216 protein-coding genes, 9 pseudogenes and 2 other annotated features (3 of these 227 cut by a window edge) are annotated in these 228,893 nt (G+C 57.3%); of the genes and pseudogenes, 109 read left to right on the top strand and 116 right to left on the bottom strand.

The window, feature by feature from the left end:
* Positions 1-3, bottom strand: partial view of an ATP-grasp domain-containing protein gene (locus JW799_RS21255; RefSeq protein WP_205431609.1) — the start only. It extends 675 nt beyond the left edge of the window; only the first 3 of its 678 coding nucleotides appear in the window; it begins with the start codon at positions 1-3; the stop codon falls past the left edge of the window.
* Positions 1-991: the 5' portion of a beta-ketoacyl-ACP synthase III gene (locus JW799_RS21260; RefSeq protein WP_080839254.1), read on the bottom strand. The gene continues 8 nt to the left of window position 1, outside the view; 991 of the gene's 999 nt are visible here — the first part of the coding sequence; it begins with the start codon at positions 989-991; the stop codon falls past the left edge of the window. Before JW799_RS21260 ends, JW799_RS21255 begins: the two co-directional genes overlap by 11 nt.
* A gap of 182 nt (positions 992-1,173) precedes the next feature.
* On the opposite strand from JW799_RS21260, the gene JW799_RS21265 reads away from it, so the two are divergent.
* From JW799_RS21265 to JW799_RS21285, 6 genes are all read left to right on the top strand, one after another.
* Positions 1,174-2,622: a transposase gene (locus tag JW799_RS21265; protein WP_205428726.1), complete on the top strand. Its 1,449-nt coding sequence runs from the start codon at positions 1,174-1,176 to the stop codon at positions 2,620-2,622.
* A gap of 127 nt (positions 2,623-2,749) precedes the next feature.
* Positions 2,750-2,935: a DUF4177 domain-containing protein gene (locus tag JW799_RS21270; RefSeq protein ID WP_205431610.1), complete on the top strand. Its 186-nt coding sequence runs from the start codon at positions 2,750-2,752 to the stop codon at positions 2,933-2,935.
* Between the two features lie 76 nt (positions 2,936-3,011).
* Positions 3,012-4,295, top strand: a complete 1,284-nt coding sequence (locus tag JW799_RS21275; RefSeq protein ID WP_240353366.1) for a molybdopterin molybdotransferase MoeA — start codon at positions 3,012-3,014, stop codon at positions 4,293-4,295.
* Between the two features lie 176 nt (positions 4,296-4,471).
* A complete protein-coding gene (locus tag JW799_RS21280) occupies positions 4,472-5,464 on the top strand; it encodes an MFS transporter (protein ID WP_240353367.1) in 993 nt (330 codons plus the stop codon).
* The gene (locus tag JW799_RS28905; RefSeq protein ID WP_240353368.1) at positions 5,455-5,703 is read left to right on the top strand and encodes an MFS transporter; all 249 of its coding nucleotides are present in this window, start codon (positions 5,455-5,457) and stop codon (positions 5,701-5,703) included. Before JW799_RS21280 ends, JW799_RS28905 begins: the two co-directional genes overlap by 10 nt.
* 294 nt (positions 5,704-5,997) lie before the next feature.
* Positions 5,998-6,663, top strand: a complete 666-nt coding sequence (locus JW799_RS21285; protein WP_205431614.1) for a FusB/FusC family EF-G-binding protein — start codon at positions 5,998-6,000, stop codon at positions 6,661-6,663.
* A gap of 54 nt (positions 6,664-6,717) precedes the next feature.
* On the opposite strand, the gene arsC is transcribed toward JW799_RS21285, so the two are convergent.
* Genes arsC through JW799_RS21300 form a run of 3 tightly spaced genes read right to left on the bottom strand, consistent with a single transcriptional unit; the run spans position 6,718 to position 8,776 of the window.
* A complete protein-coding gene (gene arsC / locus JW799_RS21290) occupies positions 6,718-7,143 on the bottom strand; it encodes an arsenate reductase (thioredoxin) (RefSeq protein WP_080839263.1) in 426 nt (141 codons plus the stop codon).
* Between the two features lie 37 nt (positions 7,144-7,180).
* A complete protein-coding gene (locus JW799_RS21295; protein WP_080839265.1) occupies positions 7,181-8,473 on the bottom strand; it encodes an arsenic transporter in 1,293 nt (430 codons plus the stop codon).
* Between the two features lie 12 nt (positions 8,474-8,485).
* The gene (locus JW799_RS21300; protein WP_080840952.1) at positions 8,486-8,776 is read right to left on the bottom strand and encodes an ArsR/SmtB family transcription factor; all 291 of its coding nucleotides are present in this window, start codon (positions 8,774-8,776) and stop codon (positions 8,486-8,488) included.
* Positions 8,777-8,965: 189 nt separating this feature from the next.
* On the opposite strand from JW799_RS21300, the gene JW799_RS21305 reads away from it, so the two are divergent.
* The 3 genes from JW799_RS21305 (at position 8,966) to JW799_RS21315 (ending at position 11,592) form a co-directional block, all read left to right on the top strand.
* Entirely contained in the window at positions 8,966-10,009 is a 1,044-nt protein-coding gene (locus JW799_RS21305) for a DHHW family protein (protein ID WP_080839267.1), read from the top strand.
* A 120-nt stretch (positions 10,010-10,129) separates the two neighbouring features.
* Complete coding sequence (locus JW799_RS21310) at positions 10,130-10,627, top strand: RrF2 family transcriptional regulator (RefSeq protein ID WP_080839270.1); 498 nt, start codon at positions 10,130-10,132, stop codon at positions 10,625-10,627.
* A 50-nt stretch (positions 10,628-10,677) separates the two neighbouring features.
* Positions 10,678-11,592, top strand: coding sequence for an NAD(P)/FAD-dependent oxidoreductase (locus tag JW799_RS21315; protein WP_205431616.1), 915 nt, complete (start codon positions 10,678-10,680; stop codon positions 11,590-11,592).
* Positions 11,593-11,613: 21 nt separating this feature from the next.
* Here JW799_RS21315 and corA read toward each other — a convergent pair whose 3' ends face one another.
* Positions 11,614-12,564 carry a magnesium/cobalt transporter CorA gene (gene corA / locus JW799_RS21320; RefSeq protein WP_080839273.1) on the bottom strand — a complete coding sequence of 317 codons (951 nt, stop codon included), beginning with the start codon at positions 12,562-12,564 and terminating at the stop codon, positions 11,614-11,616.
* Between the two features lie 165 nt (positions 12,565-12,729).
* Between corA and JW799_RS21325 the strand changes: the two genes are divergently transcribed.
* The gene (locus JW799_RS21325) at positions 12,730-13,719 is read left to right on the top strand and encodes an aldo/keto reductase (RefSeq protein WP_080839275.1); all 990 of its coding nucleotides are present in this window, start codon (positions 12,730-12,732) and stop codon (positions 13,717-13,719) included.
* Between the two features lie 82 nt (positions 13,720-13,801).
* Here JW799_RS21325 and JW799_RS21330 read toward each other — a convergent pair whose 3' ends face one another.
* Both JW799_RS21330 and JW799_RS21335 read right to left on the bottom strand, forming a co-directional pair.
* Positions 13,802-14,290: a hypothetical protein gene (locus JW799_RS21330; RefSeq protein WP_080839277.1), complete on the bottom strand. Its 489-nt coding sequence runs from the start codon at positions 14,288-14,290 to the stop codon at positions 13,802-13,804.
* A 100-nt stretch (positions 14,291-14,390) separates the two neighbouring features.
* Complete coding sequence (locus JW799_RS21335) at positions 14,391-15,098, bottom strand: DUF421 domain-containing protein (protein ID WP_080840955.1); 708 nt, start codon at positions 15,096-15,098, stop codon at positions 14,391-14,393.
* Positions 15,099-15,249: 151 nt separating this feature from the next.
* Between JW799_RS21335 and JW799_RS21340 the strand changes: the two genes are divergently transcribed.
* Positions 15,250-16,740 (top strand): protein adenylyltransferase SelO, encoded by a 1,491-nt coding sequence (locus JW799_RS21340; protein WP_080839279.1) that lies wholly within the window; start codon positions 15,250-15,252, stop codon positions 16,738-16,740.
* 33 nt (positions 16,741-16,773) lie between these two features.
* Here the strand turns inward: JW799_RS21340 and JW799_RS21345 are convergent.
* Positions 16,774-17,300, bottom strand: a pseudogene (locus JW799_RS21345) (DUF3231 family protein).
* A gap of 195 nt (positions 17,301-17,495) precedes the next feature.
* Between JW799_RS21345 and JW799_RS21350 the strand changes: the two are divergent.
* The 3 genes from JW799_RS21350 (at position 17,496) to asd (ending at position 20,672) form a co-directional block, all read left to right on the top strand.
* The gene (locus tag JW799_RS21350; RefSeq protein WP_080839282.1) at positions 17,496-18,350 is read left to right on the top strand and encodes a manganese catalase family protein; all 855 of its coding nucleotides are present in this window, start codon (positions 17,496-17,498) and stop codon (positions 18,348-18,350) included.
* 119 nt (positions 18,351-18,469) lie between these two features.
* A complete protein-coding gene (locus tag JW799_RS21355; protein ID WP_205431619.1) occupies positions 18,470-19,147 on the top strand; it encodes a serine/threonine protein kinase in 678 nt (225 codons plus the stop codon).
* 63 nt (positions 19,148-19,210) lie between these two features.
* Positions 19,211-19,472, top strand: a binding site (T-box leader).
* 114 nt (positions 19,473-19,586) lie between these two features.
* Complete coding sequence (gene asd / locus JW799_RS21360; RefSeq protein WP_205431621.1) at positions 19,587-20,672, top strand: aspartate-semialdehyde dehydrogenase; 1,086 nt, start codon at positions 19,587-19,589, stop codon at positions 20,670-20,672.
* Between the two features lie 167 nt (positions 20,673-20,839).
* Here asd and JW799_RS21365 read toward each other — a convergent pair whose 3' ends face one another.
* Positions 20,840-21,244, bottom strand: a complete 405-nt coding sequence (locus JW799_RS21365) for a VOC family protein (RefSeq protein ID WP_080839288.1) — start codon at positions 21,242-21,244, stop codon at positions 20,840-20,842.
* Between the two features lie 149 nt (positions 21,245-21,393).
* On the opposite strand from JW799_RS21365, the gene JW799_RS21370 reads away from it, so the two are divergent.
* Positions 21,394-21,858 carry a hypothetical protein gene (locus JW799_RS21370; protein WP_080839290.1) on the top strand — a complete coding sequence of 155 codons (465 nt, stop codon included), beginning with the start codon at positions 21,394-21,396 and terminating at the stop codon, positions 21,856-21,858.
* 165 nt (positions 21,859-22,023) lie between these two features.
* Here the strand turns inward: JW799_RS21370 and JW799_RS21375 are convergent, their stop codons facing one another.
* The 3 genes from JW799_RS21375 to JW799_RS21385 form a co-directional block, all read right to left on the bottom strand.
* Positions 22,024-23,184: a hypothetical protein gene (locus JW799_RS21375; protein ID WP_205431624.1), complete on the bottom strand. Its 1,161-nt coding sequence runs from the start codon at positions 23,182-23,184 to the stop codon at positions 22,024-22,026.
* Positions 23,181-23,705: an RNA polymerase sigma factor gene (locus JW799_RS21380; RefSeq protein ID WP_205431626.1), complete on the bottom strand. Its 525-nt coding sequence runs from the start codon at positions 23,703-23,705 to the stop codon at positions 23,181-23,183. The genes JW799_RS21375 and JW799_RS21380 overlap by 4 nt, the downstream gene beginning before the upstream one ends.
* Before the next feature lie 136 nt (positions 23,706-23,841).
* Positions 23,842-24,720, bottom strand: coding sequence for a LysR family transcriptional regulator (locus JW799_RS21385; RefSeq protein WP_205431628.1), 879 nt, complete (start codon positions 24,718-24,720; stop codon positions 23,842-23,844).
* Between the two features lie 113 nt (positions 24,721-24,833).
* Between JW799_RS21385 and zwf the strand changes: the two genes are divergently transcribed.
* The 4 genes from zwf to gndA are packed head-to-tail and all read left to right on the top strand — an operon-like array spanning position 24,834 to position 30,493.
* Positions 24,834-26,360 carry a glucose-6-phosphate dehydrogenase gene (gene zwf, locus JW799_RS21390; RefSeq protein WP_080839298.1) on the top strand — a complete coding sequence of 509 codons (1,527 nt, stop codon included), beginning with the start codon at positions 24,834-24,836 and terminating at the stop codon, positions 26,358-26,360.
* Positions 26,338-28,329 (top strand): transketolase, encoded by a 1,992-nt coding sequence (tkt, locus tag JW799_RS21395; protein WP_205431630.1) that lies wholly within the window; start codon positions 26,338-26,340, stop codon positions 28,327-28,329. Before zwf ends, tkt begins: the two co-directional genes overlap by 23 nt.
* 33 nt (positions 28,330-28,362) lie before the next feature.
* The gene (fsa, locus tag JW799_RS21400; RefSeq protein ID WP_080839301.1) at positions 28,363-29,028 is read left to right on the top strand and encodes a fructose-6-phosphate aldolase; all 666 of its coding nucleotides are present in this window, start codon (positions 28,363-28,365) and stop codon (positions 29,026-29,028) included.
* A 49-nt stretch (positions 29,029-29,077) separates the two neighbouring features.
* On the top strand, positions 29,078-30,493 hold the full coding sequence (gene gndA, locus JW799_RS21405; RefSeq protein WP_080839303.1) for an NADP-dependent phosphogluconate dehydrogenase: 1,416 nt from the start codon (positions 29,078-29,080) through the stop codon (positions 30,491-30,493).
* A 168-nt stretch (positions 30,494-30,661) separates the two neighbouring features.
* Here gndA and JW799_RS21410 read toward each other — a convergent pair whose 3' ends face one another.
* On the bottom strand, positions 30,662-30,898 hold the full coding sequence (locus JW799_RS21410) for a hypothetical protein (RefSeq protein WP_139787290.1): 237 nt from the start codon (positions 30,896-30,898) through the stop codon (positions 30,662-30,664).
* A 162-nt stretch (positions 30,899-31,060) separates the two neighbouring features.
* On the opposite strand from JW799_RS21410, the gene JW799_RS21415 reads away from it, so the two are divergent.
* From JW799_RS21415 to JW799_RS21445, 7 genes are all read left to right on the top strand, one after another.
* Positions 31,061-31,792: an AzlC family ABC transporter permease gene (locus JW799_RS21415; protein ID WP_205431633.1), complete on the top strand. Its 732-nt coding sequence runs from the start codon at positions 31,061-31,063 to the stop codon at positions 31,790-31,792.
* On the top strand, positions 31,783-32,112 hold the full coding sequence (locus JW799_RS21420) for an AzlD domain-containing protein (RefSeq protein ID WP_080839309.1): 330 nt from the start codon (positions 31,783-31,785) through the stop codon (positions 32,110-32,112). Before JW799_RS21415 ends, JW799_RS21420 begins: the two co-directional genes overlap by 10 nt.
* A 257-nt stretch (positions 32,113-32,369) precedes the next feature.
* On the top strand, positions 32,370-34,142 hold the full coding sequence (locus JW799_RS21425) for an ABC transporter ATP-binding protein (RefSeq protein ID WP_205431635.1): 1,773 nt from the start codon (positions 32,370-32,372) through the stop codon (positions 34,140-34,142).
* Positions 34,126-35,955, top strand: coding sequence for an ABC transporter ATP-binding protein (locus JW799_RS21430; RefSeq protein ID WP_205431637.1), 1,830 nt, complete (start codon positions 34,126-34,128; stop codon positions 35,953-35,955). The genes JW799_RS21425 and JW799_RS21430 overlap by 17 nt, the downstream gene beginning before the upstream one ends.
* Before the next feature lie 364 nt (positions 35,956-36,319).
* Complete coding sequence (locus JW799_RS21435) at positions 36,320-37,798, top strand: Lsa family ABC-F type ribosomal protection protein (RefSeq protein WP_205431638.1); 1,479 nt, start codon at positions 36,320-36,322, stop codon at positions 37,796-37,798.
* Positions 37,799-37,952: 154 nt separating this feature from the next.
* Positions 37,953-38,714: an SDR family oxidoreductase gene (locus JW799_RS21440; RefSeq protein ID WP_080839315.1), complete on the top strand. Its 762-nt coding sequence runs from the start codon at positions 37,953-37,955 to the stop codon at positions 38,712-38,714.
* Between the two features lie 143 nt (positions 38,715-38,857).
* The gene (locus JW799_RS21445; protein ID WP_205431639.1) at positions 38,858-39,448 is read left to right on the top strand and encodes a TetR/AcrR family transcriptional regulator; all 591 of its coding nucleotides are present in this window, start codon (positions 38,858-38,860) and stop codon (positions 39,446-39,448) included.
* A 15-nt stretch (positions 39,449-39,463) separates the two neighbouring features.
* Here the strand turns inward: JW799_RS21445 and JW799_RS29760 are convergent, their stop codons facing one another.
* A complete protein-coding gene (locus JW799_RS29760) occupies positions 39,464-39,730 on the bottom strand; it encodes a TetR/AcrR family transcriptional regulator C-terminal domain-containing protein (RefSeq protein WP_240353369.1) in 267 nt (88 codons plus the stop codon).
* Here JW799_RS29760 and JW799_RS21455 point away from each other — a divergent pair.
* The 4 genes and pseudogenes from JW799_RS21455 (at position 39,685) to JW799_RS21470 (ending at position 43,591) form a co-directional block, all read left to right on the top strand.
* On the top strand, positions 39,685-40,251 hold the full coding sequence (locus JW799_RS21455) for an anti-sigma factor C-terminal domain-containing protein (protein WP_420830652.1): 567 nt from the start codon (positions 39,685-39,687) through the stop codon (positions 40,249-40,251). The two genes, JW799_RS29760 and JW799_RS21455, sit on opposite strands and share 46 nt — an antisense overlap.
* A gap of 262 nt (positions 40,252-40,513) precedes the next feature.
* Positions 40,514-40,929: pseudogene (locus tag JW799_RS21460) on the top strand (DUF6323 family protein).
* Positions 40,911-42,347, top strand: coding sequence for a DUF6179 domain-containing protein (locus JW799_RS21465; RefSeq protein WP_205431641.1), 1,437 nt, complete (start codon positions 40,911-40,913; stop codon positions 42,345-42,347). Before JW799_RS21460 ends, JW799_RS21465 begins: the two are co-directional and overlap by 19 nt.
* A gap of 110 nt (positions 42,348-42,457) precedes the next feature.
* A complete protein-coding gene (locus JW799_RS21470) occupies positions 42,458-43,591 on the top strand; it encodes a serine hydrolase domain-containing protein (RefSeq protein WP_205431642.1) in 1,134 nt (377 codons plus the stop codon).
* Between the two features lie 118 nt (positions 43,592-43,709).
* On the opposite strand, the gene JW799_RS21475 is transcribed toward JW799_RS21470, so the two are convergent.
* From JW799_RS21475 to JW799_RS21505, 7 genes are all read right to left on the bottom strand, one after another.
* The gene (locus JW799_RS21475) at positions 43,710-43,886 is read right to left on the bottom strand and encodes a hypothetical protein (RefSeq protein ID WP_176220867.1); all 177 of its coding nucleotides are present in this window, start codon (positions 43,884-43,886) and stop codon (positions 43,710-43,712) included.
* Between the two features lie 104 nt (positions 43,887-43,990).
* Entirely contained in the window at positions 43,991-44,284 is a 294-nt protein-coding gene (locus tag JW799_RS21480; protein ID WP_205431643.1) for a spore coat protein, read from the bottom strand.
* A complete protein-coding gene (locus JW799_RS21485) occupies positions 44,281-44,490 on the bottom strand; it encodes a hypothetical protein (RefSeq protein WP_080839331.1) in 210 nt (69 codons plus the stop codon). The genes JW799_RS21480 and JW799_RS21485 overlap by 4 nt, the downstream gene beginning before the upstream one ends.
* A 34-nt stretch (positions 44,491-44,524) precedes the next feature.
* Positions 44,525-45,661 (bottom strand): zinc-dependent alcohol dehydrogenase, encoded by a 1,137-nt coding sequence (locus tag JW799_RS21490; RefSeq protein ID WP_205431644.1) that lies wholly within the window; start codon positions 45,659-45,661, stop codon positions 44,525-44,527.
* Positions 45,658-46,041 (bottom strand): spore coat protein, encoded by a 384-nt coding sequence (locus JW799_RS21495; RefSeq protein ID WP_205431645.1) that lies wholly within the window; start codon positions 46,039-46,041, stop codon positions 45,658-45,660. Before JW799_RS21495 ends, JW799_RS21490 begins: the two co-directional genes overlap by 4 nt.
* A 16-nt stretch (positions 46,042-46,057) precedes the next feature.
* Entirely contained in the window at positions 46,058-46,300 is a 243-nt protein-coding gene (locus tag JW799_RS21500; RefSeq protein WP_205431646.1) for a spore gernimation protein GerQ, read from the bottom strand.
* Positions 46,301-46,536: 236 nt separating this feature from the next.
* Positions 46,537-47,244, bottom strand: a complete 708-nt coding sequence (locus JW799_RS21505; RefSeq protein ID WP_080839337.1) for a DsbA family oxidoreductase — start codon at positions 47,242-47,244, stop codon at positions 46,537-46,539.
* Positions 47,245-47,351: 107 nt separating this feature from the next.
* On the opposite strand from JW799_RS21505, the gene JW799_RS21510 reads away from it, so the two are divergent.
* Both JW799_RS21510 and JW799_RS21515 read left to right on the top strand, forming a co-directional pair.
* On the top strand, positions 47,352-48,137 hold the full coding sequence (locus JW799_RS21510) for an alpha/beta fold hydrolase (protein WP_080839338.1): 786 nt from the start codon (positions 47,352-47,354) through the stop codon (positions 48,135-48,137).
* Positions 48,138-48,176: 39 nt separating this feature from the next.
* Positions 48,177-48,758, top strand: coding sequence for a TetR/AcrR family transcriptional regulator (locus JW799_RS21515; protein ID WP_080839340.1), 582 nt, complete (start codon positions 48,177-48,179; stop codon positions 48,756-48,758).
* Here JW799_RS21515 and JW799_RS21520 read toward each other — a convergent pair.
* The 3 genes from JW799_RS21520 to JW799_RS21530 all read right to left on the bottom strand — a co-directional run bounded on the left by JW799_RS21520 (position 48,736) and on the right by JW799_RS21530 (position 51,965).
* Entirely contained in the window at positions 48,736-49,989 is a 1,254-nt protein-coding gene (locus JW799_RS21520) for an MFS transporter (RefSeq protein ID WP_080839342.1), read from the bottom strand. The genes JW799_RS21515 and JW799_RS21520 overlap by 23 nt on opposite strands.
* A 13-nt stretch (positions 49,990-50,002) precedes the next feature.
* A complete protein-coding gene (locus tag JW799_RS21525; protein ID WP_080839344.1) occupies positions 50,003-50,638 on the bottom strand; it encodes a TetR/AcrR family transcriptional regulator in 636 nt (211 codons plus the stop codon).
* Positions 50,639-50,840: 202 nt separating this feature from the next.
* Positions 50,841-51,965, bottom strand: a complete 1,125-nt coding sequence (locus tag JW799_RS21530; protein WP_240353370.1) for a glycoside hydrolase family 88/105 protein — start codon at positions 51,963-51,965, stop codon at positions 50,841-50,843.
* 115 nt (positions 51,966-52,080) lie between these two features.
* Here JW799_RS21530 and JW799_RS21535 point away from each other — a divergent pair, with 115 nt between their 5' ends.
* The 8 genes from JW799_RS21535 (at position 52,081) to JW799_RS21565 (ending at position 60,796) form a co-directional block, all read left to right on the top strand.
* Positions 52,081-52,974 (top strand): AraC family transcriptional regulator, encoded by an 894-nt coding sequence (locus tag JW799_RS21535; protein ID WP_338026310.1) that lies wholly within the window; start codon positions 52,081-52,083, stop codon positions 52,972-52,974.
* Between the two features lie 72 nt (positions 52,975-53,046).
* Entirely contained in the window at positions 53,047-53,181 is a 135-nt protein-coding gene (locus tag JW799_RS29385) for a hypothetical protein (RefSeq protein ID WP_275901479.1), read from the top strand.
* 168 nt (positions 53,182-53,349) lie between these two features.
* Positions 53,350-54,384 carry an NADH:flavin oxidoreductase/NADH oxidase gene (locus JW799_RS21540; RefSeq protein ID WP_080839346.1) on the top strand — a complete coding sequence of 345 codons (1,035 nt, stop codon included), beginning with the start codon at positions 53,350-53,352 and terminating at the stop codon, positions 54,382-54,384.
* Positions 54,385-54,592: 208 nt separating this feature from the next.
* Positions 54,593-55,408: a hypothetical protein gene (locus JW799_RS21545; protein WP_080839348.1), complete on the top strand. Its 816-nt coding sequence runs from the start codon at positions 54,593-54,595 to the stop codon at positions 55,406-55,408.
* Between the two features lie 12 nt (positions 55,409-55,420).
* Positions 55,421-57,625 (top strand): GAF domain-containing sensor histidine kinase, encoded by a 2,205-nt coding sequence (locus JW799_RS21550; protein ID WP_205431647.1) that lies wholly within the window; start codon positions 55,421-55,423, stop codon positions 57,623-57,625.
* Positions 57,612-58,250 (top strand): response regulator, encoded by a 639-nt coding sequence (locus tag JW799_RS21555; protein ID WP_205431648.1) that lies wholly within the window; start codon positions 57,612-57,614, stop codon positions 58,248-58,250. Before JW799_RS21550 ends, JW799_RS21555 begins: the two co-directional genes overlap by 14 nt.
* A gap of 225 nt (positions 58,251-58,475) precedes the next feature.
* A complete protein-coding gene (locus tag JW799_RS21560; RefSeq protein WP_080839352.1) occupies positions 58,476-59,516 on the top strand; it encodes an HD-GYP domain-containing protein in 1,041 nt (346 codons plus the stop codon).
* A gap of 371 nt (positions 59,517-59,887) precedes the next feature.
* Complete coding sequence (locus JW799_RS21565) at positions 59,888-60,796, top strand: NAD(P)/FAD-dependent oxidoreductase (RefSeq protein WP_080839354.1); 909 nt, start codon at positions 59,888-59,890, stop codon at positions 60,794-60,796.
* Positions 60,797-60,830: 34 nt separating this feature from the next.
* On the opposite strand, the gene JW799_RS21570 is transcribed toward JW799_RS21565, so the two are convergent.
* From JW799_RS21570 to JW799_RS21585, 4 genes are all read right to left on the bottom strand, one after another.
* Positions 60,831-61,916 carry a GerAB/ArcD/ProY family transporter gene (locus JW799_RS21570; RefSeq protein WP_245809804.1) on the bottom strand — a complete coding sequence of 362 codons (1,086 nt, stop codon included), beginning with the start codon at positions 61,914-61,916 and terminating at the stop codon, positions 60,831-60,833.
* Between the two features lie 29 nt (positions 61,917-61,945).
* Complete coding sequence (locus tag JW799_RS21575; protein WP_080839358.1) at positions 61,946-63,190, bottom strand: Ger(x)C family spore germination protein; 1,245 nt, start codon at positions 63,188-63,190, stop codon at positions 61,946-61,948.
* Positions 63,190-64,782 (bottom strand): spore germination protein, encoded by a 1,593-nt coding sequence (locus tag JW799_RS21580; protein ID WP_080839359.1) that lies wholly within the window; start codon positions 64,780-64,782, stop codon positions 63,190-63,192. The genes JW799_RS21575 and JW799_RS21580 overlap by 1 nt, the downstream gene beginning before the upstream one ends.
* A 179-nt stretch (positions 64,783-64,961) precedes the next feature.
* On the bottom strand, positions 64,962-65,435 hold the full coding sequence (locus tag JW799_RS21585) for a GlcG/HbpS family heme-binding protein (RefSeq protein WP_080839361.1): 474 nt from the start codon (positions 65,433-65,435) through the stop codon (positions 64,962-64,964).
* Positions 65,436-65,776: 341 nt separating this feature from the next.
* Between JW799_RS21585 and JW799_RS21590 the strand changes: the two genes are divergently transcribed.
* Positions 65,777-66,202 carry a GreA/GreB family elongation factor gene (locus JW799_RS21590; protein ID WP_080839362.1) on the top strand — a complete coding sequence of 142 codons (426 nt, stop codon included), beginning with the start codon at positions 65,777-65,779 and terminating at the stop codon, positions 66,200-66,202.
* Positions 66,203-66,385: 183 nt separating this feature from the next.
* Here JW799_RS21590 and JW799_RS21595 read toward each other — a convergent pair whose 3' ends face one another.
* Positions 66,386-67,831 (bottom strand): DHA2 family efflux MFS transporter permease subunit, encoded by a 1,446-nt coding sequence (locus JW799_RS21595; protein WP_240353791.1) that lies wholly within the window; start codon positions 67,829-67,831, stop codon positions 66,386-66,388.
* Between the two features lie 280 nt (positions 67,832-68,111).
* On the opposite strand from JW799_RS21595, the gene JW799_RS21600 reads away from it, so the two are divergent.
* The 6 genes from JW799_RS21600 (at position 68,112) to JW799_RS21625 (ending at position 74,452) form a co-directional block, all read left to right on the top strand.
* Positions 68,112-68,702 (top strand): TetR/AcrR family transcriptional regulator, encoded by a 591-nt coding sequence (locus JW799_RS21600; RefSeq protein ID WP_080839365.1) that lies wholly within the window; start codon positions 68,112-68,114, stop codon positions 68,700-68,702.
* Between the two features lie 90 nt (positions 68,703-68,792).
* Positions 68,793-69,158: an IDEAL domain-containing protein gene (locus JW799_RS21605; RefSeq protein ID WP_080839367.1), complete on the top strand. Its 366-nt coding sequence runs from the start codon at positions 68,793-68,795 to the stop codon at positions 69,156-69,158.
* A gap of 886 nt (positions 69,159-70,044) precedes the next feature.
* The gene (locus tag JW799_RS21610; protein ID WP_205431649.1) at positions 70,045-70,581 is read left to right on the top strand and encodes an RNA polymerase sigma factor; all 537 of its coding nucleotides are present in this window, start codon (positions 70,045-70,047) and stop codon (positions 70,579-70,581) included.
* Entirely contained in the window at positions 70,557-71,813 is a 1,257-nt protein-coding gene (locus tag JW799_RS21615; RefSeq protein ID WP_205431650.1) for a DUF4179 domain-containing protein, read from the top strand. The genes JW799_RS21610 and JW799_RS21615 overlap by 25 nt, the downstream gene beginning before the upstream one ends.
* Before the next feature lie 169 nt (positions 71,814-71,982).
* On the top strand, positions 71,983-72,351 hold the full coding sequence (locus JW799_RS21620; protein ID WP_205431651.1) for a metalloregulator ArsR/SmtB family transcription factor: 369 nt from the start codon (positions 71,983-71,985) through the stop codon (positions 72,349-72,351).
* Positions 72,338-74,452 carry a heavy metal translocating P-type ATPase gene (locus tag JW799_RS21625; protein WP_205431652.1) on the top strand — a complete coding sequence of 705 codons (2,115 nt, stop codon included), beginning with the start codon at positions 72,338-72,340 and terminating at the stop codon, positions 74,450-74,452. The genes JW799_RS21620 and JW799_RS21625 overlap by 14 nt, the downstream gene beginning before the upstream one ends.
* Positions 74,453-74,973: 521 nt before the next feature.
* On the opposite strand, the gene JW799_RS21630 is transcribed toward JW799_RS21625, so the two are convergent.
* The gene (locus JW799_RS21630) at positions 74,974-75,645 is read right to left on the bottom strand and encodes a hypothetical protein (RefSeq protein WP_080839375.1); all 672 of its coding nucleotides are present in this window, start codon (positions 75,643-75,645) and stop codon (positions 74,974-74,976) included.
* Positions 75,646-75,901: 256 nt separating this feature from the next.
* Positions 75,902-76,102, top strand: a binding site (T-box leader).
* Between the two features lie 39 nt (positions 76,103-76,141).
* Here JW799_RS21630 and tyrS point away from each other — a divergent pair.
* A complete protein-coding gene (tyrS, locus tag JW799_RS21635; protein ID WP_205431653.1) occupies positions 76,142-77,401 on the top strand; it encodes a tyrosine--tRNA ligase in 1,260 nt (419 codons plus the stop codon).
* Positions 77,402-77,454: 53 nt separating this feature from the next.
* On the opposite strand, the gene JW799_RS21640 is transcribed toward tyrS, so the two are convergent.
* Complete coding sequence (locus JW799_RS21640; RefSeq protein WP_205431654.1) at positions 77,455-78,024, bottom strand: TetR/AcrR family transcriptional regulator; 570 nt, start codon at positions 78,022-78,024, stop codon at positions 77,455-77,457.
* 242 nt (positions 78,025-78,266) lie between these two features.
* Here JW799_RS21640 and JW799_RS21645 point away from each other — a divergent pair, with 242 nt between their 5' ends.
* The 8 genes from JW799_RS21645 (at position 78,267) to JW799_RS21680 (ending at position 87,610) form a co-directional block, all read left to right on the top strand.
* The gene (locus JW799_RS21645; protein ID WP_080839380.1) at positions 78,267-79,154 is read left to right on the top strand and encodes a carbohydrate ABC transporter permease; all 888 of its coding nucleotides are present in this window, start codon (positions 78,267-78,269) and stop codon (positions 79,152-79,154) included.
* Positions 79,155-79,169: 15 nt separating this feature from the next.
* Entirely contained in the window at positions 79,170-80,060 is an 891-nt protein-coding gene (locus tag JW799_RS29765) for an ABC transporter permease subunit (protein ID WP_205431656.1), read from the top strand.
* A gap of 171 nt (positions 80,061-80,231) precedes the next feature.
* The gene (locus tag JW799_RS21655) at positions 80,232-81,500 is read left to right on the top strand and encodes an ABC transporter substrate-binding protein (RefSeq protein ID WP_080839384.1); all 1,269 of its coding nucleotides are present in this window, start codon (positions 80,232-80,234) and stop codon (positions 81,498-81,500) included.
* A 24-nt stretch (positions 81,501-81,524) separates the two neighbouring features.
* On the top strand, positions 81,525-83,138 hold the full coding sequence (locus JW799_RS21660; protein WP_080839386.1) for a glycoside hydrolase family 43 protein: 1,614 nt from the start codon (positions 81,525-81,527) through the stop codon (positions 83,136-83,138).
* Between the two features lie 21 nt (positions 83,139-83,159).
* Positions 83,160-84,224 carry an NAD(P)-dependent alcohol dehydrogenase gene (locus JW799_RS21665; RefSeq protein ID WP_080839387.1) on the top strand — a complete coding sequence of 355 codons (1,065 nt, stop codon included), beginning with the start codon at positions 83,160-83,162 and terminating at the stop codon, positions 84,222-84,224.
* Between the two features lie 66 nt (positions 84,225-84,290).
* Positions 84,291-85,979, top strand: coding sequence for a histidine kinase (locus JW799_RS29770; RefSeq protein WP_205431658.1), 1,689 nt, complete (start codon positions 84,291-84,293; stop codon positions 85,977-85,979).
* The gene (locus tag JW799_RS21675) at positions 85,976-86,755 is read left to right on the top strand and encodes a response regulator transcription factor (RefSeq protein WP_080839390.1); all 780 of its coding nucleotides are present in this window, start codon (positions 85,976-85,978) and stop codon (positions 86,753-86,755) included. Before JW799_RS29770 ends, JW799_RS21675 begins: the two co-directional genes overlap by 4 nt.
* 429 nt (positions 86,756-87,184) lie before the next feature.
* A complete protein-coding gene (locus tag JW799_RS21680) occupies positions 87,185-87,610 on the top strand; it encodes a hypothetical protein (protein WP_080839393.1) in 426 nt (141 codons plus the stop codon).
* A gap of 212 nt (positions 87,611-87,822) precedes the next feature.
* Here JW799_RS21680 and JW799_RS21685 read toward each other — a convergent pair whose 3' ends face one another.
* Both JW799_RS21685 and JW799_RS21690 read right to left on the bottom strand, forming a co-directional pair.
* A complete protein-coding gene (locus JW799_RS21685; RefSeq protein WP_205431660.1) occupies positions 87,823-88,614 on the bottom strand; it encodes a DJ-1/PfpI family protein in 792 nt (263 codons plus the stop codon).
* A gap of 21 nt (positions 88,615-88,635) precedes the next feature.
* A complete protein-coding gene (locus JW799_RS21690; protein WP_338026311.1) occupies positions 88,636-89,697 on the bottom strand; it encodes a DJ-1/PfpI family protein in 1,062 nt (353 codons plus the stop codon).
* A gap of 253 nt (positions 89,698-89,950) precedes the next feature.
* Here JW799_RS21690 and JW799_RS21695 point away from each other — a divergent pair, with 253 nt between their 5' ends.
* The 3 genes from JW799_RS21695 (at position 89,951) to JW799_RS21705 (ending at position 93,966) form a co-directional block, all read left to right on the top strand.
* A complete protein-coding gene (locus JW799_RS21695; protein WP_205431662.1) occupies positions 89,951-90,640 on the top strand; it encodes a response regulator transcription factor in 690 nt (229 codons plus the stop codon).
* Positions 90,637-92,421, top strand: coding sequence for a sensor histidine kinase (locus tag JW799_RS21700; protein WP_205431664.1), 1,785 nt, complete (start codon positions 90,637-90,639; stop codon positions 92,419-92,421). The genes JW799_RS21695 and JW799_RS21700 overlap by 4 nt, the downstream gene beginning before the upstream one ends.
* Before the next feature lie 144 nt (positions 92,422-92,565).
* On the top strand, positions 92,566-93,966 hold the full coding sequence (locus JW799_RS21705) for an ABC transporter substrate-binding protein (protein ID WP_205431669.1): 1,401 nt from the start codon (positions 92,566-92,568) through the stop codon (positions 93,964-93,966).
* Positions 93,967-94,134: 168 nt separating this feature from the next.
* Here the strand turns inward: JW799_RS21705 and JW799_RS29775 are convergent, their stop codons facing one another.
* Entirely contained in the window at positions 94,135-94,455 is a 321-nt protein-coding gene (locus JW799_RS29775) for a hypothetical protein (RefSeq protein ID WP_205431670.1), read from the bottom strand.
* A gap of 23 nt (positions 94,456-94,478) precedes the next feature.
* On the opposite strand from JW799_RS29775, the gene JW799_RS21715 reads away from it, so the two are divergent.
* The 9 genes and pseudogenes from JW799_RS21715 (at position 94,479) to JW799_RS21755 (ending at position 104,524) form a co-directional block, all read left to right on the top strand.
* Positions 94,479-94,742: an efflux RND transporter periplasmic adaptor subunit gene (locus JW799_RS21715; protein ID WP_205431671.1), complete on the top strand. Its 264-nt coding sequence runs from the start codon at positions 94,479-94,481 to the stop codon at positions 94,740-94,742.
* A gap of 556 nt (positions 94,743-95,298) precedes the next feature.
* A complete protein-coding gene (locus JW799_RS21720) occupies positions 95,299-96,339 on the top strand; it encodes a LacI family DNA-binding transcriptional regulator (RefSeq protein ID WP_080839409.1) in 1,041 nt (346 codons plus the stop codon).
* Positions 96,340-96,400: 61 nt separating this feature from the next.
* Positions 96,401-98,395, top strand: coding sequence for an ABC transporter substrate-binding protein (locus tag JW799_RS21725; protein WP_240353371.1), 1,995 nt, complete (start codon positions 96,401-96,403; stop codon positions 98,393-98,395).
* A 123-nt stretch (positions 98,396-98,518) separates the two neighbouring features.
* Positions 98,519-99,484: pseudogene (locus JW799_RS21730) on the top strand (ABC transporter permease); the annotation flags it as partial.
* 127 nt (positions 99,485-99,611) lie between these two features.
* Positions 99,612-100,574: pseudogene (locus JW799_RS21735) on the top strand (ABC transporter permease); the annotation flags it as partial.
* Positions 100,575-100,698: 124 nt separating this feature from the next.
* Positions 100,699-101,838 (top strand): ABC transporter ATP-binding protein, encoded by a 1,140-nt coding sequence (locus tag JW799_RS21740; RefSeq protein WP_205431673.1) that lies wholly within the window; start codon positions 100,699-100,701, stop codon positions 101,836-101,838.
* On the top strand, positions 101,831-102,847 hold the full coding sequence (locus JW799_RS21745; RefSeq protein ID WP_205431674.1) for an ABC transporter ATP-binding protein: 1,017 nt from the start codon (positions 101,831-101,833) through the stop codon (positions 102,845-102,847). Before JW799_RS21740 ends, JW799_RS21745 begins: the two co-directional genes overlap by 8 nt.
* Positions 102,844-103,410 (top strand): HAD family hydrolase, encoded by a 567-nt coding sequence (locus tag JW799_RS21750; RefSeq protein ID WP_205431675.1) that lies wholly within the window; start codon positions 102,844-102,846, stop codon positions 103,408-103,410. Before JW799_RS21745 ends, JW799_RS21750 begins: the two co-directional genes overlap by 4 nt.
* A gap of 148 nt (positions 103,411-103,558) precedes the next feature.
* On the top strand, positions 103,559-104,524 hold the full coding sequence (locus JW799_RS21755; protein ID WP_205431676.1) for an NPP1 family protein: 966 nt from the start codon (positions 103,559-103,561) through the stop codon (positions 104,522-104,524).
* A gap of 153 nt (positions 104,525-104,677) precedes the next feature.
* Here the strand turns inward: JW799_RS21755 and JW799_RS21760 are convergent, their stop codons facing one another.
* The gene (locus tag JW799_RS21760) at positions 104,678-105,358 is read right to left on the bottom strand and encodes a hypothetical protein (RefSeq protein WP_205431677.1); all 681 of its coding nucleotides are present in this window, start codon (positions 105,356-105,358) and stop codon (positions 104,678-104,680) included.
* Between the two features lie 424 nt (positions 105,359-105,782).
* On the opposite strand from JW799_RS21760, the gene JW799_RS21765 reads away from it, so the two are divergent.
* Together JW799_RS21765 and JW799_RS21770 are read left to right on the top strand one after the other, a co-directional pair.
* Positions 105,783-106,394, top strand: a complete 612-nt coding sequence (locus tag JW799_RS21765; RefSeq protein WP_205431678.1) for a TetR/AcrR family transcriptional regulator — start codon at positions 105,783-105,785, stop codon at positions 106,392-106,394.
* Positions 106,395-106,477: 83 nt separating this feature from the next.
* The gene (locus JW799_RS21770; RefSeq protein WP_205431679.1) at positions 106,478-108,619 is read left to right on the top strand and encodes an MMPL family transporter; all 2,142 of its coding nucleotides are present in this window, start codon (positions 106,478-106,480) and stop codon (positions 108,617-108,619) included.
* Positions 108,620-108,854: 235 nt separating this feature from the next.
* On the opposite strand, the gene JW799_RS21775 is transcribed toward JW799_RS21770, so the two are convergent.
* From JW799_RS21775 to JW799_RS21800, 6 genes and pseudogenes are all read right to left on the bottom strand, one after another.
* Positions 108,855-110,321 carry a serine hydrolase domain-containing protein gene (locus tag JW799_RS21775; protein WP_205431681.1) on the bottom strand — a complete coding sequence of 489 codons (1,467 nt, stop codon included), beginning with the start codon at positions 110,319-110,321 and terminating at the stop codon, positions 108,855-108,857.
* Positions 110,305-111,651 carry an ABC transporter permease gene (locus JW799_RS21780; RefSeq protein WP_205431683.1) on the bottom strand — a complete coding sequence of 449 codons (1,347 nt, stop codon included), beginning with the start codon at positions 111,649-111,651 and terminating at the stop codon, positions 110,305-110,307. Before JW799_RS21780 ends, JW799_RS21775 begins: the two co-directional genes overlap by 17 nt.
* Entirely contained in the window at positions 111,626-112,402 is a 777-nt protein-coding gene (locus JW799_RS21785; RefSeq protein WP_205431684.1) for an ABC transporter ATP-binding protein, read from the bottom strand. The genes JW799_RS21780 and JW799_RS21785 overlap by 26 nt, the downstream gene beginning before the upstream one ends.
* A gap of 89 nt (positions 112,403-112,491) precedes the next feature.
* Positions 112,492-113,571 carry a sensor histidine kinase gene (locus JW799_RS21790; protein WP_205431685.1) on the bottom strand — a complete coding sequence of 360 codons (1,080 nt, stop codon included), beginning with the start codon at positions 113,569-113,571 and terminating at the stop codon, positions 112,492-112,494.
* Positions 113,568-114,283, bottom strand: a pseudogene (locus JW799_RS21795) (winged helix-turn-helix domain-containing protein). The gene JW799_RS21790 and the pseudogene JW799_RS21795 overlap by 4 nt, the downstream one beginning before the upstream one ends.
* A gap of 14 nt (positions 114,284-114,297) precedes the next feature.
* On the bottom strand, positions 114,298-115,230 hold the full coding sequence (locus JW799_RS21800; RefSeq protein WP_205431686.1) for an AraC family transcriptional regulator: 933 nt from the start codon (positions 115,228-115,230) through the stop codon (positions 114,298-114,300).
* Positions 115,231-115,413: 183 nt separating this feature from the next.
* Between JW799_RS21800 and JW799_RS21805 the strand changes: the two genes are divergently transcribed.
* Both JW799_RS21805 and JW799_RS21810 read left to right on the top strand, forming a co-directional pair.
* Positions 115,414-116,151, top strand: coding sequence for an SDR family oxidoreductase (locus JW799_RS21805; protein WP_205431687.1), 738 nt, complete (start codon positions 115,414-115,416; stop codon positions 116,149-116,151).
* 93 nt (positions 116,152-116,244) lie between these two features.
* On the top strand, positions 116,245-118,305 hold the full coding sequence (locus JW799_RS21810; RefSeq protein ID WP_205431688.1) for an AAA family ATPase: 2,061 nt from the start codon (positions 116,245-116,247) through the stop codon (positions 118,303-118,305).
* A 55-nt stretch (positions 118,306-118,360) separates the two neighbouring features.
* Here the strand turns inward: JW799_RS21810 and JW799_RS21815 are convergent, their stop codons facing one another.
* Positions 118,361-118,537, bottom strand: coding sequence for a hypothetical protein (locus tag JW799_RS21815; protein WP_176220871.1), 177 nt, complete (start codon positions 118,535-118,537; stop codon positions 118,361-118,363).
* 145 nt (positions 118,538-118,682) lie between these two features.
* On the opposite strand from JW799_RS21815, the gene JW799_RS21820 reads away from it, so the two are divergent.
* The 4 genes from JW799_RS21820 to JW799_RS21835 all read left to right on the top strand — a co-directional run bounded on the left by JW799_RS21820 (position 118,683) and on the right by JW799_RS21835 (position 122,070).
* The gene (locus JW799_RS21820) at positions 118,683-119,378 is read left to right on the top strand and encodes a response regulator transcription factor (RefSeq protein WP_080839423.1); all 696 of its coding nucleotides are present in this window, start codon (positions 118,683-118,685) and stop codon (positions 119,376-119,378) included.
* Between the two features lie 3 nt (positions 119,379-119,381).
* The gene (locus tag JW799_RS21825) at positions 119,382-120,317 is read left to right on the top strand and encodes a sensor histidine kinase (RefSeq protein WP_205431689.1); all 936 of its coding nucleotides are present in this window, start codon (positions 119,382-119,384) and stop codon (positions 120,315-120,317) included.
* Positions 120,318-120,455: 138 nt separating this feature from the next.
* Positions 120,456-121,379: an ABC transporter ATP-binding protein gene (locus tag JW799_RS21830; protein ID WP_080839428.1), complete on the top strand. Its 924-nt coding sequence runs from the start codon at positions 120,456-120,458 to the stop codon at positions 121,377-121,379.
* Entirely contained in the window at positions 121,372-122,070 is a 699-nt protein-coding gene (locus tag JW799_RS21835) for an ABC transporter permease (RefSeq protein ID WP_205431690.1), read from the top strand. Before JW799_RS21830 ends, JW799_RS21835 begins: the two co-directional genes overlap by 8 nt.
* A 249-nt stretch (positions 122,071-122,319) precedes the next feature.
* Here JW799_RS21835 and JW799_RS21840 read toward each other — a convergent pair.
* A pseudogene (locus tag JW799_RS21840) lies at positions 122,320-122,732 on the bottom strand (DUF817 family protein); the annotation flags it as partial.
* A gap of 352 nt (positions 122,733-123,084) precedes the next feature.
* Here JW799_RS21840 and JW799_RS21845 point away from each other — a divergent pair.
* Together JW799_RS21845 and JW799_RS21850 are read left to right on the top strand one after the other, a co-directional pair.
* Positions 123,085-123,410 (top strand): annotated as a pseudogene (locus tag JW799_RS21845) (DUF2975 domain-containing protein).
* A 10-nt stretch (positions 123,411-123,420) separates the two neighbouring features.
* Positions 123,421-123,639 (top strand): helix-turn-helix domain-containing protein, encoded by a 219-nt coding sequence (locus tag JW799_RS21850; RefSeq protein WP_080839434.1) that lies wholly within the window; start codon positions 123,421-123,423, stop codon positions 123,637-123,639.
* Here the strand turns inward: JW799_RS21850 and JW799_RS21855 are convergent.
* Entirely contained in the window at positions 123,628-125,457 is a 1,830-nt protein-coding gene (locus JW799_RS21855; RefSeq protein ID WP_205431691.1) for an ABC transporter substrate-binding protein, read from the bottom strand. The genes JW799_RS21850 and JW799_RS21855 overlap by 12 nt on opposite strands.
* Before the next feature lie 130 nt (positions 125,458-125,587).
* On the opposite strand from JW799_RS21855, the gene JW799_RS30305 reads away from it, so the two are divergent.
* Genes JW799_RS30305 through JW799_RS28930 form a run of 4 tightly spaced genes read left to right on the top strand, consistent with a single transcriptional unit; the run spans position 125,588 to position 127,210 of the window.
* The gene (locus tag JW799_RS30305; protein ID WP_205431694.1) at positions 125,588-125,896 is read left to right on the top strand and encodes a non-canonical purine NTP pyrophosphatase; all 309 of its coding nucleotides are present in this window, start codon (positions 125,588-125,590) and stop codon (positions 125,894-125,896) included.
* Positions 125,800-126,192, top strand: coding sequence for a non-canonical purine NTP pyrophosphatase (locus JW799_RS29780; RefSeq protein ID WP_205431696.1), 393 nt, complete (start codon positions 125,800-125,802; stop codon positions 126,190-126,192). Before JW799_RS30305 ends, JW799_RS29780 begins: the two co-directional genes overlap by 97 nt.
* Positions 126,189-126,758: a DMT family transporter gene (locus JW799_RS28925; RefSeq protein WP_240353372.1), complete on the top strand. Its 570-nt coding sequence runs from the start codon at positions 126,189-126,191 to the stop codon at positions 126,756-126,758. The genes JW799_RS29780 and JW799_RS28925 overlap by 4 nt, the downstream gene beginning before the upstream one ends.
* The gene (locus tag JW799_RS28930) at positions 126,755-127,210 is read left to right on the top strand and encodes a DMT family transporter (RefSeq protein WP_240353373.1); all 456 of its coding nucleotides are present in this window, start codon (positions 126,755-126,757) and stop codon (positions 127,208-127,210) included. The genes JW799_RS28925 and JW799_RS28930 overlap by 4 nt, the downstream gene beginning before the upstream one ends.
* Here JW799_RS28930 and JW799_RS21875 read toward each other — a convergent pair.
* The gene (locus JW799_RS21875; protein WP_240353374.1) at positions 127,207-127,725 is read right to left on the bottom strand and encodes a DUF1129 family protein; all 519 of its coding nucleotides are present in this window, start codon (positions 127,723-127,725) and stop codon (positions 127,207-127,209) included. The two genes, JW799_RS28930 and JW799_RS21875, sit on opposite strands and share 4 nt — an antisense overlap.
* 265 nt (positions 127,726-127,990) lie before the next feature.
* On the opposite strand from JW799_RS21875, the gene JW799_RS21880 reads away from it, so the two are divergent.
* The 5 genes from JW799_RS21880 (at position 127,991) to JW799_RS30315 (ending at position 132,050) form a co-directional block, all read left to right on the top strand.
* Positions 127,991-128,464 carry a ferritin-like domain-containing protein gene (locus JW799_RS21880; protein WP_245809865.1) on the top strand — a complete coding sequence of 158 codons (474 nt, stop codon included), beginning with the start codon at positions 127,991-127,993 and terminating at the stop codon, positions 128,462-128,464.
* A gap of 395 nt (positions 128,465-128,859) precedes the next feature.
* Positions 128,860-129,462, top strand: coding sequence for a DUF6431 domain-containing protein (locus tag JW799_RS30310; RefSeq protein WP_420830679.1), 603 nt, complete (start codon positions 128,860-128,862; stop codon positions 129,460-129,462).
* A 172-nt stretch (positions 129,463-129,634) separates the two neighbouring features.
* Positions 129,635-131,017: a DDE-type integrase/transposase/recombinase gene (locus JW799_RS21885; protein WP_080832306.1), complete on the top strand. Its 1,383-nt coding sequence runs from the start codon at positions 129,635-129,637 to the stop codon at positions 131,015-131,017.
* Positions 131,014-131,712, top strand: a complete 699-nt coding sequence (locus JW799_RS21890) for an ExeA family protein (protein ID WP_205428197.1) — start codon at positions 131,014-131,016, stop codon at positions 131,710-131,712. Before JW799_RS21885 ends, JW799_RS21890 begins: the two co-directional genes overlap by 4 nt.
* A 116-nt stretch (positions 131,713-131,828) precedes the next feature.
* Positions 131,829-132,050, top strand: coding sequence for a DUF5348 domain-containing protein (locus tag JW799_RS30315; RefSeq protein WP_176220599.1), 222 nt, complete (start codon positions 131,829-131,831; stop codon positions 132,048-132,050).
* 136 nt (positions 132,051-132,186) lie between these two features.
* Here JW799_RS30315 and JW799_RS21900 read toward each other — a convergent pair.
* Positions 132,187-132,765: pseudogene (locus JW799_RS21900) on the bottom strand (IS110 family transposase); the annotation flags it as partial.
* Between the two features lie 267 nt (positions 132,766-133,032).
* Here JW799_RS21900 and JW799_RS21905 point away from each other — a divergent pair.
* Complete coding sequence (locus JW799_RS21905; RefSeq protein WP_338026313.1) at positions 133,033-133,896, top strand: copper amine oxidase N-terminal domain-containing protein; 864 nt, start codon at positions 133,033-133,035, stop codon at positions 133,894-133,896.
* 636 nt (positions 133,897-134,532) lie between these two features.
* Here the strand turns inward: JW799_RS21905 and JW799_RS21910 are convergent.
* The 5 genes from JW799_RS21910 to JW799_RS21930 all read right to left on the bottom strand — a co-directional run bounded on the left by JW799_RS21910 (position 134,533) and on the right by JW799_RS21930 (position 139,164).
* Entirely contained in the window at positions 134,533-135,882 is a 1,350-nt protein-coding gene (locus tag JW799_RS21910) for a hemolysin family protein (protein ID WP_080839450.1), read from the bottom strand.
* A gap of 373 nt (positions 135,883-136,255) precedes the next feature.
* Complete coding sequence (locus JW799_RS21915) at positions 136,256-136,612, bottom strand: DUF3502 domain-containing protein (RefSeq protein WP_139787293.1); 357 nt, start codon at positions 136,610-136,612, stop codon at positions 136,256-136,258.
* A 238-nt stretch (positions 136,613-136,850) separates the two neighbouring features.
* Entirely contained in the window at positions 136,851-137,252 is a 402-nt protein-coding gene (locus tag JW799_RS21920; RefSeq protein ID WP_205431698.1) for an ATP-binding protein, read from the bottom strand.
* Positions 137,249-138,466, bottom strand: coding sequence for a histidine kinase dimerization/phospho-acceptor domain-containing protein (locus tag JW799_RS21925; RefSeq protein ID WP_205431700.1), 1,218 nt, complete (start codon positions 138,464-138,466; stop codon positions 137,249-137,251). Before JW799_RS21925 ends, JW799_RS21920 begins: the two co-directional genes overlap by 4 nt.
* Positions 138,463-139,164: a response regulator transcription factor gene (locus JW799_RS21930; RefSeq protein ID WP_080839455.1), complete on the bottom strand. Its 702-nt coding sequence runs from the start codon at positions 139,162-139,164 to the stop codon at positions 138,463-138,465. The genes JW799_RS21925 and JW799_RS21930 overlap by 4 nt, the downstream gene beginning before the upstream one ends.
* Before the next feature lie 162 nt (positions 139,165-139,326).
* Between JW799_RS21930 and JW799_RS21935 the strand changes: the two genes are divergently transcribed.
* Genes JW799_RS21935 through JW799_RS21950 form a run of 4 tightly spaced genes read left to right on the top strand, consistent with a single transcriptional unit; the run spans position 139,327 to position 143,659 of the window.
* Entirely contained in the window at positions 139,327-140,208 is an 882-nt protein-coding gene (locus JW799_RS21935; RefSeq protein WP_080839457.1) for a carbohydrate ABC transporter permease, read from the top strand.
* Positions 140,205-141,080: a carbohydrate ABC transporter permease gene (locus JW799_RS21940; RefSeq protein ID WP_240353376.1), complete on the top strand. Its 876-nt coding sequence runs from the start codon at positions 140,205-140,207 to the stop codon at positions 141,078-141,080. The genes JW799_RS21935 and JW799_RS21940 overlap by 4 nt, the downstream gene beginning before the upstream one ends.
* A gap of 20 nt (positions 141,081-141,100) precedes the next feature.
* The gene (locus tag JW799_RS21945; RefSeq protein ID WP_080839459.1) at positions 141,101-142,195 is read left to right on the top strand and encodes an efflux RND transporter periplasmic adaptor subunit; all 1,095 of its coding nucleotides are present in this window, start codon (positions 141,101-141,103) and stop codon (positions 142,193-142,195) included.
* A gap of 36 nt (positions 142,196-142,231) precedes the next feature.
* Positions 142,232-143,659 (top strand): ABC transporter substrate-binding protein, encoded by a 1,428-nt coding sequence (locus JW799_RS21950; protein ID WP_205431702.1) that lies wholly within the window; start codon positions 142,232-142,234, stop codon positions 143,657-143,659.
* A gap of 121 nt (positions 143,660-143,780) precedes the next feature.
* Here the strand turns inward: JW799_RS21950 and JW799_RS21955 are convergent, their stop codons facing one another.
* The 10 genes from JW799_RS21955 to JW799_RS22000 all read right to left on the bottom strand — a co-directional run bounded on the left by JW799_RS21955 (position 143,781) and on the right by JW799_RS22000 (position 158,525).
* Positions 143,781-144,545: a GNAT family N-acetyltransferase gene (locus JW799_RS21955; RefSeq protein ID WP_205431704.1), complete on the bottom strand. Its 765-nt coding sequence runs from the start codon at positions 144,543-144,545 to the stop codon at positions 143,781-143,783.
* 67 nt (positions 144,546-144,612) lie between these two features.
* Complete coding sequence (locus tag JW799_RS29790; RefSeq protein ID WP_205431706.1) at positions 144,613-147,540, bottom strand: VWA domain-containing protein; 2,928 nt, start codon at positions 147,538-147,540, stop codon at positions 144,613-144,615.
* Positions 147,541-147,547: 7 nt separating this feature from the next.
* Positions 147,548-149,524 carry a vWA domain-containing protein gene (locus JW799_RS21965; protein WP_205431709.1) on the bottom strand — a complete coding sequence of 659 codons (1,977 nt, stop codon included), beginning with the start codon at positions 149,522-149,524 and terminating at the stop codon, positions 147,548-147,550.
* Positions 149,525-150,250: 726 nt separating this feature from the next.
* Positions 150,251-151,207: a DUF58 domain-containing protein gene (locus tag JW799_RS21970; protein ID WP_080839468.1), complete on the bottom strand. Its 957-nt coding sequence runs from the start codon at positions 151,205-151,207 to the stop codon at positions 150,251-150,253.
* Positions 151,204-152,193 (bottom strand): AAA family ATPase, encoded by a 990-nt coding sequence (locus JW799_RS21975; protein ID WP_080839470.1) that lies wholly within the window; start codon positions 152,191-152,193, stop codon positions 151,204-151,206. Before JW799_RS21975 ends, JW799_RS21970 begins: the two co-directional genes overlap by 4 nt.
* Positions 152,194-152,230: 37 nt before the next feature.
* Entirely contained in the window at positions 152,231-154,078 is a 1,848-nt protein-coding gene (locus JW799_RS21980) for a hypothetical protein (RefSeq protein ID WP_080839472.1), read from the bottom strand.
* A gap of 169 nt (positions 154,079-154,247) precedes the next feature.
* On the bottom strand, positions 154,248-155,162 hold the full coding sequence (locus tag JW799_RS21985) for an ABC transporter permease (RefSeq protein WP_080839474.1): 915 nt from the start codon (positions 155,160-155,162) through the stop codon (positions 154,248-154,250).
* Entirely contained in the window at positions 155,159-156,091 is a 933-nt protein-coding gene (locus tag JW799_RS21990; protein ID WP_080840969.1) for an ABC transporter ATP-binding protein, read from the bottom strand. The genes JW799_RS21985 and JW799_RS21990 overlap by 4 nt, the downstream gene beginning before the upstream one ends.
* Before the next feature lie 50 nt (positions 156,092-156,141).
* Entirely contained in the window at positions 156,142-156,792 is a 651-nt protein-coding gene (locus JW799_RS21995) for a hypothetical protein (protein ID WP_205431711.1), read from the bottom strand.
* Entirely contained in the window at positions 156,687-158,525 is a 1,839-nt protein-coding gene (locus JW799_RS22000) for a DUF4350 domain-containing protein (RefSeq protein ID WP_205431713.1), read from the bottom strand. The genes JW799_RS21995 and JW799_RS22000 overlap by 106 nt, the downstream gene beginning before the upstream one ends.
* 195 nt (positions 158,526-158,720) lie before the next feature.
* Between JW799_RS22000 and JW799_RS22005 the strand changes: the two are divergent.
* Positions 158,721-158,966 (top strand): annotated as a pseudogene (locus JW799_RS22005) (DUF1801 domain-containing protein); the annotation flags it as partial.
* 194 nt (positions 158,967-159,160) lie between these two features.
* Here the strand turns inward: JW799_RS22005 and JW799_RS22010 are convergent.
* The 8 genes from JW799_RS22010 to JW799_RS22045 all read right to left on the bottom strand — a co-directional run bounded on the left by JW799_RS22010 (position 159,161) and on the right by JW799_RS22045 (position 171,326).
* A complete protein-coding gene (locus JW799_RS22010) occupies positions 159,161-162,130 on the bottom strand; it encodes a Tn3 family transposase (RefSeq protein WP_028598545.1) in 2,970 nt (989 codons plus the stop codon).
* A gap of 14 nt (positions 162,131-162,144) precedes the next feature.
* Positions 162,145-163,062 (bottom strand): tyrosine-type recombinase/integrase, encoded by a 918-nt coding sequence (locus tag JW799_RS22015; RefSeq protein ID WP_006211804.1) that lies wholly within the window; start codon positions 163,060-163,062, stop codon positions 162,145-162,147.
* A gap of 267 nt (positions 163,063-163,329) precedes the next feature.
* Positions 163,330-163,674, bottom strand: a complete 345-nt coding sequence (locus tag JW799_RS22020) for a hypothetical protein (protein WP_006211803.1) — start codon at positions 163,672-163,674, stop codon at positions 163,330-163,332.
* A gap of 14 nt (positions 163,675-163,688) precedes the next feature.
* The gene (locus JW799_RS22025; RefSeq protein ID WP_139787294.1) at positions 163,689-165,359 is read right to left on the bottom strand and encodes a serine-rich family protein; all 1,671 of its coding nucleotides are present in this window, start codon (positions 165,357-165,359) and stop codon (positions 163,689-163,691) included.
* 352 nt (positions 165,360-165,711) lie between these two features.
* Entirely contained in the window at positions 165,712-166,983 is a 1,272-nt protein-coding gene (locus tag JW799_RS22030; protein ID WP_338026314.1) for an IS110 family RNA-guided transposase, read from the bottom strand.
* A 1,107-nt stretch (positions 166,984-168,090) separates the two neighbouring features.
* Positions 168,091-169,200 (bottom strand): DUF3626 domain-containing protein, encoded by a 1,110-nt coding sequence (locus JW799_RS22035; protein ID WP_139787295.1) that lies wholly within the window; start codon positions 169,198-169,200, stop codon positions 168,091-168,093.
* Between the two features lie 72 nt (positions 169,201-169,272).
* Positions 169,273-170,841 (bottom strand): family 10 glycosylhydrolase, encoded by a 1,569-nt coding sequence (locus JW799_RS22040; RefSeq protein ID WP_080839482.1) that lies wholly within the window; start codon positions 170,839-170,841, stop codon positions 169,273-169,275.
* 167 nt (positions 170,842-171,008) lie between these two features.
* Complete coding sequence (locus tag JW799_RS22045) at positions 171,009-171,326, bottom strand: MTH1187 family thiamine-binding protein (RefSeq protein ID WP_080839484.1); 318 nt, start codon at positions 171,324-171,326, stop codon at positions 171,009-171,011.
* Positions 171,327-171,642: 316 nt separating this feature from the next.
* Here JW799_RS22045 and xerS point away from each other — a divergent pair, with 316 nt between their 5' ends.
* The gene (gene xerS / locus JW799_RS22050; protein ID WP_080839486.1) at positions 171,643-172,728 is read left to right on the top strand and encodes a tyrosine recombinase XerS; all 1,086 of its coding nucleotides are present in this window, start codon (positions 171,643-171,645) and stop codon (positions 172,726-172,728) included.
* Between the two features lie 97 nt (positions 172,729-172,825).
* Here xerS and JW799_RS22055 read toward each other — a convergent pair whose 3' ends face one another.
* The 7 genes from JW799_RS22055 to JW799_RS22085 all read right to left on the bottom strand — a co-directional run bounded on the left by JW799_RS22055 (position 172,826) and on the right by JW799_RS22085 (position 178,684).
* The gene (locus JW799_RS22055; RefSeq protein ID WP_205431715.1) at positions 172,826-173,839 is read right to left on the bottom strand and encodes a phosphotransferase; all 1,014 of its coding nucleotides are present in this window, start codon (positions 173,837-173,839) and stop codon (positions 172,826-172,828) included.
* Between the two features lie 4 nt (positions 173,840-173,843).
* Positions 173,844-175,124 (bottom strand): stalk domain-containing protein, encoded by a 1,281-nt coding sequence (locus JW799_RS22060; RefSeq protein WP_205431717.1) that lies wholly within the window; start codon positions 175,122-175,124, stop codon positions 173,844-173,846.
* Between the two features lie 142 nt (positions 175,125-175,266).
* Entirely contained in the window at positions 175,267-175,848 is a 582-nt protein-coding gene (locus JW799_RS22065) for a thioredoxin family protein (protein WP_205431718.1), read from the bottom strand.
* 85 nt (positions 175,849-175,933) lie between these two features.
* Positions 175,934-176,485, bottom strand: a complete 552-nt coding sequence (locus tag JW799_RS22070) for a GNAT family N-acetyltransferase (RefSeq protein ID WP_080839494.1) — start codon at positions 176,483-176,485, stop codon at positions 175,934-175,936.
* A 1-nt stretch (position 176,486) separates the two neighbouring features.
* Positions 176,487-177,110: an HD domain-containing protein gene (locus JW799_RS22075; protein WP_080840971.1), complete on the bottom strand. Its 624-nt coding sequence runs from the start codon at positions 177,108-177,110 to the stop codon at positions 176,487-176,489.
* A 30-nt stretch (positions 177,111-177,140) separates the two neighbouring features.
* Positions 177,141-178,121, bottom strand: coding sequence for a tRNA glutamyl-Q(34) synthetase GluQRS (gene gluQRS / locus JW799_RS22080; RefSeq protein WP_240353378.1), 981 nt, complete (start codon positions 178,119-178,121; stop codon positions 177,141-177,143).
* A 230-nt stretch (positions 178,122-178,351) separates the two neighbouring features.
* Complete coding sequence (locus JW799_RS22085) at positions 178,352-178,684, bottom strand: response regulator transcription factor (protein ID WP_205431720.1); 333 nt, start codon at positions 178,682-178,684, stop codon at positions 178,352-178,354.
* A gap of 246 nt (positions 178,685-178,930) precedes the next feature.
* Here JW799_RS22085 and JW799_RS28940 point away from each other — a divergent pair, with 246 nt between their 5' ends.
* The 3 genes from JW799_RS28940 to JW799_RS22095 are packed head-to-tail and all read left to right on the top strand — an operon-like array spanning position 178,931 to position 182,183.
* Positions 178,931-179,839, top strand: a complete 909-nt coding sequence (locus tag JW799_RS28940) for a histidine kinase dimerization/phospho-acceptor domain-containing protein (protein ID WP_240353379.1) — start codon at positions 178,931-178,933, stop codon at positions 179,837-179,839.
* A gap of 52 nt (positions 179,840-179,891) precedes the next feature.
* Positions 179,892-181,469, top strand: a complete 1,578-nt coding sequence (locus JW799_RS22090) for a response regulator (protein ID WP_338026365.1) — start codon at positions 179,892-179,894, stop codon at positions 181,467-181,469.
* Between the two features lie 30 nt (positions 181,470-181,499).
* The gene (locus tag JW799_RS22095; protein ID WP_080839499.1) at positions 181,500-182,183 is read left to right on the top strand and encodes a response regulator transcription factor; all 684 of its coding nucleotides are present in this window, start codon (positions 181,500-181,502) and stop codon (positions 182,181-182,183) included.
* A gap of 212 nt (positions 182,184-182,395) precedes the next feature.
* Here JW799_RS22095 and glpX read toward each other — a convergent pair whose 3' ends face one another.
* The 3 genes from glpX to JW799_RS22110 are packed head-to-tail and all read right to left on the bottom strand — an operon-like array spanning position 182,396 to position 184,857.
* Complete coding sequence (gene glpX / locus JW799_RS22100) at positions 182,396-183,367, bottom strand: class II fructose-bisphosphatase (protein ID WP_080839501.1); 972 nt, start codon at positions 183,365-183,367, stop codon at positions 182,396-182,398.
* 3 nt (positions 183,368-183,370) lie between these two features.
* Entirely contained in the window at positions 183,371-184,195 is an 825-nt protein-coding gene (locus JW799_RS22105; protein ID WP_240353380.1) for a pyruvate, water dikinase regulatory protein, read from the bottom strand.
* A gap of 20 nt (positions 184,196-184,215) precedes the next feature.
* Complete coding sequence (locus tag JW799_RS22110; protein ID WP_245809866.1) at positions 184,216-184,857, bottom strand: helix-turn-helix transcriptional regulator; 642 nt, start codon at positions 184,855-184,857, stop codon at positions 184,216-184,218.
* Between the two features lie 651 nt (positions 184,858-185,508).
* Between JW799_RS22110 and JW799_RS22115 the strand changes: the two genes are divergently transcribed.
* The gene (locus JW799_RS22115; RefSeq protein WP_080840977.1) at positions 185,509-186,633 is read left to right on the top strand and encodes an N-acetylmuramoyl-L-alanine amidase family protein; all 1,125 of its coding nucleotides are present in this window, start codon (positions 185,509-185,511) and stop codon (positions 186,631-186,633) included.
* Positions 186,634-186,767: 134 nt separating this feature from the next.
* On the opposite strand, the gene JW799_RS22120 is transcribed toward JW799_RS22115, so the two are convergent.
* From JW799_RS22120 to JW799_RS22130, 3 genes are read right to left on the bottom strand one after another with little or no spacing between them, the layout of a single operon-like run.
* Positions 186,768-188,324, bottom strand: a complete 1,557-nt coding sequence (locus JW799_RS22120) for a rhamnulokinase (protein ID WP_205431722.1) — start codon at positions 188,322-188,324, stop codon at positions 186,768-186,770.
* Between the two features lie 37 nt (positions 188,325-188,361).
* Positions 188,362-189,021 carry a class II aldolase/adducin family protein gene (locus JW799_RS22125; RefSeq protein WP_080839507.1) on the bottom strand — a complete coding sequence of 220 codons (660 nt, stop codon included), beginning with the start codon at positions 189,019-189,021 and terminating at the stop codon, positions 188,362-188,364.
* A 17-nt stretch (positions 189,022-189,038) separates the two neighbouring features.
* Positions 189,039-190,829: an L-fucose isomerase gene (locus JW799_RS22130; protein ID WP_205431723.1), complete on the bottom strand. Its 1,791-nt coding sequence runs from the start codon at positions 190,827-190,829 to the stop codon at positions 189,039-189,041.
* A 223-nt stretch (positions 190,830-191,052) separates the two neighbouring features.
* On the opposite strand from JW799_RS22130, the gene JW799_RS22135 reads away from it, so the two are divergent.
* Positions 191,053-192,081 (top strand): LacI family DNA-binding transcriptional regulator, encoded by a 1,029-nt coding sequence (locus tag JW799_RS22135; protein WP_080839512.1) that lies wholly within the window; start codon positions 191,053-191,055, stop codon positions 192,079-192,081.
* Between the two features lie 154 nt (positions 192,082-192,235).
* On the top strand, positions 192,236-193,252 hold the full coding sequence (locus tag JW799_RS22140; protein ID WP_080839514.1) for an HD-GYP domain-containing protein: 1,017 nt from the start codon (positions 192,236-192,238) through the stop codon (positions 193,250-193,252).
* Here JW799_RS22140 and JW799_RS22145 read toward each other — a convergent pair.
* Both JW799_RS22145 and JW799_RS22150 read right to left on the bottom strand, forming a co-directional pair.
* A complete protein-coding gene (locus JW799_RS22145) occupies positions 193,245-194,402 on the bottom strand; it encodes a metallophosphoesterase (protein ID WP_205431725.1) in 1,158 nt (385 codons plus the stop codon). The genes JW799_RS22140 and JW799_RS22145 overlap by 8 nt on opposite strands.
* A 64-nt stretch (positions 194,403-194,466) precedes the next feature.
* Complete coding sequence (locus JW799_RS22150; RefSeq protein WP_205431727.1) at positions 194,467-195,108, bottom strand: helicase domain-containing protein; 642 nt, start codon at positions 195,106-195,108, stop codon at positions 194,467-194,469.
* Between the two features lie 202 nt (positions 195,109-195,310).
* Between JW799_RS22150 and JW799_RS22155 the strand changes: the two genes are divergently transcribed.
* The gene (locus tag JW799_RS22155; RefSeq protein ID WP_080839523.1) at positions 195,311-195,739 is read left to right on the top strand and encodes a universal stress protein; all 429 of its coding nucleotides are present in this window, start codon (positions 195,311-195,313) and stop codon (positions 195,737-195,739) included.
* A 75-nt stretch (positions 195,740-195,814) separates the two neighbouring features.
* Here the strand turns inward: JW799_RS22155 and JW799_RS22160 are convergent, their stop codons facing one another.
* Complete coding sequence (locus JW799_RS22160; RefSeq protein ID WP_080839525.1) at positions 195,815-196,078, bottom strand: hypothetical protein; 264 nt, start codon at positions 196,076-196,078, stop codon at positions 195,815-195,817.
* A 181-nt stretch (positions 196,079-196,259) separates the two neighbouring features.
* Between JW799_RS22160 and JW799_RS22165 the strand changes: the two genes are divergently transcribed.
* A complete protein-coding gene (locus tag JW799_RS22165; protein WP_420830653.1) occupies positions 196,260-196,745 on the top strand; it encodes a C40 family peptidase in 486 nt (161 codons plus the stop codon).
* 29 nt (positions 196,746-196,774) lie between these two features.
* Here the strand turns inward: JW799_RS22165 and JW799_RS22170 are convergent, their stop codons facing one another.
* The 4 genes from JW799_RS22170 to JW799_RS22185 form a co-directional block, all read right to left on the bottom strand.
* Positions 196,775-197,836 carry a CobW family GTP-binding protein gene (locus JW799_RS22170; RefSeq protein ID WP_205431729.1) on the bottom strand — a complete coding sequence of 354 codons (1,062 nt, stop codon included), beginning with the start codon at positions 197,834-197,836 and terminating at the stop codon, positions 196,775-196,777.
* Between the two features lie 61 nt (positions 197,837-197,897).
* The gene (locus tag JW799_RS22175; protein ID WP_205431732.1) at positions 197,898-198,572 is read right to left on the bottom strand and encodes an SOS response-associated peptidase; all 675 of its coding nucleotides are present in this window, start codon (positions 198,570-198,572) and stop codon (positions 197,898-197,900) included.
* A gap of 120 nt (positions 198,573-198,692) precedes the next feature.
* A complete protein-coding gene (locus tag JW799_RS22180; RefSeq protein ID WP_080839530.1) occupies positions 198,693-199,007 on the bottom strand; it encodes a YbjQ family protein in 315 nt (104 codons plus the stop codon).
* Between the two features lie 125 nt (positions 199,008-199,132).
* Positions 199,133-199,657 (bottom strand): ADP-heptose synthase, encoded by a 525-nt coding sequence (locus JW799_RS22185; protein ID WP_080839532.1) that lies wholly within the window; start codon positions 199,655-199,657, stop codon positions 199,133-199,135.
* Positions 199,658-199,838: 181 nt separating this feature from the next.
* On the opposite strand from JW799_RS22185, the gene JW799_RS22190 reads away from it, so the two are divergent.
* Positions 199,839-200,669, top strand: coding sequence for a serine hydrolase domain-containing protein (locus JW799_RS22190; protein ID WP_205431734.1), 831 nt, complete (start codon positions 199,839-199,841; stop codon positions 200,667-200,669).
* A gap of 169 nt (positions 200,670-200,838) precedes the next feature.
* Here the strand turns inward: JW799_RS22190 and JW799_RS22195 are convergent, their stop codons facing one another.
* Positions 200,839-201,171, bottom strand: a complete 333-nt coding sequence (locus JW799_RS22195; protein ID WP_080839536.1) for a hypothetical protein — start codon at positions 201,169-201,171, stop codon at positions 200,839-200,841.
* A gap of 206 nt (positions 201,172-201,377) precedes the next feature.
* Here JW799_RS22195 and JW799_RS22200 point away from each other — a divergent pair, with 206 nt between their 5' ends.
* Entirely contained in the window at positions 201,378-202,730 is a 1,353-nt protein-coding gene (locus JW799_RS22200; RefSeq protein ID WP_205431736.1) for an MFS transporter, read from the top strand.
* Positions 202,731-202,863: 133 nt separating this feature from the next.
* Here JW799_RS22200 and nfsA read toward each other — a convergent pair whose 3' ends face one another.
* From nfsA to JW799_RS22215, 3 genes are all read right to left on the bottom strand, one after another.
* On the bottom strand, positions 202,864-203,607 hold the full coding sequence (gene nfsA / locus JW799_RS22205; protein ID WP_205431738.1) for an oxygen-insensitive NADPH nitroreductase: 744 nt from the start codon (positions 203,605-203,607) through the stop codon (positions 202,864-202,866).
* Positions 203,608-203,673: 66 nt separating this feature from the next.
* A complete protein-coding gene (locus JW799_RS22210) occupies positions 203,674-204,420 on the bottom strand; it encodes an SDR family NAD(P)-dependent oxidoreductase (protein WP_080839543.1) in 747 nt (248 codons plus the stop codon).
* A 1-nt stretch (position 204,421) separates the two neighbouring features.
* Positions 204,422-205,090, bottom strand: coding sequence for an MOSC domain-containing protein (locus tag JW799_RS22215; protein WP_176220875.1), 669 nt, complete (start codon positions 205,088-205,090; stop codon positions 204,422-204,424).
* Positions 205,091-205,192: 102 nt separating this feature from the next.
* On the opposite strand from JW799_RS22215, the gene JW799_RS22220 reads away from it, so the two are divergent.
* Positions 205,193-205,345, top strand: coding sequence for a DUF6254 family protein (locus JW799_RS22220; protein ID WP_176220876.1), 153 nt, complete (start codon positions 205,193-205,195; stop codon positions 205,343-205,345).
* A 280-nt stretch (positions 205,346-205,625) separates the two neighbouring features.
* Here JW799_RS22220 and JW799_RS22225 read toward each other — a convergent pair whose 3' ends face one another.
* Complete coding sequence (locus JW799_RS22225) at positions 205,626-206,354, bottom strand: phosphonate ABC transporter ATP-binding protein (protein WP_080839549.1); 729 nt, start codon at positions 206,352-206,354, stop codon at positions 205,626-205,628.
* A gap of 157 nt (positions 206,355-206,511) precedes the next feature.
* On the opposite strand from JW799_RS22225, the gene JW799_RS22230 reads away from it, so the two are divergent.
* Positions 206,512-206,742, top strand: a complete 231-nt coding sequence (locus JW799_RS22230) for a hypothetical protein (RefSeq protein WP_080839551.1) — start codon at positions 206,512-206,514, stop codon at positions 206,740-206,742.
* A 7-nt stretch (positions 206,743-206,749) separates the two neighbouring features.
* Here JW799_RS22230 and JW799_RS22235 read toward each other — a convergent pair whose 3' ends face one another.
* Positions 206,750-206,890, bottom strand: a complete 141-nt coding sequence (locus JW799_RS22235; protein ID WP_205431741.1) for a hypothetical protein — start codon at positions 206,888-206,890, stop codon at positions 206,750-206,752.
* Positions 206,891-207,090: 200 nt separating this feature from the next.
* Here JW799_RS22235 and JW799_RS22240 point away from each other — a divergent pair, with 200 nt between their 5' ends.
* A complete protein-coding gene (locus tag JW799_RS22240; RefSeq protein ID WP_080839552.1) occupies positions 207,091-207,837 on the top strand; it encodes an HAD family hydrolase in 747 nt (248 codons plus the stop codon).
* A gap of 18 nt (positions 207,838-207,855) precedes the next feature.
* Here the strand turns inward: JW799_RS22240 and JW799_RS22245 are convergent, their stop codons facing one another.
* The 10 genes from JW799_RS22245 to pdhA form a co-directional block, all read right to left on the bottom strand.
* On the bottom strand, positions 207,856-208,953 hold the full coding sequence (locus tag JW799_RS22245; RefSeq protein ID WP_205431743.1) for a glucosaminidase domain-containing protein: 1,098 nt from the start codon (positions 208,951-208,953) through the stop codon (positions 207,856-207,858).
* An 88-nt stretch (positions 208,954-209,041) separates the two neighbouring features.
* Complete coding sequence (locus JW799_RS22250) at positions 209,042-209,359, bottom strand: hypothetical protein (RefSeq protein ID WP_080839556.1); 318 nt, start codon at positions 209,357-209,359, stop codon at positions 209,042-209,044.
* 140 nt (positions 209,360-209,499) lie between these two features.
* A complete protein-coding gene (locus tag JW799_RS22255; protein ID WP_080839558.1) occupies positions 209,500-210,990 on the bottom strand; it encodes a glutamate synthase subunit beta in 1,491 nt (496 codons plus the stop codon).
* A 120-nt stretch (positions 210,991-211,110) separates the two neighbouring features.
* Positions 211,111-211,608, bottom strand: a complete 498-nt coding sequence (locus JW799_RS22260) for a dihydrofolate reductase (protein WP_205431745.1) — start codon at positions 211,606-211,608, stop codon at positions 211,111-211,113.
* A gap of 50 nt (positions 211,609-211,658) precedes the next feature.
* Positions 211,659-212,453, bottom strand: coding sequence for a thymidylate synthase (gene thyA / locus JW799_RS22265; protein WP_080839561.1), 795 nt, complete (start codon positions 212,451-212,453; stop codon positions 211,659-211,661).
* Between the two features lie 38 nt (positions 212,454-212,491).
* On the bottom strand, positions 212,492-212,995 hold the full coding sequence (locus JW799_RS22270) for an acyl-CoA thioesterase (RefSeq protein WP_176220878.1): 504 nt from the start codon (positions 212,993-212,995) through the stop codon (positions 212,492-212,494).
* Positions 212,996-213,071: 76 nt separating this feature from the next.
* Positions 213,072-214,493, bottom strand: coding sequence for a dihydrolipoyl dehydrogenase (gene lpdA / locus JW799_RS22275; protein WP_205431747.1), 1,422 nt, complete (start codon positions 214,491-214,493; stop codon positions 213,072-213,074).
* Between the two features lie 2 nt (positions 214,494-214,495).
* Entirely contained in the window at positions 214,496-215,806 is a 1,311-nt protein-coding gene (locus JW799_RS22280) for a dihydrolipoamide acetyltransferase family protein (protein ID WP_080839565.1), read from the bottom strand.
* Positions 215,807-215,827: 21 nt separating this feature from the next.
* On the bottom strand, positions 215,828-216,805 hold the full coding sequence (locus tag JW799_RS22285; RefSeq protein WP_080839567.1) for an alpha-ketoacid dehydrogenase subunit beta: 978 nt from the start codon (positions 216,803-216,805) through the stop codon (positions 215,828-215,830).
* 29 nt (positions 216,806-216,834) lie between these two features.
* Positions 216,835-217,938 carry a pyruvate dehydrogenase (acetyl-transferring) E1 component subunit alpha gene (gene pdhA, locus JW799_RS22290; protein ID WP_080839569.1) on the bottom strand — a complete coding sequence of 368 codons (1,104 nt, stop codon included), beginning with the start codon at positions 217,936-217,938 and terminating at the stop codon, positions 216,835-216,837.
* Between the two features lie 511 nt (positions 217,939-218,449).
* On the opposite strand from pdhA, the gene JW799_RS22295 reads away from it, so the two are divergent.
* Positions 218,450-219,196 (top strand): alpha/beta hydrolase, encoded by a 747-nt coding sequence (locus JW799_RS22295; protein WP_080839571.1) that lies wholly within the window; start codon positions 218,450-218,452, stop codon positions 219,194-219,196.
* Between the two features lie 278 nt (positions 219,197-219,474).
* Here the strand turns inward: JW799_RS22295 and JW799_RS22300 are convergent, their stop codons facing one another.
* Together JW799_RS22300 and JW799_RS22305 are read right to left on the bottom strand one after the other, a co-directional pair.
* Positions 219,475-219,954 (bottom strand): low molecular weight protein-tyrosine-phosphatase, encoded by a 480-nt coding sequence (locus tag JW799_RS22300; protein ID WP_205431749.1) that lies wholly within the window; start codon positions 219,952-219,954, stop codon positions 219,475-219,477.
* Complete coding sequence (locus JW799_RS22305) at positions 219,951-220,580, bottom strand: trimeric intracellular cation channel family protein (RefSeq protein WP_080840986.1); 630 nt, start codon at positions 220,578-220,580, stop codon at positions 219,951-219,953. Before JW799_RS22305 ends, JW799_RS22300 begins: the two co-directional genes overlap by 4 nt.
* Before the next feature lie 298 nt (positions 220,581-220,878).
* On the opposite strand from JW799_RS22305, the gene JW799_RS22310 reads away from it, so the two are divergent.
* Positions 220,879-221,544, top strand: a complete 666-nt coding sequence (locus JW799_RS22310; RefSeq protein WP_080839574.1) for a thiamine diphosphokinase — start codon at positions 220,879-220,881, stop codon at positions 221,542-221,544.
* On the opposite strand, the gene JW799_RS22315 is transcribed toward JW799_RS22310, so the two are convergent.
* From JW799_RS22315 to JW799_RS22350, 8 genes are all read right to left on the bottom strand, one after another.
* Positions 221,541-222,317, bottom strand: a complete 777-nt coding sequence (locus JW799_RS22315; protein WP_205431750.1) for an MBL fold metallo-hydrolase — start codon at positions 222,315-222,317, stop codon at positions 221,541-221,543. The genes JW799_RS22310 and JW799_RS22315 overlap by 4 nt on opposite strands.
* A 12-nt stretch (positions 222,318-222,329) precedes the next feature.
* Positions 222,330-223,010, bottom strand: coding sequence for a GNAT family N-acetyltransferase (locus tag JW799_RS22320; RefSeq protein ID WP_080839578.1), 681 nt, complete (start codon positions 223,008-223,010; stop codon positions 222,330-222,332).
* Positions 223,011-223,028: 18 nt separating this feature from the next.
* Positions 223,029-223,691 carry a GNAT family N-acetyltransferase gene (locus tag JW799_RS22325; RefSeq protein WP_080839580.1) on the bottom strand — a complete coding sequence of 221 codons (663 nt, stop codon included), beginning with the start codon at positions 223,689-223,691 and terminating at the stop codon, positions 223,029-223,031.
* 43 nt (positions 223,692-223,734) lie between these two features.
* Positions 223,735-224,592, bottom strand: coding sequence for a carbon-nitrogen hydrolase family protein (locus JW799_RS22330; RefSeq protein ID WP_080839582.1), 858 nt, complete (start codon positions 224,590-224,592; stop codon positions 223,735-223,737).
* 117 nt (positions 224,593-224,709) lie between these two features.
* Positions 224,710-226,059, bottom strand: a complete 1,350-nt coding sequence (locus JW799_RS22335; RefSeq protein WP_080839583.1) for a sensor histidine kinase — start codon at positions 226,057-226,059, stop codon at positions 224,710-224,712.
* Positions 226,056-226,751: a response regulator transcription factor gene (locus JW799_RS22340; protein WP_080839584.1), complete on the bottom strand. Its 696-nt coding sequence runs from the start codon at positions 226,749-226,751 to the stop codon at positions 226,056-226,058. Before JW799_RS22340 ends, JW799_RS22335 begins: the two co-directional genes overlap by 4 nt.
* A 148-nt stretch (positions 226,752-226,899) precedes the next feature.
* Positions 226,900-228,480 carry a serine/threonine-protein kinase gene (locus JW799_RS22345; RefSeq protein ID WP_205431751.1) on the bottom strand — a complete coding sequence of 527 codons (1,581 nt, stop codon included), beginning with the start codon at positions 228,478-228,480 and terminating at the stop codon, positions 226,900-226,902.
* A gap of 179 nt (positions 228,481-228,659) precedes the next feature.
* Positions 228,660-228,893, bottom strand: partial view of a 23S rRNA (cytidine(2498)-2'-O)-methyltransferase RlmM gene (locus JW799_RS22350; RefSeq protein ID WP_205431752.1) — the end only. 792 nt of this gene lie beyond the right edge of the window; only the last 234 of its 1,026 coding nucleotides appear in the window; its start codon lies beyond the right edge, outside the window — the gene reads right to left on this strand; it ends in the stop codon at positions 228,660-228,662.

The following is a 228,893-nucleotide window of genomic DNA, read 5'->3' on the forward strand; positions in this document are numbered from 1 at the left end:
CAAGAATCATTCCTCCCAGCGACAGCCCGGCCGACGTGCCCAGCAGCAGCACCCGGTCGCCCCGCCGGATCCGCTTTTGCGCAATCGCTTCGTGCAGCCCCATCGGAATGGAGGCGGCGATCGTATTCCCGTGTTCCGCCGTGATCGACATCAGCTGTTCGTCGGCTATGCCGAGCTTGCGGCTCAGCAGCCGGACCGCCATCGCGCTGCCCTGGTGGGGAACGATGAGCTTCATGTCCTGCAGGCGGGTGCCGGCCGCCGCCATGAACCGCTCGACAAACGGCGGCATCAGCTTCGACGTCATCCGGAAGATGGCGGGTCCGTCCATATCGAACAAGTAATCGCCGGCGGAGGCATCGGCTTGCTTGAGCGCATGAAGCCTCGAGCCGCCGCCGCGGATTTCCGAGAGGCGCGCGCCGTCGGCGTAAGTTTCCATCGCGGCATGGACGATGCGCGACGTTCCGCCTTCCGCGGCGCGGCCGACGACGACGGCAACCGCCCCGTCGCCGAACAGCGCGGCGCTTTCCTTCTGGTCCCAATTCAGCCCGGCGGAGGAAATCTCGCTCGAAACGAGCAGCACGTTGCGGTAGCGGCCGGCTTCGATCATATACGAAACGACGTCCAGCCCCGCGACAAAGCTGAGGCAAGTGGAGTTGATATCGAAGGCTGGCGTTCCCGACCGGCCATGGCCCATCTCGTATTGGATCAGCGCCGCCGTGCAGGGGATCGGCTGTTCGGACGTCCCGCTCGTGCAGACGAGGCAATCGATATCCCGAAACGACAGACCTGCCGCTTCCAAGGCGGCGGCCGCCGCCTTTGCGCCCATTCGGGACGCCGTTTCCTCCCCGGCGAAATAACGCTTCGCCACGTTCGTTTTTTTAAGCGTCCAGCCCGGCTTCACGCCGAGTCTCGCGTCCATTTCTTCCGAAGTTACGCAGGTTTGCGGCAAATACTTGCCCGTCCCCAAAATCGACACATGACGTTCGTTCATGATGCATTTCTCCTAACCTAGATGGGAATTCCGCATGATCACATTTTAATAGATTGGGGATGGCCGGGCACTCAAATTTTGTTTAGATCTAGAAGTCCGGTGATAAAGTCCGCGTAAGCAGGCTTTTATCACGGTTTTGTCGAATTAATATCGTAACACGACTATCGAAAGAGTGATTAGGTATGAAAGCCCGCAAGTCATCGGCTATCCAGCCTCAGATGTTCCAATTCGTGGATATGGATGAACTCGTGCCGAAAAAGCACATCCTGCGCCAACTGAACGAAGCGCTTGATTTTTCCATCGTTCATGATTGGGTGGCGCCTCTATATACGGAACGTACCGGCCGCCCGGCGGCTGACCCGGAGCGGATGGTTCGACTGATGCTGCTTTCGTATTTGTTCAACCATTCCGAACGGGAATTGTATCAACTGTTGCCCATGCATGCGGGCTATTTGTGGTTTTGCGGACTGGATTTCGAATCCGTCGTGCGCCCGGACTCATCGCGGCCGTCCCTGCCGGATCGGACGACCTTGGTGAAGACCCGGAAATTGTGGCGAACGCACGGTGTTTTTGAGAAGCTGATGAAACATGTCGTCGATCAGTGCATCGCCGCGGGACTGGTCCAACCCGATGTGCATGTCGGCGTCGACGGCACCCAGGTACGGGCCAACGCATCCATTCACAGCTTGAAAGAAATCACCCTGGCCCCGGTGGAGTCGATTGAAGACTATTTGGCTCGCATGGCCCGGCAAGATGAAGAGACCGGTGGTGTCGCCCATGATTCCGATGATGACCGACAGCCGCCCGCACCGCCCGCGCAAAAAGAGCGGCTGCTGGAAGACGAAGCGACGCATGAAGATTTTCATGGCAAAACGTTCTCGAACAAGACCCACCGCAGCGTAACGGATCCGGATGCCCGCTTGTACAAAAAGAGCAACGGTCAGGAAGCGCATTTGCGGTATTTGGTGCATGATGTGACGGATATCAAATCCGGCGTCATTCTGTCTACGCAAGCGAGCATCGCGTCCGGAACGGCTGAGCGTGAAACGAGCTTGCGGCAGCTCTTCGCGATCCGTTTTGCCCATCCGCAAATCCGGATTCGGACGCTTTCTGCCGATAAAGCCTACGGTACGACAGATTATCTGCAAGCGTTGTTCGAGCAAGGGATTGTTCCCCTGGTTTCGCTTCGCAACCTGACACTGGAAGATGTACCTGCTTGGAAACGTCAAACGAACGATCCGGAGAAACAACGCAAACGGCTGGCCAAAATCCGGGAAATCCAAATTCGAAACAAAGCCAAACGAATTCAGCTTATGGGTTCTTACCGTCATCTGCAAAAGTTGCGGACGCGGTGCGAGCATGTGTTTGCCGAAAGCAAAGTCGCGCATGGCCTGGGCCGCGCACGGAGCCGTGGATTGGACTGCATGCAAGAGCAGGCGGTGCTCACGGCCATCGTTCAAAATCTGAAAAGACTGTGCCGGTTTAAGAAAAAGCGACCACAAACCGGTGTTTTGGCATGTCCAAAACCGAAATCCGTGATGATGGAGGCAGTGTCGGACCTGCTCATTTCGGCGCTGGTTGGGTTGTTTTCCTCTTTTTTTATGCCGAAGAGACGGTTACAACTGACCTAAATCACCGGACTTCTAGAATTTGGGTATATGGGCGCATGCTCGCCTTTGCGGGATAGTGCAACGTTACGGGAGCCGAGCGCGTATCATTAAGGGGATTCGCATTCGGAGCGGAAAGGAAGAGGATGGCATGTACGAATATTCGTATGTTGAAACGTCGTTGGGCGGATTTTTCTCCTCGGCGACGCATCGGGAAACGATCGATGCGTATGCGAAGGAAGGCTGGAGGCTCGTTCAAGTTTTGCCGACCAACGATAACGGCCACGGCAAGCCTGCGCAGTATGAAATTATTTTCGAGCGGCCCGTGCCGGAGTGACGGGGAATCGTCAAGCGGCAGAAGGCGCTGTCGGCGCGATGGCAAAGGAAAAACAAGCGGAGGAAGGGGACGCGCATTGGAAACGTCAGGGAATCGCCAAAACGCCAAATTCCAGCGAAAGACGTTGACCGTGGAGGAGGCAAGGGATGCGCTGACGCGGCGGGTTCGTCTTCTTCCGTCCGAGCGGGTCGGACTGCTGGAAGCCGTCGGACGAAGGCTCGCCGAACCGGTGAAGACGAGCGAGCCGCTTCCTCATTTTCGGCGTTCCGGCATGGACGGCTTTGCCGTTCGGTTCGCGGACGTCGCGGACGCTTCTCCGCGGCGGCCCGTCGAGTTGGAAGTCGTCGAACGACTCCCTGCCGGGCAAGAACCGATCCGTCCGATCGCGGCGGGCACGGCAGCGCGCATCATGACCGGCGGCATCGTGCCGGACGGCGCCGACGCCGTCATCATGTTCGAAATGGCGGAGGAAATCGAAAGGGCGGGCCGGACCTTCGTCCGCATAAGGAAGCCGATCGCGCAAGGAGCCAATATAACCCCGATCGGCGAGGAGGCGGCCGCGGACACGCCGGTGCTGGAAGCGGGCGTCGTTATCGGAGCGGGGCAGGCGGCGATTTTAGCCGCGCTGGGTTGCGCCCGGGTGGAGGTGTTCCGCAAGCCGATCGTGACGGTCGTTTCGACCGGAACGGAATTGCTTCGCGTCGAGGAGCCGTTGCAGCCGGGAAAAATCCGGAACAGCAACGCCTACATGCTCGCCGCGCAAATTGCCGCGGCCGGCGGGCAGCCTCGCCTCGCCGGCTCCATTCCCGACGATTCCGCGCTGGCGGAACGGACGATCGGCGAGTTGCTGCATTCGGACGCCGATCTCATCGTGACGACGGGCGGCGTTTCCGTCGGCGATTACGATCGGATGGCGGATTTTTTTCTGAAATGGAAAGGAACGACCCTTTTTACGAAAATCGCGATGAGGCCGGGCAGTCCGACCAGTGCGGGCGTATGGGGCGACAAGTTCCTGATCGGGCTTTCCGGTAACCCTTCCGCCTGCTTTGTCGGGTTCGAACTGTTCGTCCGTCCCGTCCTGGCCGGCATGCAGGGCGGCAAGGCGGAAGCGGGCCGGACCTTTACCGCGGTTCTTGCCGCCGATTATATGAAAGCGAACGGCTACACCCGTTACGTCCGCGGCCGCTGGTACAGCCGAAACGGAATTCATTACGTCGAACCGGTCGGTCCGGATAAATCAAGCGCCATGCTATCGCTCAAGGAAGCCGATTGCCTGATCGTCATCCCGCCGACGAAAACGGGAGTCGCGGCCGGAGAGGTCGTAGAGGCGATTTTATTGGGGGATATCGCGTTCGCTTAATTATGTTATAATGGCTTATGAATTTAAGGAGGTGTAATCGTTGACGCATTCGATGCGGTTGCGGTAAAGCGACGAGCGACTTGTGAAACTCGCCCAATTTTTGGGAATTGGGGACGGGTTTATTTGGATTGCGCTTTCGCGTGTACTGACAACCAAACGAATGAGGAGACGATATCATGCACCTTCAATGGAAAAAAAAGTTCGCGTTCATTTTTTGCGGTCAAATCTTCTCGATTTTGACCTCGTCCATGGTTCAATTTTCGATGATTTGGCATTTGACGGAAACGACCGGTTCGGCCGCAGTTCTGATGATGGCCGGGCTGGCCGGCTTTTTGCCGCAGGCGCTGCTGGGCCCTTTTATCGGCGTCTGGCTCGACCGGTGGAACCGCAAACGGACGATGATGACCGCCGACGGCGTCATTGCGCTTTTCAGTTTGATTTTGGGCCTCTATTTCTATTTCGGCGAACCGGGCGTCGGATTCGTTTATGCGATTCTTATGATCCGCTCCGCCGCTTCCGCCTTTCACGCGCCCGCGTTTCAAGCGGCCATTCCGCTCATCGCGCCCGAAGAACAGCTGACGCGGGTGGCGGGCTGGCATCAAATGGTGTTCTCCTTTTCCAATGTGATCGGCCCTGCGCTCGGAATCGCGGTCTATTCGGCCACTTCCCTAGGAGCCGTATTGTTTCTCGACGTCCTCGGCGCGTTGATCGCGAATATGATGCTGTTATTCGTCCAAATTCGGCAGCCCAAACCGGAAGCCGGACCGTCGCCGTCCTTTCTGAACGAGTTCAAACTCGGTTGGAGGGCGTTCGCGCAAGCGAAGCCGATCGTGTTCGTTACGGTCATAACCGCCGTGTTCGGCATCGTGTTCATGCCGCTTGCGACTTTGTTTCCTTTCATGACGTTGTCGCACTTCGAGCGCGGGGGATACAGCGCGAGCATCGTCGAAGCCGCGTTCGGCATCGGGATGATTCTCGGCGGCGCCTTGCTGTCCATCGCCGCTTCCAAATGGAAAGACAGCACCTATATGAGCTTGAGTTTGGCTGCCATCGGCCTGACGTGCGTTTTCGGCGGCGTCCTCGGCAAGGACGGATTTTTCGTTTTCCTCGCGCTTTCGTTTTTAATGGGGCGGCGGCTCCGTTTTTCAACGGTCCTTATATGGCGATGATCCAGCGTGCGTTCGAACCGGAGATGCTCGGGCGCGTGCTCTCCTTCGTGACCAGCGTAACGCTGCTCTCCTCGCCGGTCGGGCTGCTGGTCGCGGGACCGATCGTCGACCGGTACGGCGTGCAGCTTTGGTTTTTCGGCTCCGGAATCGTCGTGTTGTTGACCGGTCTCTTGCTGTTCCTCCGGTTCAAAGGGGAGCGCGGAGAAGCGGGCGAAGCGGTACCGCAAAAACAAGCCTGATCGTCCGCTGAACGAAAGAGGGCCCGGCGTCGGGTCCTCTTTCGTTATTCGGGGTATTGCGACGAAACCGGAGATTGCCTTATAATGGGCAAACAAGGGAGGTCGGTACGGATGGCAAAACATTTTGCCGGAATCGGCAACGACTCGTGCAAAGCCTGAACTTAGGGGCGATACTTTGCATGGGGCGGACTTGAACATTCCTTTCATCGCCCGATACCGCTTTTTATCGTTTCTAATAATCGGCTTTGCACGCCTTATTTTATTTCCACTACTAAAAATAAGGGGCTGTAAAGCATGTGCCAACCATTTATTAGAAACCATCAATATAACTTGATCAAGAAGCAGGCCGTTCATCTGCAGCGAACGTGCAGCACCGTATCCGATCCGAAAGTGGTGGAGTCGGTGCGAAACAACGTGATGTACAAAATTCAGGAGGCGTTCCCGGACGCGCTCGAGCCGTCGCAAGAACAAACGTTGGGGAAGGTTGCGGACGTTTATACGTCGGAGGACGTGCAGTCTTATTTGCGCTCGCTGGAGCCTTATCGCGAACCGTTCGACCAAATGACGGACGCGCAGCTCCGCAAGCTGTTCCCGAAAGCGAAAAAACTGAAGCTCCCCGACAGGGAAGCCGTCGACGGACGTTATCTCACTTATTTGGGATGGACCGACATTTCGTCGAACAAGCTTTACCTCGTTTACCGCCTTGACGGACAGCTTGTCGGCATCGAAGGGAAATTGACCCCCACGCATAAAAAAGGAACCTGCTTTTTGTGCAACCGCCAGGAAGAGGTTGCCCTGTTCACGGCGATCGCCAAAGCGAAGCCGGCCAACGCGTCGCCGGATTACTTCAAGGCGATCGGCAACTATTTGTGCGTGAACTCCAGCGCTTGCAACGGCAACATAACGGATGTCGACGCTCTGGAAAAGTTCGTCCGGGCAGTCACGGGACGCTCCGAATAACCGTCGAACGATCGAAAGCCGCCGAAATCGCTCGGCGGCTTTTGCTTGTTCGGATTATTTTCCTTCTTGAAGAAAAGAGTCGATCCGCGCTCGAATCGCGTCGCGAACGCCGCGGAATTGCGCCATGATCTCATCTTCGGTTCCGGTCGCCTTCGCCGGATCGTCGAATCCCCAATGCCATTTGATCGCGTTCGGATTCGCGATGGCGGGGCAGTGCTCGTCGGCATGCCCGCACAGGGTAATGACGTAAGCCGCGCGATTGAGCAGATCCGGGTCGATGACGTCCGACGTATGGCCGCTGATGTCGATGCCGGCTTCCTTCATCGCCCGAACGGCCCGGGGATTCAGCCCGTGGGCTTCCAGGCCGGCGCTTCTGACCTCGTAACGGCCGCCGCCAAGCGCTTTTAAAAATCCGTCGGCCATCTGGCTGCGGCATGAATTGCCCGTGCACAAAAAATAAACAAGCGGTTTGGTTTCCATGCGGTTTGCTCCTTTTGGCGGTTCGTCCGCCGATGATTTAGCCGATGAGGCGAAGCCATACATAAAGACCGGTTAACGTAACGAACAAGACCGGAACGGTGAGCAGGATGCCTGTCCTGAAATAGGCTCCCCACGTGATTTTAATGCCCTTTTTGGAGAGAACGTGCAGCCAGAGCAGCGTCGCGAGCGAGCCGATCGGCGTCATTTTCGGCCCAAGGTCGGAGCCGATGACATTGGCGTAAACAAAAGCTTCCCGGAGCGTGCCCGAAGCGCCGGCGCCTTCGATGGCCAAAGCATTGATCATGACCGTCGGGAGGTTGTTCATGACCGAAGAGAGCGCGGCGGCAATGGCTCCGGCCCCGAGCGTGCCGGCAAACAAGCCTTGCTCGCCGGCCCAGGCGAACGCTTTGCCGAGCTCGTCGGTAAGTCCGACGTTGCGCAGTCCGTAGACGACGACATACATCCCGATCGAAAAAACGACAATTGCCCAGGGAGCGCCTTTTACCAGCTTCCACGCCTGAATTTCCCGGCTTCGCCTTGCCAGAAAAAGAAAGACGATCGCTGCGGCGCCTGCGACGAAAGAGACCGGCACGCGAATGAATTCGCTGGCCATATAGCCGGCAAGCAGCACGGCGAGCACGATCCAGGAGATACGGAAGAGGCGAACGTCCTTGATGGCGTCTTTGGGCGGCTTTACTTGCGAAAGGTCGTATCGCTTCGGAATGCTCTTCCGGTAAAAGAGAAACAGGACGGCAAGACTTGCGCCGATCGAGAACAAGGCGGGAACGATCATCCGGCTCGCATATTCCGCAAACCCGACGCCGAAAAAGTCCGCGGAGACGATGTTGACGAGATTGCTGACGACAAGCGGCAGGGAAGCGGTGTCCGAAATAAAGCCGCCGGCCATAATGAAAGGCAGAATCATTTTGTCGTCGAATTTCAGCGCCCGGACCATCGCCAGGACGATCGGCGTCAAAATGAGGGCGGCGCCGTCATTCGCGAAAAAGACGGCAACGAGCGCACCGAGCAGAATGACGTAAACGAACATCAAATTCCCGTTGCCTCGGGCGAACCGCGCCATATGGAGCGCCGCCCATTCGAAAAATCCGATTTCGTCCAAAACGAGCGAGATCAGGATGATGGCGACGAACGCCAGCGTCGCGTTCCAGACGATTCGGGTCACGTCCCAAACGTCGTCGAAGGTAACGACGCCGAACAGCAGGGCGATGACGGCGCCGACGGAGGCGGACCAACCGATGCTTAAACCTTTCGGCTGCCAAATGACAAAAACGAGCGTGACGAGAAAAATTGCAATCGCGACAATAAGCATGATTCCTCCGGCTTAACAGCAGTTATTGGATCCGGGATTCGGGATTTTCAAAGACGGGAGCTGCTTGATGAGATCGTGTAGATAAGGTTTTCCGTCCGCGTTCAAGGAATAATAAATCCACTGGCTCCGCCGGGTTTCGCTCACGATTCCGCCGGTCTTGAGTTTCTTCAGGTGCTGGCTGACGTTGGGCTGGGTCGTTTGCAAAAAGTCGACGATATCGCAAACGCACATTTCCCGCTCCTTCAGCAGGGCGACGATCGTCAGCCGGGTTTTATCGGCGAGAAGCTTGAGCGTGTCGGCCATATCCTCAATCGAGGGTCGAACGGCATTTTCCAACGGGTTCCCTCCTTTTTCGGTTTTGAAAGAAGATATTCGCCTTTCATTATATAATCAATTCATAATATTATCAATCACTTATAGAAAGGCATATTCGCAAAAGAATTGGAGAATACTATGTTTTAATAGTTTTGAATTTGCGCCGAAAGAAGGGGCATGATGAAGCATAGAGGCTTGTTCGTCCTTACTCTATTCTTGTTCGCCGTTGCCGGGATCGGACTCGCCGGTTTGTTCGGGACCGATTCGGGAGAAGGAGACCGGAACGAACAAAGCGGCGGAAGCGAAGCGGCCGGGGAAGGCGATGGCGAAATCGTCGTCGTCGATTCGGTTCGCTATTTGATTTTGGACGATCGGTCCGTGCATTTGTTTACTTATTCCGCAGCCGCAGCGGAGCTGTTCGCGGATGCGCTTAACCGCTTCAAGGCTGCCGCCGATCCCGGCGTCAACGTTTACTGTCTGCTTGCCCCTACGTCCGCGGAATTCGTAGAGAGCCGTAAATACAGGGAAATGTCCGATTCGCAGAAAGCCGCGTTTGCCCGCGTCGACGGGATGCTGGATCCGGGCATTGTCCGAATAGACGCATACGGCGCTTTGGAGAAGCATCGCGACGATTATTTGTATTTTCGCACGGACCATCACTGGACGGCTTTGGGCGCTTATTACGCCTATGATCGGTTTATGCAGGCGATCGATGACGAGCCGGTCGCTCTCGAAGAGTATGCGGCGGGAGTGATCGAAGGCTTTCTGGGCAGCGACTTCAAGGCGACGTCCAGCGAGAAATTGAAGGCGAACCCGGATGCGATCTCCTATTACGCGCCGTTGCGGGAATACGTTTATACCGCTTATTCGACGAAGGATCAGCCGCTGGACCGCCGGGTCGTCGATCCCAAGTATGCCGGCGAGGAGGCCGGCTTTTATGCGGTTTTTCTCGGAGGAGATTTCCCTTGGGGGAAAATCGAAACCGGCAACCGGAACGGCAAGCGGATCGTTGTCGTCAAAGACTCGTACGCCAACGCGTTCATCCCGTTTTTGCTCCCGCATTTCGAAACCGTTTATTATATCGATCCCCGAACGTTCAAGGGAAATTTGAACGACTTCGCGAAGGAACGGGAAATCACCGACGTGCTGTTTCTCTACAGTTCGACCGCGGCGAGAACAACGAGCGTCGGAAGCTTTTTGAACGCGATCCAGGAACATTAACGACCCGCGGTTTGCCCGCGGCGGCTTCGATTGCGGAGGTTGATGTTCAGGTGTATAATGGACAATGTTAGTCCATAATAGCGCTGAATGTCGTCATGGTGGAATGAGGGGGCTTTACGCATGCAATTTTCCAAAAGCACGGGCTACGCGCTGCACGCCCTGATTTATTTGGCCTATGCGGAACGCGGCCGCAATGTGGGGATCAAGGAATTGGCGGCAGCTCTCGACGTCTCGGAAAGCTACCTGTCCAAAATCATGTCCAAGCTGCGGCAGGACGGGATCGTGCGTGCCGTGACGGGGGCGAGCGGAGGCTATGAGCTGGCGAAGGCCGCGGACCGAATAACCTTTCTCGAGGTCGTTCAAGTGATCGAAGGCCGGCAGCAGCTGTTCGAATGCCTGAACGCGCATGCGCATCGCCATCCGGCGGATGTCGAGGACGATGCCGAAGCGGCGGAAGCCGGCATTCCGGACAAGCCGTTCGGCGAGGGCTGTCTCGTCAAGAAGGTTATGAACGGGGCGGAGCGGGAAATGAACGAATATTTGCGGCGCCACACCATTCAATGGGTGCTCGATTCGGCGGCCCCCCATTTCGTTCACGCGGCAAACAAGAAGGCGTGACCTTCTTGCGCGCTAATTATGGACATTAAAGATCCATGAGGATGATTAAAATGGAAACCATGTTCGATACGGCGATTATCGGCGGCGGACCCGCCGGATTAAGCGCGGCGCTCGTGCTGGGCAGAGCGAGGAAAAACGTTCTGGTTTTGGACGAAGGACGACCGAGAAACCGGGTAACGGGCGAAATCCACGGTTTTCTTACCCGGGACGGCACCCGGCCGGCCGAGTTTCGGCGGATTGCGAGAGAGCAGATCGCCGCTTATCCGTCCGTGCGATTCATGGATGACGCGGCAGTCGAAGTGACGGGAACAAACGGCCGCTTTCGCATCGCGACTGCCGGAGGGGCGACGATCGAAAGCAAAAAGCTGCTGTTCGCGACAGGAAAGAAGGATTTGCCTTTGGACATTGAAGGGCTTTCCGACATCTACGGCAAAAGCGCCTTCGTTTGCCCTTACTGCGACGGCTGGGAACTGCGGGATAAACCGCTCGTCTTCATTGCCAAGGGAGCCGGGGCCATGCATTTTGCCAAAACGATAACCGGATGGACGAGCAGCCGAACGCTTTGCACGAACGGGCCCGACGAACTGACGGAGGAGCAGCGCGAGGAGCTGAAGCGGCACGATGTCGCCGTATTCGACTCGCCGATCCGGAGGATCGAATCGGTCGACGGCCTCGTGCGACAGGTCGTTCTGGAGGACGGCTCGGCGGTTCCGTGCGCCGGCATTTTCTTCGCGCCGAAGCTGGCCGCCGGATCGGACCTGCCGCGAGCGCTCGGCTGCGACGTGACGGAAACGGGCAGCGTCGTCGTCGACGGCTTCGGCAAAACGAGCGTGCCGGGCGTCTACAGCGCCGGCGACGCGGCAACGGAGCTGTATCAGGCCATTATGGCCGCCTCGATGGGGATGCTGGCTGCCGCCGGCATAAACGGAGAGCTGCTGGAGGAAGCATGGAACGGCAAAGGCTGACGCGCTGCGAGATAGACGAGCTTAATCGAACCATTTTTTCCGGCGGAACCAGCCGTACATCCCGAAGCCGATCCCGAACATGACGGCCAGGATGGCGAAGTAGCCCCAGCGCCACCTCAATTCGGGCATGAAGTCGAAATTCATGCCGTAAATGCCGGCGATGAACGTCAGCGGCATGAAGATCGTCGTAATGACCGTCAGCGTCTTCATGATCGTATTCATCCGGTTCGAATTGACCGACAGGTAGCTGTCCCGCATGTCGGCAGTCATGTCGCGGTTCGACTCGATCATCTCGGAAAGCTTCAGCAGGTGATCGTAAATATCGGCAAAGTAGGCTTGCTGTTCCTTGAGGCCGGGAATCCGGTCGGAATTGATGATCCGGTACAGCAGATCGCGCATCGGCACGATCGTGCGGCGCAGTTTCAGCAGCTTGGCCCGGATTTCGAAAACGTCGTTCATCAGCCTCTGAATATTCCGTGCGCTGCCGTTAGTCTCGATCTCCAGGAGATCGTCCTCGATATGATGGACGGCGGGAAAATACTGGTCGACCAGCTTGTCGATCAACAGATACATCGCGTAAATCGGGCCCTTCGGCTGCAAGTCGCGCTGCTCGGTCATCCGCTGCCAGGCAAGATCAGCCTCGACGTGCGTTTTCATATGGAACGTAACGAGAAAGTTTTCGCCAACGAACATGTCGACTTCCTGTGCCTTTAATTTCGGTTCTTCGAGGGCGTGCAGGACGAAAAAATGAACGTCGTCGTAGTGATCCAGCTTCGGCCTTTGGAGGATGTGATAACAATCCTCGATCGCGAGCGGATGAAAGCGGAAAAATCGCTCCAGCTCCAGGGCCTCTTCTTCCGTCGGCGCGTTGAAGTCGACCCAATACCATGAAATGTCGGGGCGGCGCAAATCCGCGAGCGGCAATCCGGCTTCGGATCGTTCGTCGGAAAAAACGGCAAAGGTTCGAATCACGGCAACCTTCCTTAGGAATCGATTTATTTTCAGTATGGCCTTGGGCCGCCGGGTTAAAAACGTTTCGCGCCGCCTGCGCCGCTTTTCGATTTGCCGGCATTGGACGTACGGCAACGAACGTGCGACAATAGAAGCGGCACTCGAAACCTAAGGAGGGTTACCGCGATGAAAATCAAAATGCTTGGACGAAGCGGCTTGGCCGTGTCGGAGCTTTGCCTCGGGACGATGACGTTCGGAAATACGACGAGCGAAAGCGATTCGATTCGGATGATTCATCAGTTCAAGGATCAGGGCGGCAATTTTCTGGATACGGCGAACGTGTACGTGGCCGGACGCTCGGAGGAGATCGTGGGCAAGGCGATTAAAGACATGCGCTCGGAAATCGTGCTGGCAACGAAAGTCCGCATGGTGACGGCGGACCATCCGAACGGGGGCGGAGTCTCGCGCAAGCACATCCTGCAGAGCGTCGAAGAAAGCCTGCGGCGCCTTCAAACGGATTACATAGATTTGTATCAGGTTCACGTGTGGGATCATTTGACGCCGATCGAAGAGACGCTTCGCGCTCTCGACGACCTGGTGACGGCGGGCAAAGTCCGCTATATTGGCTGCTCCAACTTTTTCGCCTGGCAGTTGATGAAATCGCTCGCCTGCAGCGACGCCAACCGCTATGTCCGGTTCGTCTCCATTCAGCCGCAGTACAGCCTCGTAAGCCGCGAAATGGACAGGGAAATGATGTCGCTCTGCCTCGAAGAAAATGTCGGGGTCATCCCTTGGGCACCGCTGGGCGGCGGTTTTCTGACCGGACGCTATACGAGGGAAGAGCCGACAGCGGGGCGCTTGACGGCCAAAATCGGCGAAAGCTCGTGGGGCGTGCGGGCGACCGAACGCAATTTCGCCGTGCTGGAAGCCGTTCAAGCGGCTGCCAGGGAATTGGACAAGACCCCCGCGCAAGTCGCGCTCCGATGGCTGCTTCAGCGAAAAGGGATCACGTCGCCGATTTTCGGCGCCAGCACGCTGGAACAGTTCGCCGAAAACATGGGGGCCGCGGGGTGGACGATGCCGGATGACATCTGGAACCGGCTCGACGGGGCGAGCGCGCTTCCGTCCGAATACCCGAACCGCTTCATCGCCAAGTTTGCCCGGCCTTATGAATAAACGAATGTTTCGCGACGTTCGCGTCCAGAAGCTTCTCCATATGGGGGAGCTTTTTTCTTTCCCCGGTTCGGTCCGGCTTGCATTACTTGGAGTCGAAACGCAGCGTTTTGACGATATTCGGGACGTCCTTCTCGACCATGCGCACCAGCAGGCCGATCGGTCTTCCGTATTTTACGTAATCGTAGTCGTCCAACGTTTCGTTGAGAAATTCGCTCGGCAGCTCCCCCGGAACCGTGTAGGCAAAAATTCGGCCGTTTCGCTCGGCAAGGAAGAAAAAGGGCGAATCCTCATACCCCAGCTCGACCCATTGCTTTCGGGTCATCCGGAATACAAGCAAGCTTAGCGCTTCGCCGTACGTTTTTCCCTGATATTTGAAAAGAAAATGCACGGCGTATTCGGCGTCGGACAAACGGGTATCCCTTCTTAAGCTAATGTAATCCCTCCACCAGCCGGGAAGCCTGAGGCTGAATCCGTACTTCGGATCGCGGTATTCGAAGCTTTGCCCGATCCGGGCGGACGGCGTACGTCTCGGAAATCCGGCCGGACTTCGTTTTCCGACGAACTTTCCCACACAAACACACCCTTTAAACGTATTGTTCCAAACGGAATCCTTTTAGGGTATTCACCAAGAGGTTTGTGTGATTGTACGGACGCATTTCGCGCGATCCGGTTCAAACCCGCTTGTCGCGGAAAACCCGAATTTTATTGTCGCCCGTCACGGTGGCCAATTTGATTTGGCTTAAAGGCACGTGAAAAGAAGCGATCTGGGTTTGCAGCCAAGGAACGTCTTTCCCGATTTCGCGAAGCAGCGACAGGTCGATTTTCCCGTCGACGACGATCGGCCTTGTGATCTCGAACGGCTGCGTTTGGACTTTCATATCCGCCGGCGTGACCGGCTGGTACGGCGTATCCTTGAAAACGGATATCGTTCCGCCCGGCTCCCAAACGGCCAGGGACACTTTTTGAATGTCTTCCGCCTTTTCTTTTCTCAGTTCCGAAAACAAAAACTCGACGGAGATTCGCGCCTTGGACAGGTTCCGGAAGCGGATGTTCCCGTTTTGAACGAGCGTAAGAGGAGACGGGTCCAAAAACCGCTTGAACAACGGCCATTTGAGACCGAGCCAGGTTGCCGCGACATAGAGTACGATCAGGACGACGGTTGTGATCATCGATCCTTTCAGCTCCAACTCCTCGTCCGAAAGCGGGTGGGCGATAATGTTGCCTAGGGTAAGAGCGATGATGAAATCGAGAAATCGCAGCTGCGAAATGGAACGCTGCCCCATCGCTTTGGAAACAAGAAGCAAAAAAACGAAGCTGACGATGCCTCTCAAAACCCATTCCATGTTCGTGAGCGACGGCTGACTTTCGAAAAAATCCAACGCGTTCATCCCTCCGCCATCCATCCGAATTTTTTAGATTTAATTTCCCGCATTTTCCATCCTTTATACCGGAGGAAGGGTATAATAATGATGCGCTGGCAAACCCTACAAGGGGCAATGCCTTTATGAAACGAAGGAAAAAGGTGACACGATGAAGGAGAAAAAAGCCATGGTCGATGCCGGATGGCACTTCGATAACAGTTACGCGCGACTGCCGGAGCTCTTTTTTACGAGACAGGCACCGGATCCCGTTCGTTCGCCCAAGCTGGCCATTCTGAACCGGCCGCTGGCCGAGTCGCTGGGTCTGAACGCCCAAGCGCTCGAAAGCGATGAAGGCGTGGCCGTGCATGCCGGCAACCGGGTTCCCGAAGGCGCCATGCCTCTGGCTCAGGCTTACGCGGGACATCAGTTCGGGCATTTTAACATGCTGGGGGACGGCCGCGCCCTGCTGCTGGGCGAACAGATCGCCCCGCAAGGGGAGCGGTTCGACATCCAGCTCAAGGGCTCCGGGCGAACGCCGTACTCGCGCGGCGGCGACGGCAGAGCGGCGCTCGGCCCGATGCTGCGCGAATATATCATCAGCGAAGCGATGCACGCGCTGGGGATTCCGACCACGCGAAGCCTGGCGGTGGTGACGACGGGCGAGCCGGTCTACCGCGAAACCGAGCTTCCCGGAGCCGTCCCGACCCGGGTGGCCGCCAGCCATTTGCGCGTGGGCACCTTTCAATTCGCCGCGCAATTCGGAACCGCGGCGGAGCTTCGGGCGCTGGCCGACTATGCGCTTCAGAGGCATTACCCGGAAGTTGAAAACGAGGCGGAGGAAGCCGGAGAAAACCGCTATCTTTGCCTGCTGCGCAAGATGATCGGGCGGCAAGCCGACCTGATTGCCAAATGGCAGCTCGTCGGATTTATTCACGGAGTCATGAACACCGACAATATGGCCGTCAGCGGCGAAACGATAGACTACGGCCCTTGCGCCTTCATGGATGCTTACGATCCGGCGACGGTGTTCAGCTCGATCGACGTTCACGGCCGCTATGCGTACGGAAATCAGCCGCGCATCGCCGGATGGAACCTTGCGAGATTTGCCGAATCGCTCCTTCCGCTGCTGCACGACGACGAGGACGAAGCCGTCAAAATCGCCGAGGAGGCGCTGTCGCATTATTTCGAAACGTTTAAGCGCCATTGGCTTGCCGGAATGAGAGCGAAGCTGGGGATTTTTAACGAGGAGCCGCAAGACGAAGACCTTGTCGAAGACTTGCTCGGCATGATGCAAAAAAACGGGGCCGACTACACGAATACGTTCCTTTCGCTTACATTCGATCAAACGGAAAAATCGGCCTTGAGCAAAGACGCGGATTTCGCCCCGTGGCTGGAGCGGTGGAGGGAAAGGCTGGGCCGGCAGCCGGAATCGAAGGATGCCGCGCATCGGTTGATGCGCGAAAGCAACCCGGCCGTTATTCCGCGCAACCACCGGGTCGAAGAGGCGCTCGAAGCCGCGGCGGAGCGCGGAGATTACAGCGTCATGCAGCGGCTTCTGGACGCTCTTGCGGATCCGTTCGCGCACGCTCCCGAACAGGCGGAGTTTGGTTCGCCGCCCGAGCCGTCGAACGTGCCTTATCGGACGTTTTGCGGGACTTGAGCCGAAGCTGCGCCGACGTTTTTTCTTTGAGGGTTAATTCGGCACGGCTTCGCGCTCGTTTTCGGGCCGTTTCACCTGCAGGGGAGGCGGAACGAGCCAGCCTTTCTTTTTGCTGAGCCGGAGAATTTTCAACCCAAGCGCCGCTTTCGTGGCGTGGTACTTGGCGAACAGCGCCCCGACGTCCTCGCGGATGGACATGCCCATGATTTGGCTGCAGGCGACAAGGCCGGCCGCCGTGTCCGCGGCGAGCTTCGGGGCGATTTCCATATCGCCAAACCGGGCGCCGATATGTCTTCCAGCGCCGCCTCCGGCCGGTCGGGAAGTCCCGGGCTCGGGGCGATGCCGTTGGCGGTCAAAATACGGTCGCATTCGCTCGCTTCCAGCTCGGCCTGGTTGATCGCGTCGCCGATAATTTCTTTCAATTCCTTATCGCCGGCATGATAGCTCAGCGCCCGGTAAGACGAAACGCACCCTTTCGCCGCCATGGAGAATTGCCAAATTTGGTGCGCCTCTCCATAGTGCAACGGCTCGTCCTTCGGGTTGCCGCTTAAGATCCCCATCTGATTCGCTCCTCGTTTTTCTGATCGTTGAAGGGTTTCGCCGCCGAATCGAGCGCGTCGAACCGTTCACCCCATTTTTTTGTCCCAGTTTCATCGACGCTATGTGTGGAAAATGATACTTGCCCGAATTCGTCATAACCAAGCGTCATTCGGAAAAGGTAAACACAGTTTCCAACTACGCGAGGAGTGTTGACGATGTACTATTACAAAGAGGAATTGATCAACATCATCGTTCCCGATCATCCGGATCCGGCCGCGGCCAAAGTGCTGCAGGAAACGCTCGGCGGCCAGTTCGGCGAAATGCGGACGATGATGCAATATTTTTTCCAGAGCTCCAACTTCAGGGGGAAGGACAAAAAGTTCCGCGACTTGCTTCGGGGCGTGTTTCTTGAGGAAATCGCGCATGTCGAGCTCGTGCAGAATACGATCAACCAGCTGCTTACCGGATCGGGAAACCCCGTGCCGGGCGCTTCGGGTACGGACGGCGCGCCCCTTGACGAAGCGGTCAAGCACGCCAATCCCCACCATTTCATCATCGGAGCGCAAGCATCGCTTCCGGTCGACGCCAGCGGGTATCCGTGGAACGGATCCTGGGTTTACAGTCACGGAAATTTGATCGCCGACATGCTGAACAACGTCATTCTCGAGTCGACCGGAGTTCTCCAAAAAACGAGAATATACGAGATGAGCACGAACAAAACGTTCCGCGAAACGCTCGGTTTTCTCATCGTTCGCGACAACGCGCATCAGAACGTATTTGCCAAAGCGCTCGAAACGCTGGGGGTCGAGTGGGGGAACGTGTTCCCGATCCCGAATTACGATATTAACAAGTATCCCGAATGCCGCAAGTTCGTCGACCTCGGCTACCATAACGTCCAGTTCAACTACAGGTTGGACCCGACCCTGATCGCCCAAGTGATTCAAGGAGAAACGCCCAGCCGCAACGGCGGGAATATGGCGGTTACCGAACCGCCGGCCGGATTTCCCGTGCCGGAGCTGCCGGAAATGCCGAACGAGCACAGCCCGGGAATTCGCGATTTGAACCGATAAACGATACCGATCGGCTGCCGGTTTTCCGGCAGCTTTTCGATGGGGCCCGCCCGTGTCAATTTGAGCCGGAGTGTGGTACGATCGTACTGAATCCGGCAATGAACCGAACGAGGTGGCTCATGAACGAAGAGAGATGGAGGCAAGCCGAAACCGCCCTGGATTGCATGGAAGTGTTCAAGAACGGGGAGAACGATCCGGTCACGATCGAAGGCGAGTCCGACGACCTGCAGTGCATCGGGGTGGGAACCGATGCCGCCGTATTCGTCTTTGAGCCTATGCCGACCTTTGCTTACAAGCTCTATGCGGCGGAGGCTTTGCCCAAGAAGCAAGCGGAGATCGAGGTGTATCGGGTCTTGGCCGGCAGCCCGTATTTTCCCGTCTTTTACGGGGCGGGAGAGCGTTACGTCGCGATCAGCCGCGAAAGCGGATTGACGCTGTACGACTGCTTGCTTTACGGAGTGCCGGTCCCCCGGCAGGCGATCGAGGACGTCGAGGCGGCGAGAGCGTTTGTTCGGGAGAAGGGCCTCAATCCGCGGGACATCCACTTGAAAAACGTGCTGCTCCAGGACGGCCGCGGCAAAGTGCTCGACGTATCCGAGTACGTCAAGGACGGAAACGACAAGCGATGGGAGCATCTCGTTTGGGCATATGACAACGTCTATCCGCTGCTGGAAGGAAAGAAGCTGCCGCTTTGGGTGCTGGAAGCGGTGAAAAACGGCTATTACCGCCTCGATCCGGCGAACGGAAACCTGCAGGATTTCGCGGAGCGGATCAAACGGTTGTTTTTGCGGAAATAATCCGTAAAAAATGGCGAAATGAGGTTTACCTCGCAGTCATTATTTGATATTATATTCGCAATATGAAATGCGATGAAGAGAAGAGTAGATAAGCGAAATCTTTCCCAGAGAGCTCCGGCAGCTGAAAAGGAGCAAAGAATCGTTTATTGAAGAAAGCCTCCGAGCAGCGCATCGGAACCCGAGAGCGGGGGATGGTGCGACAGGAGCTCCTGTTACAGAGCTAGGGTATAAGCATGGCGACGTTATGCCGTACCCGAAGAGGCCGATGCGGCGACGTATCGGCGAATCTGGGGTGGTACCGCGGGAAACCAATCTCGTCCCTGAGACCAATGTCTTGGGGGTGGGATTTTTTTATTGTTGCCAAGGAAATCGCGGCGCAAGTAACATACGGTATAGAAGAAGACATGGGAAATAAACCGGATTTCAGGAGGAATAGCATATGGGGGAAAAATTGAAGGTCGGAATTGTCGGAGGTACGGGCATGGTCGGCCAGCGGTTCGTCCAGCTCCTCGATCAGCACCCTTGGTTTGAAGTGGCGGCGATCGCGGCGAGCGCCGGCTCGGCGGGCAAAACGTACGAGGAATCCGTGCAGGGAAGATGGAAGCTGAGCACTCCGATCCCGGAAGACGTCAAAAAGATCGTCGTTCAGGACGCGTCGAAGGTGGAGGAGGTCGCCTCCGGGGTCGATTTTATTTTTTGCGCGGTCGATATGAAAAAGAATGAGATTCAGGCGCTCGAGGAAGCCTACGCCAAAACCGGGACGCCCGTCGTCTCCAACAACTCGGCTCACCGCTGGACGCCCGACGTGCCGATGGTCATTCCGGAAATCAATCCGGGACACCTCGACGTCATTGCCGCCCAAAGAAGGCGGCTCGGCACTTCGACCGGCTTTATCGCCGTCAAGCCGAACTGTTCTATTCAAAGCTATGTGCCGGCCCTTCACGCGCTGCTCGATTACAAGCCGACGAAAGTGGTCGCCACGACGTATCAGGCGATTTCCGGAGCCGGCAAAAACTTTGCCGACTGGCCGGAAATGCTGGACAATGTCATCCCGTATATCGGCGGCGAAGAAGAGAAAAGCGAACAGGAGCCGCTGCGCATCTGGGGCAGCGTGAACGGCGGGGAAATCGTCAAGGCGAACTCGCCGCTCATTACGACGCAATGCATCCGCGTCCCGGTCACGGACGGGCACATGGCCGCCGTCTTCGTTTCGTTCGAGAACAAGCCTTCGAAGGAAGACATTCTCGCGCGCTGGCGACAGTTCAAAGGACGGCCGCAGGAGCTGGGGCTGCCCAGCGCCCCGAAGCGGTTCATCACGTATTTCGAGGAAGAGAACCGGCCGCAAACGAAGCTCGATCGCGACATCGAGCGCGGCATGGGCGTTTCGACGGGCCGGCTGCGCGAGGATTCCATCTACGATTACAAATTCGTAGGCCTCTCGCACAATACGCTGCGCGGCGCGGCCGGCGGCGCGGTTCTGATCGCCGAGCTGCTGAAGGCGGAAGGCTATATTCAGGCGAAATAAACCGCATTATTGAAAGGCGCGTAAAGCGCCAAAAATCCCGAGCCGCATCTTGCGCTCGGGATTTTTTGAACTTTCTCAGCTACGCAAAAGCAAGAAAGTATCGCGAAATAACGGGTTTTCATTGACAATATCCACCGCAGCCCGCCATGAACCGGGACCGTATCGGCTTATTCCGTTTTCGGCTCGGAGGTAATCATCCACGACACGCCGTACCGGTCGGTAGCCTCGCCTAAGTACAGGCCGAACGGCTGCAGCTCGAACGGATATTTCACTTTGCCGCCTTCCGCCAGCTTTGCGAACGCTTCGCCGGCTTCGGCCGCCGTTTTGTATTCGATCGAGAGATAAAGACCGGTCCCGTGAGCGAACGGCTCGACCGCATCCGCCATGAAAATGTAGTTGCTGCCGGCAACGGACAGGCACATGTGCATCACTTTGTCCCTGAATTCGTTTTCCGCTCCCATCGCTTCGCCGTGCGTAATGACGGATACGATCTCGCCGCCGAGCGAGCGCAAATAGAAATCGGCCTGCGCTCTCGCATCCTCCGAAATGATGTAAGGCTTCAAAATGCCCATGATCGAACACCCTTTCAACTGGAATTGGACGTTTTTATAAACCCAGTGTATCAAAGACGCGATCGCATCGTTTCTTACGGATTGCGGAATCGAAGCCGAATGTTCCGTCCCGAAAGGGGCAAGCTACCGGTGGAGGTGTACGCGAACAGATGAGGAAGCTGCTGGTGGCGCTGATGGCGATGACGTTGATGTCCGGCTTGTCCGCAGGCGTCGGTTACGGAGAAGCCCATGTCCTTCGGCACGGTTCGGAGCTTACGGACTCGGCGATTTCCGATTCGACGATACAGCCTTACCGAAGAGGGGGGAGTTTCCGTTCTCCTCGGACCGGCTACAATCCGGGAGTCGGAAATCCGAGGCGCACGACGCCGGACAACGCGACGCGAAACCCGCCGCGTACGGGGACGACCCCGGCTCCGGCCCCGCGCACCGGCTTCGGCGGCTTTTTCGGCGGGCTGTTCGGCGGGTTGGCGTTGGGAACGATTTTGGGCGGGCTGTTTAACCCGTTTGCCGGATTTTCGCTCGGCGCTCCGTTTCTTTCGTTGATCAGCATCGCGTTGTGGATTGCCGTCATTTATTTCGTCGTACGGCTTTTCCGCAGGAGAAGCCGGTATTAGGCTTCGCAAGCCGAAGGCGGCAAGAGAATTTTTGCCCGGGCATCTCGCGAAAAAATAACCGGAATCCCTCCCATTCAACCATGCACCCCGGAGAAGAGCACGCTGAATGGAGGGTTCCGGCTATTTTTGGGGAAAGGCAATCAGTTGCGCGACAATCAGCGTCAATTAAAATTCAGGGATCGAGCCTTCGCCCAAAATCACGATTCTGCCGGTTATCACGCCGTTTTCGTCCCTGTGAAACAGCACCGCCTCATAGGTATTGTCAATTCCTCCGCTGATGGGAAGCCGTCTATCCGAGAATCCGATTTGGCCTTCCTCGAACAAGTCTTCGGGAGACATCGTGACGCTTCGTTCGCCAAACGCATACGCGATCTTTCCGGAATCGTCGTAGGTCATTTCTTTTACGGATCCGGGCACGGTCTGCCCGATCGTCTCGCCGTCGCGGATTTTGGCCCGCAGCTCTTGCATCCATTTTATCCACTCTTCCTCAGTTCCCGAATCATGCGAAGACGATGGGGACGACAACGAATCCAAATAAGCGTCGGCTTTATCGCGGTCCGCTTTTGCCGCATCGAGAGGGAGCTCGAACAGCAGCGAAGCGCCGGGATAGTCTTCTCTGGCGTGGATTTCCCCCGTTTTTTCGTCATAGCGGAACGCTTCGCTGCTGTAAAACGCGGAGCCGCTGCTGATCGCCAAATACACCCCTCTGTCTGCGAACATTTCCACTTCGTCTAACGAAATAAGTCTGTACATGACGCCATCCAACACGTCCTCGCTGTATCCGCCGTTCATCGAGAAGATGTTCGCCTCCCACGGCTTCAGGCCTTTAACCAACGGCGAAATGAAGAACGGATCTTTGCCGTATTCGGGATCGTCGGTATCCGGCATCGGTTTGCCGTCCTGTCGGGTTATGGAGACGACCGCATAGGTCCGGTCAGGGTAGAGATCCTCCGACAAATGCTTGAATTCGGAAAGACCTGCCCCCGTTACGAGACCGTGCAGCGTAAAATGGTAGTCTCCGGAAGCCATGGATCGTTCGATCCGAACAGCGTCTTTGCTTTCAAACGCATCCGCCAGCAGCCGATCGCCAAACATCTCGGCAACCTGCCCGGCGCTGAAGAGCCGAGTCGCCGCATAAGCGGAAACGGACAGGACGAGCAGCAATACGGCAGCCAATAGACCTGCGGATAACCTTTTCTTGGCTTTCGGCTTGCTCCGCCCGCGCTCTTGTAATTGTCGGATGATGCTTTGATTCAACTCTTCTTCGGGCTCCGCTGCGGGAGCCAGGGCTTGGCTGAGCATTCGTTCCCAATCCGCGTCCTTCACGGGGAATCGACCTCCAATACTTCTCTCATGGTCTTGCGGGCTTTGTGCAGCCTGCTCTTTACCGTTCCCGGCGGAATTCTCAGCGCCGAAGAAATCTCCTCGACGGTCATTTCCGCCGTGTAGTACATGTAAAGAGGAAGCTTCAGCTTGTCGTCCAGCCGTCGAGCGGCGTCCTGAAGCATGGCGCGCTGTTCAAGCGACAGCACGGCATCTTCCGGCGTCGTTTCGCTCGCGAACGAAGCGATCTTGTCGGCCGCATCGCCAAGCTCGGCAGCGGGGGCGATTTTTTGCCTCCAGGAAAGCTTGCGGCGATGATTTTTGTGCAGCCGAATGGCGATCGAAATGAGAAAAGCTTTGGGATTGCGGGATGCATCTATCTTGTGACGCAGCTCCACAGCCTTAAGAAAGGTTTCCTGATACAAATCGTCCGCATCCTCTTTGTTTCCCGTCAGCTTGCGGCAAAAACCGTAAATCGACTTGCCGTGCAGCTCCACAAGCTCGATCAACTCATCAATATCCAAGTCGCTTCTCCTTCCCGAATGGCCATTCATCTCTATATTGTCACAAGGCGGGGAATCGGTTCGCGGGCTTGGCGCAAATCGCGAGAGGAAGGATCGTATCGGAGAGGTCGCGTTTATTCGGTCAGCGTTCGGCACCTCATTGAACTAATTTGACAAAAGCTCTTGCCGCGCTGGAGAGCGGCATGTTCCGCATCGTTAAAATCCCGACGTGGGAGGGAGGCAGCGGCACGTTCAATTTCACTTCGAACAGCGAGCCTTCCTCCAGTTCCTTCGAAACGAATTCCCGCGTCACGTAAGAGATGCCGAGACCTCTGCGCGCAAGCTCGATCAACAAATCGACGCTTCCGACCTCGATCTCCGGCTTGATCGAATACCCGTAGCTTTGGAAAATTTCCGTGATCGTCATCCGGGCGCGGCTGTTCCGGGAAAACAGGATGATCGGATTCTGAAGCAGCATGTCGAGCGTCAGCACCGTGTCCTTCAGTTCGGCGTAATGGGCCCCCGCGACGAAGCAATCCTGCAGTTGAAAGCTTTCCCTCACGTCGAGCTGAGGGTCGATGATCGGCATGCGAACGACGCCCAGATCGATCCGGCCTTCTTTCAGGAATGTGATGACCTCCGGCGTCGTGCCGTGATGCAGATGCAGCTTGACGCCGGGGTGGTTTTCGTGAAAGCTTTCCAAATATGGAAGCAGATAATGCTTGAACAACGAGTCGCTTCCGCCGATGCGCAGCTCGCCGCTCTCCAGGTTTTTGAGGGCGGCCATTTTTTCCTCGGCGAGCGTGATCAGAATTTGCGACTGCTCGATATAGGAGTACAGGACGGCGCCTTCCTGCGTCAGTTCGACGCCTTTGGAATTGCGGTAGAACAACGCGACGCCGAAGCTTTCCTCCAGCTGTTTGATCGCGTGGCTGACGCTCGGCTGGGTCAAATACAACGCTTTGGCCGCCTGGGACAAGCTTCCCGTTTTCGCCGCCCAATAAAACACTTTATATAGTTCGTAGTTGTTTCCCATAAATGTGGTCTATAGCTCCTGTGAAATATATTAATTACTTGTATGGCTGTTATTTGTATTATAGTGAAAATACAAAAAAAAACCAGCATCTCGGGATAGGAAGGTGAAGATGGATGGAACCGACTACTTTCGTACTGTTCGGGGCGACCGGGGATTTGGCCAAACGGAAAATTTACCCCGCCCTTTATAATTTGTTCGTCGACGGCAAGCTGCCGGAAACGTTCTCCGTCGTCGGTCTCGGAAGAAGGGAATGGACCGACGAGTTTTTCCAAACGAGCGTCGCGCAATCCCTCGAGCGTTTTTCCCGCCGCAAAGCGGACAACGCCGATACGCTGAACCGTTTTTTGCGGGCGTTCCGGTACTGCGTGCTGGACATCGGCCGCGAAGAAGATTACAAAAAGCTGCTGGCGCTCGTGGAGCAACGGGAAGAAGAGCTGGGCATGCCGCAAAACCGTTTGTTCTATCTGTCCGTCGGACCGGAATTTTTCGAACCGATCGCCGCCAACATCCAAAGCAGCGGACTCGGCTCGACGAGCGGCTGGAAACGTCTCGTCATCGAGAAGCCGTTCGGCCACGATTTGCAATCGGCTCGGGATTTGAATCGGAATTTGAGCCAATCGTTCGCGGAAGAAGAAATTTACCGCATCGACCACTATCTCGGCAAGCCGGTCGTTCAGCGGCTCGAATCGCTTCAGCAGGCGAATCCGGTCATCCAGGCGCTGTGGACCAACCGCTACATTTCAAACGTGCAGATTACGGCCAACGAAACGGTCGGCGTCGAGGAACGGGCGGGATATTACGATCATGTGGGCGCCGTACGGGACATGTTTCAAAATCATATGCTGCAGCTGCTCATGATGGCGGCGATTCACCTTCCGCACGACAGCAGCTCCGAGAAGGTGCGCTTCAAGAAAAAGAGAGTGATGGAGGCGCTCCGCCCCGTGCCGAAAGAGGAAGTCGCCGCCCACCTCGTTCGCGGACAATACGCCGCGGGGAGCATCGCGGGCAAGCCGGTCGCCGGCTACACGTCCGAACCGGGCATCGCGGCTTCATCCCTGAACGATACGTTCATCGCCGCGCGGCTGCAAATCGACAACAACGACTGGCGAGGCGTTCCTTTCTATATCCGGACGGGGAAACGGATGAAAGAGAAGTCGACGCGAATCGTGGTCGAGTTCAAGGAACCGGTCCAACAAGCCCGATCGAAAAAAGAAGACGGCGTTTCGCCCAATCTTCTCGTCATCGAGATCGGGCCGAACGAAGGCATTACGCTGCAGCTCAACGAGAAGGAGCCGGGGGCGAACGGCGGGTTCAAGCCGATCCACGTCGACCTTCACGCGAGCCAGGCGAACTCTCCCGAAGCCTACGAGAACTTGATCGGAGACGCATTGAACGGCGACTCCACGTTCTTCGCGCATTGGGACGAGGTCGAACTGTCGTGGCAGTGGGTTCAACCGGTGCTGGACGCCTTCGAAGAAAATCTCGTGCCGCTTCGCCTTTACGAAGCGGGCAGCTACGGCCCCGCCGAGGCCGACGAGCTTCTCGCCCAAGACGGCAACCGCTGGTGGTTTGACGACAAACCGCAACCAAAATCCGAAACGAACGAAGGAGAACGCTATGCCTACCACGCAAACCATTGATCAATTCGCGATCGATACGATCCGCACGCTGTCGATCGACGCCATCAACGCCGCCAATTCCGGACATCCGGGCCTGCCGATGGGCGCGGCCCCGATGGCTTACAGCCTTTGGTCCGAACATTTGAAGCACAATCCGGGCAATGCCAAATGGTTCAACCGCGACCGGTTCGTTCTGTCCGCGGGCCACGGTTCCGCTTTGCTGTACAGCCTTCTCCACCTGTTCGGGTACCAGGTTTCGATCGAGGATCTGAAGCAGTTCCGCAAGCTGAACAGCCGCACGCCGGGACATCCCGAATACGGGCATACGGATGGCGTCGACGCCACGACGGGTCCGCTGGGGCAGGGGATCGCCATGGCGGTCGGGATGGCGATGGCCGAAGCTCATCTCGCTTCGAAATTCAACCAGGACGGCTTCCCGGTCGTCGATCATTATACGTACGCGCTTGTCGGCGACGGCTGCCTGATGGAGGGCATCTCCTACGAGGCGATGTCGATGGCGGGCCATATGAAGCTCGACAAGCTGATCGTGCTGTACGATTCCAACGACATTTCGCTGGACGGCGAGCTGAACCTCAGCTTCAGCGAAAACGTGCAAAAACGGGCCGAATCCGCAAATTGGCATTACTTGCGGGTCGAAGACGGGAACGATATCGCGGCGATCTCGAATGCGATCGCGGCCGCGAAGCAAAATAAGGAACGGCCGACGATCATCGAAGTCCGCACGATCATCGGATACGGCAGCAAAGCGGCCGGCACGAACAAAGTGCACGGCAATCCGCTCGGCAAAGAGGAAGCCAAAGCGACCAAGGAAGTGTACGGCTGGCCTTACGAGGAAGAGTTCACCGTGCCGAGCGAAGTCCGGGCGCATTTCGACCGCCTGAAGCAGCAGGGCGCAGCCAAGGAAGAAGAGTGGAACAAGCTGTTCGCCGCCTATTCCGCCAAGTACCCGTCGCAGGGCAAGGAACTCGCGGCGGCGATCGCCGGGGACGTCAAGATCGAAACGGCCGACGTCCTGACATTCGACACCTCGAAAAGCATTTCGACCCGCGTCGCGAGCGGCGAAGCGATCAATCATTTCGTCAAGTCCGTTCCTTCCATCTTCGGAGGAAGCGCCGACCTTTCCCACTCGACGATGACCGACATCAAGGGAGAGAGCACGTTCGCCGTCCAATCCTATGCCGGACGCAACGTCTACTTCGGCGTCCGCGAACATGCGATGGGCGCGGCCGGCAACGGCATGGCGCTGCATGGCGGCGTCAACCCGTTCGTCAGTACGTTCTTCGTGTTCAGCGACTACTTGCGGCCTTCGATCCGGCTTGCCGCGCTGCAGAAGCTGCCGGTCGTCTACGTGTTCACTCACGACTCGATCGCCGTCGGGGAAGACGGTCCGACGCACGAGCCCGTCGAGCATTTGGCCGCGCTCCGCACGATTCCTGGACTTACGGTCATCCGGCCGTCCGACGCCAACGAGACGGCGAGCGCCTGGGCTTACGCGCTTACGCAGAAGGAAGGTCCGGTCGCGCTCATTCTGAGCCGGCAAAACCTGCCGGTTTACGAGCAAACGAAAGCGAACCGCGACCAGGTCGCCAACGGCGGCTATGTGCTGACGGAAACGAACGGGCAACCGGACGTCATTCTGATCGCGACCGGCTCGGAAGTGTCCCTGGCCGTGAACGCCAAGGCGGAGCTCGAGAAGGATAACGTTTCCGTACGCGTCGTCGCCATGCCGAGCCGCGAGCTGTTCGATCGCCAGTCCGAAGCCTACAAGCAAAGCGTGCTGCCGGATTCCGCAACGAAACGGATCGCCATCGAAGCCGGCATTTCGCTCGGCTGGGACCGCTACGCGGGACCGGGCGGAAAGGTGCTGTCGATCGACACGTTCGGCGCATCCGGCCCGGGAGGCGCGGTCATGGAATATTTCGGCTTCTCTGTCGCCAACGTCGTTAGCTTGGCCAAAGAATTGCTATAATAAAATCAAACCATATATTGGAGGGCATGAAAAATGAAATTTTTTATTGACTCCGCCAACCTGGCAGACATCAAAAAGGCGTACAAAATCGGCGTATTGTCCGGCGTAACGACGAATCCTTCGCTGGTGGCGAAGGAAGGCGTCAAATTCGAGGACCGCATCGAGGAGATTTTGAAGGAAGTGCCGGAGGTCGAATCGGTTTCCGCCGAAGTGACGCCCGACGCGCTGACCGCGGAAGACATGATCGCGCAAGCGAACGAACTGATCAAAATCAACAACAACGACAAAAACATCACGATCAAGCTCCCGATGACGCTCGCCGGACTCGAAGCCTGCCGCTACTTGACCAAAAAAGGCGTCAAGACGAACGTCACGCTCATCTTTACGGTCAACCAGGCGCTGCTGGCCGCCCGCGCCGGCGCTACGTACGTATCGCCGTTCCTTGGCCGCCTGGACGACATTTCGGAAGACGGCGTGCAGCTCGTCGCCCGCGTAGCCGAACTGTTCCGCGTTCATAACCTGGATACGCAAATTATCGCCGCTTCCGTTCGCCACCCGGATCACGTCACCCGCGTAGCGCTCGCCGGCGCGCATATCGCCACCGTTCCGTTTTCCGTCATCGAACAGCTCTCGAAGCACCCGCTTACGGATCAAGGGCTCGAAAAATTCGCGGCCGACTGGAAAAAGGCCGTTCAATAAGAAGCTGTTCAACTAACAGAGAAAACAAGCATAGGAGGCAGGGGAGACAATGAGCAAGCAGCAAATCGGCGTGGTAGGGCTTGCCGTCATGGGCAAAAACCTCGCCCTGAACATCGAAAGCAAAGGCTTCTCCGTGGCGGTGTACAACCGTTCGCCGGAAAAGACGAACGAACTGCTGGAAGAAGCGAAGGGGAAAAATTTCGTCGGCACGTACAGCGTCGAAGAGTTCGTCCAGGCGCTCGAGACGCCCCGCAAAATCCTGATCATGGTCAAAGCCGGCCAGCCGACGGACGACACGATCAACCAGCTCGTGCCTTACCTCGATCCGGGCGACATCCTGATCGACGGCGGCAACGCGTACTTCCCGGATACGCAAAGACGCAACAAAGAGCTGCAGGAGAAAGGCTTCCGCTTCATCGGGGCGGGCGTATCCGGCGGCGAAGAGGGAGCGCTGCGCGGTCCCGCGATCATGCCGGGCGGACAGAAGAGCGCGTATGAGCTCGTCGAGCCGATTTTGACCGCGATTTCGGCGAAGGTGAACGGCGATCCGTGCTCGACCTACATCGGCGAAGACGGCGCCGGGCACTACGTCAAGATGGTGCACAACGGCATCGAATACGGCGACATGCAGCTGATCGGCGAAGCGTACCACTTGCTCAAAGATGTGCTGGGCCTGAGCACGAGCGAGCTGCACGAAATTTTCACCGAGTGGAACAAGGGCGAGCTCGACAGCTATCTGATCGAAATCACGGCGGACATCTTCTCGAAGACGGACCCGGATACGGGCAAGCCGATGGTGGACGTCATCCTGGACTCGGCGGGGCAAAAGGGAACCGGAAAATGGACGAGCCAAAGCGCCCTCGATTTGGGCGTTCCGCTCTCCATTATCACCGAATCCGTATTCGCCCGCTTCATCTCCGCGATGAAGGAAGAGCGCGTCGCGGCAAGCAAGAAGCTGTCCGGACCGAAGGCGGCGAGCTTCGAAGGAAATCGGCAGGACTTTATCGAAGCCGTCCGCAAAGCGCTGTACGCCAGCAAAATCGCCTCGTACGCGCAAGGCTTCGCGCAAATGCGGGCCGCGTCCGACGCCTACGGCTGGAACCTGAACTACGGCAACATCGCGATGATTTTCCGCGGAGGCTGCATCATTCGCGCGAGGTTCCTGCAAAACATCAAGGACGCCTACGACCGCGATCCGGAGCTGCAGAACCTGCTCCTGGACGAATACTTCAGCGGCATCGTGAGCGATTATCAGGACGCCTGGAGAAACGTCATTTCGGTCGCCGTGACGAGAGGCATTCCCGTACCGGCATTCGCCGCCGCCTTGGCGTACTATGACAGCTACCGTACGGAGCGGCTGCCGGCGAACCTGCTGCAGGCGCAGCGCGACTATTTCGGCGCGCATACGTTCGAGCGGCTCGACCGGAAGGGCAGCTTCCATTTCCAATGGATCGAGAATGAATAAAAGTTAGCGCAATGGATGATCACCCCCGGGACAAGCGGTCTTGGGGGTGGTTTGTTTCCGTGCCCGGTTCGATTTCGGCTGGTTCCGGTTCGGGAACGGATTAAAGCTTGTATTTTCGCAGGAGCGGCACGCCGGCTTTGACGAGCAGCTTTTCGAGCGCCGACCAGCTCAGGCGCCGGCGCAGCGGCAAATGCCGGACGTAAACCGCCGTATATTCCAGCTCGGCGAAAGCGCCGCGATTTCGCTTGATAAATAGATTTGCCTGCTGGGAACGAGAAGGCATTTCCGCGAACGCAGCCGCTCAAGTTCCCCGCCGTTCAGAGCCGGATTCAGCGAGCGGAACGCGACGGCGTAATCGGGAAAACCGAAATTCGAAGCGTCGTACAGCTCGATGCGCGGACTCACGGTCGGATCGCCGCCTTTCGGATAAAAGAATAGATCGTGCAAGGCTAAATCATACCATCGATCGGGAGAAACGCGCAAACGCGAAAGGGCGCGCGGTTGCCGAAAAAACGCAAACTTCTTACAATAGAAACCGCACCAGAACGTCGGAAAGGAATCGCATCGATGCAGGAGAACCATCCTTCGGCGGAAAAGGCCGAGGAAATCGGAAGGGACAGCTTCCTTCAAGGCGCAAAAGATTGTCTTCCTACTTTGTTGGGTTACTTGAGCATCGGGTTCGCCGCCGGCGTCGTCGGCAAAACATCGGGTCTTGGCATCGCGGAGATCGCGCTTATGTCCGTTATGATTTATGCCGGATCGGCGCAATTTATCGCGGCCGGAATGGTTGCGGCAAACGGCTCCATAGCCGTCATCGTGTTCACGGTATTCATCGTCAACCTTCGCCACCTGCTGCTTAGCGCGGCGTTGTCGCCGTATTTCCGGCATTTGACTCCCGTGAAAAATATGCTGATCGGCGCGCTGCTCACGGACGAAACCTTCGGAGTCGCGATCCAAAGGGCGACCGACGCGAATCGGATCGGCGAGCGTTGGATGCACGGGCTGAACCTGACGGCTTACCTGAATTGGATCGCGGCCACGTTGGCCGGAGCTTTTCTGGGGCGATGGATCGCAAATCCGGAAAAGTTCGGGCTGGATTTTGCTTTGTCCGCCATGTTTATCGGGCTGTTGGTCCTGCAGTTGACGAGCCGGAAAAACCTCGCGATCGATTTGATCGTCGCCGTAAGCGCGATCCTCATTGTCGCAGGAGCAAGCATGGCATTTTCGGCTAACGTCGGCGTGATCATAGCTGCGCTCATAGCCTCAACGATCGGAATGGCGGTGGAAAAATGGAAATAAGATGGGAAGTGTTTCTCATGATCGCAGGGGCGTCCATTGTCACGTTTATTCCGAGAATCGTCCCGCTCGTCTTGCTAAGCCGCATCCGGATCCCCGATTGGGGGATGACCTGGCTGAAATATGTCCCGATCGCCGTCATGGCGGCCTTGGTCGGGCAGGAGCTGTTCCTGGAAAACGGGAAGCCGGCCCTGTTCCCTCCCGGACCGGAGCTGTACGCCGCTTTGCCGACGATCGCGGTCGCCTTGCTGACGCGAAGCTTGTTGGCGACGGTCGTCGCCGGGATGATTTCGATGATGCTGCTGCGGGCGTTATTGGGTTAAAAGGGGCAATGACGATGCGGAGGGAGAGGAGGCAATGGAATCGGTCCTTTTAACCCGCCGGGCCATCGCCGCGCCGATGGATCGAAAAACGGAGCATGCGGATGAAAGGACGAAGAGGTTCGCCTTTCCGGGGCCGCTTTGCGCGATTATGCGGGGAGAGGAGACTTTACAGTTCCCGCAAAAGAATTTATTGTCATGGTTGGGAGTAAAGGGCTTTCAATCGGTCCGCAATTTCGTTCGGGGGAGTGATGCGCGTTTTGGACTCACAACGGATTTTACGCGATTTTTTCCGCAAAACTTGGGCCTACTACCTGGTGTCGATCGCGCTGCATGCGGTTGCCAACGTGTTGAATGTTCAATTTCCCCGGGTGCTCGGTCATTTCACCGACGAGTTGAAGGACGGTTTGTTGTCTGCCGGCGACGTTGCCCGCTACAGCTGGACGCTGTTGGGCATCGGCGTCGGCTTTGCTCTGATCGGCGGCCTGGCGCAATATTTGGTCATGTATACGGGGCGATTTTTCGAATATATGAACCGCCGCCGGCTTTACGCCCATTTTACGGAGCTTGGCGAGCGCTTTTATTCCCGCAACGGGGTCGGCAAGCTGCTCAGCTACTTTATGAACGACGTGACGGCGGTCCGGGAATCGATTTCGATGGGCGTGAACCAGACGGCGGGAGCTTCGATTCTTCTCGTCTCGACGATCGTCATGCTGCTGGTCAGCGATGTGCCGTTCTATTTGGTCGCGGCCTGCATGATTCCGCTTCTGCTGATTCCCGTAATCGTCGTCATCGTCGGACCGAAAATCCGCAAGCGTTCCCTGAAGGTGCAGGAAGCGATCGGCACAATGACGGAGACGGCCGAGGAACAGTTCGGCGGCATTCGCGTCACGAAAAAATTCGCGGTGGAAGACACGATGCGAAAACGGTTCGGCGCAACGGTCGACCGCATTCGCGAACGCCAGCTCAAGCTGGTGCGCGTGTCTTCCCTGTTTCAGGCGCTGATCCCGTTTCTCGGCGCGACTTCCCTCATCATCGCGCTCGCGTTCGGAGGCTACTTGACGATCGCCGGGCGCATTTCGCTGGGGAGCTTTGTCGCCCTTACACTGTATATCCGGATGCTGATGAATCCGTTGCAGCAGATCGGAAACGTCATTAACGTCGTTCAACGGGCTCGCGCGTCGCTCGACCGGCTGAACGAGCTGCTGAGCCGCAAGCCCGATATTCGGGAAGCGGACGATGCCGTCGCCGTCGATTTCGCGAATTCGGGCATCCGGGTTCGCAATCTGTCGTTCTCCTATGAAGAAGGGGAGGACGGCGGAATCAGCCGCCAGGCGCTGCGAAATATTTCGCTGTCCGTGCCGTCCGGCGCGACGCTCGGTATCGTGGGGCGTACCGGAAGCGGGAAAACGACGCTGATGAAGCTTCTGCTACGAACGTACGACCCGCCGGCGGGAACGGTCTTCTACGGCGAGCGGGACGTACGGGAGCTGACGCTCGCAAGCCTGAGAGAAGGGATCGCCTACGTCCCGCAGGACGGCTTCCTTTTCAGCTCCACCATTCGGGAAAACATCGCGTTTTACAAGCGGGATTCCGACCTGAAGGACATCGAGCGCGCGGCGAAGCATGCGAGGGTGTACGATAACATCGTCGAATTCCCGGACAAATTCGAGACGAAGCTCGGCGAGCGCGGCGTAACGCTTTCCGGCGGCCAGCGGCAGCGCACGAGTCTGGCCCGCGGCATCATCAAAAACGCGCCGATCCTCATTCTGGACGACAGCGTCAGCGCGGTCGACGCCGTGACGGAGACGGAAATCATGGAAACGATCCGCGCGATCCGCAAAGGCAAGACGACGATCATGATCGCCCACCGGATCAGCGCGCTGAAGCATGCCGACGAAATTGTCGTGCTGGACGAAGGCGCGATCGTCCAGCGGGGAACGCACGCGGCGCTGTTGGCGGAGGAAGGCTTGTACCGGACGCTCCATGACATACAGGAAGAGGGGACGCGGCTGCATGGCACAGGCAATTAACAATTGGCAGACGGACCGGAAGGCCGATCTCAACGAGCCCAAAGAAAAACCGAAGTACATTTCCACGTTCCGCGCATTATCCGGGTATATCGGGGAACATCGCCGGACGTTCGCCGGCTTTATCGCCTGCACGCTGATCGCGATCATGGCGGAGCTTATGCAGCCGTATTTGGTCAAAATCGCGATCGACGACAATTTGATGGCGGGGAAAAACGATTACGGGAGCTTGCTCGCCATTTGCGGCATTTATTTCGTGCTGTCGCTTTCGGCCTTTTTTTTCGCCTACTTGCAGAACAATCTTCTTCAGAAGGCAGGGCAAAGCATCGTCGCCAGCATCCGCAAGCGGCTGTTCGAGCATATTTCGAAGCTGTCCATGTCCTATTTCGACCGCAACCCGAGCGGAAGCCTCATCACGCACGTGTCCAGCGATACGGAGGCGATCAACCAGTTTTTCAATCAGGTCTTGCTCAGCCTGTTCCGGGACGGGCTTACGCTGCTGTTCATCCTGGCGCTGATGTTTCAGCTGGATGCCACTCTGACGCTGTACTGCCTGCTTATTCTGCCGGTCATCGCGGGCATCGCCGTCGCCTTCCGGACGTATATGCGCAAGACGTACCAGCTGGCGCGGACCCGCTTGTCGCGAATGATCGCATTCGTGGCCGAAAATCTGGCCGGCATGAACCTGATCCAGGTGTTCCATCAGCAAAAGGAGCAAAAAAAGCAGTTCCGCGAACGAAACGACTCGTATTTCCAAGCGAACGTACGGGAAATTCGCACGAACGTGCTGTTCAACCGCTCGTACGAAGTGTTGAACAATTTGGCGATCGCCTTCGTCACTTGGCTCGGCGGGGAAGCCGTGCTCGGCCGGTCGTTGGAGTTCGGCGTGCTTTACGCTTTTATCACCTATATCCGCATGTTTTTCCAGCCGATCAACAACATCACGCAGCAGTGGAATACGCTGCAATCCGCGACCGTCGCCATCAACCGGATTTGGAACATCTTCGCCATCCAGCCGGAAATCAGGGATTTGCCCGTCCCGACGAAAGTCGAGATCGGCAATGTCGCCGGAAAGATCGATTTCGATCGCGTCACGTTCGCCTATCCCGGAGGAGCGCCGGTCATCAAGGAGCTGGATCTGCATATTCGTCCCGGCGAAATGATCGGCATCGTCGGCACGACGGGCGCCGGCAAAAGCTCGATGATCAGCCTGCTGTGCCGGTTCTACGACGTGAACGAAGGCAGCGTCCGGATCGACGGTCACGACATCCGCGGGCTGGCCCAGCGCGATCTGCACCGGATGGTCGGCCTTGTGCAGCAGGAGCCGTATTTGTATTCCGGCACGGTGCTCGACAACGTGCGGATGTTCGACGAAAGGTTTTCGCGCGAGGACGTCGTTCGCGCTTGCGAGTTTATCGGCGCCGACTCTGTCATTCGGAAGATGAAGGACGGTTACGACACGAAGCTGTCGGAGCGGGGAAGCGGCCTGTCCGCCGGCGAACGGCAGCTCATCTCCTTCGCGCGCATCATTCTGTACGCGCCGAAAATTTTGATCCTGGACGAGGCGACGGCCAATCTGGACTCGCACACGGAGCAGCTCGTGCAGCACGCGCTCGAGCGCGTATCCGTCGGCCGGACGACACTGGTCATCGCCCACCGGCTGTCCACGATCATGGGAGCGGACCGGATTCTCGTCATGAGCAAAGGCCGGATCGCGGAGCAGGGGACGCACGAAGATCTGCTGAAGCGGGGCGGCATTTACGAGGAGCTGTATAAGCATTCCCAGGGCCGGCAGGAGAAGGTCGGAGCGGGGTGAAACGGACCGCGGGAAATCCGACGGAGAAGGCCGAACCAAACGGGCGTTCGGACAAAAAGGCGGGCCGGCCCGTCGGAGCAAGATCTTGCCCCCGAACGCGGAGCATGGTATGATGTACCTAATTTGAACGACGGGAGCTGAAGAGAATAATGTGATTTTTCTTGCGGATCGAAGAACACGCCTTAGCGCCATGCGAAGCGTCGTTTTATCGTGTCATGCAAGAAGGTTGCTTATTCTTTTCGCTCAATCGCGTCGATCCTCCGCCGGTCCCCTCGGGACAGACGGGTTCGCTGCATCCATTTGAGCCGTAAGAAAGGCAACTTTCTTGCGGCTTTTTGAATTGCGCGAACGGAGGTCGATTTATATGTCATTGATCCAGGTTTCGAACCTGACATTTGCTTACGAAGGCAGCTACGACAACATTTTCGAAAACGTCAGCTTTCAGATCGATACGGACTGGAAGCTCGGATTCACGGGGAGAAACGGCAGAGGCAAGACGACGTTCCTGAACCTTCTGCTCGGCAAATACGAGTATGGCGGGAGCATTTCCGCAAGCGTCGATTTCGAATACTTCCCGTATCCGGTCGCCAATAAGGACAACCTGACGATCGATGTCATCGGCGACGTTTACCCGGATTACGTCCACTGGGAATTGATGCGCGAGCTTTCGCTGCTTAAGGTTTCCGAGGACGTGTTGTACCGGCCCTTCAATACGCTTTCCAACGGGGAGCAGACGAAGGTGCTGCTGGCGGCTTTGTTCCTGAAAGAAAACAGCTTTTTGCTCATCGACGAGCCGACCAACCATCTGGATATGGAGGCCAGAAAGCTCGTCGGCGATTACCTCGACGCCAAGCGCGGCTTTATTCTGGTGTCCCACGATCGCTTCTTTCTCGATCATTGCGTCGATCACATCCTGTCTATCAACAAGACCGACATCGACATTCAAAAGGGCAATTTTACGGACTGGTGGGAAAATAAGCAAAGGCAGGACCGGTTCGAACTCGCCGAAAACGAAAAGCTGAAAAAAGACATCAAACGCCTTTCGGAGGCCGCGAGACGCACGAGCGATTGGTCCGACGCGGTGGAAAAGACGAAAAACGGCACAAGAAACGGCGGCTTGCGGCCGGACAAAGGCTATATCGGCCACAAGGCCGCCAAAATGATGAAGCGATCGAAATCGCTGGAGCACCGGCAGCAATCCGCGATCGAAGAAAAGTCCAAGCTGCTTAAAAACGTAGAGTCCTCCGAGAGCCTCAAGATTGCCCAGCTCGCGTACCCTAAAAGCCGGCTTGTCGAGCTCGACCGCCTGTCGATTCGTTACGGCAAGAAGATCGCTTGCTCCGATGTCAGCTTTACGATCGAGCAAGGCGAGCGAATCGCCCTGTCAGGCCGAAACGGCTCCGGAAAATCCAGCCTTCTCAAGCTGATTTGCGGCGAAGACCTGGCGTATGACGGTACGTTCCGGCGAGGGAGCCAGCTGAAAATTTCGTACGTGTCGCAGGATACGTCGGACTTGAAAGGCAATCTTGCCGATTACGCAAGAGAATACGGGATCGACGAGAGTCTGTTCAAGTCGATTCTGCGCAAACTGGATTTTGCTCGCGTTCAATTCGAAAAAGACATGTCGTCCTTCAGCGGCGGCCAGAAAAAAAAGGTGCTGATCGCGAGAAGTCTTTGCGAACGCGCCCATCTGCACGTTTGGGACGAACCGCTGAATTTCATCGACGTCATCTCCCGCATGCAAATCGAAGAGCTGCTGCTCGAATACGCGCCGACCCTGCTGTTCGTGGAGCACGACCGCGAGTTTTGCCGAAAAATCGCAACCCGAACGATCGAACTTTAAAAAACCGTATCATTTGACAAATAATCAAGCTCTCCGCCTTGGGCGGGGGCTTTTGTTAGTGAGAAGTTAACAGGATCGTCAATTGACAAAGTCTCGTTCTCTTTTCTATAATTTAATTGAACAACTGTACAATAAAATTCGGGGAGGGATCGTTATGCGTTTGGAAGGAAAAGTAGCGGTTGTAACGGGCGCGGCATCGGGCATGGGCAAGGCGATTGCGGAGCTGTACGCGAAAGAGGGAGCCAAAGTCGTCGTTTCCGACCTTAATCTCGAAGGTGCGGAAGCGGTTGCATCCGGAATCAGAGCGAACGGCGGCGAAGCGATCGCGATAAAAACGAACGTCGGGAAGCTGGAAGATATTAACGCCATGATCGATACGGCCGTCAACGAATTCGGCACGCTCGACATTCTCGTCAACAATGCCGGCATTATGGACAATATGGCGGCGGCCGGAGACGTGAACGACGAGAAGTGGGACCTGGTTTTCGACGTCAACACGAAAGGCGTCATGCGCGCGATCCGCAAAGCGATTCCGATTTTTCTCGAAAAAGGAAAAGGCGTCATCGTCAATACGGCTTCGACGGGCGGCTTCAGCGGCGCTCACGCGGGCGTTGCCTATACGGCCTCCAAGCATGCCGTCATCGGCATCACGAAAAACACCGGTTTCATGTACGCGCAAAAAGGCATCCGCTGCAACGCGATCGCGCCGGGGGCGACGATTACGAACATTTCGGCATCCATGTCGAATTGGGACGAGTTCGGCGCTTCGCGCACGAAGGTGACCCAAGGCGTCATTCCGCGCGCCGGCCAGCCGGAGGAAATCGCGCAAGTGGCGTTGTTCCTGGCGTCCGACGAATCGAGCTTCGTGAACGGGGCGGTCATTACCGCGGATGCGGGCTGGACCGCGGGCTTCTGACGCAAGGGGAGACGGCGCAAGAGGGATTTTTTTAACAAATCAAGGCTGCGGGCGGACAAGCTGCCCGCAGCCTTTTTACATTTTGCCCGTAACGATTTATAATACCATGCAACGATTGTTCCGGCAGGGAGTTGCATAAAACGATGAATGAAAACGATTTAAGAGTCATCAAAACGAAAAAAGCGCTGCATCAAGCTCTCCTGACGCTGCTTCGATCGAAGGCGCTGGAGTCGATTTCCGTGTCGGCCCTTTGCCGCGAGGCGAAAGTGAACAGGGGCACCTTTTACCTCCACTATCCGGATGTCGGGGCGCTGTTTGACGAGCATCTGAAGCACTTGCTGAAAGATTTGGAGGAATCGTATTACGAGCCGTACCGGCACGTCTCCCGCTTGATTCCGAGGGATCTCGACCCCTCCACAATTCGCATTTTCCATCATGTGAAGAAATACCAGCCGTTTTACGAAATCGTATTCGATAAAAAATCCACGCTGTCGTATTACTACTCTTTGTTCGAGAAAATAAAGGGCTTGATGCGGGAAAGCAATTCGTTCCATGAAACGGACGAAAAAGATCTCGCGTTGGTGATCGCCTACCAGGCCAACGCCATCATGGGACTGCTCATTCAATGGAGCGAGGACGGCTTTGCGCGCAGCCCGGAATATATGAACGAGCAGCTTACGTTTTTATTAAGATCGGCGAGCCAAGCCGGCGCTTCACAGGATGACCTACCCTAAAGCGGATTGCTGCGCTTAGGCTTCGATTCCGTGCGTCAACTCGCGCACCCGCATGCGAACGTACTGCCGCCGCTCTTCTTCCGATTTTTCCATGCCCATGAAACGCAACTGAAACGCATGTTGAAAACAGCTGCCCAGCAGCAGATCGGCCGCCGCTTTCGGGTCGACGCCCGCGTGGATTCGTCCCAGCCGCTGCTCGCCGCTCAAGTAGGCAGCCAGTGCCTCATTCGCCCGGTGTGGTCCTTCGTTCCGTTCCGTCATTCCTTCCCGGAGGCGGTCCAAGAGCGACGTCTCCGAGAATACGACTGGATACGAAAACTGTTTTTCAGGATTTGCAAGCCAAGGATGTAAAGCTGCTATGGCTGGCTGTCGACACCGGCAAGGAAGCGCAGGACGATCCCACTGGCAGGCCCGTTTTTCATCCCGTCGGATTCCCAAGCAGCCCGATTTGGCATGATGACGACATGACCACGTTTTCGACCGAGGTACGAGCAGGGATATCCGGTGGCCAAACCCGCTCGCAAAGCAGTGTTTCGCCGGCTTACGTTCCGGGCGACCAGAAAGTTCTTCATCGGCAATTTCTAAAGACGCTGTCTTTTTTGAAAAGCCATGAAGGGCAAGCCAATAAACTCTTTTCAGGCAGCTTCGACCTCCAAAAACGTATAGATTATGTTGAGCAAAACGGAATTCGGCATTACGGCGCCGTCATTACGGGACCTACCAAGGAGGTATTGAAGCTGCAAAACGAAGCTTGGGCCGCGGAAATCGTCGTGGACGAGGTTCGGTTTTGGAATTGGGAATAGCAAGATGATGGCCAAAACGAAAGCCTCATCCCTGAGAACAGTCTTGGGGATGAGGCTTTTTGTCATGATTCCGTTGACAGGAACGGAAGAATCATTTAAAATACCATGATCAACATTAATTTTTAATTATACCACAAAATTATTGATTTGTCAAGTGGCGATTTGAGCGATCGAAAAGGAGGCTAGCCGCATGCAGCTGTCCCGCCTATTCCACTCCTTGAGCGCGTCCGTGCAGGAGCAAGAAATGAACGAATTGCTGGAAATGAACGAGACAACGAAGACATACGGCCTAACTCTCGCCCCGGAGGACGTTAAATCGATGCTGGAAGCGAGAAACCGGGCGTTGTCCGGCTATGGAAGGGTGGAGTTGGGGATCGAAGCCGCCAAGGAGCTCATCGAGCTTTTCTCGTCGTCTTCGCTCATCCGGCAGGAAGAGTACGCCGAAACGTTGAAGAGCTGCAAGAAGTTTATTATTGGTTGAAAAACGAGACGGAAGACCGAATCGGCGACAGGAAGCTTTTGTCCCTTATGAAGGAAATGTTCGAAGATGAATGCGAGGGGGCCCTTGAATTGTTGAGGAGCAGACTCGAGGAGTTTGCCGAACGGTTCCGGAGGGAGCTGCAGGCAGGCGAATCCGTTTTTGAAGGGGGAGATGACGATTGGACGCCGGGAATTTGAGCGAAGGACGCGAGCTGACGGTTCGCGGCGGCATCCGCAAATCCCGTCTGCAGCGGAATGCGTACACGCTGTCTCTATTGAACGAAGGCTTGCGTACGGGGCGGTTGAACGGCGAAGAAGCGAAACGCATCCAGTACGCGTTCATGCGGATTTTGCAGGAGCTGATTTTAAAATATACCCGGGGCGAAAGCACGACGGTCGCGACGGAAACGGCCGAAAGCCTCCTGACCTCCGTCCTGTATGCGGCAGACGCGTATTTGTCCGATTTTGAGGAGCCGGAGGCGGCGATTGAAACGCTCAAAACGGCCGACACCCGCCTTATTTACGATCGGGGCGTGGAAAAAGTCGGTCAAACTCTGGAAGCGGCGAAGCGGTTATACAAGGAAATCGCCGCTCGCAAGCTGGAGGTGCCGGTCGACGCCTACAACATGACCATCGACGAGTCCCTGCCCGTTTTCCTCCGAAAATACGGCATTCTCTTCGACGCCCACAATACGATGGCCAGCATCGATTATCCGCTGGCGATCGACGACATGCGGCTCCAGGGCGTGTTCTACATCAAGCAGTATCTGGAACGGTTGAAGCTGGAAACCGAGTTTTGCGCGATGTTCGATCGCCGGGAGCTGCTGGAGTTGCTGTCCAACTACGGGAGAGTCTGCAGATTCGATTATCGGATCGAGCTGTTTAATATTTTCGAGCTCGTGCTGGGCAATGCGATATTTTCGGTTCTGGCCGGAGGAAGGGCAGGCGAAATCCGGATTTCCGAAAATCAATTCGAGCGGTTGGAACGGCCATTCGGGAATGCGGCCGAATCGCAAATCCGAGCCGTTTTCACCGGCGCGATGGCGAGACTCCGGGATCAGCTGCCGATTCACGCGCAATTGCAGGCCTATATGGAGGTCTGCTCGGAGAGCCTCGTTCAGCGGACGGCTAATGCCGCAAAGCACGGCAGCTTGCGGACCGTCGCGATAACTTGGAGAGCAACGGAGGCCAAGCCCATCGTCCTTTCATTCGACGCGAAGGACCGGATGAGCGATGTCCGGCTGAGAAAATTGCTGCATGAGCTGACGCGCGTCGAGACGAAGGAAGAGAAAGTCGGGCTGATCATGTCGAGCTTTCATTCTTTTTACGATTATCTCGATTTGTTGGAAGCGGACTGCCTGTACGGGGACGAATATGACGCCCTTTTTGGGGCGTTCGGCGATATGGAGCTGGCTTTGCTTGCGAAAATCGTTTTCTATGAACAATTGCGGGACGAATCCGCGGATTTGCCGTCCATTCTGTCGCGGGAGAACGGGCATCCGATGGAGTGGCAAATGCGGTTTTCCGCCTGCTTGCGGGAGATGGGCAGGGAGCGGCAGCAGGCCGTCGGGAGGCTGATGGACGAGATGAATTTCGAGCAAATGGATTTCCGGTAACAAGCGCGAGACGCCGGGCTTCCGTTCCGAAACAAAACTATTGCCATGACGGCGCAACTGACCAATAATGAAAAAGGAAACTTCTGACCTGCGCAAAGGACGGGATATCGATGGATTTCAAACCGTTATCGCAATTTATCGACCGGATCACGAATTGGCGCATTCCGTGGGCGGAGGTGCTCGTCATGCGCCGCAACGAAACGGTTTTTCGCTATCGCAACGGTTATGCGGATCTGGAACAGAAAACGCCGATCGACGACCGGCGGATCATTCATTTGTATTCGTTGACGAAAATCATGACCTGCGCAGCCGCGCTGCAATTGGTCGAAAAGGGAGCGATGCTGCTGAACGATCCCTTGTCGGCTTATTTGCCGGAATATGCCGAAATGACGGTCCGGAAGACGCTGCCGAACGGGGCGACCGTTCTGGAAAAGGCGAGGAAGCCGATCACGGTCCGCGATCTGTTTGCCATGACGGCCGGGTTCTCGTATGACCTCGGATCGCCATCCCTCCGGGAAGCCGCGGAACGCACCGGCGGCAAGGTGCCCGCCCGCGAATTTGCCGCTGCGCTCGCGAAAGAGCCGCTGCTGTTCGAGCCGGGCACCCGCTGGAACTACAGCCTGTGCCACGACGTGCTCGCCGCTCTCGTCGAGGCGGTGGACGGAAGGCGATTCAGCCAGTATATCCGGGAGGAAGTGACCGGACCGCTCGGGATGAACGACACGGGCTTCGATCTGACGGAGGAGCAGCGAACCCGCCTGGCGCCGCAGTACCGTTACGACGACGTCCTCGGCAAGCCCGCGCGGAAGGACGGGAACGATTTCCGGATCGGGACGGAATTCGAAAGCGGCGGGGCGGGGCTCCTGTCGACCGTCAGCGACTACGTTCTGTTCCTGAACGCGCTGACGAATCGGGGAACGAGCCCGAACGGCGCGCGCATATTGTCGCCCGCGGCGGTGGACCTGATGCGCGCGGATCATTTGACCGAAAGCATGCGCGAAGATTACGCCTGGGTGCAGCTTGCGGGCTACGGGTTCGGTCTGGGCGTGCGTACCCATATTTCCAGAGCCGAAAGCGGTAGCTTGAGCCCGCTCGGCGAATTCGGCTGGAGCGGCGCGGCCGGTTGCCTGGCGATTATCGATCCGGATTCGCAGCTTACCGTCATGTACGCGCAGCACATGCTGAACAACCAGGAAACCTACGTTCACCCGCGTTTGAAAAATATCGTGTATGCCTGCTTGTAAGGGAGCCGGAGACGAAAGCGCCGGAGCGATATTTGTACCCGCGAACGGAAATCGAAAAAGCCGCCGAAACCGCGAACGGGGACAAGCTCGCGTTAGAAGGAGTGTCTTTGTTCCGTGACTACGGCTCGTCGTTTTGTTGCGGAGACAGCGAAGATTGATTTTCCTTTCCGGCCGGTTCTTTCGTTTTCTTGTACAGTTCGTCCAGCAATTCCAATTCGTTGAATTGGCTGTCGATTCTGCGGCCGATCTGTCCGGAAGAAGCCTGAGAGGGCTTCTTTTTTTTCTTGTTTTTCATTGCATAAAAGCTCCTTGTTCAGGGATAAACAGCTTGGCTCTAATTTATGCAATGAAAGGGCGGCTTGCTTGGACTCTTTTAGAGGGGAATCCCGTCCATGCCGTTCAAGGAAGCGAAAGAGCGGTATCGGCGTTTTTCAAATCCAATTGCAGTTGCTCGCTTACTTCCCGTGGATGGTACCACCCTCGCTCGATCATGTAATTCGCGATCCGTTCGTACATGTCGACCGCCTCCTCGAGGTGCCGGGCCAGCGTTTCCCGGATCTCGGGCGAAACCGATTCCGTGACGGCCATCGCATAGTTCCGGACGCCGCTCTTCGCGGAAACGAGAAAATCCATCGCGATCACCTGATCGGTCAGCTTGTTCATTCCGGTCAAATACTCGATGATCGGGTTCATGCGTTCGCCTCCCGTCCGCCGGCCTTCGTCAAAATCGCGCCAAGCTCCCGCAGCTGCCGGGTCGAAATCTCCGCATCCAGCTGCATCAACTGCTTGAGCTCCGGGTCGCTCACCAGCATTTGCATCGTTTTGGATTTCGTCAGGCAGAGGGTTTTGAATGCGGCGATTTCGTGAGTCTCCAACGTTTCGTGCAATGCGTATTCCATGGCGTGTTCCTCCGAATCGAAAGGTTAAACCGGTCTACGGCTTCAAAATGACTTTAATGCAGTTGTCCGTTTTCGTATCGAAAATTTCGTACCCGTGTCTCGCTTCGCCAAGCGGGAGTACGTGCGTCACGATATCGCCCGGATCGACTTTGCCGGTCGCGACCAATTCATACATATGCGGCATGTAGTGGATGACGGGAGCTTGTCCGGATCGGATATTGACGTTTCGCTGCATGATGTCGCCTAGCGGAAAACCGTTGTACCGTCCGCCGTATACGCCGGTAACCTGAATGGTCCCGCCTTTGCGGACGGCTTGGGAAGCGATGACCAGCGCGCCGAGCGAACCGCCCTGCAGCTTCAGCCCGCTTGCCAAAAACTCCATGTCGCTCATCTTGCCGTCCATCCCGACGGCGTCGATGACGACATCGGCTCCGCCCTTGGTCATTTCCTTCAAGTAACCGCCGATGTTGCTCTGCCATTCGAAATTGACGATTTCCACCTGATTGGTCCGCTTCGCGTGCTGCAGCCGATAATCGACGTAATCGACCGCGATGACGCGTTTCGCGCCCTTCAGCCAGCAAAATTTCTGAACCATCAGGCCGATCGGGCCGCAGCCGAGTACGATAACGGTGTCGCCGTCTTTGACTCCGGCGTTGTCGACGCTCCAGAACGCCGTGGGCATCACGTCGGCGATGAGGGTCAGTTTCTCGTCGGGCGCTTCGCAGTTTTCGGGAATTTTGAAGTGAGTGAAGTTCGCGAACGGCACCCTTAAAAATTCGGCTTGCCCGCCCGGATAACCGCCGGTGTTGCCGGAATAGCCGAAATAGGCGCCCATTTCGCCGTTATCGTTGGCATTGTCGCACTGGCTCTCCAGTTGGCTTTTGCAATAGACGCATTCCCCGCAGGCGATCGTGAACGGAATGATTACGCGATCGCCTTTTTTCAGCTTCGTGACGCCGGGACCGACTTCCTCGACGATTCCCATCGGCTCATGCCCGATGATATAGTTCTCCTCGAGGTTCGGGATCATGCCGTGAATCAAATGCAGGTCGGAGCCGCATATGGCGGTGCTGGTCAGCCGCACGATCATATCGTCCGGCTTCCGGATTTCGGGATCCGGGACTTCTTTTACGACGACGTTTTTGATGCCTTGATACGTTACGGCTTTCATGCGTCGAATCCTCCGGACGAGTCGGGCGTACGGTCGAACATGCCTTTTCGCGAGGTATCTTCGGGATACAGGCGCATTCGGGCGACCATGACCGTATTTTGGGCCGATAATTGGTCAAGCTTGTACTGCTCGCCAAGCTCGTAGGGGTGAAACCACTTTTTGCTTACCATCAGATCCGTAATCTCCCGATGAAGCGCCAAACCCTGGCGCAGCTGTTCCCGCAAAACCTGCCGCGCATCGGGCGAGACCGATTCGGTCAGGGCAAAGGCGGCGTTGCGGACGCCTTCTTTCGCGCGTATCAGAAAATCGGTCGCGAAGGTCATATCCGCCAGCTCCGGCATGTGAAGCGAGTTGATCGGATCCAAGTAATCGTCGTTCATGTCGTTCACCTTCCGTTCAGGATAGGGTAGGGCGGTTCTCGGGAACGGCCGTTTGAAACGGCGCCCGGGCATAGACGGCTTTCAGGGCTTCGATAGCTTGCAGCGATTGCCGGACGTCCTTCTCCATCAGCGCTTTCAAATCCCGATCGAACACCAGCCCCTGCATCAGCTTCGACTTGGCCAGGCAGAGCGTCTTGAAATTGAGCATCTCGTGAATTTCCAGCGATTCGTGCGCGGCCAGAGGTTGCGGCTCGGACATCTCGTCACCTCCCGAATTTTTTAACCATGATATTATTTCCGCGGTTGCAAGAAATAACCGTACCCGGCCGGCAATCGGATGCTTGATGCCGCCGTTGGACCAGCTCTCCGCTGATTTCGGGTCCGTCTGCTTCAAGCTTGATCGGCGTCGACGGGCAGAGCAGAGGGGGCGGCCCAAAAAAGCCCGCCTGCGATAAGTGCAGGCGGGCTTGCCGTCATCACGGAGGGCTTGTGGTGTTACTTTCCGTCGATCGCGCAGGAATCGTCCGTGCAGGCCGACCCGTCGGCGGATTCGACAACTTGAATCGTTTGGCTGTCGTCCCACGCTTGCTGCAGCGCCGAAACGAATACGCTCAGCGGTTGCGCGCCGGATACGCCGTATTTGCGATTCATGACGTAAAACGGAACGCCCCGAACGCCGAGCCGGCCGGCCGTTTCCTCGTCGTTGCGCACTTCGTCGGCATACTGGCTGCCGGCCAGCACGGCGGCCGCTTCCTGCCTGTCCAGCCCTGCGGCCGCGGCTACCTCGAGAAGGTAATCGCGATCGCTCAAGTTGCTTCCATCTGTGAAATATCCCTTGAAGAGCAGCTCCGTCACCTCCGCGCGTTTGCCGTGCTTTCCGGCGAAATGGCTCAGCCGGTGGGCGTCGAACGTATTGGTCAGCGCGATTCGGTCGAACTGAAAATCGAGTCCTTCTTCGGCGGCTTGATGCCCGACGTTGGCATTGTTCGCGATCGCTTGACTGCGGCTCATGCCGTATTTCTTTGACAGCATGTCATGGACATCGTACGGGAGCTCCTTCGGAGTGTCCGGATCGAGCTCGAAGCTGCGGTAGACGACGTCGACTTGATCGCGGTGCGGGAACTGCTCAAGCGCCTTCTCGAAGCGGCGTTTGCCGATATAGCAAAACGGACAGGCGAAGTCCGACCAGATTTCGATTTGCATGGGATCACTCCTCGTTCGTGATAGAGTCATTATAGTGCACTTAAATTATGAAAGCAATAAACTAAAGGTAACGATTATATTGACCGGACGTTCAGTCATAAATTAAAATGAATACGCAGCGATTCCATTTAACCTTCGGAGAGGAGCATTTAGAATACCATAGCTTCGGAAGCGGACCGGCCATCGTCCTCATTCACAGCGGGGGCGTCGATTCCAGGGAATGGCTGGAGATCGTCCCGCTTCTGGCAAGGTCATATCGCGTCGTAACCTTTGACGGCCGAGGCATTGGCCGTTCCCCGGCTCCGCAGCAGCCGATGAACCTCGTGGCCGATTTGCTGCGGCTGCTCGACCATTTGAAGCTGGAGCGGGTTGCGCTGGCGGGTCATTCGATCGGGGGCGAATTGGCCGTCAATTTCGCGCTTTCTCACCCGGAGAGGGTGGAGCGGCTGATCGCAATCGCGCCGTCCTTGACCGGGTATCCTTACTCCAAAGAATTCACGGATTGGATGGGCTCGGTCAATTCGCTCGCGCCCGACGTCGGAAAAATGGTTGAATATTCATTGAAAGGCCCGATCTACCGTACGGTCATGGCGAGCGAGTACCGCGATTTCCTGATCGAAATGCATACGCTATACATGACCCGAGTGATTACGGAGTGGAGAAGCTTCGAAGTCGTATGGCCGCAGCCGCCGGCCCTGGAACGGTTGGAGCGAATCGCGTGTCCGACGCTGTTCGTTCGCGGAACGGTCGAGTGGAGCGATATGGAAGGCGTGGCCAAACAATTCAAGCGCATCCCTGCCGTCGCCTTCGCGAAGGTGGAGGGCGCGGACCATATGCTGACCTTGACGCATCCCGAACAACTTGCCACGCATATCCGTTCTTTTCTAAAATAAAGGAACTATCGTCGTGACCGAAGGACAGGAGTGAAATTCATGCCGCGCAGCCGGGAGCAGAACGAACGGATTCGCCAACAGGCCAAAAGTACGATAAGCGCTGCAGCGATGGAAGTGTTCCTGGAAAAGGGATACCACTCCGCTTCCATCGAGGATATCGCCAAGAGGGCAGGCGTCTCCAAGGGGCTGCTTTACAATTATTTTCAGGGGAAAGAGGGGCTGCTGGCCGAAATTGTTCGGATTCGGATAGACGAGATTGCCGGAGTCATTGAAGCGGCGTCCGCGCTTTCTTCGCCGGAAGAGCAGCTCGCTCGAATCGTCGACGGAGCGTTGAGCCATATCGCGAACAACCCGAGAGCGTACCGGTTCATCCTGCATCTGCAGACGCAGCCCGAAGAAGACGCGGTTGTATCCAAATACAGCGAAATGTTAAACCGGGAAATGGCGAAGCAATTCGAAACCCAGTCCAACATATTCGAACAAATGGGGGCGGAAAATGCCAAGCTGCGTTCCTTGTACTTTTCCTCGGCGCTGCACGGCGTCATGCTGTTGATGACCGTTTATCCGGGATATCCGATGGAGAAGGTGAAGGAGCAGATTATCCGGGATTTCTGCTCCTGACGCCTCTGTGCGCCAACGGAAGGAGCGCGGCCCAATAGAAGAAGCCGACCGCTAAAGTGCATAAGGCCAGGATGCAGTGCAGCCAGGTTACGGAAATCCAGGCCGGGAAGGCGAGGGCGATGCCGCCCAAGGCCAGCGAATGGCCCAGCATCATGACCGGTTCGATCAATGCGTTGACGCGCCCCATTTGTTGCGGGGAAACAAGCTCCGGCATCCAACTGCCAAGCGCGATATTGACGGGAGCGACGACGATTCCCGCCAGCGTCACGAGAAGGAAATAAACTTCGATTCGCCCGGCCCAGCCCATTCCCCCGATGAGCAGGCCGGATGCGAACAGACAGGAAATGAGGATCGGCGCTCTGGAGAAGCGATGGATCAGACGCGGGCTCAGGATACTGCCCAGAAGATAGCCGATGCCCAAAAAGACCGTAAGGAGCGAAGAGTGAACGACGTAAAAATCCGGACTTAGCTTGTATTTCATAGCGAAGATAGGAAGCACGGCGAAGACTCCGTTCACGATGCCGAAAAACAGAAAACCGCCGACCAAGAGAAGCAGCAGTCGATGGCTGGCCAAATAACGAAGGCTTTGCCCGAAATCTTTCATGACCATCGATAGCCGCAGTTCGCGGAATCGACTTCTTCCGTTGGGCATGCGGGCCTGCTCGGGGAATTTGCCCCGGGCAAGCAGCAAACCGGAGAACAGGAAGCTGAGCCCGTCGACGATGATCGCCCCTTTAATGCCGAGGAAATGATAAGCCGCCGCGCCCAAGCTCATGCCAAAAAGCATGAACATTCCCATGACCAGCTGATTAAGGCCGGACGCTTGGACGTACCGGTCCGGATCGATGCTGCCTTGCAGCAGTCCCATTTCCGCAGGAGTGAAAAATTTCGAGATCGCGCTGCGCAAAAATAGCGTTGCAAAACAAAGGAATAGCAGGTCGAAATGAACGAACAGCAGCAACAGCAAGGTCAGCCCCGCCCGGATCCAGTCGCTCCAGACGGCGATGCGCTTCCGGTCGAACCTGTCCGCGATGACGCCGACGATCCAGAACACCGCCAATGTGGGAAGCGAGTACATTAATTCCGCCGTGGCGGCCAGCGACGGCCGTTCGCTGTATCTGTCAATCAGATAGTAGGCGAACGCCATATTTCCGACGACCGTTCCCAGTTGAGATGCGAATGTCGCAAGCAACAGCTTGCGATATGTCGGATTGCGAAGAAGCGTCTTCATTTTGCCCTCTCCCTTAAATGCGGTTTTGGTCGCAGCCGGGTTGAAGCAAGCTTTTCAAATAGCGCAACAGGGCATCGAACTGCATCCGGGCGTCCGCCTTGTCGGGACCGACGGCAATGGAATGGGTCATGATGCCTTCCTGAAAGGAAGCGGCAAGCCTGGCGACGTGCGCGATGTCCGTGACGGGCGAGAACTCTCCGCGCTCGACGCCGGCTTCGAGCAGATTCGCAAAACGCGAGATTCCCTTTTCATAGCGCTTCAAAAGCGTTCCCCGCCGCGTTTCGTCGCGCCAGCCGATCATGAAATACTCATAGAAGGCCGAAAATAATCCGCCATGGGAAGAATGCAGAAGCTCCTCCAACTGCTCGGAATAGAGCGCGGCAACCGTTTCCCACACGGACGCCGACGATTCCGTAAGCTCCTTCAGATGCCGTTCATGCTCTGCGTCCAAATGATCCAACAGTATTTCGAAAATCTCATCCTTGGACTTGTAATACAAATAGATCCAGCCCCGGCTCATGCCGGTCTCCTCGATGATATCCTGCAACGTCGCCGCCCCGTAGCCTTTTTCCGCAAAGACGCGCTTCGCTGCATCGAGGATTTGCAGGTTTCTCCGCTCTTTTCGTTGATCCGTCAGTTTGGGAGACATATCGTCGATTCCTTTCCGCAATTAAAAAATGAACTAAGTGCCATTTTAATAATAATGACACTTGGTTCATTTTGCAATACGAAGTTCCGATCTGCCCTCGTTCGCGCCCCGAGCATGAAACGCGTTTCCCAACAACGAAACCGCCCGCATCGGCGCGCAAGCCGACTGTGGGCGGTCTGGATTTTCAGGACGATGGGGAAGCTTAAACCGTTTTTTCCGCCAAGCTCATTTCCGCGCACATGAGGGTAAAGGCGCCGGCGCCGTGCAAATCGTTCTCGCTCGTCGGACGGGCGATATAGTGGGCATAGTCCCCGATGCCCGTGCCGATGCATATCTGGCCGATGACCAGGTTGCCGTTCTCGTCGAACTTCAGCGTGTCGATCACGCCCTGATAGCCCTTCCAGGCATACTGCAAATACTTGGCATCCAGATAGCCGAAGCGCACGGCTTTGGCAATGGCATGAACGTACAAGGCGGTGCAGGAATTTTCCAGCCAATTGTCCGGGCGGTCGCCTTTGTCGACGACCTGGTACCATAAGCCGGAAGCATCCTGGAATTTCGTCAGGGCGATGAGAAGGTCTTGCAGAATGGCGACCAGCGCCGGCTTGTCCTTGTGGTCCTCGGGCAAGTATTCGAACATTTCCAGCAAGGCGACGGGGTACCAGCCGATCGCCCGCCCCCAGAACTCCGGCGCCAGACCCGTAACCGGATCCGCCCAAACGGCCGCCTTCGTCTCGTCCCAGCCGTGGTACAGCAAGCCGGTGCGGGGATCTTTCGTATGCTTCGCCATGAGGAGCGCCTGGAAGGTCATCATGTCGAAATATTCGGGTTCCCCGAACGTTTTGGCGAACTGCACGGCGATCGGACCGGCCATGTACAGTCCGTCCAGCCACATTTGATTCGGGCTATGCTCTGTATGCCAGAACCCGCCCGAAGGATTGGTTTTCCATGTTTTCAACAAGGGCACGAGCCGATACAGCGCTTTTTTGTACTTCTCGTCTCCCGTCTTCTCGTACAGGTTGAAGAGGAGCACGCCCGGCTGGATATCGTCCAGCTCGTCGGGCTTGTGCTTTTTGATGCTGCCGTCTTCGAGAACCTGGCTGTCTACCCATCGTTTCAAATACTCGTAATAGCGATCGTTCGCGGTAAGACGCCAGCATTTTTCCATGCCGGACAGAAAAACACCCTGATGATAGTGGAACCGGTCGGGCGGGAGCTGCTCCGGCTCGTATTTGGCCATCAACGCTTCGCAGGCTTTTTCCGCCCAGCCGATCGGGGTCGTCGTTTCGAGCGGCATTGCCCCGGCATTCGCGGCTGAATTTTCCATTTCAATCCATCCTCCCACATTGGTTTACCTCTATAGTAGCATCGGAAAATGTACATTATTTGCGAGAAACAGCGAAAACTTCTTATATCTTGCGGTAAATGAGGACGAGTGTATAATGGAAACGAAACGGAGGAAAGGCGGAAACGGGATGGGGGATCTTCACTACGATAACGGCCAAGGAACCTTCTCGGTATCCTACCGGAAGGCGCTGCGGCACCATATGCCGGCCGATCATTTTCACGGCACGTTCGAAATCTTCTGTCTGCTGTCCGGCGAGCGGCGATTTTTTATCCAGGATCGGACAATGGACGTAAGCGAGGGCGATATCATCATCATCGCACCGAATATTTTGCATCGGACGACCGACGCGAGCTTGCCCGAGCACGAACGGCTGGTCGTCAATCTTCATGAGCGCGATATGGCCGTGGTCAACGGCGCCTATAGGGAACATTTGCGGCCCTTGTTCGAGAGGGAGTACGTCATCGTCAAATCGCCTCCGCACGAGCGGCATGCCGTCGAGGCGCTTGCTCGCGGCATCGTTCAGGAAGTTCGGGAACGTAGAGCGGGCTTCGAGATTTACGCGCAAACGCTTGTTCTTCAGCTGCTCATCGTTTGCTGCCGCCAAATCGCCCAGAACGTCGCGGAGCCGCCGGCGTCTCCGAGCCCCATGCACGATCGAATTTCCGAGGTTGTCCGGTACATCAACGGCCATTACATGCTGGAGCTTTCGCTCGAACAGCTGGCGGAGACGTTTTACGTCAGTCCGTATTATTTGAGCCGCTTCTTTAAGGAAGCGACCGGCTTTACGTTCGTGGAGTACGTGAACAGCGTCCGAATCAAGGAGGCAAAGAAGCTGCTCGAGCAATCCTCCATGAAGGTCAATCTGATTGCCCGCAAGGTGGGCTTCGGCAGCGTGACGCATTTCGGGAGAGTGTTCAAGTCGGTAACCGGGTACCCGCCGCTGTTCTACCGAAAAGGAAAGCGGCATGTCCCGCCCGAGCGGCGATAAGCAAATCGCGAAATGGGCCTCGAATGATTTTCCTCCGGCCACAGAATACTACCCTCCGAAGGAGGTGTTCTTATGAACATTATGGACGGAATGGATGCGGCCCGCTTTAAATCCGGCAATCCGAACGGCGAGGCGGCAAAGGAGAAGGCCGGGAAGGACCGCAAAGAAATGGCAAAGCCCGTATTGAGGAATCTCAACAACAAGTAGCTTGCTACCGAGCGTAAAGTGTCTGTTATCGGGGACGGCCGGCCCGGCGGAAGGAGCCGGCGGCCGGCCCTTTGCTTCGGCGGCTCCGGTTGCCTTCTGTTTCGCGCTGAAACCTGATATAGTATCGAAAAACGGCGTCGCCTATATCGCAAAAGAGGAGCTCAGGCCATGAAAGATTTATTTACCCCGTATCAGCTTAAGGGATTATCGTTAAAAAACCGCGTCGTGATGCCGCCGATGTGCCAATATTCGGTATTCGAAAAGGACGGAATCGCGACGGACTGGCATTATACGCATTATGTCAGCCGGGCCATCGGCGGCGCCGGCTTGATCATTTTCGAAATGACGGACGTCGAACCCGACGGCCGGATTACGGACTACGATTTGGGCTTATGGTCGGACGATCAGGTTCCCGCGATCGCCCGCATCGTGGAAGCTTGCCATCGGTACGGAGCGAAAGTAGGCATCCAAATCGCGCATGCGGGACGCAAGGCCGAGGATGCGGACGAACCCGTCGCGCCGTCGGCGATTCCGTTCGACGAGCGTTCGAAAACGCCGAGGGCGCTTTCCGCCGGCGAAGTGCAAGAGATGGTGAACAAATTCCGCCAGGCGGTGCGCCGAGCCGTTCAGGCCGGCGTCGACGCGGTCGAGCTTCATGGAGCCCACGGCTACCTGATTCATCAATTTCATTCGCCTTTAACCAATAAAAGAACGGACGATTACGGAAAAGAGCTGACGAAGTTCGGAAAAGAAGTCATTTGCGCCGCGAAAAGCGAAATGCCCGAAAGCATGCCGCTCCTCATGAGAATTTCCGCGGCCGAGTACGTGGAAGGCGGATACGGCATTAAGGAAAGCATTGCCTTTTCGAAGGAGTACCGGGAAGCGGGAGTCGATCTGTTCCATGTCAGCGCCGGGGGAGAAGGTCCGATCGCCGCGGATGGCCGGCCGGGAACGCACGTCGCCTATCAGGTGCCGTTGGCCAGAGCCGTCAGGCAAGCTCTTGACGTTCCGGTCATTGCGGTCGGAAGGCTTGACGAACCGGCGCTGGCGAATTCCGTGATCGGGAACGAAGACGCGGACCTGGTGGCCGTCGGAAGAGGGATGCTGAGAAATCCTTATTGGACGCTGGAGGCCGCGGCCGCGCTGCGGAAAAAAATCGATCTGTCCAAGCAGTATGAGCGCGGCTTCCCGAATTTTAAATAAGCATGAGGACTTTCGCAGCGGCAGCTTTTCGCCCTTTCGCTTCCCCGACGGGAAGCGTAAGGGCTTTATTTGCGTTTCGGGACCGAAGCGCGGTTTCCCGCCCCGCTTCCCGGATTCCCGGGAAACCTCCTCTATCGTTCGGGAACCGCGATTTCGTATCGTTAAAACGAACGAACGATCTTGTAAAATTCAGAGGAGGAGTTGTAAGATGAAAGCAGAAAAAAGCGGGGGAAAGGTTCTCCCCGTGCTGTTCCGTTTTTTCGTCGTCGTGTTTGCGGCAGGGGGATTATTCATGCTGCAGGGGTTATCCGAAGGGTTGGAGCCGTGGGTTCAAGGCTTTATGGCCTCTTCGCCGCTTCCCGACGAAATTCGGTTTCACGCCGCCGCTCACGGGGCGCTGATCGGCATCCTGTTCAGCCTGACGCTGCTCGCCCTGCTCAAAAATCCGCAGAGCAAGCCGGTCCTGCTGCGCTTTTACTTTGTCGGGCATTTTATTTTTCTCGGGACGCTGACGGCGACCGACCCGTCGCTTGCGCTGCAAAGCGCGTTCGTCTTCGTGATGTTCGCCGTCGTGCTCCTGGTTCTGTACGGCACGTACGGCCAGCGTCGGGAGATTTTCCGCCCTTCGGAGCCTGTCGTCCTGAACCGGCCGCTGCTCCTGTTGAACGGCATCGCGCTTCTGGGGCTGCTCCCCGTCATGGTCATAGGCGTCGTGCAGCAATTCCAGGATCCGGTGCAGCAGTTCCGCTGGGGAGAAGTCACCGCTCTTTCGCTTAATTTGCTGTACGGCGGTTACTTGTCGGCCAGCGGACGAAACGGCTCCCGCACGCTTGGCATCGTGGTCGGCATCACGTACGCGTTCATGGGCGCCGCCGCGATCACGATTCCGAACCATCCCGGCAGCTGGGGCCTTTGGGGCGGACTTGCGGCTGTCGTCTTCGGCATCGTTTATACGGCGGCCGCGTGGCGGTTGGCGGAAGCTCGCAAGGAAGCCTCGCTGCCGCCAGCCGCGCAAATTCGGTAAAAGGGGAATGTTATGAAAACTGAAGCCGGGGAGCGCCTTCGGCCGAATTCGCCCCCCGGCGTCCGAAGCCATCCGGAAGGGTGGCTATCGGCCGTTCGGTGGCTGTCGCTCGCAATCAACGGCGCCGTGGCGTATCTTTTTTTGGCTAAAATTCCGACCTACTTCGCCTACATGCGGGACGAATGCCACCGAACGGCCTGCGAATACGCCGCCATCACGCCGCTGCCTTGGGACGCGCTCGAGAGATTGAACCTGACGGAAGAAGGCTTTGCCTATCTTTACTGCGCCATCGCTCTGATTTTCTTCGCGATCTATTGTTCCGTCGCCCTGCTTATTCTGGCCAAGCGGCCGCGAGAGCCGTTCTCCTATCTGGCCTCGGTGGCGCTGATCGCGTTCCCTTCCTCATTGATGATTCGGACGCAGTGGAGAGAATGGGAATGGCTCGGCGCGGCGGCCGAAGGCCTGTCGTTCGTATCGCTGATCCTGCTTCTGCTGCTGTTTCCGAACGGCAAAGCGGGGACGAAGCTCGTGGCGGGAGCGGTCATCGCGCTGGCGGCTATCCGTTTGACGACCGGTTTTTTTCCGGACGAGCCGTGGGGCCGTTGGCCGTTCTGGGTTACGCTGACCTGGTTCGTGCTGCAATACGGCTTGCTCATCCTCGACCGGTTCGTCCGCTATCGGCGGACGGCGGACGCGGTCGAGCGCCAGCAGACGAAATGGGTCGTATACGGGTTTCTGCTGTCGCTAACCGGCCTCGTCGTCGTTTCGCTTCTGCCGCTGCTGCTGCGGACGGATTTTTACGAGACGCAGGATTCCGTCTGGATGTTCGTCCTCGATCTGGGCGTCCAGTTGGTCATGCTGCCGATACCGATTACGGTAGGCATCTCGGTCATGCGCAAACGGCTTTGGGACATCGACCCGATCGTGGGCCGCACGATTGTTTATGCCGGACTGAGCGCGAGCATCGTCGCATTGTACTCGTTTACCGTGTGGTATTTGTCCGTTCTGTTCCGAACCGGACAAAACATGTTTTTTTCGCTGGCCGCCGCCGGGGTCGTCGCCGTCCTGTTCGCGCCGCTGAAAGAAAGGCTCCAGCGCCTGGTCAACCGGATGATGTACGGCGAACAGTCCGATCCTTTCTCGGTCTTGTTCCGGCTCGGAAACCGGCTCAAGGAGACGGTGACTCCGGAAGAGGCGCTCGACACGGTCGTCCGTACCGTCAAGGATTCGCTTCGCGTCCCTTACGCGGGCATCCGAATCGTTCGCGACGGCGCGCCGTCCCTTGCGGCGCAGCGGGGAGACGGGCAGGCGGAAACCGCGGAATTCCCGCTTGCGGCCGGAGGCCAGGAGGTCGGCACGCTGCTGGTGGCCGCCCGATCGCCGGGCGAGGCGTTCGGCGATGCCGACCGCCGGCTGATCGAGGCCTTGTGCCGGCAGGCGGGCATCGTCGTGCAAAGCGTCGGCCAGTCGATGGATATCCGAAGGCTGCTGACCGACCTGCAGGAGTCGAAGGAGCAGCTCATCTTCGCCAGGGAGGAGGAGAGGCGAACGATGCGCCGGAACCTGCACGACGACATCGCGCCGCGGCTGGCCGCCATGCGGCTGACGGCCTCGCTGGTCGCCGACTGGATTCGCAAGGACCCGAACAAGGCGATCGAAATTGTGCAGCAGTTTCAGAAGGATATCGGCGATACGGTCGAGGAAATCCGATCCATCGTCTACGATCTTCGCCCCGCCGCGCTCGACGAATTGGGCCTGGTCGGAGCCGTTCGTCAGCGGATGGAGCAATTGGAAAACATCCGCAAGGTGCGGGAGCTGACCGACGCGCCTCCGCTGAGGATGACGCTCGATTGTCCGGAAGCTCTTCCTCTTTTGCCGGCGGCCGTCGAGGTCGGCGCTTACCGGATCGCGACGGAGGCGCTCGTCAACGTCGTGAAGCATGCGCAAGCGAGCGAATGCCGCGTTCGCATCGCCGTTGAAGCGCAGCCGGACCCCGAGCTAGCGGTCGAAGTAACGGACGACGGGATCGGGCTCGCCGAGCGGATCGGCCGGACGGACGGAAAGGGCGGACTCGGCTTGACCTCGCTGCGTGAGCGGGCAGCGGAGCTGGGAGGCTTTTGCGTCATTGAAAAGTTGGCCGGCGGCGGCACTCGCATAGAGGCCCGTCTGCCGCTGAAATCGATGTCCTATCGGGGAGGGGCGCATGACAACCATTAGCATTCTGATCGCGGACGATCATCCGATGTTCCGGCACGGCGTCCGGAGCGTGCTGGAAAGCGCCGAAGATATGCTTGTCGTCGGAGAAGCGACGACGGGGGACGAGGCGGTGGTAATGGCCTTGGAGCTGAAGCCGGACGTGGTGCTGATGGATATCCGCATGCCCGGCCGCAACGGAATCGAGGCGACCGCCGCCATCAAGGCCGAAGCCGGGGACGTCAAAATTCTGCTGCTGACCATGTTCAAGGACGACGTTTCCGTGTTTACGGCGATGAAAGCCGGCGCCAGAGGCTACATCCTGAAAGATTCGGACAAAGACGACATTTTGCGGGCCATTCGCGTCGTCGCTTCGGGCGAAGCGATCTTCAGCCAGGATGTGGCGAACCGGATGATCGAGATGGCGACGCGTCCCGCGCACCGGGCCGATTGGTTTCCCGAGTTGACGTATCGGGAGAAAGAGGTGCTGAGCCTGATGGCGGACGGGCTGTCCAACGCGGACATTTCCCGGCGAATGGAGATCAGCTTGAAGACGGTGTCCAACTACGTGACGAATATTTTGAACAAGCTGCAGGTCGCCGATCGGGCGGAAGCGGTCCGGCTGGCCGCGAGCGCCCGCGACGAGTAGGGCGTTTTCTATCCTTCCAAATACCTAAAAAACCGGTATCGGGCAAATAGTTCGTTATTCACCCGCCTCGTTCCCCGTCCGTATTTAAGTAATGCTGCGGATTCATTTTTCCGGAATGAAGTAATCGATTTCGCTGAATCTTCCGTAATAATTTTCAGATTGTCATCCACACGCGGAATGCGATTTCGAACCGGCGCGGCCGGAAAACTGGAGGTAACCGACCCGATGTCTTTGCACGAGTACCAAGCTTTTATCGGAAAACGATTGACGAGCAGCATTTTCGATAACAAAGGAACGTTATTGATCGCCGAAGGAACCGTCCTTCATGAAAGCCATATCGACAAGCTGGCCAATTTCAACATCCATATCGACGAGGTCAGGGCCGCGGCCGACGAACTGCCGGCTTCCGCGGATCCCGTCCCTTCCGCTGCCCGCGAAAGAGCGAAAAGGACAGAGAAATATTTGTACGAAATCGAGCTTTTCGTCCGGAACAACGGCGTCGTCCCCGTCGCCGATGTCGAAGAAAAAGTGATTCCGTTCATTAATGAAACCGCAAAGAAATACAATTTATTCCAAGTTTTCTCCGAACTGAAGGAACAAGGGGATTTTCGCTACAAGCAAATCATCGGCGTCGCCGTCCTGGCCACGTCGCTCGGCAAGCGGCTTCGGCTGGACGACGCCGAGCTGGCGATTTTGACGACGGCGGCGGTCCTCTACGACATCGGTTCGGTTAAACTGCCCTCGTCCCTGATCAACAAGCCGGGCCGGTTCGAACATCACGAGTACGAGATCATGAAACAGCACACCCTCCTCGGCTACGAGCTGCTGAAGCAGTCCGACGTCGACCCCCGCGCGGCACGGGTTGCCTTGCAGCACCACGAAAGGGAGGACGGCAGCGGGTATCCGAACGGTCTGAAGGGGAACCAGATCGATCGGCTCAGTAAAATCGTCGCCCTGGCGGACGTGTATATGGCCATGATCTCGGAACGGCCGCACCGGCCCGCTTTTTCGTTTTTTCAGGTCATCGAGGAGATCCATCGGGGCATAATTCAGGATCGGTTCGACTCCGTGATCGGCATGACCTTTCTGGATACGCTTCTCGGGACGCTGGTCGGCTGCGACGTCCTGTTGTCGGACGGCCGGAAAGGGAAGATTATCCTGACCAACGCGAACTCTCCGACGAAGCCGCTCGTCGCGCTCGACAACCATGATTTTATCGATTTAAGCAAAGAGAATCATATCCGGATCAAGGAAGTTCTCGGTTAAGAAGATTGGCGACAGGCGATTCCAAGCGAAATTAACCGATTCCAACCCGCGAGTGCCGCGGGTTTTTGTTTTTGCGTCGATCGAACGCAATCCAGCGGAGAGTGGCCCTATACGTACACGGCCAAGAAATCCGATTGGAGCATCGACGGTTCGAAGGACGGCGATCCGGTCTCCGGTACGAAAACCTACTACGAGGAACTGGAAATGACGATTCCCGTTCAATCGGCTTCCAATTAACCTATCTTACCCGGGCTGGTATCCAGCCCGGATTTTTCGTTCTGAAGCGACTTGACAGGCGATTTTTATTATGGTTATTATGGATGCAATAAGTCTATAATTAGGAAAAAGACGGTTAAGGAGGAATTGGTCCTATGAAATACGATGTTGCGATTGTCGGAGGCGGGCCCGCGGGATTGAACGCGGCGCTGGTGCTTGGAAGAGCGAGGCGGAGCGTCGCGCTGTTCGACAGCGGCCGCCCGAGAAACGGCGTGACGCACGCCTCTCACGGATTCATTACGCGAGACGGGATTCGGCCGGCCGAGTTTCGGCGCATCGCTTACGAGGAGGTGCTTGGCTATCCGTCGGTTCGGCTTTGGCAGGCCGAGGCGACCGACATTCGGAAGTCGGAGGACGGCTTTGTCGTGGAAACCTCGTCGGGCGAGCGCTTGCAGGCTCGCAAGGTGATATTGGCAGCCGGGTTGAAAGAGGTGTTTCCGGAGATCGAGGGGCTTCGCGACTTTTACGGGAAAAGCCTGTTCAACTGCCCGTTTTGCGATGGCTGGGAGCTGCGGGATCGGCCGCTTGCGGTCGTTTCCGAAAATCCGTCCGTGTTCCATAAAGTCAAGCTGCTGTTGAATTGGAGCCGGGATCTGGTCGTATGCACGAACGGCAGCGGCGCGTTGAACGCCGAACAGCGGCTGCAGCTCGCGTCCCGAAACATACCGGTCGTGGATACGCCCGTCTCCGCTTTTTCCGGCCGGAACGGCCTGCTGGAGCGGGTGCATTTCGCGGATGGCACGCATATGGAGCGAAGCGGAGGATTTCTCGATCCCGTCCAGCTTCCGCATGCGAATTTCGAAAAAGCGCTGGGCTACCAAACTTCGGCAAACGGAGGGATCGCAACCGATGCGATGGGACGGACAACCGCTGCCGGCGTATACGCGGCCGGCGATTCGGCCTATGTCATGCCGTCCCAATTGATTTTCGCCGCCGCTTCGGGAAGCAAGGCGGCGATGGCCGTAATGGCGGACTTGACGGAGGAGGACTGGAAATCGCTATAAAAGGCCCGATCGACGGCGGCCGTCCGCGATTCGGTTAAGTCGCCTTCCTGCGCCTGATCAGCATAACGATAAACAGCAAGACAGGGAAGGCGGCGTGGAAAATCGGATACGCGTATAAAACCTGTTTTCCCATCCAGATGTGGTGCGTATAATTGGGCGAATGGAAGGAAGCGGCATATACGGCGGCCCCGACCAGAACGGACGCGAGTTTATAGTTCATGCGGGTCAGCCGGCGCAGGCCGACAGCCGCCCCGATACTGAACGCCGCCAGTTTCGTTCCCAGGCCGATAAACAGAATCAGGACGAAAATGATGTCCATTCGCTCGAAAACGTTGCCCACTTCGATCAACTGCACCGCTTGCAGCAGCGGAAGCGAACAGTTCGCGGCGATGCCCGGTCCGAGCACGAGAATGATGATCTGATTGAGGACGGTAAGCGAAAGGGCGATCGAAGCATAGGCGATATACATGGATTTCTTGACCTTTCGGACCGAGTTGGCGACCAGCGGGAAAAAAACGAGGAACAGCACGGCCTGCCCGAACGGAAACGACAAGATTTCGGGAAACGCGGCATCGAGAATCGGCTTCCAACCGTTCTCCAACATGGGGAACATGTTTTCGATCCGGATCTGTCCTAGACCGGCCAGCAGCAGCATGAGAATCAGGTAACTTGCGAGCGTGATCGGAAAAATCGCCAGACTAAACTTGAACAGGACGGGAGCTCCCAGACGGACCGTGTTGGTGATAACCAGCACGGTGATCAGCAGAAGGATGAACAACGGGGTTCGATTGAGAAGGATAAGCGCGGCGATCTCGCCGAGGTCTCTCAGGTTTTGCGAACCTTCGTAAGCAAAGTATCCGACAAAAACGAAACCTGCTCCCGTCCCGATCCACTTGCCCCAATAGCGGCGGAACAACTCGAACAAATCGCGCTCCGGGTCGGTCCGGTAGATGGCCATGTACAGCATCAGCAGGACGAAGCCGGCCGCCGCCGCGGCAAGCATGGCGAGCCAGGCGTCCTGCTTGGCTTCGGGGCCCATCAGAAACAGCGTCGTGCTGCCGACCTCGAACAAAACGAAGCAGATGACCAGTTCGGAAATTCGCGTTTTTTGTCCGTTCACCTTTGGGCCTCCTTCTGCCGGCTTTCTTTTTACCCTTTCGCGTTTTCCCTGTCCTGCTTTAACGGTTTCAGCGACAGACCGATGCGAATGACGGAAACGCGTATGTGCGGTTGAACCTCGAGCTTCGGAAACTGTTCGGTCCATTGATCCTTCAGCTTCTTCCAATCGTTCGGATATTTCCGGTGGATTTTGTCGGCAAATCCGGGCAAATCCGCCTTTATGCGCATGGCGGCGCTCCACCCGGTATCCATAATGTCCTCGATCTCTCGTTCGATTGCGTTCCCAAGCTGGCGAACGGCTTCGTTTTTCGTCAAATCGAGCTTGCATTCGGACTCGAGCACCTCGCCGCTTACATTGACCCGGACAAGCATTCGAAAACCGTCCTGTTTTTTCTGCGGGGTTATTTTCGTTTCGGCTTTATCGATCCGCAAGGTGGAAAAGGCGTCCCGATTGGAACCGGACGGACAAGGGACGGCAAGAGCGCTTTGTTTGATGTCGCCCGACAGCCAGGAAATCCCGTAGCTTTCCTTGAACGTAAGCCGACCGATCCGGCGGCCGTCCTTGAAGACGGACTCTCCCGTCAGGCCGAGCTTGGATTCGTTGTGCGTTTGTTTGAACGATTCCAGCGAGGACAGTTCTTTGCGGGACTTGGCGTCCCGTTTGCCCATCAGATTGAGTTCCGGAACCCCGATCGCGCGCGAATCGGAATACAGGCTTTGGGCAAAATCGAACACCCGGACGGCCGGATAATAGCCGGAATTCAGTTCCTCCTTCGAGATGATTTTATTTAACGCGTCTCCCGGAAGCTTTTCCAGCGGCACGAACAGCTTCAATATGTCGGAGGCGCGTCCCTCGGTTACCGCCATCATCACCGTCTCGCGTGCCTGAACGCTGCGCAAATATAAATCGACCACTTCCGAAAGGCCATGTTCGGCGGCGGCTTTTCCGATGACGATAGCATCGGTGTGCGCAAAGTAGAGTTGACGGGGAATTTCCAGGTTGCTCTTGTTAGCAGCTTCGCAAAGGGTCCTTCCTTCCGCCGTGAAAACGTGGACCGACGATTGGGTGGTGCCTCCGCCGCCTCCGCCGCCTCCGCCGGACCACATGCCGGAGGGAACGACGACCTGATAAGTAACATTCCACTTCCCGTCCGCCCAATCGATGCCGGTGGCGGATGTAATGCCGAGCTCGTTCAGCTCCCTGCGGTCCCAGCACCCGGCAAGAACAAGGCAGAACGCGGCGCACATCAACAACAGGGTAACGGATCTCGGCATCAGTCTTTCTCCTTGCGGTTCGATTCGCCGGTTTGCTGTCTCGTTCGGTTGAGGACGCTGATCAGCTGCGGCCGCGTTCGCATGGCTTTCCAGGGAACGCGGACGAACACATCCTTCAGATTTTGCAGCGACAGCGGGGCGACCGGGAGAAAATAGGGGATGCCGAACGACGTCAGCGAAACCAGATGGATCAGCAGCGGAACCAACCCCGCCAAGACGCCGAACAGCCCGAAGGAACCGGCCAGCAGCATAAGGCCGAAACGGATGAGCCGGACGGACGCCGCCATCGAGATGGAAGGGATGACGAAGTTGGCGATCGCCGTAAACGAGACGACGATGACCATCGCCTCGGAGACGAGTCCGGCCTGGACCGCGGCCTGTCCCAGCACGAGCGCGCCGACGATCGAAATGGCGGGGCCGATGACCCGCGGCATGCGCACCCCGGCCTCGCGGATGACCTCGAACGTCAGCTCCATGAGCAGCGCTTCGAGCAAAGCCGGAAGCGGAACGCCTTCCCGCTGCGCGGCCAGACTGATCAGCAGCGTCGTCGGCAGCATCTCCTGCTGAAACGTCGTAATGGCGACGTAAAGCGATGGAAGCAGCAAGCTGACGAAAAAGGACAGGAAGCGAATCGCCCTGATAAAGGTAATCAAATCGTATCGCTGGTAGTAATCCTCGCTCGACAGGAAAAACTTGAAAAACGTGACCGGAAGCACGAGCGCGAACGGCGTGCCGTCGACCAGCACCGCGCAATGGCCCTCCAGCAGGTAACCGGCGATGGCGTCCGGCCGCTCGGTATTTAAGATGGTGGGAAACGGCGTAAACGTATGGTCTTGAATCAGCTCCTCCAAGTACCCGCTTTCCAGAACGCCGTCGATGTCGATGGCATCGAGCCGCTTGCGCAATTCCGCGAGCACGGCCGGATTGGCGATGCCCTCGATGTACGCAATCGCGATTTGCGTCCGGGTGAAGCGGCCGACGGTTCGGTGTTCGATGCGCAGCTGCGTCGTCCGGAGTCTGCGCCGAACCTGCGTCAGATTGGTGGACAACACCTCCGTAAAGCCTTCCTTCGGCCCGCGAATGACCGTTTGCGAAGACGGCTCTTCGATGCTTCGTTTATCTCCGCCCTGAACGGAGACGGAAAAGGCTTCGCTGCATCCGTCGACGAGCACGACCGCCGAACCGGCCAAAACGGCCGAATAAAACGCTTCTTCCGTCGGAACGGCGACCGTGTCTCCGGAATGGACCCGATCCAGCAGTCTCTGTCGAAGCAAGCCGGGAGAGCGGGGGGCTTCGGACGCCCCGGACGCGACCCGGACCAACGTTTCGATCGTTTCGCTTATTTTCATCACATCGACAAGGCCTTCTATGTAAAATACGGCCGCCAGCGGCATTCCTTCTTCGTCCCGCCCGATTTCCTTCGCGATAAAATCGGGGCTTTGGCCCATTTTGGCGCAGGCTGCGGCGACAGCCGCGCGCAGCGGCACGCCAAGCAGAGCTTTCTCCGGCAAGGGGACGGAGGGCGCGTTATTCTCCCGTTTGCCGCCGTTCTTCGATTGGCGAAACAGCCCGGCAATCAGTTTGACAAACATATCATCACTAAGCCTTTCTTATCCAAACTTTTCTTATTATATCCAGAAGGCGATGGGCTATCCGCTGAACGGAGATGACGGCATGCCGAAGCAGCGAGTCGGCAGACGAGGCGGTTTGAATCAAAAAAAAAGAAAACGGCAAATGCGCCGTTTCCCGTTCCGTTTTCCCGTCCGTTCCGTTAATTGCGGGAGCGCTGCATAAACCCCGTCCATGCATTCGCGTAGGAGGGAAGTCCCGTATACCGCGCTTGTTCGAAAATCTGAACGGCTGCGTTCGCGACCTCGACGTCCTGGGCGCTCGTTCCGCCGCTTACGCCGATGCCGCCCGCGATTTCCCCGTCGCGAACGAGCGGAATTCCCCCGCCGAGAATGACGAGCCTCCCCCGGTTGGTCGTATTGATGCCGAAAGTCGCTCCTCCCGGGAGCGCCGATTGGGCCAAATTGGCAGTCGGCATCTGCATGGCCGCGCTGGTCCAGGCTTTGCCGATAGCAATATCGATGCCCGCGATCCGGGCATTGTCCATCCGATGAAAAGCGATCAGGTTTCCTCCGTCGTCGACGATCGCGATGTCGGATTTTAATCCCATTTGCCGAGCTTTTCGTTCCGAGACTTCCAATAGCTGCTTCGCTTCGGCCAACGTCAGTTTAACCATCCAACCTCTCCTTCGCTATTGCGTTCCTACAGGATATGGACGTTCGCCCGTGTTGGTGAAACCGTGGCAAGCCATGCGACGATCGCCAACAGAACCGCTTTGCATCAGGGCTTAATAAATGGGATCGTCCACTTTTAATAGGTCGTTTGCCTTTAAATGTAAATATATGAATAGTTGAATTATATTGGAAAGTGTGTTATATCTTAAACGAATGAAGGCATCTCGCCTAACGGGGCGGGGTGTCTTCGTTCTATACAATGCGGAAAGGATCGATAGGGATGAAAAAACGCATCATAACGGACTTTGAGTACCGGGCAACGAAGATGGGGGGCATATCTACGATGAGCCATAGTCTGACGAACCGTTTCAGGGATAGCCTGTCGAGCCAACTGGACTATTTCGATAAAAATATCAACGAGCTGCTGAACGCCTTGCCGAGTTCCGGGGACAAACGCCCGCTCAAAGATTTCGTGGACAGGTACTGCCGGCATGCGAAAAGGTGCCTTGACGGAACAAGCGGCGAGGGGCCGGATACCTTGGTGTGGATCGGGTCGAACGTAATCGTCCGAAACGAGACGGATCGGATGGACGAACAGCTATCGATCGTGCTGCCTATGGATGTCGACCCCTATTCGGGACGCATTTCGTTTTTGTCTCCGGTGGGCCAGCGAATTCTGCTCTCGAGAGCCGGATACAGCACGGAAATCGACTGCCCCGGCGAAAAATACTGGATCACCGTAAAGCAGCATTCTTTCGGATACGAATAAGACGAGCAGGTCGTAGATATACGCTACGGTTCCTTCGTCAAAAGATTTAACCGGAATTCGGAGACGCAGCGAAGCGCCATTCTGATCATTTACAAAGCGGAGGAAGCATCCTTATAAACATTGAAGGGAGCAGGAGCCGTATAACGGGTTCCTGCTCCCTGTTTATTGTACGTCCAGCATAGGCTATCGGGATTCCGCTGCCGTTCGCTTGACCGCGGCTTCGTTCCTATCGTTCGTATCTTCGGAAGCTTGCGTCCCGCGTCGAATAAAGAATGAAAGAAGAAGCGCGATGACGCCGAATCCGACAATGACGACATACGAGTCGTTGATGCCTTGAATCGTGGCGTCCAGAGTCATCCGCTCTTGCGAAGCGCCATCCGTTCCCCCGGCGGTCATCATGTCGGTTAAATGCGCTTGAGTCCGGTTCGTCATAATCGTGACGAGCAGGGAGGTGCCGACAGCGCCGGCCACTTGCCGAATCGTATTGGAGATCGCGGTGCCGTGCGCATGCAGCCTGGACGGCAGTTGATTGAGCCCGGCCGTCTGAATGGGCATCAGGAGCAGGGCCATGCCGATGCGGCGGCCTGTCGACATGAGCACCAGATACGTATAGCTGGTCGATTCCGTCAAGTCGATGAAACCGATCGTCGTGACGATCGTGATGAGTAGACCGGTCACAGCCAGCCATTTGGCGCCGAATCGGTCGAACAGCTTGCCGGCGGCCGGCATGAGAAGACCCATGACGATCGCGCCGGGAAGCATGAGCAAACCGGACTCGAGGGCCGTATAGCCGCGAGCGTTTTGCAAGTACAGCGGGAGCAGCATCATATCCGCGTACATGACCATCGTAACCGCAATGTTAATGACGGACGTCAAGGAGAACATGTTGTATTTGAAGGCCCGCAGATCCAGCAGCGGATGGCTTGAAACGAGCTGCCGCCAGGCGAACAGGGCAAGCGCCGCAACGCCCGCGGCGATCGTCGAAATCACCTCGGCGCTCGACCATCCTTCGCTGCCGGCGCGGCTAAAGCCGTACAGCATAGCGCCGAACCCGACCGTAGAGAAGACGACGCTGAGAACATCGAGATTCGTATGCCCCTTTTCTGATACATTTTTCAAATAAATCATGCCGCAAACGATGACGATGAGCGTTAACGGAATCATCCCGTAAAACATCGTTTCCCATGCAAAGCTTTCCAGAATGTAACCGGCAACGACCGGTCCGATCGCCGGGGCGAAAATGATCGCCAACCCGACCATGCCCATTGCGGCGCCGCGCTTTTCGGGAGGAAAAATCGTCAAAATGACGTTCATCAGCAGCGGCATAGTGATGCCGGCGCCGGCTGCCTGGATCATGCGCCCCGTCAACAGGACCGGGAAATTCGTCGCCAAGGCGGATACGATCGTGCCGACAAGAAAGATCCACATCGAGGCCTGGAAAAGCTGGCGAGTGGAAAAGCGCTGCATCAGGTACGCCGTGATCGGGATCAAAACTCCGTTTACCAGCATATAGCCGGTCGTCAACCATTGGGCCGTTGCCGCCGCAATCTTGAATTCTCCGATCAGTTCCGGGATGGCAACGGTCATGACCGTTTGATTCAGCGTAGCCAAAAAGGCGCCCAAAATCATGGCGAACAAAACAGGGCCCCTCTTGATCGCGCTGCGGGCTGTCGTGCCGTCTTTACTCAACTTGATCCTTCCTTCCGCTTCAGTCATAGACTAGATTTACAAAGTGTCGTATAATTGACACTGCATAAATTAGTTTAGTTCCCGGCCCGTCAGGTTTACAAGCGACAGATTATCGCAGACTGTAAAGAAGTCCATTTTGATTTCGCTTTCAGTCGTTTATGCGGCAGATTTACGACATTTTCGAGCAAATTGTAGTTTGCTGCAGAAGGGATGGATCCGATTGGAAAATCGAACGACTCGTATCGATCCTCGCATCTTGCGCACGCGCCAATTGCTGAGGGATGCCTTCGTCGAATTGCTCCAGGAGATGGACGTGGAAAAAATTTCGGTCAATCGGCTTGCGGAGCGCGCCACGATCAACCGCGTTACGTTTTATCTTCATTATCGGGACATACCGGACATGATGGAAAAGCTGGCGGATGAAATGAACGAGGATTTCAGCCGGATTCTGCACGGCAAATCCCAAAGCGCCGAGGCTTCTCCCGAAGGCAAGGAAGCGACATTAGTCGAGCTTCTGGAGCATATTGCCCATAACGCGAAGTTTTACAAAGCCGTTCTCGCCACGAAGCGTCTTCCGATTTTCACGGAACGGCTGTCCAAGCTGCTGTCTGAAATGATTACGGAAAGACTGGAAAAATCGGAGAAAGACGTTTTGGCTTCCGGGTTGACGGTTCGAAGGGATATCGCAATCTGGTTCGGTTCCTCCGCTTTGATCGGCGTGATCATTTCCTGGCTGCGCAACGACATGCCTTATTCGCCGCATTTCCTGGCCGAACAATTTTCCATGCTGACATCTTCGCGCTCCCGATAGAAGCCGAAGCTTGACTTTTCGTACTGTAATAATTATCATTACAGTATTAAGACCGTTTTTTAAAATTTCAGGCAAAAGGCGGTGGCAATCATGAACTTTGCAATTGGCGATTGGGTGTCGGGGCATACGAGCCAAGGCGAGCTGGTTCGCGGATTCATCGATTCGATGCAGATAGAACAAGGTACGGTGAGCCTTCTCGTGACGGAATCGGATCATGAAGCCGCCGTCGGAAAGCTTTTGACGCTTCAAAACCGGGCCGTCCGTACGCTGCCGGCGTTCGCCGCGGACGATGAAAGCAGCATCCTGAACTTCATCGACATGGCGCTGACGACGAAGGACGAAGCGTGGTTCCGCGAGCTGTCGGAACAGCTCCTTGCCGTTCGGAACAAGGGCGTGCAAGTTCGGGAGCGAATCGGAGCCCCCTCCGGCATCCGCAATCGACTTCTATTCCATTGACCCGGAGGGAAGGGACCGGAATTCGATCCGAACGTTCTCGCGGGAATGAAATACGCTTTTCGATAAAGGCACGATCTCTTCGCCATTAGGGCGGGGGGATCGTGTTTTTTGCGGATTGGATGATAAAATGAGGTATTCCACAAATTTCGTCGGAGGAGGGGCATTAACGAACATGAGCGAACAAAACGGGGTGCGACGCAGCTTGCATTTACTTCTGGCCGAGCTGATCGACGGTCCGGAGGAGGGCCGGTTTACCTGGGTGCTGAATCCGGGTAAGGGAAACGGCTTGCTGGATTCCTTGAGACGTTTGAGCGGAGCCGAAGCTTCGGCCATCCGGATTCCCGGACGCGCAAGCATCGCCGCTCACGCAAACCATCTCCGGTTCAGTCTGGAGCTGTTGAATCGAAAGTCGAGAGGGGAGCTCTATTCGCGGACGAGGATTGGGCAAAAAGCTGGGAACTGCAAACGGTCACGGAACCGGAATGGCGGGGTCTTATCGCGCGTTTGCAAGATGAAGCTCACTCATGGATGCATCATGTGATGACCGCCGAAACGGAATGGGACGAAAAAACGACGGTCGAGGCGATCGCAAGCTCGGCGCACGTTGCCTATCATTTCGGCGCGATCCAACAGCTCCTGCGCATCGGGAATCCCTCTTGACCCGAAGCCGAAGGTTCCGGGCACGAGCTGGACGGGACCTTCGGCTTTTTCCGATTCAATCCGGATTACGTTTTGGCCGCGATGAATCGCCTTCATTTTAGCATTGCGGATGCGGCGGCGCTATGGCCCGAAAGAGTCATTCGGCGGATGAAATTCAGATAATGATTTTGAAACCGCGCCGCATATTTGCGCATCTAATATACGTCCGATCGGAGGGGGGGATATTATGGACATGACAAAGGAAGTGAAAAAGGCCCAAAAAGGCCATCCTCACGCCTTCGAGCACTTGATTCGCGCGCACAAAGTCATCATGTATCGGGTGGCCAGGACGTTGCTTGCAAGCGATGCGGATTGCGCGGACGCCATTCAGGAAGCGATTCTGAAAGCTTTTGAAAATATTCGAACGTTGCGGGAGCCGGCCTACTTCAAAACGTGGCTGCTGCGGATCGTCATCAACGAGTGCAACCGAATTCTCCGGCAACATCGAAAGGTTATCGAGCTCGACGAATGGACGGCGCCTTCCGCAAAGGAGAGCGGCTTCGAAAAAGTCGAGCTGGAGCAGCTGCTTAAGACGCTCCCGGAGGAAGACCGCATCCTCCTGAAGCTTTATCACATCGACGATCTCTCGATCAAAGAGTTGGCCGAAATCTATCAAAAACCCGAAAACACGATCAAAACGCAGCTGCGCCGCGCTCGCGAGCATGCGCGCAGCATTTGGAGCAAGCAGGAGGGATATCCATGGAAAAATGGGAGCGGGAATTAAATCACCTGGTGAACGCATCGTTGCCCGAGCAAGTCGACCGGCGTATTCATCTGACGCTTGATCAGCTCAAAAGAACTCGCAAAAAATCGTTCGGGCTTCGATTCGGCACGACGGCGGCAGCGGCAGTCCTGGTTCTCTCCTTCGGACTGACGGCTCTGTCTCCGGCATTTGCCGAGGCGATGAAATCGATTCCCGTCATCGGCTCCGTATTCGAGCTGGTCGGCGACGTCGGCACGAAACGAGGAAGCCAATTGAATTTGACGACGAACGTGGGCCGGCAGATTCAAATCGATGATTATGCCATGACGATTACCGAGAGCCTTTACGACGGCTCGAGCATCAGCCTGGGCTTGATTGCGCCGGCCGATGCGAAGGATCCGATGGGATTCGTAAAAGATGTGACGTTCTCGGTCGACGGGAAAAGGCTGCCAAGCTTCTCCGGGGGAGCCAGCACGAAAATATTGGACGACGGAACGTATGCGGGAACGTTAAGCCTTCATGTGGACGATCCGCTGCCCGACGCCTTTACGCTTGGCATCTTGTCTCGCGACGAAGCCGCGATCTATGCCGAGATTCCCGTCGAGCGCAAGGGCGAAAATCAATTGTTCGCAATCGCCCAGACCGGAACCTGGAACGATGTCGAAGTCGAATATGAGGACATGGCTTTGTACCCGACTTCAACGAAACTTTCCTTTCGGCTTCGCGGAACGGATTCACCGTTTTGGGAATTCAAGGTGCAGGATGACCAGGGGCGCGTTCTACAGCCTATCGGCGGTCACGGCGGCGGAACCTCGGATGACAAACATTACGTGTATGACTTCGAACCGCTCGAAACCGTGCCTGAGAGCTTGACGATCACACCCTATCTCGTCGGTTCCGATTCCACGACCCGAATAGACGGAGAATGGAATGGGACGCCGATCACGTTATCCCAAGGGAAGGCTGGTTCCGTAACCGTCGTAGATCAGAAATTCGAAGACGACAACTTAACGCTTACTTACGAAGTCGAGGGAGAACGCCTATTCGAGCAGGCGAATGAAATCTGGCTTGAGGACGAAAAGGGAAAGCCGTTCGATAAGGGGACGCCTATTCGCATCCAGGGCCGCGATCACAGATATCAACTGACATTTTCTAACGTAAGGAAAACCGATTCCGTTTTCCTTTCCACGCCTCGGTTTAACGCTCCCGTTTACCTGGAGGAGCTGGCGGTTGTCGTAGATTTGGAGGGTTAAAGACCGATCCCTTAAATATTAATGTCATTAAACTTTAGTGCCGTCAATTCATTTGACGGCTTTTTTTGCCGATTTTCAAACGATTATTCAAATGATGGTTTGACTGAAAGATAATCGCTATGTTACGATCGCAATAATCAAGCCATCGTTTGAGTGTCGGAGGTGCCGAGTGAAAGACAGCTGCGAAATTTATTGTTATGACGAGCCGAAAGTGCGAAAGGTACAACATGCTCTCCAGCGGCAGGATATCCCGGGCATGGTCAGGATCTTTAAAGTGCTCGCGGACGAGACCCGCATGAAAATCGCGTTCGCCCTGTGCATGGAAGATGAACTATGCGTGTGCGACGTGGCCCATATTATCGGTTCCACGCTGGCAACGGCGTCGCATCATCTGCGCATGCTAAGGCAGCTCGGATTGGCCAAATTCCGCAAGGAAGGGAAGCTGGTTTTCTACTCCCTGGAGGACGATCATATACGTGACATCCTTTTGCTTTCTTCAACCCATAGCAAGGAGTTGACGGCGCATGCCACAACATGAGGAAGAAGACAAACAGGTTTACCGCGTACAAGGATTCACCTGTGCGAATTGTGCCGGCATTTTTGAAAAAAACGTAAAAAGCTTGCCGGGCGTTGCAGATGCCCAGGTGAATTTCGGCGCGTCCAAAATCACGGTATTCGGAAACGCGACCGTAGAGGAGCTGGAAAAAGCCGGCGCGTTTGAACATCTGAAAGTCGTCCCGGAAAAACAACGGTTCGCGGAGAAAAAAGAACCTTTTTGGAAAACGAACGGGAACGTGCTGTTTTCGGTCCTCTTGACGGCCGCGGGATATCTCCTTGCCTTCGCTTACGGGGAAGAAAGCCGGCTGTCCGCGCTCGTTTTCGGAGTTGCGATTCTCGTCGGCGGTTACGGGCTTTTTCGGAAAGGGATCAAAAATCTGTTTCGTCTCCAGTTCGACATGAACACGCTGATGACGGTGGCGATCGTCGGCGCGGCCGGCATCGGAGAGTGGGGGGAAGGCGCCGTCGTCGTGGCGCTTTTTGCGGTAAGCGAAGCGCTCGAGCGCTTTTCGATGCAAAAGGCGCGTCAATCCATTCGTGCGTTAATGGATATTTCGCCCAAGGAAGCGCTGATCCGGCGCGGCTCCGCCGAGTTGGCGGTGAGCGTCGAGGATATCCGGGTCGGGGACGTCATGATCGTCAAGCCGGGTCAAAAGCTCGCCATGGACGGCGTCGTCGTCAAAGGGACGTCGACGGTCGATCAGGCCGCGATTACGGGAGAATCCGTGCCCGTTGCCAAGGACGTTGACGACGAAGTCTTCGCCGGCACGCTGAACGGGGAGGGATTGCTCGAGGTCAAGGTTACGAAGCGCGTCGAGGATACGACGATCTCCAAAATCATTCACCTCGTGGAAGAGGCGCAAGCCGAACGGGCGCCGTCGCAAGCGTTCGTAGACCGGTTCGCCCGCTATTACACGCCGGCGATCATGGCTCTGGCCATCGGAATCGCCGTTTTTCCGCCGTTGTTCGCCGGAGAATGGGGAGAGTGGATTTATCGCGGACTGTCGCTGCTTGTGGTGGGGTGTCCGTGCGCCCTGGTCATTTCCACCCCCGTTTCCATCGTCACCGCAATCGGCAATGCGGCCCGAAACGGAGTGTTGATCAAAGGCGGCATCCATCTCGAGGAAGCAGGGCGCATTTCGGCGGTGGCGTTCGATAAAACGGGCACGTTGACCAAGGGAATCCCGGAAGTAACGGACATGGAATCGTTCGGCGGGAGAGACGAAAGGGAGATGCTCGCGATTGCCACCGGCATGGAAAAAGGCTCCCAGCATCCGTTGGCGTCGGCGATCGCGAGGAAAGCCGCTCAAGCGGGCATCGAACGCCCGCTATCCGTTGACGGCTTCCGCTCGATAACGGGCAAAGGCATCCAGGCGCTGGTAAACGGACAGATGCATTATACGGGCAGTCCCAAGCTTTTCGATGAGCTCGGCTCGGAGTTTCCCGGCTCGGCGCGCGAGCGAATCCAAACGCTGCAAAGCGAGGGAAAAACCGTGATGGCGCTGGGCACGAAGCAAGCCGTGATGGCCTTGTTCGCGGTGGCCGACGCGGTGCGGGATTCGAGCAAAGCCGTCATCGAAGAGCTTCGTTCGATGGGGATTCGAAAGACGATCATGTTGACGGGCGACAATGAAGCGACGGCGAAATCGATCGGCAATCAATTGGGCGTGGCGGAGGTTCAAGCGGAATTGCTTCCCCAGGAAAAGCTTGAAATGATCAAGAAGCTGCGGCTGAGCTACCCGAGCGTGGCCATGGTCGGCGACGGCGTAAACGATGCGCCCGCGCTTGCCGCTTCCTCGGTCGGCATCGCGATGGGCGGAGCGGGGACGGACGCAGCGCTCGAGACCGCCGACATCGCGTTGCTGGCAGACGATTTGCGAAAGCTTCCCTTCGCGATCCGTTTAAGCAAAAAAACGCTCGCGGTAATTAAACAAAACGTGGCGTTTTCGCTGGGAATCAAGCTGCTGGCGTTAGCGCTGATCGTGCCGGGCTGGCTGACGCTATGGTTGGCGATTCTCGCCGACATGGGAGCGACGCTGATCGTGACGCTCAACAGCCTGCGGCTGTTGAGGACCAAATAAGGGCCGGATATGCCCGCGGATCCGAATCATCCAATGACGGACGACGTGAAGGATCGCGTCATGCATGCGCATTTGCAGGTCGGCGATACGAGTCTCGTGTTCTCCGATACGTTCCCGGGCATGCCTTATCAGCCAGGCGGCCGGGAGAGCAGCAACCGTAACTTGCACAGATTGACATAAGACGAAGAATCCGCGGAATCCGCGGATTTTTTGTTTGCAAAATTCGCGCTCCATCGCCGAGTGTTCGCGACGGACACGAAGAAGTTCGGTCTAACCACCGAGCAATTCGGCCTCCTCTTTCATCGGCGCGACCGCGCGCATCGACCAGCTCCGAGCGGAGGATGTGAGCGAAAGTTCGGAGGACAGCAATGCGGCTGTCCGATTTTTGACGCAACAAGCGCCTTTCAAGCCGAGTTGACATCCTCCGAGGAAGAAGCGCTCGCAACCATGGACAAGGACGATAACGGCATGGTGATCGTCGTACCGCCCGTTCTGCAAACCGCCGCGCCCGAACCGAGCGGTTATGCCTTGATTTCAATGGTGCCGGCCTGTTCCGCTCCGTTCATGCCGGCATGGTAGACGATAAGCTGCTTGTTCTCGTCTTCGACGACGAGATAGGGGCAGCAATCGAACAGGATGAGGCCGCGCAGCTTGCCTTTGATGCGGATCGATTCATGGTAGCCTTTCGTCAGGTCGCCGAAATCGTTGGCCGTATAAGCGATCGCTTCGTCTCCTTTTTGCGCCGCGTAATGGTGCTTCGTTTTGCTGAAGATCAGCGATTTCGCCTTGTTGAACACGCGGCCGCTGTAATATTCCTCGATCGTGTCCTGCTCCTTGCCTTTCGCGAATTCCGGCCACAGGTCGCTGTAGACGTTGTAGGCGCCGGAATTGTCGTTGTTGACCAGAATGAACGGCACCTGCATGGGGCCGAAGGGCAGTACGAACAGGTCGAGCAGTTCGCCGTCATGGTATTTGCCGTTCGTCTGGAACAGCTGGCCATTCTTGTCATGGACGAATATTTTCTTGCCGAATTGCAGGGCGGCGAAGTCGCCCTCGGTTTCAAGCTTCGTCGGAGGGCTCTGCGAATCGGCGGCGGCCGCCCCGGATGCTTCGGCGGCTTTTGCCGTCAGCGGTACGGCCAACAGCGCTGCGGCTGCGGCTGCGGAAATCAGTTTGCGAGTACGTGTTTTCATGTGCGTGCATTCTCCCTTGCTTTTGGATGTGGAATAAAAAAACCTTTACCATCGTAAAGGCCGATAGATTTTTCGTCTGTAATCCGAATTACAAATCGCAATGTTTTCGGTAAAGATCCCATAATCGGGAAAATGGTCCTAATCACGCATGGGATAGGACATGCTCGGCAGCGCGGCCAAAGTCGGAATTTGCGCGTTGACATAACGAGGGCGGTATGCCATACTGGGCTTACGAACGTTCGTAAGTTTTATATTCGAAAAAGCGTTGATGGGTTTCCAAAGCGGCGCATCCCTTCTTCAGAGAGCCGATGATCGGTGCGAATCGGCGAACATGCGCTAGCGAATTACACCCCGGAGCTTCCTGCCGAACAGGACGGGACACGCCGTTATGTGATGAAGATGAAGGTCCGACGGATCTTCGAAAAAGGATGGTACCGCGATCGAAGTCGCTCCTTTAGAGGAGCGGCTTTTTTGATTTCGAAAGGAGAGGGAACGAATGAACCTCATCGACGATTTGCAGTTCAGAGGATTGATACATCAATGCACCGATTGGGAAGGGTTAAAAGCGAAGCTGGACAAGGGGAACGTCCGCTTGTACGCGGGATTTGACCCGACCGCGGGCAGCTTGCACATCGGACATTTGCTGCCGATCCTGACGTTGAAACGGTTTCAGCTCGCCGGCCATACGCCGTTTGCGCTTGTCGGCGGCGCAACGGGGCTGATCGGAGACCCGACGGGACGATCGGCGGAACGGCCGGTCAACAACAAGGAAACGGTCGAGCATTGGACGCAAAGCATCCGGGAACAATTGTCAACGTTTCTGGATTTCGAATCCGCAACCCATCCGGCCCGGGTATTCAATAATTACGATTGGTTCGCCTCCGTCAACGTCGTCGAGTTTTTAAGGGAGATCGGCACGCGTTTCACCGTCAACTACATGCTTGGCAAAGAAACGGTCGAGTCGCGGCTGCAGCACGGCATTTCCTTTGCCGAAATGAGTTACATGCTGCTACAGGCGTACGATTTTCAATTTCTTCTTCGGGAATACGATTGCTGCTTGCAGATCGGCGGCAGCGATCAGTGGGGAAATATTACGGCAGGCTTGGGGCTGATCGACAAGCTGGGCGGCGGCAAGCGCGCGTACGGGTTAACGATGCCGTTGATCATGAAGAGCGACGGGACGAAGTTCGGGAAGACCGCCGGCGGAGCCGTCTGGCTCGATCCCAAGCTGACGTCTCCATACGAGTTCTACCAATTTTGGATCCAAACCGACGATGCGGACGTCATCCGTTTCCTGAACTATTTCACTTTCCTGAGCCATGAGGAAATTATCGAACTGGAACGAGCGGCTGCCGCAAATCCGGAAGCGCGCGAGGCGCAGCGAATGCTTGCCTTCGAAGTGACGAAGCTCGTGCACGGAGAAGCGGAAGCGGAGAGGTGCAGGAATCTATCAGGCGTTCTGTTTCGGGAGGAGCCCGCGGCGCTGACCGCGGAAGAATGGGAAAGGGCGCTTGCGGACATCCCGTCGGCAACGTTCGGCTCCGATCCGATCGCGTTGCTGGATTTGCTGATCGCCGCCAAGGCCGTTCCTTCGAAAAGGCAAGCCAGGGAAGAAATCCGGGCCGGCGCCGTGACGATCAACGGGAAAAGGGTGACGGATCCGAATTTCATCATCGGGCCGGACGAGCGCATGCACGGACGCTTCGCGCTGATTCGGCGGGGAAAACGGAATGTATGGCTGGCGGCTTTCGATTAAGGCGAGCGCCCTTCGGCGCGGGATTTGCGTCCCGCGCCTTAGAGGCGGGCTCTCTAGCGGATTCCCCGCCAAAAAACGTCCCAAGATGCCTGCAGACGCGCATCGAACGTCGTCGTCCCCGCGTAAATCAGTTCCACCAGCATCCCCTCGAGCATGTTCATATAAGCGAACACGGCGGTGTCGACCGGGACTCCGGGCGCGATGGACGGGTCGCCAAGGATGCGCTCGCGAACCTTTCGGGCCAGATGCTCGAAGTAACGGGCCACCGCATCCTCGACCTGTTCCGCCGGCTGATCCGGAACCATGAAGCCCGAGCAGAGAATCAGCCTCAGGTTCAAATCCTCCCGATAACGGCTCTTAAACTGTTCGATGAAGCGATAGAGCCGATCCCCGTCGGAATCTCCGGCGCTTGTCCGCTCGAAATAATCGTCGGCGAACGCCGTTTCCCGTGCGACGGCTTCCGCGAATACGGTCAAAAACAGGTCGTTTTTGCTTTTGAAGTGGGAATATAGCGATTGCTTCTTGATGCCGACTTCCTGCGCGATTTTATCCAGCGAAGCGGCTTCGTATCCTTTTAACGCAAACTGCTGAAGCGCGGCCGCTTTAATCGAATGGATCGTCAATGGCATATCCTCTTTTCGTTCAAAATGAATGACGAACGTTCGTCAGTCGGATTATCCGATAACGCCAGCCGGTTGTCAAGACTGAGCGGGCCCCTGCGCCCGACATCGATCCGATCCGTGAACGCGTTTCCAATCGATGTTCTATTTTTCCCAATCATCGTTCCATAACAAGCGGGGCATTTGTTGCTAAGATAGTCCATGTGATCGTTGAAAGCGCAATCTTAGCAGCGGGGAGAGATTCAATGCGAGAGAAAGGATGGAGCAGATTTGCAGGCGGGCTTTTCTTTACGGGTCCGGCGTTGGCGGTGTTCCTGGGCATTATCGTCATTCCGATCCTGATGAGCGTGTACTACAGCTTTTTTCATTGGGACGGCGTCTCGCCGATGGCGTTTGCCGGAGGGGACAATTATTTAAGGCTGGCGCAAGATCCCGTCGTCTGGCAGGCGCTCAAAAATTCGCTGTATCTGACGTTGGGAGCGCTGCTGATCCAACTGCCGGTCGGCTTGCTGCTTGCCGTGCTGCTCAGCGTAGGACTTAAAGGTTCAAACTTCTTGAAAACGGTTTATTTCACGCCGGTCATGCTGTCCACCGCGGTGCTCGGCATTTTGTGGGGGCAAATTTACGATCCGAATTTCGGTCTGCTGAACAGCCTGCTCGTGAATCTCGGATTGGAAAGCTGGGCGCACTCCTGGCTCGGAGACGAAAAAACGGCGCTCCTTTCCGTCATCGCCGTCGTCGCCTGGCAGTTTATCGGTTTTTACATCGTCGTTTATTTCGCGGCCTTGCAAAACATTTCCGACGAAGTGCTGGAAGCGGCGAGAGTGGAGGGAGCGAGCGAGTGGAGAATCTTTTTCCGGATTCGGATTCCGCTCATCTGGCCCGCCATTACCTTCACCGTTCTGAACTGCGTCATCAACTCGTTGAAATACTTCGACCTGATTTACATCATGACGAACGGCGGACCGAACCATGCCAGCGAAGTGCTGGCCAGCTACATGATGAATAACGCGTTCCGGCTCATGGATTACGGCTACGGCAGTACGATTTCGACCTTCTTGCTGGCATTCGGCCTCTTCCTTGCCCTGATCATTACGAAGGCGCTCGGCAAAGGGAACGCCAAATTCCAATAGGAGAGGAGAATGGATGTGAGCAGTGCGCAAGCTCAACTCCGGCAAGCGGCGGGAGGCGCGGTACGGACGCGGCGGAAGCCGCGCCGCGGCAAGCTCGTCAGCCGCACGGTCATTTATCTCATTTTTTTGTTCCACCTGGTGTTGACGGGATATCCGTTCGTGTGGATGGTTCTGTCCTCCTTCAAGAGCAACAAGGAATACTTTGCGAATCCTTGGGGGCTTCCGTCGGAATGGAACTTCGAGAATTTCGCGAACGCCTGGAATGAAGGGATCAGCGGCTATTTGTTCAACAGCCTGTATATTACGGTATTCTCGGTGATCGGACTGCTGATCGTATCGACAATGATCGGCTTTTATCTGGCAGTGCGTTCGTTCAAAGGCTCCAAGCTGCTGCTCGGATCGTTTCTGCTCGGCATGATGATTCCGGTGCACAGCACGCTGATCCCGCTGTTCGCGATCGCCAACGAGACGGGAACGTACGACACGTTCTGGGCGTTGTTTTTCCCGTACATCGGATTCAATTTGCCGATCGCGGTGTTTCTCGCCTACGGCTTCTTCGCCGAGGTGCCGAAGGAGCTGGAGGAAGCGGCGCTTGTCGATGGCTGCAACCTTTATCAGTCGTTTTTCAAAATTTATTTTCCTCTGGCCAAGCCGATTCTGGCCACGGTGACGATTCTTTCGTTCTTCAATATTATGAACGATTTCATTTTCCCGCTGATTATGGTTTCGCAGGATTCCCTGAAAACGCTGCCGCTCGGACTGATGATGTTCAAAGGCAATTTCAGCGCGGATTATTCGCTGATCAGCGCCGCGCTCGTCATGACGACGACGCCGGTCATCGTGATGTATATGTTCCTTCAAAAGTATGTGCAAAAAGGGGTAGTGGCCGGTTCCGTCAAAGGCTAGCGATGCGGGAGACAAGCTGTGCATGGCTTGTTTCTCCGCCCGCTTGAATGAGAGCGCTTCAGCAGGCCGTCCGTTCGGGGTCGCCATCCCCGGTCGGCGTCCGCCGTCGCCGCGTCATTGACACCGGATCGACTATATGTTAAAGATCAACAAAAGGGAGAATGGACAACGATGAAAAAAGCAGCACTCGTTTTACTCGCACTTACGATGTGGATCGTTGCGGGCTGCGGCAGCAGCGCCGGCAATCAAAATGCGGCGGAAAGCGCGCCGGACAACGTGACGCAATTGACCATGTGGAGCATGGAAACCCGCAACCGGGAAATCATCGAGAAGTCGATTGCCGAATTCAACGGCGCTCACCCGGACATTCAGGTGAAGGCGGAGTTTTTCGAGGATGAAGCGTTGAAAACGAAGGTCAAGGTCGCGATTGCCGGCAACCAGCTTCCGGACATTCTGGCTTACTGGAGCGGCGAGACGTTCGATACGCTCGTGAGCAACAATTTGCTGGGCGATTTGACCCCGTATTTGGACCAGGATGCCGAATTCAAGGACAACGTGCTTCCGGGCGGACTCGAGACGTTTACGTACGACGGCAAAACCTACGGCATTCCCGTACTGTTCAGCGGCGTATCCCTGTGGTACAATAAAGAAATTTTCGAGCAAAATCAATTGACCCCGCCGACAACGTACGAGGAATTGCTGAACGTGGTGGATCAATTGAACGCCAAAAACATTACCCCGATCACGGTAGCCGGCAAGGAACGTTGGCCGCTGCTGCACTGGTTCGCTTATCTGGCGCAGCGCGTCGGCGGAACCGAGCCGTTCGAGAAGGCGAAAGCGGGCGAAACCGATTTCGCTACCGATTCTTTCGTGCAGGCGGGCCAAATGCTGAGGGAGCTGGCCGTGGATCACAACGCTTTTGTAAACGGATTCCTGGGCCTCGATTATGCGGCGGCGGAAGCCTTGTTCACCAATGAGCGCGCGGCGATGTACCTGCAGGGCGAATGGGCGATGGAAGCATTCCTGGGCGACGATTTTGCGGAAAAAGTCGACTTCGTGTCTTTCCCGGCGGTCGAAGGCGGAACGGGCAGCGTCAACGTCTATCACGGCGGCTTCGGCGCGGGCATGGCGATCTCCTCCGGCACTAATCAGGACGCGGCCTACGAGGCGGTCCGTTTCCTGACCAGCCCCGAGCAGCGGAAGGCCATCAACGAAGGCGCGAACATCAGCCCAATGAAAAATCCGGGCCTGGACGAAGCCAACATGCATCCGCTGGCTTTCCGTTACGACGACTCGATCAGCAAAAACCTGGAAGGCTTCTTCGGCTACTACGATCAGACACTGGACGCCAAACGGGCCGAGCAGTTCCTGAACGCGGTCGGCGCCATCGCCGGAAGCAAGGATGCCGACATTCAGGCGATCCTCTCGGACATCAAGTAAAGCTTCATAGAGGAGGTAACGCCAATGTCTCTTATCCGCAATCCGATTCTGCGCGGGTTTAATCCCGACCCGTCCATCCTGAGGGTCGAGGACGATTACTATATTGCCACTTCAACGTTCGAGTGGTTTCCCGGCGTGCAAATTCACCACTCCCGCGATCTCCGGCACTGGCGGCTGCTGGGCCATCCGCTGACGCGGCCCAGCCAGCTCCAAATGCTGGGCAATCCGGACTCCGGCGGCATCTGGGCGCCGTGCCTTAGCTATGCGGACGGCGTGTTCTACCTGGTCTATACGGACGTTAAAAGCCACTTGGGGCCGTTCAAGGACACGCACAATTATCTCGTGACGGCGACCGATATTCACGGCCCTTGGTCCGATCCGGTTTATTTGAACAGCAGCGGGTTCGACCCGTCGCTGTTCCACGCCTCGGACGGGCGAAAATGGCTGCTCAACATGGTGTGGGACCACCGCAAGGGCAAAAACCCGTTCGGCGGCATCGCGATGCAGGAATATTCCGTCCGCGAGCGGAAGCTGGTCGGCCCCGTCCGCAATATTTTCCGCGGGACGGAGCTCGGCCTGACCGAAGGGCCGCATTTGTACGAACGCGGCGGTTATTACTACCTGCTGACCGCCGAAGGCGGGACGAGGTTCGGCCATGCCGCGACGGTGGCCCGTTCCAGGTCTCCGTTCGGCCCGTACGAAGCCGATCCGCAAGGACCGCTCCTCACCTCCGCCGGCAAGCCGGAGCTGGAGCTGCAGCGAGCGGGCCATGCGAGCCTGGTCGAGACGCAAGGGGGCGAATGGTATATTGCACACCTGTGCGGCAGGCCGCTGCGTCCTTCGATGCAGTGCAATCTGGGACGGGAGACCGCGCTGCAGCGGGTCGAGTGGACGGAGGACGGCTGGCTGCGGCTGGCCGAAGGCGGCAACAGCCCGTACGTGACGGTACAAGCGCCCGATCTGCCGGAGCACCCCTGGGAAGAGCCCGGGGAGGAGCTGTTCGCGTTGGGCAAGCTGAGCATGCACCTGGCGTCGCTGCGCCGGCCGGTCGGCGAGGATTGGGCGACGCTGCGGGAGCGTCCCGGTTTTCTGCGCCTGAAGGGAGGAGAATCGCTTTACTCGGCTTTCAGGCAGAGCCTGTTGGCGCGCCGTCAGCAATCGTTCGTCATGGAGGCGAAGACGGCGGTCGAATTCGAGCCCGAGCACTATCAGCAAATGGCCGGCCTGATTTACTATTACAACAATAAAAATTACTACTACCTGCATATCAGCCGGGACGAGGACGCCGGACGGTGCTTGCGCCTGATGACAAGCGACCGGGGCGTTTACGACGAGCCGCTGGAAGCGCCGGTGTCCGTCGAAGGCTGGGGCCGGGTTCATCTGATGGCCAAGGCGGATGGCGAAAAGTTCGCGTTCTACTATTCCGCCGACGGGACCGACTGGACGCCCATCGGTCCCGTGCTGGATGCCGGAAAAATATCGGACGAGAACGCCGAGACGATCATCGACGGCTATTTGATCGACCAAGGGTTTACCGGAGCGTTCATTGGCATTTGCGCGCAGGATTTGAGCGGTTCCGGCAAGCATGCGGACTTTGCTTATTTCACGTATCGCGAGCCGGAACGCCAGCCGGTTTAAGACGGGAAGGGGATAAAAACGATGAGCGCCAACACCATGAACGCGGCCGTTCTTAATCGGCCGCTGGACATCGAAGTGAAACGGGTTCCGATTCCGGTTCCCAAAGAGGACGAGGTGCTGCTGAAAGTATTCTGCATCGGAATTTGCGGTTCGGACGTTCATTATTACGAGCACGGCAAGATCGGCCGGTACGTCGTGGAGGCTCCGCTCATTCTCGGTCACGAGCTGTCCGGCGTCGTGGTCGAAACCGGGGCCAAGGTGACGAACGTAGCGGCTGGAGACCGCGTCGCGGTCGAGCCGGGCGTCACGTGCGGCCGCTGCGGCTATTGCAAATCCGGCCGGTACAATCTGTGCCCGGACGTCGTCTTTATGGCGACGCCTCCCGTGGACGGAGCGTGGGCGGAATACGTGGCGATCCGCAGCGATTTCGTGTTCAAGCTGCCGGATTCGATGAGCTTCGAGGAAGGGGCGCTGATCGAGCCGTTCTCGGTCGGCATTCATGCGATGAACCGGGGAAGGGTGAAGCCCTCCGACCGCGTTCTGGTCACCGGACTCGGACCGATCGGCCTGCTCGCCGTGCAAGCGGCCAAAATGTACGGCGTAAACGAAATTTACGCGACCGACGTCGTGCCGTTCCGCCGCGAGCTCGCCTTGCGGATGGGCGCAACCGCCGTGTTCGATCCGAGCAGCGAAAACGTCGGGCTGAAGCTGGCCGAAGCGACCGGCGGGCACGGCGCCGACGTGCTGGTGGAGACGTCCGGCAACGGCCGGGCGATCGAAGACGCGATCACGACCGTCCGGCGGGGCGGACGCGTCGTGCTTGTCGGAATGCCGGCCAAAGACAAGCTGGAAGTGAACATCAACCATCTGATCGACGCCGAACTCGACGTCTGCGGGTTGTTCCGTTACGCCAATACGTATCCGGCGGCTATCCAGGCGCTTTCCGGCTCCAGGCTCGACGTGGAGAAGGTCATTACGCACCGCTTCGCTCTGGAGGACATCCGGGAGGCGGTCGAGATGGCACGCACCCAGAAGGACACCAGCATCAAAATCATGATTTACCCGGATCAAACCGCGATTAGCTAAGGGAACATGGAGAAGATGCGTCTGCTCAAACGATTGGGACTGGATCAAACAAGAGGACAAATATTCGTGGGCTTCATTGTCGCGATGACGATCGTGCTGCTCGTCGCCGTCGGCAGCCTGTATGCGCTGCTGTCGGGCGTGCAGAAGCGAAACGCGGCCCAATTTGCCGAAGAGATCGCGGACCAAATGAGCGGGCGCCTCGAATCTCTCCTTAGCGAAATCAACGTGCTGACGCTGCAGCTGGCGATGGACGAACGGATACAGGAACGGCTCCTGGAGGAACGGAACGGCCGCGAGGCGACATACGAGGAACGGATGAAAATCCGCCGCATCCTGTACGACAAAATCGTCTACTCCGAAACGATTCAGGACATGGAGCTGTTCTCGCTCGGCTCCAGCATTTATCCGATCGTGGACAAAACCGTAGAAGACAGGGCGGGGAGCCGGATCGTCGCGAAAGCCGATGAAAGCGACCGGGCGGGCGCCTTGGTCTGGCTGGCCCGCGACCCGGAGAACTCCGAGTACCTGCTGGCGATAAGACAGGTCAAGCTGGAGAAGCTGGATTATGCCAAGGGAGGCTACCTGGTCGTCCGGGTCAAGCCGTCGCTGATCGAATTCATCGACAAGGACCGGGATGCGGCGAAGCTGAAGGGCAGCATCATGGTTCTGTTCGATGAGGAAGATCAGATCCTGTCCGCCGAATCGGGTGCGGCCCAAGAGCTGCCCGACGACGAGGCCAAACGGCGGGACTACATCGTCGTGAGCAAAAACGTGAAGGAAACCGACTGGCGGCTGGAAATTATGCTCCCCAAAAAAGTAGTCACGGAGGATATCCGGCTGATCCGGAAGGTGATGCTGTGGGCCAGCCTCGCGTGCGCGGCGCTGTTCGCCCTGCTGTCGTATTCGCTGTCCCTGCTCATCACGCGTCCGATCCAGAAGCTGACCCGCGTCATGCAGCAAGGCAAGGAAGGGACGCTGAGAGAGAACCCGGAGCTTTATTTCAACCGGGAGGTCAACCAGCTGAATACGAAATACAACCAGATGGTCCGGCAAATGAATCACCTGATCCGATCGGTGTACGAGACCGAGCTGATGAAGAGCAAAAGCGAGATCACGGCGCTTCATTCGCAGATCAACCCGCACTTCCTGTTCAATACGCTGGATTCCATCTATTGGGCCCACATCCGCAAGGGAGAGAAGGAGCTGTCCGGCTCCATCGTCAGGCTTGCCGAGCTGTTCCGTTACACGATCCATTCCCGGCACGGCGGCGACGGCAGCGTTACGGTAGCGGAGGAGATCGAACAGGTCAAACGGTACGCGGACCTGATGAAGCTCCGCTGGCAAGATCGCCTGCATGTGGACATCGCGGTCGATCCGGCCGCGGCCGCCTGCCGGATTCCGAAGCTGACCGTTCAACCGCTGGTGGAAAACGCGATCGTGCACGGCATCGAACCGCTCGGCCAGGGCGGACTCGTGACGGTAACCGCTTCCTTGCAAGGGGAGACCGTAACGGTCGTCATCGCGGACAACGGCGTCGGCATGAGCGCCGAACGGCTGGAGGAGATTCGCGGCCGGCTGCGCAAGGAGACGAAAACGGAGCTGATGATGAACGGCAGGGGCATCGGGATTTTCAACGTGCACAAGCTGGTGCAGCTGCAATACGGAAAGCCGTACGGCCTGCGGATCGAGAGCAGGGAGGCCGGCGGGACGACGGTAACGTTGACCTTGCCGGCGAACGAGGGGGAGAAGCCATGAAGTTTCCGTCGATTCTCGTCGTCGAAGATGAACCGAATACAAGGCTGGGCGTCACCTTTACGCTTCAGGAATGGGGCGGCGGCCGGGGCGTGATCGACAGCGCCGAAAACGGGGCCGAGGCGCTGAATCGCTTGCGCGCGAACGATTACGATTTGCTGCTGACCGATATCCGGATGCCCGTCATGGACGGCATTCAGCTGCTGGAAGCGCTTCGCGGCGACGATAATCCGATCCGCTGCATCATGCTGACGGGATTCGCCGAATTCGATTATGCCCACAGCGCCTTGCGGCTGGGGGTTGCGGATTATTTGCTCAAGCCGGTGCAGCAGGATCAGCTCGTCCAGGCGGTCGAGAAGGCGCTGTCGATCCCGCTGCCGAATGATCGGCTGCCCGCCCGGGAGCGGGAGGAGGCGGCGATTTCGGACGAGCCAGGCAACGCCGCCATCGGAAAGGCGGTTCAATACATTCGCGAGCATATCCACGAAGCGCTTCCGATCAAGGACGTGGCGGCCCGCGTTCACCTGAACGCCAGCTATTTCAGCGTGCTGTTCAAGGAAGAGCTGGGCATCAACTTTATCGATTATGTCACGGAATGCCGGATGAAGAAAGCGAAGGAAATGCTGCTGCAATCTTCGCTCAGCCTGGAAGAAATTTCGGAGAGAATCGGCTATCAATCGACGAGCTATTTCATCAAAATTTTCAAGAAGCACGAGCAGTTGACGCCCAAGCATTACCGGGACCGAATGAAACAGCGCAGCCGGGGCGTCCGAACGTAGACGAAGCGGAATCGACTCGAAAAGCACGCCGGCTAGGCGTGTTTTTTGTTTGCGGATCAGAGGCGATCGGATGAAAGACCTGCAATGATGAAGGTTTTCCTAAGAACCGCAGATGACTCGCGGGAGCAAACATGCGAAAATGCATTTTTTTCGTACGAACAGGCCAAAACGGGACGTCTGCGCAGGCAAAGCCTGCGCATTCGCATGAATTTCACCTTCTGCCGGTCGATTCAGCTTAAAAGGATGCAGATTCGCAGGTTTTTGTAAGAGCTGCATTTGATCGGACGGAATCCGGTGAAACCAAATCGCCCCCCTATGCCGAACCAGCTGAGAACGCTAAAACCGATTTTGCAATCTATCAATTTGCTTATGAATTAGTATATAATAGAAAAGCGACTAATATTTGTGTTTTATAAGGAGAGATGAACGATGAAAAAACGGAACCTGCTGCTGGCGACGGTGCTTGCCGCCACGTTTGCATCCGCAACCTCGGCATACGCGGCGGACAATTACGAGCCGAACGACTCGTTTTCGACCGCAACGAGCCTCCCGTATTCCCGGTACATTACCTCGTATATCTCCACGCCGACGGACGCGGATTACTACAAGGCTTCCGGCGGACGGCTCACGCTGTTCCAGCTCGTCAATCCGGAGGGCGCCGATTACGATCTGTACCTGTACGATGCGAACTTCAACCTTGTCTCCTCGTCCGCGACGTCCGAGTCGACGGAAAACGTAGGCTACTATACGACCTCCCTTAGCAATACCTATTATGTCAAGGTCGTCGGCAAAAACGGCCAGCACGACCCGGACCGCCCCTATACGCTGAGGCAGATTTATAATTTGTACGTTTGAATTCGATCTGAACGATTTCGCTCCTCGACGCTTTGAGGCAAAAAGAAATGCGAGCCGACATTCGAAGTTTTCGCATGTCGGCTCCAGTATATCCTAAATATAACATTTATTCAAAGCGCTTCGCCGGCGGCACGGACGTTTCTCCTGAACGCTGCCGTCGAGCGCCCGATCGGCAGCGATCCAAAATGCAGGGCCGCTGCCAATCCGGCCTGTTATTTTACTTCAGGGGCTTTCTGACTCGCGTTAAAATCGATCGGCGCCATGCCTTCCGCTTTCCATACCGTTCCTCGTGCCTCGTATTCAAACAACTTCTCGACGGCATTGGCGATTTGCGGTCCTAACTCGCGTTCGACCAAATACAAGGACACATCGAGTCCCGAAGTGACGCCGCCTCCGCTGACGAGGCGAGGACCGTCTTCGACGACTCTCGCTTCTACCGGAATGGCGCCGAGAGCTCCTAGCGCTGTCATGCCGATCTGATTCGTAACCGCATATCTGTCTTTCAACAACCCTTTCATCGCGAGCAGCAAGGAACCTCCGCATACGGTAGCAACGGTGACGTCCTCATTGTGGAGAGCCCTTTTCATCTGTTTAGGCAAGTCCGTCTCCGAGGCCTGCTTTAAAATAGCCGGGATGGCATCTTCCGAATTTCCTGCCGGCTTGCCCGAAGCGCCCGGTACCAGAATAATCCCCGGACGATTCGGATCCAATACGGCTTGCGCTTCGAGGGACGGACCGTTCAAACCGCTCGGAACGAAACGCTTGCCCTCCGCGGATACCAATTCCACCGTAACCGCATCTCCCGAATACATGCCGGCGGCGGCGAAAACTTCATAGGGCGCCAATGCGTCCAGCAGGTCGAACCCGTCGAAAAGCACGATTTGAACATGCAGGCTTCCATCCTTCGGAGCATCCCGTTCCTCTTTTGTTTTTGCGCTTCCGGCAGGGGCGACCAGGCTAAGCATAAGCGTAATCGACAAGAGCAAGCCAAACATTTTTTTCATTTTCAGATCCGATCCTTCCGTTTAGGAAATCCGTTTTCCCGTTAATTTGGATGCCGGCAGCATGCCGGCTTTGGCGACTCCGGTCATCCGGTCTCCGTCGACCGCAACTTCGAATCTCAGATTCAAGCGAATTGGTTTCGCGATTCGAAGAGACCAGACAAGCTTTTCGTCCTGAAACTCGGGGCTTATAAATTCGACCGTTTCGCCTCCTTGCGTTGCCTTGCCTCGAATCAACCCGCCGCTTGCCGAGATCGAGAGCTTGACCTGAAGCTTTCCGATCGGCGTAACGACGGTCGTGTCCCAATCCCCGTCGAAAGCGGACGGATGCCCGATTTTTCGACCCGGAACGCCGTCCATCTCACTCGTCGATTCCGATGCGGTGTTCGAGGCGCCGTCATTCGAAAATTTCGAACTCCCGGGCGCCATTCCGGCATTTCGCCAAACGGTCCCTCTCCTTTCAAACTCGAACAACCGTTCGACCTCGCGCGCGATTCTGGGGCCTAGCTCGCGTTCCACCAGGTAAAGCCCGACATCGAGCCCGGAAGTGACGCCGCCGCCGGTAACCAGGTTGCCGTCATCCACGACGCGTGCCGGGACGGGGACCGCTCCGGCGGCTCCGAGCAAATCCATGCCCAGACGGTTCGTTACCGCAGGCCTGCCTTCCAGCAATCCTCCCATGGCCAACACCAGGGAACCGCCGCATACCGTGGCGACGACGATGTCTTTTTGCCCCAGCGCCTGCCCAACCAGCCTCGTCAAGTCCGTATTCGCGGCCCGACCCAGTATGGCCGGGATCGAATCGGGGCCGTCTCCTTCGACGTCGCCGGAAGCGCCTGGCACGAGAAGGATGCCTGCGCGTTCCGGGTTCAATGCGCCGGTCGCCTCGATTTTTAACCCGTTGATGCCGCTGGTCACGAGCCTCGGTCCTTCGGCGGTGACGAACTCCACGCTGAACGCGTTTTCCGCATACATCGCGGCGGCGCAAAACACCTCGTAGGGCGCGATGGCATCCAGAAGATCAAAGCCGTCGAAAAGCGCGATCTGAACCGTTACCGTATTTTTTGAAGCGTCAATCGGAATCACTCCTTCAATTTTATTGACCGGGACGTTAATTGCGCTTTCGGGCGCTCCCGTCCGCGTTCGCGTTATAACCGTAACAAAGGAATATCTCGATTGAGGTCGGAAAAAAGGCACAATATCGTCAACAGTTCATCACAAAATGCGCGCTTATCATCCTTGCAGGCGCAGAACCCGGGAGTTGACGAGCCATTTCCTAACGGCGACAATGGGGGAAGACTTGGCATCGGGATTCGATGCGACAATAGGCGGTGCGCACATGTCGGAAAAAACGATTCTGATCGTCGAAGACGAACCGATTTTGCGGGAAGTCCTTAAAGATTATTTCGCCAGCGAAGGCTATGGAGCGCTGGAGACCGGAGACGGCAACGAGGCGTTGGCGCTCTGCCGCGACCGTGCGGTCGATCTGATCATTCTCGATATCATGCTTCCCGGACTGGACGGCTGGTCCGTATGCCGGCGGATTCGCAAAACGTCGGACGTTCCGATCATCATGCTGACGGCCCGCGCGGACGAGGACGACACGCTGCTCGGCTTCGAGCTAGGCGCCGACGACTACGTGACGAAGCCGTACAGCCCGCCGGTGCTGCTGGCGAGAGCGAAGCGGCTGCTCGAGAGCCGGGCGCGCCTTCGGGCCCCATCCTATGCGGGCGACTCCTTGAGACTGCAAGGCGTGCATCTGCATTTTCCGTCCCGGACCGTGACGGTGGAGGGCGATCTGATCGGCCTGACCCATACGGAATTCGAAATTCTCGCGTATCTGATGCAAAACCACGGCATCGTCGTGACAAGGGAGCAGCTCATTCGGAAAATTTGGGGATACGAGTACGATGGGGACGACCGGACGATCAACACGCACATTCGCAATTTGCGAGCCAAGCTAGGGGAAAAATCGTCGCTAATCGCAACCGTCGTCCGTGCCGGATACAAGTTTGGGGGCGAACGATGAGGGTCGGCATCGTCTGGAAGCTGTTCGGGCTGACGACCGCGCTTTGCTCTCTTATTCTAGCGGTTATATACGTCGGTCAAACGCTTTTTTTCAAAGAATACTACATCAACCGGAAAGTCGCCGACATCGAGGCGGAACTGCGGTCGTTCGCGGAGAAGTACGCGGTCGGCGACGAGGCCGACATCGCGAAGCTGGAGCGGAATCTCGATCTAAACCATGGCGTTTGGGCAACCGTGCTGGACGAGTATGGAAATCCGCGTCAAACGATGTACCTGGAGACGAAGCTGGCCGAAGAGCCGGACGGGCCGCCGTACCGGGTCCCGCTGGATGCCCTCGTTCCGGAGGACGGCGCGAACGCGGACATTTCGGCGCTTGCGCGGGGAACGTATATTATCATCCAGGGCATCAAGCGGACAGGTTTGTTTCTGCCGATCGCGCTCGAAGCGCCGGAACTGGGCGCAAGCTGGAAAGACGAACGGCTGGCGTCCCTTACCGATGAGTTGGTTGGGGAGTATAAACGGCGGTATGCCGAAGAAAAAGCCCCGCCGCCATTCGAGTTTACGGCATCCAAGGCGATCGTGGACAACGTTCGGATGCAGCTTCCGGAAGACGGATCCGAATCGCCGGGCGACAATGAGCTTTTCCTGGACCGAATCGAAGAGTTCCGCGTCGATCTGCTGCTTGGCGAAGAAATGAAAGCCGACGCTCTGACAACGGACTTCGAGCAGAACGACGTCCGGTATCAATGGTTCGTTCGACCTTTGATGAACGACCGGGGTGAAGCTGCGTACCTGGTCGCGCTCGTTTCGCTGCAGCCGGTGGACGAAGCGGTGCGAATGGTAGAGGATTATTATGTCTATGTCGTCGCGTTCGCGACGGTACTCATCGTGCTTGTCTCCCTCTATCACGCCATTCGAATCGCCCGGCCGCTGCTCGCCATCAACCGGACGACGAAACGGCTGGCGGAGCTCGACTTTACAGCCGCGGTGCCGATTTCTTCGCGGGACGAGATCGGGGAGCTGTCCCTCAGCATCAACACGTTGTCTAGCAGCTTGCAAGCGCACATCGGCCAGTTGAAGGAGGACATCGAAAAGGAGAAACGGCTGGAAACGACGCGCAAGGAATTCATCTCCGGCGTATCCCACGAGCTGAAGACGCCGCTAAGCGTCATGAAGAGCTGCCTTTCGATCCTGAAGGACGGAGTAGCCGGCGAAAAGCGGGATTATTACTTTGCCGCTCTCGAGCGGGAAGTCGACAAGATGGACCTGCTCGTCGCGGACATGCTCGATCTGGCCAAGTACGAGTCGGGCACGTACCGGTTGAAAACGGAGCCGTTCCCGATCGAAAAGTCCGTCGAAGCCGTCTGCGAGCAGTTGGCTCTGAAGCTCGCCGAAAAGCGGCTGCGCCTGAAGGCGAGCCTGGAGCCCGCCGTCGTGGTGGCGAACCAGCGGCTCATCGAGCAGGTGGCGGTCAACTTTTTGAACAACGCCATCCAGTACACGCCCGAAGAGGAGCGAATCGACATCCTCGTCGCTCGCGAAGGAGAGCGCGTTCTCGTGCGCGTGGAAAACAAGGGAGCCCGCATTCCGGACGAACAACTGGATAAAGTGTGGGACCGCTTTTATCGGGGGGACTCGTCCCGCCGACGTTCCGAAGGCGGCAGCGGGCTCGGACTTGCCATCTCGAAGAACATTCTCGAGCTGCATGGCGTTCCTTACGGCGCGGGGAATACGGAAGACGGCGTCGCGTTTTATTTTTACCTGGACATGCATGCGGAATAACGGCAGCGGAGAAGGCGCCCCCGGGAGGGGCGTTTTTTTTTCGAATCTTTATCCGATCTTGATCTCGTCTCCATTCCGTCTTGACGGCCGACGGCTACAATGATGACATCATCCAGTCCAAAAGGAGAAGGAGAATTTGCCGAGATGAGAAAGATATTGCTTGCTTTAGCCTGCTGCCTGCTTGTCCTGAGCGCCGCCGCGTGCAGCGGGAACGGAAACGGGGGAGAAAGCCTGAAGCCGTCCGGTTCGACCAATGCGGCGAACGGGGAAACGAATGCGACGCCGAAACCGTCCGGCGCCGGATCCGGAAAAGCACCCATTGGACCGCCTGCGACGGACGAAGAGAAAACGGTCGTTTTTTCCGCTTACGACTACAACGAAGTATACGAGGAAGCAAAGCGGAAGTATGAGGAGCTGCATCCGAACATTACGATCGAAGTGAACTATTTGCGCAAAGGGATGAACGACCTCGACGGCAAGCTGCTGGAGCAGTTCCGCATGACGACGGGGGCCGAGATGCTGGCGGGCCAAGGCCCGGACCTGCTGGACATGACTTGGCTGCCGACAGATCAGTATGCGGGCAAAGGTCTGCTGCTGAACTTGAGCGAAGCGATCGCGGGCGATCCGACGTTCGACGCCGACCGGTATTTTACAAACATTCTCGACAATGTGAATCCGGACGGCAATCTGTACGCGATTCCTCTGTCGTTCATGCTGAACGGACTGATCGGCGACCGGCAGGCGATCGAGAAAGCCGGGGTCGCGTTCGACGACCAAAGCTGGAACTGGGCGCAATTCAGCGAGACGGGAAGCCGATTGGCGGAGGCCGGGGAGTACGAATACGGCTATGTCTACAAGGCGCCGGAAAACCTGGTCTACGATCTGGTCAGCAGCAACTATCCGGCGCTGGTGGACGAAGCGAACCGGCAGGCGAATTTCGAAGGCGAGCTGTTTGTCGGGCTGCTCGACCAGATCCGCGACATGGAAACGAATAAGGCGCTGACGCTGGATGCGCGAAATTTCGAAAAATCGTACTTCATCGATATGACCCTTTCTTCGGTCGAAGATTATTTCCGCGTCTTGAACGAATCCATCTACCAAAAGAATCCGAAGTTTTACGCGAACCCGAAAGCGGACGGCATGGCGCCGGGAGGATTTTTCTCCACTGCTCACAACGTGGCGATCAACGCGAACTCGTCCGTCAAGGCGGAAGCTTGGGACTTCCTGAAATTCCTGATGAACGAAAAAAAACAGGCCTACGGGTTTCCGATCAACAAGTCGGCCTACGAGGAACGGATCGACGAGCTGGTGGCGGCGGGGGAACTGGCTGACGCGGAGACCGGCAAAACGTTTCCCGTGACGGAGGCCGACCGCGCGGCTCTGGACGAGCTGCTGGCCCGGGCGGTGCATTCGAAAGCCGACATTCCGCCCCAAATCGAATCGACGCTGTTTAGCGAACTCCCCGCCTTTTTCAGCGGGCAGAAGTCGGCAGAAGCCGTGGCGAAGCTCATTCAGAACAAAGTGACGACTTATCTCAATGAATAAGCGATATTTCGACGTCTTCCGAACTCGCGGGGACGGCGTCGCGGCGCTGCTGTTTCTTGCGCCCAGCCTTGCCGGCTTCTCGGTTTTCTATGCGGTTCCGTTCGCGATGGGCTTGTACGAATCGTTCGTCGATCCGACGGGAGGCGGACGGTTCGTCGGGTTCGCCCATTATCGGGAGGTGCTGGACAGCGGCTCGTTTCGCCGGGCGGCGATCAACACGCTGCTTTTTGCCGGGCTCAGCGTTCCGTTACTGATCGCGGCGTCGCTTCTGATCGCTCTGCTGCTCGACTCGCGTCCGGCAATTCGCCGCTGGCTGCAAACCGCCTTCGTCCTGCCGCTTGTCGTGCCGGTCGCCTCCGTCGTCGCCGTCTGGCAAATCGTTTTCGATTGGAACGGCGCGCTGAACGCCTTCAGATTCGGGGACGGGAACGGAAGCGGCGCTTGCGGAGGAGATTCGACTGCTGCGCATCGTCGTAAGGGACGAGGCATTGCGAGGCGGGGAGCGCGTTCGGTTGGAGCTGGCCGCCGGGGAAGAAGGCGACGCGCTGCTCGTTTCCAGCCGTGCGCTTCGATGGGATCGGGACGGCGCCTATGCGTTTGTCATTCGGGAGCGAACCAGTCCGCTGGGCAACGCTTACTACGCCGAGCGCGCAAATGTCGAACTATCCGGCGCGGACGATCGAACGGCTGCCGTCGTCTCCGGACTGTCGGAGTTCGACCGCATCGTCGTGGAGAGCGAGGAGCCGCTGGAGGACGGGACGCGAGTTCGGCTGTGAAGGATGCTTTGTTTCTTGTACACCGATTGGCGAGGCGTTCAATACCGGTACCAACACCTTGTATCCGGGCCGCGTGTCGGAGAGTGAAACGCACCAAATTACGGAGGATGCCGCTATTAAGATGAGTCCTCTTATATCGGCAGAGGTCAAACAAAAAGTCATCGAATCGGTTTCCATGCTTTTAAGGGGGGATCGAACATGATTATCGAATGCAAGCTTGCCAAATCGGGGCGTGTTAAAGCGACATGGTTCCCGGAACTCGCCACTCGGGGAAACGGCCGGGGAACTGAATTAACGGTCGCAAGAGACCGTTATTCGCGAAATATCGGGAAAGGCGACAAATAACGGCCTCGCGAGGCCGTTATTTCGTTTGAACGGGTCCAAATACGGCCCGGGAGCTGAGTACGAATCATCTCTAAACCCTGGTGGACTTTCGTTAAACTAGTTTAACAAAACGGACCGATCAACACGAAAAATTAAAAAAAGTCTTCATCCTTTATAATCTTCGTTTTACAAAACTAGTTTAATATCCATATTGGGAAGCGGAGGAAAGAGTATGCCTAATATGAACGATGTGGCAAAGGTGGCAGGCGTTTCTAAAAGCACGGTGTCGAACGTGTTCAGCGGCAAGCGAGCGATCAGCGAAGCCGTGCGAGAGCGCGTGCTGAATTCGGCCAGGGAGCTCAATTACCGGCCGAACTATTTCGCAAGAAGCATGGTCACGAAGGAAACGCGGATCATCGGGCTGGTGATGGACGGCCGGAAGGTGAAATTCAACCAGTACAATCTCTCGTTTTTTAACGGCGTATTGAAAGAGTGCAATCGGCAGGGCTATCGACTGCTGATCGACACGCTGCCCGACGAGTTCCGAAACCAGGTGACGCAGATGACCTCCGACCCGGCGGACGGGGAGATCATTCTCGACCCGTCGACGTCGGACAAGCGCATTGAAGAGCGCGCGGCAAGCGGGCGGATCATGACGATCATCGGCAAGCCGCCGAAAAAATTCGAATCGAACCTGTCCTATGTGAACAACGACAACGTCATGGCGGCAGAAGCGGCGACGGCCCATTTGCTCGAACTGGGACACCGCAATATTTTGCTCATCAATGCGGTCAAGCAGCACACTGTCAGCCAGGACCGCAGGGCCGGCTACGAGGCGGCTTTTCAGAAGCGCGGGCTTGCGCCGGACGAACGATTTTCCGTCTTTCGGGACGAAGCGGTCAGCTCGATCGAGTACGGTTACGAAACGGCTGTAAAATTCCTGCGGCGCTTTGCCCGGATTACGGCCGTCATCGCCGATACGGACCAGATCGCGTTGGGCGTGTACCGCGCATTGTCCGAACTGGGGTTGGCGGTCCCCCGCGACGTGTCGGTTATCGCCTTCAACAACGATACCGTCTATCCGAACGAGTTCAATCCGCCCCTGACGTGCATCGAATTGAACGGCGAGACGCTCGGGCAGGAGGCGGCCAAGCTGCTGATCGAACAGCTGAAGGCCAAGGAAAAGCTCGTCAAGCAAGTGATCATCCAAAGCAAGCTCGTAGAGCGGGCCTCCTGCGGTCCGGTTCGGTCGATTTTCCCGTCGGATTCATGAAACGAAGCGAGCCGACGTGAAAATAGAAGTGTTTTCATTAAAAGAGCGGAGGGAGATTTCTTTGCGGTTCAAGTCGGCTTACGGATGTATGGTCATGGTGCTCGTCATCGCTTTGCTTGCGGCGTGCACGGGGGGCAACGAAACGGCAACGAACGGTAGCGGGACGCAGGCGCCGGCAACGGAAACGGCGGCGTCCCAGACGCCGACTTCGAGCAGCGGACAAGCGTCCGGCTCCGGAGACTACAAGGAAGCGCCGATGCTGGCGGAGCTGGTGAAAGCGGGGACGCTGGCGAACGTCGCCGAGCGGCTGCCGGCCAAGGAAGACATTATGGTGGAGCCGGTCGTCGAAAAAATCGGACAGTACGGCGGCGAATGGAATTTCCCCTGGAACGGACCGGACGACAAATGGTCGATCGGCCTGCCGACGGAAGAGGCCCTGTTCCGCTTCAACAAGGAGGGGACCGGCGTCGAGCCGAACGTCGCCAAAGGCTACGATGTCAACGCGGACTCGACGGAGTATCTCATCTACCTGCGCAAAGGGATGAAATGGTCGGACGGCGTGCCGTTCACGGCCGACGACGTGATCTTTTACTGGGAGCATATGCTCCTTCCCGAAACGTTCGGCAAAGCGCTTTACGACTGCTATTATTCCGTCGACCCCGTCACCGGGGAAAAAGCGCGCGCGGACGTAACCAAGGTGGACGATTACACGGTCAAGGTTACGTTCAAGCACCCGAACGTCATGTTCCTGGAGCGGCTGGCCATCGACAACAAATGGTTTTTCGCGCCGGCCCACTATTACAAAACGATTTTGCCGGAATTTATCGGCGAGCAGGCGGCGCTTGCGAAGGCGAAGGAATACGGCTTCGAGGACCTGAAAAACTTCGGCGTATGGACGGGCTATTACTACTGGCTGTACTCGCAGCGCCCGACGCTGCGCGCCTGGGTCGCCAAAAACGACATGAACAGCGACCGCTTCATCATGGAGCGCAATCCTTATTATTTCAAGACGGACGCCGAAGGCAACCAGCTGCCGTACATCGATCGCATCGTGTTGACGAAAATGCAGGACAAGAGCCATAAACTGCTCGAAACGATGGCCGGAAACGTCGAAATCACGACGTTCGATTTTACCGACTTCACGGTGCTGAAAGAAAACGAGCAAAAAGGCGGCTACCGCGTCATTCCGTGGACAACGCCGAATTGGTCCAGCACGGGCGTGCAGCTGAACCAGACGACGGAGGATCCGAAGCTGCGCGAGCTGTTCCAGGACATCCGGTTCCGCGAAGCGCTGTCGGTCGCGGTCGACCGCACGGAAGTGTCGGAGATCATCACGAACGGACTCGGCGAGCCGAGACAGGCTTCGGTGCCGGAAGGCCTGCCGAATTATCAGGAAGGCTGGGCGCAGCAGTGGGTGGAGTACGACACGGCGCGCGCCGCCCGGCTTCTAGACGAAATCGGCCTGAAGTGGGATTCCGCCAACAAGTATCGGACGTTTGCGGACGGTTCCGCGCTTACGCTGACGATTTATCAGGAAGATACGGCTGACAACGAGAAATTTATCGAGTTGATCCGCAAGTATTACGAGGCGATCGGCCTGAGAACGGACGTGAAAATCGTCGATCAGGGCTCGTATTTCGACCTGAAGTACGCCAACAAAATCCCGGTGGCCGTCAAAACGGTAAGCATCGTCAACGTGGCGTTCCGTCCGGACGAGCTCGTGCCGCTGCGCGTCATCACGCCGTGGTTCGGACACTACGGGCTGTACACCTCCTCGCAAGGGAAGGAAGGCGTCAAGCCGGAAGGCGATATCGCCAAGATTCTCGAGCATTGGGACAAGGTAAAGGCCGCGAAGACGAAAGAAGAAGTGCAAAAGTGGACCGACGAAATCGTCAAGCTGCATCAGAAAAACCAATGGGTCATCGGCTACACGGGACCGACGCCGGTGCTCGTCGTGGCGAAAAACAATTTGCGGAACGTGCCGACGCTCGTCAGCTCGGACGAATTCCGCGGACTCGGACACGCGCATCCGGCTCAGTTCTTCCTGGAGTCGTAATCCCGAGGCCGAGTTAGCCGGACCTTGACCAACGACGAATGCCAGGGGGACGAAGGAGCCGATAGAACGGAACCGAACGCCCCCTGGCTTTTTATTGAAATTCCGGAAGGAGTTATCGGCCCGATGCTTCGCTACATTTCACGCCGAACGCTGGTCATGGTTCCCGTCGTGTTCGTCGTGTCCATGATCGTTTTCTTCATCATCCAGCTGCCGCCGGGCGACTTCGTCAGCGGCTACGCCGCCAAAATGGCGACCAGCGGCGAAATCATGGACGAGCGGGCGCTCGCGCTGCTCCGCGAGTCGTACGGCCTGGACCGGCCGTGGTACGAGCAGTATTGGACATGGATTTGGGGGATCGTCACGGAAGGCGATTTCGGGTATTCTCTCAGCTACAATCGTCCGGTATCGGACATCATCGGCCAGTACATGGGCATTACGGTGCTGGTGTCGGTACTGTCGATGCTGTTTACGTACATCGTCGCGATCCCGATCGGGATTTTGAGCGCGGTGAAGCCCTATTCCTTTTTCGATTATTTGGCGACCGGCATCGGCTTTCTCGGCATGGCGATGCCCAACTTCCTGTTTGCGATCATTCTGATGTTCCTGTCGTTCAAGTGGTGGGGCGATCCGATGCTCGGCCTGTTTTCGCCGGAATTCGCGGACGCTCCGTGGACGGCCGCCAAGTGGGCCGATCTGTTTCAGCACATGATCATTCCGGTTATCGTCATCGGAACTTCCAATACATGCGAGCTGATCCGCGTCATGCGCGGCCAAATGCTCGACGAGATGTCGAAGCCCCACATCGCGACGGCTCGGGCCAAAGGGCTGCCGGAACGGCGCATTCTGCTCAAATACGCGGCGCGGGCCGCGATCAATCCGATCGTCAGCACGCTCGGCTGGTCGCTGACGACGATTTTCACCGGCTCGACCATTACCGCGATCGTCCTGAATCTCCCTACCCAGGGGCCGGTCATGCACAAGGCGCTGCTCAGCCAGGACATGTATCTGGCCGGCAGCTGGCTGCTGTTGATGGCTGTCTTTACGCTGATCGGGACGCTCGTTTCGGATATTTTGCTGGCGTGGCTTGATCCAAGGATCCGGCTCGAGCGGAAGGGGCCGGGGCATGAGCGTCGAGACGAAAACGGCGCCGCGCCGCCGCTTCCTGCGCGGAGAAAGGCCGGCGAAGCCGGAGCGGGCGGCCTCTCATTGGCGCCTGATGTACCGCGAGCTGAAACGGCACCGGCTAGCCCGGATCAGCCTGATCGTGCTGGCCGCGCTCTATCTGATGGCGCTGCTGGGCAACTTCATCGCGCCGCAGGGGCTCGAGAGCTACAGCAGCGAGTACATGAACAGCGCGCCGACGAAAATCCGGTTCGTCGATGCCGAAGGAAAGTTTCATCTCCAGCCGTTCGTCTACGGCTTGAAGTCCGAGCGCGATCCGGAAACGCTGCGCAAGCGGTTCGTCGAGGATCCGTCGCAAACGTACCCGATCAAGCTGTTCGTTCGCGGCGAAAGCTATTCCTTTCTCGGGCTGTTCGAAACGAACGTGCACCTGTTCGGAGTCGACGAGCCCGGCCGGCTGTTTCTGTTCGGCACCGACGGCATGGGGCGCGATTTGTTCTCCCGCGTCGTCCTCGGAAGCCAGGTATCGCTGACCGTGCCGCTGGTCGGCGTTGCGATCAGCTTCGTGCTCGGCCTGCTGATCGGCGGCATATCGGGCTACGCGGGCGGACGCACGGATTCGGTCATTCAACGCTTCATTGACATCGTCCGGTCGTTTCCGACGCTGCCGCTCTGGATGGCGCTAGCCGCGGCGATTCCGCCCCGGGTCGGGGTGGTCGAAATGTTCGTGTACATCACGATCATCATGGCGTTCATCGAATGGACCGGACTCGCCCGCGTCGTCCGCAGCAAATTCATCGCGCTGCGAAACGAGGATTACGTCACGGCGGCAAAAATCGCGGGCGTCGGCGATCTGAAGATCATTTTCGTCCATCTGGTTCCCGGATTCATCAGCTATCTCGTCGTCGCGGCGACGCTGGCCATTCCCGGCATGATCATCGGGGAGACGGCGATGAGCTTTCTCGGGCTCGGCATCCGTTCGCCCGCCACGAGCTGGGGCGTGCTGATGCAAGAAGCCCAGCAGATCGAAAACGTCGCGCTGTATCCTTGGAAGCTGATTCCGGTGCTCTTCGTCATCGTAACGGTGTTGGCGTTCAATTTTCTCGGGACGGGCTTCGCGATGCGGCGGATCCGTACAGCCACGAAAGCGGCAGGAAAGCGAAGGAAAAGAGGTGGCGCAAATGGCGCGGGCGAGACCGGCAGCTGCCGGCGTAACGAAAGAAGGAGCGGCCCCCGGTGCGGACCTGCCGGCCGCCGAGGTGAAGGGGCTGCGCGTCGGCTTCCGGACGGAGGCGGGCATCGTGCAGGCGGTGAACGGGATCGACCTTGCGATCCCCCGCGGGCGAACGCTTGCGCTCGTCGGCGAGTCGGGCTGCGGCAAAAGCGTGACGGGCAAAGCGCTGCTGGCGCTGTTTCCGAAGCACGCCGAGACGGAGGGAGAAATCTGGCTTGCGCCGGAAGGCGAAACGGGCGCGTCCGGCCGCTTCGATCTGCTGAAACTGAAGCCGAACGGCAAGGAAATGCGCGCCGTGCGCGGCGGCACGGTGTCGATGATTTTCCAGGAGCCGATGACGGCGCTTTCGCCCCTGCATACAGTCGGGGATCAAATCATGGAGAACGTGCTGCTGCACCGTACCCGCAGCCGCAAGGAAGCGAAGGAAATCGCGCTCGACATGATGCGGCGCGTCGGCATCTCCGTGCCCGAGCAGCGGTTTCGCCAATATCCGCATGAATTTTCCGGCGGCATGCGGCAGCGCGCCATGATCGCCATGGCGCTGTCGTGCCGGCCCGCGCTGCTCGTCGCGGACGAACCGACGACGGCGCTCGACGTCACGATTCAGGCGCAGGTGCTCGAGCTGATGAAGCAGCTGCAGCGGGAAATGGGCATGGCGATCCTGTTCATTACGCACGATCTTGGCGTGGTCGCGGAAACCGCCGACGAAGTAGCGGTCATGTACTTGGGACGCATCGTCGAGAGAGCGCCCGTGCGCGAGCTGTTCCGCGATCCGAAGCATCCGTACACGAAGGGGCTGCTGCGTTCGATTCCGAGGATCGGCGGCGGGGAGAGCCGGCTGGCCTCGATCGAAGGCACGGTGCCGCTGCCGCTCGGACGCCCCCCGATGTGCGGGTTTTACGAGCGCTGCCCGGACCGGATCGAGGGGCTTTGCAACCGGCATAACGTCCCGGAAACGCTCGCGGGCGACCGGCACCGGGTCCGCTGCTTTCTATACGGAGGGGCGGAGGCGGCCGAAGCGAGCTCGGAAGGCGAAGCGCGCCGCATCCCCGGCGGCGAGGCAAAGGAGATGGAATCGGATGGCTGAAACGCTGCTTCAGGTGGAAGGATTGACGAAGCTTTACCCGGGAAAGCGCAAAAATGCGCCGATTCGGGCGGTGGCGGACGTTACGTTCGAGGTCCGGCGGGGCGAAGTGTTCAGCCTCGTCGGGGAATCGGGCTGCGGCAAGACGACGCTCGGACGCTGCATCGTCCGCGGGCTCGAAGCGAGCTCCGGCCGGGTGCTGTACACGCCGGAAGAAGGGGAGACGGTCGATTTTTTATCGGCGGACAAGCGCACGTACAAGCGGCTGCGCAAAGAGCTCCAGCTCATTTTTCAGGATCCGTATTCCTCGCTCAATCCCCGGATGACCGTCTTCGACATCATCAGCGAGCCGCTGCGGGCGAATGCCCGGCTGGGGCGCCGGGAGCTGGAGGAGCGCGTGGCCGCGATCGCCGCGAAAACCGGGCTCGATCCGCAATATTTGCGCCGGTACCCGCATGCCTTTTCCGGCGGCCAGCGGCAGCGGATCGGCATCGCCCGGGCGCTCGTCACCGAGCCGAAGCTGGTCGTTTGCGACGAGGCGGTATCCGCGCTGGACGTTTCGATTCAGGCGCAAATCATCAATCTGCTGAAGGATTTGCGGGAACAGTTGAACATGACCTATTTATTCATTTCGCACGACCTGTCCGTCGTGGAGCATTTGTCCGACCGGGTGGCCGTCATGTATTTGGGCCGGATCGTCGAGCTGGCGCCGAAAAACGAGCTGTTTGCGCGTCCGCTGCACCCGTATACGCAGTCGCTCCTGTCCGCGGTGCCCCTGCCGGATCCGGAGCTTGCGCGCGAGCGGCTGCTGCTTGAAGGCGAGGTGCCGAATCCGGCCGATCCGCCTTCCGGCTGCGCGTTTCACCCGCGCTGTCCGTTCCGGACCGAACGGTGCGAGCGGGAGGCGCCGCCGTTTCGGGAGATCATGCCGGAGCGTTTAGCGGCTTGTCATTATGCAGGGGAGCTTGCGCTTCCGGGCGCGATCGGAACGAAAAAGGAGGCGGCGGAATGAGGGAGAAAAAGGCTCTCGTCGTGTTTCTGGATTGCGGCGATACGCTGGTGGACGAAGGCAGCGAAGTGAAGGACGAGAACGGCATCGTGCTGCGGGCGGACCTGATTCCGGGAGCGAAGGAGACGGTCCGAACGCTCTACGAAAGAGGCTATACGCTCGCGCTGGTGGCGGACGGGGCGGCTCAGTCGTTCAAAAATACGTTGACGCAGAACGGCATTTACGATTATTTCGACGCGATGATCTACTCGGAGACGATCAAGGCGACCAAGCCCGACCGCCGCATGTTCAAGGCGGCCGTCGGGGCGCTCGATCTCGGAGAGGCCGACTACGGCCGGATCGTCATGGTCGGCAACAACCTGAGCCGGGACGTCAAAGGCGCCCGGGCGTTCGGCATCGCCTCGGTTTTTCTCGCTTGGACCCCGCGTTATCCGCACGTGCCCGCCGACGAAAGCGAGCGTCCGGATTACGTCATCCATGAGCCGCTCGAGCTGCTGGAGCTCGTCGAGCGATTGAACGAGGCCGTCGAGGGCCGTTTGATGCAAATCGATCGTCAAAGGAGGTGATGCGGCCGAATCGGCGGTCCCGTCCCGCTGCCGGTAACGGCCGAATCGGCGGTTCGAGAAGGGATTCGAGAGGGGAGAGAAGCCGGCGGGAAAGGACGCGGAAGTTCGGAAGGACGCGGGAAAGGATAACGAGAAGAGGAGTGAAACGATGAAAAAAGGACGGAATTTGCGGAAACGGGCCGCAGGGCTTGCGATGGCGGCGGTACTGGCATTTACAGGCGCGGTTTTTCCGGAAAACAAGGCGGGCGCGGCAAGCGACCTCGATCTGGCCTACCGGTGGGCGCCGGTTCATATCCAGGATACGGACAGCACCGATTACGACGCGGACTTTTTGACCGCTGTCGATTTCGACGGCGACTGGAACGCCTCGAACAATTGGGAAAACCAGGCGACGGACGTGAACCGCCTGAAAGGAACCGCGTATTACTCGATCGTCGAAACGTCCACGCACTGGTACATTCTTTACGCGTTTTACCACCCGCGGGACTGGACGGACTTCCCGTTTTTCGGATTGGACGAGCATGAGAACGATATGGAAGGGCTGGTGTCCGTCGTTCGCAAGGACGGCACCGAATACGGCAAGCTGGAAGCGATGGTCACGACGTTCCATAAGGATTTCTACTCGTTCAAGCCGGCTGACAGCGCGTATACGAACGGCGAAGAGACGATCGACGGCACGGTCCGCTTCCAGAACTACGGCGGCTTCGATCGCCCGGTGACGTTCCAGGAAGCGAAGGCGCACGGCATCAAGGCATGGGACGGGACGAGCTATGCGAATACCGATGTCGTCTATTATTATCCGAGCAAGGATACGGCCGAGGTGCCGGAAGGCGGCAACGATCGCGACGTGAAGTACAAGCTGGTGAACATATTCGAACCGAACGGCCTGTGGGATCATCGGAACGATCCGTTAACCTTCTCGAGCTGGGGCTCGTTCAACGGCAACAACGGAACGGGCGGCGCCAATGCGCCTTGGGGCTGGGGCGACCAGAACGACAGCAGCCTGCTGACGGGCGGCGAAATGGCGACCGATCCGGCGGAACTCATCTCCATCTATTTCGGCAACCGGGGGTCGTTCAGCACCGTTTATACGCGAAATCCTTACAACGGCTAGTTCCGTGGGGAAAGGGTTCCCGAAAAAGGCAGCTGAGGTTAAGCTGTATCCCTAAAAATGATTGACGACGAAAAACGGAGCAGCGGCGGCCTTACCGGCGTCACTTGCTCCGTTTTTTCGCGGCTGCGGATTTTGCGGCCGACGAAGCCGCACTCACGCTTCGGCCGTTTCGCGAAGCTCCTGGAGCAGGGCGGTCATGCGAGCCGGAATTTCCGCCTTGAGCTCGTCCCAGGCAACAAACATCGCAGGGTCCCATTCATAAGGCTCATACACTCCGGCGATGTCGAACCGGAACGTTCGCAGATGGGCCACGGCGAGCTCGTCGTCGGACGACGACGTTTTGAAGGCGCCCTTGAACATGCCGGGCTCCAAGACGCCGCCCCTGCCCGCATGCGGACCGGTCGCCGCATGCAGGTTCGGCAGATGCTCGAACGCCTCTCGAACCGGCGCAAAGGCGTGCTTGCCGGGCTGCACGAACAGGCGGATTCGGCCGCTTTCGTCCATGTTGCCCCCGCCCGGCGCGATTCCCTTCACGTAAGAGCCGTGAAAGCTCGCTTCGCAATCGAAGACGTCGCCATCCGGAGACAGGTACACCCAAACGTGTTCCAGATCGTACAGATGCTCGATGTCGTAATCCCAGTAAACGGCATACTCGATGACGGCGCCAACCCGACGGCCGTCCACCTCGACGGTGCGGTCGAACGACGGGGAGGGCCCCGTTTTTTTCATCAGCGATACGCCCACCCGTACCGGACGAAACGGTTCGTTCCGGTCCAAAAACAGCTCCGGGGCGTGGCGGAGCGCAAGTTCCCGCCATTCAAGCCTGTCGCGCACGGAGGCACTCTCCTTTTTCGAATCCCTATTGGTTGCGTCTTATGAACAGAATAACGGACAATCTTTAACGCCGTGTCAAACGTCGGCATTTTCGTAATGGGACGCCCATTGAACGATAATGCGAGAAATGGTAAAATAAAGGGCTTCCCGAAAGGCTCGGACGCGATTCGCAAAGATGCGGAGCGCCAAGCGCGCCTTGGCTCAACGCGTGTGGCGGCATGGGCAGCACTACGCGGACGCCAAAACCCCGATCATCCGGGAGATCCTGGATCGAGCGAACGCGGCCTCACGGAAACCCGATCATGACCGACCCGAATCGTAAATCGTCCTTTCTCTCGAGAGGCATGTTCTTATTTCATTTGCCAATCGGGTCAAAGTGCGATTATAATATTGAATCATACCAATAGTAAACGGGTGTTCATTAATGCAAACGTTAAAAGAAGAGATCGACAACAGGATTTTGTCCGCGGCATTGAACGAATTCGAACGGTTCGGTTACGCCAAGTCCTCCATGCGGCGAATTGCGGCGGAGGCAGGCGTGACAGCGGGCAATATATATCGCTATTACAAGGGGAAAGAGGATTTATTTCAAGCGCTCATTCGGCCTATATATCTTCAATTCATGAATTTGCTCCTGGCGATCAAAGCCGAAGTCGAGGCAAATCTTTCCGAACTTATAGGGGTTCCCGAGCAAATGGAGCTCGTAAACTCCACCTTGAACCGCCTGATCACTTTTCTGGAGGAATCAAGCAAGGAGGCCAAAATTCTTCTTACGCTAAGCCAAGGCTCCGCCTTCGAGCACGCCAAGCAAGAGTTGACCGAAATTATCAACCAAATTTTCGAAAATGTCATGTTTTACAAGCAAGGGGACATCGGCCCCAAAGAAAAAACGGCCGTTGCCATATTAGCCGCAACTTTGACGGAGGGGGTTTGCCTAACGCTGCAGATTGTAAAGGAAAGAGAGCAGATTCGATACGCCATACTGGAATTGGCGGCCGTATTCGGCGCCGGATTAAGGGAAAAAAACAAAACGTAGTCGCCGTCCTTAGTGTGCGCAAAAAATGAACAGCTGTTTACGAATGAAAAACGAATAATTTCAATACGAGAGTAGGAATCATCATGGCAAAATTTTTGTACAAAATCGGAAAATGGTGCGTACGATTTCCCTTGGCCGTTATTCTCATTTGGGTATTGGCGTTAGGAGGAACGGTTGCGCTCGGAACCGCGCTGCAAGGTCCCATTAGCAACGACATGTCCATTCCGGGAACGAAAGCGCAGGAGGCGCTGGATTTACTGAACGAACAATTCCCTCAGGCGACGGGAGGAACGATTCGACTCATCTTCGCCGCCGAAAACGGAACGTTGGATGAGCCTGACAACCAGCTGACAATCCGGGACATGCTCGATGAACTCCGGAAGGATCCAGCTGTCCTGAACGCAAGCGATCCCTTCGAAACCGGAACCCTGAGTCCGGATAAAAGCATCGGCTACGCGGATATCATCTACAATGTTCCCGCATCGGATGTAAGCGAGGATTCCAAAGAGCATGTGCTGGAAACGATCGAATCGACCCGGGCGGCAGGCGTCCAGACGGAGCTCGGAGGAGACGTGGCCATGTCCGAGTTGGAGATTCTGGGAATTTCCGAAATCATCGGCATCGCGTTCGCCTTTATCGTGTTGATTATCACGTTCAAATCCTTCCTTGCAGCCGGGTTTCCCATCGTTACGGCCATCGTAGGCGTAGGCATCGGCATTATGAGCGTGTACTACAGCGCGAATTTCTTTTCGATTACGTCCACGGGCACCATTCTGGCCGTGATGCTGGGGATCGCGGTCGGCATCGACTACGCCTTGTTCATTATTTCGAGACACCGGCAACAGCTGGGCGATGGCACGGACGTGAAGGAATCGATCGCCATTGCCAACGCCACCGCCGGCAGCGCGGTTATTTTTGCGGGACTAACCGTTATTATCGCGCTTGCCGGACTTTCCATCGTCAACATTCCGTTTCTGACCGTGATGGGGCTTGCCGGAGCGTTTACCGTGCTGATCGCCGTCATCGTGGCCGTGACGCTGCTGCCGAGCCTGCTTGGTCTGGCCGGCGAAAAGCTGAAGCCGAAGGCGCCGAAATCGGCCGCCGGCCGCAAAACGGACAAAACGTCTTTTGCCTACAAATGGGGCCGATTCGCCGCCCGCTATCCCGTTCCCGTGATCGTCATCATTACTCTGTTGCTCGTTGTCGTCGCTCTTCCGGCCAGGCATATGGAACTCGGGCTGCCCGACAACGGTTCGAAACCGTTGGAGTCTACCGAGCGCAAAGGCTACGACCTGTTGTCCAAAGGCTTCGGTCCCGGCTTTAACGGCCCTCTGGTCGTCGTCGTGAAGGCAGGCGAAACGGGAGATATTCTCCAGGAAGCCGCCGCGGAAGCCGATAAAATCAAGCAGCTTCCGAACGTAGCCGTCGTGTCTCCGCCGATCCCTAACCAAACGGGCGATCTCGCCCTCCTGAGCGTCATACCGTTGACGGGCCCTAACGACAAGGAAACGAAGCAGCTCGTGCATAGCATTCGCGATCTGGACGACAAGCTGATGGTCACGGGAACGACCGCGATCAATATCGATATTTCCGAACGTTTGAACGAAGCGTTCCCGATCTTCGGAGCCGCCATCGTCGTCCTTGCCTTTATCTTGCTTACGCTCGTATTCCGGTCGATTCTCGTCCCCGTCAAGGCGATCCTCGGCTTCGGCCTTTCCATTATCGCATCGCTGGGCGCGGTCGTCTTTATTTTCCAGGATGGCCATTTGGCGGACATTTTCGACGTATCGAGCTCCGGCATTATTCTTTGCTTTCTTCCGATTCTGTTGACCGGCGTGCTCTTCGGGCTTGCGATGGACTACGAGGTGTTTCTGGTCAGCCGCATGCGCGAGGAATACACGCATAAAGGGAATGCGAAGAACGCGGTCGTGGACGGGATGGGATTGAGCGGCAGGGTCGTGACGGCTGCCGGGCTCATTATGATTTTCGTGTTCGGCAGCTTTATTTTCGTGGAGGATCCGATGATCAAAGTAATGGGCTTCTCCCTCACGGTAGGCGTCTTGATCGACGCGTTCCTCGTTCGAATGACGCTGGTTCCCGCGATCATGGCGCTTTTGGGACGCTCCGCCTGGTATTTGCCGAAGTGGCTGGACCGCATTCTTCCAAATGTCGATATCGAAGGCGAATCGATTATGAAGGAGTTGGACCCGGCGGCGAAAAGATAACGAGCGGACAGACCCGGAGCTGTTCATTCGCAGGACAAAATTGGTTGGAGACACGAATTTATTGGGTGAAGCCCCGGACAGACCCGGCATCCGAAATAACGGTCGCGGGAGACCGTTATTGGCGATATTTTCCGCGATGCAAGCAAATAACGGCCCCTGAAGGCCGTTATTCACAAAAATTCTCGAGGTGCGAGCAAGTAACGGCCCGGGAAGGCCGTTATTTGCAAAATTTAAGCTAAGCCGCCCGCTTCCGCAAAATCCCGGCGCGAACGATCGCGATCGCTTTTGCCAGCCCCGTAATCAGCAGCAGGATCGAAGCGTAGAAGAAGACGTGCGCCAGTCCGGGCAGAAACAGAAACGCCACTTCCCAGGACGCTTGATTCAGTTTCGGCACGACCATCAGGATCGCCAAAGGAACGAGCAGATGAAACAGCGCGATGCTGACGAATCGAAGCGCGATGCGCGGCTTCGTCGCTTTGAACCCGGTTCTCCATTTCCAGACGAGATAGGCGGAGCGGACGATGTAGGCGAGAACAAGCAACGCGGCAAAATCCGCGATGGCGTAGGTCAGGACATAATTGGGCAGGGCGGATGCCGAACGCTCTTGGCCGTTCAGGATTCCGTTGATTCCCGCCGCGATCCCGTCGTACGGAACAAGGAAATCGTTGGCGTTAATCAGCAGGATGAAGCCGTAATCTTCGGTCATGGCCATGAAGGAATACGTATTTTCCGTCATCCCGTCATGGAAAACGACGTTTTCGTTCACGACCCAGCCCATCGCATAGGAAGCGCCGCCACCCATGGAGGCCGAAGGCCGGTGCATCTGTTCGACGCCTTCCGCGGACAGGACGGACGCGTTGCGATAACGGCCTTCGTTCATTTGCGCGATCAAATAATGGGTCATATCTTCCGCGCTGGAAAGCAAATAACCGGAAGCGACCGTACCTTCGTGGGCAAGCTGCGGGGTCGAGGTCATGAAGCCGAATACGGGCTGGTGCCCGGCCGCAGGCCGATCGGCTGTCGCGTCGTCGATCGAGGCGTAGCTGCGGTTCATTTCCAAAGGTTGAAAAATGCGCTCGTTTATATACCGGTCAAATGGCATTCCGGAAACGGCTTGCACGATTCCGCCCAAAATATTGTAATTCAAGTTGGAGTATTGGAATCCCGATCCGACGGGCATGGAAGGGGATACGCTCGCCAGATCCCGAATATGCTCGTCGACGGACTTGTCGCCTTCTACGATGCCGAGCCGGCCGTCGTAAGTGGAAAGGCCGCTCGTTTGTTCGAGCAGGTGCTTGACGAGCAACGCTTCGGAAGCTGCCTCGTCCGCCAGCCGGAAATCCGGCAAATAGTCCCGAACCGGCGCTTCGAGATCGATCTTGCCTTCCTCGGCCAGCTGCATGACGGCCAGCGCCGTGAACGATTTGCTTGTCGAGCCGAGCACGAAAGGGGTTTGCGGAGTGACCGGGGTTCCTTCGGGGCCGGAAGTCCCGTAGCCTTTTACGTATACGGCGCGATCGCCTTTTACGATCCCGAGCGCCGCGCCGGGAATATGAAGCTTGTCCAAAGCGGATTCCATAAAAGCGTCGAGCTTCGCGGCGTCGATCGTCTCCGGAGGCGATTCCGCCCGGGCGATCGAAACCGGAGACGCGATGAGCGCGGCAAGCAAGAAGACGCTCAGCCATTTAAACCGTGTTTTCATGAGGTTCTCCTTCTCCGGGAACTATTTTTTTCATATAATTGCGGCAGGTTACGATAAAATACAGCGTCTGCAAGGCCAAATAAATGCCGATCACGACGAACGAATGCGCCCAGTAGGACGTTTGCAGGAGCCGGTCCAGCGCCTTCATCGCGACCAGCGAGTGGGCAATGCCGGCCAGGCAAGGAACGTAAAAAAGAAAAGCCGTCTCCGTTACGACGATTTTGCGAAGCTCGTTCTTCGTCATCCCGATTCTGCGCAGCGCCCGGAATTGCGCACGATCCTCGGGCAGCTCGGTGAAGAGCCGGAAATAGATCATGCTGCCGGAAGCGATAAAAAAGAGGAGACCGATAAACAGGCCGATAAACCGCATGAGCGCGGCTCTTTCTTTGAATGCGTCGTCCGGCGCGGCATAGCCCAGCATGTAAAACGCGCTCGAAACCGTCAAAATGACGGCGCTTAAGACGGACACGATAAACAGCATGCGCGCATTGTCCCGGACGGCATAGCCAAGCCTGGCGAGAACGATCAGGTTCGTGCCGCGGTAGCGGATGTTCGGACGATTTTGCAAGACGTTCAGCAGCCACAGGGTCCACTGCGTGAAAACCAAATACGTGCCCAGTAAAACCGTCAGAAGGATGGGGAGGACGAGAAAATCGAGATTGGCCGGGCGAAGGGCGAACGCCATGGCGTAGGCCAAGCTCAAGCAAACGATCGCGAGCGGAACGAGACGGGGCGAATAGACGAGCTCGTCCCTAGGGCGCCGCGAGGCTTGCAGCATGTCGACGATTTCCGTTTTTCCGACGCGCAGCGCCGTCCATGCCGTAATGGCCGAGAACAGGACGAAGAAGGCTCCGGCCGTCAGCCCGACCGCCAGCGGCGGAACGGCAAATGCGATCGAATCGGCCATGCCGAGCAGGGCGGCAAGAGACATAAAGAACAGCTTGCTGAACAAAATGCCGAGGAAGATGCCCGAGATCGTCGACAGTACGGCGATGACCGCGTTCTCATAGACGAGCAGCCGCCGAAGCTGCGAGCGGGTCATGCCGAACAGGGAAAAGAGTCCGAGCTCTTTTTGGCGGGTCCGCAGGAACGCCGAGCCCGAATAAAGCATGAACAAAAACGAGAAAAGGATAATCACGTACTCTCCGATTTCCATTCCTTGCCGGACCTTCGCCGCCGCCGGCCATTCGCCGCTTGCGACATCGGGATGAGCCAAAAAGGCGGCATACATATAAAAAATCGCGACGGAGAAGACGCTGCTCAGAAAAAAGGCGGCGTACGAGCGCCATTTCCCCAGTACGTTGTTAAAGGCGAGGGAGCGGAACGTCATCGAAAGTTCCTCCCAGCACGCTCAGCGCATCCAAAATTTGTTGAAAAAAAGCTTGCCGGTTGACGCCGCGCCGCAGCTCCGAGAACAGCCTGCCGTCCTTGATGAAGACGATTCGTCGGCAATAGCTGGCCGAAAACGGATCGTGCGTCACCATCAACACGGTGGCCCGCGATTCCTCGTTCAATTCGTTCAAGGCATCCATCACGTCCTTCGCCGCTTTGGAATCCAGACTGCCGGTCAGTTCGTCGGCCAAAATCAAGGAAGGCCCGTGAATCACCGCCCGCGCGATCGCCGCGCGCTGCTTCTGCCCGCCCGACACCTCGTACGTCCGTTTGTTCAAGAACGGACCGATCCGCAGCCGTTCCGCCAGCGGCTCGAGGCGCCGTTCGATCTCCTTCGGCTCGACTCCGTCCAATACGAGCGGAAGGACGATATTGTCCTTGATCGACAACGTATCGAGCAAATTAAAATCCTGGAACACGAAGCCGAGCTTGCGTCTTCGGAACAGCGCGAGCTCCTTGTCGTCAAGCTTGTCCGGATCGACTCCGGCGATTTCCACCCGGCCGGCGGTCGGACGGTCGATCGTGGCCAGCAAATTGAGCAGCGTCGTCTTTCCGCTCCCCGACGGCCCCATAATACCGACGAATTCGCCGTTTTCCACTTCCAGGTCGATGTCCTCCAACGCCCTGCAGGACACGTTTCCTTTTGAGCTGTACACTTTGCTCAAGCCTTGCGCGCTCAGCACTCTCATCGCTTCGATCCCCCCTCACGTTCGTAAGTATAAACCGCCGCAGCGCTTCGAACCCATCGATTTAGCTTTCAAAAAAGCTTACAAAATCGTCACCTGCCGCCGAGCAGGTGAATGCCGTCCGCCTCGAACGAAACGGTAATCGTCGTTCCCCGGCCGGGATCCGAAACCGCGAAGATCCCATGGCCTAACCGGTCGCACACCTGCTTGGCCAAATAAAGGCCCATTCCCGTCGAATCGCCCGAAGCCCGGCCGTTCTCTCCGGTGAAAAACGGATGGAAAATGCGCGGCAAATCGTGGGACGCGATTCCGATGCCTTCGTCGGTCACGCTCAGCTTGCTCCCGTCCCGGGCGTCGGATTGCAAGCGAAAAACGAGCTTTTTCGCACCCGGTTTGACTTTGCTGTATTTGACCGCATTGGTCACGAGCTGGGTCAGCACGAACGACAGCCACTTCCCGTCGGTCACCGCCCAAGCTTCTCCTTCGACGCTCGGAAAGATCGAATGGCGGATGAAAAGCCGTTTATGCTTGTTGATGACGCCGCGTACGACATCGTGCAGGGGCGTCTGTTCCAGGTGAAGATCGAGATCGAATTTTTCGAGGCGTGCGGTATGCAGCATCAGCTCGAGACCTTCCGCCATTTTTTCGGCTTCTTCCTTTACGCTCCCGGCAAATCTCCTGAACACGGCGTTTTCGGCAGGCATCTGCCGCAGCGCTTCCTGCGCCAGCATGTCGACGACCGAAACCGGCGTTTTCATGTGATGCACCCATTGCAGCGCGAAATGATGGTGCAGCTCTTGTTTGCGGCGATAGGCGCCGAGCTCGTTCACATACGCGCGGTGCTGCTCCTTCAATAACGCGGCCGCAACCCGCTGCTCCCTCGTTGCCGGCGAGCGCACGATCGCTCCGGCTTCCAGCTCGCCGGACCGTTCCAGGGCTTGTCCGATTTGCCTGTAGTAGGCGGCCTGCCGGAGATAATCGTAGACAAGCCAGACTCCGATGACAAAGAAGGAGAGTCCGGCGAAATAGGCGATCGTTCCATTGTCCGTAAAGCCCGGATAGCGGGCTTTTTCCAGCAGCATGAACCCCGCGCCGAGTCCGATTATGCAGAACGCGGCCAGCGCGAAAGGCAGGCGGTCGAGCAAGTAAGCCGCTAACATTCGCCTGTTCATCGCGGTTCACCTTCGCCAGCCTGTCCGATATCCATCCGGTAGCCTTCGCCGCGCACCGTTTCGATCGCCTTCGGCAAGCCGAGCTCCTCGAGCTTCCTGCGAAGCCTGGTCACGTTGACGGACAGCGTATTGTCGTCCACGAAGTGCACGTCGTCCCACAGCGCTTCCAGGAGCTGCTCGCGCGAGACGACCTGGCCGTGCTGCCGCATGAAGCATTCCGCCAGCAGCCGTTCGTTTTTCGTAAGGCGCGCTTTGCGTTCGCCGCGTACGAATTCATGGCGCGCAAGCAGCAGCCGGAGATCCCTTACCGTTACCTCCGACGAACTCGCGCCGTCCGCGGCGGCATACTCTCCGTAAGCTCTTCGAAGAATGCCTTTTACTTTGGCCATCATCAAATCCAACTGGATCGGTTTCGTTATGTAATCGTCCCCGCCATGCTCGATCGCCATGACCTGATCCATTTCTCCCGATCGCGCGGAAATGAACATGATCGGAACGCCCGAACGCTTGCGAATTTGCCTGCACCAGTAGTACCCGTCGAAAAAAGGCAGGTTGATGTCCAATAACACGAGATGGGGGAACAAGCCTCGAATTCCGGCAAAATGTCCCGAAATTGCGAGGCGCAAGCAGCCTCAAGTCCGTATTTCAACATGTTATCTTTCAAAATGTCGCGGATTCGATCGTCGTCTTCCACGATAAACACTCGATACATGTACGTTTTTCCCCCTATCTTATTCCTTCGAGAGAAGAGCCTGCGATCGAATCGCGAAGCTCCCGAACATCCAGCATGGGCGGCCTTCCGTACAGGCGGGCATATTCCCGGCTGAATTGGGACGGGCTCTCGTAGCCTACGCGGAAAGCCGCGTCGGAAGCCTGCATCGATTCCGTCAGCAGCAAGCGCCGGGCTTCTTGCAAGCGCACCGTTTTCTGGTATTGCAACGGGCTCATCGCCGTGACGCGCTTAAAATGTTTATGGAACGCCGACACGCTCATATTAACGGACCTTGCAAGTTCCTCGATCGCGAGCGGACGGTCGTATTGCCGGTTGATCGAACGGATCGCTTGCGCGATGCTGTTCGCGTGGCTGCCTTTGACCGCGAATTGGCGGAATAGCGCGCCTTGTTCGCCTTGAAGCACGCGATACAAAATTTCGCGGACGACGAGCGGGGACAGCACCGGAACGTCCTCGGGCGCGTCGAGCAGCCGCAAGAGCCGCACGATGGCTTCGAGCAATTCGGGAGACGTTCGGCTCACGGTGATGCCGCGGCCGATTTCCGGGGAAACGTGATCGGGGCGATTCATTTCTTTCACGATGTCCAGGATGACGTCGGCGTCGAAGCTCAGCTTCAGGCTTAAATAGGGGATCTCCGGCGACGCCTCGACGATGTTGCCGAAAATCGGCAATTCGACGGAGGTGACCAGGTAGGTCGACGGATCGTATCGGTAGGCTTCGTCGGCCAGCGCGGCCGTTTTGGCCCCTTGCGCCACGACGCAAATGGAAGGTTTGTAGACGGATTCCAGAGGCTCCGACGTCCGCGTGGCGTGCATCAGCGTCAAAGAAGGCAACGCCGTCTTATGCGTCCCGCTCGAGGGAGCATGCCGGCGGATCAAGAGCCCCAATTGCCTCAGGGCTTGTTCCATGCGCAGCGATTCGTCCATGTTTGCAAAATCCTTTCCGAAAAGGCGTGTAGTTTGCTTCTATATTAGCCTTGCGGAAGAGAATTAGGCAAGGATTGAACAGGTATGTTCTATCGGGTTGAAGTCTATATTCCCTATAATGAATGCACAGAGCCGCACAAAACCGGGAACCCGGTCGGCCGAAAAAACAAAGGAGAGAGAAACATGAGTTTAAACGGAAAAGTCGCTATCGTCACCGGAGCGTCGCGGGGCATCGGGCGGCAGGCAGCCGTCCAATTGGCGAAATCCGGCGCAAAGGTCGTCGTCAATTATTCCTCGAATGAAGGAAAAGCGGGTGAGACGGTAAAAACCATCGAACGATTCGGCGGCGTCGCGACGGCCATCCGCGCGGATGTGAGCAAAGTGAGCGAAGTCGAAGCGTTGTTCTCGGAAACGCTCGAGCGATTCGGACGTTTGGACATTCTGGTCAACAATGCCGGCATCATGGAATGCGCGGCTCTCGCGGACGTGACGGAGGAAACGTTCGACCGGCATTTCGCGATCAATGTGAAAGGGACTTATTTCGCTTGCCAACAAGCGATGAAGAGCATGTCGGAAGGCGGCACGATCCTCAATTTTTCGACTTCCGTATCGGGCGCGATGCTTCCGACGTACAGCGTCTACGCCGCCACGAAAGGCGCGGTCGAGCAGTTGACCCGTCAATTGGCGAAGGAATTCGGTCCCAAGGATATCACCATCAATTGCATCGCGCCGGGTCAAGTGTCGACCGAGCTGTTCCTGAACGGAAAATCGGAGGCGTTGATCGACTCGTACCGCCGAATGAATGCGTTCGGACGGCTGGGGGAACCGGAGGATATCGCGAACGCGATCGAGCTGCTGGTCAGCGACAAAGCGCGCTGGATAACGGGACAGACCATTCGCGTAAACGGCGGGTTTAATTGAACAGTCGAGCAACCGGTTCAACTAACAAGGATTTCCAGCCCCTGCGTCGAAGTTCATTAAAGGATTTGACGATGAAAAATTGGGGGCCGGATCATGGTTCGCATTCGGGATGTGATGATGAAGAACGAAGAGGAACGGTTCGTCGGACGCTCGCGCGAGCTGGCGCTCCTGCGCAAAGAACTAGCCGCCGACCATGAAAATTGGCGGCTTGTGCATTTGCACGGGCCGGGCGGCATCGGGAAGACCGGTCTGCTTCGAAGCTTTGCTAGGGAAACCGGCGAGGCGACCGTGTGGATTGGCGGCGAGGAGCAGCATGCTCCCCATGACTTTCTGAACCGATTGCGCATGCGGCTGATCGAAAAAGGGTGGGAGCTTCCCGTTTCCGAAACGGCCGACGATGGCGCCGCTCTTGCGGAGGTTCTGAACCGGGAAGCCGTTGCCCGGCAAGGCTTCGTTTTGATTTTGGATTCGTTCGAGGAATGCAAACCGATTGAAAAATGGCTGCGCGACTTCTGGCTTCCTCGGCTTTCCGTTCGCGTTCGCGTCTGCACGGCGGGAAGGTATCCGTTGGAAGGGGAATGGCTGCGGGCTCCGGGCTGGACCGGTCTCGTATACAACCTCAAGCTGGGACCGTTAAACCGCAGCGCGATTTATCGATATACCCGATCTCGCGGCATTCAGGATCATGAAACGCGCGATGCCATCGAGAGATTTTCCAAGGGAATTCCTTTGGCTCTGACGCTTGCCTGCGATGCCGTTTTGCGGAACGGGCCGGAAGTTCTTCGGGAAGGTTCCTTGCAGAGGCAAATGATCCAGTCCTTATGCACCGTCCTTTTGCAGGATCTGAAAAACTCGTTTGAAAAACAGTTGCTTGATGCGGCCTCCATTTTCTGGCGCTTCGATCAGGAGATGCTGGAAGAAGTAGCGGGACAGGAAATCCCGGACGAAGCCTTCCGCGAATTTACCGGTTTGCCGTTTGTCTCCTTATCGGACGAAGGGGGGTGGAGCGTCGTCGATGCCGTCAGGGATTGGATAAAAGCGGATTTGCGCAACCGCGCTCCGGAAACCTACGACCTGTATCGGCGAAAAGCTTTATTCTTCCTGCAGAGACGGCTTGCCGCGGCGCCGGCCGATCTAAAAAGACAACTGATGGTCGAACTGCTTTATTTGCACGATAACGAGCTTCTCCGCAATTACGGCTTTCGCGGCCAGGGGGAACGCTTTCAGGTGGAGGTGCGCGCGGCGGACGACACGGATTTGCCCGCAATGGGGAAGATGTATCGGGATTGGACCTCCACGATTCCGCCTTATTTGCCGGACGAGACGCATCAGGAAAGCTATTTTCGCGCGGTCTGGGAAGCGGAACCGTCGTCCTTTACGGTTTTTTGGGCGGACGGCCGGCTTGCGGCGTTTTACGCTCTGGTTCCGCTGAAACCGGAAACCCGATCGATTTTTCAAGAAAACCCTATCTTTCGCGCCTATCTTTCGCAATCGCCGCTGCAGGAAAAGGAATACCTGATCTGGTTGGGATGCACGCTTCCCGATTTCGACCCCTCCATCTTCGGCTATCTCCTGCGGTACCTGTTATTGAATCTGGCCGATAAATTGATTACGACTCTGACGCCGATCGCCTATTTTGCGGATATTTATGCTTCAATCGGTTTCCAGCGGCTGCCATGGGCGGATTCCCGTTATACGAACGGGACCCCCGTGCGCGCTTATCAACTCGACTTGCGGGAGAGGGAGCTATCGGATCCGCTGACCGAGCGGCTGTTTTCGGACAACCCGAAAGGTTCCGTTTCCGTACAGGAAATTTCAGTGTTGCTAAAAAAAGCGTTGAACGACTCTCAGGCTCTCGAACTCGAACCTCATCTCCTTCGCACGCTGCAGGGCTCGAACAAAATCAGGCAAATGGCCCTGACGGAAGGCTCGGTTGCCGCCGCAGTCCGCAAAGCACTGTCGGAAGGCCTGGAGCAAATGAGCAGGGGGACGGAGGAGGACCAACTTCTGGCGCAGGCTATCCGGCTCGCCTATATCCAAAAAATCGGCAAGCACGAAGTTGTAGCTGCCCGTCTCAGCCTTTCCCCAAGCACTTATTACCGTTATCTGAAAAAAGGCTTTGAGCGTTTAGCCCATGATTTGATAACCGAGTAAAGAGGGCCGTTCCCCGGATTGCGATATTTGCCTCCGGAACGGCCCTCTCTTGTTTTTACCTTAGAAACGCATGCCAATATGCGAATTCCAAGCACTCTCCCCAGCCCGAGCACTGGTAGTAAGTCGATGCCGTCTGGCGCGGCAACGCGCTGGCCGCCCCCGCCGTAACCGCGCTGAGCGCGATCGCGAGCGTAAACGCCGCGAGAAATTTACGGCCCCGGAAAAACTTCATTGGATCTCCCTCCTTTTGAAATCACGATAAGACAAAAGGACTCTCAACTTCAATTTCAAAATACTCTCGCGCCCCGCGACAGGAAAATGCCTGTATAATAAACAGGACGAACATTAACAAGCCTTGCGTTGGGGGAACTTGACTTATGCCGAAACGAATACTGCTTGCCGAGGACGACAGGGAGATCAGCCAGTTGATCGAAAGTCATTTGAAGCGGGAGAACTACGCCGTTTTTACGGCGCATGACGGAGAGGAAGCCGCTGCTCTTTTTCAACAGGAGAAATTCGATTTGATCCTGCTCGATTTGATGCTTCCCAAAGTAACCGGCATGGATTTGCTGAAACGAATTCGGGAAACGAGCGTCGTCCCCGTCCTGATTATTTCGGCAAAAGGAAGCGATCTCGACAAGGCGCTCGGACTGGGCTTCGGCGCGGACGATTATGTAAGCAAGCCGTTCTCCATGATCGAATTGACCGCTCGTGTCCAGGCTGCCATCCGCAGGGCCACGCAGTATATCCGGCCGGAAAACGAGCCGGCCGTCCATACGCTTCAGTTCAAGGATCTCGTTCTCGATATGCATGCGTTTTCCGCGCAAGTCGGGGGACGAACGGTACAGCTCACATCCAAGGAATTTCACATTATGAAGCTGTTTCTGACCCGTCAGGGCAGAGTGTTCACCAAGGAGCAAATTTATCAATTGATTTGGGAAGACGATTATTACGGGAATGAAAACGTCATTAACGTGCATATCCGGAGACTTCGGGAAAAAATCGAAGAGGATCCGTCGAACCCCCGGTACATTCGGACCGTTTGGGGAATCGGATATAAAATGGGCGAGTAGGCGATGGCGATCATTTTATACGTCCTCATCGGCGTTTTGGCTGCAATCGTCGGGTGGCAATGGGTTTCGGGAAAAAAAAGGAGCCGCCGCCTCCGGGACATTACGGATAAAATCGGCGACATCCTGGACCGGGAGACGGCCGAGAAGGTGCTTTTCCAAACAGGCCAGGCCGACCTTCGGCTTTTGCTCGTCCAGATCAATCGTTTGCTGGATCACAACCGGAAGATCATGGCGGATTACGCCCGAACGAAGGACAGTCTGCGGAAAATGATCTCCAACATGTCCCACGATTTGAAAACCCCCCTGACCGTCATTCTGGGGTATGCGGAAAAACTGAATCAGGAAATCCCGATGAGCGAAGAAGAAAAGAAGCAGACCGTGTCGAGGCTGAACGAGAAAGTGAACGGACTGATTGCTTTGGTCAATCAGTTTTTCGACCTTGTCAAAATCGAATCGGATGATTACGAAATCCCTTTAAGCAAACTAGCCCTCAACGAAGTCTGCCGGCAAAGCGTGCTCGAGTTTTACGATCTGCTGGTCTCGAAAAATCTTCAGGTCGAGCTCGAAATCCCGGAACGGCCCATCTACATTCTCGGCAACGAGCACGCGCTGCAGCGAATTCTCGGCAATCTGATTTCCAATTCGATCCGGTACGGAAGCGACGGGGGCGTTTTTGGCTTGACGCTTCGCGAAGAAGGGGAATTCGTTGCCGTCGACGTTTGGGACCGGGGGAAAGGCATAACCGAGGCGCACCAGGACCGCGTATTCGAAAGACTTTATACGTTGGATGACGCCCGGAACCCGCAGTTCCAAGGAAGCGGTCTCGGCCTCAGCATTACCAAGCGCCTGACGGAGCAAATGAAGGGGACGATTCGGCTGAGCAGCTCGCCGCATGAGAAAACGACGTTTACCTGCACATTTAAACAATTGACTTTTTAAAAACGCCCGGGAGATGTTCCGACGAACATCTCTTTTTCGTAAGAAACATGTAAGGAATGAGAAAGAAAAATCTTCATTCTCCGCATTAAGATAAAGAAAACCGAAAGAAACGAATTGAAATCGCAGGAGGCTCGGCTCATGAGCGACATCGTTCGGACTTACGAACTTACGAAAACAGCAAAAGGGAAAACGATCGTATCGAATGTAAATCTTCGGGTAAAAAAAGGCGAGATCTACGGTTTGCTCGGACCGAACGGCGCCGGGAAGACGACGATCATGAAAATGATCGCGGGACTCGTCCTGCCCACTTCCGGAGAGATTGAGCTGTTCGGAAAAAAACTCGCCGAAACCGCCAAAGAAGGGTTGAAACGGGTCGGCAGCATTATCGAATACCCGATCTTTTTCGAGCACTTGACGGCCATGCAAAATCTTGAGCTTCACTGCGAATATTTAGGCTTTTACGACAAAAAGGCGATTCGCGATGCGCTGGGCCTGGTCGATTTAAACGGAGTCGAACAACAGAAGGTCAAGGAATTTTCGCTGGGCATGAAGCAGCGGCTGGGCATCGCGCGGGCCGCGATCACGAAGCCGGAACTGATCGTCCTGGATGAGCCCACCAACGGCCTCGATCCGATCGGCATTAAAGACATGAGAGAATTGATTCAAACGCTGAACAAGGAATACGGCATTACGTTTCTTCTTTCCAGCCATATCCTGGGGGAAATCGAACAGGTGGCGGACCGGATCGGCGTCGTTCGGCACGGGCGATTGGCCGACGAAGTATCCATGCCGGATGTTAGACAGATGCGGACCGATTATATTGAAATCGTCGCCTCGAACGTGCAAAAATCGGTTTATTTGCTCGAACATCACCTTCGGCTTTCAAATCTGAAAATCGTACAGGACAACAAAATCCGGATTTATGACGCAAGTTTGTCCACGGGCGAGATTTCAAAACTGCTCATTACGCAAGGGATTGAAGTCGAGGAGATCCGGAAACATACGAGCACGCTCGAAGATTACTTTTATCATCGGATTCAAGGGGGAGATCGGCTTGATTAAGCTGATGGAGCTTGAATGGAGAAAATTGGAACGAAAAAAAGTCATCGGCGAATTGATCATTTATTGGGCGATCCTGACGTTTTTGCCGACGTTTTTTCTAAAAGTCGTATTTGCCGACCTCCCGACCGCCGATTTCAACCAAAGCTATTCCAATGCCATGGCGCTGATGCTGCCGATTCAAATGGGGTTTGTTATGTTCGGGGCTTCTCTTATCAATCACGTATTCATCGAAGAGTATAAAAATAAAACGATCGCGCTCTCCTTCGGATACCCGATCAGCCGGAAGCGGCTGGTCACGGCGAAAGCGATGTTTATCGTTTCGGCGGTTTTCATCTGCACGGTTATCTCTTTCGCGCTTGCCGGCATCGCAACCTACGCGCTCGATCGGGCGCTGGGCGTGATTGCCGGGGAACCCTCGTTGGCCGACATTGCGGTCTATGCGTTTCGGGCGATTATTCATTCCCTCGTTGTCGCTCTTTCTTCCCTGATTCCGCTATTTTGCTTCGGGCTTTGGCGGAGGGCGGTCGTCCCGACGGTCATTTTCGCCGTCGCCATCATTCAGCTTCCAACCTTGCTCAATCTGATTCAAATTTCGGTGAATCCGGATGCGATGTACGCGACTCTCTGTCTATTGGGGCTTGTGAGTGCATACTTGTCCGTTCTGACGGTGAACACATTAGGGGATTTGTAATCGACTTTGTTTGAAAAACCGTCCCGCGTTGGGGGCGGATTTTTTTTCGGGAACCTTTACAAGAAGGTTTCAGTGTAGTGCAAAATGATCGCTGATTCCCTCCCGCGAGGGAGAAAACCAGGCCGCCGGGCGACGAAGGCCTGGTTTTCTTTTTTCCGTACGATGCGGAGAAGTTTATGAGCCGTCGCTGCAATCGCAACTAACGAGACCAAATCCAGAAGCTCCGCCGCACCACGCTCATCGACGAAGCTACCCTCTTAGAAAGGAAGCGCGGCTTTCCTGTTCTGCCGCAGGGCGCTGTTTCTTGACCTGCTTCAACGCGGCGACGATCAGGAAGCCGACGATGACGAGAAGAAGCCATGAACTGACCTGGCCGAAATGAACGAGACGCCAGGCGCCGGATTGATTCGGGTACTCCCACGCGCGAAAAAAGGTGGCGACATTCTCCGCGATCCAAATAAAGAAGCCGATCAGCACGAAAGAGAGGGCGAACGGCATTCGGTAGCGGCGACTACCGACCTCGTAGGTCACCCATGTTCGCCAAAATACGACCAGCACCAAGGCCGACAGCCACCAGCGAACGTCGATCCAAAAATGATGGGTGAAGAAATTCAGGTAGATGGAAGCCGCAAACGCCACCTTCTTGCGGTAAAGTAGGGCCAGGCGGCAACCGGGAACGTCAAACCATTTCGGATGCAAGTGAAGTATCGCACAATTGAAAGCGTTGTCATTTGACGAATTTTTAGGCTTGGCTGAAGAATTTACTGAATTTTCCCAGGCATCAGCGATAAAGAATAAATATTTATTGTAAATCGATAAATTTCGTGTTACATTCAAAGGGACCATTCCCGATGCGAGGTGTTTTTGATGAAACCGGAAACTCTTTTTTTGAAAATCGCCGTTGTTCTGATTGCCATCCCCGTCCTTGCCTTGTGCATCTTCGGGCTGCCCAGGTTCGCTTATGAAACGGCGGATTATTTTCCGGCTTATTGGCTGTATCCCGCTATAACCGGCATGTACGTTTCGGCGATTCCGTTTTTCGTTGCCTTGTATCAGGCTCTGCGGCTTTTAACCTATATCGACAAGAACGACGCGTTCTCGGATTTATCGTCAAGGCCTTAAAAACGATCAAACGCTGCGCCATCCTCATCACGATCTTGTATGTCGCCATCCTGCCGTTCCTGTACCTCATGGCGGATCAAGACGACGCCCCGGGAATCGTGGCGATCGGGTTGGTCATTACGTTCGGTTCGATCGTGATTGCCGTCTTTGCCGCCGTTCTTCAGAAGCTGCTGCAAAATGCCATCGATATCAAATCCGAGAACGATCTAACGGTCTGAGGTGAAAAATATGGCCATTATCATCAATATTGACGTGATGCTGGCGAAAAGGAAAATGAGCGTAACCGAGCTTTCGGAGCGGATCGGAATCACGATGGCGAACCTTTCGATATTGAAAAACGGGAAGGCAAAAGCGATCCGGCTTTCGACTCTGGAGGCCATTTGCAAAGCGCTGGATTGCCAACCCGGGGACATTCTGGAATATCGAAGCGACGAATCATCGCCTTGACGCGAACGGTCGCAGCGCCAATCGGTAAAAATCCGCCCAACCGTAAGGATTGACCTGCACCCCGATCAGACGCTCGTCGAAATAGGTCATCTGCTTCAAATGGTACAAGAAAGCCAGCGCCGTTTCGTCGCTCAGCCACCGTTCGATTTCCCGCACAAGCCGGATGCGTTCGCCGGGTTCGGGTTCGGCTTCTGCCTCCAGCAACCTGGCATGCAGACGCTCCCGAACGGGGGAGGAGAGGTGCCTGCGCACGACATGACGGTCGTCGTACATGAGGCGCAGGAAGGAGACGACCGGATTTTCGTCCGCGACCGCGTTGGCGAGGACGAGATCCGCTTCATCGATCGCCTCGGGCCGAATAAAATCCTCATAGTCCCGTACCTCGACCTCGAGTTTGACCCCTGCGGCCGCGCATCGATCCCTCAGCCAGCGGGCGTTTCGCTCAAGGGAATCGTTCAGGATGCGGTAGGTCAGCAGCCGCAACGGCCGCTCCGGGAAAATCGGGGGAGGCCCCAACTCCGTCCGACGCTTCATGCCGTTCCGAAGCTCCGTCTCCATCTCCATCAGGCTCCATTCGGGAAAAAAGCTGCGAGCCGGACGATGCTTCCGGGGATCGAGCTCCGCGTTCATCAGGTTCGGATCGGCGGCGCGGATGAGCCAGTTCCGAAACTCGCCCGATTCCAGCGGTCCCGGTCTGTTCCGCTGAAAGGTCAAATAGGTGCAGCCGGCCTCGACCCGTTCGATGTCGGGCGGATGGCCGCTCCCCCCGTGAAGTTGAAAGGGGTGAATATACGGGATCGTCTCCCCGTCGAGCTCGGTCAGGGCCGACGGGCGATGGCTCGTTTCCGGCAATATCCACAGCTCGACCCGGTCGAGCTGGGCCCGGCCCGCGAAATAGGCGGGGAACGCCTCGAGAACGATCTGCGAGTCGCCGTTCTCCGTTACGCGAAACGGTCCGCTCCCGACCGGAAGCCTGGCGAATTCCCGAGACCGCGCCGCCGATCGGGGAAGGATCGAGGCGCGAGGCGAAGCGAGCAGCTGCGGCAACAGCCAGTACGGCCGCCGCAGCCTGATCTCGAGACCGTAAGGGCCGATCGTTCGCATCCCTGCCAAAGGCAGCTCCGTCCATTCCGTTCTTCCGAATTCCGCCGATGTCAATCGCTCAAGGGTGTACCGCGCATCTTCGGCGCGGAGCTCGGTTTTGTCGTGGAAGAGCACGCCTTTGCGCAAATAAAACGTCCAGATTCGCCCGGTGCTGTCGGATTCCCAGTAATAAGCCAGATGGGGAACAACCGTTTGGCCGTCGTCGCCGCGGCGGACGAGCGTATCGAACGCTTGCCGGACCATGTGCCACTCGGTACGGCGCAGCGTCCAGGCCGGATCGAGATTGGGCATGGCGCGGTAGAAGGGAAGACGAAGCGTGTCGGTCTGGCGGTTCTCGTCGGCGTCGATATGGTAGCCGAACCGTCCTTCCAGCCAGCGCGCAAAACGCTCGCGCATGTCTTCGCCGGCCCCGTGTTCGCCAAGCAGGCGAATCCCGTCCTGCAAACGTCCCTTGTCCGTTGCTTCCTGCGCGAGCAGCAGCACAACATCCGATCCCGAGGCGGTCAGCGCGAGCGTGGAGCGGTTGCCGCGCCCTCGCCCCGGAGACCAGGCGATCCAGCCGGCCATGCTCAAGCGGCGGAGAATCCACTTGACGTTGCGCGGGGTGCAGTGCCATACGTCGGCCAATTGATCCAAAGTCGTCTCGAGAGCTCGACCTGCTTCCAGGTCGCCGAATAGTTGCCGCAGCTTGAAGAAATGCTCTGCCAGCCTCAAAGGAGGCACCTCCGTTTAAAAAAAAGGGGAAGATCTGTCGAAAGTAGTTTACACTTTTTATTCCCCCTTTTCCAACTACAATGAGAGTGGACGAACGTTCACGCAAGGATGGAAACAGGAGGAGCAGAACATGGAAATCGTACTGACGACTTGGAATCCGGAGAAAATGCGATGGTTGTCGCAAGGGTTCGACCGCTTGTCCGTCGAAAGCAGGCCTCTGCGCCCCGGCGAAGCGGAAGACGTGGACGAAAACGGAGATACGTTTGAGGCGAACGCGCTTTTGAAGGCGCATGCCATTCCAGAAGCGGAGAACCGTATCGTCGTCGCCGAAGACTCGGGGCTGTGCGTCGATGCGCTGGGCGGGCAGCCCGGCGTCCGCACGGCCCGCTGGGCCCCGGGAGCGATGACGACCGCAGCCTCTTGCTGCTCGAGCGGCTGACGGGCGTCGAGCCTGCGCGTCGCGGCGCAGCGTTCGTAAGCGCGGTGGCCGTCCGTTTTCCCGACGGCGGCAGTTGGGCAGGCCGCGGCGAGCTGCGCGGACGGATCGCGCTCGCTCCGCGCGGCGACCGGGCGGACGGCTATGCCCGCATCTTCGAGTTGCCGGGCGGACGCACGATTGCCGAGCTCGGACCGGACGTCGTCGAGCCCCATGATCATCGCAGGCAGGCGCTGGCGCTGGCGGCGGCATGCATCGGGGAATGGCTCGCCTCGAACGGAGCGATGAGGCGGCCATGAGCACGCCGGATCGCGTTCGCGCCGGCAGCCTTGCCAACGCTTCGCCGGAAGGGCATAGAGATCGATACGTCATCGCTGTCGGCGCGGCCGTGCTGGTCACGCTCTTGTGGTCGACCTCGTATATTCTGAACAAATTCGCGTTCGAGCACGGCGTCGGACCGTTCACCTTGGCCGGCCTCCGATACGCGGTGTCGGCAGGCGCGCTGCTGCTGGCGCGCGCGATCGCGTCGCGCCGGCGAACGGCGCGGCAAGCGTCAGGACCGGCTGCGCCGGCGGAAGGAGCGCGCTCCGGCCTGCGCCCCGCGCATTATATTCTGCTCGGCGCGACCGGCTATCTGATGGCGCAAGGATTGCAGTACGCCGGCCAAATGTTCGTTACGCCGACGCAGACGAGCATGGTATTGGCAGTCGGCAATACGACGGCCCTGGTCGCGCTGGACATGATTTGGCTACGGGAAATTCGTGGCCGTTCGTCGTTTTTGGGCATCGCGGCCGCGATGGCGGGGATCGTCCTGTTTTATTACCCATGGGACTTTGGCGGGGCCATTTCAGCGGCATCCTCTTGATTCTGGCCTCTTGCGTCGGGTACGCGGTCCATCTGGCGCTATCGAGACATTTGCTGAAGACGGGCAGGGCGCAGCCGGGAGAGCTGGTCCTTGCGCCGATGGCCATAGGCGCCGCCGGCATGCTGACCGTCGGATTTGCGCTCGAAGGGGTGCCGAGCTTCTCGTGGCCGCTTGCGGGCATTCTGTTATGGCTGGGGGCGATCAACGGAGCGTTCGCCTTCTCGCTTTGGACGTGGAGCCAAAAACGGCTGCGGGCCTACGAAAGCAGCCTCATCAACAATCTGATGCTGCTGGAGGTCGCAGCCCTGGATGTGCTCGTTTTTCATCGGAGCCTGTCGGCGATCGAGCTGTCCGGACTGCTGCTGGCCGGCTTCGCCGTGATCTTCGTGCAGTTGTCCCCGCTATGGAAGCGGTCGTCCCGAAGGGGGCGAGCCGGCGCCCCGGAAGCCTAAGCTCGCCGAACGGACAGAAGACGGGCGATCGGAAGCCGATGCTTGAACCGGACGGATGGTCCCGGGACTATTTGCTTGCAAGCAGCAGCTTCGCGCCAACCAGTCCGATGACGAAAAAGCAACGAATGGATCAGGATATAAGAGCTGCAGGCCATGATGACGATCGTGGATATCCCGACTTGCGTTATCCGCTCCGACGGCCCTCCGACCCACATGGCGATGAATCCGGCCGCCGCCTGCACGAAGAAGAACCAGGTCAGCGTAATCCAGGGGACGACGAGATGGAATTGCAGCGCGCTCAAGCCCTTCATTTTAGGCAGCTGCGCGACCAATTCCTTGCAATAGGCCTCCGGATCGTCGCCGAACACGTCCCGGGCCGTCCGGCCCCGGGCTTGGGCTTCCGACAAATGCTGGGCGATCTCAAGCAATAGCTCCTCGCTTTTGGCTTCCTGCAAACGGCTGCTGCGGATATAAACGACCATGTCCTCGTAATAACGCCGGTTCTCGGGTGACATGGCTTCCCGGAGCTTGTTGTTTTCTTCGAGGGGTTCCGCCAACATTTTAACGAAAATATACGCTAAGCCCCGTGATCATGTCCGGCTTTGCGTTATTTCTACTCTAAGCTGATATAGAACGTGTTACTCGACCCAACCGGTTATTTTAACCTGTAAGTACACGGAACGTCATTTTCCCCTAATGTTAGGAACCGATATGGGCAGATGCTCATATACTTTCCTATAAACAATAAGCTGACGTTGGGAGGAGACAAAATTGTATCAAGTGCCTTCTTACTGGGGAAGTCCATACTATATGCGAGTCGATTTTGTGCCTATATGGAGCACAGAATTTCCGAAAGCAGTCCAAATGATAAAGGAAGCGGTACAAGGGGAGCGTAACGATGAGTTGTTCTACGATGAATTGATCAACCTGGCTCCCTCAAAAGAACAGGTGGCCATTATAGAAAGCATCCGTAACGATGAGCGCGGCCACAATAAAATGTATAGAGCGATGTATCGGGCTTTGACGGGACAGGAAATTGTAGGCATCAGTAGTGAGCAATATGAGCGGGTGCAATCCTATATAGAGGGTCTACAGCGGGCCTTGATGGGGGAGTTGGGTGCGGTGGAAAAATACCGCAACATCTGGTTTGGATTGCCTGCTGGCATCTATAAAGATACGGTGTATGGTATCATATTGGATGAGCTAAAGCACGCTGCAAAATATAATTATTTGATTACGTTGAATCTCAGGTAGCTATTTATAATCAATACTATTCCACATCAACTGGATGCCGAATATTATCCTTATAATCATCCACATAAAGTTGACCGTTGCTGCCTTTTACGGCGTAGAATACGTCCTCTAACTTTTTGCCGCGTGCCTTCAGTTGGGACAGTATCCAGGATTCAGGAATATGGTTGGAGTTTAGAGTTTCATGCAAAAGCTGCCCGTCTATTATGTTCGCCGCCTGACTTTATGGCGGGAAAAAGGCATGAATTCGCCATTCGGTGTGGCGGAGCCAAACCGAATAAACAGCCGACAATAGCCTAATCCCTTCTGTACAATGACGGTGGATTAGGCTATTGTCGATTAAAAAGGAAAATGCTCCCGAACCTTTGGCGAGGATCCCCGGGAGCATTCACTTCATCATGTCAAAAATACTTTATTTCGGCCTTTCTTGCAAGGCTTATTTACGCACATTCGGAAATCAATCTCCTGACGTCCAGCTCTGCTGTGAAAACTGCGGTCGGCTTCTCCATAAACACGGTCGTTATTGGCGAGGAATTGTGACGAAGCATGAGGTCATCCAGATCCCGATCTACCGTCGATATTGTCCTACCTGTAGAATAACAATCTCCCTCCTGCCGGAGTTCCTGATTCCATGGGCCCGGTATGCGACTTGGGTGCGAGAAGCGGCATTAAAGCGCAAGCACAAGGGATTCTCTTGGCGGCAGACGACAGAAAGCACAACAACTCCTGCCGTGCGTTATAGCCGCCGTACGTTGAAACGCTGGTGGGCAAGACATCTGCGCCGCGCAGCGGATGCAGCACTATGGGTTGCTGGGAAACTCGTAGCCCAGGGGGACGACACGGATATGCTCCACCTTTACCCCACCATGATGAACCCAACGCCAATGGATACATTGGATTGGCTGGACAAACTGTTACCCCGATTCATCCCCGCTGGCGCATCCAGACGGGGCTATTGGACGTTTCTAAATGCGAGGTTACCTGTAGCATCACGCTTATAAATCCCTTCAGCATCCACCGCCAAGGAGCAAGGCAAACGAAAATCGCCTCCAAAATTGCTTTAAAAATCGCCTGGACGGCAAGTTGCCCTCCTGATCCCACAAAATATGCGCCCTCCCTGGCTTCTAGCGTCTATGCGATACTCTCATAGACCACAGGGAGAGGAGATTTAGCATGGATGAGCAAGCAAGGCAGCAAGAAGCCAACTTCCGTTATGGCTTAATTGCATCACTGGTTAGCCGCAAATTGGATCCCGGAGAACAGATGGCGTTGATGCGCGAAATTGTAAGCCATGAGTATGAAACGTCGTCGGGACAGCGAAGGAGAATTAGTCTACGAACGCTTGAGCGATATTTAAAAGCGTATCGCGAAGGCGGATGGGAGGCGCTGTTGCCCTCCGTCCGAGCAGACAAACTCACGACCAGGGAAATCCCCGAGGATGTGCTTGCCAAAGCGATTGCCTTAAAGCAGGAGCAACCCGGCCGAAGCGTCAGGCAGATTATTGCGATTCTGGAACTGGCGGCATTCGTGGCCCCCGGCACCCTGAAAGAAAGCACGCTTAGCAAGCAGCTTCGCCGCCGCGGCGTCACGCGCAAAGCGTTACTGAATACGGGGTGGAGCCACTTTCGCCGGTTTGAAGCCACGCACCGAAATAGCATGTGGCAAGGCGATGTGCAGCATACCCTTTACCTTCCGCATCCGGACAAGCCCGGCAAGAAGGTCATGGCCTATCTGGTTATTTTCATTGACGATTACTCTCGCTTCGTTGTGCATGGCCAGTTCTATTTCGAGGAACGTGTGGCCCGGCTGGAGGATTGCCTGAAGAAGGCGATTTTAAAGAACGGAGTGCCGGAAATGATCTATGTCGATAACGGCGCCATCTATTCTTCACACCATTTTGAGCGGATTTGCGGGCGACTGGGGGCAGAGCTTAAGCATACTCGCCCCGGACGTCCTATGGGACGCGGGAAGCAAGAAAAGTTCTTCCGATTTGTCGACCAGAGCTTTGTGCCGGAGGCATACGACCTGATTGAACAAGGGAAGATCCAGACGCTTAACGATTTGAATCGATTCTTCTCGGCGTGGCTTGAGATTGCTTACCACCAGAAAGTCCACAACAGCTTTAAGCAGCGCCCAGTCGACCGATACCAAAAAGACGACCACCCGATTCGCATGTTGCCGCCGCATGAACTCATAGAAGTATTCTTGCTGGAGGAATCCCGCAAAGTGGACAAAACGGGATGCATCTCGCTGCTGGGCACGATATTCGAGGTCCAGACAGAGCTTGCCGGCTCGAAGATTCAGGTGCGATTCGATCCGCACGACCTGTCCGTCATCCAGGTGTGGAAGGACGGCCAGCGCTATGAAGACGCGAAGCCAATGAAGCTCCGCGATCCGAAAAACCGGCCGAAGCAGGATGAACCGAAGGCCGTCATGCAACCGCCGAAGACGGGCCTCAACTATGTGGAATTATTGGTGGAAGAACAGAAACGGCAGACCCGCGAAGCGCAAGGCGCTGCGCTTTCGCGAGCGATGAAAGAGGTGAATCGCTCATGATTCGTGGTTTCTTCGGGTGGGAGCGCGTTCCGTTCACCCGGGAGATTGAAACACGGCATCTGCACCGCTCCAAGCGATTCGAAGAATGTGTAGCACGGATGCAGTATATGGTGATGACTCGCTCGATTGGCTGCGTCACCGGTGAAATTGGCTGCGGCAAGTCGACAGCCGTTCGCTACTTGAAAGACCAACTGGATCCGAACAAGTACCGGTTTATCTATCTGTCGGATGCGAATCTGAAACCAAGGGACTTTTACCGTGAACTCCTCCACCACTTCGGCTTGCCGCCCAAGTTTCTGCGCAGCGAAGCCAAACGGCAATTCCAGCACCTCGTATGGGATTTGTACGAGAACCAGCAGAAGGTCGCCGTTATTGTCGTGGATGAAGCGCACCTGCTTTCAGGAGACATGCTGCAAGAAATACGCTTTTTGACGAATTTTCGTATGGACTCGATTTCGCCGCTTGCCCTGCTGCTCATTGGACAGCCGGAACTACAGGCCACGTTGCAACTGAGAATCTTCAAGCCGATTACACAGCGGATGAACGTGCGTTTTCATTTGGAAGGCTTGTCGCTCGAGGAGTGCCGCGATTACATCTCCCACCAATTGGAGGTTGCCGGAAGTACAGGGCCGGTGTTTACGACAGAAGCGATGGACGCCATATACGCGCATGCTCGGGGATATGCCGAGAGATAAATAACGTCTGCACCGCTGCGCTTCTGGATGCAGTGCTGCGAAAAGACAAAATGATTGATACCGTCCATGTGACGAGGATCCTAGCTGAATTTAAGGAACAGTGAGGGATGACAAATATGAATGAGATACGATTTCATGGAGATACCGAGCGTTGGAACGTGTACGATGGAGAAGAGTTGCTTTGCTCGCTACGTTGTGGTGATGCCGTGATGATTCAAGTAGGAAAGCACTTCTTGCCATCCAACCTTGAGCTCGATACGGACTGGTACGTGAAGTTTGGAAATTCGAAGTTCTGGCTCCACCGACATGCCAAGTACCGCGTCCGACCGCTGTTCTAACTGCTCTTCGGAGCAGTTTTTTTACGCCGACAAACAAAGGCGAAATATAATTGTCTCCGAAACGGCGGTGAGGAAAGCAAAAAGCCACCGTCATTGGCGGTTCCGAATCTACCGTCAATTAAAGTGGCTGATGACACTGTTCCAATTCAGCAAGATGCTCCTGGTATTGAAGGATTAGGGTTATAAGCATCCTTAAATTAACAAGGTGGCTCGAATACATAGTATGTTTGAACGGGTTTTTTTTAGCCGCTTCCAGAAGCCTTTGAGCACGTTCATCAATCCAAGCGTCAGAACGCCCCCGCCTTGAAGAAAGCAGGGAGGAAATGCTGGATTTGAGCAGTGTCACGTCAGTCTGTAAAACCATTTGTGAAGTGGGGAGCTGGCTTAAGAACTGAAGCGATACTTTAGAGTAAATGGCTCCGAGCACGCCCTTATATTCAGGAAAAACCTGATCTTGGACCGCTTGGAATTGCAATTTCGTTTGGACGCACATGTTCGACAGGGCTTCGTGTTGACGTGTTAAATAGCGCAAATTAAGCAGTTGAACTCCTCTTTTTCGAAAGTTCTGAAACTCCTCTTTGTAATACAATTCACCTAGAAGGTAAGCGTCCGCGGCATCCGTCTTCACCTTGCGAAGATTTGTTTTTCTTAATCGATTGGAGATCAGCGGATTAATGACGATGTATGGGTACCGGTGTTCCTCCAGGTACGGGATCTGAGTCCCAACCAGCCTCAAACATGGTAGTAACAAGTAGGGGGTGAACATTATAGCTGACGGGATCAGGTCCCACGGGCAGGTACGTTCGACCCGGCTACCCACAATCGTCGACCCTAAATAAAAAAGGATCAACCAGTAATAACTGGCTGACCTCATAATACGAAAGGGCAGATTTGCTCAATAAAGGATGTGGATGTACTTTAGGCCGCAACAACTTTAACCACACCTTCAACGTCTAACCATAAGAAATACATCAGATAAGGAGTGAACGTTTTGAAAAAGCTTATCTCTGCAGTTGCCGCGCTATGCCTTCTGATCTTCGCATCATCCGTTTACGCCGCCGAACCCGTGAAAATACTTATGAAAAATCAAGACGATGCCACAACGATCGCCATTTCCTCCGATGTAAGTCCCGATATGAAGAATAACCGAACTATGGTACCTCTACGTGTTATCAGTGAAAATCTGGGAGCTACGGTCAACTGGTTGGATTCGGCAGTCGTGCTCACAAAAAGCAATGTGGAGGTAATTTTACAGCTGAATAGCAATAAGGCAGTCATAAATGGTAAAACGGTGCTGTTTGATGCTAAACCCTATCTAAAGAATAATCGCACGATGGTTCCGCTTCGTTTTATTGCAGAGGCGTTCGGTTCCGATGTCAGTTATAGTAACAATGCAGTAACCGTCGAAACCAAGCCATTGATTATCGATGGTGTGACGGTGAAAGCATTGCAACAAGAATACTACCTGACTATGGGCAGCGTAGTAAATCAAATCAATGGGAATAGCTATAATGAAGTAATATATAATATTTTTGTAGAAAACAAAGGCAAGAAGGTTGAAGCACCTTCTAATTTATCCCCGAGTAGTCTCCCCAACTCTGGTGACTACTATAAAGCTGGACAATATGACTTTTTAGACCTAGAAGGGGACAGCATCAAACGTTTTGACATTTATTCTTTAGCTAGATCCCTACCAGTTGATGGGGATCCTGAAGTTTTGATTTATGAAGGGAATGAAAACCAATGGTATAGGTTTAACTACGCCGCAAGTCTAGAGATATTGCAATTAATTGATACAGCCTCAAAGAACGGGTTTCTAAAGCAGATCAGCAATACTGCTCCGTAAAGGGTACGACAGCTTAATAACCCAAGAAAACGAGGCTGCCGATGGGATTGATCAGCGGCCTTTGTTGCGCTCCCTCGGTAAAATGTAGTTTTCTCACGAATGCTCGCAGTAGTCGGTAAAGAGCGCCCCGCGGACCTCGACCGCTAGGTGGGGGCTATTTGACGCTTACCTATATGATTGAGGGCGCATTTGTGTCAAACCCTTTATTGAGGGGTCATTGGGGAGTGATTTGTGTCATTAGACAAAAATACGAGAAAGAAGCAATTGGTCGGAGTCCTTCGACACATACCGACATATGTATAAAATACGGGTTTTGTGAAAAAGATTATATACCTTGAAGCTCTCCTCAAATCTTCCTAGCCACAATGAAATATTCCTGAGAACTTTTCTTCAAGCAATCCGTTTCGATAATTGAAAAATTCCCTTTCTCAATTGTATCGACCAAATGACGATTGTTTTTTTAATAATACATATTTATTATTATGTAAACTATTAACGGCGGATTTCTCGCCGAAATCGTTGAACGAACCGGAATGGGCGCTTATTTGAACGTTACGGTCTAACGAATAAAACAGGGCCGCGACGCCGTTCGACCATTTGGGATCGATCAGTGTCGCGGCCCTGTTACGCAAAAAGCTACTCCTCGCGCCCGGCGCCTTCGTCGGCCGCCGCCTCATTCCCAGCCGCCGCGCCGGCGATTCTGAAGGCCGCCAGCTTGCGGATCCGGCGCTGGCCGACTTCGCGGACGGCGAACGTATAGCCGCCGTAATCGAACTGCGGCTTCTCCTGATTGGTCGGAATCCGCTTCAGCTGGCCGACCATGAATCCGCCGAGCGTATCGAACTCCTCTACCGGCAAGCGAATGCCAAGCACATCCTGAGCATCGTCGAGAGACATCGTGCCGCTGAACAGATAGCTGCCTTCCTCGATCTCCTCGAAATCAAGCTCGTCGTCGTCATGCTCGTCGTAAATATTGCCGACGATCTCTTCCAGCAAATCCTCCATCGTCACGATCCCGGCCGTGCCGCCGTATTCGTCGACGACAATCGCCATATGGACGCGGTTCTGCTGCAGTTCTTCGAACAGAACGTTCGTCTTCTTCGATGCCGGAATGAAGTAAGCGGTATTCACGAGCTCCAGCAAGTTCCACGGACGATCGTCTTCGTTTCGCATGTAGCGGATCAAGTCCTTGATGTGCAAAATGCCGATGACGTTGTCAATGGACTCCTCGTATACGGGATAGCGCGTATATTGCTCGTTCGCCGCCAGGTCCGCCACCGTTTGCCGGTCGGCATCGATCGGGATCGCCAGCACGTCGGTCCGATGCGTCATAATGTCGGACACGGTCATATTGTCAAAATCGAAAATATTGTTGATCATCAGCTTTTCGCTGGCCTGGATCGTCCCCCGCTCCGTTCCGGTATCCAGCATCATCCGGATTTCTTCCTCGGACACCTCTTCGTCGTTGGCATTCGGATCGATGCCGAACAAGCGGACGAGCATATTGGTCGAGGCCGTCAGCAGCTTCACGAACGGAGCCGTTATTTTCGAAAGAACGTATAGCGTATCGGCCGCAAACATGGCCATGGCTTCCGCTTTTTTCATCGCCACGCGTTTAGGCACCAGTTCCCCGAGAACGAGTTGAAAATAGGAGAGTACCAGCGTGATGACGATCAGCGAAATCGTACTCAACACGGCCGGGGAAATCGAGACGCCCAGACCGATCAAATAATCCGCCAGGTCGCCCGCGAAGCTTTCGCCCGCAAAGGCGCTGGCGAAAAATCCGGCAAGCGTGATGCCGATCTGAATCGTCGCCAGAAATCGGCTCGGCTCGCCCAGCAAACCGACGATCCGCTTCGCTTTGCGATGGCCCTGCTTGGCCATCAGCCGAATTTTATTGTCGTTAAGCGAAATCAGCGCAATCTCCGACGCGGCAAAAAACGCGTTAATCAAAATAAGAACAACGATGATCAATAATTCGAACAAAAGATGTCGCCCCCTCCGCTATAATTCAATCATTTGCTTTTTTCGTCGTCATGAAACGTTCGGACCGATAAGTTCGTGTTCCCGAAACTCATTTCCCCCATCTCCTGAACCCGGATTGATTTATTCTAAGCCAAGAAATAAACGAAAAGGCATAACCCGCCGTCCGGTTTGCGGACGCAGGTTATGCCTGTTATTTCTTGAATCTTATTCCATCGCATCAAGAAAACGCTGTTGCTTCGCTCAGACTCGCAGTTGCTACTGTCAGGGTCATCCGAATCATGCATGGCGCGCAAAAAACCTCTTTCCCAAAAATATAGAATTTATGATACTAGAAAAACCCGGCCTGTGTCAAATCGCTTTTTAACGAAATCCGTCAGACGTTTGTCTTTCTCCATTCGTCCAGCTGCCTTTGCTTTTCGGCAACGATCTTTTCGGCCCCCGCTTTTTTCAACTTGTCGAGAAATTCCGGCAGCGTCTTGTCGAGGTCGGACGTTCCCGAAGCCAGAAGATCCTGCCAAGCAAAAACAGAACCGCCAGATGGGCCGACTTTGTATGAAAAATCATACAAGTATCTTTTTGAAAGCGATAAATAATGGTTTTTTGTATGAAATATCATACAAAATTGTGTGCATGATCGCCTGAAGGGCTGACTTTGTATGATAAATCGTACAAATGCCTTCGCGGAAGGGGTAAATGGTGAATTTTTGTGTGAAATATCATACAAAAGCATTTGCGGAACCGCCTGAAGGACCGACTTTGCTCTTTGCAGGAGTGCTCGTATGTCATTGCGGTTACGGGAAGCCGCTATTGCGAGATTTCCCTCCATGAACAAATAACGGACTTTGGAGGCCGCTACTTAGCCGGTGCAAGGCCGGAAAGCCCCGCCCAACCAAAATAACGGTCAAGAAAGGCCGCTATTGCGAAAGATTACCGCAAATGCCGGCATGTCAGCAGCCTCTTTCGCTCGGCTATGGCTGTCGGGCGCCCGCCGCCGCAGGAAGCGAGAACGCGAACGTCACGCCGCCCCGCTCGTTGCGCGCCCCGTAACGGCTGCCGTGCAAATCGAGAATTTGCTTGACGATGGCCAGCCCGATCCCGGTTCCGCCGCTCTCGCGGTCCCGCGCTTTGTCGACGCGGTAAAATTGCGTCCAAATGCGGGGCAGCTCCTCCTGCGGTATGGGCTCGCCTTCGTTGTGAACCCGGAAAAACCATTCTCCGCCGGCCTGAAAAGCCGTCAGCGTTACCGCTCCGCCTTCCGGCGCGTGCCGAACGGCATTCGTCACCAGATTGGTCAGCACCTGGCCGATCCGGAACCGGTCCGCCGCCACTTCGATGCGGCCGTCCGCATCTTCCGTCAGCTCCAATCTCACCCGTACGCCATGCTCCGCCCGAGCGCTTCCGCCCGTTCCGCCGCCTCCTCGAGCAGCTCCGCGGCATCGAACGTCTCCAGCTTCAACCGGTACTGCCCGGCCTCGAGATGGGACAAGTCCAGCATATCGCCGACGATCGCGGACATGCGCCTAGTCTCCTCCAGGATGACGTCCGCATAGCGCTCCCGCTTCGCCCCGTCCCCGATATTGTCCCGCAAGCCTTCCGCATAGCCGCCGATCAGGCTGAGCGGCGTCTTGAGCTCGTGCGAAACGCCGGCGACGAAATCGCGCCGCATCCGCTCCAGCCGCTTCTCCCTCTCGATATCTTTGCGCAGCTTGGCGTTCGCCTCGTGCAGCTCCGACAGCGCCCGCTCCAGGTTATCCGCCAGAAAGTCGAACGTCCGCGCAAGCTCGCCGATTTCGTCCTTGCGGCGCCACCGGAAGCGATGCGAAAAATCGAGCGAAGCGAGCCTCCCGGCCAGCTCGTTCAAGGAGCGGAGCGGCTTCGTCAGCACGTGCGCATACAGGAACGCGAGAAGCGGAACGAGCACGATCGCCACGCCGAACGCGTACCCGGAAAAGTCGCGGATGACGCTTGCCGCCCCGATGACCGGCCGAAGCGATGATACGGCGAACAGCACGTTCACGGTCTGTCCCTCGGCCGCGACCGGGGCGACGACGATCAGCTGGTCCGCCCCGGCCCGGTTCTCCCCGATCCCCTTGGCGCGGTACACCAGCGTCTCCCCCTGCAGGACGACCTTGGCGAACGCTTGTTCATCCTGGCGCCACTCCTGCAGGCCAAGCATGAATTGGCGATCTTCCTCCCCGGGACCGTAGCCCGGAAGGGAAGGCCATATCGACACGCCCGGCTCCATCGCTTCGGCCTCCTCTTCGGCCGGTCTTCCTCGCCTAATGAGCATGCCGCCCTCTTCAAACGTCACCAGGGCGATCGTGGCATAGTAATCGTCCTCGAACTCGAAGAAATACGGGGGGAATCCCGCTCCGGACAACGCCGCGCCTTCCAACACGAACCGGTCCCGCACGACGTTCATTTGCGCCGCGATGTCCTTGATCTGGCGGCGCTCGTAGAACGAGGAAAAGCTTCCCGCAAGCACCAGCAGCAGTCCTCCAAGAATGAGCATGACGACCAGAAACGTAATGGCGAACAGCCGGAGCGCGACGGAGTGCTTCCAGTTTTTCACGACCGCATTCACGGCGTCACCTTCATCCGGTACCCATTGCCCCTCAGCGTCGCGATCCACTCCGCGCGGTCTCCCAGCTTCTGACGCAGCCGTTTCACGTGGGTGTCGACCGTCCGGATGTCGCCCTCGTAGTCGTACCCCCACACCGCGTTCAGCAGCATGTCGCGGCTGAGCACCCGGTTGCGGTTGCGGACGAAATGCAGCAGCAGGTCGAACTCTTTGGGCGAAAGCGTCAGCGGCTTGCCCTCAAGCGCCGCTTCCCTCGCGGTCACATCCAGCGTCAGTTCCCCCATATCCAGCCGTTCGCCGGCCGCGCCCCCGCCTTCCGCTTTTTTCGCGGCCTCCGCCCGCTTCAAGAGCGCCTTCACCTTCGCCGCCAGCACCTTCGGGCTGAACGGCTTCGTCATATAATCGTCGGCCCCGAGATCGTACCCGAGCAGCTTGTCGTCCTCTTCCGACTTGGCCGTCAGAAACACGATCGGCACGTCCGATTCGGCGCGAATCGCTTCGCACACGTCATACCCGTCCAGCCCGGGCATCAAAATATCCAAAATCACGAGATCGGGCGCTTCCTTCCGGAACGCCTCCAACGCCTTGTCGCCGCGGGCGCATTCGCGCCAGCCCAGGCCTTCCTCCTCCAAATAATCGGCGATCAATTCCCGAATCCGCCGTTCGTCCTCGACGATCAACACCTTCGGCTTCAAGCTCATCCTTCCCTTCCCCGAACCGTTCCGCTTTTGATGCAGCTTTATTGTAAGACGGGCCGTTCGGCTTTGTCACGCCCCGGCCTGTCACACGGCTGTCACATAGCGCGGCTATGATGATGAGCGAAATGCATCCGGGCGCCTGGAGCCGCCCGAAGGAAGGAGGAGATGAACCTGAGCCGGCTTCGCCGACATTACCGGCGGGACGCGCCGTACGTGCTGCTGTTTCTGGCTCCCGGACTGGCCGGATTTCTGCTGTTTTTCATCGTTCCGTTCGGTTCGGTCGCGTATTATTCGGCAATCGACAATCCCGCAAACGGAAATTTCGCCGGCTTCGAGAACTACCGGAGTCTATGGGCCAGCGATTCGTTTCGCAAAGCGTTCGCGAACTCCCTGGCGTTCGCCGGCGTCGGCGTCCCTTTGCTGTTCGCGGTTTCTCTCGGGCTTGCCTTGCTCCTTCAAGCGAACATGCCGCTTCGGCAGCCGCTTCGAACGGCGTTTTTGCTGCCGCTCGTCGTCCCGGTCGCCTCCGTCATTCTGGTGTGGCAAACGCTGTTTCATTGGAACGGGGCGCTGAACGGGCTGTTGGCCCATTGGGGATTCGCTCCGGTCGACTGGATGAACACGAGATGGGCGTTCGTCGTCATGCTCGCCGTATTTCTCTGGAAAAACGCCGGCTACAACCTCGTCCTGTTTCTGGCGGGACTCGCCAACATTCCGGCGGAGCAGTACGAAGCGGCTTCGATCGACGGCGCGGGCAGGCTGAGCCGCTTTCGGCATATCACCTGGCCGGGCCTTGCGCCGACCTCCTTTTTCGTCGTCGTCATGAGCATCGTCCAATCGTTCAAAGTGTTCCGCGAAACGTATTTGGTGGCCGGCGCCTATCCGCACGACAGCCTTTACACGCTGCAGCACTTTATGAACAACATGTTTCAGGCGCTGAATTATTCGAAGCTGACGGCGGCGGCCGTTTTGCTTGCGATCGTGATCGGAGCGACGATATACGCGCTGTTCCGGCTGGAGGCGCGTTCAAGGGGGATGACGGAATGATGGCAACCGCTTTGCGGCAGTCGATCATGGCGCTGAAACTGGCGTTTCTGCTCGCGATCGCGTTGGCCGTGCTGTTCCCCGTCGTGCTGACCGTCGCCAACGCCTTCATGTCCGAAGCGGAAATCGGCCGCCATTACGAGGCGCTAAGCGGCGAGGAGCAGACCGCCGCGCGCAAGTACGCCGCCATCCGCCTCGTGCCGGAGAACGCGACGCTCTCGCAATTCGGAGAGGTGCTGCTGAAGCGGCCGAAGTTTCTGCTGCATTTCTGGAATTCGGCGAAGCTCACGCTCCCGATCGTGATCGGCCAAACCGTCGTCGGCACGCTGGCGGGATTCGCGTTCGCCAAGCTCGCCTTTCCCGGCCGGGACAAGCTGTTTTTCGTTTACTTGCTCACGATGCTCATGCCGTTTCAGGTCACGCTTGTCCCGAATTACCTCGTGGCGGAAAAACTCGGCCTGCTCGGCGGCTACGGCGCGATCGTCCTGCCCGGCATCTTCGCGCCGTTCGGCGTGTTTCTCATGCGGCAGTTCATGGCCGGCGTCCCCGCCCCTTACCTCGAAGCGGCCAAAATCGACGGCGCCGGCCCCATTCGCGCGTTTGCCCGCATCGCCCTGCCGCTTGCGAAGCCCGGCATTGCCGCGCTTTTCCTGCTGTCGTTCGTGGACAACTGGAACATGGCGGAACAGCCGCTCCTGTTTTTGACGGAGCCGATTCGCCAGCCGCTGTCCGTATATTTGGCAAGTATTGCGGAGGGCGCCCGAGGCGTCGCGTTCGCCTCGTCGGTGCTGTACATGACGCCGATGGTGCTCATTTTCCTGTACGGCGAAGAGCATCTGGTGGAAGGCATTCAAATGTCGGGAATCAAGGGGTAGCCCGAAGAAAGGAGAACCGCTTGCAAACGGAACGACGCAAAAAGACGCTTCGCCTGACGATCGGCCTCTTTTTCGCGGCTTTGCTGGCGCTGACGTTTTTGTCCAACACGATTCAGGGGCTTTCGCTGCCGAAAGTGTCCGTCGAGAAGCCCGCCACGGGCGGTCTCGACCTGATCGTGACGGGAGACGGCTTTCTCGAGCCTGCGCACGTCGCGCAGCTATTCGCCTCGGGAGATTGGACGGTCGAGAACATTCGGGTCGAGAAAAACGACCGGGTCCGAAAAGGCGATCCGCTCGTCGAGTTCGACACGGCTTCGACCGAACGAACGCTCGAGGACCAGCAGACCCGCTACAAACAGAAGCAACTGCAATTGAGCAAGATGACGGACCAATTGAAAACGATGCTGCGGAGCGGCGACGAAGCCGGCGTCGAGAACCTGAAACGGGACATCGAAATCCATCGGCTCGATATGCAGGTGCTGGAGCGCGAAATCGACGACCTGAAAAAGCTGATCGACGAAGGCCGCACGCTGAAGTCCCCCGTCGACGGCATCGTGACCGAGATCAACGTTTCCGAGGGCGTCGCAGCTAACCGCGGACAGCCGGCCGTCTCCGTCGCCGACGACGTCTCCGGCTATACGTTTTCCATTACGGCCGACAGCGACGAAGCCTCCATGCTTCGCATCGGCGACAGCGTGTCCGTTCAGCTGGACGAGACGCCGCCGCGGAACGTCGACGGGATCATCTCGAACATCGAGGACGCGGCGGCCGATGCCGACGGCAACGCCAACAAGCGAATTACGTTCGGGCTCAAGGACGCCGACTTGTCGCCGGGCCTGAAAGCCGCCGTCGAGATCCGCAACCAAAGCCCGTCTTTCGGCCTGCAAATCCCGAAATCCGCGCTTCATAGCGACACCAACGGCTATTATGTCTTTACCCTGACGGAAAAAGACGGACCGCTCGGCGCCGCCCATTACGTCAGCAAAACGTATGTGACCGTCAAGGATGAAAACGGCGACACCGTCGTCGCCGACGGGCTGATGCCGGACGAGCGCTTCGTAACGGACGCAAGCGAGCCGATCAGCGACGGAGATCGCGTCAGATATTCATCCTGAACTTAAAACTTAGGATTGAAACAGGGAGGAAACGAAATGAAAAAACGGACAAAAGGCTGGCATTCGATCGGTCTTCTTCTGCTATGCGCCGCGCTCGCGGCATGCTCGGGACAGCGGCAAAACGGAAACGAATCGGGGAACGCGGGCGAAACGCCGGCCGCCCCCGGCGTCGCGCAGAAAACCTCGGACGGCAAAACGGTCGTCACGATGTCCGTCATGACGAAGGACCGATTTCTGACGCAAGCGGAGCGGCTTTTCGAAGCCGCCCACCCCGACATCGACGTTCAAATCGTCGAAACCGTGCCCGCGGATACGAGCGGCGGGGATCAAATGATCGTGAAGAAGGAATGGAAAGCGGGTTCGGAAACGAATGCGGAGGACATCGAAAAATACGCGAACAGCGTCAATACGGCGATAATGTCCGGTCAGGCGTCGGACATCATCTCGGCGGAATATCTCCCTATCGACAAGTATGCGGAAAAGGGGCTGCTCGCCGACTGGAACGAACTGGCCGAACAGGATGCAGACTTTGCGAAATCCGACTATTACGAGAACGTCTTAAGCGCCGTTACGGACGATACTGGCTGGTACGGCATCCCCACCTCTTTCGCGCTGGAAGTTATGCTCGGCGACGAGGCGTTTTTAACGCAAAACGGTCTCGATCAACAAACATGGACATGGGATCAATTCGTCGATTTATTAAACAAAACGAAAGCCGACGGGAAATACGGAATTTCCAGAATGTCGCCGGAGATGCTGCTCGCCTTCCTCGTCGAAACGACCTACGATCAATTGGTCAAGCGGGACGGAAGCTCCGCTTCCTTCGATGCAGCCGCATTCCAAGCGTACATGGAGAAGATCAAGAAGCTATACGACGACGGTCTGGCGACGGCGGACATGATGGGCGCGCAAAATACGGCCTTCTCCTCCGAAAGTCTGGATTCGCCGATGAACGCTCTGTTAGTCCCTACGATGAGCGGACAAAAAAACATGCTCCAGCCTCCCGGAACGGGCGACGGCGGAGGCATTCCGTTCAAATCGAACCAGGTGCTCGGGCTGAACGCCAAATCGAATGTCAAAAACGAGGCATGGTCCTTCGTCAAGTTCCTGCTTTCCGAAGAAATGCAGGCCGATCAGGCGATGATGAACTTTCCCGTGAACAAGGCCGCGTTGAGCGCCAAGCTGACCGAAACCAGACAGCTGCTTGAAGGAAGCGCAAGCGGGAAAGACGGCCCGAAAATCACGCTTCGCAACGAATCCGGAGAAGTCAAGCCGACGATCACCGATGAAGATATTCAAAAGGTGCTCGACTTCATTCCTTCCGTCGGCAAGTACGGCAACCGGGATCCGAAAGTGCTGGGCATGATCGCCGAAGAAACCGCCGCCTTCTTCTCCGGCAGCAAGACGGCGGAAGCGGTCTCCGGGGCGCTCGCCAACCGGATCGACACGTATTTGAACGAGTAAGCAGGCGATTGGTCGTTAACCCCATTAAATGTTGAACGCCCGGAAGCCATGGTCAGTTGGCTTTCCGGGCGTTTTTCCAAGCAAACATTTCGAGCGACTCGATTATCATGCTGCTTCGGTACTATCCCTTTTCCGCCATCAGCCGGGTCAGCATCCGGTCGAACTTGTTCGGACTCACGATTTCGTGCGTCACGAATTTCCCGTCGTAAAACAGGCCGAACGTCGTCCAAATCGTCGGCCCGTTTTGCGCTTCTTCGCGCTTCGTCATGCGATGCGCTTGAAACGGAACGTTTCTTGCCGCCGCCACTTTGCTCAGTTCTTCGAGGACGCCGACGGCGAACGGGCACTGAGCCGTGTAGTAGACGGAGATGCCTTCGTCATCCGTTGGGAGCCGCGCCCGTTTGTTGAAGGTGGGGACGACGGCCCGTTCGTTCCATCTTAACGCCATTAATTGAAAATACGGTTCGGCCCGATCGACGACCTCGAAGCCCATATGTTCGAAGAACGTTTTATCGCTTAAAAAAGGGAGCTTCTTGTTCGAGACGATATGGACGATGCCATCCATCCCCCGCTCGATCGCGTCGTTTTTGCAGTAGTCCAGCAGTTGCTTCGCATACCCGTTGTTTTGATGCCTGCCGGAAACCCACAAACAATGGACGTACATGAAATTCGGCGCGCAAATCGGCACCCACGCCTTTTCGGCGGGCATATATTCGATAAAAACTTTCGCGCGTTCATCCAAGCGATAAAAAACCAATCCTTCGTCCATCCGGTCTTTGAGCCACTGCTTCTTCTCGGCTACGGCGCGCTCGTACGATTTTGTCCCAAGCGCGCAGCAAATGTGTTCCGTCTCGATTTGATCGCTTGTCATACGGATCCAGCCCAAGCTGACAACCTCCATCCCGTACGCGAAAAATTCAGGTTCAAGCCTTCTCAAGCCTTCTCGTTCGAGGTTAGCGCCGGTTGCGCCTTTTGGCCGCGAGCAGCCGGCTCATCGCATCTTCTTCCGCCGCCGGGTTGTCCGGCGCGGGAGCTTGGGGCGGCGTCCGGCGATCGGGCGTCCGTTCGGGTTCCGTCCGCGGCGACGGCTTTTTGCTCTTGCCCGCGATACCGGACGCGGCGGCCGAAGCGGGGGCTTCCGGCTCGGGCGGGGGGCTCGCGGCCGGTCCGGATGTTGCGGACCCGGCGGCGGAAGGTTTCGCCGCGGACGGTTGCGGGGCGGACCCGTTCGAGGCCGGCGCGCCGGACGCGCCCGTTCCCGCCCCGCCGAAGCGGGAGGCGCGCGAGCGGCTTTTCCGCTCCTGCAGCCGGGCAAGCGCGGCATCCGCGGCCGCCGGCCCGGCCCCGCCGGCGACCGTGCCCCGCCCGAAAGGCAGCCGTTCGCGCAGCCAGGCCGAAACCCGGCCCCACGGCAGCGAAACGCGGCGCACGGCGATATCGAGCAGCCAGAGCAGCAGCGCCGCGACGAGCAGCGCCCGGTCGATGTCGATCGTTCGGCGATGCGCGATCCGCTCGCCTGCGAACGCTTCGCCGGGTTCGGCCGCGTCCAGCAAGCGCCCGCCCGTCAGCTCCGCCAGCCGCCGCAGCTTGTCCTCCCCGCCGCCCTCCGTCAGCCGGTATTCGGGAGCGTACGGAATGACGAAACCGCTCGTCGTTCCGCCGCTTTCCCCGTTTTTCCCGATTTGCATCATATAGACGCCGGGACCGGACAGCGGCAAGCCGCCCGCATACTCGCCCGGCGCGACCGGCAGCGGCGTCAGCTCCGTCCGCTCGCCGTCCGGCCCCGTGACCACGGCGTTCAGCTCCGTCGCGCTCCCGGCCGAGGCGGTCGTTTCCCGGATCGTGACGCTGCCCTCCCCGCCCTGCCAATCGGCCTCCACGTCGTACGGAGCGCCGTTAAACTGCGGAAACGTCCATTTGACCCATTGGGCGAAAACGTCCGGGAAACGGCCCCATCCCGTCCACTCGCCCGCCCATTCGCCTTTCAGGTCGCTTGTCCAGGCGACGCTCCGGCCCGATCCGTACTGCCAGCGGGCGAGCAGCGGATCGCCCATCGGCGTCAGCAAGACGGCGTCGGCCGTCTCTTTGGCCGTCGTCGCGACGTAGGCGTCGACGGCCGGCACGCCCCCGGCGAAAGCGGAAGCCCAATCGCCCGCCCTGCCGAGCCGGGGAACGAAGCGATCTTCGACGATGTACGTCCGCGACATCAGCGTCGTCTCCCGGCTGAAGATGGACGGAATCGTGCTTTGATCGTTCGTAAAATAGTAGCGCCCGTTCGCATCGCCGGCGAGCCGTTCCAGCAGCGCCGTATCGGCCCCGTTGCCGACGGCGACCGTCGACATCGTAATGCCGTTATCGTTCATCGTATCCGTCAATGCGGAGTAACTCCCGTTCCCCGCCGACTGCCCGTCCGTCAGCAAAATAATATGCTTGCGCTGCGCCTCGACCTCCAGCATTCGGTTCAAGGCGCTGCTTACGGCCGTATAAATTTCCGTGCCGCCGTCCGGCCGGATGCCTTGAATCGCGCTTGCGACGGCATCCCGGTCCGTCAGCTTCACCGGCTCCTGGACCCACCAAGGCGAGCTGTCGAAGGCGATGACGCCGACCGTGTCGTCCTCGCGCAGCAGCTCGACCGTGCGCAGCGCCGCTTCCTTCGCCAGCTCCAGCTTGCCGCCGTCCATGCTGCCCGACTTGTCGATAACGAGAATGAGGCCGAGAGACGGCATTTGCCGCTTGCCCTTCAAATCCATGTAAACGGGAAGCGCCCGTTCCACTTCCGTTTTGTAATAGCCGCCAAGACCGTAGCTGTCCGAGCCTCCGGCCATGACCAGCCCGATTCCGTAGTCGCGGACGGCCGCCCCGAGATGCATCATCGGCGCTTCCGCGATCCGCGTCGCCGGCACGTTGTTCAGCACGATGCTGTCGTACCTCGCGTAATCGGCCAGCTCCGCCGGAAGCTGTTCGGGCAAAAGGATATCGTACGGAATAAGCGACGCCTCGAGCGCTCCCGCCATGTTGCCGGACGTGCCTTCTTCTCCTTCGACGATCAGCACTCGCGGCAAGCCGTCGACGCGGCTGAACGCGTAGTTCGCATTATTTTCGCCTCTCTCGTCCCCGGCGGCGTAAATTTCCGCCCGATAGCGATGCAAGCCGGGGGTTTCGGCCACATCCTGGAACGCGAAGCGGTTTTCCCCCGTTTCGAGAGCGACGACGCTGCGGAATTTTTCCGTATTTTCCTCGTACAGCCGAAGCTCCGCTTCGCCGGCGAACGTGCTGGAAACCGTAATTTCGTATGAAAATTTTTCGCCCGCGTTCAGATCCGCCGGCACCCGAAGCGACTCGACCGCCGCATCCCTCAGCTCCCGTTTCGGCAGCGCGACGACATCGACGGCGATTCCCCGGTTTTTCAAAAGCTCGCCCTGCCGGAGCAAGTCGCCGACATTCTCTTCCCCGTCCGACAAAAGCACGATTTTGCCGCCTTCGCCAAGCAAGCCCGAACCAAGCTGCAGACCGCCCGCAATGTTGGAAAAAGAATCGTTCGCTTCGGTCCGAAGCGAAAAGACGTCGGTTTCGTCGACCGACAGCGTCCGCTCCACCGAAGCGTTCAAGCCGAAGGAGACGACGGCCGCGCGATCGCTGTCGCCTTTGGCGACAAGCGCCTCTCCGATCCAGCCGGCGAGCCGCTCTTCCTCTCCGACGCTGGCCGAGCGGTCGGCCACGAACACGACGGCGCGATGGTCCATGCGCAAGTAAGGCGAAAGTCCGGACGCAACGGCGACGAGCAGCGCGAGAATGAGCGCCCGGACGGCAACGGCCAGCTTCTTTCGTCCTCCTGTCAGCCGGGGGTGTGCCGGATCGTCCACCATACGAAAATCGCGCACGGCACCATCAGCAGCAGCGCCCAAGGCGTATCAAACGACAGTCCCACGTCGGTATACCCCCCATTCCAGCGCAAGCAAGAGCAGCAGAACGGCCGCAATCCAAGGAACGAACGACGTTCGGTCCTCCATAATCGCAACTTCGTCGGCTGCGGCAGGCGCCTCGTTTTCCGTTGCCGGCTGTCCGCCCGTTTCCGTTTCCGAACCATGAGCCGCCATGCTCTCGGCAGGATCCGCGGCGACGGCAAGCAGCGGACCGGCCAGCTCCCGCCCGGAGGCGTCCAGGATGGAGAGCCGGTACAGGCCGGGAACGGGCGGCGCCGTTTGCAAGCCCGACAAGCCCCCTTCGGGCGTCCTTGCAATGGCCGTCGTCTCCTGCTCCGTTGTCGGACCCCCCTCCTCCGCCGCTATCGCCTTCCAACGGGCATCCGCCGCTTCGGAAACGAATTGCACGTCGAGCTGGCTTCCGGCGACGGCCTGCCCGAGATTCGCCGAAGATCCCCCGCCCATCCATTCCGACGCCTGCGCGATCAGAATCGGAAACTCCGTCCGCAGCGGCAAATCCGAATCCTGCAAGCCGAACGCAAAAACGAGCCCCGGCTTCCCGTCCGTCATTCCCGCGTAGACGGCGGGAACGCCCCCGTATGTCGCGACGGGATCGCCGAATGCGGGCGAGCCGGGATATGTGCACGTCGCCGAACGTTAAATACCGGACGACCGGATGGTCCCCGACTTCGGCTTCCCCGTTCGCCGGCGCGACGGCTTCTCCGCCTGCGGGAGGCGTTTCCGCCGACCAGATTCGCCATACCGGCTTCGAGCCGATCAGCTTCCGCCATTCATCCGACGCAAGCGTCTCCTCGTCCGCTCCATCCAGCACGACCCAATCGACGGTGTCCGCGATCGTCCCGTCGGGTTCGAAGCCGGCCGGATCGGCGCGCACGACTTGAATGCCCGCCAGCTGCAGCGCCTTCTCCAGAAACAAATTGCCTTCGCCGACCAGCAGCGCCCGGCCGGCGGCCTGCGCGGCGGAAAAAGCGTAAGCCGTATTGTCCGCCGCGTAGCCGTCGATCCGGCCGATCGTCGCCATGTAGAATTCGGCGGCGGGAAGCCGGTCGAAGCGGAAGGATCGCTGCTCGCCCGCTTCCAGTGCAAACGTCGCCGACTCTTCGGCCGGCTCCGGAACGCCCTCGGCGCGAACGGCGAGCGTGCCGCTTAACGGCTCGAGCCCGCGGTTCATCAGCGTGACGACGGCGGCCGCCGTGTCCGTTCCGGCTTCGCCGCGCACGCCGAATGCCGCAATCGACACATTGGCCCGGCCGCTGTCGATCTCCGTCACGCGAAGCGGGCTCGCCATAACCTCGACGGCCGCGCTTGCCTCTACTTGCTGTCTTGCCTTGCCGTCGGTCAGCAGCCAGATTTCGCCTTCCGCCTCGCCGCGAAGCGTCGCATCCGCAAGCGACAGCGCCGCCGCCAGATCCGCGCGGCCGTAATTCGGCCGCGCCGCCTCGAGCGCGGCTTCGAGCGCCTCGCGATCCCTTTGCGCGGACGCGAGAACGACCGGCTGATCTCCCGCGGCGATCAGCGTGACCGGCCTCGCGCCCGGCTGCTCGGCGAGCCACTCCGCGACTCGCAGCTTCGCGAGCTGCAGCGCCGATTGCGCGCCGTCTCCCTCGGGCGAGACGGCCGTCATGCTGGCCGAGGTATCCAGCACGACGGCAACCGGTCGCGCCGATCCGCTCGTACCCGACGCGTACGGCCCCATCAGCGCAAGCGTCAGGAGAGCCGCCGCCAGCAGTTGAAGCAGCAGCAGCAGCCGGCGCCGCAGCTTTTGCCACGGCCGGTTCGCTTCCTGCTCCCGGAGCGCCCGCCTCCATAGCAGGCTGCTCGGAACCGGCGTATCGACATATGTCCGTTTTAATAAATAGAGGAGAACGATCAGCGGCAGCGAAGCCGCGAACCCAATCCCGGCCAGCGATTGAAAGCCCATGCCCCGTCCCCCTTTCCCGTTTGTTTATTGCCGTCCCGGCGAGGTCATCCGCCTTTCGCGCATCGATAACAGCCCGGTGCAACCGTTATTTGCCTACCTTCCATCCAATCCCGCCCTCCGCGCATCGACAACGGCTCGAGGCGGCCGCCATTGGTATTCTATCCGTCCAATCTCGCCTTTCGAGCATCAATAACGGCCTGTTGCTGCCGTTATTTGCCTACCTTCCGTCCAATCCTGCCCTCCGCTCCTCGATAACGGCTTCAAGCGACCGTTATTTGCGAACTTGGACTCGGTTTAGCCGAATAACGGCCCGGCGCGACCGTTTTGACTGGCACCCTATCCCGGAAAATACCGTTTCTGAGGAGAGGGGATACCGACAAGAGACTTTAAAAACAAAACAATAGCACTATCGGCAAATTCAATTAACGCCATAAATTAAATGACGCCCCAGGGGGAATCAGGCAGCCAAACCAACTCGACAATCTGCCCCCTGTCATCGCAATCCCCAATATCCACGTCATCACCCGTTCTCCCGAACACAATCATCGCTCAAACAACTCTTGCGAAAGTCACTTCTCGTGCAAGCTGTCAACACTTATACAGCTCACAGGGCTAAGTGTTCGGCAAGGCCATCACCGCTCGAAAACTCGTGCGTCTACCGGTTCCAGCTCAGACAGTCATCGCTTGAATAAGCGCACACGGATCAGCCATTACCGGCCGAAGCGGTTATCTTTTTAACAACCCTTGCGCCAGCAGCACATAAGCGACCGTATGTTCCAGCGGCACGGACGTATCGACGAGAACATAGGCAAAACCGCGTTCGGCGCACATCCGGCGAATCGATTCATTATGTTCGCGGAGCGCGGCCTCGTAAGTCCTCAATACGCTTGGGCCGATCGCGACTTCCTTGGCGATCCCCGATTCGGCGTCGATCAGCGTCAGCTCGCCCGACAACGCCGGGGACAGCTCCTCCTTGCCGAGCACCTGGATGAAGGCAACCTCCTGTCCCGCCGCGGCGAAAGCGTCCAGCGTCCGATCGATTCCGAACTCGTACATCCCGTCCGTTAGCAGCCAGACTTGTCCGGGAGTCCGCGGCAAAACGCCCGGCGCCAAAAAAGCTGCGCTCAAATCGTCGCTGCCCGCCGCTGCCGGCTTCGCGCTCATCTCGCCTTCGAGATACGCAAAAAGCCGGCTTGCGGAGCCCTTCCCCCGCAGCGGCGGCAGGCTCGATTCCACCGAATCCGTAAAACGGGCGACGGACACGCGATCCTCCCCGGCCAGCGCCGCGTACCCGACGCATGCCGCGAGCCGAAGCGCGTACGCCCATTTCGTCCCGGACGACGGCAAGTCCCCTTCCGCCGCGCCGATCGAGCGGAACCGCATCGATTCGGACGCATCCACATACAGGCGAACCGCCATTTCTTGTTCGTCCCAATACTGGCGGATGTACGCCTTTCCGGTTCTTCCGTACACGTTCCAATCCAGCCGCCGGATGTCGTCGCCGGGAGCGTACGGCCTGTAGTCCGCGAACTCCTGGGAGCCTCCAAGCGCGCGAGACCGCCGTTTCCCTTGCATCGTGCCGCGCGTCCGGCCCTTCGATGCGACGGAAATTTGCTCCAGCTTGCGAAGCAGCATCGGGTCGAGCCAAAACGATCCACCAGCCCCCCGCTCCGCTCCCGTCATCGCCGCGCCTCCGCCGCTTGCAGCACGGCGTCGACGATTTCGTCGGCGGCGATTCCCGCCGCCTCTCCCTCATAGCCGAGTACGAGCCGGTGACGCAAAGCCGGAACCGCGACCGCCCGAATATCCGGCCAGGAAACGTGAAGCCTCCCTTCTACAAGAGCCCTCACCTTGGCGACGGAGATGAGCGCCTGGATGCCGCGCGGTCCCGAACCGTACCGGACATACCTGCGGACGAGCTCCGGCGCTTCCGGCTCCGTCGGATGCGTGAACATGATCGCGCGAATGGCCGAATCCAGCACCTCGTCGGAGACGAGCACCTCTTTGGAGAAAGCGTGCAATTCGGCGATCGTTGCGGAATCGACAACCTTGTCGGCGCGGTAGCTTTCGGAAGAAGTCGTGCGCCTGACGATTTCCTTCAGCTCCTCCCGGGTCGGGTAGGTGACATGAATTTTCAGCAAAAAGCGGTCCAACTGCGCTTCCGGCAGCGGATAGGTTCCTTCCTGTTCGACCGGATTTTGCGTAGCCAGCACAAAAAAAGGAGACGGGAGCTTTCGCGTCTCGCCGCCCGCCGTCACCGTTCGCTCCTGCATCGCTTCGAGCAGGGCGCTCTGCGTTTTCGGCGTCGCCCGGTTAATCTCGTCCGCCAACACCAGGTGGCCGAATATCGGTCCCGGTTGAAACCGGTACGAAGCGCTGCCCTGCGGACCGAATTCGACGAGCTGGGTGCCGGTAATATCGGTCGGCATCAGATCGGGCGTAAACTGGATGCGGGAAAACGACAGCTCGAGCGCATCGGCAAGCGTACGCACAAGCATCGTTTTGCCGAGGCCCGGAATTCCTTCCAGCAGGGCGTGTCCGCCGGCCACGACGCACCACAGCAGCTGCTCGACGACATCCTGCTGGCCGACGATGACCCGCCCCACTTCCCGCCTGAGCGTTTCGAAACGTTCGACGGCCGCTTCCACCTGCGCTTTGGATTGAATCATCCGTACCCCTCCGCCATTTATTTAATGTAGTTAAAATCTATCGATTCGGCTGAATTTCTTCAAAATAATCGCGCACCCGCTGCTGCATCGATTCCGGCAGCTGCGAACGGTTCAGCGCCCTGCGGGCGTCCGTCGCGTAGCTGGAGTAGACCTCCTCATAGCTTTGGGCTCCGCCATCCAGCATCGGCGACGTATCGCCCTCCGTGACCCGGCCGCCCGAGGACGGACCGCCGTCCGTCGCGGCGTTGCCGGACCCTTCCATCGCTCGGGGCGTCGTGACGAGCGAACGGCCGCCGCTTCCCGTTCCGCCTTGAAGTCCGCCCGAACCGGAGCCCGCGCCCGTACCGCCTCCAGCTCCTGCCCCGCTGCCGGCACCCGAGCCAGACCCCGTACCGCTGCCGGAGCCTGAACCCGAGCCGGATCCCGTCCCTGCACCGCTGCCGGAGCCTGAACCCGAGCCTGTTCCGGATCCTGTCCCTGCGCCGTTTCCGACCCCGGAACCCGAGCCAGCCCCCGTACCCGAACCTGATTCGCCTTCCGAACCGCCGCCGGAGTTGCCTCCCGCGCCCGGGCTCGCGCCGGCTCCCTCTCCTTCGCCGCTCCCGCCGCCGGATTCGCCGCCGGCTCCCGGATTTCCCGCGGCGCCTGTTGAGCTTGCGCCGCCCGAAGCGTCGCCGGTGCCCGAAGCCCCGGCCCAAGCGGAACCGGTTCCCGCCGCTGCGCCGCCTGCTTGATCGGCCAACACGGCGGAGCTTGCGCCAAGTCCGCCGGCCATTTGCCGGGCGAGGGCCGCCAGCTCTTCCGCCGTCAGCTCGCGAGCGAGCGCCTCGCCCAGCCCGGCAAGCGCGTCTTCCGCTCCCGTGCCCTCCGGCTCCCCGCTCGCGGCTTGCTCCGCCGCCTTGTTCAGCGCTTCCTTCAACGCTGCGTCCGAATCGGCTTCCGTTCCCTCGGGCAGCGCGTCGGCCAGCTCGCGCAAAAGCTCGGCGAGCTCCGCCTTCTGCTGCTCGCTAAGCCGCCGCAGTTCGCCGCGCAGCCCGTCGATCGCCTCCGAAGCCGCTTCGGCGTCGCGGCGCTCCAGCGCCTGCCCAAGCTCGCGGAGCTGCGGCGACGCCTGCATTCGCGAGGCCATTTCGCTCAGCCGCGTCTCCCGCAGCTTCAGCTCCGCCGCCAGCCGTTCAAGCTCCCGCTTCGCCTCTTCCAGCTCGCGTTGCGCTTCCGCCGGGCTTTCCAGCCTTCCCAACTGTTCGCGCAGCTCGGACAGCGGCTTTAGCAGCCCGTCCTTCGCGGCAGGTTCCAATGCGGGCAGCTGCTCGAGCCGCTGCTCCAGTTCATCCGCTTGTTCATCCAGCCGAGCCAGCTCCTCATTTACCGCCGAACGTGCTTCGATCCGCTCGTCCATCGGATTCGGGATCGCGAGGAGACCGGCCAGAACAAGCCAGGATGCGCCCGTCAGCGCGGCGAACCTTGCGCCCCCGCGTCTTCCCGGTCCCGGCAAATTCGTCTTCAAGCCCGCGACGTATTCGCCGGCGAGCCGCACCGCTTCCTCGCGCTGCAGCCGGGCAATCGGAAGCTCGCTATGCAAATTCGCGAGTGCCGTTCCGACGGCATCGGACGTCGGTCCGCGATCCATCATAAGCGCCGCTTCGCGGTCGGATACGCCGCCCGCCAAGCGGACGGCCGCGCCGGTCATTGCGCCGGCGGCGATAAGCGCCGCGGCGATCCACTCGGCATGCGGAATCGGCACCAACCGTGCCGCGAGCAGGAGAACGACCCCTGCGCCGCTGCCCGCAAGCAAGCCGATCGCCCCGCCCGCAGCGGCGCGAAGTCGCAACATTCGCCAGCGAACCCGCTTCAACAGCTCCGAAAGCTTGCGGCCTTCGCCCATTTCTTCACCTCCCCGCGCTTTGCTTCTTTAATTAATGACATTAATCATAATTGAGACTTTCCCAAAACGTTCCTTGCCCGGCAGGCTTTCGCTTTTTTCTCGCAACATAATTAATGAGGTTAATCGAATGTATTTAACCGCATTAACAGCCTGCCAATCTTCCAACACATTACCTGCCTGCGCGCTTCTTTTTTAAAATCGGTCGGATATACCGGATGCTAAGCAGCACCGCCCCGATGGAAACGATCGAATACACGATCAGGAATTGCTGCCACAACTGGATCGGGGCATCCTGTCCGCTCAAGCCGCCGGAGCGATAAACCATGAATACCGACCGCGAAATTTCCGAATCGAAAATGCTGTACAGGGCGGCCACCGGATTTAAGCCCATGATGTACCCGATCCAGCCGTAGTCCGTCTGCCCGTTCCCGTACGTGTTTTGCATGATGGATAACACAATCAAATACAGAAACGCCGTCCCTCCGAAAATGAACAACGTGACGCCGTAGGAGACGATGACGGAAATCATCGTTCGTTTGAACAAGGTCGAAAACAGGATGCCGAGCGAGCCGAGAACGACCATCGTGAACAAGTAAAAGAGAAACACGAGCAGCAGCTGCGACGGCGAGATGCCTCCGTACAGAAACACGATGCTGTACACCGGCATCGTCGCCAGCACGATAAGCACCATAAAAGCGAGCGAAGCGACCAGTTTGCTCACGATAATGTTCGTCGACGACTGCTGCGTCGTCAGCAGCAAATTCAGCGTTTGCCGCTCGCGCTCCCCGCTGACGATGCCGGCCGTAAGTCCCGGCGCCATGAAGGCGATCAGCCCGAGCTGGGCGATGCTGATGAACATGAACATCGTCCGGCTCGTATTCGGATTGAAGCCGCCGCCTCCGTCCATCTCGTTGATATAGATGAACCCGAGCGCGCCGATCCCGATCGCCAGCAAATAGAAAAACAACGCCCACATCGAACGCAGCGAACGCATTCGCAGCATGATTTCCTTGTTCAGCACCGGGTTGACGAACAGCGATCGCAGGTTCCGCCCTGCTTTGGCCTCCGCTTGCTTGCCGCTCATGCTTCTCCCCCGTTCCCCTTCGTAATTTCCAGAAAGACGTCCTCGAGATTCGTTTGCGCTTCGCTGAAGGCGATCAGGCGGAAGCCGCGGCCGATCAGCTCGGCCAGCAGCTCGGCCTGCTCCTCGTCCTGGCCGCCGAAATGCACCTGCACGCCCTTTTCGTCGCGGAAAATCCGATTCACGAACGGCCGGTCCCTGAGCGCCGCTTCCAGCTCTTCGTCCTGCCCCGCGCTGCGGATCGTCAGAATCCGTTTTACCCGCAGCCGGCTTTGAATATCCTGAACGTTGCCGTGCGCGACCAGCTGCCCGTGCTCGATGACGCCGATCTCGTCCACCATTTCCGCGAGTTCCGGCAAAATGTGCGAGGAAATGATAATCGTCTTCCCCATATCCTTCAGTTCCTTCAAAATTTCGCGCATTTCGATCCGGGCCCGCGGATCGAGCCCCGAAGCGGGCTCGTCGAGAATGAGCAGGTCGGGGTCGTGCACGAGGCAGCGGGCGAGGCACAGGCGCTGCTTCATCCCCCGCGAAAGCGTGTCGACGTAAGCGTCCTTTTTGTCGGAGAGATTCACCAGTTCGAGCAGCTGCGGAATCAGCTTGTTGCGCTCCGCCTTGCCGATGCCGTAGCTGGCCCCGTAAAAATGCAAATACTCCGTCGCCTTGAAGCTGTCGTAAACGCCGAAAAAGTCCGGCATGTAGCCGATTTTTTTGCGGACCTCCTTCGGGTGCTCCGTCACGTCGATCCCGTCCACCATGGCCGTGCCCGACGTCGGCGCGAGCAGCGTCGCCAAAATCGACATCGTCGTCGACTTGCCTGCTCCGTTCGGACCGACGAAGCCAAATACGGTGCCCTTGTCTATCGTCAAATCGAGCGATTTCAGCGCCTGGAAGCTGCCGAACTGCTTGGACAACGACCGCGTCTCGATCATCGGCACCTCTTTCGTTTCCGCGGACGGCTTCTGCGCAAGAGACGTTTCCATTACGAGTTCACCTTCCCTTTCAATCCGATCTCCGGCAGCGCGATATGAACGGAACCGGTCACCTCGAGCTTCATCCGGACCGCGTTCGCGGCCGTCATATACGTATCCGCGGATTCCGGCAGCCGGACCAAGTTGCTCGTTCGATCGATCTCATCCCATTGCTGCGTTACGTCGTTCCATACCGAAAGAACCATTTGTCCGCCCTGTCCCATGTCCGAAAAATGCACGGTCAGCTCCTCGAACTCGGTTTCGGCCGCGCCGGGCACGAGATATTCGAATTCGATGCTTCCGTCCGTCAATCCGACCATGCCGTCCGAACCGTAGGAAAACTCGCCTAGCGATTGGCTTGTCATCACCGGCAAAATCGAGCCGGGAGGAATCGTCGCCGCCCCCGTTCCCGGGATATCCGGCTCGAACGGCTGCACCCAAAGCGTCAGGTTGTCCGACTTGACTTCTTTTCCGTTGACCTCGAACCAGCTCTCGCTATCCTCGCTGAAGCCGACGATGACCGGCCGGAAAGAGCCCTGTTCCTGCAAGTAGGCGTTCAGCATGCCGCGATGCCGCGAATACTCGTCCCGTCCTCCCGTAAAAGGGAACATTTGATAGCCGTAATCGTAAAAGACGCCGTAAGAAGGTAAGTACGTCGGCACCGTTGCCTCTGCGGCTTCTCCTTTCGCAAGATCCCCAGGGAATAGACTCTGCCGTTCGCCAGCAAAGCCGCCTTCTTGAGATCGGCTTCCGTATTGTTCGTCACGCGTATTTTCCGGTTCGCCCCGAGCTCTTCCGCCGCGATGTCGAATTGGCCGTGGCCGGACGATTCCTCGTTGTATTCCAGCCGCGCCTTCCGGACGGAAGAATACTCGACGCGGTTCCAAACCGCCGTTACCCGGTCCGGCTCGGTTCGCGCGGTCTGGTTCATCCGATTGGTCGAAATGTTGCCGGTGCCGCTTTCATCGCTATTCGGCAAAACGGTAACATCGGCTTCGAACCCGGCCTCCACCGTGCCTCCGCGGGGAGCGAACACCGCCACGTCGGCCGAGCGCAAGGCGCGGCCGTCGCCCGCGAGCTCCATCGTCCGCAAGCTGTGCGTCATCGTCTGGTTTTTGTCGGCCGACCCGATCGAATAAATGACGAGACTCGAAACGACCGACAACGCCGGAATGATCCACCAGGCCCATTCCCGCCTGTCCGCCGCCTTAAGCGTCAGGAATACGCCCGGGGCGACGATCACGATATAAATAAGAAAAAAGACGAGCAGCAAGTTGAACTGCGGCGATCGCAGCGAAGGGAACGCGTTCAGCGCGTTGTCCACTTCCCAATAACCGTTGCTATAGCCGAAACCGTTGACGTTTTGATGCAAATACGAGGTGAGCGAGCCGCTCAACATCCGCGCCCAAAGCGCGGAATTTCCGCTCCAGGAAGCAAACGGCTCAAGCGAAGGGTCGAACGCCGCGTAGACGATGCGCCCTTTTCCGTACTTTCTCTCCGCCGCGACAATGATCTCGCCTTCATTCAACAGCGAAGTAGCGCCCGCTTGCAGCGTACCCGTCGAAACCGTGACGGGCCCCGCCAGATCCAGCGCCTTGCCGTCTCCGCCCTGGACGATCGAATCGGCGGAGGAAAGCGCCGCCGTGCCATCCGCGGCGACGGGAACGATATCCTTGAACGCTTCAGCCGTTTTCGCGTAGCCCGCGCCGCCCGAAACGACGAGCGTGCCCCCCATTTGAACCCAGGTGCGAACCGCCGCGATTCGGTCTTCGCTCCAGCCGCCCGTCGCCGTATCGTTCAAAACGAGAAAATCGAACGAGCCGAGCTGCATCGCGTTATTCGCCAATTTTTGATCCTCGATCGGAACGACTTGCAGGCTGTAGCCCCGTTGATTGAGAATCGGCAAAAAATTGAGCGTATCCGGATCCCGGGATACGACGCCGACGACGGTGTTGGCCGTTGAGGATCCGACCAGAAAGGATTTTCCCGTCAGCGGGATTTCGTCGCCCGAGCGCTCTTCCCGAAACGCCAGCTTGTTGTTGTTTTCGTTGTAGCTCGTGCCCGGCACGGTCAGCTCCAGTACGACCGGACTTCCTTGCGGCAGCTCCGCCGGCACGGAAAAGCTCTGATTGTAGCCTCCGTTCGGCTGAACGACCGAGAAAACGAGCTCCCCTTTTAAAGCCCGATCCGTTTCATTGACGGCCGTGATCGACAGGCGTGTCCACTTCCCTTCCTTCACGATCCCGCCCAGTCCGACCTCCGCGGTAATCTCAATGCCTTCCCCGGCCGCTGCCGCCGCCGCCGGACGCAACCCCGCGATCGCAGCCGCGGCCAACGCGAGCGCCAGACCGAACCAAATGAGCCTTGCGGCCCTTCTTTTCCCGCCAACTGTCACTTTTTGACGCCCCTCTCGTTTCCATCCATTCCCTAAATCATACTACAAGTAGAATTGACGAAGCGATAGATTCGAAAGTTTCTTAAGTATAACTTAAGAGTTCGAATAATAGTTTTCATAACTTATATTATGTAAACATTTTGGCGTCCGGAAAGACAAACTGGAGCCGAACCTCCCCGGTCCTGAAAACCTCCCATTCCGGAAGCCGAAGAACGCATTCAGTACAAGAAGCCGCACTTTCTGAAAAACGGACATTATGCAGCCATCATTTCTCCTTCCAAAGACGCGATTGCGTTCATGATCATGAACGCAATCGGGATTGACTTTCCGAAAGGATTCGATGGGCCAGCCGAACGGAAGTGGATCAAATTGCGGGAAGGCGACTCCCCCGACCTCGCCACGCTGTCCGGGCTTTTGAAGCAAGCTTCCGGCACGCTTTAACGGCGATTCGGCGGAAGAGGGTTCGAGGGAACGTTCGAGCAGCTTGCCGATTGCCTGTCCAGTCAACCATAACCTTTATAGGGGTACCGCCAACATTTTAACGATAATATACGCTAAGCCTTCGGATGTACCTGGCTTAGCGTTTTTTCTTACTCTAAGCCCAATAGTCCGGGCTACACCGCCCGGACTACCGATCACTCACCTTCCTGTTGTTTCAGCGGTCGTAATGAGTTGAGAGACGTATTCTGCTTGAAGTTGAATTTGTATTCACCTAGAAAATTGATGTGCTCCCATCCAAGGGGGGAAATGTGATTTAGCAGTTCTTCCTGAAGCTTACCTTGCTTTTTGCGGTGTTCAGTTGCCTGCTGGAGATAGACGGTATTCCAAACGCTAATTGCATTGATGATAATGTTCAACGCACTTGCCCGTTGGAGCTGATCTTGTAGCGCACGTTCCCGCAGTTCGCCATGTTTGCCGAAGAAGATCGCTCTGGCCAATGCGTTCATGGCTTCTCCTTTGTTCAACCCCCGATGGATTTTTCTCCGCAGCGCCTCGCTCGAAAGGTAATCCAGAATGAAGATCGTTTTCTCGATACGCCCCATTTCTCTCAGCGCGGTAGCCAAGCTGTTTTGTCTTGCATAGGAACCGATTTTCCCCATAATGAGTGATGCTGAAACGGTTCCTTCCCGGATGGAGTGAGCCAGCCGGAGTACATCGTCGTAGTTCTCTTGAATGATCTTTGTATTAATCTGTCCGCGAAGCAGCTTCTCCAATTTAGGGAAAATGGACGGTTTTCCGATAGCGTAGAGCTTGGAATCAGCCAAGTCGCGTAAGCGCGGCGCAAAGCGAAATCCAAGCAAATGCGTTAAACCAAAGACTTGATCGGTGTAACCGGCCGTATCCGTATAATGCTCCTCAATGGACAAGTCCGTTTCGTGGTGGAGCAAACCGTCGATGACGTGTACGGCATCCCGAGCGTTCGTATTGATGACTTTCGTATAGAACGTGGAAAACTGGTCGCTCACGAAGCGATATATCGTTGCTCCTTTTCCGGTCCCGTAGTGAGGATTCGCATCTGCGTGAAGAGACGATACACCGATCTGGACGCGCATTCCATCAGATGAGGAGGTAGTGCCATTCCCCCAATATGAAGGCAGCGCCAGCTTATGATGAAAATTGACAAGAACAGCTTGCGCTTTATTCATCGCGTCTTCGTACAGCCGCCATTGAGCTGTATTGGCCATTTGCCGATATGAAATGCTCGGCGTGGCTTCAGCCATCTTCGTAAGCCCGATGTTCGTTCCCATTGCCATAAGGGTAGCCATAAGGATTGTTGTTTCTTCCTCGTTCGGAGCGCGGTTACTGGAAGCGTGAATAAACTGCTCATGAAAATTCGTCCAGTTGGCTACTTCCATGAGCAGATCCGTAAGCTTAATTCGTGGTAGCAGCTCATAGAGGGAAAGACTGAAATTTCGGGATTCATCGGGAACATCTTTCTCCAATCGCTCAATGTGCAATTTCCCGTTCTCCAAATTTACTCCGTCCAGCTCATCGATGTGATCCGAAACCCAATTTAATCTTTGAAGAAGTGCTTCAATCCGTTCTTCAAGATATTCCTTTGCGGACAAACTGACGGCAAGCTTTGTAGCGTTAGGATCAATGCCATTCCAATCGGCTTTCGGAACAAGGTATTCCTCGAAATCCTTATGCTGACGGCTTCCGACTATGGACACGTCCCCGGAACGAACGTAATTCCGCAACTCTGTCAGGACAGCCATTTCGTAGTAATGCCGGTTGATCGTTCCGTCATCGTCGTAAACGTGCTTTTGCCAGCGGTTCGAAACGAAGTTCAGCGGCGCGCCTTCCGGAACCTTCCGCTTCCCGGTTTCATTCATATCCCGGATGATATCGACCGCCTTCATTAGCGGCTCTGCGGACTTAGTTGACCGAAATTCCAACGATTTTAGCAGCGTTGGCGTGTATTTTCGGAGCGCATAGAATTTCTTTTCTAACAAGTCCAAGTAGTCGTAATCAACTGGTCGCGCCAGCCGTTTAGCTTCCTCCACGGATGCGACGACCTGATCCCACGGCATGACGGCATCAAGAGCAACAAACGGATCAATGCCTTCGCTTCGGGCCTTAATAAGAGCGGCTCCAAGATCGGCAAAGTGAACAACCTTTTCGTTGATCGATTTACCGTTTTGCTTTTGAAGTTCCTCTTGGGCCTTTCTCCCTTTGGAAAGCAGTATCATAATCTGCCGGTCATGAATCTCGAAAGCCAGGTCTGTCAAATCCTGAATTAGTTCCAATAGGTACGCTACTAAAATCGCGTACTTTTTCGGATCATTAAAACGTCTGAAAGAATGAGGTTCGTAACGCGAACCGATTTTAGAAAGTTGACGTAGACGGTTCGGATGGATGCCTTTCGTATCGACTTGCAGCTGCAAGTCGCGTAAGTATTCGAGTTTTTCAATCACCTTCAAAAAAGAATCCGGAGAGCTAGTACCTGGAATTTCCCTTAACCATGCTAAGTAGGTTTTGCTACTTTCCGGCATGGTGGTTAAGACGCGATCCAGCTTAGCAATTTGTAATTCTGTCAGTGAACTGCTGAGCAGCTTGAATATTTTTTCTTCTGTTCGTTTGCGCGTTTCCCAAACGGCTCTTTCAATTGTAGCCATTGAAGGGAGAATGATTTTACGCTTACGTAAATCTTCGAGTGCGAGTTGAATCAGGTGTAAGGGATTGCCGTTTGCCATTGCATGGCTAAATAGATGCTTGCACAAAGAACGATATTCGCTCAAGGTGAATGTCTGGTAGCCATATTCTTTCCGGATCTCATCCAGATGCTCGTACTTCGTTGCTTCTCGGTCGCCGTAAGATGCAAAAGACTCCACATCGGCATTGATTTGCTTTGCAATATGACGAAGAATTTGAACCGGCACTTCTTTTGTATCAGAAAGTGTCCAGCCGAGATAACGAAGTACGCACAGCTGCACGGCAAAGCCGAGTCGATTATAATCTCTTCGCCGCTGCTGTATGATTTCAAGGTCATGCTGTGTAAATGTGAAATAAGTGCCCAATTCCCATTCGCCAAGATCAGGCGGTATCTGCAAATAATGCAGCCGTTCCTCCGGAGTTAGCAGTTCCCTTACTCTCGCGTACATCGTACTTCATCCCCCTATTGCCAAGCTATTTTTTCGACTTCCGCTTGCAGATCCGCACGGGTTGCCTTGACGTAAATCATCGTTGTGTCCAGACTATCGTGTCCCATAATTTGCGCCAAGCGGTGCAACGGCGTGTTTTCTGCCATCACATAGCCGAACCGGTGCCGTAGATCGTGGGCGCTCAATCCTTCGAGCCGGGCTGCTTTCATATATTTTTGAATTAAATGACGTAAAGCACGTTCGGTTAATCGATCGCCGGTCTTTTCAGATGGAAACAGAAAAGGACTGTGCGGAGGGAGTTCTGCCAGATATTTTTCTAAAGCAACTCTACACGTGGCGTTCAAAGGAACTTCCCTCTGTTTATTTCGTTTTCCGGATCGGACCGTAAGCTGACCACTACGTTTACCGATTTGAATATCTCCGGGAGCCAAGTCACACACTTCCATGCTTCGTAAGCCCGTGTGAAACATCACGATTAGAATCGTCTGATCCCGAAGAGAACCGCCATGCTCGGCCGCAGCAACCAAAGCAGCTTCTTCTTTGTCTGTCATCTGTCTGGGGCTTACCTTTTCTTCCGGAACCAATTTAACCGGCTTCGAAGGGTCGCGGCGAATCCTGGATTCTGACACGGCCCATTCAAAAAAACGTTTCAGGGTAATAAGCCGCCGGTTAATGGTCGCCGGTTTCAATTCCATTATTTTTTGTGCTGCTTCCCTATATCGCGTTAATGTTGGAGTAGCCACATCTTCAATTCGAAATATAATCTCTTCCTCTTGGTGGTAGGCGGTCTCAAACCAGCCGATGAAATGTTTTAGGTCGCTTGCATACTCTTTTAGTGTTTTGGGATTCAAATCTTCGTGGGTGGTGAGAGCGTGAATGAAGTCCTGAATCGTCTGATCGCCCTGTTCCGAAATCCCCGGTGTTTCTCTCATTAGCAAAGCCTCCAAATCTTGTCTTACATTAGCGGACATGATATTCTTATTTTAACCGAAACATTAGCGGACATCAAGTGTATGCTTTGAAAACACCAAATGACCGCTAATCTTAATTAGCGGTCATTTAATATTAGGAGATCATTCCTTCATGATGGTTCGTAGAGACGATTTGCGCAACCGAGGAAACACTCGTGCAGCAAATGAATCGGCAACGAATCGCGCTATAGGAATCGTTTCTGCGCGATACTTCACGAAGCATATTTTTTATTTTAATATCAATTCGATGATGTTGCTTGTTTTGCCACCGGATGACGAACTTTTTTGACGCATTGTCATCCTCCCTGCACCTGCCATTTCCACGAGAATTTGCCCGATGGCGTTTGTGGTATCAATCACCATGTTTTTGATTGCTTTAGGTTCCAGCGTCACCCCGTTGTCGATGGCTGTGCCATCGATCACACTTGGCAATACATTGCCGTTTGCACTGTCTTTGACGACCATGTTAATATTTTTTTCTTCGTCGCTGCCATTGTTGATCGCCACCGAAAGTGTGGTTTCTCCGTTTTTGCGAGACATCGTGAACGTGGTTTTTGAACTGTTTTCAAGCATGGGTAAACGCCTCCTTAAGCGATTGAATTATTTTGGTTTAACATATCAAAAATGCGCTGTTGTTTATTTTTTTCATCATCGAGCAGTTTGGAAATAATCCCTTCCAAATTCGTCGTCCCCGACGTGCCGCAGGTACAGCCGCTTGTTGATCCGCTAGAAGGCTGACAGTTACAGCAGGTACGGCATTTGCAAAACAAAAGCAATAAGGCTAAAAGCACGGAATTGTCGCTAATTTGAATTTGATTGCCAACGGTGAAGTTGTTGCCATTGGAGACGGTGTTTGCCGAGTTGTTTGCCGAGCTCGCTAACCCGTTTGCCGTGCTCACTAAGGCGCTGTTGTAGTCAAAGGTGTTGTTGGATTCACTGGTATTCGTGGATTCGTTGGTGGCGCAGCTGGTGGAGTTTAACGTGCTGTTGGCGGTGCTTGCGTTGTCGTTCGTTGAAGAGTTGTCAGCATTGGAGGTATTGGTGGTAGTATTATCGCCTGTCGACGCTGTTGCTGTAGGCGTAGAGGTGTTATCACCTGTGGTGGCAGTGGCACTGGTTGTGGATGAATTATCGCCAGTGGTTGAGGAACTGTCACCTGCACTCGATGTAGCATCTGTATCCGATGAGTTTGTTGCAGGACCACTTGTTGTGGTTGACGTATTATCACCATTCGTTGATGTGCTATCACCTGAGCTGCTGGTGGCGTCCGTATCCGATGAGTTGGCCGCAGGACCACTACTTGTGGTGGAGGTATTATCTCCATTGGTGGAGGTACTATCACCCGATGACGAAGTGCTGGTGGCGTCTGATGCGTTGTTCGAGCCGCTAGTTGAGGTTAATGTATCGGTCACGGTAGCCGAACTATCATTATCACTGTTGTTGGTTGCACCACTGGTGGAATTAACCGTTTCGTTAATGGTAGAGTCACTATCGGTATTAGAGGTATTGTTCGAGCCGCTTGTGCTTGTTAATGTGTCATTGACAGTAGCCGAACTATCATTATCACTGTTGTTGGTTGCACCACTGGTGGAATTAACCGTTTCGTTAATGGTAGAGTCACTATCGGTATTAGAGGTATTGTTCGAGCCGCTTGTGCTTGTTAATGTGTCATTGACAGTAGCCGAACTATCATTATCACTGGTGTTGGTTGCACCACTGGTGGAATTAACCGTTTCGTTAATGGTAGAGTCACTATCGGTATTAGAGGTATTGTTCGAGCCGCTTGTGCTTGTTAATGTGTCATTGACAGTAGCCGAACTATCGTTATCACTGGTGTTGGTTGCACCACTGGTGGAATTAACCGTTTCGTTAATGGTAGAGTCACTATCGGTATTAGTGGCGTTCGTTGCCGTACTTTGGTTATCGACTTTTTCGAAAATTTTCGAGTCGCTGTCGCTTTCCGAATGATTTTTAGCGCCACTTTCGCTTGTAAGTTGATCGTTAATGGTGGATCCGCTGTCGTTATCATTTGTGCTTGTGGCATTACTAATGGCATGAGCTTGGTTTTTAGCAAGGTTTTTAGCAAGGTTTTTAGCAAGGCTTTTGGCAATCGCCTTGTCGATCGCCTTGGCTAAGGAAATCGTCACTTTGACAGGCGGCTTGCGGTGTTTGTGTTTTTTACGATGACAGCTACACGCTGTTTGCTGGGAAGATTTTTTTTTGCAGGTTGTTTTTCTTTTTCTAAATTCCTTTGTCATTACTTCTATCCTCTCCTTTGATGGGGGTAGTTGACTACCCTTTAGTATATTTGCCTGCTATTAACTCGGAAACGGCGAATCTACCTATAAATTTTTGTCCATCCATCAAATACACAGAAAATGGGCAAAAAAAGACCTTGTCTCGCTCTCGGCAAGACAAGGTAAGGTCCATGACAAAGCCTAGCGGTGGAATGTCAAGGGGTTGATCAATGAAAATTGGAAGGAAACTTGGGAAAAATCTGTTTTGAGCCTAAAAAAGGCAATACGAAACCTGACCCAGCCAATAGACGGAATTTTCAGACGACTGTTTGGGCGGGTCTAATGGAAGTGGAGAAAAAATCAGGAATCTGGTTTAATTCCTCCTCTCCGGTGGTGTGTACAGTTTCTTGGTCTTCAGTAGCATGAAGACCAACCGTACCAATTTGCGTGCGGTAAGGACGAGTGCTCGTTTGTGCTGGTGTTTCGTAACTTCGTTAAATTTCTTGTGGTAGAACGCTTCGTATTCCGAATCGTATTTGCGAACTTTATCTGCTGCTTCAACCAAGTAGTAGCGCAGATACTTGTTGCCGGTCATCACGCGCTCGGTATCTTCAGCTTCAAAATCTCCGGACTGGTACTTGTTCCAGACCAGACCGGCGAATTTGGCCAATGCGTTGTGATCATCAAATCGGCTAATATCACCGATCTCGGCCAGGATTCCGGCTGCATACACGGCTCCGATGCCTTTGACGGATGTCAGTGTCTGCTGAAAGCCTTTCATGATCTTGTCGATCTGTCTATCCAGTTTCTTGACCTCAGCCTCCATGTTCTTAATGACGCTGAGGGTGACGGACAACGAGATATTGACCGGATCACTCATGGCTTTATCCAACCGATACGAAGAGCGGGCCAGCTTTTTCAACAGTTCCGCGATTTCTTGCGGATTGGCGAAACGTTTTTTGCCCTTCTCCTGAAGAAATTCAATCAGCTTTTCCATGGGCATCTCCGCGATGCGTTCGGGATCCAGCTCTTGGATCACAGCCAGACTGGTGGCGCCGAAAGTGTCCGAGAACGGATTGTCGATCCGCATCCCGCTGAACTTCAGAAACACCTGATTCAGGAAATACGCTTTTTCACGCTTGATACTGTGGATGAGGTGAAAGCGCGTGCGAGTCAGACGCTGCAAGGCTTGGTATTGGACTACTTCATTCATATCGTGAGGCAGTCGTCCGAAACGCAGATGGTCTGCAATCACCCAGGCATCAATGCGGTCGGTTTTGGGAAGGGTATCATAGCCCTTCTTGAACCGAGCCACTTTACGAGCATTCAAGACGTAAACCTGAGCCTGAACGTTGGGTTCATAAGGAGCGAGTTGGTCTTTTAAGTAGTGGGCCAGGTGCCATCCAAGATTGGATGTCGCCTCCATCCCGATGCGAAGCGTTTGGCACCCCACTTCCGCCGCCGTATCCAGCATCCGACGAATGAGGGTATCGGCCCCGTGTCGGTCGTTGGTGACGGAGAAAGAGGCCAGCTTCCGGCCGTCCCCGCCATGAATTGTACATGGTGGGAACGCAAGCTTACGTCTATACCGATCAGCATTTGGGACATGGGATTCACCTCCTCGGGTGCTTGTACACAAAATCAAGCCGGACTCGGACCTGGGTGCCCGTGGAAACCACCTGCTGCAGCCTCGTCATCAGCACTCACCCATGGGGAAGACAATTGCGGGGTGCTACTCCCCCATCCCGCATGAGGGCGCAACTAGCGGTCAGAATCTGAGCGGTGGATCCGGGTAGCAGGCTTTTGAAGCAGTACCTTGCGGTCTGCACGGAGGGAAAGAAGTCTCCCGAGATCAAGCTTGTCGATCCCATTGTTCCACGGACAGTTCCGAGTTGTAAAGCGGCGTTCGCTTGCCATGCGACCTCTCGCATTCGAACGCTGCATGTATTCAGTTGTGGAAAAGCGCATGACAAAGAAACAGCAATGGCAAATCCATTCTGCGATTAGAGCACAAATTGTGAATCAGTTTTTTGAGATTTCCCCGACTTCCCCATCCAAAGAAGGGGATAAAACGGGTGAAGCAAAAACTAGCGGATGAGGAAGCCAGGGGCTTCTCAAACGGCGGGCTCTTCGAATCGTCCGGATCGATCCGAAGAGATGGAGGACAGAGGCTTCGCCTCCCCGACTTCCGTTCCTCGCCCTTCGGGCTGCGGTACGGGTTCGGCTACATCATCCACCACCGCCGCTGAGTTGATGATCATCATATGGAAATTCATCTAAGCTGTTTCCGGTTGTCCGGATCAACTGGAAATTCGCTTGAGATGAGCTTCTAAACTGATTATACGAGGAGGTGTAGCTACCCTATGTTTGATATATGCAGGAGGACGGGTTTTCGCTCCCCTTGCCCTGGACAGTCAACCGGGGTATTGCCAACAAAACGCGGAAAGCGTACGCTAAGAAACCTTGAAATTTATTAGCCTCAATCTATCCAAATGATTCCATCCAAAAGAAGCAAACCCTCCCTACTTTGCAAGGGCTAGGGGGATTACCAAGAATATAAAAGAGAAAAGAATCGGAAATAAGATCAACCTCAAATAGTCGGTGATTCCTTAAGTATAAGAAACGTTGGCTTTTTTATATAGAAAAATCCTTAGAGTATATTTTCGTCAAAATGTTGGATGGACCCCTTTATACTGCGAAAAGAAGCCGCGGAGAGATTCGCTTCCGCGGCTTTGCGCTGCCTCTCGAAACTTCAACCGCGATGAAACTCCCGAAACGGTCTCCCGTACCGGACCAGCACATGCCACAGCAGTTTTAATTCCTGCAGCGCCTCCGCTTCGGTCCCGCGATCCTTCCACCCTTCCGGATTTCGCTTTAAATCCGCCGCGGCCGCTCCGATCGCGCTCGCGTCGATCAGGCCGTTGCGGGAAATGCGCCTGGCAAGCGACGGCATCGCCGGCCCCCGGAAGTCTCCCGGCACCTCGCTTGCCGGCAGAACGAACCCCATATGCCAATAGAGATCGATGCCGTACTTCTCGCCGATACGCTCCAGAGTGCCCCCGACGGGAGTGCCTTTGAACGAAGGATCGGCAACGAGCGCCACCGCGTCTTCTCGCAAAGAGATTTCCCCGTGAACCTGCGCTTCAATATAATGGTTCAGATTGCGATTCGCCGCGCCCATCGAAGGCTCGGGAAACGGCTCTTCCAGGCGAGCCGACCATAATTCGATCAGCTTGCGCGGCGTCGCGTTTTTTTCGCCGATGGCGTACTCCCCGAAAAAAGCGTCCTTCAACAGCGCGGCCATCACGTCGTCCAACTCCTCGAGCGTGCCTTTTTCCTTCGGGTTCTGGTGCGAATCCAGATAAGTGTAGGTGCTACGCCGCGAAACTTTCGGAGACAGCAGAAAATAGCAGGAGCCGAACCTCGAAGCCGGTCCGTCCGGTCGCAGCGTCAAATCGAGCGCCCCGTATTTCGGCCGCTCCCCGTCCGCCCGTTCCTGCGAATGGTAGGCGCCTTCGAACAAGTCGTTCTCCCACCGGTCCCGTTCGCCGCCCGGGAAAGCCGTCAGGCTGCCGTTCGATAGTTTCGTCTCGAATTGGCTCTTGTACTTCCCCTCCGCCAGCAGGCTTTCGGCAACGGTCATCATCCTGCTGTCCAGCCTGTCCGGGTGAAAATGCAGCGCGATCCTCGCATGCTTTCGGAGCTTGGCGAGAGCGGTTTCGTACGCGCTTCGAGGAATGTCGCTCATATAAAGGATTTCCTCGATCGTCTGCAAAGCATCCCGTTTCCGGGCTTCGGCGCATGCCGCAATATGCTTCAATGCCGACGATTGCGACTTCGTGAGCGGATTGCGACCGGACATGCTCATCCCTCCGACTTGCGCGATCAGATTGAAAAGGGAGCGCCGCCGCTCCCCCGATGCCCATCGATTTCATTACCCGGTTTGATAATAGTTCCGAAGCGCTTCGATCACGCCAAGGGGATTTTTGATCAAATCCTTGGCGCTGAAGAAAAGATCCCCCGAAACCTCCGGCACGTTTTCGTTGTACTTCAGTTGGTTCACGATTTCCTGCGCCGTTTGCCAGCCCGTCTCCGCCGTGCCCAGCTTGTACGGTGCGTGGCCGATATACAGCTCGACGCCGGTGCCCTTCACCTCGTTTGCCCACCAGTCGGTCAACATATCGTACCGCGCGGCGGAAAACGAGAGACTCCAGTAAATTTGCGGAGCGACGTAATCGATCCATTCCTCGCGAATCCACGTTCTTACGTCGGCATACATGTCATCGTAGGCGGATACGCCCGCCCTCGTGTCGGAACCGGTCGGGTCCGCGCTTTTGTTGCGCCAAACGCCGAACGGGCTGATGCCGAACTTGACCTGCGGCTTCGCCTGTTCGATCGCTTCGCCCAGATCGCGCACGAACCGGTTGATATTGTCGCGCCGCCAGTCGCCTTTGTCGGCGAAGCCGCCGCTGTTATAGGCGGCGAACGCCGCGTCGTCGGCAAACGCCGTCCCCGACGGATAGAAATAATCGTCGAGGTGCACGCCGTCGATATCGTAGCCGTTCACGACTTCCAGAATTGCATCGATAATATGCTGCCGCGCTTCGGGAATGCCGGGGTTGATATAATCTTTGCCTCCGGCGCGAACGATCCACTCCGGATTCGAAAGGACGACATGGTTCGATGCCAGCGCCGCCGCATTGCCGTCAACCGTCGCCCGGAACGGATTGAACCAAGCTTCGAACTTCATGCCGCGAAGATGCGTCTGCTCGACCATATACGCCAAAGGATCGTAGCCCGGATCGAGCCCTTGAAAGCCGGTGAGCGATTTGGACCAGGGCGCGAGCGCCGAAGGATACATCGCGTCCCCCGCCGACCGCACCTGAACGAATACGGTGTTGATTCCCATCCCTTGCAGCGAGTCGAGCAATGCTGTAAACTCATCCATTTGTCGAGTCGGGTTCCCGTAAGACGAAGCCGACGGCCAATCCAAATTGTAAACCGTCGAAATCCAGGCGCCGACCACGCCTTCCGGCGGTCCTCCCGTTCCCGCGCCCGAAAACAGCGAAATGCTGCGGGTCGCCGAATCCCAGTTCACCGTAAGCCCGAGCTGTTCTCCGACGAAACGCAGCGGCACCATCGTCCGGCCCTGTTTCGCCTGAACGGTCGTATCCAGCGCGATTTTCCCGCCGTTGACCGTCGCGTGGTTTTGTCCCATTTGCATCGCGATCGTCGTTTGTCCAAGCCGGATCGCGACCGTTCGGGTTCCCGCGTTCCATTCGACGGCCGCGCCGAGCTCTTCGCTGACGACCCGCAGCGGCACGAGCGTCACGTTCTCTTTCGGGACAATGTACGGCGCGACGTCGCTCGACAGCTTTTTCCCGTTCATGAAAATCGCGATCGAATTCGACGCCCGGGCCGAGGTCGCCAGCAAGCCGGAACCCAGCAAACCTAAAACGAGCAATAAAACCGAACCTTTGTAAAACCGCCTGCGAACGTTCATCACTCCCGATCCTCCATTTTTCGGCAACAAAATCAAGCATCGTTCCGACGCCTCGACTATTAGACGTCGCGTCGCGGCGAATGTTACGAGATTCGGCTCGATTTAGCAAAACTTAATTTGCCGGCGGCCGCGCCGCTCCGTCGCGCGCGCTCCGCCGCCGGCGCTTCTTACTTCCGTTCCGCCCGCAGCTTTTGCTCGACCGACGTCATCTTCTGTTCGATCGAGCCGGCTTTATCCCTTCGGTCGTCGATCGTCAGCGTCGTCGAAACGCGCAAAGCGCCATGCTCGAACGGCACCTCGTGCATCCGCCGGACGACGGAAAGAAGCTCGTCGAGCTCCCCCTCGATAATCGTGCTCATCGCCGTCATCTGGTAGCGTACGCGGCTGCCCGCTTCCTCCAGCACTCGCTGCACCGCCGCGACATATTCGCTTACGCTCGTGCTCCCGGTGCCGAGAGGAACGATCGTCACTTGAACGATGGCCATCCCCGCTCCCTCCTTTCGTTCCGTTCGGTTACCTTCATTATAGGAGCCTCTGCCGGGACGCGCCAGCTTCCTCCTACACCGCCCGAAGGGGATGCCGCATCCGTTTCCGTCAAGGAACGGAAGCTCTTGAGAATTCCAGATCATTTATACTATTAATTTTTTAAGGCATTAAATTAAGGCCCGATCCGCTTCTCCCATGATATACTAGTCTTGATAACTGTCATCTGAAAAACCGGCACGATGCTCCACTTTAAACTACATAACAATAATTATGTAAACTAATCAATTTTGCGCTGCAAGCGCTATGGGAGAGCCTATGAATCTGCAGAAAAAGAAAGACCGCGAAGAGTTGGACCGGCGCATTCCTTCGATGCCGTGGTACGTCGAGAAGTTCGTCAACTACAAGCTGCCCGACCTGTCCCCCTCCTCCCTGCTCGAGTATGTGCGGGATTACGAAACGTTTTTTTCGTGGCTGATGGCGGAGGGCTTGACGAGCGCCGGGAAAATGTCCGACATCCCGCTGCTCGACCTGGAGAAGCTGCATATGGACAGCATCGACAACTACCGCATGTTTCTCGCCGCGCGGAAGGAGCACGCGAACAGCCGGACGACGATCTCCCGCAAGCTTTCGTCGCTGCGCTCCTTGTTCCATTATTTGAGCCAGATCGCGGAGGACGAGAATTTCTACCCGCTGCTGAAGCGCAACGTGATGGCCAAGGTGTCGATCAAGCGGGCGCACAAGCCGAAGGACACGGCCGCCAAGCTGGAAGGCAAGCTGCTTCAGGAAGAAGAAATCGCGGAATTTATCCATTATATTAAGCATGACTATGCGGCCGACGTGGCCGGCAACAAACAGGCGCTGTACGCGCATGAGCTGAACGCCGCGAGAGATGCGTGCATCGTCAGCCTTATTCTCAATTCGGGGCTGCGGGTGTCCGAAGTCGTCAATCTGAATATCGACGATTTGGATATGAAAAAGAAGCTGACCCACGTCTTTCGCAAAGGCAAAAACGACGACACGTTCAAAACGCCGGTCTATTTCCGGCAAGAAGCCGTGGCCGACCTGGAAGCCTATTTGCAGCAGCGGGAGACGCGGTACAAAGCGCCCAAACGGGAAAAAGCCCTTTTTCTCGCCGTGGCGAACGGCAAAAAAGAAGGCTCGCGCATGACCAAGCGCGCCATTCAGGAAATGGTCATCAAATACGCCAAACGGTTCGGCAAGCCGTACTTGTCCGTCCACAAGCTGCGGCACTCGTTCGCGACGGATTATTACTTGCGCAACGATCTGTACAAAACCCAGGAGCAGCTCGGCCACGCTTCGCCCGAAACGACGCAAATTTACGCGCACCTGACGGACAAAACGATGGAAGAAGCGATCGACCGGCAGCGTTCGGCGGAATAGCGGAGAATGCCGGCCCGACTTGCGGCCTCGCATCGTTACGCCGATTTTGCCCGCACCAGGCGCCGCCCTTGCGGCGCCTTCCGTGGGCCGTGCGAACTCACGCGCCGTTCGCGACGAGCCGGCGGCAGCACGCGATCACTTGTCCGGCGCGGCGTTGGAGCGAATTCAATCCGTTCGCGGCGGAATCGATCTGCTGCCGGAGCGTCTCCTCCCCGTCCACGCCGTCCAGCCGCCGCCCGAGAAAATGCACGAACACATCGAGCTTGCGCAGCTCGACCAACGGCAAAATCGCCTCCGCCTCCTCGGGCAGCAGCCGGACGCGCCGGCGAAAGCCGTCCGCAAACGCCGTCATGGCGTCCGCCGCGCCTTCCGTATCCAGCAGTCCCGACAGAACGACGGCAGGCTCCATCGCGCGAACGTCCCGCGTGCAAAATTCGAAGTCGAGCACGGCCGCGATCCGGTCGGGACGTCCGGTCTCCGCCAGCAAATTCGAGTCGTTCACGTCGCCGTGGACGAGCTGATGCGGAAGCCCCCGCAGCTTGGGCGCGACCGCGCGGAATTGCCGCAGCCGCTCCGCGAGCAGCATGAGCTCGGCCCGCTGCCCGTGAAACGCGGGCGGCGGCGCGGCGCAAAACGCCGCGATCCGCTCCTGCGGGCAGGACGGATGCGCCGCATCCATCTCGTAATACGGGGGGTATTGGGGCGGCAAATCGATGCGAACGGCCGCCAGATTCAGGCTCAGTTCGCCGACCGTCTCGCCGACCGCTTCCGCCGTCCGGCCGTTCGCGCTGTCCGGCCGCTCGCCTTCGAGATAGCGGAACAGGCAGCCGAAGCGGCCGCTGCCGTCCTCCAGCTTCGCGAACGTCGCGCCGGACGGATGCGCAAGCGGAACCGGCACGCGGAACGCCGTGTCCATTTTGGCCAATTCCGCCAGCAAGGCGTGCTCGAACGCGATTTTTCCCGTGTCCCGGTGCGTTTCGTAAATCCGCAGCACCAGGCGCTGCCCGCCGACGGTTACGTAACGCGTCGTATTGTTCCAGCCCGCGAGCCCCGCTTCCGCCTTCCAGCCGCCGCCCGGAAAATACGTCGCCAGCAAGGCGTCGACAGGCATGCCGTCAATCCCCTTCCCGAACGACGATCCGGTCGATCGCAGCCATCTCGGCTTCCGACATCAGCCCGAGCCTCCAGAACGACACGCCCTTCAAGCCGTAGCGCTTCGCCAGGCCGACGATCGGCACGAGCGTGTTCTCGTTTTCGTTGAAGACGTTGACGCCGAGCAGCAGCTTGCTTTCGGGCACGCCCGCGGCCGTCGTCAGGCGAATCGCCTCGTCGATTTTCGCGATCGGGTCCGGATTTCCCTTGGCGCCGTAATCGTAGGCCATCAATACGAGATGATCCGCGTACTTCGCCAGCGTTCCGTAATCGTAGCCCTTATAGGAGCCGTTCGGCGGCGGGACCGCCAGGGCGATCTTGAGGCCGTCCGCCTTGACGCGCTCCGACAGCAGCTTGACGTAATCGTTAAGCTGCTTGCGCACCGTCTCGGGATCGTCGGTCAGCGCAAGTCCCTCGTAATCGAGCATGATGCCGCCGAAGCCGGCTTCCTTCGCGAGGGCGGCCAGCTTTTCGATCGATTGCGCCCGCAGCGTTTCGTCCGTCAGCGCCTTCGTCAATTCGCGCTGTCCGTCCACCGCGAAAGCCATCAGGTAGGCGTCCGAAGACTGGCCGTTTACGCGGCTCACGATCGATTCGGGCGTCACGTCGCCGTCGGCTTCCGGCCAATAGAAGTCGGCGCCGTCCGTCACCAGCTCGCCGTCGGCGTTGATCCGGGTCCAGCCGAACGCCGCCGAGTCGAGCGTATCCAGCCGATCGATCTGATCGTAGGAGCGAATCGCGTAAAAAGCCTGCACGTGCATTTCCCGCCGAGGGGACTCGATCGAGATGACGCGCGTGCCCGAATTCCAGTCGACCGCGGCGCCGAACTGGCGGCTGAAAAACGCGAGCGGGATCAGCACTCTCCCCTGCTCCACGGCCGGCGCGGCCCCGAGCGCGACCTCCGCTCCGTTTACCTGCGCCGTCTTCTTCCCGACGCGAAGGACCACCTTCGCGTCGGCGCCGTCCGCTCCGATGCCGGTCGCCAGCACCGTTTTCGCCGCGGCGTCCCAAGCGACGTCGATGCCTAGCGCTTCGGCAATCGCGCGGAAAGGCACCAGCGTCGTCCCCTGAACGAATTTCGGCGCGGCATCGAACGGCAGCGCATAGCCGTCCAGCCGGATTTCGACGGCGGAAGCGGCGCTCCCCGCCGCTTCCGCGGCAGGTGCCCCGAGCCCCGGCGAGGTGCCGAACAAGGCCGCTCCCAGCGCGGCCGCCAGCGCCCTTTTCCCCAAAAGCTTCACCATTTTCAAGTCTCTCCCCGATTGCTCCCGAAGGTTCGATAGATTCGCAAAACATAGATTCATAGAAAAGCCGGTTCTTCAAAAGCTCCCCCGCGCCGTTGAAGCGTCCAAGGAGCTTGGCAAAAACGTCAGGCCGACCGCGCCGTCAAACCAGGTCGCACGCCTCGACGGGCATCCAGTGCTCGTCCTGGCCGTCCCACTTCACGTTGCAGCCGATCGGATTCGTCAAAGGCACGGATACGGGTTTGCCTTGCACGAATTCGGCGAGCGCGTTGTCCAGATCGTTCACGGTCATCTTGCTCGTGTCGCGCGGCTGGTCGACGCCCCGGCCGGTGTAGATCAGCTTGCGGTCCTCGTCGAACACGTAAAAATGCGGCGTCCGAAGCGCGCCGTAAGCTTTCGCGACCGCCTGGCTCTCATCGTGCAAATAAATCCAAGGAAACGCTTCTTCCTTCATCAGCTCCACCATGTGAGCGAACGAGTCGTCCGGCTTCGTGTTGACGCTGTTCGAATTGATGCCGACGAACCGGATGCCGTGCGGAGCGTACTTCTCTGCCGTGGCACGCGTCACTTCTTTCGACCCCATCACGAACGGACAGTGGTTGCAGGTGAAAAACACGACTAGCCCTTTCGCATCGGCGAAATCCTGAAGGGAGTACGTGCGTCCGTCGGTTGCCGGGAGCCGGAAGTCGACGGCGGAATCACCGATCGCAAGCGTAAAAGCCATGGATATTCTCCTCCTTGGAATAAATGCTAGATTCGATTCCAATTACAAGAATAACAGAGTCGGGAATACGTTTACAAATAAAGGGTCAGTCCGCCCAGGCGACCCGTTCCGACCGGAGCAGGCCCATCAGGATGACATCCGCGTACCGCCCGTCCTTGAACTGGCGCTGCCGAAGCCGCCCCTCTTCCTTGAAGCCGCAAGAAGCGTAGCAGCGGCGGGCGCGCTCGTTGAAGTCGTACACTTCCAGCTCCAGCCGGTTCAAATTCAGCTCGTCGAAAGCAAAGTCGATCAGCAGCCGCATCGCCTCGGTTCCGAAGCCCTGGCCGCAATGCTCGGGGGAGCCGATGACGATGCCGATTTTCGCGTAACGGTTTTTCCAATCGATGCCGTCCAGATTGATTTGCCCGATGAACAGCTCGGTCGCCGCGTCGGCGATGACGAAGCCGCGGTTGTCGTCCCGGTTCTGCTCCATCTTGGCGCGCAAATAAGCTTCGGTGTCTTCGAGCGTATGCGGGAACAAAAAAATGTCCGACAAATACCGAACCACGTCCGGATTGTTCACCCAGCGGCGAATCGGCACGAGATCCTCCAGACGGTACTCCCTCAGCCTGATCTTCCGCCCGATCAAATGCGGCATGCTATTCCCCCTCCGTCTCCGGATCGCCTTTCAGATACCCTTTGTCGACCGCCCGCCGGACCAGCTCGTTCATGAACGCCCACAGCGTTGCGGACGCCTCCCGGACCGGCTCCAGCCGTTTCAGCACCTGGGACCGGTTAACCCCGTATTTCTGCCAGCTGTGGCCTTCGGTAAAATAGTTGTGAATGACCGGCTGCATCCGGTCGAGCGCGGCCGCATACTTCGCCTCCGGCGTCGCGCCGTCCTCGAATTCGCGCCACAGTCCGCGAAACGTCTCGGCCTGGTCGCCGGGCAGCAAGCCGAAGATGCGGTCGGCGGCGCGCTGTTCTTTGGCCGCTTTATCGTTCAAGCCTTGAAAATCGTAAGCAAACGTATCGCCGGCATCGATCTCGACGAGATCGTGCACGAGCAGCATCGTCATCACCCGCGGCAAGTCCGGCTTCGGCTCATCCGCATGCTCCATAAGCACGGCCGCCATCAGCGCGATATGCCACGAATGTTCGGCGTCGTTTTCCCGTCTGCTTCCGTCCAGCAGCAGCGTTCGGCGCAGCACCGTCTTGATTTTATCGATTTCCGTCAAAAACGCGAGCTGCCGCGTAAGCCGCGAATGATTCCAATCTTCCATGTTCAAACGCCGATTCCCCTTCGAAGTCCTTTAGGACGATATCCATTTTTCCTGCCAGCGTTCCGGCAGCGCAACCGCTTCCCGCGGGATTCGCCCCAGCGCGAAAGCGTCCGTCAGCTCGCAAGGCCGAACCGGTTCGGGCCGGTCGATGACGCCGGCGAGCCAGGCCAGAAAACCGGTTACTTTCTCCGGCGCCGCGCCCTGCTCCCGCAGCGAAGCGAGCGTAACCGAGCCGTGCCGCTTCGACAGCCGGCTGCCGTCGGGCCCGAGCAAAAGCGGACCGTGCGCGAACCGCGGGGGATTGGCGCCCAGCGCCTCGTACAGCGCGAGCTGGCGCGGGGTCGAATCGAGCAAATCCCATCCGCGCAGCACGTCGGTGACGCCCATCGCGATGTCGTCGACGACGACCGCAAGCTGATAGCCGACGATGCCGTCCGCGCGCTTAACGACGAAATCGCCTCCCGCGCCGGGCGGAAACGCCCTCAAGCCGGCGATGCCGTCCGCGAAGCGGAGTTCCCGGTCCGGCATCGCAAAGCGCAGCGAGGGCGTTTTCCGGCGGGCCCGTTCCTGCCGTTCTTCGGGCCCGAGTCTCCGGCACGTTCCCGGATACGCGCCTCCCTCGGCCGCGACGCCGTGCGGCGCGCTGGCCGCCGACAGCAGATCGGCACGGCTGCAATAACACGGGTACAGCCAGCCGTCCGCTTGCAGCCGCTCGAGCGCAAGCTCGTATAGCTCCCCTCGCTCGCTCTGGCTGTAGGGCGCGTCAGGCCCTCCCTTGTCCGGCCCCTCGTCCCAGTCGAGCCCGAGCCACTTCAAATCGTCGATCAGGGCCTCTGCGTACTCCGGCTTGCAGCGGGGCTTGTCGAGATCCTCCACCCGCAAAATAAACGTGCCGCGCTCGGACCGGATTTGCAGCCAGGCCAGCAGCGCGCTGGCCGCGTTGCCCAGGTGCAAATAGCCGGAGGGCGTCGGAGCGAATCGCCCGCGCGGCGATTGTCGTTGTCCGATCAAGACGCCTCGAACTCCCTTCATCCCTTCCATTATAACACAAGTCCGAATGGCGCCGCGGTTGACGCCGGAAGGGTGGAGCTTCCGGGGAGGCAGCCCAACGAAAAAAGGCGCTCCGCCGCACGGGCCGTTGCGGCAAAGACGCCTCATAAGGCATTTGATCCGATCCGAAACATCGACGAAGCTTCGCGGGGCGCCGCCGTAACCCGATGCCGGAAGCATGGGGTTGACGCTCAGCCGCTCGTGATCAGCGCCTGCATCGCAAAATTGAAAAACTTCGCCTGCAGCTCCCGGGACGAAGAAGTGCGCGTTTTTTTCATCATGCAGGCCAGGTGGTTTTTCAACGTTTTGGGCGAAATATGTAAAAGCGCTGCAATATCGTCGTTCCGCAGGCCTTCGGTAACGAGCACTTTCATGACCTGCGTTTCGCGGGGCGTCAGCTTGTTATTGCGCGCGAACGATAAAAAAATCGGATTCAGCAGCGTGGTCGTCTTGTGATTGCCGTCCGTCACGATGCTGCTTGCGAACGAGCTTGGGTAATTGCTGGCATAGGTGCTGGTTAGCATCTGGATGTCCCCATTTCTTAACGATGTTTTGGTTTTGCCCGTTGAAACGTTCGTTGCGGATTTCAAGTCACATCGTTCTCCATCCATTCGGTAGATCGGCTCCCATCAAATTCCTTTGTCGAAGGTCTTGTCGATATGTGTCGCAAAGCTTATGCTTTTCTATCATAATGCCAAAGCATTAAATGAATTGCCGAAATGTTGTTTGACAAGTATTAGTTTCTCTCATACTTCCGATGGAGGATTTGCATGATGCGGTCGATTCGCATTACAATGGTGGCGGTTCTCGTTCCGGCTTCCTCCCTGTTTTTGCTGGTCGTCGGATGGGGCGCGGGACGTTTGTTGTTTGCGATATTCGGTTGGCCGGGATATGCCGTCGTTATTGTCGCGGCGCTCGCCGCCCAACTCGGTTTTATTTTTTTTCTCCGCCGATTCCTGAAAAAAAGAATGGACCCGCTTGAAAGCGCGGTTCGTTATTGGCAGGCGATTCGGGCGAAAATGGCAAGCTATGCGGATTCTCCGCATCAATTGATCGCCGCGTTTCGCGACGACGGATCGATTTTATTCGTGAACGAAGCCGGCAGAAACATGCTGGGAATTGCAGGCCATCGCCCTCATTCCTTGCAGCGGCTTATGTCCGAAGAGCAATACGAAACGCTGCTGCATGGAATGCGGCTAGCCCGCTTGAACGGGTTTTGGACGGGCAGACTTGAAGTGCGAAACGGCGACGGCAATCACGCGATCCTCGTCATGACGCTCGTCGACCAGCTTTGCATCCATGACGGTTCGAATTATTTCGCGGCGATCGCGGCCGACTTAGCCGAAATGCTGGACGCCGCGAAATCCGGCCTTTCCGCCGGAGCGAACGCGGAGACGATTCACGATATGGGCATTTTGCTGGCGAGAGTCGGCCACGAGCTGCGAACGCCGTTGCAAGCGATTATAGGCTTGACGGATTTGTTCGAACGTTCGGAGCTTTCCGAATTGCATCGGGAATACATGGATCAAATCGACGCTTCCTCCCGGCATGCGGACGCTGAACGATCTGCTCGATTTCTCCAAGCTGGAAGCGGGCAAGGTGGCCATCGAAAGCCTGCCGTTCAACGTCGACGATTTCGTTCATCGCATCAACCGCACGACGCGCGTGCTGCTCGGTGAAAAACCGGTGGATCTGCTCGTAACCGTCGATCCGGCCATTCCGGACACGATCGTGGGAGATGCCGGGCGGATCGAGCAGGTTCTGCTTAATTTGCTGGGCAACTCCATCAAATTTACCGAACGCGGCGAAATCGAATTTTCCATCGAACTGGAGGAAAATAAAGAAACCGAAATCGAGCTCAGCTTCAAAGTTCGAGACACGGGCATCGGCATGACCGAGCAGACAATGGCGAAAATTTTCGAACCTTTCGAGCAATCCGACAAATCGATCAGCCGCAAGTACGGAGGCACGGGCCTGGGTCTTGTCATCGCCAAATCGGTCGTGGAGCTGATGGGCGGCCGACTGGAAGCGAAAAGCGAACCCGGGGCGGGCACCGAGTTTTGCTTCCGATTGCGCCTTGCGACCGAGAGGATCTCGCCCGTTCCGCTTCCCGAGCTGCCTTGCAGGGTGCTCATCGTTGAGGATCATGCGGCGGCAAGAGAGCGATTTCTCGCGGATTTGGCCCGATTTTGCAGCGCGGACGGCGTCGCCTCGCTGGAGGGTGCGATTGCCGCCGTTCGAAATTCGGCGTACGACTTGCTCATTCTGGATATGGAAATGAACCAAATGCGCGGGTTTGCGGCCTGGACCGCAATCCGCAGGCTGTGCCGCGAGCGGGGCATCTTCATCGTATCGTATACGACGCTGTATGGGCGCCAGGCGCTGTTAAAGCTCGAAGAGGGGTTCAAGCCCGACGCCGTCTTGGTTAAGCCTGCGGACAGGCATCTGCTTTACCGGACGATTCGGCAGCTCGTTTTGCCCGAGTCCACGCCCGAAACGGCAGCGGAAATCCCCTTGCTCCCCCCTTCTTCTCCGGGTTCGCGGCAAGGCGTGCTGCTCGTGGACGATCACGATATCAGCCAATTGATCGCCTCGAAAATGCTTGAAAAGCTGAACTGTCCGGTCGTTGCCGCGGCAAGCGGAATGGAAGCGCTGCGGCTGCTGCAAAACTGCCGGTTCGATTTGATCCTCATGGATCTGCATATGCCGGAAATGGACGGCTTGACGACGGTTCGCCGCATTCGCGCCGACGAACGGCTGAACGGGACGCCGATCGTCATCCTGACCGCGGACACTTCGATGGAACAGCACGAAGAGTGCCTGGCGGCGGGCGTTCAGGAGGTGCTGACAAAGCCGCTTGACCTCAACCGGATGCAAGCCGTCCTGAACCGGTGGTTCGGATGGAGCGGGCCGGAGCGAAGCGGCGCCGTTCCCGCCGGCCCTCCGGTTTCCTTGCCCGCGCTGGACGGACTTCATGTCGCCGCCGCGCTTGCGAGACTCGACGGAAGGCAAGAAGTTTATTTGCATTTGCTGCGGAAATTCAGGGAAAGATATGCCAATATTGCGGACCTTTTGGCAGCCGATATCGAAACGGGAAACTATTTGAAAGCCGCTCAAAAGCTTCATACGCTGCGCGGATCGTCGAGTCATCTTGCGGCCGACGACGTCTATGACGCAGCCACGCGGCTGGAAGCGACGTTGCGCCGAACAGACGGCCCCGAAACGTTCGAAGCGGACATTCGGGAGCTGGAGGAGCGCTTGCAGGCGGTTTTTCGCTCCATATCAAAGTTTGAGAAAAGTATTAGCTAATCTAACAATTCGTATGGGTGGAGATTTCCGTTGACGAAGATTTTGGTCGTTGAAGATGACCCGATCATCGGAGAGATGTTGACGCTGTATTTGTCCGAAGAACAATTCGAAGTGGAACGCGTGGAAAGCGCGGGCGAAGGCTTTGCCGCCCTCTCCCGGTTCGAGCCGGACGTGCTGATTCTCGATCTTATGCTTCCCGACGCCGAAGGAACGCATCTTTGCTCGGCTTTCCGCGAACGTTCCAAGCTTCCGATCATCGTAACGTCGATGCGAACCGCGGTCACCGACCGCATTCAGGCGATCAGCGCCGGAGCGGACGATTACTTGTGCAAGCCTTACAGCATGCAGGAGTTGAAGGTGCGGATCCAGGCGGTGCTGCGCCGCATGTCTCCCTTTTACCGGGACGCGGGAAAACCGGAGACGCACAAGGAGCGAATCTCGCTGGATTTCAACCGCAGAACGATCGTGTTGGACGGCAAGCCGATCGAGACGACTTTTTCCGAGTACGAAATGATGAAGCTGTTCACCCAGCACCCGGGACGAGTATTCAGCCGGGAGGAATTGCTCAACGCCGTCCGGGGGATCGATTCTTTCGTCAATGAACGGGCGATGGACGTCCATATTACGAATTTAAGAAAAAAGCTGGAACTCAATCCGAAAGAACCGCAGCATATCAAAACGGTTTGGGGAGTCGGATACAAGTTCGAAAACTGACGGCAAGGAGACCGGCCGAAGGAAGCTTCTCAACCTTCGCCTCGGTCTCTTTGCCGTTTTAAAGCCACGCGCCGGCTTTTCCCGCGAAAACCGGACAGCGCAAAGAAGCCGCCCTTTTCAGGCTGCCCGGATGAACCGCGGCAGCTTCCATGTCAAGGGAACGGCTTCTTTGCGATCGGCGATTCGAAGGCAAGCGTTGCGGAGTCCTTTGCTTATCGTATGGCCGCCAACAGCGACTTGTTCGGCAAATAATGGAGAGAGCGGACGAAACGGATCGTTCGCGTCTTCGCGCGCATGACGATCGAATGCGTTTCGGCCCTTTCGCCCGAAATGTAGCGCACGCCGCCGAGAAACTCGCCCGGCGTGACGCCGGTCGCCGCGAAGATCACGTCTTCGCTGCCGACCATATCCTCCATCGTCAAAATCCGGTACGGATTTTCGATGCCCATTTGAACGCAGCGCTCGTATTCGTTTCCGTCGGCGGGCATCAGCCTTCCCTGCAGCTCGCCTCCCAAACATTTCAGCGCCGCGGCGGCGAGCACGCCCTCCGGCGCGCCTCCAGACCCGACGTACAAGTCGATGCCGGCTTCGGGAAACGCCGGGGCCATCGCTCCGGCCACGTCCCCGTCCGACAGAAACTTGATCCGCAAGCCGACTTTGCGCAGCGCCTTCACGAGCGACTCGTGGCGCGGCCGGTCGAGAAGCATGACCGTTAGCTCCGACACCTTCTTGTCCAAGGCGGCGGCCGCCTTGTGCAGCGTCGTTTCGATCGGGTCGCTCAGGCTGAGCTTGCCCACCAGTTCCGGGCCTACGGCCAGCTTTTCCATATACATGTCCGGGGCGTGCAGCAATTGCCCCTTGTTGGCGACGGCGATGACCGACATCGCGTTGTTGAGGCCCTTCGCGACGATTTCGGTGCCTTCGAGCGGGTCCACCGCCACGTCGACCTCGGGACCGTTCATGCTGCCGACTTCCTCGCCGATATAGAGCATCGGCGCTTCGTCCATCTCGCCTTCGCCGATGACGACCGTGCCGCGGACGGACACCGTGTCGAACATCGCCCGCATCGCGGCGGTCGCCGCGCCGTCCGCCCCGTTTTTATCGCCTCGCCCCATCCAGGGAGCGGAGGCAAGCGCAGCCAGCTCCGTGACGCGCACGATTTCCAATGCCAGTTCTCGTTCCATCGTTTACCCCCCGTATCCGTTATCCGATAATCGTTCCATAATAAGGCCGGCCGTCTCTTCGATCGCCTTTTCGGTCACGTCGATGACCGGACAGCCGAGACGCTCCATCAAGGCCGCGGCGAACGCCAGCTCCCGTTCGATTCGATCCAGCGAAGCGTAATGGGCGTGCACCGGCAGGCCGAGCGCCCGCAGCCGTTCCGTCCTGATTTTCAGCAGCCGTTCGGGATTCATCGTAAGGCCGACGATCAGCCGGTCGCCGGGCGCGAACAATTCGTCCGGAGGCTTCACTTCCGGCGTGATCGGATAGTTTGCGGTTCGGATGCCCTTATGCGCAAGAAAGATGCTAAGCGGCGTCTTGGAGGTGCGGGAAACGCCGACCAGCACGACCTGCGCCTGCTGCAGTCCCCGCACGTCCTTCCCGTCGTCGTAGCGGACCGCAAACTCGATCGCTTCGATTTTGCGATAATAATGATCGTCCATTTCATGAAGCAAGCCGGGCTGATATTTGGGGGAATCGTTAAACGTATCGATAAAAGCCTGCATCATCGGCCCCATCACGTCGATCGCTTTGACGCCCGCCCGGATCGCTTCCTCCCTCATCGTCTCGCGCAATTCGGGCTGCACGAGCGTATAGGCGATAAAGCCGCCGGTTCGAGCCGCCTCGCGAATGATGCCCTTCACTTCGTCCTCATGCTTGATGCCGCCGTAGCGCTTGATTTTCACGCTTTCGGTGGCGAATTGGCGAACGGTCGCCTTGGCGACCGCTTCCGCCGTTTCCCCCAGCGCATCCGAGCAGGCGTAAATCATTTTTTGGCTGTCCAGCGCCAACCGCTTCTCCCCCTACCCGATTAAAGATCCGAGGCCATTTCGACCATCGCCTGCGTAATATTCGTTTTCGTAATCCGGCCGATCACTTCCAGCCCGCCGCCTTCGCTTTCGCCGTCCTTCGCCCGCACGACGGGCAAGCAATTGACCTGGCGGTCGATCATTTTTCGGGCGGCTTCGAGCACCGTCTCTTCGGGAGAGACCGTCACGAGCTGCGCGAATTTCGTCATCACCATCCGGATCGGAATCGTCGGGGCATTGGCGTTGCCGATCGCGAACTTGAGCAGATCTTTGGGCGACACCATGCCGACGAGCGTATCTTGCTCGTCGATCACCATCAGGCTCCCGACATTTTCCACGAACAAGCTGATGACGGCGTCGTTGACCGTCGTGTTGTCGCGGATGACGACCGGCCGGCTCATCCGGTCCTTTACTTTCCATTTTAAGAACGAGGCTTGGGCTCCCCGCTCCCGCTTCGCCGCCGTGCCCAAAAAATAGCCGACCTTCGGCTTGGCGTCGACGAGACCGAGCATGACCAGAACGGACAGATCGGAACGAATCGTCGGTCGGCTGACGCCGAGCAGCTCCGCAATTTGCTCTCCCGTGATCGGAGCGTGCCGGGTGACCAGTTCGACGATCTCCAGCTGTCTTGACGTCAATTCGATTTGCTCCCTCTCCTTCCCCGGGACGGTTATTCTCTTATATGATATAACATATTTCGATTTATGACACAATATATAATTTTATTAGTGTAACATATATAGCTGAAATCCGTTCCGGCAACGTTTGCTTCGGCAGCTAACCGAGGGATTGATTGTGCGGGGTTGTGCGGGGTTGTGCGGGGTTGTGCGGCGTTGTTCGGATCGAGAGGGGTTGTGCCGGGTTTGGCGGAGCTTGGTTGGAATTTGTCCAATCAAAACCGGCTTTTTCACGAAATACGTCATCTTCGTTGGATTTTGTCCAATCTGGCGAGACCTTATCGGCGTTTTCACCTGAATTCCAAGCTTTTCGTTGGATAAAATCCACTCTGGATAACGGTTACCCCGTTTTCCGCTCCCTTAATTGGACAAATTCCAACATAGGCTCCCTCCGCTTGAGCGCCCCCTCCTCTACCCCAATTTTCCCCAAAACTTTTTCGCAAGGCGAAGCACGTAAACGTTCCGATTTGCTCCAGAAGCCCGCTTGCCTCTAATCTTTCAATTATTTTCAGGATAAAAACAGGAGTTTAGGAGGTAACGAGACATGGCGCTCCTCTGGTATACTCTATGTATCTGGCACTTCGAATCTACTATATTTTACCGACCAAGGAGATGCTGATGCGAAAAACATATTGGGGAATCGCCATTTTCTGCCTCCTGCTGATGCTCCCCGCCTTCCGAACGGCAGAAGCGAACGTTGCGGGCGAATATATCGTGTTTGCCGACAACCTGAACATTCGCGGCGAAGCGGACAAGGACGCCGAAATCGTCGGCATCGCCAATCGGGGCGATCGGGTCGAGGTGACGGAAGAAGCGTACGGATGGTACCGGATCGAGACCGGCAAGATCGAGGGCTGGGCTGCGGGATATTTTTTGAAAAAGGCGGACGGAGCCGCCGCGGAAGGAAAGACGTCGCAAGCCTCCTCCTCCGAAGGCACGGAAGGCAAGGCGCGGCAAGGGACGGTAACGGCCGACTCGCTGCGGGTTCGCGAAGGGCCGGGAACGTCCTATCCCGTCATTGCCGGGCTGACGTTAGGAGACGCCGTGACCGTTCTTGCGGCCGAGGACGGCTGGCTGAACATCCGGCTGTCCGGACAAGCTTCCGGCTGGGTATCGCAGGATTACGTCGAGCTCGGAGACGGATCGTCGCCGAAGGCCGCCCCGACAACCGTTTCGGCCGGCGGCGGAGGCAAGCTCGGCGGCAAGCTGATCGTCGTCGATCCCGGCCATGGCGGCGGCGATCCCGGAATGATCGGCACGACGCTTGAAACGGTGGAGAAAGAGCTTAACTTGACGACGGCCAAGCTGCTTCGGGACGAGCTTGCCGCCCGCGGGGCGAAGGTGTTGATGACGCGGACGTCGAACGACAGCAATCCGAAGCTGTCGGAGCGAGTCGCGGTTAGCGAATCGAACAAGGCGGATGCTTTTGTCAGCATTCACTATAATTCATCGCAAAAAAAGACGTCGGGAACTCTCGCTTTTTATTATGCGGACAAGGACGAGCGTCTCGCCCGCTCGATCGCCGACCGCCTCGGGAACGGCATCGGCTTGAAAAACAACGGCGTTTCGTTCGGCAATTACCACGTGCTGCGCGAGAACGACCGCCCCGCCGCCCTGCTGGAGCTTGGGTTTCTCTCCAACCCGAACGACGAGGAAATCGTGCGCACGGACAGCTACCAGCGAAACGCCGTCAAAGCGATCGCCGACGGACTGGCGGATTATTTCGCCGAACGCGCCCTCTGAAACGGTTGGCGTTCCGGTCAATAGAAGAGGGGGTTGTCACGGGTCGCTTCGGCGACTCGGGAGACAACCCCTTCTTTTCGTTAACGGGAAGCCCGATCCAAAACGGCGAGTCTCGGCGGGGCGAACGGCAATCGTCACGCCCGCGGCGCTTGCAGAGCCGTATACCGCTCATAGGCCGCGTTCCATTGCTCGGCGCGTTGCGGATCGTAAACCCGCACCGGGAACGAGCGGGCCGAAAGCCTCCGCGCTTCCCGCAAATTCGCGCATTTGCCCGTCGCGATGAATTGCAGCAGCATGTTGCCGATCGCGCTCGCTTCGACCGGGCCGGCCCAAACCGGCCGCCCGAGAGCGTCCGCGGCGAACTGGCACAGAAGCTCGTTCTGGATGCCGCCGCCGACCATGTGCAGGCCGGCATACGATTCGCCGGTCAAGCTCTCCGCCTGTTCCAGCACCTGTCTGTAGCGCATGGCCAGGCTTTCCAGAATGCAGCGCGCCGTCTCCCCGGGCGTTCGCGGAACCGGCTGTCCGGTCGTCCGGCAAAAATCGCGAACGGCCTCGTTCATATCGGGAGGCGCGTAGAAGACGGCGTCGTCCGGATCGATCAGGCTGCGAAACGGTTCGGCATTTCGGGCCGCTTCGACCAGCTCCGGATACGTCGTCCGGCTCCCTTCCTCTTCCCATTCGCGCTTGCATTCCTGCAAAATCCACAAGCCCATAATGTTTTTGAGCAGCTGGTACGTGCCGCCCGCTCCGCCTTCGTTGGAAAACTCCAGCTCCATCGTCCGGGCGGAGAGCAGCGGCTCGGCCAGCTCCGTGCCGAGCAGCGACCACGTTCCGCACACGATATAGGCGAACGGCCCGTCTCCTGCCGGAACGGCGGCAACCGCCGATTCCGTATCGTGCGTGCCGACGGCGATCGCCTCGATCGCGGGAACGCCGAGCTCCTCGCTCACCGCGGGGGTCAGCCGTCCCGCCCGCGTGCCCGGCGGCACCGGCGCAAGGAAAATGCGCTCCGGAATGCCGAGCCGGCGCATGAGCTCGACGTTCCAGCGCTGCTCCCGCGGGAGGAACAGCTGCGTCGTCGTCGCCATCGTAAATTCGCAGATCCGGACGCCCGTCAGCCAGTAGAGCAGCAAATCCGGCGTGAGCAGCAGCGTTTCGGCCGCTTCGAGCTTGGGCGAACGGGCTTTGCTCATCGCGTAAAGCTGGTATACGGTGTTGAACGGCATGAATTGCAGCCCGCCCTGGCGGAACAATTCCTCCTTGCCGATCAGCGAGACGGCTTCCTCGATCAGGCCCTGCGTCTGCGGGTCGCGGTAATGATACGGATTTCCGAGCAGCTCGCCGTTCGCGTCGAGCAGCCCGAAGTCGACGCCCCACGTATCGATGCCCAGCGTCTCCGGCCGAAAGCCGTCCCGGAACGCCAACCGGATGCCCGTCTTGATCTCCTGAAAAAGCCTTAGAATATCCCAGTACAGGTGCTCGCCGATGCGAATCGCTTCGTTCGGAAAACGGTGAATTTCCGTCACCCGGAGCGCCTCCGCCCCGTCTTCCCCGGCTTCGAGCGTTCCGACCAAAGCCCTTCCGCTGCCCGCGCCGAGGTCGAAGGCGAGCGCGGTCGCTTTCGGCCCCGGCCGTCCGGACGCCGCGCCGTCCTCCGGCAGCCCCGCCTTCTCAAAATCTGCTGTCATGTCCATCTCTCCCGTCAGGATATGCCGCAGTCGGCCGTCATTTCATTTTCTGCAGCAATTCGATCCGGTACGCTTCGCTTTCGAGCGACGCGATTTCCTTGTACTCCTCATCCGTCAATGCCTTCGGCTCGCGGATGGCGCTTGAAATCAGATAGATTTTGGCGCTTTCCTCGACGACCTCCGTCCGGTAGTACGCTTCGCGCAAATTCCGTCCGGTCGTCACCAGCCCGTGGTTGCCGAGCAGAATCGTGCTGTAGTCGTCGACCTTGGCGACGACCGCGTCGGCCAGCTTATCCGTCGTCGGCAGCACGTAAGGCACGTAGGCGGTCGTTCCGACCAAGGCGGCCTGGTCGGGAAACATGACCGGCAGCTCCCGCTCCACCAGCGTGAACGCGATGCAATAAGGCGGGTGCGTATGCACGATGGCGCCGATTTGGGGATTTTGCCGGTACGCGTACAGGTGCATCAGCACTTCGGACGACGGCCTGAGGCCGATGTCCGCGATGTCGCCCGTCGCGATGTCCACCTCTACCCACTGCTCCGGCGCGATTTCGTCCAGCGCGAAGCCGCTCGGAGACAAATACATCTTACCTTCGAAGCGCGCGCTGATATTGCCGCCGGGGCCGACGACCAGCTTGTTCGCGACCGTTTTGCGCGCGTATTTGCACAGTTCGTTGCGAATGTCCGTGACGCTCATAAGTTCCTCCGATGCGTTTATTTATACAGCGGACCGAAATTGGAGCAGGCGCGGTAGTCGGCGCCTTCCGAATCCGCCGTGCCGAACAGGCCCCAGGCCCGCGGGCGGAAGATGCGCTCCTCGGCGACGTTGTGCATGCTGACCGGGATCCGCAGCATGGAGGCGAGCGTGATCAGGTCCGCGCCGATATGGCCGAAGCTGACCGAACCGTGATTGGCGCCCCAGTTGTTCATCACTTCGTACACGCTGCGGAACGCGCCCGCCCCGGTCAGAATCGGAGCGAACCAGGTCGACGGCCACGTCGGATCCGTCCGCTTGTCGAGCGTGTCGTGCACGTGCTGCGGAAGGTCGACCGAGTAGCCCTCGGCGATTTGCAGCACCGGTCCGATGCCTTTGACGATGTTGAGGCGCGACATCGTCATCGGCATGCCGCCGCGCGTCAGAAAGTCGGAGGAATAACCGCCCCCGCGGAAATATTCGACCGACGCCGGGCGCCACGAGGTCGCCTTCAGGCAATTCGCGGCTTCTTCCTCGGAAATTTCCCAGAACGGCTTCATCGCCGGCTTGCCGTCCTTCGACTGCTCTCCCGTGCCGTCAAGCGCGGCCGACCCGGAATTGATCAGGTGCAAAATGCCGCCCGCCGCCGCGCCTTCAAGCCGATAGCCGGTCACCCGTTCGACCGATTCCGGGCTCCAGTACGTCCGCACGTCGGAGAAAATCTGCGCCGTATTCGTCAGCAAATGGCCGAACAGCATGACGACGCCGTTCAGGCTGTCGTTTTCGGTCGCGACGATGAACGGCGCGCGGATGCCGTTCCAGTCGAAGGAAGAGTTCAGCATCGCTTCGAGAAAATCGCCGTTCGGGAAGTGATCGGTCCACTGACGCTGCCCCTGGAAGCCCGACACGATCGCGTTGTGGCCTTGCGCCTCCTCGGCAAAGCCGAGCTCGGCCAGCCGCGGATTGCCGATCATCAGGTCGCGGGCGATTTGGGTCATCTTGACGACCGTCTCCCAATCCTTGTCCTTCTTCTCGCGGGATTGCTGAAGATGGGACGGATTGTTGTCGGGACCTTCGACGCAGTTCTCCTTCACCCACGCAAGCGCTTTCTCGTATTCCGCGGGATCGATAATATTTTCGTTCATGCGGCGGACGAACTCCGACATGTCGATATATTCGTTTCGCATGCCGAGATATTCCTGAAAGAACGCATCGTTCACGATCGAGCCCGCGATTCCCATCGACACGGAGCCCATCGACAAATACGATTTGCCCCGCATATAGGCGACGGCAAGTCCCGCTTTGGCGAATGCGAGCAGTTTGCCTCTGACGTCATCCGGCACGGACGTATCTCCGGCATCCTGTACCTGCTCGCCGTAAATGCCGAAGGCCGGCAGCCCTTTCTGCGCATGGGCGGACAAAACGGCGGCCAAGTAAACGGCGCCGGGACGCTCCGTTCCGTTGAAGCCCCAAACGGCTTTCGGAATGGCCGGATCCGTGTCCATCGTTTCCGTGCCGTAACACCAGCACGGCGTTACGGTGATCGATACGCCGACGCCTTCGCGGGCGAATTTCTCCGCGCACTGCGCCGCTTCCGCCACGCCGCCGATCGTCGCGTCCGCGATGACGCATTCCACCGGCTGGCCGTTCGGGTAGCGCAAATGTTCGGACAGCAGGGTTGCAACCGCTTTCGCCATATTCATCGTTTGATCTTCGAGCGACTCGCGCACGCCTCTGCGCCTTCCGTCGATCGTCGGGCGAATGCCGATTTTCGGAAAGCCGCTTTTCCAGCGAAAACTGAAATCCGTCATGTAAAATGCCTCCCCAAAACATGAATTTATGTTATCGATAACTCTAAAGTAACAACGGATTGTCTTGCTGTCAATGCTCCTTTTTTGTAAGATGAAAATAAAGTTGAAGACCGATCTATGCATTTGGACGCAACCGGGCTTTTCCGGATAAGCCTTTCGCCCCGCCGCGTGGCGGACGTCAGGCCGATTCCTGTGTCCGTTTGTCCGTGAAGGAGCAGTTCCGATGGTTACGATTTATGACATTGCGGAAAAAGCGAACGTCTCGGCGATGACGGTTTCGAGAGTTATCAATAACACCGGCCGAATCAGCGACAAAACGCGGGCCAAAGTAAAGCGCGTCATGGACGAGCTCGGGTACGTCCCGAACCAGATGGCGCGCAGTCTCGTGCTGCAGCAAACGAACATGCTTTTTCTGCTGATTACCGATATTACGAACCCGTTCTACACGACGCTTGCGCGCGGCGCCGAGGACGTCGCCCAAAAGCACGGCTTTCGGCTGCTGTTCGGCAACAGCGACGAGAAATTGAGCAAGGAACGGGATTACATCGAAACGATCCTGAAGCTGCGAGCGGACGGCGTACTCGTCGCGCCCGCGGGAGACGCCTCCCTCCCCCACCTGGAGGCGCTCCGCAAGCATCGCGTTCCGTTCGTGCTGCTCGACCGCGAGGTTCCCGGCGTCGAAAGCGACATCGTGCTCGGGGACAGCAAGGAAGGCGCGCGGACCCTCGTCAGGCATTTGGCCGACATGGGGCACCGGCGGATCGCCATGATCAACGGTTCGCTCGCCGCTTCGACGGCCAGGCAGCGCCTTGAAGGCTACCGGGAAGCGTTGAAACTGCACGATTTGGAATACGAGGAGGAAGACGTGCTGGAGACGAGCTTCGAGCCGCACAGCGACTTGACGGAAATCGAGGAGTGGCTGGGGCGGCTGCGGCCGGACGTTACGGCGATCATCGCCGGCAACAACGTGCTCGCCGTCGAGGTCATTCGCGCCCTCTCCGCCCGCGGCCGCAAGCTGCCCGACGACATGTCGGTCGTTTCGTTCGACGAATGGGCCGCCTATGCGGAAATCGATCCGTTTCTGACCGTCATCTCGCAGCAAGCCTACCAGTTCGGCTATCTCGGCATGCAGCTGCTGATCGACCGGATCAAAGAAGGCGAATCGGCCGGACCGTGGAAAAAAATCGTTCTTCCGTCCCAGCTGCTCGTCCGCCGCTCCGTCAGCCGGCTTGCCGGTCCCGAACGCGGCTGAGCGCCGCAACTATCCTCTTCGACGCGAAAAGCGGCGCCGGAAATTTCGTTTCCGCGCCGCTTTTCGGTATCATTTTCGATATTATTCGACAATTCTTCCCTCCACATGGTAAAATATAGGCGGCGTTACATTTGACGGTCAAGGGGGATGAATCGTGAATCACTTGCTAGGCCAAGTCCTCACCCAGGATGTCGTGAACGCGTACGGCGTTACGATCGTTCCCGCGAATACAACGATTAACCTCGAAGTTGTAGAGCTGCTGATCAACCACAAAATCGATCTGCTGTCCGTGTACACATCGGCTGTCGCGCCGGCCAAACCGCCCCAAAAAAGCTGCGCCCAACTGGTAAGCGATTCCGTATCCGCTTCCAAGCTGCTGTTCGAAGAGGTTCGCATGAGCGGGGACGTTCCGCTCGCGGAATTTCGCAAGCAGGTTCTCCCGATCGTACAGGAAGCCGCCGAAACGGGCAACGTATTCGAATTGTTCGAAACGATCAAAGCCAAGGACGATTATACATACCAGCACAATATCGGGGTGGGCATCCTTTCCGCCCTGATCGGCAAATGGCTCGGCATCGAAGGGCCCGAACTGACGATGCTGACGATGGCGGGAACGCTGCACGACATCGGCAAAGTCCGGATTTCATCCGAAATTTTGAACAAGCCCGGCAAGTTGACCAAGGAAGAGTACGAAGAAGTCAAAAAACATACGATTTACGGGTACGATCTGCTCAAGGACCGTAAAGGGCTGAATCCCCGCATCGCCCTCGCCGCCCTGCAACACCACGAACGCGAAGACGGCAAAGGGTACCCGCTCGGCCTTACGAAAGGAAAAGTCGATTATTTCAGCTCCATCGTCGCGGTCGCGGATATTTTCCACGCCATGTCCTCCAAGCGTCCATACCACGAACCGGTGCCGTTTTACGACATTATCGCCCAGATGAAAAACGGCCAGTTCGGCGAACTGAATCCGAATATCGTCTCGGTATTCATTCAGAACATTACGAATAAAATCGTCGGCCAGCAGGTCGTCTTGACCGATGACAGCGTAGGCGTCGTCGTCTACCGCAACCCGCACGACGAAGAGCATCCGCTCGTCCAGGTAGACGGCCGGTTTATCGATTTGACCCGGGAACGGGACATTCAAATCAAACAGATTATTATTACTTGACGGCCGTAAAGCGGATTCGCAGCTCGACGATTTCGGATCGGCTGGCAAGCCGAATCGGCGGCCCCCACGTGCCGAAGCCGGATGAGACGACCGCGTGCATCCTGCCTTTTCGCATATACCCCCAGTCCAATTCGAACAACCGGCGCGTCACGAAGTGATTCGGAGCGAATTGCCCCCGGTGCGTATGTCCCGATACGAGCACGTCGACGCCGGCCGCGGCGGCTTGTTCGTATTGGTACGGCTGGTGATCCATGACGAGGATCGGCCTTCCCGCGTCGAGCCCTTCCGTCAACCGGGCGATGGGCAGCCGTCCGCCCCCGGCTTCCGCGGTTTTGTCCTTCCGGCCGACGATTTGAATGCCTCCGCCGACCGTCACCGTCTCGTCGCGCAGAACGGGGATGCCGATTTCGCCCATTCTCCGCGCGTATTCCTCGATATGTCCGCCGTAGTACTCGTGATTGCCGAGCACCGCGTACGTCCCGAGCGGCGCCTTGAGCCTGCTTAGCCTTTTGTCCATTTCGTTGCGGACGAACGGCTCGATGTCTTCGTCGATGACGTCGCCCGGCAGCAGGATGAGATCCGGCTTGATCTCCTCCATCTTCCGCAGCAGCCGGTCCAGATGCCGGTTGCCGACGATGTTGCCCAAGTGCAGGTCGGAGGCGACGGCGACCGTCACGCTTTCGTATTCGCCCGCGTCTTTGTCCACTTCCATCGCATACGTTCGAACGATCGGATTCCAGGCGTTCCATGACCCTCTGGCCATCAGCGCCGCGAGCGCGGCGAAGACCGCCGTGCCGGCGTACGCCGCGTACGCCGGATCGTACCGGTCCGCCAGAAGCAAAACCGCCGCCCCGAGATCGGCGATCGGCAGCAGCAGGAGCGAAAATTCCATCACGGCGAAGTAGTAGGAGCCGACGACTTTGAGCCCGCGGCCGACGAAGCGCGGGCGAATCGGCAGCCGCGCGCCCAGATAGGACAAGGCGACCGCGTAAAAGACGGCCCAATACGCGGCCGTCGCCCATCCGGACGCCTCGCCGAACGCCGGCCAAAGCGCCGCGATCCAGAGCGATAAATGCCACCCGATGTAAAAATTGACGAGAGCGACGGCAGCCAGCATTCCGCCGGCAAAGAGCAGCATTCTCCAATTCATCGTTACTAGGCCCCTTTGATCGATATCATCCGCGAGAAGATTATAGCAAATCGCGGGCTATTCCTCACCCGGCCCGATCAGCGGAGTCAGCCTGCCGCGGTAAAGCAGCTTGAGCCGGATTATTTTTTTCCGTACGAATAATGGCGTCCTGTTCCTGCTGGATCGTCGATACGATATCCCGCAGCCGGTTGTCCTTGCTTTCTCCTAGCCGATGCAGCAAAAACTCGTCCGTCACTCCGCCCAAGTCCCGGCCTTCGGCATAGCTGTCGACGACTCGCTGCAGTTCGCCTTCGCGAATAAGCAAATTCCGTTTCAACGAAACCGTTCCGCCGATCGTTCCTTCGGGCGACTCGTATTGAACCGCGGAATCGCCGCCGGCGAACGAATAGAACAGACTGGAAACCGGCGCCCGCCAATCGATGACGAGCGGCTGCTGCGTCTTTTCGTCGCTGACGCCGAATTTGCCGATGTAGATCGGCAACGGGCCGTCCTTTCCTTCCTCGCGAAAATCGAGCCGCCCGAAGTAAGGTTCCCGATCGCTGACGGTCAGCCGCGCCTTGCGTTCCTGTCGGTGCGCGTCCAGCACCTGCTCGGTGTAGTCGTTGCCCGTATATTTCGGACCGATGGCGTTAAGCTGTTCCCTGATTTGGCCGCGGACTTCCCGAAGCCGTTTCTCTTCTTCCATGAATCTCGATTCCGACGACATGTTCGACCCTCCCTGCGACTTTGAACACGGATCAATTATTTTATCTTACCAATCGCAGGAAATCAACCGAATATTCGAAGAAAGTTGTGCGAATTTTTTGAGAAATGGAGGCGGGTCCTCCCGTTTTGCGTTTCGTTTTCATTTTAAGTGGTTTAATATAGAGGCAGGCCATAAAATCCAATCCAGCGACGAGGTGTTTGCGATGGGCTACACTCACATTTTAGCCGCATTCGACGGGTCGAATCTTTCCCGCAAAGCGTTGGAGCATGCCATCGAATTGGCAAAAGCCGCAAGCTCCAAATTGTCGGTCGTACACGTCTACAGGCTTCCGATCATGAATTCCGGAGACATGCTCATCACCGCTCCGCCAACCTGGGCCGAGCAATACGAAGAGGAGTCGTACCGGCGGCTCGAAGCGGCGAAAGAAATCGCGGGCGACGCCGTTTCCGCCGAATATCACCTGCTGCAAGGCGATCCCTCGCGCACCCTTCTCGATTTCGCCGAGCAAAACGGGGTCGATCTGATCGTAACCGGCAGCCGCGGACTCGGCGCCATTCGCGAATTCGTGCTGGGGAGCGTCAGCCATAACGTCGTCCAACACGCGAAAATTCCGGTCCTGGTCGTCAAATAATCGAAGCTTTTGTCGCCGGCCGCAGTTCGGGCTCCGTTACGGAGCGCGGACTGCGGCCGGTTTCGTTTATAGCCGTTAAGCCATGGCATCCTGGGCCGCCGCCACGAGCCGCTCGAACAACTCGTCGTTGCGGTCGATTTCGTCCTCCACCGCCACGATTTCGTCCTCGTCCCCCGACTCGTTCAAAAACAGCAGCGAATAACTCCACTCGCTTCCCTTGTCGCTCTGCAGCGTCATTTCGTACGGCTGCTTGTGCCCTTTTACGGAAAAGCGGACCTGCCCCACGTACCCCTGCACTTCATCGTGCTTCAATTCCGCGCCGATGATTTCGACTTCCATAGGATCGCCCCCTTTCTTTTTTATTTTCAGGCAAAAATGAAAATTTTCTTATGTTTTTCTCATGAACCGAGTTTCATCCAGTCCTGCCAAGCTTCGAATCTCTTAGAGGGAAATGGTGGTTGAGAAATACGTGATATAGTGGAGCATGTCCAAAACAACAACGACTCAGGAGGTTCCCTCTATGATGACGAATAAAGCGATTTTCAAAACGATTGCCGCTACCGGCATCGCCCTTTCGGTGATGTTCACCGGAGCGCTCGAAGCGGCGCCCGCCAAAGCCAGCGCGGCGACGGTATCGTCCACGAGCAAGGCAAGCAAGATTATTTCCAAAGGCAAGCAATATCTCGGCGTCAAGTACAAGTTCGGCGCCAAAGTCGGAAATACGAGTTCCTTCGACTGCTCGTCGTTCACCAAGTACTTGTACGGCCTGCAAGGAATCACGCTGCCGCGCACGTCCAACGCGCAGTCCAAGGTCGGCAAATATGTCTCCCGCAGCAACTTGAAGCCCGGCGACCTCGTCTTCTTCTATTCGCCGGTTCACCACGTCGCCATCTATATCGGCAACGGCAAAATTATGCACACGTACGGCTCGCCCGGCGTGACGATTTCGAACCTGAATTCCGGCTGGTGGGACGACCACTACACGACGGCAAGACGCGTCCTGTAACCGAACGCCGAGCCGCCGACGCTAACCATTTATGCGCCCGAGGATTCGACCAAACGGCGAAGCTCCCGTTCGAGCTCCCGTTTCGGAATATCCTCGCCGATGAAGACGGCCACGTCGTGGACCGTCTTTTGCGGCGTGATCCGCATAAAATCAAGCTCGCGGTACGCATACTGAAATAAAAACCGGCTGGCGGTGTCGCGAAACGTGACGATTCCCTTGGCGCGGTAAATGTTGTCGGGCAACGCCCGAAGCCAGCTTTCGAAGGCATGGCTGTCCAGCGGTCCGTCCAAATAACAGGTTGCCGCTCCGATATGATGGTGAACGTGCGCATGATCGCGGTCGTGCTTGTGCTCGTGGTCATGTTCGTGCGTGAGGTCATGCTCGCTGTCCTGCTCGCGTTGGCCGGGTTCCCGTTCGGGCTCGTCCCGATCGGCGCCCCCGCCTTTGCCGGGATTCGGCCCTTGCGCCCGCCCGCCTTCCCCGAGTCCTTTTTCGATAAACGAAAACCCGAGATCGCAGCGGACGGCCGGCACGATTTCCGCATCCGCGTTCCAGCCCCGAAGCCAATCGATCAGTTCGAGCCGCTCCGCTTCGCCGATCAGATCCGTCTTGTTCAGCACGAGCAGCGTCGAGGCGCGAATTTGCTCGATCATCAGCTTCAGCGTTTTGCCGCCGCCGATGCGAACCCGGTCCAGCAAATGACGCGCATCCGCGACCGTCGCGACAGCGGCAAGCTCGATTTTCTCGTACATGGAGGCGTCCGATACGGCATCCATAATTTCCAGCGGATGCGCGATGCCGGTCGATTCGATCCAGACGATATCCGGGCGGTGCGTCTTCGCGAGCTGCATCAGCTCCACGCCGACATCGGCGCGTATCGTGCAGCATATGCAGCCGCCGAGCATTTCCGCCATCGGGACGGAGGCGTCCACGGCCAGCCCGTCCAAATTGACGTCCCCCGCCTCGTTCATCAGTACGGCCGATCTCAGCCCCTTAGCTTCGGCCTCGTCGACCAGGCGTTTCAGGAGCGTCGTTTTCCCGCTGCCCAAAAAGCCGGACAACAAAACGACCTTTACGGTCTTGTCCAACATTCTCTCCCCTTCGCCAATGAAGAGCCCCCGCGCGGACGATCGTTGCGGGGCTCTTCGTCATTCATCTGCGCAATGCCGCGAACGCCGCCTGGATCGGCTCCGCGCAGGCCGGCGATTCGTTCGCCGCATCGTTCACGAAAGCGCCTACGGGATACATGTCCAAGTCCCGTTCGGACAATTCCCGCACCGCCGAAAACACCTTGCGGTACTCGACGTTCCCTTCGCTCAGCCATGCGTCGACGCCGTCTTCGTCCAGCAATGCGGGCATCCGGTCGGCATAGCCCTGCACGATGCCGCTCGCCGCCGTCGTCACCATCGTGCAGGCGCGGATTTCGGCTTCGTAAACGCGCGGCCACACCTCGTAAAATCCCGGAACCGCGAACGTTCGCCGATCGCGAAACACGAACCGGACCGGCTGGCGCACTTTTCCGCTTGTCATCCAGCCGTAGAAGCCGCTGCACGGGATGACGCACCGCTGTTTGTTGACGATGCGCTTGAAAATCGACCGGTCGCCGACGGACCGGCCGTCCGCGTTGACGGCGTCTTTGGACCAGTAGGGAATGAAGCCCCACCTGGCGTCGAACAGCACGCGCTCGCTGCCGTCCTCGACGATAATCGGGATCGTCTGGGTCGGCGAAATATTGTAACGCGGACGATATTCGCTCTCCACCCTGCCGATGCCGAATTTCGCGCTCAGCTCCGGCAATTCGGCCGTTAAGGAAAACCGTTGACACATGGGACAAGCACCCGCCTTTTTCGCTAAGTCTTGTCCCAGTATTTGCTTGCGCTGCGAAATTAATGCGCGGGCTGCGGCCGTTCCCGGCCTCCGTTCGCCTTCGCCCCGACCTGTTCCGTCTTATTCCACCAGCACGGCGGTTCCGCTGACCGTCACCATCAGCATGCCGTCGCGGATCACCTCGTAATCGAGATCGACGCCGACGATCGCGTTCGCGCCCATCCGCTGGGCGTCCGCCACCATTTCGGAAATCGCCGTGTCGCGGGCTTCCTTCAATTTATTTTCGTATGTACCCGAACGGCCCCCGATCACATCGGTGATCGAAGCCAAAAAGTCGCGGACGATGTTGGCGCCCAAAATCGCCTCGCCCGTAACAAGACCGTAATAACTCGTAATGCGGTGACCTTCCACGCTATTCGTCGTCGAAACCAGCACGAGAGTTCCTCCTCAAATTGAGATCGAATCCGCTTTATTTTATCATACTTCCGGCCGGTGGAACACAAACGGTTAGAAACGAAAAAAAGCCGCCGGAACTTTCGGCAGCTTCCTGGATACCCGCTTTATTTGAAAGTTCCGTCGGGACTCGGAACGTCTTCCTCGAGCGCGAATTCAAAGTCGTCGATATCGTAAAGCAACACCGGAATGCTGTTCTGGATGACTTTGTCCTGAAACTCGATCTGATCCGATAAAATCGGGCATTGCAAGCGCAACGAAGTTAGGACGAGCTCGGTTTCGATCGGGTCCAGCATTTCTCCGTATTGCATGTTTTCCACCGCGTTGACGACAATGAGCGTGACGTGCTCGTTGATCGGCAGGGGCGGACTTTCCCGCCACGGCGCGACCAGCGCTCGCTCGAGCTTTTTCCGGTTGAACGGATCTTCGAAATAGCTTATCATTTCTTCGATTCTGGCCTTGACGTACTCGTCGTCTCCCGGCTCCGGCATGATCGGCTCCGGGCTGTCCTTCATATCGTACAGCTCCATAACCGTTGAATATGGAATCCTGTATTCGACAGGACGTTTCGGCAGAAGCAGTTGGCCGTACGTGGCCAGCATGACCGCCTCGATGACAAAACGCCGAATCATCAGTTGTTCCCTCCCGCAGTGCTGCAGATGCAAGCGTACATTGTCTCTCATTATAGCATAAAAAGACGGACGTGATGCCAACGATAAGCTATTATTAAAAAAGAATGTACGTTTAACCGCAAGCCGACAGGACGCCCGGCGTCTTTTCGCGCTTTAATCCTGTAATCAAGGTGGGGGATGAATGGGCAACATGTATTCGCTGCGCCCGACGGCGCTGGACGAGCTGGACTACCGGATCCGCCAAGTCAAAATCGATGCCTGTCTCGTGCTGCGGAATCGGCGTCTCGTTTACCGGCATTACCGCAAACCCGAATTCGAGCGGGAGCCGCATAAAGTCAATTCCGTCACCAAAAGCGTGCTGTCCCTGCTGATCGGCATCGCGCTAAAGCGGGGCGAGCTTCCTTCGTTGGGCGCCCTACTCTCCGACTTCGTCGACGGCGTCCCGCCCGATAAAAGGGCGATTACGCTCGAGCATTTGCTGTCCATGTCGCCGGGCATGGAGTGGAAGGAAGCCGGAGCGTGGGGAAGCCTTCCGCCGCCGGGGGAGCATGAGGCGGACTGGATCCGCTTCGTTCTCGACGCGAAAATGACGGACCCTCCCGGAAAAAAAATGATTTACAATTCGGGATGCTCCCATCTGCTGAGCGCCGTCCTCCAGAAAGCGACGGGCATGACGGCGTCCGCCTATGCCGGCCGGCATTTGTTCGCTCCGCTCGGCATCGACGACTGGGATTGGCCGTCCGATCGCCAAGGCATTTCGATCGGCGGGTTCGGCCTTAAGCTCCGTCCGGCGGACTTGCTGAAAATCGGACAATTGCTGCTTGCCGGCGGATGCTGGCAAGGGACTTCGTCGTTTCAAGGGAGTGGATCGAGACGTCCACCCTTCCCCGCCTGCCCGCCACGGGCCGGCACGGTTTGTACGGGTATCATTGGTGGATCGACGCCGACGGCGCCAAGCAAGAGACCCGTCCGCGCGTCGTGTTCGCGCAAGGCTTCGCGGGACAATTTCTGATCCTGGTCCCCGAGGCCGACATCGCCGCCGTGTTCGCGGGCGACTTGGGAACGAAAACATTAACCCCGTTAACTATTTTTCGCGACACGATCATGAATGGCCTTTGACCCGTTCGTTCCCGGGCGCCCTGGATATCCAGGGCGTCCGCATTATGTTTTCGGCGGCCGTCCTATTCGGCGACAAGTTCGTCATTCCGCATATACACGCTTCTTCCCTTGCGGGCAAGCAGCAGCGCATCGGCAAGCTTCGTTTGCTCCTCCCGCAGCTCGACGGGCTGCCAACGGCCGATTTCCTGCACCAATTCCCACTCGGCCGCATGCCTTCCCTTGCTCGCGTTATTCTCCGGCAGCAGGGCGATTTTCCCCGAACGTTCCAGTCCTTCCAGCTTCTCGTCTTCATTCGGCAAAACGCTCCACAGCATCAATCGCGCGGTTTCTTCCCCGCCCGGACGCACATGCGACAACAATTCTCCGTTAACGCGATTCCGCAGCACGTATGGCATTTGTCAGCGCCTCCTTTTAGCCGCTCCTTATTCAACTTATTAAATCTTTATGGTCCGCATCGCATCTTTTTGCTTGCCCGGCTTCTGTCGGAACCCGAAAGGGAGCGCTTTATTTTTTGGCGTAACGCCGCGTTCATCTTCCTTAACCTATACCGGACTGTTATAATAGCTACATTTGATAGTTTGCCGCAAGGAGTGGAATGGAAATGTCGACCAGCTCGGCGACCGTCCGGCCCGCCAGCCGCACGGCCGCCATGACCAGCGTAGTCATCGCCATGCTCGTTTCCTCGATGGATTCGACGATTACGAATACGACGATGCCGACCATTGCCGACGAGCTTGGCGGAATGAGCTTTTATGCCTGGTCCTTTACTTCTTACATGATTTTCTGCACCGTGTTGACGCCGATTGCCGGCCGCATCTCGGATATGTTCGGCCGCAAGACGGTCTATAGCGTAGGCTTGTTCGTCTTTTTGGCCGGTTCGCTGCTTTGCGGCTTCGCCGACAGCATGCTGTCGCTCGTGTTGTACCGGGCGGTGCAAGGAATCGGTGCCGGACTGATTACGCCGATTCCGATGATTATCGCCGGCGATTTGTACCCGGTCGAGAAACGCGGCAAAGTTCAGGCTTTGTTTACGGGCATGTGGGGATTGTCTGCGGTGCTCGCGCCGCTCGTCGGCAGCCTGTTCGTGGAAACCGTCGGATGGAGATGGATTTTTTGGATCAACATTCCGCTTTGCCTGATCGCATGGGCGCTGCTGTTCGCCTACAAGGAAGGCTACGTGCCGAAACGCGCGTCCGTCGACGTCTATGGCGCGGCGTTGTTTACGCTCGGAGTCAGCCTGCTGCTGTCGGTTACGGTCGTCGAGCCGGCAAGCCTCGCGCTCGTTTTCGCCGTTTGCGGCCTCGGGTTTCTGGCCTGGTTTTTCTTCTTCGAGCGCAAGCACCCGTCTCCGGTCGTTCCGCTGTCCTTGTTCAAAATCAGGCCTATCCGGTGGATGGCCTTCAACCTTCTGCTCGCCTGCGCGGCTCTGTTCGGCACGTCCAGCTTCGTCCCGCTGTTTCTGCAGGACGAAGGCTATTCGATCTTTGTCAGCGGACTGTCGCTGCTCGGAATGTCCGCCGGCTGGATGCTGACCGCGGTCCCCGCCGGGAAATGGGTGCTGAAGTACGGCTACAGCCGCCTGATCGTGATCGGCAACGCGATTCTGGTCTTCTCCGGCGTCATGCTGCTGTTTCTTCGCGAAGGCGCCGGCTTCGCCTACGTGACGACCGCGATGACCGTGCAGGGGATCGCTTACGGACTGCTGTTCACGGTCACGACGATCGGGGCGCAGCAGTTCGTCGGCCCTCACGACAAAGGGATATCCACGTCGCTGCAAATGTTCGTCCGCAACATCGGCACGTCCGTCGGGGTGACAATTATGGGCGGTTTGCTGAGCCGCGCGGGCGACGACGTGCCGGGCGGCATCGCCAACCTGTTCCTGTACGGCGCCTTGATGAGCGCCCTGGCGCTTCTGAGCGCGTTCGGCATGCGGGACCCGAAGCCGGAAGCTTGAGGCCGGCGGCTTGCTCAAAGCTGAGAGCCGGGGATGCGGCATTCTCTTTAAGCAATTCGACCGGCTGAGGACCTCTTAGCCGAGCCAAAAAGCCCCGCCCGCAGAGGACGGCAAGACCGGTTATTATTCCTGATTATCGTCGCAAAAATCCCTTCTCTTCCAGGAACGGTTTCATATGCATCCGGGTCGGCTTCGCTAGCCGGTCCGCCATCTGCTTGGACCAGGGCGTATCCTGCCGGCCTCCCGTCCGCTCCCGCAAATAAGCCGACATCGTTTCGTCATAGCGTTCCACTTGCCCGGCCGTTTTGCCCGCGTCATACCGGTTGCGGTGCAGGACGGCCTCGAGCGGCAAACGCGGCCGGAGCATCGGCTCTTGGGCGGGAACGCCCACGCACATGCCGAATGCCGGGTATACCCGATCGGGAAGCCCGAGCAGCTCGGACACTTCCGCTATCCGATTGCGGATGCCGCCTATATAGACGATGCCGAGCCCGAGCGATTCGGCAGCCACCGCCGCGTTTTGCGCCGCCAGCGCGGCGTCGATCGTCGCGACCAGCAGGTTCTCGGCCGAATCCTCGAACGTCGCCTCGCCCGGAGCGTGAAGCTCGGCGCAATAATGAAGCCGGTGCAAATCGGCGCACCAGACGAGAAACGCCGGACACTGCTCGACGTACGCCTGATTGCCGGCAAGCTCCGCCAGGCGGCGCTTCAGCCCGGGCTCGGTGACGGCAATGACGCTGTATGCCTGAACGTTGCTCGAGCTGGAAGCCATCTGGCCGGCCGCGACGATGGCATGGAGCTTGTCCTCGCCGATCGGATCGCTTGCAAACTGGCGTATCGAACGGTGGTTCATCAGCAGGGATAACGTTTCGTTCAACTTCGGGTTCCTCCTTCTTGCGCGCCGCTGCCTGCTTTCCGCGCAACTCGCTCGCGTTTCGCCTTTTTACGGCTCGTAAATCATTTTCCGCGTCATCCCGCCGTCGACGGTCAAATTGATGCCGGTCACGAAGTCGTTGGCCGGATCGGTCAAATAAAAGCAAGCCCGGACGATGTCGTCCGGCGTTCCGACCCGCCCGGCCGGATGCTGCTCATGATCCCGTTCGCGCAGAGCCGCGTAATCGCCGGTTTCGATCCAGCCCGGGCTGACGGCGTTGACGCGAATCCGGTCGGGTCCCAGCGAAACGGCCAGCGCATGGGTCAGCGACGCGATCCCCCCTTTGGAGGCGGCGTAAGCTTCCGAATTCGCTTCGGACATCGCATGGCGCGTGGAGCAAATGTTGACGATGGAGCCGCCCCTTCCGCCTTCCTTCATTCGCTTTGCCGCTTCGCGGGAGCACAAAAACGTTCCGCGCAAATTAATCTGCAGCACGCGGTCCCACTCTTCGAGCTCCAATTCCAAAGGCGATTTCCATATGCCGATTCCGGCGTTGTTGATCAAAATATCGATCCGCCCGAACGCCGCGATCGCGGCGTCCATCCATTCCGCCGCCGTCTCCGGACGGGTCAAATCCCCGGCGACGAACGCCGCGCTGCCGCCGGAAGCCCCAATGTCGCGCGCCAGCTCGGCTCCGCCGCTGTCCTCCGTATCGCCCAACACGACGTTTGCCCCGCGCTCCGCGTAGGCCCGGGACAGATGGCGGCCGATGCCGCCGGCCGCGCCGGTAACGACGACCGTACACTCCCGAAACATATCATCCCTCCCCGCTCAGCTTGCCCAGCCGGGCGCTCAATTTATCCTTCCAGCCCTGGGACAGCGCATCCGCCTGAAGCACCCGGCGAATGCCTTCGGCATTCCCTTTGTCGAAAAACATGATCCGGTTCACTTCGGAGACCGTCACGGCGCGCTCCGGACGATCGAGCAACACGAGCTCGCCGGCGTCGACCGCCCCCGTCTCCAGCACGCGAAAATAAAACCCCGTCGCTCCGGATTCCAGCACGAGCGCGGGAAGCTCGTCCAGCCCCCATTTCATCGCCAGCTTCCAGCACGGTTGGCGGGGCTGGCTGATCTGCAGCTTGACGGCCCCGAGCGCGTATACGTCCCCGATGCAAACGTCGGCTTCCGTCACGCGATCCAGCGTGAAATTTTCCCCGAACGCCCCGTAGTCGAGCTTGCGGCGAAGCACCTTTTCCCAATGTCCGTAATGGGCGCGGCTATACGCGCAAATCGCCCGGTCGGGTCCTCCGTGGTTGACCAGATCGGCCTGTTCGTCGCCCTGAAGTCCCGTCAGGCCAAGCCGCGTCGGTCCTTTCACCGCCTTTTTGAAAATGCCGGATTTCGTTTCCTTATTTTTGTATACCCCGGTTTCCGCCAGCGAAACATTGACCGAAAGCAGCGGAAAACGGACGGTTGCCGTCGACATATCGTTTCGTTCCCTCCATCCAATTCCGCTTGAAGTATAAGCGGCCGTCCCGCGTGCCACGATAGGTACGCAAGCGAACACGACGACCGGGAGGTGGTACGGTTGACTTCGTCCAAACGAAGAAAAGAGAGCGCCTGGAAAAGCCGCAAGCAAGCTCAGCATCCGCACGGGCCGATAACGTCGCTGCACGACCTGGCCCGGCAGGACGACGCGGGCAACGCTTCCGGGCAAGAGACGCCGCCGTCCGCCGAATAAGGCGAATCGCGACGCGCGCATGTCCGGAAGGGCGCCATCGCCATTGCGGAGGCGCGCGTCCGTTTTTTTCATCGAACGTCATCGTCATTTCATGCGTGCGTCGCCCTGCGGCAGCCGAAGACGCCGGTTTCCGCAAAGCAAAGTCCGTCTTGATGAAACCGTTCCCATCGACACCGGTACGCCTCCGCGCCGCCGCCGTTTCCGGAGGGAAGCGCTCCGCCTCCAGCCGAATCGCGAGGCCCATCTCCTCTTGCGAACGAGAGCGGGCGAATTTCCGGCGTCAAGACAGCTTCGCCTTCTCCGCCGCGGTCAGCCGGCGTCCCCGCGCTTCGATCACTTGCCTTCCGCCGTTGAGCCCCCAAATTTCGTCCGCGAACTTTTCGGCCAGCTCCAGCCGGTGCAAGGCCATTACGATCGTCGCTCCGTTTTCTTTGGCGAGCTTCCGCAGCAGCGCCATAATATCCTCCGCCGAATGCGGATCCAGTCCCGACACCGGTTCGTCGGCGAGGAGCAGCTTCGCCCCGTGCGTGATCGCCCTCGCGATCGCCACCCGCTGGCGTTCGCCGCCGCTCAGCTTTTCCGCCTGCTGATGCGCGCGGTCGATCAAGCCGACCGTCTCCAGCGTTTCCATCGCGCCCATGTAATCGTCGTTGCGAACCATGCCCGTAAATCTCCGGAACGCGGACACTTGACCGACCGCCCCGATCAGGACGTTTTTCAGCGCCGTTTTTTTCTCGTGCAATATCGGCTTCTGCTCTAAAAACGCGATCTGCCTGCGCAGCTTCCACTTTTCGATCGCGTTGCTTTGGCCAACGTTTCGGCCGTCGAACCAATATTCGCCGCTTGTCCACGGATCGCGCAGCGCCAGACAGCGAAGCAACGACGACTTGCCGCTTCCGCTCGGTCCGACAATCGCCAGGAACGTTCCCGGCTCGAGTTGACCATGGATTCCTTCCAACACCTTTTTGCCTTGCGGTAGCTTGCGGGACAAGCCCTTGATCGTAATCATTGCCGCCATGACTCCTTCTGCCGCGAGTGGTGCTTCGCTTTTTTCTATAAATCTAGTTTATTTCATTACGGAACGCCTTTCCATACGAACAAATGTTTGCTATAATAAAAACAAGAACATCCGTTCTGTATCCTTTTGGGCAAAGGTGGAATGATGGATGGTAACCTGCGAACATTTCCGGTATTTGGAGCCTTCGAGGGGAACCCGCCCGTCACGAGATCTGACCTTCAAATTTTACTCCGACGGGAAGTTGATTATTGTCGACAACGATAACGGGCACATGGTAAACCCCCGCGAGCTGAGCGGGGGCAGTTACGATTTTTATGTGCGCCAGCGACTGGCCTTCATCCGGAGAGACCTTCAGGACAAAATCCGCAAATACGCTTGACGCCGCTCTACGAATTTTCGTTCTTGTCGATTTGGTTCAGGTTCGGAGGAAGCCGCGACATTTTGTTCAATTTCGGCGTAACGGCTTCCTCCTTCCGATTCGCTAGATTTTGCCTGTCGTCTGCTTTCGTGCTGCGATTTTTGGGCATCGTATTCGCCTCCTGTTTCCCCTTCTTTGGCATGATTTCACCATGCACCAACGTAGTGTGCCTCCTCCCCTTCATTTACAAACGCCCGATTCAAGGCGATAATGAATACATCCCGGTCGACCCGCCGACACTTTCCGTCAGGCGGATCGATATGCTGAATTAGCCAGACATCCGACGTTTGGTTTGAAGGAGTCGAAAATATGAAGCAAAACATTTTGTTCGATCTGGACGATACGCTGATTTATTGCAACAAATATTTTCACGAAGTGTTGAAGCAATTCGCCGATGCGATGCTCGAATGGTTTTCGCCGTTCGGGGCGACGAGGGAAAGCATTGTCGAGAAGCATACGGAAATCGATATCGCCGGAGTCAAAGTACTCGGCTTCCAAAGCGAGCACTTTCCGCAATCGTTTGTCGATACGTACCGATTTTATGCCGGCCGGCATGGCGTGGACGTCGACGCCAAGCGCGAACAATGGCTGTGGCAGCTCGGAATCAGCGTTTACGACCACGAAGTCGAGCCTTATCCGCATATGGAGGAAACGCTGGAGACTTTGATTGCGGAGGGACATCGCCTTCATTTGTATACCGGGGGCGAGCCCGCGATTCAACGCCGGAAAATCGAACGAATGAGGCTCGAACGCTTTTTTCAGGACCGCATTTACGTTCGCCAGCACAAGAACACGACCGCTTTGCGCGCGATCCTCAAAAGCGGAAGATTCGATTTGGATCGCACCTGGATGATCGGCAATTCGCTGCGAACGGATGTCATGCCGGCGCTCGAATGCGGCATTCACTCGATTTATTTGAAGCGGGAAGAAGAGTGGGCCTATAACGTCATCCCGATCGAAGCTTCGCCGCAAGGCGCGTTTATTACATTATCTTCGCTCAACGAAGTGCCTCCCGCCATCGGAAATTACTTGGTCAAAATGAAGGAACCGGGCTGAAGTCGCTCCGGTTCCTTTTTATAATTCCGATAATTTTTCAAAAATTTGCCGAACGCCGTCCGACCACTTCGGATCTTCGGCGTACGTACGGTTGAACCAGGCAAAAGGTTCGGCCCCCTCCGGCCTGCTCTTGCCCAGCTTGGCGATCAGCTTGGCGGCGATCGCGGAAGAATCCGCGATGTCGGTGTTGTAGTCCTGCCAGCTGTGAAACACGTTAAACGGATTATTGGCGATTCGCTCCGCCCTTTCGTGCGATTTCGGCACAAAGCCCTGCTCCTGTCCGGTAATCGCAAACAGCAGCAGCGGATGCACGTCGTAGCGGCGGGCGCCCTCCACGATCGCTCCGAAATAAGGCTCGTCCGCCAGCATCGAATCGCGGCCGCGCAAATATTGCTTGACCGCTTCGGCATCGAACTCTTCGTAGGTCAGCCAGTCGGGCATGCCAGCATCTTCTTCGATCGGCGTTTGGACGGCCGCCGTCGCGGCCGGAGCCGGAACCGGCACGTTTGCCCGTTCCGCCCCCTGCCGGCTTTCGACCGAAATCATCGTGCCCGCCGCAAGCCCTCCCGCCAGCGCGAGCAGCGACAGAACGCCGATCGCCTGCCGACGCGGCGGAAAGAGCCTCCTCCCGACAGCCGCCGGTTCCGACTCTTCGGGCGCCAGGCTTCCCGCAAAACCGATCGTAGAAGCCGCGCGCCGATCGTCCGGCAGCGCCGCGGGCCGCTCCATCGCCGCCGCGGGAGAAGCCGTCCCGCCGCCGCTTATTCTCGCGGCGATTTCCCCGGCGCTCCAGCGCCCCGGAGAGCGCTCGTTCGCCCATCGCAACAGCGGCCCGACCAGATCGACTCCGAGCGGCCGCATCTCGGCGCAAGCGTCCAGCACGTCCTCCAGGCCGACCTCGCGCCGCTCTTTCACCAGGCAGCGCCGGATCAGCTCGTCGGCGAGCCGTTTGCGAACCGCTTCGGGCAAATCGGGCAGCCGTCGATACAAGGCGTTTCTAACCGCGTCCGCTACGATCTCCGCCTTGCGGCTGCCGGGCAAAGGCTCGTATTTGGTTTGGACATAACGGCGGATAACGCGAACATCCGTCGGCGACAGCAGCGCTGAGCTTTCCATCTTCGTCCTTCCCCCATCTTCCGTTCGGCTCTCCTTGTCCAAGTGTACCACAAAGGAAAGTTTTGGGGGAAGCGGGTCCCGGCCGCCTTCAGCCCGATACCGCGTTTGCGATCGCCGACTGCACCGGCCCGCTTCGCACGAAAGCTTCGATCTGTTCTTTTTCAAAAACCGTGAACTGGTACTCGCAATCGATGCCTTCGTCCTGCGGAACGATTTGGATCGGATCGCCTCCGTGCGTGCAAATGACGAGCGCCGTAAGATCGATCAAATCGTCCGGAACGGCGCTCCCCTCGGCCAGCTTGAACCGAAGCTCGACATCCACCCACATCGCGTCCCTGCGCTCGACTCGCGGCTCGAAGGATGCGAAACGCAATTCATGGAATCTTTCGTCTCCGTAACGGATCATGCCGATTTCTCCCTTCAAACGGTACGGTCAATTTAGGACCTTGGAAGGCCTCTCTTTCGCAAAAATAAAGAGGCTGCTCCGGCGAGCGGCCGAAGCGCTCCGGAACAACCCCCGTCAATCCGTTTATGATTCCCGTCTTCTTACGGAAGCATCGTCGATCCCATCAAATACTTGTCGACTTCGCGAGCGGCTTCGCGGCCTTCGTTGATCGCCCACACGATGAGGCTTTGTCCTCGGCGCATGTCGCCGGCGGCGAACACTTTGTCGACGTTCGTCTTGTATTTGCCGTACGAAGCCTTCACGTTGGAGCGGCGGTCCGTTTCAAGCTCAAGCTCGTCGATGATCGTCCGTTCCGGACCTTCGAAGCCGACGGCGACAAGCACGAGATCGGCCGGCCATACTTTTTCGGTGCCCGGGATTTCCTCGTAAATTTTGCGGCCTTGCTCGTCCACGTAGCGGCGGATTTGCACGGTGTGAAGCTCCTTCACGTTGCCGTTCTCGTCGCCGACGAACTTCTTCGTAAGCACCGAGAACGCCCGCGGATCTTCGCCGTACAAAGCTTTCGCTTCTTCGTGCGCGTAGTCCAGCGTGTACACGTTCGGGAATTGCGGCCAAGGGTTGTTCACTTGATCGCGCGTCAGCGGCGCCTTCGCATGGGTGCCGAATTGGGTGACGCTTTCGCAGCCGTGACGAAGCGCGGTGGCCACGCAGTCGGTGCCCGTGTCGCCGCCGCCGATGACGATGACGTGCTTGCCTTTGCCGGAAATGTACGTGCCTTCGGCAAGGCCGGTATCGAGATAGCTCTTGATCGTCGAGTTCAGGTAATCCATTGCGGGGTAGATGCCCTTCAGATCCGCACCCTCGATGTTCCCCAGACCGCGAGCCCGGGTCGCCCCGCCGCACAGCACGACGGAATCGAACTCCTCCAGCAGCTGCTTCGAGGAAATGTCTTTGCCGATTTCCGTGTTCGTCACGAACGTGATGCCTTCCGCGGCAAGCAAATCCACGCGGCGCTGCACGATATCCTTCTCCAGCTTCATCGTCGGGATGCCGTAGGTGAGCAATCCGCCGAGGCGGTCCGCCCGTTCGTAGACGGTTACGGTGTGGCCGGCTTTGTTCAGTTGCGCCGCGGCGGCAAGGCCGGCCGGGCCGGAGCCGACGACGGCAACCTTCTTGCCCGTGCGCGTCTTCGGCGGCTGCGGAACGACCCAGCCTTCCTCGAACGCACGGTCGATAATGGCTTGTTCGATCGTCTTGATCGTGACCGGATCGCCGATCAGGCCGACCGTGCAGGAGCCTTCGCACGGAGCCGGGCAGACGCGTCCCGTAAACTCCGGAAAGTTGTTCGTCTTGGCAAGGCGTTCGTAAGCTTCCTTCCACAATCCCCGATACACGAGGTTGTTCCATTCCGGAATGAGGTTGTTGACCGGACAGCCCGAAGCGTTGCCCGCAAGCTCGATGCCGGTATGACAGTACGGGGTTCCGCAGTCCATGCAGCGGGCCCCTTGGGTGCGAAGCTGATCTTCGGAGAACATCCGGTGGAACTCGTTCCAGTCCTTAATGCGCTCTAGCGGATCGCGATCGCCCGGAAGCTCTCTTTTATATTCCATAAAACCCGTAGGCGTCGACATCTTTTATTCCTCCATCTGTCGATTGTTCACAAGTTCATCTTTTTGCTTATTGATAGAAAATGCTATCAAACATTCCGATGACTCAGAATGGATTATCCTCTCAATAGTTTGCACTATTCTTCAACGGCTTTCATCGGCGGCGCGAACGTATTCGCAAAACGCGAACGGCCAGGCGTTTTTCTCGTCGGCGGCGACCGGCGTTCGGGAGACGAGGCGCCATGCCGACTTGTCGAATTCGGGAAAAAACGCGTCCCCGTCCACCTCGGCTTCGACTTCGGTCAAAAGCAGTCGGTCGGCCCGATCCAGCGTCTGTCGGTACACTTCCTCTCCCCCGATGACCATCAACGGTTCGCCGGCGTAGCGCTTCAGCGCCTCCTCGATCGACCGGACGAGAACGCAGCCCTCCGGCGTTTCCGCCATCGATCGCGACAAAACGACGTTCGTCCGGCCTTTCAGCGGCCGTTTTAGCGAACGAAACGTGCGGCTGCCCATCAGCACGGGCTTGCCCATCGTCTGCGCCGTGAAAAAGGCCATGTCCGCGGGCAGGCGCCATGGCAAGCCGTTGTCCGCGCCAATAACCCCGTTGCGGGCCACGGCGGCAATCAACGTGACGGACATCCGCACGACCCCCTTTGATCAGTCAATAGTCCTATCATACCATAAAGGTCCTAAACTGCGACAGGTGCTTTAATGGAAGGATGATGCTTGTAGCCGACGAATTCGAAATCCTCGAACGCATAGTCGAAAATGCTGTCGGGCTTGCGCTTGATGACGAGCTTCGGCAGTTCGAACGGTTCCCGCTCGAGCTGAAGCTTCACCTGCTCCAGGTGATTGCTGTAGATATGCACGTCTCCGCCGGACCAGATGAATTCGCCGGGCTCCAGATCGCATTGCTGGGCCACCATATGGGTGAGCAGCGCGTACGAAGCGATGTTGAACGGAAGGCCTAAAAACGTATCGACCGAGCGCATCGTCAGCATGCACGACAGCTTGCCGCCCGCCACGTAAAATTGAAAGACGAAATGGCACGGCGGCAGCTTCATTTGCTCGATTTCCGCCACGTTCCACGCGCTGACGATATGCCGCCGGGAATCCGGATTGCGCTTGATCGCCTCGATCACGTTGGCGATCTGGTCGATTTTCCGGCCGTCGGGAGCTTCCCACGCCCGCCACTGCGAGCCGTATACCGGTCCGAGATCGCCGTTTTCGTCCGCCCATTCGTCCCAAATCGAGACCCCGTTCTCCTTCAGATAGCGAATGTTCGTTTCCCCTTTTAAAAACCAAAGCAGCTCGTGAACGATCGACTTCAGGTGAAGGCGCTTCGTCGTCACGAGCGGAAATCCTTCGGACAGATCGAAACGAAGCTGACGCCCGAACACGCTGATCGTCCCCGTCCCCGTCCGGTCTTCCTTCTTCGTTCCATTCTCGAGAATATCCTTCAGCAATTCCAAATAGTTGCGCAAACCGAACACACCTTTTTTGTGTTTTATATCTAATTGTATCACTCTCTGCGGTCTTCTGTCGACGAATAACGCTGCTGCCTCCGTATTTTTCGGGCCGCGTAACGCTCCGGCGCGCTCTCGAAAAGCTTGCGCTGCGCTTCCGTTTCGGGAACGACCTCCGGCACCTCGGCCGGCTTCCCGTTCTCGTCCACCGCGACGAACGTGCTGAACGCGGTGACCGTCACTCTGCGTTCGCCGGTTTCCAAATTTTCCGCCCTCACGACGCAGTACAGCTCCATCGAGGTGCGATGCGTCCACGTAACGAACGCTTCCAGCTCGATCGCTTCGCCCATACGCACGGGCGACATGAAGTCGAGACTGTCCGTCGAGGCGGTGACGACTCTCCTTCCGCAATGGCGCATCGCCGCGATGACGCAAATTTCGTCGATGTCCTGCATGAGCGAGCCGCCGAACATCGTGCCGTGGTAATTCGTGTCGCCGGGAAAAACCAGCCTCGTTTTAATGGAACGGGACGAACTCATCTTTTTGGCGGGCAAATGCATCGGAAATCCTCCTTGAGGTGCAGCAAAACCGCCCAACCGTAAAGATCGGGCGGTTTTGAACGAGTCAAAGGTTCATTTATTTGCGGGGAGCGACCGTGTGGATCGGGTGTCCGAGCGCGAGCTCGGCCGCATCCATCGTAATTTCCCCGAGGGTCGGGTGCGCGTGAATCGTCAGCGCGATATCCTCGACCGTGGCGCCCATTTCGATCGCAAGGCCAAGCTCCGCGATGATGTTGGACGCCTCTACGCCGGCGATTTGCGCGCCGAGCACGAGACCCGTTTCGGCATCGGAAACGATCTTCATGAAGCCGTCCGCGCCGTCGAGGGTTACCGCGCGGCCGTTGCCGCCGAACGGGAACTTGCTCGTCTTGACGTTCAGGCCTTTTTCTTTCGCTTCTTTTTCCGTGTAGCCGACGCTTGCGCATTCCGGATCGGAGAACGCGACGGCCGGGATGCATTTGTAATCGACTTTGGACGGAAGTCCCGCGATCGCTTCGGCGGCCACCTTCGCTTCGTAGGAAGCTTTGTGCGCGAGCGCCGCGCCCGGCACGATATCGCCGATCGCGTAAATGTGCGGGATGCTCGTGCGGCATTGGTCGTCGACTTCGATCAGGCCGCGGTCGGTCATTTTGATGTTGATCAGGTCAAGACCGAGCTCTCCGTCCGTGTTCGGACGACGGCCGACCGTTACGAGCAGGTAGTCGGCCGTAACTGACTTCGTCTCTCCGCCCACTTCGTACGTGACGGTAATGTCCTTGTCGGTTTGCTCGGCGCTCTTGGCAAGCGCTCCATTGACGATTTCGACGTTGTTTTTCTTCAGCTTCTTGACGACCAGCTGGCTCATGTCCTTGTCGAAGCCCGGCAGAATCGTGTCCGCTCCTTCGAGGATCGTCACTTGCGTGCCGAATTTGGCGTACATTTGGCCGAGCTCGATGCCGATGTAGCCGCCGCCGATGACGACGAGGCTCTTCGGCAGCTCTTGCAGCGACAGGGCTTCCGTCGAGGACAGGATGCGGCCGCCGAACGGGAACGCCTTCAGCTCGATCGGACGGGAGCCGGTCGCGATGATGCAGTTTTTGAAACGGTAGCGCGGCGATTCCTGGTCGTTGAACAGCCGGGCTTCGTTTTCGTTGATGAACATCACTTCGCCGTTGAACATTTGAACCTTGTTCGCTTTGAGCAGCATTTCGACGCCGCCCGTCATTTTGTTTACGACGGAGTTTTTATAGTCTTGCACTTTGCCGAAGTCGACCGCGACATGGCTTGCGGACAGGCCGTACTTGTCGGCGTGCAGCATTTCTTCGTAATGGTGCGCGGAATTGATCAGCGCCTTCGAAGGGATGCAGCCGACGTTCAAGCAAACGCCGCCCCATTTCGCCTTGTCGGCGATGATGACTTGCTGGCCGAGCTGCGCGGCGCGAATGGCGGCCACGTACCCGCCGGGTCCTGCGCCAATGACGAGAAGGTCGATATCGATAGAAGCGTCTCCTACTACCATGGTTATACCTCCATAACGAGCAGCTCGGGATCGGCGAGCAGCTGCTTGATGTAGTTCAAGAAATTTTGCGCGGTCGCGCCGTCGATAATCCGATGGTCGAAGCTAAGCGACAAAGCCATGACGGATGCCGGAACGATTTCGCCGTTTTTGATGACGGGCTTTTCGGAAATGCGCCCGACGCCGAGAATCGCCACTTCCGGGAAGTTGATGACCGGCGTGAAGAACATGCCGCCCGCGGAACCGATGTTCGTAATCGAAATGGTACCGCCCTTCATCTCGTTCGGAGCGAGCTTTCCTTCGCGTCCGCGCGTAGCCAGATCGCGGATTTCGTTGGCGATCGTCCAGATGTTCTTGCGGTCGGCGTCGAAGACGACCGGCACGAGCAAGCCGTTGTCCGTGTCGGTGGCGATGCCGATATTGTAGTACTTCTTGTAGACGATCTCGTTCGCGGCCTCGTCGATCATCGCGTTCAGCGCCGGGAACTCGCGGCAAGCGGCAACGAGCGCCTTGACGATGAACGGCAGATACGTCAGCTTGACGCCTTTCTTCTCGGCGACCGGCTTGGAACGGCTGCGCAGCGCGACGAGCGCCGAAACGTCCACTTCGTCCATGAGCGTGACGTGCGGAGCGGTATAAACGGATTTGACCATGGCGTTGGCGATCGCTTTGCGAATGCCCTTGAACGGAACGCGCTCCTCGACGCCCGGGCCTGCCTGCACGGCGGCTTTCGCTGCCGGAGCGGAAGCCGGAGCTGCCGCCTCCGCGCCTTGCGCCGCGGCCGGAGCCGCGCCGGTAAAGCCGAGCACGTCCTCGCGGGTGATGCGGCCGTTTTTGCCGGTGCCGTTCACTTCGGCGATGTTGACGCCCTTCTCGCGGGCGAGCTTGCGCACGCTTGGCGTCGCCAGCACGAGCTTGTTCGGCTCGGCGGCGGGCGCTTGCGCGGCAGCCGCGGCCGGAGCGGCGGGTTCGGCTGCGGGAGCCTGAGCAGGCTGCCCTTGCGTGTCGGCGCCGCCCGTCGAGGCGTTGCCGCCGATGTGGTCGTCCGGAGCGGAAGCTTCCTCCGGCAGATCGCCTTCGGCTTCGATGACGGCGACGACTTCGCCGACGTGCATCACTTGCCCGTCTTTGGCGAGCACTTCAAGCACCTTGCCGTTGACCGGACAGGGAACCTCCACGATCGCCTTGTCGTTTTGGACTTCCATAATGATATCTTCATCCGTTACCGTCTGGCCGGGGGAGATGAGCATTTTGACGATTTCGCCTTCATGCAGCCCTTCGCCGAGCTCCGGGAACTTGTATTCGAATCTTGCCACGAAGCAAAACCTCCTGTCCGATTAGAACTGCAGCACTTGATTGACGGTCTTGACGATGCGGGCCGGGTTCGGCAGCCAAACGTCCTCGATTTGCGCGAACGGATACACCGTGTCCGGAGGCGCGCACCGAAGCACGGGCGCTTCCAGGTGCAGAATCGCGTTTTCGTTGATTTGGGCGATGATCTCGGCGGCCGCGCCGGCCGACTTTTGCGCTTCTTGCACGACGATCGCGCGGTTCGTCTTTTTGATCGATTCGACGATCGTTTCGATATCGAGCGGCATGAGCGTCCGCAGGTCGATCACTTCCGCCTGCACGCCGTTTTTCTCCAGTTCTGCCGCTGCTTTGAGAGCGGTATGGACCATCAGGCCGTACGCGATGATCGTGACATCCTTGCCTTCGCGGACGACTTTCGCCTTTCCGATCGGCACGGTGTACTCGCCTTCCGGCACTTCGTCGCGGAACGCGCGGTACAAGTTCAGGTGCTCCATGAAAAAGACCGGATCGTTTTCCCGGATGGCGGAGATCAGCAGGCCTTTCGCGTCGTACGGGTTGGAAGGAACGATAGTCTTGATGCCCGGCGTTTGCATGGCGAGCCCTTCAAGCGCGTCGGTATGCAGCTCCGCCGCCTTGACGCCGCCGCCGAACGGCGTGCGGAACACGATCGGCGCGTTGTAGCGTCCGCCGGAGCGATAGCGCAGACGGGCCGCTTGGACGAACATTTGATCCAATGCTTCAAAAATAAAGCCGACGAATTGGATTTCCGCGATCGGGCGGAAACCTTGAACGGAAAGACCGACCGCAAGACCGCCGATGGCGGATTCCGCGAGCGGCGTGTCGAACACGCGATTTTCGCCGAATTCGGCTTGCAGGCCTTCCGTGGCGCGGAACACGCCGCCGACATGGCCGACGTCCTCGCCGAAAATGACGACGTTCGGGTCGCGCTTCAGCTCGACCCGCATCGCGTCTTTAATCGCTTCAATCATAGTCATTTGAGCCATGTTGCTAACTCTCCCATCTTAGTCACGATTTATTGGAAATCCGCTTTTTGCTGTTCCAGATTCGGCGGCGTTTGCTCGAACATCGAATCGATCAGGCCGGGGACGGTCATTTTCTCCGTTTGTTCGGCTTTCTTGATATGCTCGGCAACCGCGGCCTTCGCTTCTTCTTTCACGCGCGCGGTGTCTTCCTCGGACCAGAGGCCTTTGGCTTCCAGGTATTTGCCGAAACGCACGATCGGGTCTTTGAGCGCCCATTCCGCTTCTTCGTCCTTCGTGCGGTATTTGGTGGCGTCGTCGGACATCGAGTGCGGACGGAAACGATAGGTCAAGCCTTCGATCAGCGTCGCGCCGCCGCCTTCGCGGGCGATGTCGGCCGCTTCCTTCACGGCGGAAATGACGGCGAGCACGTCCATGCCGTCCACTTGCACGCCGCGGATGCCGGCTGCCAAAGCTTTATGGGCGATCGATTGGGCGCCCGTTTGCTTCGCGTAAGGCGTCGTGATCGCGTAGCCGTTGTTCTGAACGAAATAAATAGCCGGGAGTTTAAAGGAGCCCGCGAAGTTCAGGCCTTCATAGAAATCGCCTTCCGAGGAACCGCCGTCGCCGGTGTAGGCGATGACGACGTTTTTCTCGTTTTTCAGCTTGTAGCCCATCGCGATTCCGGTCGCGTGCAAAATTTGCGCGCCGATGATGATTTGCGGCATCAAGACGTTGACGCCTTCCGGAATCTGGCCGCCGTGCTGGTGGCCGCGGGAATAGAGGAACGCTTGGTACAAGGGAAGTCCGTGCCAGACGAGCTGCGGCATGTCGCGGTAGCCCGGGCAGATGAAGTCGGATTTCTCGAGCGCGTATTCGCTGCCGACCATCGTCGCCTCTTGGCCGGATACCGGCGCATAGAACCCGAGACGGCCTTGGCGTCCCAGATTGACCGCGCGGTCGTCCCACGTGCGGGTAAACACCATGCGATACATAATTTCCTTCAATTGATCGTCGGACAGATCGGGAAGACGTTCCGGGTTGACAACTTCGCCTTCCGGAGACAATATTTGCAGTGGAATCACATTTTCCGACCGCACCTCGTGCGCTTGAGCTTGGCCCGGCTTAGCCGGTGCGTCCAGAGAACCTTTACTCATTATCGATCACCTCGTCTTGAATTGTGGAAGAGGGCTTTCTGTTATAGAATTATTATAGCTCTGTTAGAGTCGATGGTCAAAGAAAAAAAGCCGTTTTTCCCCGATTTTACTTGTTTTTTATTCGTTTCATGTTTGTAGTACAGTTTGTTTTCATTACTATAACAAAATGATACAAACAAGCTTTAACCGTTGTGCTTACAGGAATAATCGACGGTTGCGAAACGGCGGGAACGAAAAACCGCGATGACGAATTTTCATGAATCGCGAACGGTTCGTCCGGCAAGTAAAATCGACTTCGCCGTTCCTTCGGACGGAGAATGTCGTTTTATCGGAAAAAATTCAGACAAGGACAGGTACATCTCCTTTCTGAATCGCAAAAAAACCGGCGGCGCCGCCAACGCGCAAAAAAGGACGCTCCTCCCTATGGTGTTCCCATACGCCGTGACGGCCATACTCGCGCGAGCGGCGTCCGATCCCGGAGCTGCCTATTATGGAAAGGAAGGTTGCAGCAATGAACGACTCCCATTTATTCAAGCGAACGATCGTCAGACACGAAGTGCCCAGCCGGATTTTGCCCGAAGGAAGCCGGGATATCCGCATCTATTTGCCGCCGGGCTACCAGGAGCTGCTCAGCTACCCCGTCGTCTACTGCCAGGACGGTCAGGATTTCTTTCAATTCGGCCGAATCGCGACAATCGCGCAAAAGCTGATCCTGGACGACGGCTGGGAGCCGTTCGTCGTCGTCGGCGTGGATGTCGACAAAAAAATCCGCACCTCCGAATATATGGCGGGAGGCGAGCGCAACGACGCGTACGTCCGCTTTTTCGCCGAAGAAATGCTCCCCTTTGTCGAAAGCAACGTATCCGTGCGAAGGACGCCGGACGAGCGCGTGCTTGCCGGAGATTCGCTGGGCGGTGCCGTCAGCTTGTCGCTTGCGCTGCGTTACCCTCAATTGTTCGCCCGGGTCCTTTCGTTTTCCGGCGCTTATTATGCGGGATCCGTCGCGGAAATCGTCAATAACGACAAGCTGGACGGCCTCGCCGTCTGGATGACGGTGGGCTTGCAGGAAACCGCGTTCGAATCCGACACGGGAACGTTCGATTTCGTCGCGCTGAATCGCGAAGCGAGCCGGCTGTTGCGGGACAGGGGCGCCTACGTCGATTACCGCGAGAAAGACGGCGAGCACAAATGGGGATTTTGGCAGGCGGAGCTGCCGGAAGCGCTGGCCGCTTTCGTCGGGCCGAACGCGCATATGTAGGCTTTTTGCTGCCATTTTGTGGTTAATCAACAGGCCTGGATTTCATCCAACCAATCGCCGCTTTACGAAAACGAAACACCGGAAACTAACCGATGGATCATACTTTCCCGGCTGCACACGAAAAAAACCGCCCTCCGCGCCGGCTATCCTGGCGCAAAGGGCGGTTTCCCTCCGGTCGGCCGGACCGTCTTCCTGCAACGTCCGGCGCATGGAGCCGCGCGAATCCTTACTCCTCATGAGGCGACCTTTGACCCCGGCGCATCGAGCCGCGCGAATCCCTATCCGTCCGCGAGCCGGTCTTTGACCCGCTCCAGCAGCCGCTCGCATCCGGCATCCACCATTTCGTATACCTCTTCGAAATTGCCGGTATAGTACGGATCGGGCACATCCGTTCCCCCCCGCTCCGGGAGCAGGGACATAAAGCGGATCACCTTGGCCGAAGCCGATCCCCCGACGATTTGCCGAATGTTCCTCTCATTGCTGGCGTCCATGGCGACGATCAAATCCCATTGACCGCCGTCTTCCGGCGCCAGCTGCCTGGCCCGCATGCCGTCGTATCCGATGCCGTGCCGGTCAAGCAGCCTTCTCGTTCCTTCGTGGGGAGGCTTTCCTACGTGCCAGTCCCCCGTCCCGGCCGAATCGATCTCGATGCGATCGTCCAGCCCCGCGGCCGCGACCCGGCTGCGAAACACCGCTTCCGCCATCGGCGAGCGGCAGATGTTGCCCAAGCAAACGAATAAAACGCGATATTTTTTCATGCTTCATATCCTTTCGAATAGCCGTGAACGTCCCGAATGCTACGTCTCGGCAGCTTCCAGCGGTACTGCACGGACAGCATCCTGAGCAGCACGACCGCGAAAAAAAGCGCGAGCAATTCCCACGTGCCGCCAAGCTTCCCTACCTCGATGGCAAAGCCGGCCGCCAGCGCCCAAACCGCGTAAATCTCGTCGCGCAAAACGAGCGGCTTCCTCCCCGCCATCAAGTCGCGAAGCATGCCGCCCCCGATGCCCGTCAGCATCGCCGCGACCATGACCGCGCTAAGCGGCAAATTCGCATTTTCGGCATAAAGCGCTCCCTGGATGGCAAAAGCGGCCAACCCGATCGCATCGAACAGAGCCTCGCTTTTGCGCCACCGCCGAATCCAGATTTCGGGAAGCATGAACGCGACGAGAATGGCGATCGCGGCCGTCCACAAAAACAACCCCTGGCTCCACAGTGTCGTGACCGGAATGCCGATAAGCAAATTGCGTATGACCCCGCCGCCGAACGCCGTCACGAGCCCGAGCACGAACACGCCGAGAATGTCGTACTCCTCCTCCATGGCGACGATCGCTCCGCTGACCGCAAAGGCGATCGTTCCGATGAAACTGAACAAAAAGAACATGTCTTCCAAGCGACGTTTCCCTCCGAGACATCCTCCAGCCGGATGCATAGTGAACGCTAAACGCACAATCCAAAGTCATAAATTGTCATTTCCAACCAAATACCCGTCGAAAAAACAAACATTCGAGCTAAAAAGGCGTGAAAATTATCGGATTTTCACAATCTCGACCTCTAGTATTGTACCTTTAACTCTCCGCTCCGGCAATGACGGATTTTGGTTAGCGATCGAAGGGAAGACGCGCTATACTGAAGGATGAACGGCAGCAACATCGATAACGGCAGGAGAGGACTGCGGCTTCATGACGAAACAAACGTTTGCCCGCGCGCTTATTTTCACGGGCGGCGCGCTTGACGATTCGGCGATTTCCGTCATCCGTCCGAACGATTACTTGGTCGGCGCGGATCGCGGGGCGCTTTTTTTGGCGAAACGGGGGTATCCGCCCCATCTGGCGTTAGGCGACTTCGATTCGGTCGGCGCCGAGGAGCTGGAGCTGATCCGCGACGCAGCCGGGGAGACGCGCGAATTCGACGCCATCGACAAAGACTGGACCGATACGGAACTGGCGTTGCGCGAGACGATCAAAAGAGGCTTCCGCGACGTCGTCATTATCGGGGGGCTCGGCACCCGGTTCGATCACAGCCTGGCCAACGTTCATTTGTTGAATACGGCCGCGGCTTGCGGCTGCAATGCGAAATTGACCGACGCGAACAACGAAATTCGCTTGCTGGAAGCCGAGACAGGCGGCGTCGAACGGCTCGAAGCGGACGATCGCTACCCTTATGTATCGCTGCTGCCGCTGACGCCTGTCGTAACCGGCATCACCCTCGACGGCTTCGCCTATCCGCTGGACAACGCTACGCTTGCGATCGGGATGTCGCTTGGCATCAGCAACAAGCTGGCCGAGGACAACGGCACGATCCGGATCGCAAGCGGCAAGCTGCTTATAATCCGCAGCCGGGACTAGCCGACCCGAACGGCCAAGCCCGCGAGGGCGAGCCGGACGTTAGCGGGCAGCCCGTAGTCCCGGCGGACATCGATATCGTGCGACAAATGGGTAAAGATCGCTTGCGCGGCCCCTACTTCCCGCACCAGATCCAACCCTTCCTTCACATCGTAAAGCGAACGGGTTTCCGCGGGAAACGGCTCCTCGTAAAAGCTGGTGCCCAAGACGAGCAAGGACAGACCGCGCAGCGGCTCCTTCTCGGCTGGCGAAAGATCGAACGAATCGGAGCAATACGCCCAGGCATAGCCGGTCTCGCGTTGATCGAACCGGTAGGCGTAGGCGAAGCCGTTTTTCCCGTGATTCACTTTCCACGGCGTGATGCGCCAGCTTCCGTACGTCATCCCCCCGTCGTTCGCGATCATGTCGAGCCGCCCCCCGAGCCACGGAAATCGCCGGACGATTTCATCCAGCACTTCGGCGGGCGCAAACAGCTTCGCCGTCTCTTCCCGCCACCGGCACATGTCGGACCAATCGACAAGACCGCCGATATGGTCGAAATGCGCATGCGTGATCAATCCCTGCGTAACCCGGCGAACGCCGAGCCGCTCCATTTGGGCGCGGAAATCGGGACCGCAATCGAGCAAAAGAGGCGACTCGCCTTCGCATTCCAACCAGACGGCGGAACGAAAGCGAACGTTGTCCCCGGTTGTCCGGGCTTCGCCGCATACGTCGCAATCGCAATAGACGCGCGGCGTGCCCATCGAATCGCCGTTGCCCAAAAACGTAATGTTCATCCGCTTCTTCTCCTAAATCGGCAGCAGCCGGACGTGTTCCGTCCGCTCGAGCGAAGCGACCATATCCGTCCATTCCCGAGGCTTGTTCGGCAGCGCCGAATAGTACCAGCGAAGAAATCCGGCGACAAGCGATGACGGAACCGACTCCGCGGAATCGTCGGCCGGCCGGAAGCAGAAATCGAGCCCGCGAACCGCTTTGCCTTCGTGATCCCAGGACGGGTGCACGTAGTCGAAATCCAGCTTGCGGAAGCCGATATGCGACAGCACCTCGCGCCGCACCGCCGGATGCATCGGCTGCACGCCTCCGAACGCAAGCTTCGCGGTCTCCGCTTCCGACGGGTTGTAAATTTCCGCGAACGTGCCGAGAGACTGCGTCCCGGATTCCCGCTGCAGCCGCGCCAGATCCTTCTCCCGCTCCGTGAGCAAAAACCGGCCGATGCCATGGCCGGAACGCCCGATAATCGTAAAATCGACCATCGCCACGCGAAATTCCGGCCGGTAGCGGTATTCCGTCGCGCCGACGACCTCGCCGTCCAGCAGCGCGGCATAAACGTGAATCGAAGGATCCTGCAGCGGCTCTTTCCACAGCTCGAACGCCAGCACTTCCTCCGGGGGAAACACGTTGCCCATCAATTCGTGCATTTTGGCGAAAACCGGGTCTTCCGCCGATGTAATCCGATAGTAGGTAAGCATAGCGTTTTCATCCCTTCTTCATTCGTTCCAAAATGGGTTGCGCCATTCCATAAGCGCCGCGCAATTGGCCGAATCCTCATCTTCCAGGTATTCATGCGCGACTCCGACGGGCACTCGACCGCAGCGCAGCAAAAAGGTCAGCACCGGATCCTTCAGGCGGCCCTGCGCGACCTGCTCCACGTACTGCTCCGGGGTCCATCGGTCCGCTACCGCGCGATACCCGGGCATGCGGCCGCCGCCCAGCAGCCTCCGGCATCCGAGAAACACGACCGTTTCATACATCGACTGCATGAGCCATTTGCCGAGCCCGAACTTGCGGTAAGCGGGGGCAACGCAAATATCGACGATGTAAAGCGTGTCGCCGTCCGGTTCGTGGTTGCGAATGTAGCCCTCGTCCGTGACGCTCGCCCAATCGTGGCGTTCTTCGTCCCGCAGCGTGCGCCTGAGCGCCGTCATCGACCCGACGATCCTTCCATCCATCTCCACGCACAATGCGCCTTCGGGAAACCGCGAGACGTGCTCGCTCAGCTGTTCCTCGTTCCACCATAAATCCGCCGGAAAAGGAGGCGGAAAGCTGGCCGCCTGCACTTCGATCAACGCGTGAAAATCCGGTTTCGCATAATTGCGGATGAGCGCGGGCTTCATCGTTTCGCCGTCGGTCGCGATCCATTTTTTCCGCATGGAAATCAACCCCTTTCCGTTGAAAAACGCGGCGCCCGACCGGTCAGTTCCAATCGGCGTACAGATCCGTCCGGCGGTCCCGCCACGTCGTCACCGAACCGGCCTCGCGGACGCCGGCGAGCAGCGACAGATCGAGATCGCCCGTCACCAGCATATCCGCGTTGATTTCGCCTTCGGCGACGATGCCGCCCGGCGGAAACGGAATGTCGTTCGGGGCGATGATCGCCGCCTGTCCGTAATTGGCCCGCATAAAATCGACGCGTCTCAGCGACCCGACGGTTCCCGTCGTTACGATGTAGATTTGGTTTTCCACGGCGCGCGCGTGGCAGCAGTACCGAACGCGGTAAAAGCCGTGCCGGTCGTCCGTGCAGGAAGGGCAGAACACGACGTCGGCCCCCTTGGCCCGCACGATCCGGACGATTTCCGGAAATTCGATATCGTAGCAGGTGAGCAAGCCGATTTTGCCGAACGGCGTATCGAACACCTGCACGCCTTCGCCGGGCGAAACGTTCCAGGCTTCCTTTTCGGTCGGCGTGATATGCAGTTTGTCCTGTTTGAACACGGTGCCGTCGGGAGCGAACAGAAAAGCGGTATTGCGGAGGCTTTCGCCCGCCTTCGTCACGTGCGTGCCGGCGATGATGTACATGCCGTATTCGCGGGCTAGCCCTTCGAACAGCCGCGTATAGGCGTCCGTATATTCCGTCAATCGTTCGATCGGCTGACCGTTTCCCGTCTCATCGCCGATCGCCAGCAGCGGCGTCGTCATAAATTCCGGAAACAGGACGAATTCGGCGCCGTACTCCGACGCGTTGCGCACGTAATGCTTGACTTGCTCCTCGAATTCGCTCCAGTCCCGAACGTCCCGCAGCGCGAACTGCACGGCGGATACTCTCATTTTCATAAGGTCCCATCCTTTCCTGTACCTAATTATAGTTCAATTGCGGCGCCGAGCAACTTTTTCCTTTTGCCGCAAATAAAGAAAACGCCTCCCCGGCAACCGCCGCCGGGAATGACGTTTTTACACGTGTCGCGGCAGCTTGATAACGATCGTCGTCCCGCTGCCGGATTTGCTGAATACCTCGATCGTCCCTTCGTGCAATTCGATGATGCGCTTCGCGATGGACAAGCCCAGCCCGCTGCCGCCCGTAGAGCGGTGACGCGCTTCGTCGACGCGGTAAAACCGTTCGAACAAAAACGGGATTTCGCTTTCCGGAATGCCGATTCCGTAATCGGTCACTTCCAGCTTGACGGTATGCCGCTCATGGCGGATGCGCACGTCGATCGGTTCTTTGCTGTACTTCATCGCGTTGTCGATGATGATCTGCAAAATTTGCCGGATTTTCTCCTTGTCGCCGACCATTTGCACGGACGACGCCGAAGCGTGGACGCGAATGTCGCGGTGAAACGCGGTGCCGAGGACGCCCGCCAGATCGCTGACGACGCCGACAAGCTCAAAGCGTTCCTTGTTCAGCCACTCGCCCTGATCGGCTTCCGCCAGCGCGAGCATCGACCTTGTCAGCCGTTTCAGCCGCTCGGTCTCCGCGGCGATCGCCTCGATGGCCTCGTCCCGGACTTCCGCGTTGTCGCGCCCCCACCGTTTCAGCATGTCGGCATAGCTGCCGATGACGGTGAGCGGCGTTTTCAGTTCGTGGGAAGCGTCCGCCACGAATTGCTTCTGCCGCTCGATCGTCCGGTCCAGCCGATCGATCATCTGATTGAACGCGCGAATAAGCTGCTGGAGCTCGAGCGATTCCTCGCGCCCCATCTGGACTTTGTGCAGCTTGCCGCTTCGGTCGATTTCCCGCATCGTCTGCACCATCTGACCGATCGGGCCGGTCAGGCGCGAGGTGAACCAGTACGTTCCGAAAATCGCGAACACGATGGCGCCGACGCTCGTTACGCTAAGCGTGCCGAGCAAAATTTGCAAATAGCTGTCCAGCGAGGTCAGCCGCCGCGCCCCTTCGACGACGCCGACGAAATCGCCCTGCTCGTACAGCGGCACGGACACGTAAAGCACCCGCTGCCCGTTCAGGCGAATCGTTTCCGAGCGCATGACATTGCTTACGTTCTGGGATATCGTCAGCAGCTCGGGGTCCCCGATTCGGTTGACGACCTCCAGCTCCTTCGTCACGATGCGAATCATTTCGTTGGAGTTGTACATGTCGCCGAGTACTTTCGGGTCCTCCAGGTCGGCCATGTCGTTTTTCCGGAGCGTTTCCGCCACGAGGTCGGTTTTGTTCGCGATGACCTGCAGCTCCCCGCGGGTCGCCACGCGAATGACCAGAAAATAAACGAAAATATTGTACAATAGCAAAATAAAAATAAACCAGAATACGGTAAAAAGCGTAAACCGCGAACGAAGCGTCATGCGTCCGGCTCCTTCAGCATATAGCCGACTCCCCGAACGGTGTGGAGCAGCTTATGCCGGTATCCTTTGTCCATTTTTTGCCGCAAGTAACGGATGTAGACGTCGACGACGTTCGTATCCCCGATGTACTCGTAACCCCAAACGTCGGACAAAATTTCTTCCCGCGTTTTCTCCTCGTTTTTGAAGCGGGCCAGGTAGAGCAGCAGTTCGAACTCGCGCGGGGTCAAATCGATCGCATGATCCTTGCGCGTGACTTTGCGGGTAATCAGTTCGATCGTCAAGTCGCACACCTTGATGACGTCTTCGCTTTCGCCTTCGCGGGACGCCTTGAAAATCCGCAGCAGGTTCCGCACCCGGGCAAGCAATTCCTCCATCGCGAACGGCTTCGTCACGTAATCGTTCGCTCCGTGTTCGAAGCCGCTCACTTTGTCCGGAACGGTATCCCGGGCCGTCAGCAAAATGACCGGAACGGCATGATCGTTTTGTCTCAAGCGCCGCAGCACCTCGATGCCGTTGAGGCCGGGGAGCATGACATCGAGAAGCACGAGATCCCAGCCGCCCTCGATCGCCATTTCCAGGCCTTTTCTTCCGTCGTTGGCGCGGCTCACTTCATAGCCTTCATGCTTGAGTTCAAGCTCCAGGATGCGCGCGATGCTGTCTTCGTCTTCGATAATCAAAATGTTCTCGCTCATCGTTTCACCTCGCAGCCAAGTGGGATATATTTATCGCTTGTTTCTGCATATTTACATTCATGCCAAAATGGCCGGCATTCTTTATTGTAACACGCCGGGCTCCATCCTTCGACGGCTGACGGCGAATTGGCCGAAAATGGAAGGCCGGTCAGCGGGATTTCGCGGCTCGCTCCGGGGCAAACAGCCTGGCGATCAGGTCGTCCCATTCGCTGTCCTCCCGCCTTCCGGACAAGCGCGGTTCGCCGTCCCAAATCGCACGGACGACCGATTCCGCCTGGAGCTGCGGCAGGAAAACGGACGGCCGCTTCGGAAACAGGCCGAGCCACTCCTTCCGCGCGGGAAACGAATGGTCCCGATTGGCGATCCAGGCGGCAAAGACGCCCCGCTCCGAAGCCGCCGCCTGAAGGTTCGCGCATGCCTGCTGACGGCGTTCGCTCCATTTGGCGGGCATGCAGTCGGCCACCAGCAGAATGGAATCGGCGGTCCGAACCAGCCAATCGGAGGCGCCGGCGAAGTCCCAGCGGCTGGACACGTCCACAAGGACGATCGGAGTCCCCAGCTTTCGAAGCCAGTGGGCGAAAGCCTCCTCCGGCCGAGCTTCGGACGTTTGCCGCGGATGCAGAGGAAAATAATGCGCCGTTCCCTCCCTCCAGGCGGGACGTACCGGCCGCTCGCCGGCGGGATCCGCGAACGCCGCCCGCCCCGGCATTCTCCTGCCGCCGTCCAGTCGCGGAAACAGCTCCGGATCGCCGCCGGGACATTCGACAAGAGCATGGGAGGCGCCCAGCTCCGACAACCGGGCGGACAAATCCAGCGCCGCGGTCGTCGCCCCCGCTCCCGGATAGGCGGACACGATGGCGCATACGGCGACGCCGTCCCGGGCCCGAGCCGAAAGGTTGCCCGTTTCCGCATCGAGGGCAAACGACTTCAATTCCTTCAGCACCTGCGCCGCGCTTTCGGGGCGTTCCCGCGGATCGTCGGCCAGCAGGCGCTCCAGCCATTCCGCGAACAAGGGCGGAACCGCCGCGCGCAGCAGCCTCATCCGGTCGGCCGGCAACCGGCGGATGGCGTAATCCCCGCCGGTCAGCATATGGTAGGCCAGCGCTCCGAGACCGTAAAGATCCGTCCGGAAATCGGACTGGCCGCCCCGCAGCTGTTCGGGCGCGGCGAACCAGGGCGTCCCCAAGCGAAGCGTATCCGACGCGGCTTCGGGACGGTAATGCCTGGCGATGCCGAAATCGACGAGAACCGCCCGCCCCCGTCCGTCCACGATAACGTTCGCCGGCTTCAAATCACGGAAAACGACGGGAGGCTCTTGCGCATGGAGGTAACGGAGCACCGAGCCAAGCTGCTCCATCCATCCGAGCACCGTCGGAAACGGCAGTCCCGAGCCGTGCCCGGCCAATATCGCCTCGAGCGTTTCTCCCGCGATATAATCCATGACGATGCAGGCTTCGCTGCCGGCGTCCGCCGGGAAATAATCGACGATGCGCGGCAAATTCGGATGCTCGAGCCTCGCCAGCATGCGAGCTTCGGCGATGAACCATTCCCTTTCCTCGGGCAGCGGGCGCGTAAATTTGAGCGCTCTCAGCTTTCCGTCCAGGCGCCGGTCCTCCGCCAAATAGACCGATCCCATCCCTCCGCGCCCGATTTGCGATACGATCCGGTAACGTTCGGCGAACAGGCGGTCCGGTTCGGTTGATTGCGGTTCGAAAGGTTCTGCCATCATTTTCGACGCTCCCTATCGTTATAAGTTTCGAACGGGCCGGCAAATTTAAGTCCGCCGCCCTGACCGATTCGGCTCGCGTTCACCAAATCGACAAAAAAAACCGCGCCCGAAGCTGGCGGCCGGCTTTCGTTCAAAAGCCGCCGAGCTTCTGGCGCGGGATGCTTTCCCGGCATGAACCGTTATGCTCTGCGTTTTAACCACATTGTAACTTCTTCGCGATTGTGAAACAACTGTTTGATCCTTCGAATGTCGAACGTTTTCGCGTATTCTTCCGCAAGCTGCGAAATCGTCTGCAAAGGTTTGCGGTGCATCAGCTTCAACGTCACGATCGCCGACCCCCCCGGAACGAGCGCGGGCGCAAGGCCCGAAACGATGCGGCACGTATGCCGGGGATCCCAGCTCATATCGCTTAC

It is taken from the genome of Cohnella algarum (assembly GCF_016937515.1).
Classification (GTDB): Bacteria; Bacillota; Bacilli; order Paenibacillales; family Paenibacillaceae; genus Cohnella; species Cohnella algarum.

What these genes read in the sequence shown, in the direction of transcription:
- JW799_RS21265 (WP_205428726.1), top strand. Translation starts at nt 1,174, where the DNA reads ATGAAAGCCCGCAAGTCATCGGCTATCCAGCCTCAGATGTTCCAATTC.
- JW799_RS21270 (WP_205431610.1), top strand. Translation starts at nt 2,750, where the DNA reads ATGTACGAATATTCGTATGTTGAAACGTCGTTGGGCGGATTTTTCTCC.
- JW799_RS21280 (WP_240353367.1), top strand. Translation starts at nt 4,472, where the DNA reads ATGCACCTTCAATGGAAAAAAAAGTTCGCGTTCATTTTTTGCGGTCAA.
- JW799_RS28905 (WP_240353368.1), top strand. Translation starts at nt 5,455, where the DNA reads ATGGCGATGATCCAGCGTGCGTTCGAACCGGAGATGCTCGGGCGCGTG.
- JW799_RS21285 (WP_205431614.1), top strand. Translation starts at nt 5,998, where the DNA reads ATGTGCCAACCATTTATTAGAAACCATCAATATAACTTGATCAAGAAG.
- arsC (WP_080839263.1), bottom strand. Translation starts at nt 7,143, where the DNA reads ATGGAAACCAAACCGCTTGTTTATTTTTTGTGCACGGGCAATTCATGC.
- JW799_RS21295 (WP_080839265.1), bottom strand. Translation starts at nt 8,473, where the DNA reads ATGCTTATTGTCGCGATTGCAATTTTTCTCGTCACGCTCGTTTTTGTC.
- JW799_RS21300 (WP_080840952.1), bottom strand. Translation starts at nt 8,776, where the DNA reads ATGGCCGACACGCTCAAGCTTCTCGCCGATAAAACCCGGCTGACGATC.
- JW799_RS21305 (WP_080839267.1), top strand. Translation starts at nt 8,966, where the DNA reads ATGATGAAGCATAGAGGCTTGTTCGTCCTTACTCTATTCTTGTTCGCC.
- JW799_RS21310 (WP_080839270.1), top strand. Translation starts at nt 10,130, where the DNA reads ATGCAATTTTCCAAAAGCACGGGCTACGCGCTGCACGCCCTGATTTAT.
- JW799_RS21315 (WP_205431616.1), top strand. Translation starts at nt 10,678, where the DNA reads ATGGAAACCATGTTCGATACGGCGATTATCGGCGGCGGACCCGCCGGA.
- JW799_RS21325 (WP_080839275.1), top strand. Translation starts at nt 12,730, where the DNA reads ATGAAAATCAAAATGCTTGGACGAAGCGGCTTGGCCGTGTCGGAGCTT.
- JW799_RS21340 (WP_080839279.1), top strand. Translation starts at nt 15,250, where the DNA reads ATGAAGGAGAAAAAAGCCATGGTCGATGCCGGATGGCACTTCGATAAC.
- JW799_RS21350 (WP_080839282.1), top strand. Translation starts at nt 17,496, where the DNA reads ATGTACTATTACAAAGAGGAATTGATCAACATCATCGTTCCCGATCAT.
- JW799_RS21355 (WP_205431619.1), top strand. Translation starts at nt 18,470, where the DNA reads ATGAACGAAGAGAGATGGAGGCAAGCCGAAACCGCCCTGGATTGCATG.
- asd (WP_205431621.1), top strand. Translation starts at nt 19,587, where the DNA reads ATGGGGGAAAAATTGAAGGTCGGAATTGTCGGAGGTACGGGCATGGTC.
- JW799_RS21365 (WP_080839288.1), bottom strand. Translation starts at nt 21,244, where the DNA reads ATGGGCATTTTGAAGCCTTACATCATTTCGGAGGATGCGAGAGCGCAG.
- JW799_RS21370 (WP_080839290.1), top strand. Translation starts at nt 21,394, where the DNA reads ATGAGGAAGCTGCTGGTGGCGCTGATGGCGATGACGTTGATGTCCGGC.
- JW799_RS21385 (WP_205431628.1), bottom strand. Translation starts at nt 24,720, where the DNA reads ATGGGAAACAACTACGAACTATATAAAGTGTTTTATTGGGCGGCGAAA.
- zwf (WP_080839298.1), top strand. Translation starts at nt 24,834, where the DNA reads ATGGAACCGACTACTTTCGTACTGTTCGGGGCGACCGGGGATTTGGCC.
- tkt (WP_205431630.1), top strand. Translation starts at nt 26,338, where the DNA reads ATGCCTACCACGCAAACCATTGATCAATTCGCGATCGATACGATCCGC.
- fsa (WP_080839301.1), top strand. Translation starts at nt 28,363, where the DNA reads ATGAAATTTTTTATTGACTCCGCCAACCTGGCAGACATCAAAAAGGCG.
- gndA (WP_080839303.1), top strand. Translation starts at nt 29,078, where the DNA reads ATGAGCAAGCAGCAAATCGGCGTGGTAGGGCTTGCCGTCATGGGCAAA.
- JW799_RS21415 (WP_205431633.1), top strand. Translation starts at nt 31,061, where the DNA reads ATGCAGGAGAACCATCCTTCGGCGGAAAAGGCCGAGGAAATCGGAAGG.
- JW799_RS21420 (WP_080839309.1), top strand. Translation starts at nt 31,783, where the DNA reads ATGGAAATAAGATGGGAAGTGTTTCTCATGATCGCAGGGGCGTCCATT.
- JW799_RS21430 (WP_205431637.1), top strand. Translation starts at nt 34,126, where the DNA reads ATGGCACAGGCAATTAACAATTGGCAGACGGACCGGAAGGCCGATCTC.
- JW799_RS21435 (WP_205431638.1), top strand. Translation starts at nt 36,320, where the DNA reads ATGTCATTGATCCAGGTTTCGAACCTGACATTTGCTTACGAAGGCAGC.
- JW799_RS21440 (WP_080839315.1), top strand. Translation starts at nt 37,953, where the DNA reads ATGCGTTTGGAAGGAAAAGTAGCGGTTGTAACGGGCGCGGCATCGGGC.
- JW799_RS21445 (WP_205431639.1), top strand. Translation starts at nt 38,858, where the DNA reads ATGAATGAAAACGATTTAAGAGTCATCAAAACGAAAAAAGCGCTGCAT.
- JW799_RS21470 (WP_205431642.1), top strand. Translation starts at nt 42,458, where the DNA reads ATGGATTTCAAACCGTTATCGCAATTTATCGACCGGATCACGAATTGG.
- JW799_RS21475 (WP_176220867.1), bottom strand. Translation starts at nt 43,886, where the DNA reads ATGAAAAACAAGAAAAAAAAGAAGCCCTCTCAGGCTTCTTCCGGACAG.
- JW799_RS21480 (WP_205431643.1), bottom strand. Translation starts at nt 44,284, where the DNA reads ATGAACCCGATCATCGAGTATTTGACCGGAATGAACAAGCTGACCGAT.
- JW799_RS21485 (WP_080839331.1), bottom strand. Translation starts at nt 44,490, where the DNA reads ATGGAATACGCATTGCACGAAACGTTGGAGACTCACGAAATCGCCGCA.
- JW799_RS21490 (WP_205431644.1), bottom strand. Translation starts at nt 45,661, where the DNA reads ATGAAAGCCGTAACGTATCAAGGCATCAAAAACGTCGTCGTAAAAGAA.
- JW799_RS21495 (WP_205431645.1), bottom strand. Translation starts at nt 46,041, where the DNA reads ATGAACGACGATTACTTGGATCCGATCAACTCGCTTCACATGCCGGAG.
- JW799_RS21500 (WP_205431646.1), bottom strand. Translation starts at nt 46,300, where the DNA reads ATGTCCGAGCCGCAACCTCTGGCCGCGCACGAATCGCTGGAAATTCAC.
- JW799_RS21505 (WP_080839337.1), bottom strand. Translation starts at nt 47,244, where the DNA reads ATGCAAATCGAAATCTGGTCGGACTTCGCCTGTCCGTTTTGCTATATC.
- JW799_RS21510 (WP_080839338.1), top strand. Translation starts at nt 47,352, where the DNA reads ATGAATACGCAGCGATTCCATTTAACCTTCGGAGAGGAGCATTTAGAA.
- JW799_RS21515 (WP_080839340.1), top strand. Translation starts at nt 48,177, where the DNA reads ATGCCGCGCAGCCGGGAGCAGAACGAACGGATTCGCCAACAGGCCAAA.
- JW799_RS21520 (WP_080839342.1), bottom strand. Translation starts at nt 49,989, where the DNA reads ATGAAGACGCTTCTTCGCAATCCGACATATCGCAAGCTGTTGCTTGCG.
- JW799_RS21525 (WP_080839344.1), bottom strand. Translation starts at nt 50,638, where the DNA reads ATGTCTCCCAAACTGACGGATCAACGAAAAGAGCGGAGAAACCTGCAA.
- JW799_RS21530 (WP_240353370.1), bottom strand. Translation starts at nt 51,965, where the DNA reads ATGGAAAATTCAGCCGCGAATGCCGGGGCAATGCCGCTCGAAACGACG.
- JW799_RS21535 (WP_338026310.1), top strand. Translation starts at nt 52,081, where the DNA reads ATGGAAACGAAACGGAGGAAAGGCGGAAACGGGATGGGGGATCTTCAC.
- JW799_RS29385 (WP_275901479.1), top strand. Translation starts at nt 53,047, where the DNA reads ATGAACATTATGGACGGAATGGATGCGGCCCGCTTTAAATCCGGCAAT.
- JW799_RS21540 (WP_080839346.1), top strand. Translation starts at nt 53,350, where the DNA reads ATGAAAGATTTATTTACCCCGTATCAGCTTAAGGGATTATCGTTAAAA.
- JW799_RS21545 (WP_080839348.1), top strand. Translation starts at nt 54,593, where the DNA reads ATGAAAGCAGAAAAAAGCGGGGGAAAGGTTCTCCCCGTGCTGTTCCGT.
- JW799_RS21550 (WP_205431647.1), top strand. Translation starts at nt 55,421, where the DNA reads ATGAAAACTGAAGCCGGGGAGCGCCTTCGGCCGAATTCGCCCCCCGGC.
- JW799_RS21555 (WP_205431648.1), top strand. Translation starts at nt 57,612, where the DNA reads ATGACAACCATTAGCATTCTGATCGCGGACGATCATCCGATGTTCCGG.
- JW799_RS21560 (WP_080839352.1), top strand. Translation starts at nt 58,476, where the DNA reads ATGTCTTTGCACGAGTACCAAGCTTTTATCGGAAAACGATTGACGAGC.
- JW799_RS21565 (WP_080839354.1), top strand. Translation starts at nt 59,888, where the DNA reads ATGAAATACGATGTTGCGATTGTCGGAGGCGGGCCCGCGGGATTGAAC.
- JW799_RS21575 (WP_080839358.1), bottom strand. Translation starts at nt 63,190, where the DNA reads ATGCCGAGATCCGTTACCCTGTTGTTGATGTGCGCCGCGTTCTGCCTT.
- JW799_RS21580 (WP_080839359.1), bottom strand. Translation starts at nt 64,782, where the DNA reads ATGTTTGTCAAACTGATTGCCGGGCTGTTTCGCCAATCGAAGAACGGC.
- JW799_RS21585 (WP_080839361.1), bottom strand. Translation starts at nt 65,435, where the DNA reads ATGGTTAAACTGACGTTGGCCGAAGCGAAGCAGCTATTGGAAGTCTCG.
- JW799_RS21590 (WP_080839362.1), top strand. Translation starts at nt 65,777, where the DNA reads ATGAGCCATAGTCTGACGAACCGTTTCAGGGATAGCCTGTCGAGCCAA.
- JW799_RS21595 (WP_240353791.1), bottom strand. Translation starts at nt 67,831, where the DNA reads ATGATTTTGGGCGCCTTTTTGGCTACGCTGAATCAAACGGTCATGACC.
- JW799_RS21605 (WP_080839367.1), top strand. Translation starts at nt 68,793, where the DNA reads ATGAACTTTGCAATTGGCGATTGGGTGTCGGGGCATACGAGCCAAGGC.
- JW799_RS21610 (WP_205431649.1), top strand. Translation starts at nt 70,045, where the DNA reads ATGGACATGACAAAGGAAGTGAAAAAGGCCCAAAAAGGCCATCCTCAC.
- JW799_RS21615 (WP_205431650.1), top strand. Translation starts at nt 70,557, where the DNA reads ATGGAAAAATGGGAGCGGGAATTAAATCACCTGGTGAACGCATCGTTG.
- JW799_RS21625 (WP_205431652.1), top strand. Translation starts at nt 72,338, where the DNA reads ATGCCACAACATGAGGAAGAAGACAAACAGGTTTACCGCGTACAAGGA.
- JW799_RS21630 (WP_080839375.1), bottom strand. Translation starts at nt 75,645, where the DNA reads ATGAAAACACGTACTCGCAAACTGATTTCCGCAGCCGCAGCCGCAGCG.
- tyrS (WP_205431653.1), top strand. Translation starts at nt 76,142, where the DNA reads ATGAACCTCATCGACGATTTGCAGTTCAGAGGATTGATACATCAATGC.
- JW799_RS21645 (WP_080839380.1), top strand. Translation starts at nt 78,267, where the DNA reads ATGCGAGAGAAAGGATGGAGCAGATTTGCAGGCGGGCTTTTCTTTACG.
- JW799_RS21655 (WP_080839384.1), top strand. Translation starts at nt 80,232, where the DNA reads ATGAAAAAAGCAGCACTCGTTTTACTCGCACTTACGATGTGGATCGTT.
- JW799_RS21660 (WP_080839386.1), top strand. Translation starts at nt 81,525, where the DNA reads ATGTCTCTTATCCGCAATCCGATTCTGCGCGGGTTTAATCCCGACCCG.
- JW799_RS21665 (WP_080839387.1), top strand. Translation starts at nt 83,160, where the DNA reads ATGAGCGCCAACACCATGAACGCGGCCGTTCTTAATCGGCCGCTGGAC.
- JW799_RS21675 (WP_080839390.1), top strand. Translation starts at nt 85,976, where the DNA reads ATGAAGTTTCCGTCGATTCTCGTCGTCGAAGATGAACCGAATACAAGG.
- JW799_RS21680 (WP_080839393.1), top strand. Translation starts at nt 87,185, where the DNA reads ATGAAAAAACGGAACCTGCTGCTGGCGACGGTGCTTGCCGCCACGTTT.
- JW799_RS21685 (WP_205431660.1), bottom strand. Translation starts at nt 88,614, where the DNA reads ATGAAAAAAATGTTTGGCTTGCTCTTGTCGATTACGCTTATGCTTAGC.
- JW799_RS21695 (WP_205431662.1), top strand. Translation starts at nt 89,951, where the DNA reads ATGTCGGAAAAAACGATTCTGATCGTCGAAGACGAACCGATTTTGCGG.
- JW799_RS21700 (WP_205431664.1), top strand. Translation starts at nt 90,637, where the DNA reads ATGAGGGTCGGCATCGTCTGGAAGCTGTTCGGGCTGACGACCGCGCTT.
- JW799_RS21705 (WP_205431669.1), top strand. Translation starts at nt 92,566, where the DNA reads ATGAGAAAGATATTGCTTGCTTTAGCCTGCTGCCTGCTTGTCCTGAGC.
- JW799_RS29775 (WP_205431670.1), bottom strand. Translation starts at nt 94,455, where the DNA reads ATGCCTCGTCCCTTACGACGATGCGCAGCAGTCGAATCTCCTCCGCAA.
- JW799_RS21720 (WP_080839409.1), top strand. Translation starts at nt 95,299, where the DNA reads ATGCCTAATATGAACGATGTGGCAAAGGTGGCAGGCGTTTCTAAAAGC.
- JW799_RS21740 (WP_205431673.1), top strand. Translation starts at nt 100,699, where the DNA reads ATGGCGCGGGCGAGACCGGCAGCTGCCGGCGTAACGAAAGAAGGAGCG.
- JW799_RS21745 (WP_205431674.1), top strand. Translation starts at nt 101,831, where the DNA reads ATGGCTGAAACGCTGCTTCAGGTGGAAGGATTGACGAAGCTTTACCCG.
- JW799_RS21750 (WP_205431675.1), top strand. Translation starts at nt 102,844, where the DNA reads ATGAGGGAGAAAAAGGCTCTCGTCGTGTTTCTGGATTGCGGCGATACG.
- JW799_RS21755 (WP_205431676.1), top strand. Translation starts at nt 103,559, where the DNA reads ATGAAAAAAGGACGGAATTTGCGGAAACGGGCCGCAGGGCTTGCGATG.
- JW799_RS21765 (WP_205431678.1), top strand. Translation starts at nt 105,783, where the DNA reads ATGCAAACGTTAAAAGAAGAGATCGACAACAGGATTTTGTCCGCGGCA.
- JW799_RS21770 (WP_205431679.1), top strand. Translation starts at nt 106,478, where the DNA reads ATGGCAAAATTTTTGTACAAAATCGGAAAATGGTGCGTACGATTTCCC.
- JW799_RS21775 (WP_205431681.1), bottom strand. Translation starts at nt 110,321, where the DNA reads ATGAAAACACGGTTTAAATGGCTGAGCGTCTTCTTGCTTGCCGCGCTC.
- JW799_RS21780 (WP_205431683.1), bottom strand. Translation starts at nt 111,651, where the DNA reads ATGACGTTCCGCTCCCTCGCCTTTAACAACGTACTGGGGAAATGGCGC.
- JW799_RS21785 (WP_205431684.1), bottom strand. Translation starts at nt 112,402, where the DNA reads ATGAGAGTGCTGAGCGCGCAAGGCTTGAGCAAAGTGTACAGCTCAAAA.
- JW799_RS21790 (WP_205431685.1), bottom strand. Translation starts at nt 113,571, where the DNA reads ATGAACAGGCGAATGTTAGCGGCTTACTTGCTCGACCGCCTGCCTTTC.
- JW799_RS21800 (WP_205431686.1), bottom strand. Translation starts at nt 115,230, where the DNA reads ATGGACGAATCGCTGCGCATGGAACAAGCCCTGAGGCAATTGGGGCTC.
- JW799_RS21805 (WP_205431687.1), top strand. Translation starts at nt 115,414, where the DNA reads ATGAGTTTAAACGGAAAAGTCGCTATCGTCACCGGAGCGTCGCGGGGC.
- JW799_RS21810 (WP_205431688.1), top strand. Translation starts at nt 116,245, where the DNA reads ATGGTTCGCATTCGGGATGTGATGATGAAGAACGAAGAGGAACGGTTC.
- JW799_RS21815 (WP_176220871.1), bottom strand. Translation starts at nt 118,537, where the DNA reads ATGAAGTTTTTCCGGGGCCGTAAATTTCTCGCGGCGTTTACGCTCGCG.
- JW799_RS21820 (WP_080839423.1), top strand. Translation starts at nt 118,683, where the DNA reads ATGCCGAAACGAATACTGCTTGCCGAGGACGACAGGGAGATCAGCCAG.
- JW799_RS21825 (WP_205431689.1), top strand. Translation starts at nt 119,382, where the DNA reads ATGGCGATCATTTTATACGTCCTCATCGGCGTTTTGGCTGCAATCGTC.
- JW799_RS21830 (WP_080839428.1), top strand. Translation starts at nt 120,456, where the DNA reads ATGAGCGACATCGTTCGGACTTACGAACTTACGAAAACAGCAAAAGGG.
- JW799_RS21850 (WP_080839434.1), top strand. Translation starts at nt 123,421, where the DNA reads ATGGCCATTATCATCAATATTGACGTGATGCTGGCGAAAAGGAAAATG.
- JW799_RS30305 (WP_205431694.1), top strand. Translation starts at nt 125,588, where the DNA reads ATGGAAATCGTACTGACGACTTGGAATCCGGAGAAAATGCGATGGTTG.
- JW799_RS28925 (WP_240353372.1), top strand. Translation starts at nt 126,189, where the DNA reads ATGAGCACGCCGGATCGCGTTCGCGCCGGCAGCCTTGCCAACGCTTCG.
- JW799_RS21875 (WP_240353374.1), bottom strand. Translation starts at nt 127,725, where the DNA reads ATGTCACCCGAGAACCGGCGTTATTACGAGGACATGGTCGTTTATATC.
- JW799_RS30310 (WP_420830679.1), top strand. Translation starts at nt 128,860, where the DNA reads ATGTCAAAAATACTTTATTTCGGCCTTTCTTGCAAGGCTTATTTACGC.
- JW799_RS21885 (WP_080832306.1), top strand. Translation starts at nt 129,635, where the DNA reads ATGGATGAGCAAGCAAGGCAGCAAGAAGCCAACTTCCGTTATGGCTTA.
- JW799_RS21890 (WP_205428197.1), top strand. Translation starts at nt 131,014, where the DNA reads ATGATTCGTGGTTTCTTCGGGTGGGAGCGCGTTCCGTTCACCCGGGAG.
- JW799_RS30315 (WP_176220599.1), top strand. Translation starts at nt 131,829, where the DNA reads ATGAATGAGATACGATTTCATGGAGATACCGAGCGTTGGAACGTGTAC.
- JW799_RS21915 (WP_139787293.1), bottom strand. Translation starts at nt 136,612, where the DNA reads ATGCTTTTGTATGATATTTCACACAAAAATTCACCATTTACCCCTTCC.
- JW799_RS21930 (WP_080839455.1), bottom strand. Translation starts at nt 139,164, where the DNA reads ATGAGCTTGAAGCCGAAGGTGTTGATCGTCGAGGACGAACGGCGGATT.
- JW799_RS21935 (WP_080839457.1), top strand. Translation starts at nt 139,327, where the DNA reads ATGAACCTGAGCCGGCTTCGCCGACATTACCGGCGGGACGCGCCGTAC.
- JW799_RS21940 (WP_240353376.1), top strand. Translation starts at nt 140,205, where the DNA reads ATGATGGCAACCGCTTTGCGGCAGTCGATCATGGCGCTGAAACTGGCG.
- JW799_RS21950 (WP_205431702.1), top strand. Translation starts at nt 142,232, where the DNA reads ATGAAAAAACGGACAAAAGGCTGGCATTCGATCGGTCTTCTTCTGCTA.
- JW799_RS21965 (WP_205431709.1), bottom strand. Translation starts at nt 149,524, where the DNA reads ATGGGCTTTCAATCGCTGGCCGGGATTGGGTTCGCGGCTTCGCTGCCG.
- JW799_RS21970 (WP_080839468.1), bottom strand. Translation starts at nt 151,207, where the DNA reads ATGACGGGAGCGGAGCGGGGGGCTGGTGGATCGTTTTGGCTCGACCCG.
- JW799_RS21975 (WP_080839470.1), bottom strand. Translation starts at nt 152,193, where the DNA reads ATGATTCAATCCAAAGCGCAGGTGGAAGCGGCCGTCGAACGTTTCGAA.
- JW799_RS21980 (WP_080839472.1), bottom strand. Translation starts at nt 154,078, where the DNA reads ATGGGCGAAGGCCGCAAGCTTTCGGAGCTGTTGAAGCGGGTTCGCTGG.
- JW799_RS21985 (WP_080839474.1), bottom strand. Translation starts at nt 155,162, where the DNA reads ATGAGCGGCAAGCAAGCGGAGGCCAAAGCAGGGCGGAACCTGCGATCG.
- JW799_RS21990 (WP_080840969.1), bottom strand. Translation starts at nt 156,091, where the DNA reads ATGATCGAGACGCGGTCGTTGTCCAAGCAGTTCGGCAGCTTCCAGGCG.
- JW799_RS22010 (WP_028598545.1), bottom strand. Translation starts at nt 162,130, where the DNA reads ATGTACGCGAGAGTAAGGGAACTGCTAACTCCGGAGGAACGGCTGCAT.
- JW799_RS22015 (WP_006211804.1), bottom strand. Translation starts at nt 163,062, where the DNA reads ATGAGAGAAACACCGGGGATTTCGGAACAGGGCGATCAGACGATTCAG.
- JW799_RS22020 (WP_006211803.1), bottom strand. Translation starts at nt 163,674, where the DNA reads ATGCTTGAAAACAGTTCAAAAACCACGTTCACGATGTCTCGCAAAAAC.
- JW799_RS22025 (WP_139787294.1), bottom strand. Translation starts at nt 165,359, where the DNA reads ATGACAAAGGAATTTAGAAAAAGAAAAACAACCTGCAAAAAAAAATCT.
- JW799_RS22035 (WP_139787295.1), bottom strand. Translation starts at nt 169,200, where the DNA reads ATGTCCGGTCGCAATCCGCTCACGAAGTCGCAATCGTCGGCATTGAAG.
- JW799_RS22040 (WP_080839482.1), bottom strand. Translation starts at nt 170,841, where the DNA reads ATGAACGTTCGCAGGCGGTTTTACAAAGGTTCGGTTTTATTGCTCGTT.
- JW799_RS22045 (WP_080839484.1), bottom strand. Translation starts at nt 171,326, where the DNA reads ATGGCCATCGTTCAAGTGACGATCGTTCCTCTCGGCACCGGGAGCACG.
- xerS (WP_080839486.1), top strand. Translation starts at nt 171,643, where the DNA reads ATGAATCTGCAGAAAAAGAAAGACCGCGAAGAGTTGGACCGGCGCATT.
- JW799_RS22055 (WP_205431715.1), bottom strand. Translation starts at nt 173,839, where the DNA reads ATGCCTGTCGACGCCTTGCTGGCGACGTATTTTCCGGGCGGCGGCTGG.
- JW799_RS22060 (WP_205431717.1), bottom strand. Translation starts at nt 175,124, where the DNA reads ATGGTGAAGCTTTTGGGGAAAAGGGCGCTGGCGGCCGCGCTGGGAGCG.
- JW799_RS22065 (WP_205431718.1), bottom strand. Translation starts at nt 175,848, where the DNA reads ATGGCTTTTACGCTTGCGATCGGTGATTCCGCCGTCGACTTCCGGCTC.
- JW799_RS22070 (WP_080839494.1), bottom strand. Translation starts at nt 176,485, where the DNA reads ATGCCGCATTTGATCGGGCGGAAGATCAGGCTGAGGGAGTACCGTCTG.
- JW799_RS22075 (WP_080840971.1), bottom strand. Translation starts at nt 177,110, where the DNA reads ATGGAAGATTGGAATCATTCGCGGCTTACGCGGCAGCTCGCGTTTTTG.
- JW799_RS22085 (WP_205431720.1), bottom strand. Translation starts at nt 178,684, where the DNA reads ATGCTAACCAGCACCTATGCCAGCAATTACCCAAGCTCGTTCGCAAGC.
- JW799_RS28940 (WP_240353379.1), top strand. Translation starts at nt 178,931, where the DNA reads ATGATGCGGTCGATTCGCATTACAATGGTGGCGGTTCTCGTTCCGGCT.
- glpX (WP_080839501.1), bottom strand. Translation starts at nt 183,367, where the DNA reads ATGGAACGAGAACTGGCATTGGAAATCGTGCGCGTCACGGAGCTGGCT.
- JW799_RS22115 (WP_080840977.1), top strand. Translation starts at nt 185,509, where the DNA reads ATGCGAAAAACATATTGGGGAATCGCCATTTTCTGCCTCCTGCTGATG.
- JW799_RS22120 (WP_205431722.1), bottom strand. Translation starts at nt 188,324, where the DNA reads ATGACAGCAGATTTTGAGAAGGCGGGGCTGCCGGAGGACGGCGCGGCG.
- JW799_RS22125 (WP_080839507.1), bottom strand. Translation starts at nt 189,021, where the DNA reads ATGAGCGTCACGGACATTCGCAACGAACTGTGCAAATACGCGCGCAAA.
- JW799_RS22130 (WP_205431723.1), bottom strand. Translation starts at nt 190,829, where the DNA reads ATGACGGATTTCAGTTTTCGCTGGAAAAGCGGCTTTCCGAAAATCGGC.
- JW799_RS22135 (WP_080839512.1), top strand. Translation starts at nt 191,053, where the DNA reads ATGGTTACGATTTATGACATTGCGGAAAAAGCGAACGTCTCGGCGATG.
- JW799_RS22145 (WP_205431725.1), bottom strand. Translation starts at nt 194,402, where the DNA reads ATGAATTGGAGAATGCTGCTCTTTGCCGGCGGAATGCTGGCTGCCGTC.
- JW799_RS22150 (WP_205431727.1), bottom strand. Translation starts at nt 195,108, where the DNA reads ATGTCGTCGGAATCGAGATTCATGGAAGAAGAGAAACGGCTTCGGGAA.
- JW799_RS22155 (WP_080839523.1), top strand. Translation starts at nt 195,311, where the DNA reads ATGGGCTACACTCACATTTTAGCCGCATTCGACGGGTCGAATCTTTCC.
- JW799_RS22160 (WP_080839525.1), bottom strand. Translation starts at nt 196,078, where the DNA reads ATGGAAGTCGAAATCATCGGCGCGGAATTGAAGCACGATGAAGTGCAG.
- JW799_RS22165 (WP_420830653.1), top strand. Translation starts at nt 196,260, where the DNA reads ATGATGACGAATAAAGCGATTTTCAAAACGATTGCCGCTACCGGCATC.
- JW799_RS22170 (WP_205431729.1), bottom strand. Translation starts at nt 197,836, where the DNA reads ATGTTGGACAAGACCGTAAAGGTCGTTTTGTTGTCCGGCTTTTTGGGC.
- JW799_RS22175 (WP_205431732.1), bottom strand. Translation starts at nt 198,572, where the DNA reads ATGTGTCAACGGTTTTCCTTAACGGCCGAATTGCCGGAGCTGAGCGCG.
- JW799_RS22185 (WP_080839532.1), bottom strand. Translation starts at nt 199,657, where the DNA reads ATGATTCGGCGTTTTGTCATCGAGGCGGTCATGCTGGCCACGTACGGC.
- JW799_RS22190 (WP_205431734.1), top strand. Translation starts at nt 199,839, where the DNA reads ATGGGCAACATGTATTCGCTGCGCCCGACGGCGCTGGACGAGCTGGAC.
- JW799_RS22195 (WP_080839536.1), bottom strand. Translation starts at nt 201,171, where the DNA reads ATGCCATACGTGCTGCGGAATCGCGTTAACGGAGAATTGTTGTCGCAT.
- JW799_RS22200 (WP_205431736.1), top strand. Translation starts at nt 201,378, where the DNA reads ATGTCGACCAGCTCGGCGACCGTCCGGCCCGCCAGCCGCACGGCCGCC.
- JW799_RS22210 (WP_080839543.1), bottom strand. Translation starts at nt 204,420, where the DNA reads ATGTTTCGGGAGTGTACGGTCGTCGTTACCGGCGCGGCCGGCGGCATC.
- JW799_RS22215 (WP_176220875.1), bottom strand. Translation starts at nt 205,090, where the DNA reads ATGTCGACGGCAACCGTCCGTTTTCCGCTGCTTTCGGTCAATGTTTCG.
- JW799_RS22225 (WP_080839549.1), bottom strand. Translation starts at nt 206,354, where the DNA reads ATGATTACGATCAAGGGCTTGTCCCGCAAGCTACCGCAAGGCAAAAAG.
- JW799_RS22230 (WP_080839551.1), top strand. Translation starts at nt 206,512, where the DNA reads ATGGTAACCTGCGAACATTTCCGGTATTTGGAGCCTTCGAGGGGAACC.
- JW799_RS22235 (WP_205431741.1), bottom strand. Translation starts at nt 206,890, where the DNA reads ATGCCCAAAAATCGCAGCACGAAAGCAGACGACAGGCAAAATCTAGCG.
- JW799_RS22240 (WP_080839552.1), top strand. Translation starts at nt 207,091, where the DNA reads ATGAAGCAAAACATTTTGTTCGATCTGGACGATACGCTGATTTATTGC.
- JW799_RS22245 (WP_205431743.1), bottom strand. Translation starts at nt 208,953, where the DNA reads ATGGAAAGCTCAGCGCTGCTGTCGCCGACGGATGTTCGCGTTATCCGC.
- JW799_RS22250 (WP_080839556.1), bottom strand. Translation starts at nt 209,359, where the DNA reads ATGATCCGTTACGGAGACGAAAGATTCCATGAATTGCGTTTCGCATCC.
- JW799_RS22255 (WP_080839558.1), bottom strand. Translation starts at nt 210,990, where the DNA reads ATGTCGACGCCTACGGGTTTTATGGAATATAAAAGAGAGCTTCCGGGC.
- JW799_RS22260 (WP_205431745.1), bottom strand. Translation starts at nt 211,608, where the DNA reads ATGTCCGTCACGTTGATTGCCGCCGTGGCCCGCAACGGGGTTATTGGC.
- JW799_RS22270 (WP_176220878.1), bottom strand. Translation starts at nt 212,995, where the DNA reads ATGCATTTGCCCGCCAAAAAGATGAGTTCGTCCCGTTCCATTAAAACG.
- lpdA (WP_205431747.1), bottom strand. Translation starts at nt 214,493, where the DNA reads ATGGTAGTAGGAGACGCTTCTATCGATATCGACCTTCTCGTCATTGGC.
- JW799_RS22285 (WP_080839567.1), bottom strand. Translation starts at nt 216,805, where the DNA reads ATGGCTCAAATGACTATGATTGAAGCGATTAAAGACGCGATGCGGGTC.
- pdhA (WP_080839569.1), bottom strand. Translation starts at nt 217,938, where the DNA reads ATGAGTAAAGGTTCTCTGGACGCACCGGCTAAGCCGGGCCAAGCTCAA.
- JW799_RS22295 (WP_080839571.1), top strand. Translation starts at nt 218,450, where the DNA reads ATGAACGACTCCCATTTATTCAAGCGAACGATCGTCAGACACGAAGTG.
- JW799_RS22300 (WP_205431749.1), bottom strand. Translation starts at nt 219,954, where the DNA reads ATGAAAAAATATCGCGTTTTATTCGTTTGCTTGGGCAACATCTGCCGC.
- JW799_RS22305 (WP_080840986.1), bottom strand. Translation starts at nt 220,580, where the DNA reads ATGTTCTTTTTGTTCAGTTTCATCGGAACGATCGCCTTTGCGGTCAGC.
- JW799_RS22310 (WP_080839574.1), top strand. Translation starts at nt 220,879, where the DNA reads ATGACGAAACAAACGTTTGCCCGCGCGCTTATTTTCACGGGCGGCGCG.
- JW799_RS22315 (WP_205431750.1), bottom strand. Translation starts at nt 222,317, where the DNA reads ATGAACATTACGTTTTTGGGCAACGGCGATTCGATGGGCACGCCGCGC.
- JW799_RS22320 (WP_080839578.1), bottom strand. Translation starts at nt 223,010, where the DNA reads ATGCTTACCTACTATCGGATTACATCGGCGGAAGACCCGGTTTTCGCC.
- JW799_RS22325 (WP_080839580.1), bottom strand. Translation starts at nt 223,691, where the DNA reads ATGCGGAAAAAATGGATCGCGACCGACGGCGAAACGATGAAGCCCGCG.
- JW799_RS22330 (WP_080839582.1), bottom strand. Translation starts at nt 224,592, where the DNA reads ATGAAAATGAGAGTATCCGCCGTGCAGTTCGCGCTGCGGGACGTTCGG.
- JW799_RS22335 (WP_080839583.1), bottom strand. Translation starts at nt 226,059, where the DNA reads ATGACGCTTCGTTCGCGGTTTACGCTTTTTACCGTATTCTGGTTTATT.
- JW799_RS22340 (WP_080839584.1), bottom strand. Translation starts at nt 226,751, where the DNA reads ATGAGCGAGAACATTTTGATTATCGAAGACGAAGACAGCATCGCGCGC.
- JW799_RS22345 (WP_205431751.1), bottom strand. Translation starts at nt 228,480, where the DNA reads ATGATGGCAGAACCTTTCGAACCGCAATCAACCGAACCGGACCGCCTG.